Here is a 230,686-nt window from a genome sequence, read left to right on the forward strand (position 1 = left end):
ACCCTCATCAAGCTCCGCGCCTTCCTCAGCGCGAAGCTCTCGTAAGCCTCCTTCACGCCGCGCGCTCACCGGCGGCGGCGCGACCGGGCTCACTCGAGGGGCTTATAGCCGAGCTTGATGCGCGCACGGGCGAGTCGCTTCAAGCGCTCCGTGGCGGCGTCTTGGAACGCCTCGCGGAAGGCCGTGTTCGCACGCATCTGCTCGCTCGTGCGGCGTGTTCGCTCGCGCGCGAGGCGAAACGTGCTCGACTCGGGGCCACGCCAGCGCAGCGCGGTCTGGCAGGCGATCTCGCCGCGGTTCAGGTCCACGACGAACGCGGCGCCCTCGTAGTCCCCCGGCGCGAGCTCGAGCCCCGTGCCCCGCTCCGTGACCTCGGGCGCCGAGCGGGTCTTGTGGCGGTACACGACGAGCAGCCCCTCGCCCTCGAGCTCGGCGGCGAGGCGCGCCTTGGTCGTGGCCGTTGACCCGCGCGCCACGAAGGTCACCAGGTCGGGATCCGAGAGGAACGCGAACGCGGCCTCGGGCTTCCCATCGAGGACCGCGTAGTCGATCGCGCGGACCGTGGCGCGGGTCGTCGGCGGGAGCGTTTCACCGCAGGCGGTCTCGAGCGTGAGAGACGCTTGGGCGACGGCGTCACGCGCGCTCGCGAGGCGCTCCTCGACGCCGCGTTTGGTCAGCGTCGCGATGCGCGAGGCGAACTCTTGGCGCGCCCGCTTTTCGTCGGCCGGGGTGTCGGCCTTCGGGGCGTCACGCCCGCACTCGCCCGACCCGGCCAGATCGAGGACGTACCAGCGCGCGCCCCGCGCGAAACACGCGCGGTAGGTGGTGGTCTTGCTCGATTCCATCACCGTGACGCCCGCGAGGCGCGCCACGTCGCTGGTCGCCACGAGCGGCCCCTTGCACGACAGCTCGGCGCTCGTGGTCATCGTCGGGGTCTCGTGGCTCAGAAGGTGAGCCTCGGCGAGATCACACGCGGTCTTCGCGTCGAGCACTGGGCGTGTTCGACCCGCCAGCGCGCGCGCCTCGGCGGCCGCGCGCCGGTCCTCTTTCGCGCTCTGATCGAGCTGAAACGCCACGCAGGTCGTGACGCTCAGTCCGGTCCCGAGCACCGAGAGCACGAGCGCGAAGATCGCGGAGGTCGCCCGTGGGATGCCGTGCTTCTTCGCGACCGACAAGCTGCGCCACGCGAAGAAGGCACCCACCCAGGTCGAAGGCGCGCAGCACAGCGCCATGCCGAAGCCGCTCCACAGCAGCGCGTTCCTCGCGCTCCGACGCACGTCGTCCGCCGCGATCGCTTGCGCCATCGAGGCCTGCGCGAGCGACGCTGCGCGCGCGTGGGCCTCGCGTGCGCGGGCCTCGTGCTCGACGCGCGCCGCCTCTGCGCGGCCCACCTCGGTGACCGCGCCGCAGTACGCACAGCGCGTCGCGACAGGCTCGAGGGGGGCGCTGCAGGTAGGGCAGTTCGTGGGGTTCATCGCGAGACCTTCGGGGCCGCGGCCCGTGGTGAAGCACACCGCCGCGAGAGCGCCGAACCGCTTAATTCGGTCGGCTTTTCGAGGAGTTGCGAGCCGTGCTTCGGTGCTCCTCCTCGGCTCTAGCTCGAGGGCTTCGGCGCGGTTCCCTGCGCGCTCGCCGAGGGGCCGTGCATGTTGGCGAGCAGGTCCTGCAGCAGGTCGCGCGCCTCCGCCTTGCCCTTCAGGTGCGTGAGCAAGGTCTGTGACGCCTCGCTGAACGAGCGCTCGTAGGCGAGGCCCTCGCGCGTGCGCGCCGCGACCTTCTCACGGCCCGACGCCAGGTCCTCCTCGAGCGCCTCCGCGTAGCGCGCGAGCTGGGACCGGAGCTCTTCGATTTGGCGGCGCAAGTCGCGCACCTGCGCGTCTTTCGCGCCGACGAGGTGCTCCCGCTCACCGAGCGCCTCGCGTCGCGCGTCGACGAGCGCCTGGGTCGCCCCTGCGCGCTCGAACACGGCCCGCCAGCTCGCGGCGGGCTGCTGGGCGACCTGGTCGGCCTGCTGGCGAGCGGCCCCTGCGGCGCGCTCTGCGGCGGCGACCGCCTCGCGAAGGCGATTGGCTTCGCCCTGCTCCGTCGCGAGCTCGCGGAGCGCGCGCGACTCTTCGTGCGCGAGCTCCTCCACCTTGCGGCCGATCTCGGCGCGCAGAGCTCGCCCGCGTCGCTCGAGCGACTCGAGCTTTCGCGTGTGGCTCGCCACCTCGCCCTCGAGCCGCGTGGCGCGCGACGCGAGGTCCCAGGCCTGGTTGACGGCCTGCGCGATGTCGGGCGGCGGGTTCGCCGCGGGGTACGCACGGCTCACCATGCGCGAGAACAAACCGGCCCGCGTCGCCCACTCGATCACCCCAGGCGACTGCGGCGGCGGCGGGGGCGGCGGCGCCGCGTTCTCTCCCGTGAGGCCCACCTCCCACGACACGCTGGGGAGCGAGCGCTGGAGGGTCTTCAGCTCTTCGTGGAGGTGGTGAGCGTCCTGGAAGCGCTTGCGGCGCTCCTTCTCCAGGAGCTTCAGCACGATGGTCTCCGCGCCCGGCAGAATGTCGGGCCGCAGGGTGGAGGGCTTTGGCGGCGGGCTGCTGCGCTGCATCTCGAGCAGCGTCTCGCGGTCGCCCGATCGGAACGGCAGCTGGCCGGTCAGCATCTCGAAGAACAGCACGCCGAGCGCGTAGAGGTCGCTCGGGGGCCCCGCCTCCTCGCCGCGCGCCTGCTCGGGCGACATGTACTCGGGAGTGCCGAACACGGCGCCTTTCGGCGCGAGCCGGGGGTCCATCGCGAGGTGGGCGAGCCCAAAGTCAAGGATCTTGACGAAGTCCTTCCGCCCGCCGCGCGACGTCATCAGGATGTTGTCGCTCTTCAGGTCGCGGTGGATGACCCCGAGGTCGTGCGCGCGCGCCAAGGCCGCGCACATCTGCTCGAGGATGTCGACGCCGCGCGAGAGGTTCATGGGCCCCTTCGCGAGCTCGCTCGAGAGCGAGGTGCCCACGAGGTACTCCATGACCAAGTAGAGCTCCCCCTCCTCGGTCTCGCCGATGTCGTGGATGTCGATGATGTGCGCGTGATCGACGCGGTTGGCCGCGCGCGCCTCACGGAGCATCCATGCCCGCAGGTGCGTCTCTCCGCGCAGGTCGGGACGAATGAGCTTCAGCGCCACGACGCGGTCGATGAGGACGTGGCGCGCGCGGTACACGACGCCCATGCCGCCCTCGCCGGCCCTCGCCTCGAGGCGGTAGCGGCCGGCGACGACTCTGCCCAACATGGGATCCGGCGGCTTGCCCGGTCGCTGCGGTGTGCTCAAGGTCGCTCCTTCGTTGCGGTGCGGCTCCGCGTCGGACCAAGGTTCGGGCTGCCGGCGCACGCTTGCGGTTTCACGCTCGATTTCCTCTCTCCCGCCCCTCGGGAACCCGAGCGCCGCTGCCGCGTCGCTCTCCACGCGCCCTGTCGGACGCCGCGCATAGCTCACCGGAAGTCGTGGAAATGTTCAAGGGTGTCGTCCAGCAAAGGACGACACCCTCGGTTCCGCCGTTCGCCAGGCCGCCCCGCGGCGCGGGCCCTGGTTAGAACGTGACGTTGACGACCGGGAGGCGGAGCTCGGTGACCTGAGCCATGCCGAGCTGACGACGATCCTGCGCGCTGAAGACGTTGTGGGCTTCGGGCACGGGGACCCCCACGCGGACCGCGCTCGCGCTGAGCGAGAGCAGTGACACCGCGGGCGCGGGCGCCGGGGCCTTCGCCGCTGGAGCGGGCGTCGTCGTCGGGGCAGCGCCGCCACCGGCGGGCGCGGGCGCGGCGGGCGCCGGACCGGTGACCGCGGAGCCGCCTGCCGCGCCGGGGTCGGCGGGCGGGAGGTTCGTGGGCGCGCGGTCCTCCTTCGCGTTCGGATCGCCCTGGAAGCTCGTCGCGTTCAACGTGACGACGAGCGCCGGGATGATCATCGCGATGCCGCCGGCGAGCATGATGACCGACGCGCTGCCGCTGTTGGCCTGCTCGACACCAAAGCCCGCAAAGCCGCCCGCGACCGCGCCGAGGCCCGCGCCGACGCCGAACGCGGTCGGGGACCGCACCCCGACGAGCGCCTCCGTGACCGTCACGAGCTCTGCCCCGAGGAGCGCGCCGCCGATGATACCCTTCGCCTTCGGGGAGACCTCTTCCGCGTGCGCAGCTGGCGCATAGGCCATCGTCGCTCCGAAAAAGACCGCCGCCAACGTCAGCGCAGCCACTCCCCTGGTCTTCATATCGTACGCTCGTTTCGTCATGTCCCTCGGTTCCTTGCTAATCCGCGATGGTATCATGCGTTGCGCGGAGCGGTCATTAAGTTCGAGGATCTATCCTGGCACGCCGCCTGCCCGTCGAGAACGCTAAACGTATGTGCATGTCCGGCGCCACCCGCGCTCCCTGCGCTCTCCCCACTCCGGAGCTGCCGGCGCATGCCTCCCGCGCCTGCGCGCTGCGCGCGAGCTCCGCGTGAAAGGGCTCCGGGCGTTCGAGAGGGGAGGCGCGGACCTCCTGCGGCGCGACGCGTTGCGCCTCGTGGCCGCGTCTTGCGCGGTGCTCGCGCTGGCCTCCTGCGCCGGTGCCACGGTGCGCGTGCTGCCGTGGCTGCTCGAGCCGCGCCTGCCGCTCGCGGTGACGCTCCCGTTCGCGCGGAGCCTGCTGCTCTTTGCGTGCGAGGCGTCGGTGGTCGTCGGCTGGCCGCTCGGTTGGTGCTTGGCCGCGGCGCGCCTCGTGGAGCGCGGCGAAGCGCGGGTTCTCGCGCTGCTGGGCGAGTCGCCCTCCACGACGGCGCTCCGGCTCGTGGTGCAGGGGCTCGGCCTCGCCGCGCTCCTCGCGTCGCTCGCTCTCCTTGGCGGTCGCGACGCGAGCGCGCCAGGCCGGGTCGTCCAGGAGCTACTCGACGAAGGAGAGGCCGCGTGCGCCCGCGCGCCCGCCCGCGAGGTTCACCTCGTTCCCCTCGTGGGTGCGACCTGGGTCTGTGTGCCTGGCGAGCGGCCCCGCCTCGTTGGGCGCCCGCCGTTCGCCGGCGCGCTGACCTTCTCGGCCGCCGCGGCCGACGTCAGCCCCGACCTCACGGCCTTCCGCCTTCGGGACGCGCGGCTCGCGGCGCGCGGGGGCGAGTGGACGGTGTCGGTCCGCGTCAGATCGCTCGTCCTCCGCGGGATGGCACCTTTCACCCGCGCGTCGGGCCTGCCGCCGTGGCTCCGCGCGCTCGTGCTCGCCGCGGCGGCCTGGGCCTCGGCGTACCTCGGGGTGCGCGGCTCGCTCGGTGCTCGCGCCCCGCGCTACGCCACGCTCCACGCGGTCGTGCTCGGCGTGGTCGGCCCGCTGCTCGCGCTCTTCATCGTGCGTCAGCTAGAGACCCGCGCGGCCCCGGCGCCCGCGTTTGTGCTCGCGCCGCTCCTCGCGGCGTGCGGCTCGCTCGCCACGCTCCGGCTGCTCGCGCGCTTGCCCCGGGAGGCACCGGCTGGTACACGGTGAGGCGTCCACGGCGGCGCAGCCGAAGGGGTGGCGAGGTCGACGCGAGGTCGCGGCGACACCGCGCACGCCGCCACGCGGAGAGAGCAAGCATCATGGGTAGCATCGGCGCACCGGAGCTTTTGGTCATCGCGTTGCTGGCGCTGTTGCTGTTCGGCGCGGGCCGCATCGCGGACATCGGCAAGGGCCTCGGCCAGGGCATCAAGAACTTCAAGCAGGGCCTGAAGGAAGCGAACGACGACGGCGACGACAAGAAGGCCGACGACGACGACGAGAAGAAAGACGACAAGAAAGCCGATCGGAAGCCCGAGAAGAAGAAGGCCCCGGCCAAGGCCGACGAAGAGGCCGCTGAAGAGGCGTGACGCGTCGTCGACCGTCTCGCGCGGTTTCTGTTAATGTCCGCCCCAGAGGCCGTGTCCGCTGGGCGCAGCCCGGAAGGAGAACGCAGTGCCCCTGGCCTTCGCGGAGCGGTTGAAGTCTGTCTCACCGAGCGTGACGCTCGCGATGAATGCGCGCGCGGCCGAGCTCCGCCAACGCGGCGTGGACGTCTACGCTTTCGGCGTGGGCGAGCCCGATTTCGAGCCGCCGGCCCACGTCATCGCGGCGGCGAAGGCCGCCATCGACAAGGGCGCGTCCAAGTACACGGCGGTCACCGGCATCGCGCCGCTGAAGCAGGCCATCTGTGACGCCTCGGCGCGTGCGCGGGGCTTCTCCCCGACCCCGCAGCAGGTCACCGTCACGGTGGGCGCGAAGCACGCGCTCTTCAACCTGGCGATCGCGCTCTACGAGCCGGGCGACGAGGTGATCCTGCCCTCGCCGTGTTGGGTGAGCTACCCCGAACAGGTGCGCATGATGGGCGCGACGCCCGTGATCGTGGCGACGGAGGAGGCCAGCGGCTGGCGCATGTCGGCGGCGGCGCTCGAAGCGGCGATCACTCCGCGCACCAAGGCGGTCATCCTCTGCACGCCGTCGAACCCCACCGGCGCGGCCTACCCCGAGCGCGAGCTCCGCGCGCTCCTCGAGGTCCTCGCGCGGCACGACGTGTGGCTCATCGTCGACGAGATCTACGCCGAGCTCGTCTACGACGGCTTCCGGCACACGTCGCCCGCTCACCTCGCGCCCGAGCTGCTCGACCGCATGGTCATCGTCGACGGTGTCTCGAAGACCTACGCCATGACGGGCTGGCGCATCGGCTGGGCGATCTCGCCGCCGCCGCTCGCGAAGATGCTCGACGTCGTGCAGGGCCAGAGCACCACCAACGCCACGGCGGTCGCGCAGTACGCGGCGCTCGCCGCGCTCACCGGGCCGCAGGGTGAGATCGACGCCATCCGCGCGCGCTTCGAGGCGCGCCGTGACGCGATGGTGGTGGGCTTGAACGCCATCGACGGGATCTCCTGCCGTCGCCCCGAGGGGGCCTTCTACGCGTTCGCCGACTGCTCCGGCCTGCTCGGCAAGCGCCACGGCGACAAGGTGCTCTCCACCGACGAAGACCTCGCCTTCTGGATGCTCGACGCCGCGAGCGTGGCCGCGGTCCCCGGTGGGGCGTTCGGCGCGCCTGGCTACATTCGATTCAGCTATGCGCTCTCCGAAGAGCGTATCGCCGCCGGCCTCGCGTCGATCGCGCGAGCCGCTGGCGCGCTCCGCTGACGCTAACACTACTGCGAGAGGTTCCCTCTCGCTACGCAGTTCGCTGCGCGAACGGCAGTCGTGCTAGCCCTGTCTCGTAGGGGGCGCGGCGCCCCCTCTCGGCCACAAAGCTGGCCGATTCACCCCTCCGGCTTGTCCGCTCCCGCGGCCAACTACCACCCCTGCGAGAATGAAGTCTCGCAGGTGTGCTAATTGCGCTCCCGAGGGGAGGTTCTGCGCCACGCGGCGTACGCACTCCGTGACCCGATGATCATGCCCTCGCGTCGCGCCGCCTCGGTGTCGCGTCGCGGAGTTGCAGTTGGGTTTGTACGGCCGACAACTTCGTGTAGCCTACGTTCCGCGCGCCTTTCCCGAGACTCGGGCATCGCGAGCCGAACTTCGGACGCCTGGGGGGAGAAATTGCCCCTCGGCGCGCTCGAATTGAGTCGAGTCGCCCATCTTTTCGTCCATCCCGAGCTTGGGGTTAGCGGGAGTGAACCCTCGGCGAGACTCACGAACATTCAAGGAGAGCTTTCAATGATCAAGTCCACTCGCTTTCGCGCCCCCGTTGCCCTCGCCGTCGCGCTCGCCATTCCTGTCTTCGCCCAGGGCTGCTCGGCCGCCGACGACCTCTGCTGCAAGGACCCCGGCGCCACCGCTGAAATCGGTCTGACGGGCCAGGCGCAGGCCAGCTACACCGTCCTCGCGTCCACCGTCGGCGACCTGTCCGCCGTCGCGACCGGCTCGCTCGAGGCCGTCACGAGCTCCTGCCGCAACATCGCGCAGGACCTCGACGCGACCGCCGAGCAGAAGGACGCCGCCAACGCCAAGTCGGGCGGCGACGCCGCCAAGGCCTGGTGCGATCTCGCGGTGCTCCGCATCAACGCCGTCTTCACCGGCGCGGCGAAGCTGACCATCGACTTCGCGGCGCCGAAGTGCGAAGCGTCCGTCAGCGCGAAGGCCAACTGCCAGGCCAAGTGCGACGTCGGCGGCAAGTGCGACATCAAGGCGAACCCCCCCGTCTGTACGGGCGGCAAGCTCGAGGTCTCGTGCAAGGGCGAGTGCACCGCGAAGGCGGGCGCCTCTCTCTCGTGCGAAGGCAGCTGCGACGCGGCCTGCGAGGGCTCCTGCCAGGCGCAGGGCGGCGTGAAGTGCGAAGGCAAGTGCGAGGGCACCTGCGAGGCCGAGGCCGGCGGCGGCACGGGCACTGGCATCCAGGCCGACGGCACCTGCAAGGGCACCTGCAAGGGCACCTGCGCGGTCACCGCGCCGGGCGTCAAGTGCGAGGGCTCGTGCAAGGGTTCGTGCAAGGGCACCTGCAAGGCCACCGGCGAGGTCGCCGTCAAGTGTGACGGCGAGTGCAAGGGCACGGCCGAGCCGCTCAAGTGCGAGGGCGGCAAGCTCGAAGGCGGCTGCAAGGTCGAAGCGAAGTGCGACGCCAACTGCGACGCGAGCGTCAGCGCGAAGGCCGAGTGCTCGCCCCCCGTGCTCAAGATCAGCGGCGGCGCTGGCGTGAACGCGAAGTACATCGACTCCATCCGCGTCAACGTCCCCGACCTCATCGTCGTGGCGAAGGCCCGCGGCACCGCGTTCGCGACCCTGATCACCAACGTGGCCGGCTCGGCTGCGGGCTCGGTCCAGGGCGACCTCAGCGTGAAGGTCGTGGCGTGCCTCGCGGCGCTCTCGTCCGACGTGAGCCGCGCGGGCGCCGACATGGGCGCGGCGGTCAACGGCTCGGTCAGCGTCGTCGCCGCGTTCGGCAAGTGAGCTGAACCCGCGCTTCGGCGCGGAGCTCGTGGCGGGCGGCGTGCTCTCGGGCGCGCCGCCCCTCGTTTTTTGTGCCTCGACACGCCGCGCAAACGCTTCGCGCGCCAGGCGTCACTCGGCTCGCGGGCACCCACGCCACCGCGCGTGACGAGCCATGAGGCACGCGTGCAGAATGCATGCAGGTGATGGCGGCGCGCCGCTCACCTCACGAACCTCGTGCGTGTGGCGGCGGTGGGCACCCGTCGGCCCAGGCCCCGCTACTCGGCGAGGATGTACTTGCCCTTCACGAGGCGCAGCACGCCTTGCACGGTCTCGAGGTCCGTCGCGAGGCTCTTGTTCATGACCGCGTCCAACGTGCCGTAGCTGAGGACGAGCTGGAGCACGTCGAGCTCCGGTGGCTTGAGATCGCGAAGCTTCACGGTCACGAGCGGCGTCACGAGGGTGAGGCGCGAGTGCGCCGGCGGTAGCTGCGACCGCAGCTCCTCGAACTCGTCGAGCTGCCGAAGCCCTTCCATGAGGACCTCCTGCACCGACATGTCCATCTCGTTGGGCCACGTGCGCTCATCGGGCGGGTCCAGCTCGAACGAGCCCTTGTCCCAGGTGAGCATGCGGAAGATCGACTTGAGCGGCGGCACCTCGGTCAGCTCGTTGATGAGCGCGAAGTACAGGGTGCCCTTGCGCATGAAGATGCGGCCCACGTCGTCCTCGGTCTGGACGACGAGCACGCCGGTCTTCTTCGACGTGGAGAACAGCTGGAGCAGGTCGGGGAGGGGCACCTCCTCGATGCTCCCGGACATGGTCTTGCCCTGCGTCGTGCGCCGCGCGGCCGCGACGATCTCGAGCGGCTGCTGGGCCGCGGCGTTCGTCTCGCGCGCCACGTCGCCGGCGATCACCTTGAGGATGCTCGTCCCGATGAGGACGCGATCGCCCTCCTTCAGGCGCGCGCGCTTCACCTTCTCGCCGTTGACGAACGTGCCGTTCGTCGAGCCGAGGTCTTCGATCCAGATCTGGTCCTCGGTGAGGGCGATGCGCGCGTGCTTGCGGCTCACCATGTCTTCGACGAGGACCATGTCGAGATCGCTCGAGCGACCGACCACGATCTGCTTGTCCGCCACCAACGGGAACTCGCCGCCCTGGTACTTCCCGCTGATGAAGCGGAGCACGTAGGAGCTCTTTCCCGTGCGCGGTGAGGACTGTTGGGCGGGATCGGGCATGGTGCGAAGGGTCCGTGGGAGCGACCCACGAAATTCCAGCCCTACTTACTCCGAACGAGGGCTCAAACCAACAAAGAGGTTAACGAGTGCGCGCGGAGCAGGTCAAGTCACGCTAAGGAACGGGCATGGGCGCCTCTCTCCCTCAGAACTCGCCGGCTCCGACCGCCGCCACCCGTCCCGCCACCCGCCCGGTCCACGCCGGGGGAGACCCCTTCGGGACCCACCGCGCCCTCGAACCGACGGGGGGCCTCCCTCAGCCTGCGCGCAGGGTCGACAACGACTTCTCTCGCCTCTTTGCCGGGGAGCTCTTGCTCGCCGTCGAGACACTGAACATCGACGCAGCGAGCTTTCGCCAGATGGAAGAGGCCGCCGCCGCCGCGGGGGACCCCTCCGACGACGCCGTCGTGGCGCTCGTGCGCAAGACCGTCGCCGATCGGGGCAAGCAGCACAACCCGGTGACGGGCTCGGGCGGCATGCTGCTCGGCCGCGTGCTCCAGGTGTGCGAGGGCCACCCCAGCCTGGGAGGCGCGGGCTCGCTCGAGGTGGGGGCGCGCGTCGCCACCCTCGTGTCGCTCTCGCTCACGCCGCTCACGGTCGAGAGGGTGCACGCGGTTCGCCGCCCAAGCGCGCAGCTCGACGTCGACGGTGAGGCCGTGCTGTTCGCGAGCGGTGCGTACGCGCGGCTCCCCACCGACCTCACCGATCGCCTCGCGCTCGCCGTGCTCGACGTGGCCGGCGCCGCGCCGCAGGTGGCGCGCTTGGTCTCGCCCGGTCAGACCGTGCTCGTGCTCGGCGCGGGTGGCAAGAGCGGCATCCTCTGCGCCGCCGAGGCGCGGCGTCGCGGCGCGCGCCGCGTGATCGGCGTCGAGACCTACGCGCGCTACGCCGACGATCTCCGACGCCTCGGCGTCTGCGATGAAGTGCTCGACGGCGACGCGCGCGACCCTGTCGCGATCCGCGAGGCCGTGCTCCGCGCGAACGGCGGCGCCGAGGTCGACGTCAGCTTCTCGTGCGTCAACGTGGAGGACGCGGAGCTCGCCGCGATCTTGTCCACGCGCGATCGTGGGGTCGTCTACTTCTTCGCGATGTCCACGAGCTTCACGAAGGCGGCCCTCGGCGCCGAGGGCGTAGGAAAGGACGTTGACCTCTTCGTGGGCAACGGCTTCGCGCGCGGCCACGCCGACCACACCCTCGCCATGATGCGGGAGCTGCCCGCTGTGCGCGCCCTGTTCGAGGCGCGGTACGGCTGATCGGCGCCCGCCGTCCCTCCGCGCGGCCGCCCGCGCGCTCCGCGACGAGAGGCTCGGGGGACGGTTGACGCCGCGGTTTGGCTCACGTACGCGAGTGAAATGAGCGAGCATAGGAGCAGGCGATGAGCGACGATCCCCGCAAGCGCGTGCACGAGCCCCGCCCGATCCTCGAGGTCGCGCGCGAGCTAGGCCTCTCGGAAGCGCAGGTGGTGCCGTACGGGCGCGGCAAGGCGAAGATCGAGCTCGGCGTGCTCGCGGAGCCGCCGCGGGCGAAGGGGCGCCTCGTGCTCGTGAGCGCCATCAACCCCACGCCCGCGGGCGAGGGCAAGACCACCACGTCGATCGCGCTCGCCATGGGCATGCGTCGGCTCGGCATGAACGCGGTGCTCGCGCTCCGAGAGCCGTCCCTCGGCCCCGTGTTCGGCGTAAAGGGTGGCGGCACCGGCGGCGGGAAGGCCTCGCTCGTCCCCGCAGACGACATCAACCTGCACTTCACGGGCGACATCCACGCCATCACGACCGCGCACAACCTGCTGTCGGCGCTCGTCGACAACGCGATCTACTTCGGCAAGAAGATGCCGAGCGGCGGCACCATCGACCCGCGCCTCGTCACGTGGGGGCGCGCGCTCGACATGAACGACCGCTTCCTGCGGAACGTCATCATCGGCCTCGGCGGCAAGGCCCACGGCGCGCCGCGCGAGGACCACTTCGACATCACGGCGGCCAGCGAAATCATGGCGATCCTCGCCCTCGCGTCCGACTACGCCGACCTGGAGGCGCGCCTAGGGCGCATCCTCGTGGGGCAAGACACCGAGGGCGCGGCGGTGACGGCCGCCGACGTCGACGCTGCGTCCGCCATGACCGCGTTGCTGCGCGACGCGCTCTCGCCGAACCTCGTGCAGACCGCCGAGGGAGGCCCCGCGATCGTGCACTGCGGTCCCTTCGCGAACATCGCGCACGGGTGCAACAGCGTGCTCGCGACGCGCCTCGCGATGAGCCTCGGCGACTACGCCATCACCGAGGCCGGCTTTGGCTTCGACCTCGGCGGCGAGAAGTTCCTCGACGTCAAATGCCGCCTCGCGGGGATCTTCCCGCGCGCCATCGTGCTCGTCGTCACTCTGCGGGCCCTCAAGATGCATGGCGGAGCCCCGGTGAAGCAGGCCGGGGAGCCCGACGCCGCCCGCCTCCAGGCGGGCCTCGCGCACCTCGAGAAGCACATCGAGAACGCTCGAGCCTTTGGTCTCACGCCCATCGTCGCCGTCAACGCGTTCCCGAACGACACGCAGGAGGAGCTGGCGCAGGTCGAGGCGGCCGCCGCGAAGCTCGGCGCGCGCACGGCGCGCTCGACCGGGTTCGCCGAGGGAGGCGCGGGAGCGATCGAGCTCGCGCGCGTGGTCGCCGAGGTCGTCGACGCGACCGACGCGGCGCCGCCCCAACCCACGTTCATGTACGACGCGAGCGAGCCCGCCGAGGAGAAGATCCGCAAGGTCGCGCGCGCGGTCTACGGCGCCGCCGACGTGGCCTTCGCGCCGGCGGCGGTGACGAGCCTCGAGCGCGCTCGGGCGCTCGGCCATGGGGAGCTGCCGGTGTGCATCGCGAAGACCCAGCTCTCGCTCAGCGACGACCCCAAGCGGCCGGGTCGCCCGGAGGGCTTCGTCGTCACGGTGCGAGACGTGCGTATCGCGGCGGGTGCGGGGTTCTTGGTGCCGCTCACGGGCGACCTCATGACCATGCCGGGCCTCCCGCGCGAGCCCGCCGCGAAGGGCGTGCGCCTCCTGCCGAGCGGGGTCATCCGCGGCTTGATGCAGAACGACTGAGCCTCCGCGCCACACCGGCGACGTGCAGCTCCTCAGGCCGCTGGCGAGCTCGCGGCGGCCGCCGGCACCTCGCGCTTCTTCAGCCACGCGTTCGCCACGACGAGCCCGACGAGCCCCACGGCCCCGGCGTAGAAGCGCGCCCCGAGGCGCTCCTCGGTGGGCCACACGAGGTACGCGAAGAACAGGCTGTACACGGGCAGCGCGACGGAGACACGACACCGTGTAGGGCGACAGCGTCGCGAGCACGCGTAGTGACCAAAGCCACGGCAGCGCGGTGCAGCCGAGCGCGAGCGCGAGCAAGAGTCCCCGAGTCGCGCGGGCGCGCGGGCGCGCGGGCGCGCGGGCGCGCGGGCGCGCGGGCGCGCGGGCTCACCGCGGTGGGGGGCACGAAGCCCCCGGTCAGCGCGAACGAGACACCGACGAAGACAGCCGCCGAAGAGAGCTCGATAAACGTAATCTTTTCGCGCGGTTCAAGCTTGCCTAGGCGCGCATTCCACGTTCCGAACGCCGCGCCGCAGAGCGCTGCAAAGAGGCCCAGCGCGTAGCCGGCGAGGGACGCACCCACCTCGAAGCGCAGGAGGAGCCCGACGCCCAACACCACGCCCGCGCCCAGCACGAGCTCGTGCCAGCGCACCCGGCGCCGCAGGATGAGCGGCTCGAGCAGCGCGGTGAAGAACGTGCCGGTCGAGAGGCACACGACCGCCACCGCGATGCCCGCGAGCTTGATGGTGGCGCAGAAGGTCACCCAGTGGCAGCCCACGAGCGCGCCGACCGCGACGAGCTCGGCGAGCCGCCGCGGGGACGTGCGAAAGGGCACACGGCGTCGCACCATCACCACCGCCATCGTGAGCGCGACCATCACCACCCGGTAGAACACGAGCGCCCGTGCCCCGATCGCGATGCTCTTGCCGAGCAGCGCGGTGAAGCCCCCGCCCATCCAGGTGAAGGCGCACCGTCGCGTGAAGGAGCGCGTGCGCTCGGCCGGCGCTGAGGGGCGCCTCGCGAGGCTCGGTGGTCATTGGAGGCTCAGGCGGGCGGGGGACGGAGCGTGGGGAGGGGGGGGAGCGCGGTCCCCGCGTCGCGTCGGGACGGCGGCGGCGGGAGCGACAGGACGCCCTCCTCGGCGGCGGGCAGGAGCACAGTGAAGCGGCTGCCTGTGCCGACCTGGGTGGCGACCTCGATCGTCCCGCCCGCGGCCTGGACGATGCTCTGGCTTATCGCGAGGCCGAGGCCGGTGCCCTGCTGCTTGGTGGTGAAGAAGGGGACGAAGAGGTTCTTCAAGATCTTCTCGGCGATGCCCGGGCCCGTGTCGCGCACCGTGAGCTCGACGAGGTCGGCGTCGCTCGGGGCGCGAGACACCTGGGGCGACTCGGCGCGCGCGCGCTCGACGGCACGCTCGAGTGAGCGATCGGAGGGCCGGGTGTCGTCCCAGCTGGGGCGCGGCCGGCGCCGCCGCGCGGTGGAGATCGTGAGCTTCCCGCTGGAGTCCATCGCCTGGATGGCGTTCTGCGTGAGGTTGATGAGCACCTGGCGCAGCTGCTCGGCGTCGATCTTCGCGCGAGGGAGGTCGTCGGACAGCTGCAGCGCGATCTCGAGCTTCGGGTTCTCGCGCGGCGCGAGGATCTGCAGCGTGCGGCGTACCGCGGCGTTCACGTCGAGCGGCACCGGGTCGCCGACACCCGGCCGCGCGTAGTCGAGGAAGCTCCCCACGACCCGGTTGAGGCGGTTCGTCTCCTCGAGGATGATGCCGATGAACTCTTGCATCGACTCGGCCTCGGCGCCCTTCGGCGCGAGCTCCTCCAGCAGCTGCGCTGCGCCCTTGATCGCGCCCAGGGGGTTCTTGATCTCGTGCGCGAGCCCCGCGGCCAGCGAGCCCATCGCGGCCAGCCGGTCCCGGTCCTTCAGCTTCGCGTAGCCGCGCGTGTTCGCGAGGGCGACGCCGATCTGGGCGCCTACGGTCTCGAAGAGGGCGATCTCCTCCGGAGTGAACGGGTCCTTCACGCGGTCGTCGTCCACGCAGAGGAGGCCGACCAGATCGGAGCCGTCGCGCACGGCGAGCACCACGCTGGAGCGCATGTCGCCGAAGGCGTCGGCCGCGGCGCGTAGGGGCGCGAGCGCGTCGACGGGCCCCTCGCGGCGCTGGACGTCCTCGAGGGCGATCGAAGCCCCGAGCTCCTCGAGCAGCGGACCGAGGGACACCGCCTCCAGCTGCGGAGGGGGCGGCGCGCCGAACGCGCCGGCGAGTCGGAACGTCGCGCCGTCTTCGTCCTCGAGGTAGAGCGCGGCGCTCGTGATGCGTCGCGAGCGCTCGAGCCCGGTCATCACCGTGTCGACCATGTCGGACACCTCGAGCGCGTGCGCCAGGCGTGTTCGCAAGGCGGTCACGTTCGCGTCGAGATCGTACCGCTCGCGGAACACGAACTGATGAATGCGCTTCTCCACCTCGGCCTCGAGGGGGTCGAAGAGCACGAGCATGCAGATGGCCGCGAGCACCCCGTTTAGGTACATCGAGCCAAATCGGCCCATGTATTTCATGAAGAAATACAAGAGCCCCGCGATCGCGAACGCCAGCGCGGTCGAGACGAGCAGCCGCCCCGAGAGCTCGTAGAGATCGGCCAGGCGCGGCGTGCGCAAGCTCTCCGAGAGCACGAAGAGGAAGATGACGGAGAGCACCGCGCCGAGCGGCGGGACGTTGAGCCCGAGGATCGAGAGCAGATCCGCGAGCGTGAAGCCCATGGCGGAGCCTCCCACGGCGACGAGAAAGCGCACGCGGTCGCGCACGGCCTTCGACGGACTCTTCTGGCCGCGCCGCCACAACGACGTGAGCGCCGCGGTGAGGAAGCCGAACACGTACAGGTACACCGCGCCCCGCGCGAGCGAGTGGTGCGCGTACGGCGACACCTCGAGGGCGAGCATGGGCACGCCCACCGCGAGGGCCGCGCGCGGCAGGCGGCTCCGCTCGTCGTCGGCCGGGGGCACGATGGCCTGGAAGAGGTGCACCGCGAACTGGGGGAGCAGCACGGTGAGCACCGCGGTGACGCGCGCCCAGTTGCGGTCCTTCGAGAGGTCCGCGATCGACTGGCTCACGTACCAGAAGCCGACCTCGGTCGTGAACCCCGCGAACAGCCAGTGCACCGCGCGCCGACCTCGAAGGAGCATCGATAGGGCGATCGCCGCAGCGATGACGCCGCAGAACAAGGTTGTGCGCGCGCGTAGATCGTCCACGCGCGAAGCGTAGCACCCGTGGGGGATCGCGCGGCCCCGTGCGGCGCGGCGCTCGCGGGTGGGCTACTTGGGCTCGGGCTTCGGCCCGTCGCCGCCCGGCGTCGGCGGGCCGGGGGGCGCCCACGGCTGGGGCGGCGGGCGGGTGTCGATCGGCTGCTGCTCGAGCGTGAGCGACTGCGCCGTGTTCCCCACGAAGAGGCGACGGTCGCCGGGCGTGGACAAGCCGCTGCCCGACGAGCTCTCGCCCGAGTCGTCGGTCTGCTCGGAACCTGCCACGTCGGGCGTCTCCTGCGTCTCGGCCACGCAGCCGCCGAGCCAAATCCCGAGTCCGATGAGCAGGAGCTTACGCATTTACACACCCTCCGATGACACAGCCGCGAGGCCGTACTGCTTGACGAGCTGCGAGAGGCGCGGGCGCTTCATGCCCAGGAGCGCCGCTGCCCTCGTGATGTTCCCCTTGGTGTCGACGAGCGCGCGCGCGATGCAGTCGCGTTCGATCTGGCGCTTCATGTCGGCCAGCGACACCGCGCTGTGGCGGACCTGGGCGTACGCGATCGCCGTCGCGCTCGCCTCGCCCTGCGGAAGCGGGCCGCCCGCGTCGTCGTCGTCGCCGCCGCACGTGGAAGCCTCGACGAGCTCGGCCTTCGCCTCGGTCGGGGCGGGCCGCGTAGTAGCCGCGCGCAGGTCCTCGACGTTCTCGAGCAGGTCGGCGGCGCCGATGACCTCGCCCTCGGCGAAGAGCGAGCCGGCGCGCAGCGCGTTCTCGAGCTCTCGGATGTTGCCTGGCCAACGGTGCCCCTGGAGGACCTCGAGCGCCGCGGCGTCGAGGCGCTTCGGAGCTTCGCCGCGCTCCTGCGCGATGCGGGCGAGCAGGCTCTCCGCGATGCGTGGCACGTCGCTGAGCCGCGCACGCAGCGCGGGCACCTCGAGCTGAATGCCCTGGAGCCGGTAGTACAGGTCTTCGCGGAACTCGCCCCGGTCGACCATCGCGCGTAGATCGCGGTGGGTGGCGCAGATGACCCGCACGTTCGCCCGGACAGGCGTGGTGCCGCCCACGCGCTCGAACGTACGCTCCTGCAGCACGCGGAGGAGCGCGACCTGGGTGCGCGGGGAGATGTCGCCGATCTCGTCGAGGAAGAGGGTGCCCCCCTCGGCCAGCTCGAACCTCCCGCGCCGTCGCGCGGTGGCCCCCGTGAAGGCGCCCTTCTCGTGACCGAACAGCTCGGAGAGCAGCAAGCTCTCCACGAGCGCCGCGCAATTGAGGCTCACCAGCGGGCCGTTCGCGCGGTCGCTCGCCCGGTGGAGGGCCTCCGCCACGAGCTCCTTGCCCGTGCCGCTCTCGCCGCGAATGAGCACGGTGGCGCTCGAGCGGCCCACCTTGCGAATCGACGCGACGAGCGCGCGGATCTGCGGGCTGTCGCCCACGATCTCGCGGCGCGGCTCGTCGGGGCGGGCCGGCATGTTCGGCGTGCGAGAGCGCTCCGTGCGCGGCGACTCGTCCGGCGGCTCGGGCTCGGTACCGTTCGTCGCGAGGGTCGCGCTCGGGGCGTCGGCGCTTCCGCCCAGCGACTCCGCGAGCCGCCCCATGGCGAGCCACTCCGGCTTCTGAAGGAACGCGGCGCGCACGTCGTCGCGGAGGCCGAGGCTCACGCGGTCGCGGATCTGGAGGGCCTGCCCGCAGAAGCCCCGCGCCGCCGTGAGGTCGCCCGCGTCGCGGTGTGCGAGCGCGAGCAACTTCATGATTTCACAAAGAAGTTCTTCGTCGCCCGAGGCTCGCCCGTGCCTCAACGCGAGGTCCGCGAGGGCGAGGTCGGTGGCACCCGAGGCCCGCGTGGCGAGCGCTGCCAACAGCGCGTGCTCGGCGAGGGCGCGGTCGGTCTTTCCGAGCGCGGCGGCTCGCTCGAGCTGCGCCGTGCACCCCGCGATGTCCCCGTCCTCGAGGGCGACGCGCGCCGCGACGCGGCGAGCCTCGCCGAGCCACTCCTGGTCGCAGGTGGCCGAGGCGTCGGCGATCGCGGCTTCGATTTCGCGCCGCGCTGTGAGCGTGTCGCCGCGCGCGAGCGCGAGGTGCGCCGCGACGAGCGCGAACTGCGATGCGGTGGCCGCGTTCATGCCCGCGCGCCGTCCGAACGTGAGCGTGTGGCGTGCGTGCTCGTACAGGCCAAGCCGGAGGCGGAGCTCGGCGAGGCTCGCGACCGTGTGCGAGATGGTCGCCGGCGAACCCAGGGCGCGTCGGATGGCGAAGGTCCGCTCGAGGCAGTCGAGGGCCGTGCCGTAGTCGTGGCGTGTCCACGCGACCACCGCGAGGTTCGTGAGGGCGTAGGCCATCGCGCGCTCGTCGGAGGCCGCCTCCGCGTCGCGGAGCAGCTCGCGCAACATCGCGTCGGCTTCGTCGAGCAGGCCCTTCGACTGCACGGCGATCGCGCGGTTCAGCCGCGCTCGCAGGCCCTCGGACGTGAGCCCCGCGCCTGCAGCCGCCATCGCGTCGTCGGCGAAATGGGCGTCCGCCTCGTCCCACTTGCCCTCGGCGAGGAGGATCTTGCCGAGCACGTTGCTCGCCCGCAGCGTCGCGCCGAGCTCGCCCCGGCTCGCGATGCGTGCGAGGTTGGCCTCTACGCGCGCGCGGTCGAAGGCCCCCTGGGCGTACGCTACGTCCGCGAGCTCGACCGCGATCGGGGCCTCGAGCGCGCCATCGGCGCTCGCGTCACGCGCGCGCGCCCGGTCGAACGCGACCCGGCCACCCACGAGGTCGCCCATGCCCACACGGGCGCGTCCGACGACGAGGCAGTGCTCGGCGGTCGCGCCGAGCGAGGGCGCGCAGGCCTCGGCGCAGCGCAAGGCCTCTTCCGGCTCACCCGCGTCGAGGGCCCGGAGAGCGGCCCGCAACACGAGCTGCCCAAGGCCGTCGCGACTACGTGTAATCTGCATCCAACGACGCCGCAGCTCGCGCCGCGCGAGAGGATCGGCGAGCCCCTCGAGGGCGCGCGTGTGCGTGGTGTCGGCGCGCTCTAGGTCGTGGTCGAGCAAGAGCTCGGCCGCGCGTCCCAGCGCCCAGCCGTCGTGGCCGAGGGTCTGGAGGAGCGCCTCCGCCGCGCGCGCGGACGACGTATCGCCCGTGATCGGCCGCTCGGCCGACGTGCGCACGGGCCACAGGCGCCGGTCGTGGACCGCGAGCTCCCCGGCTGCCAGCGCCTCGGCCGCGTGCTCGGGCTCGAAGCCAAGTACGTCGAGCGCCTCGGTCGGCCAGGGCACGCCAAGGACGCGGAGGGTCGCGACGAGCTCGCGGGCTTCCGTGCCCGGCGCGCGCGCCGGGGTATCGACCGCCGAGTCCACGCGCGCCGCGAGCGCCGCCAGGGACGCGAGCGAAGCCGCGGGGGCGCCTCGGAGGAGCGTCGGGGCGTCGACGCCGCCGACGAGGGCCCCGGGCGGTCGCAAGGTCGCGTGATCGAGGACCGCGCTCAGGTAGCGTCGCTGCTCCGCGGGGGTGAGCGTGTCCTCGAGCTCGTACGTGTCGCCGCTCGTGGGGAGCGCCCCCAAGGAGCGAACGCCCGGGCCGGGGGGCGGCACGGAGCGCGGGAGCGACCGCTCGCTCACGACGACGAGCAAGAGCGCCCGAGGGGCGGCGAGGAGCTCGGCGAGGACGGCGTGGTCCCACGAGCCCTCGGCGGGGAGCGGCACGATCACCACGACCCGCCGGGGCTCCCGTGCGGCGGCGCCGAGCAGCCCTTCGGCGAGCGCGTGGGGATCGGCGGGAGGCGCGGCGGTGGTGGCGCCGAGCGCGAGAGCGGCCTGGTGGAACGCGGGGAAGCCCGGGCTCGCGAGGCACCCGGCGACCCCGTGGCCGGCGAGCGCGGCGCGCCGCGTGAGGTGCTCGATGAGGCTGTTCGTGGCGTCTCGACCCGCGACCACCGCGACGTGGCCCGGCGAGCCGGACTCGACGCGCGTGTCTAGCTCGAGGAATCCTCCGCCTCGCGAGACGGAGACCTCGACCGCAGAGAACGGTGTGGCGAGAGACGTGACCAACGCCTCCACGTTAACCCATCGCGCCCGGCGGGCAAGCCGCGCTGCTCGAAACCCTGCGCAGAGAGCGCGCTCATGGCGCCCGTGCGCTTCGCCATGTCGGTGCTGCCTTCGCGTTCAGTGGGGGGGCAAGCCGTGGGGGGGCAAGCCGTGGGGGGTCGAGCGCCGCTGCAGCTCCGCCTCGATGGCGTCGAAGGCGCTTGGCGCCGCCTCGCCGAGGGCGCGCGCGAGGGGCAGCTGCGCCGCCACGCTCTCCAGGTAGAACCTGAGCAGCGACGGGAGCTTCTCTTCGAGCAACGCCGCCTGCTTCGCGACCGTCGCCGCGTCTCCACGCCTGACCGGGCCGGTGAGCGCCGCGGGGAACCCGAGCCCCTCCACGTTCTCCGCGACGCTGCGCAACAAGGGGCCTAGCATCCGCGGGGCCACCTCCGGCGGAACGCCCGCCACCCCCAGCAGCTGCGCGCCGAGCGCCGCCAGCGCCGCCGCGCCGTTGGCGACCAGCCCCGCGGACGCATGGTAAAGCATCTTGTCCATGTGCGGGAGCGTGCGCGGGGTCATCCCGAGCAGCTTGCCGAGCTTGCGCGCGGCGCGAACCGCCGCCTCGTCTCCGTCGACGTGCAGCTGGCCCCGCGCGAGCGTGGGCGACGCGTGCGGCGCGGCGAAGGCGATCATCGGGTGCATCTGGGCGACGCCCGCGCACACCGGGCGAAGGGCGGCGAGCACCTCCGGCCCCAGCGCGCCCGCGACGTGCACGCAGACCGCTCGGCGGGGGACGAGCCCCGAGGCGGCGAGCTCCGTCGCCAGCGGCGCGAGGTCGCGGTCGCGCACCGCGAGGACGACAACGTCGGCGTCGAGGGGGGTCGAGGGCAGCCCGTCGCGTGCGGCGCGGAGGGTCACCTTCGCTCCCTCGGCGCGGAGGAGCCGCGCGAGGCCCCTCCCGACCTTTCCCGCCCCCTGGATGTGGATCCGCGTTCGCTTCATGGCCCCTCCACGTAGACGGAGTGCGCGCGGGCGTACGCGAGCACGTCGCGCGGGACGAGCGCGCCGAGCTCGCGCTCTCTCGTGTCGCCGTCGGCCTCCCGGGCGGTGAGGAGCTGCCGAACCCTCGTGCTCGACACGTCGGGCAGCACCGCCACGGGGGCGTCGGGGTGGAGCGCCCCGACGCGCCCCAGCACCATCGGGGGCGCGACCGCGCAGATGGCCTCCCACCCGTGCCACTTCGCCGACTCGAGCAGGATGTCGGCGCCGACGAGCAGCCGCAGGTCGACGTCGGGGGAGGTCGCCCGCACGTGCTCGACGAGGCGCAGCGTGCGGCTCTCGCCGCCGAGCTCTTGCTCGACGCGCGACACCTCGATTTGCGGGTGGCCGGCCATGCACAGCTCGCACATCCGCACGCGGTGCTCGAACGAGGCGAGCGGCTTCGCGAACGGGTGCCGGAACGTGGGCACCACGAGCACCTTCGACGCTCCCCCGGTCGCGATGGCGAGCACGGCGGCGAGCAGGTGCGCGACGTGCGGCGGGTTGAAGCTGCCCCCGAACACGGCCACGACGGGCCGCCTTGACGGGCCTGGCTCTTGGGGCGGTCGGGGCGCGCCCGCGTGGGCGTCGCTCACCCTTCCTGCACCCGCATCTTGGTGCTCCGGTCGACCGCGAGGATGTGCCGCGCCGTGAGCTTCCCGGAGCCGTCGTAGAGCGCGAGCTCGATGTCGTCCTTCTCGTCGTCGATCACGGCGAGTCCGCCACCGAGCCCGACCGAGCCAGGCGACACGAACCACCGCGAGCCGATCGCTTTCACGAACGGGCCGTCGCTCTTGCCGTAGATGAGCACGGACGCGCCGGCGATCTCCTCTTCGTCGAGCCCGGCCTTGTCGTGGACCAAGAGGGCCACCCGGTCGCCGATCATCTCCATGGTCCGCGCGCGCTCGGGGAGGGTCTCGAGCGCCTTCAGGCGCAGGCGGGCCCGCTCGATCGCGACGAAGCGATCGAGCTCCGCCGGCTTGCCCGAGATCGCGACCGCCGCCGAGCGCGTCCACGCGGCACGATCGCTGGGATCGTCGCCCACGAGCTTACGCGCCCAGGCCGCCACGGCGCGGTCGAGGGCGCCGTCGATCCCGAGGTACACGGCGCGGTGGACCTTCGCGCCGTTGAGCAGGAACTCGGCCCCTCGCCCGAGGGCCGCCACGTCCCCATCGGCCGGTCCAAGGAACCCCATTCGCATCGCGTCCGAAGTGTTTCTCGCATCGAGTTGGAAGTAAAGGGGCGAGTGCCTGCGCGCCGCGGGTCCTCGAAAAAGACAGTGGAATTCGCCTCGCTGCTCGTATTCGGCCGCGAGCCGAGGGCAGCCGTCGGTCGGCGCGCCCTCGGCGAGCGTGCTCGGGTAGCATGCGGGAGTGCCTCCACGCCGACTGAGAGCTCCCCGCGATCCCGTCACGGTCTCCCTCGACGGGGAAGCGGTCGTTGCGGAGCGTGGCGAGCCCGTCGCCGTCGCCCTGGTCGCGGGCGGCGCGCTCGCGCTCGCCCGCAGCGCCAAGTTTCATCGGCCGCGGGGGCCCTCGTGTTTGCGGGCGGCGTGCGAGGGGTGCCTCGCGCGCGTGGACAGCGAGCCGAACATCATGACGTGCCGCGCCCGGGCAAGGGAAGGCACCGAGGTGACCACCCAGAACTCGCTGGGATCGCGGAACGTCGACCTGCTCCGCATGACCGACTGGTTCTTCCCCGAGGGCATGAACCACCATGAGCTCCTCGCCGGCGTTCCGGGCCTCCAGTCGGTGATGCAGTCGTTCGCCCGCCGGGTGGCGGGGCTCGGCAGGCTCCCGGCGGTCTCGCGCGCGCCCATGCCCGCCCGTCGCCGCCGCCTCGACGTCGTGGTCGTCGGCTCGGGCCCGTCGGGAATGGCGACCGCGCTCGAGCTCTCAGCTCGCGGCCGCCGGGTGACGGTGCTCGACGACGCGCTCGCGCCGGGTGGCGCGGCCCGCACGCTCGGGGCCGATCGGGGCGTGTTCGGCCCGCTCCTGGCCGCGTTCTCGCAGGCGACCGCGAGCGGACGTATCGCCCTCGAGCTCGAGGTGACCGTAGGCGCGCTCTACGAGGGCGACGTACTCGCGGTGGGGCCCGGTGGCGCGGAGGTGCTCACCGCGGAGACGCTGGTGCTCGCCACGGGGGCGCACGACGGCCAGGCCGTCTTCGAGGGCAACGATCTCCCCGGCGTGCTCTCCGCGCGGGCCGCCGCCGAGCTCGTCGCGCATGGCGTGCTCATCGGCGAGCGGGTCGCCTGGTGCCACCCCGAGGGGCCCACCGCCTTCGGGCAGGCGTTCGCGAGCGCCGCGCGGGCCGCGTCCGCCACGGTGCACGCCTTCCACGGGCTGCCGCGGTCGGTCCACGGAGGCACCGTCGTGGAAGGGGCGAGCTTTCTTCAAAGCGACGAGGAGGTCATCTACGATCTCGACGCGGTCGTCCTCGATCTCCCGAGCTCACCGGCGTACGAGCTCGCCGTTCAGGCGGGCGCGCGGGTGCGCCACGAGGCTCGCGGCTACGTGGTCGTCGCCGACCCCGATGGCGTCATCGCGCCCGGCGGGGTGCGCGGGGTCGGTGAGCTCGTTGGCACGCCGCTCGACCCCGACGCCGTGCTGGCGGAGGCGGCCCGCGTCGCGGGCTAGCCGTGCGATAATGTCTTGAATTTGTTCCGTATTGTGGCGCAGGGCTCAGTCGTCGACCAGCGATCCGAAGACCGCGACGCCGCCGGCGACCGCGACGGCGTCGAAGACCGCGAGCAGCACGAGATAGTCCCTGAGCTCGTCGAACGAGCCGCCGCCGAAGACGAGCGCGGTGCCCGCGACGGCCGAGAGGAGGACCGGCGACAGCAGCGGGAACAGCACGGACGCGAGCACGAGATCTCGCGCCGAGGTGCGCACGGTCATCGCGCCGAAGAGCGTGCCGGTGGCCGCGATGCCGAGCGTGCCGAGCAGCAAGAGCGGCAGCAGCTTCGGCAGGTAGGGCACGACGTCGATGTGGAACAGGAGCGCGACGGTCGGCACGACGAGCGCCTCCACCGCGAGCATCAGGGCGAGCACGCCGAGTGCCTTCCCCGCGAAGATGCTCGCGCGGGGCACCGGCGCCACGAGCAGCCCCGTGAGGGCGCTCTCCTCGCGCTCACGCTGCCACGTGCGCCCGAGCGCGAGGACGCTCGCGAACGCGATCGGCAGCCAGATCGCCCCAGGCGCGATCCGCACCTGGGTCTTGGGGCCCGCGCTGAACGCGATGCTCGCCATCACGGTGACGAGCACGGCGAAGAACCCGCCCGTCGTCACGATCTCGCGCGTCCGAAGCTCGATCTGCAGGTCCTTCCGCGCGATCGCCAGCGCGCAGGCCAGGAAGCCCGGCGAGCGTGTCGCCGCGGAGGGCGCGCGCAGGCCGGGCGTGGCGGGCGTGGCGGGCGGAGAAGGCAAGGGCACGGGAGGGCGGGCGGGCGTCGCGCGTGGCAGGCGAGGGTGCGCGCGGCCGTTTGCGTCAGGCTCGCCCACCATGCCGGCAGCCCGGCCTTCCGCGCAAGCTCTTCTCAGAAGCCCGACGCGGGATCCTCCATGTTCGCGCGGGCGCGGATCTTCCCGGCGAGCGTCTTGCGCTGCTCCGCGGTGAGCACCGGGAGCACCTTCTCGGCGACCGCGAAGGCGGCCTCCTGCTTGCCCTTCGCGCGCTCGGCGAGCGTGCCCTGCGGCCCGAGGGTCGAGGGGTCGAACTTTGGCTGCTTGAACGCCTCGAGCATGGCCCGCCCGCGGGCGTGATGACCGCCCCAGCCGTGACCCCGCCGGCCATCGTGCTCGCCTTCCCCCTCGGCCGCGCCCGCGCGCTCGCTGTCCGCGCCGCGATGGGCGTGCTCCCCGTCCCCCGCGTGCATGGCGCGCATGCCGTCGCGCATCGCCTCGCGGATGGTGGCGCCTTGCTCGGGGGTGAGCGCGAGCTCCCGGCCGAGCGCAAAGAGCCCGCCACCACGTTGGTGTGCGCCCTGCATGCGCTGCTTGCCGCGCTCCCTGAGGGCGTCCACGAACGCCGCGCGCTGTCCGTCGTCGAGCACGTCGTGCAGCTTGACGAGCGACGCCTCATCTTGGGGACGCGCCTGGTCCATCTTGGCGATCACCTGGTCGACGCGGGGCTTGAGCGCCGCGCGATCGATCGTGCCCCTTTCGACCTGCGCCGCCACGTCGAGCATCAGCGCCTTCACGTCCGCGCGCACGGTGGTGTGCCGGGCCTCGGCGGCCTGGGCGAGCTTCTCAATCTCCGCGCGCTGCTCGGGCCGGAGATCGACCTCGCCGAGCGCCTCGCCCGCGACCTTCACGAAGCCGTGCGCGCTCTGGGCCAGTGGGGCGCGCGTGGTGCTGGCGGCGGTCTGCGCGGTCGATGTCGTCGCCGCCCCGCTGCATGCGGTGACCCCGAGGGCGAGGAACGTGGCGAGCGCAGGGACGAGGAAAAATCGACGAGTGGATTTCATGCACAACCTCCAGCCGACAGCGTGCGGCGCGACGAGACGGAGCGCTCGTGCTCTCGCGGTAAAGAAGGGTAAACTGGCCTCGGCGCGTCGAGAACGAGCGTTCACACAGCCTGACAGACCTGTCGTGGAGATCGGTCGACGACTCTCTCGGTGCGGCCTCGCGCGCGTCGGCACGGGCAGTGCAGTGGGGCCAGCGGCGAGCGCTCGCTCGCAGCGAGGTGGTCCATTATGCTCCGGCGCGTCGAACCGGAGTGAGGCCCCGCGGGGCGAACGAAGGTCGATGGCGAGCCATAGCCGAAGGTGAGGAGTCGCCATGAACGCGGAGGGTGGTCAATGAAGTCGATTCGATCAGGTGGTGCGCGGCCTCAACATCTCGCCGGCATCGCGTCCGTCGCGCTCTTCGCCCTCCTCGCGGGGCCGGCGCGCGCCGCGGACCCGAAGCCCGCGGCCGGGCCCGACACCGTCACCCTCCAGGACGGCACGGTCGTCACCGGCACGTTCACCGAGCTCGTCCCCCAGAACCGCATCACGGTCCTCGTGGGCAACGAGTCCAAGACGTTCCAGTGGAACTTGGTCCGCAAGGCCACACACGACGGCAGGGTGGTGGCGGAGAACGCGCCCGCGGCGCCAGCGGTGCTCGTCGTGCAGCCCCAGCCCCAGCAGCAGGTCGTGATCGTGCAGTCGGCGCCGCCGGGCGCCGCGGCCCCCTCCGCCGCCGCGGCGTTCGTGCATCTCGAAGGCGACGACGACGCGGTCCTCGAGATGCGAGGGCCCCAGGGCGGCGATTTCGTGGCGATGTGTCAGTCGCCGTGCGACCGCGCGCTCCCGCTCGACGCCATGTACCGCATCGGCGGCTCCGGTGTTCGCAAGTCCACCAACTTCAAGCTCGCCAGCACCGACGGCAAGCCCGTCGTCGTCGACGTCGACTCGGCCCACACCGGCGGCTTCGTCGGCGGCATCGTCATGACCGCGCTCGGTCCCGTGGTCGCCGTCGCCGGGCTCTTCGTCTACGCGGTGAGCTCCATCACCTTCTACACGTCGTCCGGAAGCGGCGCGGGCGGCAGCTCGGCCGGCAAGACCACGGGTGGCATCATGATGCTCTCGGGCGTCGCGCTCACCGCCGTGGGTATCCCGCTCATCGTCATGAACTCGCGCACCAAGGTGAAGCAGGAGGTCGGCGCGCCGACACCGCCGCGCAGCGCGGGCCTGCTGAACGTCCGCCTCCCCGAATACCGTGACGTCGCCCACGAGGTGCCCATGCCGGGCGCGAGCTACGCCCCGGTCTTCGGCCTCGCGTTCTAGCCCGGACAGTCATCCGGCGAGAGCGCCGAACCGCTTGATGACCGAGGAGTTTCGCAGAGTTGCGAACCGCGCGAGGCGCGACGACGAGTCCCACTGCTGCTGGGCGAGGAGGAGCAACGAAACACGGCGACGTGAATCGGCGAAGAACTCTACGATTTCTGCCGACCCTCATTCACACGACTGAGACATCGATTTCCACGACAAAACGACGAAGCCCGGACCTCGCGGTCCAGGCTTCCTCGGGTGGCGCGCGCCGGGTGACGCTCAGAAGATGAAGACGCCCAGCGACACCACCGTGGACCAGAGGCCCTTGGCGTGGCCCTCGGCGCTCTGCGCGATGTGGCGGGTCTTCAGGATGGTCTTGTTCATCTTGAAGACCTGCTCTCGCTCGTTCCACGCCTTCTCGGGATCGAAGTCGATGCCGAGCGTGGTCGCGAGCATGGTGGCGGCGAGGTCCTCGGCGTACTCGCCCGCGACCTTCGACGTCTCGCCGTAGCTGTGGTGCTCGGAGAGATAGCCGTACATGTTCGGGTCGGCCGGCCGCGCGAGGCCGATCGACGTGGCGATGAGCCGGTTCGGCTCGTTCGTGTCCTGGCGCGCCATCACGCAATGGACGATCTGCCCGGGGCGGATGAGCTTCTCGCCCTCTTTGCGGCTGATCTCGCGGCAGTGGGGCGGAAAGATCGAGCTCACGGTGACGAGGTTCGCCTTCTCGACGCCGGCATCGCGGAGCGCGAGCTCGAACGACGAGAGGCGGTCCTTGTGGACGCCCACGCCGTTGCAGAAGAAGATCGCCTTCGGCGTGAACATCTCGGCCATGAGCGGGAACCCGCTCTCGCCCATCTGGATGACGGGGACGCTGGGCGCCTTCGGCGCCTTCGACGAGCCGGTCTTCGCCTGTTGCTTCTTCTTCATCGCCGCTCCTCCGAGGACGTCGTCAATGAGCGAGGGGCTCGACGACGTCGACGCACCTCGTGCCTTCGGTGTGCTCACTTCGCGGCGCCCTTGGCGCGCTTGGTGACCGCCTTGTAGTGGTCGTACAGGCGCGGCACCGGCCACGCGGCGAGGCGGGCCTTGTACCCGGCGTCGGCCGCGCGCTTCTCGGCCTCGAGGATCGCGCCCACGAGCTTCTCGTGCGTGCCGAACTTCGCCTTCACCTCGGTGAAGACGGCGTGCAGACGCAGGAGCTTCGCGTTGGAGACGTGCGCGAGGCCCTTCTTTGCGTTGGTGCGGCCGAGCCAGAGGTTGTCCCCGGCGAAGCCTTCCACGGCGGCGACCAGCTTGGCCTTGTCCCCGAACTTCTCTTTCACGGTCGCGAGCGGGCTCTTCATGATTTTCTCTCCTCAGTGGGTGCGCAAGGTCACTTGCGCGGCATGGATGGCGCCCGTCCTTACCGGAACGGACCCGCCCCCGCAAGTCTCGGAGAGCGCTCGCCCCTCGAGGCTGCTGTAAGGTCGGCGCGGCGGCTGCGTTTGAGCCTACGCTGACCGCGCATCGAACCCTCGGAGGACTGAACATGCGGACAAGTCGGAGGAGACAAGGCCTGATGGTGCTCGGGGCGCTCGCGTGCCTGCAGGGGTGCGGGATGGCCTCCGCGGAGAGCGCGCCCGCCATGGCGCCGAACCTGAGGACGAAGTCCAGCGCGGGTGCCGTCGTGGCGATGGCGGACCGCGAGGAGTCCCCCGGCCGCGGCCCGGCGGAGGCGCCGCCCCCGCCGCCCCCGCCCCCGCCGTCGCCGTCCGCCGCTCCTGCGGATCAGCGCTCGGCGCCCGAGAAGAAGGCCTCGTCCGACGGCCAGGCCGAGGTAGCCCGCGAGACCCACCTTATTGTGTATACTGCAACCATCACGATGGCTGTCTACCAGGTGCAGCCGAACCTGGCCCTGGTCGAGCGCATCGCGAAGGAGAGCGGCGGCTACCTGTCGCTCCGCAACGATAACCAGATCACCGTGCGGGTCCCCCGGGCGAAGTTCGACGCGGCGCTCGGCGCGATCGAGAAGATCGGCGATGTGCTCCACCGCGACGTGTCGGCCGAGGACGTGACCGACCAGTACGTCGACCTCGAGATACGCATCAAGAACGGGCGCGCGATGCAGACCCGCCTGAAGCAGCTCCTCGAGAAGGCCGCGGTGAAGGAGGCCATCGACATCGAGAAGGAGCTCGCCCGCGTGACGCAGGAGCTCGAGCTGCTCGAGGGGAAGCTCAAGCTGCTCAGCGACAAGATCGCGTACTCCACGATCACCGTCGTGTTCGCGGCGCGAGGCAACGCCCTGCAGAGCGCGAGCCGTGTGCGGCTGCCGTTCCCTTGGCTCCAGCAGCTCGGCCTCGTGAACCTCCTTCAGCTTCAAGAGGAGCGCACCCGATGAGCCCGTCTCGCCCGTCTCGCCCGTCTCGCCCGTCTCGCCCGTCTCGCCCGTCTCGCCCGTCTCGCCCGTCTCGCCCGTCTCGCCCCGCCTGGTACCTGCTCTGCGCCGCCATATTGGCCCTCGCCCTCGCGAGCGTCGGCTGCGGTCGCCCCTTCCGCATCGCCACCGCGCCCGGCTTCGTCGAGCTCGAGGGTCAATCGGCGACCGGCTACGACTACCGCGCCACCAGCCCCGAGGGCGTGGTCATGTCGGTCAAGGTCCTCGAGGACGAGGACCGAGCCGAGCTCGGCTTCTGGACCAAGTCGATCGTCCTGCAGATGCGCGACGTCTCGGGCTACGCGCACCTCGCCACGGTCGACGTCACCTCGCTCGACGGCACGCCCGGCAAGCGCATGGAGTTCGCCCACGACGAGGACGGCAAGCCCTATCTCTACTGGGTCACCGTCTACGCAGCCCAGGGGAAGCTCTTCCTCGCGGAGGCGGGCGCGCCGAAGCCGTTGTTCGAGCGCAACCGCGCGAGCGTGGAGTGGACGATGAAGAGCCTCAAGGTGAAGTGCGACACGCTGGTGTCGCCGGTGCTCGCGTCGCGCACCTGCCACCGGTGGTAGCGCGGTTGCGCCACGGACCCTGATAAAAGTCTTGCGGACCTTTAGTGGGGTGCTAAGACAAATTCATGATCACCCTCTCGCTCTCCTCCAGGCTCTCCGGTGGCGTGCTCGGCCTTCTCGTGGGGGACGCCCTCGGCGTCCCGTACGAGTTTCACCGCCCCGAGCGCCTCCCACCCCGCGCCGAGCTCGAGATGGTCCCGCCCGCGGGCTTCCTGCGGGCGCACCGGGGCGTGCCGACGGGCACCTGGTCGGACGACGGCGCCCAGGCGCTCGCCCTGCTCGACTCGCTGCTCGCGCGCGACGGGCTCGCGCTCGACGACTTCGCCGCGAGGTTGCTCGCGTGGTTCGAGGAGGGGCGCTACACGCCCGACGGCCGCGTCTTCGACGTGGGCGTGCAGACCTCGCGAGCCCTCCGGGCGCTCCGCGACGGCGTCTCTCCGGAGGAGGCCGGGCCCGCCGGGGAGCGCGACAACGGCAACGGCTCGCTCATGCGCGTGCTCCCCCTCGCGCTCTTCCACCGCGGGTCCGACGCGGAGCTTTGCGCGCTCGCCGAGCGCTCCTGCCTGCCCACGCACGGGCACCTCCGCGCGCGGGTCTGCTGCGCGCTCTACTGCCTCTGGGCGCGCCACGAGCTCGCCGGTCGCCCCCACGCGTACGCCCGCGCGGCGGCCGAGTTGCGCGCGCTCTACCGCGACGATCCCGCGCGCACCGAGGTGCTCGAGGGGCACGTTCGACCCGACGACGCGAGCCCCGGCGGCGGCTCCGGCTACGTGGTCGACACCCTCCGCTCGGCCCGCGCCTGCCTCGAGGAGCCCTCGTACGAGGCCGCGGTCAAGGCCGCGATCGCCCTCGGGCACGACACGGACACCACCGCCTGTGTCGTCGGCGGCATCGCCGGCGTGCGCTGGGGTGGCGGGGGTGGCGAGGGTGGCGGGGGTGGCGGGGGTGGCGGGGGTGGCGGGGGTGAGGGGGGCGAGGCGGGAATCCCGGCGCGAATGCTCGAAGCGCTCCGCGGGCGCGAGGTCGTCTCGCCCCTGGTCCGGGGCCTGCTCGCGGTGCACGGGGCTCCGGCGCCCCACTGACCGACGCGGCCGGTCCGCGCCTGCCCCGCGCCCGGCCCTGCGCCCGGACCCGCGCCGCGGACCCCGCGCCGCGTAGACCCGTCGGCTCCGCTCTGTTAGGGATGCGCCGAATGGGAACGCCGCGCGTACGTTTTGCTCCGTCGCCCACGGGCTACCTCCACATCGGTGGCGTGCGCACGGCCCTCTTCAACTGGCTCTGGGCCCGCAAGACCGGCGGCGCCTTCGTGCTCCGCATCGAAGACACCGATCGCGAGCGGTCGACCGAGGCGAGCCGCCAGGTCATCTTCGACTCGCTGCGTTGGCTCGGCATCGACTGGGACGAGGGCCCCGAGGTGGGCGGTCCTCACGGACCGTACTGCCAGATGGAGCGGCTCGCGCTCTACAAGGAGTACGCCGAGCGCCTCATCGCCGAGGGCAAGGCCTTCCGCTGCTACAAGACCCGCGACGAGCTCGACGCCGCCCGGGCCGCGCTGAAGGAGAAGGACCCCAAGGCCGAGTTTCGCTACCCGCGGGAGTGGCGCGAGCAGATCGCGCGCCCCGGCGAGCCCCACGTCGTGCGCTTCAAGGTGCCGTCCGAGGGACAGGTCACCTACGTCGACAAGGTGTTCGGCGAGGTGAAGACCCCGAACGCCGCCCAGCAAGACTTCGTGCTGCTCCGGTCCGACGGCGTGCCGCTCTACAACTTCGGAGCCGTCGTCGACGACGTGACGATGGGCATCACGCTCGTCGCGCGAGGCCGCGATCACATGGTGAACACGCCGCCGCAGATCCTCCTCTACGAGGCCCTCGGCGCGCCGGTGCCCGAGTTCGCGCACCTGCCCATGATGCTGAACCAGAAGGGCGCGAAGCTCTCCAAGCGCGACGGCGCGGTCGGCGTGTTCGAGTACCGCGACAAGGGCTACACCCCCGACGCGGTCCTGAACTACCTCGCGCGGTTCGGCTGGTCGTTCGGCGATCAAGAGGTGTTCTCGAAGGCCGAGCTGGTCGAGGCTTTCGACTGGGCGAGCTGCGGCCGCGGCGACGGCAAGTTCGACGAGAAGAAGTTCCTCGCGGTCCAGCACGAGCACCTGAAGGGCCCCGCGCGCGTGCCCGACGAAACGTATGTAGAATACATGCGCCCGTTCGTGGAGGCGCGGGGCCTCACGTTCGACCCGGCGGTCGTGCGAGGCTCCCTGGTCATGGTCCGTGAGCGCGCGCGCACGCTGGTCGAGGCCGCCGAGGCCGTCGACTACTTCCTCCGGCCCACGCCGGTCTTCGACGAGAAGGCGAAGGAGAAGGCCCTGGTCCCCGAGAGCGCGCCGCTGCTCCTCGACCTCGCCGATCGCCTGGAGGCGACCGAGCCCTTCGACGCGGGCGCGACCGAGGCCACGCTGCACGCGCTGCTCGCGGAGCGCGGCCTCGAGATGAAGCGGGTCGCGGCGCCGGTGCGCGTCGCGCTCACGGGGCGGGCGAGCAGCCCTGGCCTCTACGAGGTGATGGCCCTGCTCGGCAAGGCGACCACGCTCGCGCGGCTCCGCGCCGGGGCCGCGCTCTCGGTCGCGGGCGCCAGCGCCGCAGGCACCTGACGATGGCGACCCTCGCCGCAGGTGTCGTCCCCACAGCGCGCTTCGCCGAGCTCCTGGAGACGGCCAAGCCGTTCCTGCCCATCCCCATCCTCGCCGGCCTCGCGCCGATCATGTGGCTCTTCTTCCGCGACACGTGGCGGGAGCTCGACGAAGACGCGCACAGGCACCGCGCGGAGCTGCTGGCCGAGGGCAAGACCGACTACCGCCCGTTCGTGGCGATGCTCATGTGCGCGCTCATCCTGACCATGCAGGAGTACTACGGCGGCCGGGCGGCCTACGTCGTGTACGCCAAGCCGGTCCTCGAGAAGTACGAGGCCGCTCACCACGGCGTGCTGCACCTCGCGAAATTCGATGAGCTCTACAGCTATGCTTGGTGGGCCGGCACGCGCATCTTCGGGTACGTGGTCGTGCCGTTCTCGGTGTGGAAGGTGGTCTATCCGAAGGACTCCCTGCTCGACCTCGGCCTCCGCACCCGCGGCTTCTTCAACCACGCGTGGATCTACCTGCTCTTCCTCGGCGTCGTGCTCCCGGCCATGCTCGTGGTCGCGAACCAGCCCGATTTCGGCGCGTACTACCCGTTCTACAAGACGTCGTCGCGGAGCTGGTTCGACTTCCTCCTCTGGGAGGTCATGTATTTCGCGCAGTTCTTCGCCCTCGAGATGTTCTTCCGGGGGTTCTGGCTCGGCGTCCTGCGCCGGAGCATGGGCTCGGGCGCGATCTTCGCCATGGCCGTCCCGTACTGCATGATCCACTACGGCAAGCCCTACCTCGAGGCCGTGGGCGCCGTGGTCGCGGGCATCGCGCTCGGCTCTCTCTCGATGCGAACGAAGAGCATCTACCAGGGGTTCTTCGTGCACATCACCGTGGCGGCGCTGATGGACTGGCTGTCGCTCGCGCATCGGCACGCCCTGCCCACCCACATCTGGCCCTGAGAAGCGCGCGCCCGCTCGAAGCTCGTGAGGTAAGGAGAAGCTCGTGATCGACTACCGGGTGCTCGTCGCCGCCATCGCGTTCTTGCTCGTGCTGCTGTGGCGTTTTCGGCCTGAGCTCTCGAGCGACGACGCGCGCCCGCCGGTGCGCGGGCTGGAGGCCGCCAAGACCGACGCGGAGCGCGTGGACATCCTCGTGACGGCGGGTGAGCGCTACGCGCACCGCATCGGCGGGGCGCGCAAGGCCTCGGCGTGCTTTACGCGGGCCACCCGCATCGCGCCCGAATCGGTCGATCTCGTCGTCCGCGGCGCGCGGGCCCTCAAGCGGCACCCGCGCATCCTCGAGACCTTCCTGTGGCGGCGGCTCGGGGCCGCCCCTTGGGCAGGGCCGGAGCGCGAGGTCGCGAGAGCGGCGCTCGCCGAGCTCGTGACCGTCTACGACGCGGCCTCGCGGACGCGACCGCGCGCGCGAGCGCTCGAGCAGGTGCTCGCCTCGCTCGACTCGGTCGCCGCCGCGCCGCCCGCCGCGCCGCCCGACGCCAAAGACGCGTCCTGAGCCGACCCACGCGCTTGTTGCGCTGCGCTGCGCTCTCGGGCACCATCACACCATGCTCACGGTGGGCAGAATGTCGCTGCGCGGCTGCGTGATGGCGCTCGGCTTGGTGGCGCTGCCGCTGACGGCCGCCGCCGACATTTACAAGTGGACCGACGCCGACGGCGTCGTGCACTTCACGTCGAAGGCCGACCCCAAGGGGAAGCTCTACCTGAAGGCGGCGCCGCCGCCCGCGAACGCCGTGCGTCCCGGGGTCACGCCGTTCGCCCCGCAAGACCGCGATCTGTCCCGCTACACGCGCTACGACGAGTGGATCCGGCAAGCGTCCGCGCTCTACCAAATCCCGGAGGCGCTGGTCCGCGCGGTCATCAAGGTGGAGAGCGACTACGACGCGCGCGCGGTCAGCTACGCGGGGGCGCGCGGGCTCATGCAGCTCATGCCCCAGACGGCGGAGCGGCTCCAGGTGCGCGACATCAACGATCCGCGCGAGAACATCTTCGGCGGCGTGAGGTTCTTGCGCATCCTCGCCAATGCGTTCAACGGCGATCTCTCCCTCACCGTGGCGGGCTACAACGCGGGAGAAGAGGCCGTGATGCGCTACCAGGGCATCCCGCCTTACCAGCAGACCCGCGACTACGTCGTGAAGGTCTCGAAGTACTACCAGCGTTACCGCACGACCCCCGACGTCGTCGACGCGAGCATCGGCCGCCTCGAGTGAGGCGCGGCCCGCGGCGCGGGCAGGCTGTGAACTTGGCCCGCCCGAGACGGGCCTCGTAGTGTGGGCGTGTGCGTACCCAAACCTACATCGGCGCCTCGCTCGCTCTCCTCGCCACCTCGCTCTTCGCGCCGGCCGCGGCCGCGAAGCCGCCCGCCGTCGAGCTCCTCCGCCGCGCGGAGACCGGGTCGATGCCGAAGGGAGCCTCGCTCTCGCCGGACGGCAACACGGTGTACGTCACGAATTTCGGTCAGCGAAACCGAAACAACATCACGGTGTTGGACGCTCACACGCTCGCGCCGAAGGGGCGCATCGATCTCGCCGGGAACGTGGTCGAGAGCGTGCTGTCCCCCGACGGAAAGACGCTCTACGTCTCGAACTTCGGGCGAAACTCGGTGGAGTTCCTGGACATCGCCACGAAGGCCGTGACCCGCGAGGTCAAGACCGACACGCACCCGAAGATCCTCGTGCTCTCGCCCGACGGTCGCTCTCTCTTCGCGGCCAACTGGGCGAGCGCGTCGGTGACCCAGATCGACGTCGGGTCCGGGACCGTGGTGCGCACGCTCGCCACCGGGCCGCAGCCGCGCGGCATGGCGATGAGCCGCTCGGGCACGCTCTTCGTCGCCAACTTCAACGGCGCGAGCATCGACGTCTTCAAGGGGAGCGATCTGTCGCAGCGCACGCGCGTGGCGGCGTGCGCGATCCCGAGGCACCTCGCCCTGTCGCCCGACGAGAAGACCCTCTTCGTGTCGTGCTACACGGCGAGCCAGGTGCACGCGTACGACGTGGCCACGATGACGGTCACGAAGCGCGTGCCGGTCGGCAGCTCGCCCAAGTCTCTCGAGGTCTCTCGCGACGGGCGCTACGTGTACACCGCCGACTACGGCATCGAGACGAACAGCGTGTCGGTCATCGACACGCGCGACTACACCGCGCGGGTGTTCCCGATCCGCGGCATGCAGCGCGGCAGCGGCGTCGCGGTGGCTCCGGACGGCCGCCACGCTTACGTGACCGGCTGGCTCGACAGCCACGTGTACATGGTGGGCCTGAAGCCCGAGGCGACCGGCGCGAGGGACCAGGAGACCGAGGCGCCCGCGCCCGCCGCCAAGGCCGAGAAGGCCGAGAGGGCCGCGTCGTCGACCCCGTCGCGCGCCCGAACCGCCCACGCCGCCGCGCGCCCCGCGCGCGCCCCGCGGAGCCCCGAGAAGCGTTGAGCGCTCAAGCGCGTCAGGCGCCGGCGCGTGGCCTGCCCGTGAGGGCGTCGGCCTCCGCCAGCGCTTGCTCGCGGATCGCGAGCTCGTCCTCGACCTCGGCGAGCGCGTCCCGCACCGCGTCGTCCACGCGTACGCCGCGCTCCTCGCGAGACGCGAGGGCGACCACGCCGAGCGCGCTCACGACGCGCTCGAGGCCGAACACGGCCTTCTCGTGGTCGCGCTGGAGCCTCCTGCCCTCCTCGAGCTCCTTCTCCGCCCAGCTCCGCACGTCGTCGGCGGCGCCGGCGGCCGCCAGCGCGCGGGCCTTCGCTTCGAGCCCTCCGAGGTCGAGCTTCGCCAGCCGCCCCTCGGTGGTCTTGCGGGCCTGCTCGAGGCGCTCGGCGTGCTGGAGGAGCGCGTCGATCTTCGCGCGCAGGGTCGCGAACGCGCGGTCGCCTTTGATTTCGGAGAGCGCCCGCGCCGCGGCCCGCTTCACCGCGGACATGGGCTCGTCGCGGCGCGCGAGCACGAGGCCCACGAGCGCGAGGATCGCGAGCAGGAGCCCCAACGCGCCCGAGGCGGCCCCGGCCGCGCGCGTGGGGGGCACCGCCGCGGGCGGCGCCTCCGGGAGGTCTGCGGAGAGCTCGCCCACGAGGGTCGCGCGAAACTCGGTCGCGGTGAGCAGGCGCTCATGGGCCGCCTCGGTCACCCGCGGGAGCAAGCAGGGAGAGGGCACGCCCGCCGCGGCGCAAGCCTCGCCGGAGGTGCCCGTGGCCACCAGGTGCACCTCGTGCTTCGCGGCGTCGTGGCTCGCCACCCGGAAGCCGGTGGTCTCGGGGTCGAAGAGGCCCCCGCGGCGCGTGAGCGGCCCGTCGGGTCGGAGGTCGGTGCGTGTAATTGCATCATACACGGTTCCGTCGAACGACGTGCGGACGGTCCCCCTCAGCACGACCTCCTCCCCAGGGGTCACGTCGGGGAGGGCGAGGGGCGTGAGCTCTCGCAGCGCGACGTGCGTGGACGGGGGAGGTGGCGGCGCCTGCGTTGCCAGGAAGCCGCCGAGGCCCGCGAGGGCCGCGCCGACCGCGAGCGCGGCGAGGGGCAGGCGCCTCGAGCGGGGGCGTGCCACGGGGAGGGGAGCGCTCACCGAAGGTAACCGTAGGCCGAGCCTCGCAGGAGCATCGCGAGGGGGAGCGGGTCCTTGACCTGCCCCTCGCCGCCCACCGCGCGCGAGAGCCGCGCGAGGCGGATGGCGTCTTCCCCGAGGCGCGGCTCGCTCAACGTGACCGCCGCGCGCTTCAGCAGCTCGGCGCGCTCCTGGAGCAGCCGCGTCGCCGCGAGGCGCTGGCCGGTGTCGACCATGCGCTCCGCTTCGACGATCGCGTCACCGGCCGCGAACGCCTGCACGGTGGCGACCACGCTCGCGTTCGCCGTCGCCGCGCTCTCGGCGTCGCTCCCCGCGAAGGCGATCTTGACTGGGAGCTCGTCGGTGACGTTCTTCTTCCGGAGGCGGTCCTTGTAGCGCACCTCCACGCTCGCGAGAGCGCGCTCGCCCGTGCCCGGCGGCACGGTGACGCCGAGCAGGATGGCGTGGTGATCGTCGCGTGAGAACGCGGGCATGAAGAAGCGCATGCCGCCGACGGCGTCTTCCTGGCGGTCGCGCGCGATGCCGCCCTTGGCCGCCGCGATCTTGTCGACGGCGACCTCCTGCGCGCGCACTTGCTGCGCCTCCCGCTCCTGGAGCTCACGCGAGCCGAACACTCGCGTCGGGGTGACGTCGGGGCGGAGGCGCACGCGCACCTCGACGCCGAGCGCGGAGGGCACGAGGCGCGAGTCCATCTCCTTCGCGAGCGCCCCGGCGATCTGCGCAGAGTCGGCCAGGTAGTAGTAGCCGCCGGCGCCGCGATCGGCGATCGAGCTCATGAGCGGCGCGTCGAAGTCGGCGCCGAGGCCGAAGGAGCTGGTCTGGATGCCGTCCTGGAAGGCGCGGGCGCTGCGTTCGGCGAGCCGAGCCGGGTTGGTGTCACCGCCGTTGGCGTGCCCGTCGGACAGGAGCATGACGATGCGCACCGCCTCCGGCGAGATCCCCGCGCTGTGCGCCTGTGCGTAGCCGAGGTCGAGGCCGGAGGAGATGTTGGTGCCGCCGTTGGCGCGCACTTCGCCGATCGCGCCGAGGATCTTCGCCTTTCGGGGGCCGACCGGGCCGTCGGGCACGAGCACCTCGGCCGAGTTCGAGAACGTGACCATCGAGAAGTCGTCGCGCGCGTCCAGTCGCTCGACGAGGCTCGCGGCGGCCTTCCGCGCGTTGTCGATCGCGAGGCCGCTCATCGAACCCGAGACGTCGAGCACGAGGTGCACCGAGAGCGGTGCGCGCGCCGCCGTCGTGGCGCTCGAGCGGAGGGAGATACGCAGGTTCAGCGGGCCGCCGGCTGGCGCCAGCTTCTCCCGCTCGGTCTCGACCTTGAACGAGAGCGCTGCGTCTTTCGGGGCGTCCATTTGCGGCGCGTACCGCGAGCCGAAGTCGCCGACGAGATCCTTGTATTCTCCAGGGATGTCGCCCTTGGCGACCGCCGCGTCGAACGCGGAGAGGGCCGCGCCACCCGGGCGGTAGGTCGTCGCGTAGCGCGCGTTCGGGTCGAGCTTCGGCACCACGGGCGCCGCCACGGCCGGCTCCTCGCGTGGCGCAGCGTACGCGTTGGCCTGGGGCGCCGCGGGGATCACGACCGGGGCGCCGCGCGGCGCCGCCGTCACGGGCTTCGCGAGGCTCTTGGGGAGCGGGCGGGGCGCGCTCGGCTTGCCCGCCATCGGATCGCCGGTCCAGCCCGCCTGGCCGGCGCCGCCGCCGATCCCTGCGCCCGGGGCCGGGGCCCCACCCGCGGCGCCGAGGCCGTCGAAGGCGCCCTTCTTGGCCTTCTCTTCCTTCACGGCGCCGGCGAGCTCCGCCGCAGGCCTCGCACCCGCGGTGGCCGCCGTCACCGGGGCCGGCTGGTCGGCGGCCTTCTTGTCCGCGAGGGTGCCCTCGATCGAGGTGGGCTCCGGGGCGGTGGCCTTGGCGGCGGGCTCTTGCTTGTCGCACGCCACGGCGAGCATGCCGAAGGTCACGGCCAGGAACGCAGTATGCCTCGAGATCATTTCGCTGACTCCCTACGAGTAGGTCATGGCTGGTTGGGTGGCTCCGTCGCGTCACGCGATGCGGGCGGTGTCGGCTCACGACGCACCACACCGCCGAAAGTTTTCTCCCCTGCCGCGATCGCCGCGCGACGCTGCCTGCTAGCGACTATACCCCCGAACGAAGGACGATGGCGGCCCCGAGCCGAAGGCGAGGTGTCGCCATGAACCTCGCCGCGACGGGCGGCAGTGAGGGGAGCCCCACGTGAAGCTCGTGTTCACCGAGAACATCCACTCGCTCATGCTCCCTAAGGGGCACAAGTTCCCGCTTGGAAAATACGATCGCATCCACGCCGCGCTCTCGCGCGAGCTGCCCGGCTCGATGCTGCTCGGCGCCCCCGCGTCGGTGACCGATCTCGAGCTCGTCCACTCGCCGGACTACATCCGCCGGGTACGCGAGGGGGCGCTGACAGAGCCGGAGGTGCGTCGCCTCGGGTTCCCCTGGTCCGAGTCGCTCGCCCTCCGCGCGACACGGAGCGTCGGCGGGACCCTCGCGGCGCTCGCCTGGGCCGCCTCGGCCGGCGCCGCGGGGCACATCGCCGGCGGCACGCACCACGCGTTCCGCGATCGCGGCGAGGGGTTTTGCGTCTGGAACGACCTCGCCGTCGCCGCGCGCGTCGCGCAGCGCGATCACGGGCTCGCCCGGGTCGTGGTCGTCGACCTCGACGTGCACCAGGGAAACGGCACCGCGAGCCTCTTCGAGGGGGATCCGAGCGTGTTCACGCTGTCCCTCCACGGTGCGCGCAATTACCCGTTCCACAAGGAAAAAAGCACGTACGACGAGGGGCTGCCCGACGGCTGCGAGGACGCCGAGTATCTCGGCGCCCTCGACCGCGGGCTCGAGCGCGTGCGCGCATTTCGACCCTCGGTGGTGCTCTACCAGGCGGGCGTGGACGGCCTGGTTGGCGACCGGCTCGGCCGCATGCGCCTCACCGAGGCGGGCCTCGAGGCGCGGGACGCTCGGGTGTTCGCGCTCGCGCGTAGGCTCGGGGTCCCGCTCGTCGCGACCCTCGGCGGCGGCTACGGGCGGGATCTCGACGCGACGGTCCGGGCGCACGTCGCCGTGTTTCGAGGGCTCGCCCGCGCCCTCGGCTGACCGGCGCGGCCGCGCGATTCGCCCGCGGCCGGACTTCCCCGGCGCCGGATCGCGCCTACGTACCGGAGGGCACCCCTGCTACTCTCGCGCCGTCGGTGGCGCGTGCAGGGCGCGGCGCGAGGGTCGGCGTGAGGACGGAACGCGGAGGAGAGACATGAGGCTCGTACGAGTAGCGATCGCGAACGTGAACACGACGGTGGGCGCGGTGACCTCCAACGCCGATCGCGCGATCGCGCTGACACGCCGCGCGGCGGAGGACGGAGTGACCGTGCTGGTCTTCCCCGAGCAGCTGCTCGCCGGCTACGCCCCCGAGGACCTCGTGCAGTGGCGCGAGTTCGTGTCCGCCCAGTGGACCGAGCTCGAGCGCTTCGCCCACGAGACGCGCGACCTCGGCGTCGTGTGCGCCGTGGGCCTCACCGTGGCGCGCGGCGCGCATGTCTACAACTGCGCCGCGCTCGTGCACGCGGGGCGCGTGTGGGGCGTGGTCCCAAAGGAGAAGCTGCCCACGTACAGCGTCTTCTACGAACAGCGGACGCTCGCGAGCGGCGTGCCGGGGTCGAGCGATCGCCTGCCCAACGGCGTGCCCTTCGGCGACCTCATCTTCGCGCTCGACTTCGGGACCCTCGCCCTCGAGGTGTGCGAGGACGTCTGGTCGCCCGATGGGCCCATGCGCCGCCGCTCGTACGCGGGCGCGGAGATCGTGCTGAACCTCTCGGCCTCGCCGTTCCGGCTGGGCGTCGTCGACACCCGGCGCGAGATGATCGCGACGCGCGCAGGTGACAATCAAGTGGCTGTAGTTTACACAAACCTCGTGGGCGCGAACGACGGGCTCATCTTCGACGGAGGTGGCTACGTCGCACAGAACGGTCGGCTCCTCGTCGACGCGCCCCGCTTCCGCGAGGGGCTCGCGAGCGTCACGCTCGACCTCGACCGCACGGCCCGGTTGCGCACCGAGAACACGACCTGGCGCCACGATCAGATGGCGTTCGTCGCGAGCTCGGTGCGGGTCACCACGGTGGCCGTCGACGCGCCCTCCACGCGCCGGGACACCCTGCGGTACCCCGCGCCGTCGAACCAGAGCTTCTTCTTGCCGTCGTTCCGCGAGCGGCCGTCGCCGCGCGAGGTGTTCTTCGAGGATCTGATGGACGCGCTGGCGCTCGGCGTCGGCGACTACTTCGAGAAGACGGGCGCCTTCAAGACGATCGGCGTGGCGCTCTCGGGCGGTCGCGACAGCCTCCTGTGCCTCTGGATCGCGCGCCGCTACATCGACACGCGGTACGCGGCCGAGTCGACCGAGGAGCGCGCCGCCCGCGTCAAGGCGACGCTGCGAGCCTTCTTCATGCCCTCGCGGCACTCGTCGTCGCAGACCCAGCTCGCGGCGGAGCGCGCCGCGGCAGAGCTCGGCGTGCCGTTCGTGGTGGTGCCCATCGAGGCGGCCTGCGCCCCGGAGCTCGCGGCGGTGGAGTCCATGCTCCAGCCGGGCGAGTCGATCACGCCGATCACCAAGCAGAACGTGCAGGCGCGCCTCCGCGCCGAGCGCATGTGGAACTGGTCGAACAGCGCCCAGGGCCTGTTCCTGCAGACGAGCAACATGAGCGAGAAGGCTGTGGGCTACACGACCATCGGCGGCGACATGGAAGGCGCGCTCAGCGTCATCGCCAACGTCCCCAAGACGGTGGTGAACGCGCTGCTCGACTACCTGCTCGAGAAGACCGCGTCGGAGGGCATTCGCCTCACCTTGGAGAAGCCCGCCTCCGCGGAGCTCGCCGACAACCAAGAAGACGAGCGCGATCTCATGCCGTTCCCAGTGCTCGACGCCTGCTTCGCGCTCTACGCGGGCGAGAAGATGGGCCCCGCCGAGGTGTCGGAGGCCCTGCGCGCGATCTTCCCCGAGCACACGCCGGCCCAGATCACGGCGTGGAGCGCCAAGTTCGCCCGGCTCTTCACGCAGAGCATCTACAAGTGGGTGCAGACCCCGCTCTGCCTCCACGTCGGCAACCTCGATCTCGATCGCGAGCGCGCGCTCCAGCTGCCGGTCGTGCAACGGACCGAGTGGCAGTCGCGCCCCTGAGGTGACGCGCGCTTGGCTGGAGGCGGGCTCAGGGCGGCGCGGGGCTTGCCATGCGCACCATGTCGTAGAACCTGCCGCCCACGCAGTACTCAGTCGAGGGTGTCGTCGCGCACGGCGAGCGCCGAGTCGGGCGGGGGTGCGAGCACGGTCGACGGGCGCGCGCTCTCGGGCGCCACGAGGGTGCGGACGAGCTCCGCGCGGCTGACGACGCCGAGCTTGGCGTAGAGGCGGCGCACATAGGTGCGCACGGTGTTCTCGCTCAGGCCCGCGATGGCGGCCACGTTGACGCCGCTGTAGCCGGCGACGAGCAGGCGCGCGATCTCGCGCTCGCGGCGCGAGAGCCCCTCGAGCGGCTTCGCTGCGTCTTTCGCCTTCGTCAGTGACTGCACGCGGACCACCGCGCAGCGGGCGCCGGCGAAGACCGGATCGCCCTCGAGCCTGGCGACGCCCGCGATCGTGCCGAATGGGAGCGCGGGCGGGGTGGGGAGCGCGTCGCCGCGGCGCTTGGCGGCGAGGGCCTGCTCGGTCGCGTCCGCGATGGCGCGCACGTGCGGCGCGATGTCGGCGTCCCAGTCGACGCCCCGCTCCCGGTTGGCCGCCCACAGCACCGAGGGGCCGTCGCGGTCGAGCACGAGCAGCGTGCTGCTGCCTGGTAGGAGCGCACGGAGCGCCGTGGCTTCGCGCGAGACGTCGTCGAACGCGAGCTGCGCGCGGGCCGCGGAGACCACGAACGGGCTGAGAGCCTCGAGCCGCGCGACCTCGTCGAGCTCGAACGGTGGATCGGCGGCTCGGCGCTCGAGGCCGACCACGCCGAAGAGGAGCCCGCCCTCGTGGAGGAACACGAACACGGCGTCCACGAGGCCGGCCGCCCGGGTCGTCGCGAAGTAGGGGAGGGTGGCGCGCACGGCCTCCGGGTAGAGCTCGTCCGCGAGGTACGCGCGCCGGCCGCTCGAGACGAGGCTGCGGGCGTCGAGGCCGAACGCCTCCGTGAGCGTGCCGCACGGGGGCATGGGGGCGCTGGCGCCGTCGACCACGCGCGCACCCTCGGCGTACGCGCGGGCCTCGTTCGTACCGAGGCAGAAAAACGTGGCGGGGGCCGGCACGAGCGCGCGCATGGCGTCGACCACCCGCCGCATGAAGTTGGCGCGCGTGCCCGGCTGCACTACGGAGAGCCGCGCCGCGTCCATGGCTGAGTCGCTCATGGTGCCATCGTAGACCAGTCGCGCATCCTCGCGCGCGTCGCGTCGCGCCGCGTCGTCGGCCGGGCTTGGTGGTTGAGGGGGCGCAAAATGGTGGCGCTGCCGGCTCCTGGTTGTCGTTCCGGGGGGGCGCTCCGTGGCATACTGTGACCAATGACCGACCCCGCCATGGAGGACCGCGCGTCCGAGCTCATTTTCGACTGGAACGAGGTCAATCGGAAGGGGCGCATCATCCCGCCGAACGCCACGTTCTTCGATGAGACCCTGCGCGACGGTCTCCAGAATCCGTCGGTCAAGGACCCAGGAATCGAGCGCAAGCTCGAGATCCTGCACCTCATCGAGGACCTCGGCATCCACATGGCCGATATCGGGCTGCCAGGCAGCTCGAAGCGCGCGTACGACGACTGCCTGCGCATGTGCCAGGAGGTCGTGAGCTGCAAGATGAACCTGCGCATCGCGTTTGCCGGCCGCACCGTCGTGTCCGACATCACGCCGATGATCGACATTTCGCAGAAGGTGGGCATCCCCATCGAGGCGTACGCCTTCATCGGCTCGAGCCCGATTCGCCAGTACGCCGAGCAGTGGGACCTCGACCTCCTCGTCAAGCGGAGCTGCGAGGCGGTCGATGTCGCCGTGAAGAACGGCCTCACAGTCGCCTACGTCACCGAAGACACCACCCGCTCGCGCCCCGAGGTGCTGAGCACGCTGTTTCGCGCGGCGATCGACCACGGCGCGACGCGGCTGTGCCTGTCCGACACGGTAGGACACGCCACCCCCGACGGAGTGCGCAACCTCGTCCAGTTCACGAAGAGCGTCGTGGCCAGCGCGGGCGCCCACGTAGGCATCGACTGGCACGGCCACAACGATCGCGGCTTCGCTCTGGAAAACGCGATCTGGGCGCTCGAGTTCGGCGCCGACCGCGTGCACGCCACCGGGCTCGGCATCGGCGAACGGGTGGGCAACGCGCAGATGGAGCTGCTGTTGCTCAACATGAAGCTGCTCGGCCAGATCCAAGACCAGGACCTCACGAAGCTCCTCTCGTACTGCGAGACCGTGGCGCGCGCGGTGGGCTGGCAGGTGCCGATCAACTACCCGCTCGTGGGTCGCGACGCGTTCCGCACGGCGACCGGCGTCCACGCTGCCGCGATCATCAAGGCCATGGCCAAGGGCGACACCTGGCTCGCCGATCGCATCTACTCGGGCGTGCCGGCGGGTATGTTCGGCCGCAAGCAGGAGATCTGCGTGGGCTTCATGAGCGGCGCCTCCAACGTGAGCTACTACCTTCGCGAGCGCGGGATCGAGGCCACGGAGGGGCTGGTCGCCGAGATTTTGAAGACGGCCAAAGAGCACGACCACATCCTCGGCGAGGACGAGGTGCTCGCCGTGGTCGCGCGCCACAAGGCGACCGCCTCCGTCTCGGCGTAGGCCACGAAAGAAGGGCGCTCAGCGCACCGGGAGCTCGTCGGGCGCGACCGCACGCCAGGTGACGACGAGCTCGCGGGCGCCCCACGCCTTCGCGAGGGCCTCGAGCTGCCGCGCGGCCTGAACCCGCGCGAGCTCCCGAGCGCGAGGCTCCTCCGCGGCGGCGGTGAAGGCCGCGAGCGCCCGCTGGCGGGCGAGCTGCTCGAGCTCGGGGGCGCGCCGCGCGAGCAGCTCGGTGTGTCGCGCGTGCACGTGCGAGCTGACCTCGTCGAGCCGCGAGGAGAGCACCTCGGGTTCGGGCAGGCGCACCCGCGCGACACCGGTGGCGCGATCGTATCCCGCGTCGTCGGGCCCGAGACGCGCGAGATCGATCCCCAACACCACCTCGCCGGACGCGACGTAGAGGAGCGAGTCCTGCGCCTCCAGCAGGCCGAAGAGCCGTGTCTGGTGGTCGGCCACGTCCACCACCTTTTCGAGGTGGAGCGCGGCGGTCTGCAAGCGCCCGAGGGCGCGGAGCTGATGCACCACGTTCGGTGTGGGACGTTCGACGACCACGTGGGTGGCGGCGGGCGCCGCGGGTGCGGGCCGCACGAGGCCGAACCCCATCGCCGCCACGGCCACGAACGCCGCGGGCCACGCGAAGCGCGCGATGGCCGCGGGCAAGGTCGACGCCTGGGTCGATGGCGCGGAGGTCGACGCCGCGGGCGAGGGCGACGTCGGCGGCGCGGAGGCCGGAGTCCGGGCGGGTGGCGGCGGATCGTCGGGGGCGCTCATGGCGCGAAAACCCGCAGCGTCGGGGCGGTATTCCCGCGGTCGCGGCTCGCGCCTCGCGCCTCGGGCCCGCGACGCCGAGCAGGTAGCGAGCTAGCACTACTGCGAGAGGTTCCCTCTCGCTACGCAGTTCGCTGCGCGAACGGCAGTCGTGCTAGCCCTGTCCCGTAGGGGGCGCGGCGCCCCCTCTCGGCCACAAAGCTGGCCGATTCACCCCTCCGGCTTGTCCGCTCCCGCGGCCAACTACCACACCTGCGAGAATGAAGTCTCGCAGGTGTGCTAGTAAGAAAACGCCCGGAATCGCGGGTGTTTTCATGGACCCGGGGCGGCGCTCTAGCCGACCACGCGGTTGCGGCCGCCTTGCTTGGCCGCGTAAAGCAGCTCGTCGGCGCGTCGGTAGAGGTCCTCGCTCGTGCCATCTTGGGCGAGCGTCGCGCAGCCCACGCTGATGGTCGCGCCGAAGGTCGCGCTCTCGACCACGAACACTGCCGACTCGACGACCGCGCGGAGCTTTTCGGCGACCACGCGGGTGCCGATTAGGTCTACCTCGGGCACGAGGATGGCGAACTCCTCGCCGCCGACCCGCGCATAGATGTCGCCGGCGCGCAGCTTGGGCTTCACGAGCTTCGCCAGCTGCCGGAGCACCGAGTCGCCGACGATATGCCCATACTGATCGTTGACCCTCTTGAAGTGGTCGATGTCGAACATCAAGAGAGATAGGGGCCGCTTGTAACGCTTCGCCCGCAGCACCTCCGCCTCGCACGCCTCGTTGAAGAAGCGCCGGTTGTACGTACCGGTGAGGGCGTCGGTCATCATCAAGCGGTAGATTTCCTCGTGGTACTTCGCCTCGACGTCGTCGCCGGTGAGGTACTTCAAGATGGAACGACCGATCGCGATGCGGTCCCCGTTCTCCAGGCCGCGCCGCGAGATGGGCTCGTCGTTGACGAGCGTGCCGTTCGTCGAGCCCAGGTCTTCGACCTCGTGGCCTGCCGCGGTCGCGCTGATCTTGGTGTGACGACGGCTGATGGTCTCCTGGTCGAGCGTCAAATCGCACTCCGACGAGCGCCCGATGAAGAACGGCTCCTCGCCCAGCGGCACGCGTTTGCCCAGGTCCGCTCCATAGAGCACCACGAGGTACGCGCGCCCAGGAGGACCCCCAGGCTCGGCGCCGGTCAGACCCTCCTGCTTCGGGATTGGGATCCTCTTCGTCGAATGGTAGCGAGGCTTCACCAATGCCTTGGAAGCGTAACCGCTCTGCCGGGGCGCGCGCCTCGAAAGAGTCGGTGGCCGACGGAGCAGCACCTTGCATTTCGTTCATGCGACAAACGCGAGGCGCCTCAGCCGTGCGCCGCTATCCTCGCAGAAGCTCGTGCCAAGTGGTGGGCAGCGCGGCGCGTGGCTCCTGGCGGCTCTTCGTCGCGTCGCTCACCCCGCGGAGCTCCTCGACTCGGAGGGGAGACTCGACGAGGTCGACGCCTACCGCCTGCGCGAGCCCGAGCTCGAGCTCGGCGATGTCGGGCCAACGCGCGTCGGGCGAGCGCAAGAGCGCCGCGTGCACCGCGCGAGCGACGAGGCCGCTCACCCAGGGGGCGTGGTCTTGGATGTGTGGAACGTCGCGCGCGGAGTCGACCACGTAGTGAAAGAAGGAGCCGGCGCGCACGAACGCGGGTCGCCCAGCGAGCGCGTGATAGAGCACCATGGCGATAGCCCACACGTCGGCGCGCGCGTCGGCGTGCTTCGCGCTCGTGGATTGCTCTGGCGCCATGTAGGCGGGCGAGCCCATCGCCATGCCGGACGCGGTGAGCGTGCCGGCTACGCCCCCGAGCTTGGCCAAGCCGAAGTCGGAGACACGCACCACGACCTCGCCGCCGCGCCGCTCGAGGAACAGGTTCGAGGGCTTGACGTCGCGATGAACGATGCCTCCTTGGTGGAGCAGCTGGAGGCCCCGACACGCCTGCAGGGCGATGCGCACCGCGACGCCTGGCTCGAGCGAGCCGACCCGCGTGAGCACCGCCTCGAGATCCTCGCCCTCGAGGAGCGGCATCACGAGGTACGGGGTGCCCGTGGACTCGTCGACGCCGTGGTCGAGGATCGGCATCAGGTTCTCGTGGGACAGCGAGCGGCACACCGTGATCTCGCGCTCGAACCGCGCGCGCCGCTCGCCCTCTTCGGCGGCCTTGCCGTGCGCGATGGCCTTCAACGCCACCCGCTGTCCATCGGGCGCCTCCGCGACGAACACGATCCCCATGCCGCCCTCGCCCAGCTTCGAGCGCAGCGTGTAGGTCGCGTTCACGACCGAGGACTCTTCGAGGAAGGGACGGGCCACGCGGAATCTCACCCCCGCGCCGCCGCGGAGAGCCGGAGAATACCACGAGCCGACGGGAAGATCGTGGCATGCTTGGGGAATGTCGGAGCTCCGATGCCCCACATGTGGTGCGACGCTCACGCCCATGGACATGGCCAAGCCTAGCTGCACCTACTGCGGCACGGTACTGCCGCACCACGCCCGCGCCGCGCAGCAGGTCGCCGTGGTGAACCAGATGATGGCCGACCGCGGCGCGAGCGGCATGCCCCGCGCCTTCGAAGGGCTCCTCGCGAACGCGCCGCACGGGCAGCCTCACCTCATCGGCGTGCACGCGCCGCCCGGCGCGCAAGTGACCCCGTTCGGTGCGCAGGTGACCCCGTTCGGCGCGCCACCCGGGATCCCCGCGGCCTACGCGCAGCTCCACCAGCAGGGCATGCAGGTGGCGAACACGGCCCGGCTCGTGGCCATCGTCGTGAGCGTCGCCGTCTTCATGATGGTGCTCGCCGGCGTCGTCGTGGGGATCTTCCTCACCACCGCCGGGTAGCGCCGCTGACGCCCTCAGCGAATGAGGTCGTCGGCGCGCAGCCCGAGCGGAGCCGCCGTCGCGCCCGCTCGAGCGAGCAGGAGATCGCGTGCGTCTTGCACGGAGATGCCGGAGACCTCGAGCGCGCCGATGCGGTCCTCCGGCGAGAACGCGCTCAGCGTCTTCTCCATGGAGAGCTTGTCGGCCTGGTAGGCGGCGTTCGGCACCTGCGTGTCGAGCAGCGTGTAGTCGTCGCCGCGGCGCAGCTCGATCGTGACCTCGCCGGTGATGCTGGGGGCGATCCACGCGGTGAGCGCGGACTTGAGCAGCTCCGCCTCCGGGTCGAGCCAGCGGCCCTCGTAGAGCAGGCGACCCAGTCGACGGCCGAGCGTCGCGTAGAGGTCGGTCGTGTTCTCGGAGTGCACCGCCGAGAGGATGCGCTCGTAGGCGACGTGGAGCAGCGCCATGCCCGGCGCCTCGTAGATTCCGCGGCTCTTGGCCTCGATCACGCGGTTCTCGATCTGATCACTCATCCCGAGGCCGTGCCGCCCGCCGGCGCGGTTGGCCGCGAGGAAGAGCTCCGTGAGGCTCGAGAACCGCTCGCCGGAGAGCGCCACGGGTACGCCGCGCTCGAAGCGGACCGAGATCTCCTCCGGCGTGATCTGCACCTCCGGCCGCCAGTGTGCGACGCCCATGATCGGCTCCACGATGCGCATCCCGCGGTCGAGCCGCTCGAGGTCCTTGGCCTCGTGGGTCGCGCCGAGCACGTTCGCGTCGGTGCTGTACGCCTTCTCGGTTCCCATCTTGTACGGGAGGCCGAGGCCGACGAGGTACTCGCTCATCTCGGTGCGCCCTCCGAAGGCTTGTACGAACGCCGTGTCGAGCCACGGCTTGTAGATCGTGAGCTCGGGGTTCAGCAGCGCGCCGTACCGGAAGAAGCGCTGGATGTCGTTGCCCTTGTGGGTGCTGCCGTCGCCGAACACGTGGACCCCGTCGGCCTTCATGGCGCCCACGATGGCCGTGGTCGTCACCACGCGGCCGAGCGGCGTCGTGTTGAAGTACTTCCGCCCTGCGGTCGCGAGGTGGAACGCCCCGCACTGGAGCGCCACGATGCCCTCGGCCACCATCGCGTCGCGGCAGTCGACGAGCTTCGCGGCCTTCGCGCCGTGGACGAGCGCCGTGGGAGGGATGTCGGCCGGGCTCGCCTCGTCGGGCTGGGCCAGGTCCGCCGTGTACGCGTGCACCTCCAGTCCTTGGCGCGAGAGCCAGGCGACCGCGGTGCGCGTGTCGAGGCCGCCAGAGTAGGCGATGCCGATGGGGGTACCTTTGGGCGGGAGAGACTTGTGGATGCGGCTCACGCGTCCGGCTGCTAGCAGAGCGCCGCCGCGAACGAACGACAAAACGAGCGCCGGCCGCTCGACGCGTCGACGCCGGGTCCACGCGGCCCGCGAGCCTCGCGACTCGGCGGAATGCCGGGTACCCTTCGTGGGATGGACTCGTTCACGACGCGCACCCGAAAGGCCGTGGGCTCCCTTCTCGCGCAGGGCTTCTTCGCCGGGGCCTCGCGGATCGGCCGCATGCACCCCCGCGCGGCGCCCGCGCGCCACGGGGTGCGGGTCATCAAAGATCAGAGATATCATGAGGGCCGACGCAAAGAGCACCTGCTGGACGTCTACCTCCCTGCGGCCGCGACCAGCGACCCGCTGCCCATCGTCTTCTACGTGCACGGCGGCGGGTTCCGCATTCTGTCGAAGGACACGCACTGGATCATGGGCCTCGCCTTCGCGCGCCGAGGCTATGCCGTGTTCAACGTGGAGTACCGCCTCGCGCCGGCGGAGCGCTACCCGGCCGCGATCGCCGACGTGTGCCACGCCTACACATGGGTCATCGAGCACGCCGCGCGCTTCGGCGCCGACCCGTCACGCGTGGTCCTCGCGGGCGAGTCGGCCGGGGCGAACCTGGTCACGAGCCTCGCGGCCGCGCTCGCGTACGAGCGCCCCGAGCCATGGGCGAGGGCCGCGTACGGGACGAACGCCGTGCCCCGCGCGGTGGTGCCGGCGTGCGGCCTGTTTCAGGTCAGCGACTCGGCGCGCTTCGCGCGGAGGAAGCCCTCGATGTCGTCGTTCGTGGCGGAGCGTCTCGAGGAGATCGAGGCCTCGTACCTCGGCGCGGCGCCGCACGCGGTGTCGCTCGACCTCGCCGACCCCCTCGTGCTCTTCGAGCGCGGCGAGGCTCCGAGCCGGCCGCTCCCCCCGTTCTTCCTGCCGGTCGGTACGAAGGACCCTCTCCTCGACGACACCCGCCGGCTGGCGCGCGCCCTCACGCGCCTCGGCGCCGTCGCGGAGGACGCGTACTACCCGGGCGAGGTCCACGCGTTCCACGCGTTCGTCATGCGCTCGGCCGCGCGCGCCTGCTGGGCCGACACGTTCGCCTTCCTGGAGCGCCAGGGCATCGGGCCGCGCATGAGCCCAGGACTCGCGAACGGTTGACGCCTGCAGCTCAGATCGCGTCGAAGAGCACTTCGCGGTCCTTCGAGCCGTTCGCGCCTCCGACCAGGCCCCGCTTCTCCATCATCTCGACGATGCGCGCGGCGCGGTTGTAGCCGAGCCCGAGCTTGCGCTGGAGCCAGGAGGTCGAGCAGCGCTTCGTGTCGGCCACGAGCCGCACCGCCTGATCGTACATGGGGTCTTGCTCCGCGTCCTCGGCGTCCTCGGCGGCGGCCTCGTCGTCGCGCGGCTTGAGGATGTTCTCGTCGTAGACCGGCTCGCCCTGGAGTCGCAGGAAGTCCATCACACGGAGGACCTCCTCTTCGCTGAGGAACGGGCACTGCACGCGCTTCGTGTCGTTCGTGCCGTTGAGCTTCACGAGCATGTCGCCCTTGCCGAGCAGGTGCTCGGCGCCCTGCTCGTCGAGGATGGTGCGGCTGTCGATCTTCTGGGCCACGCGGAAGGCGATTCGCGTCGGGAAGTTCGCCTTGATCATGCCGGTGATGACGTCGACGCTCGGGCGCTGCGTCGCGAGAATGACGTGCATCCCCGCCGCGCGGGCCTTCTGCGCGAGCCGCGCCACCGAGGTCTCTACGTCTTTCCCCTGCTGCATCATGAGGTCGGCGAACTCGTCGACGACGATGACGAGGTGGGGGAGCTTCTCGGGCAGCGGCTGCGTGCCCTCTTCGCCCTCTCCCGGGGAGACCGCGTCCTCGAACCCGTTGAAGTCCTTGCCGAGGACCTGCTTCGGTAGCGGGTTGCGCGCCTCGCCCCGCTCCACGCGCTTCACCCAGCCGTTGTACGTGGAGATGTTCTTCGTGCCCGCGTCGGCGAAGAGCTGGTAGCGGCGCTCCATCTCGTCGACGGCCCACTTCAAGGCGGTCGCGGCCTGCTTCATGTCGGTGACGACGGGGAGCAGCATGTGAGGGATGCGGTCGAATGGCGCGAGCTCGACGACCTTCGGATCGATGAGCAGCAGGCGCATCTCCTCCGGTGAGCGTCGGTAGAGCAGCGACGTGAGCATCACGTTGATGCCGACGCTCTTTCCGGCGCCCGTCGCGCCCGCCACGATCACGTGCGGCATGCTGGCGAGATCCGCGTAGACAGGGTTGCCCACGATGTCTCGGCCGAGCACGACCGGGAGCGGGACGTCGAGCGACTGAAAGCGCCGGTCTTCGACGAGCTCCCGGAGGTTGACCGAGAGCCGCTTCTCGTTCGGGAGCTCGAAGCCGATGCGGTTCTTGCCAGGGATGGGCGCCACGATGCGCACCTTCTTGGCGAGGGCGAGCGCGAGATCGTCGGCGAGCGCCGCCACGCGCGACACCTTGGTGCCAGCGACCGGCGAGACCTCGAACGTCGTGACGACGGGACCTGGGAGGATCTCCTCGACCTTCCCGGAAATCTTGTAGTCTGCAAGTGTCTTGACGAGCAGCTCGGCGTTCTTGTGGAGCGCCCCCTCGTCCAAGATGAGGCTCGGGTCGACCACCGCCGCCTCGAGCATGTCGTGCGGGGGAAGCCGAAACCCGGCGCCGAGCGCGGGAACCAGCCTGTCGCCGCGCTCGAGCTTCGCGGTCGCGAGGGCACCGGAGGTGTCCACGATGGTGAACTTGGGCTTGGGCTCGGCCACCGCCACCGCCGCCGCCGGGATGGCTTGCGGGGCGTCGCCCTCGCTTGCGCGGGGGCGTGGACCTTGGACGCCGGCCTCTGCCGCGTCGCTGCTCGGCTCGTCGGCCGCTTCGGCCGCGCCCACGTTGACGCGGTCGGCGCGGCGCGCCGGGGACTTCGAGGCCCGCGGCTTGCTCGTGGCGCCGGCCGCGTCGAGAGGCTCCTCGCGGCTCGGCCCTTCGCTCACGGGGGCCTCTCCGTCGAGGTCCTTCGCGGTCGGCGGCGCGAGCGGCGCGCTCGGCGACGTCTCGTCCTTCTCCGCGAGCGCTCGGCGGGCAGGGCCGCTTGGCTTGGAGCGCTTCGGCTTGACCGACGGCGGCGCCGCGGACTCCTCCGTCGGGACGAAGACGTCGTCCTCGGGATCGCTCTCGGGCAGGGCCGCGACGATCACCTCGTCCGGGCTCGCGCGGAGGATCTTCGGTGCGTCCTCGCTCTGCCGCTTCTCGCTCGCGTCTCGCTCGAGGTCCCGCGCCGCGCGCCACGCCTCGGAGATCGCCCGCGCGCCGCCCACGATGCGGAGCGTGGCCGCCCGGAAGAACGCCGCGATCGAGCGCATGAGGGCGATGAACGAGAAGGTGGCTCGCGCGATCAAAATGAGGCCGAGCAGCGAGAAGCCCACGAGGAAGGAGCCGATCGAGGAGAAGAGCGAGCGCCCCACCTCACCGAAGAGCTCCCCCACGAGGCCGGCCGCGGGCTGCTTGCCGAAGGCGACCGCGGTCGGCCAGCCCACCTGCACGAGCGCGGCGGCGATGACCAGCATCAGCATGTCGCCGCCCAGTCGGGCCGGCGTGATGTTGTTCTGCTTGCCGCGCACGAACGGGATGCCGAGCAAGAACATCTCGAGGGGCACGACCCAGGCCGCCACCCCCACGAGCTGAACGAAGGCGCGGGCGAAGGCCTCTCCGACCGGGCCCACCCAGTTCTCGCCGACGATGGGCTCACGGGGGGTGGCGTTCTCCGCCACCGCGGCGAGCGTGGGCTCTCCCGCGTAGGAGGCGAGCGCCAGCGTCACGAACACCGCGCCCGTCCACATGGCCAGCGCCGCGACCTCGCGGTGGCGCGCCAGTGCCCCGGCGCCCTTCCCGACCACGGTCGGCACGCGGTTGTTCGGTGGAAGCACGGGTTCGGCCCGGCGCTGTGCGAGGAGTGGGAAGGCCATAACTACTAAGTCCTACATTGGAGCCTATGTCGGCAGTTGACCCTCGGTCAACTTCGGGCGAGCGCGGCGAGCGCTGCGCGCGGGCGGAGGGGGCGGGGCGCATGGAAATCCGGGCGGGGCAAAGCGCCGCGAAGCCGTGGCGAAGTTTGTTGGGTTCGAGGGGGTGGGTCGCGTAACATGGGGACCCTGCGGCTTTCCGGGTCACTTCCGGGCCGCGCCCTCCCGACTCAGCCGCGCGCCGCGCCGCTGCGCGGGGCCAGGATCGGACGAGGAGAGATGGCGGTCGATACCATGCGAAAGACCTCGAGCTTGACAGTCACCCGCGCGCGCTGGGCTACTCGAACCCTGGCGGGCGGCGCGCTCGTCGCGTTGTTCGCGGGCGCGTCCCTCACCGGGTGCGCGGTGAGCGAGACCGACGTCAAGCGGTGGGAGGGCACCGAGCGGGGCCCACACAAGCTCGTCGCCGTCATGTCGCACCAGAAGTACCGGTCGGATCTCCGCGTGGAGGCCGCGCTCACGCTCGTGCGCATGCGCCCGCGCGGAGGCAAGAAGGTCGGCTACACGATGCTCCTCGACAAGTACAAGGACGAGGAGGGTGTGCAGCGCGAGGGCGCGCTCAAGGCCCTCAGCGAGGAACAGCGTCGGCTCATCGTGAACGGCATGGCTCCCATCCTCATCAAAGAGATGGCCGCGCCGCCTCCTCCGCGCACGCCCGAGGGGCGCCTCCCGGAGGACTTCTCGATCCCGTACAAGGACGCCGCCTTCGCGATGCTTTCGAACGAGCCAACGTCGCTGGTCAGCGACGAGGCCACTCGGAAGGAGCTCACCGAGGCCCTCATCAAGTGGGTCCAGCTCGGCTTCGAAGACCGCCTCGAGAACAGCTCGCAGCAGTTCAGCGTCGAGCAAATGATGCGCTACCTCGGCCCGTCGAGCGTGCGCGTGCTGCCGTCGCTCATCACCGAAAAGGCGAACCGCCTCGACCGCATCGCCGGCCTCGTGAACGAGCTCGGCGAGCCCGAGACCAAGCTGAAGGCCTCCCAGGCCCTGGTGGACCTCGCCAAGACCCTCGTCTCGCCGACCTGGACGACGACCCAGACCCAGGTGGTCCAGGACTTCAACAAGAAGAACAACGTCAACGCGAACGCCTCGCAGCTCCAGCAGCAGGTCGAGAAGATGCTCGATCGTCGCCTCACCGAGGAGGTGTTCGTCGCGATGAAGAAGGTCGGCGGGCGCCCGGCGATCGACTTCCTCCTCGATTTCGCGAACGACGGAAAGCAGAAAGAAGACCGTCGCAAGCTCGCGCTCGCGGCCCTCGAGGGCCGCATGGACAAGACGAACGCGAAGGACCTCGAGCGGGTCTTCGCGGTCGCGAAGGGGGACGACACCCCCGACGCCGTGCGTGACCAGGGCTTCCGGCGGCTCGGAGAGTTCCCGAAGGAGCAGATCGTCCCGCTCCTCAACACCCTCTTCGGCGCCAAGGTGGAGCCGAAGAAGTGGAAGGTGCGCTGGGTCGCGGCCAGCATGGTCCTGAAGACCCTGAACGCGAAGCAGGTCGGCGCCGACTTCATGGCGAAGATGCCCACGTCCGAGAAGTCCAAGATGGGCATGACCGAGCCGCTCGACTACGGCCAGACCATCCTCAAACTGGACGGCGACGGCAAGGCCGTCATCCGCGAGTTCCTCGGCTCGAAGGTGATCGGCCCGAAGCTCGTCGCGCTCGGCTCCTTCTACGAGGGCAAGAAGGCCGACGTCCCCACCATCAAGTCTTTCGAGAACGACACCACGAAGCTGCCGCAGTGCGAGCCCTCGGACGAGTGCGACTGGAAGTGCGACGTCCCGAAGGCGAGCAACCCGAAGGAGAACGAGCCCAAGGAGCTCAAGACGGTCGGCGAGCTCGTGAAGTTCTGCATCATCCCCTCGATGGAAAAGTGATTCCCTTGCCTCACGACATCCGCTTCACACCTGCCCGCCGCTCTGCGCGACGGGGTTCACCACGAAGGCACGCCAAGGGGTCTGTATGAGCTCGGATCCGAACAAGAAAAGCCCGCGGACCTTTCAGTGCCGCGACGTCCTTTGGGACACGTTCGAGCAGATGGCCCGAGAGCTCGAGTGCAGCGTCGACTACCTCATCAACGAGTCGATGAAGCAGTACTCGCGGCAGCGAAACTACGGGGAGCGCGCGCCCGCGCGCGAGGCGCCCCAGCGTGACCCGGCCTTCGTCACGGGTCCGCCGCCCCCGCCGCCCATGCCGGCGCGTGGCACTGTGCCGCCCCAAGGGCGCTTGCCGCCGCCGCCGCTCCCTCGTGGTGGAGGAGGAGGCATGCCGCCGCCCCCGCCGCCCCGACAGCCCACCATGTCGACGCGCCAGCCGCCGTCCGGCGGTGGAGGCGGGCTCCCCATGCCGCCGCCGCCGCGAGGAGGTGGGGGCGCCCCGCCGCCGCCCGCGTATCCGCGCAACCCGCCGCCGCCGATCGAGCGCGAGCGTCCGCCGCCCGCGCGCGAGGCGCGTGACCCCGGTCCGCCCCCGCGCGGCAACGGGGGGTTCGGTCCCCAGGGCGCCTCGCTGAGCGTCATGTACCAAGGTGAGAAGTGGGCCGTGAACAAGGACCGCTTCGTCATCGGCCGTGGTCGGCAGTCGAGCGATCTCACCCTCAAGGACCCCAACGTCTCTCGCCAGCACGCCATGGTCGAGTACCAGAACGGCGTGTACTTCATCGTCGACATGGGCTCGACGAACGGTGTAGAATACAATGGTCAGCGCATCGCGCGAAAGCAGATCGCCGAAGGGGACGTCTTCCGCATTTGCGACCACGACCTCCGCTTCACGTTCCGCTGAGCCGTGGCTCGGCCCGACGACCGCGCGTTCGTAAGGCTCCCCACGCTCGCGAGCGCGCAGGCGGAGCTGGAGACGTGCACGTTCTGTCCGAAGCTCTGCCGCACGGTCTGCCCCGTCTCCAACGCGGAGCCTCGCGAGTCCCTCACCCCGTGGGGGAAGATGTCCTCCGTCTACCACCTGGCGAGGGGCGACGTGAGCCAGGGGGAGCGGGAGGGCGAGAGCGGCTTCGCCGAGGTGGCATTCGCGTGCACCAACTGCGGGGCGTGCGCGAACGCGTGCGATCACCAGAACCCGGTTGGCCCCACGCTGAACCTGGCGCGCGACGCCGCGCGCAAGGCGGGGCTCGCGCCGGAGGGTGCGACCCGAGTGCTGGCCGGCTTCGCGGCGCACGCGGCCGACTCGGAGCTCCGCGCGAGGTCTCTCGATCCGCGTGAGCCGGGCACGAACCGGTCGCGCACGGCCCTCGTCGTCGGGTGCGCCTACTTGCGTGGCGCCGAGCCCGAGGCGCTCGCGGCCCTCCAGGTCGCGCGGGCGCTCGTGGGGGAGGACGTGGTGCTCGTCGGCGGCTGCTGTGGGCTGCCGCTCCTCCACGCGGGAGACGACGAGGGCTTCACGAGCAACCTCCGCGCCTTCGCGGAGCGCCTCGCCCCCTACTCGGATGTGCTCGTCGTGGACGCGGGCTGCGCGCGCGCCCTCCGGGCCATCGCCCCCTTGCGTGGAGTGCCGACGCCGCCCATCGAGCTGCTCGTGGAGCGCGCCGCGACGTCGCTGCACGCGCTCGCCCCGCTCCCCGACGTAGGGCCGGCGCGGTTTCACGATCCCTGCCAGCTCGGGCGAGGGCTCGGGGTCTACGAGGCGCCGCGCGCCGTGCTCACGCGGCTCACCGGCAGCGCTCCCCAAGAGTTCGATCGCCGTCGCGACGGGGCGGCCTGCTCCGGCGCCGGAGGGCTCCTCCCGATCACCTTCCCAGAGGTCGCGCGGGCCGCCACGCGAGACCGCTTGGCCGAGCACACCCGCGGCGGCGGCGGCACGCTCGTGACGGCCTGTGCCTCGTCGCTGCGCGCGTTTCGCGCCGCGGGCGAGCCCGCGGTCGATCTCGTGTCGCTGCTCGCGCGCGCCGTCGCGTCCGGCACGACCCTCGCTACCGCCGCGCCGGGCGACGAGGCTGACGGGCCCGACGAGCCCAAGCCCCGTCAGGCGTGAGCGGCGTGAGCGGCGTGAGCTCGACGCCGACGCCCACCGCGCCTCGCGGCGTCGCGGCGCAGGTGCTCGTCGCGTTCCTGCTGACGACCCTCGCGTTCGCCGTGACCGTCGCGTTCAGCGTGTACGCGCTCCGCCGGGCCGCGCAGGACAACGAGGAGCTCGCGAAGGGGTTCGTCCCGGTGGCGCTCCGCCTCGGGCAGCTCCGCGCCACGCAGGCGACCCTCGCCACGCTCGTCGACGGCATCCCGGGGGAGCGCGATCCGCAGTCCACGAAGCTGCTGCTCCAGACGCTCACGAGCGTGCGCACCGCGACGCTGCTCGAGACGCGCGCGGCGATGGAGCGGCTCGCCGCCTCGGGCAACCATGACTCGGACGTGCTCGCGCGGGCGCTCGCCCAAGACATGGACAGCGTCGAGGCGACCATCGTGGGCGATCGGCGGGCGCTCGAGGAGCTCTTCGCGGCGATCGAGCGCGGCGACACGAACAGCGCCAACCGCGCGATCGTGGTGATCGGCGCCCAGGAGCACGACGCCGACAAGAAGCTCGGCGCGCTCGCGAGCCGTGTGGCCGCGTCGATGGAGGTCGTCGGAGCCCTCGCGCGGACCCGGGAGCGGCGCTCGATCGCGATGATGATCGGCCTCGCGGCGCTGGCGGTCGCGGTCGGGGCGGGGATGTCGGTGCGCGTGAGCCGGCTGCTCAGGCCGCTCGGCGCGGTCACGGCGCGCGCCCGCGCCGTCGCCCAGGGCGACCGCACGCCGAAGCCCGTCGCGCCCGCGAGCGACGAGATAGGCGAGCTCGCCGTCGCCTTCGAGAAGATGGTCGAGGCCGTCGCCGCCGCCCAGAGCCGCAGCGTGGCGGCCGAGCGGCTGGCCGCCATCGGGAAGATGGCCGCGCACGTGACCCACGAGATCCGCAACCCGCTGAGCTCCATCTCGCTCAACATCGAGCTGCTCGACGAGGAGCTCGCCGGCGCCACTCTGCCTGGCGAAGCGCGTGATCTCCTCGCCTCGATCACGCGCGAGGTGGAGCGACTCGGGAACCTCTCCGAAGAATACCTGCGTCTTGCACGCATCCCCACGTCACGCATGGACGCCGAAGACCTCGGCGCGCTCGTGGTCGACGTGGCGAAGTTCTCGCGGCCCGAGCTCGCGCGCGCCGGACTCGAGCTCAAGGTCGACGTCGCGGACGCTCTCCCGCCGACCCTGTTCGACGAGGCGCAGCTCCGTCAGGCCGTGCTGAACCTGCTGCGCAACGCGCGCGAGGCCACGCCGAGCGGGGGCGAGGGTGGCGTGATCGAGCTGTCGGTGCTGGCCGAGGGAATGAGCGTCGTCCTGCTCGTCGCCGACCGGGGCGGCGGGATCCCCGAGGGGCTCCGCGAGCGCGTGTTCGACCCGTTCTTCTCCACCAAGGGCGAGGGCACGGGCCTCGGCCTCGCGACCACGCGACGCATCGTCGAGGCCCACGGCGGGACGCTCGGCTGGTCGGCGCGCGACGGCGGCGGCACGGTGTTTCGCCTCGCGCTGCCGCTCGTCTCGTCGGATGGCCCACGCGCGCTCGCGCAGGGCCTCGGCTGAGCACGCGGCGCCGCGCAGCTGCGGCGGCCGCGCCGGCCGCGCCGCGCGGTCCGTCGGGCGCGCATCGCGCTGGTCCTCTCGCGACGGCCCGTGGTTAACTCGCGCCATGCCACGCCCCGACTCACGCACCAACACGGACCTCCGGCCCGTGACCATGCAGCTCGGCTTCCACTCGTACGCCGAGGGCTCTGCGCTCTACCGGGCCGGCGCGACCGTCGTCCTCTGCACGGCCTCGCTCGAAGATCGCGTGCCCGCGTTCCTCGAGGGCAACGGGAAGGGCTGGGTCACGGCCGAGTACCAAATGCACCCGCGCGCGAACCCGCAGCGCCGCGAGCCACGCGACGGGCGCGGCAAGGCGCCCTCGGGCCGCACGCAGGAAATCCAGCGCCTCGTGGGGCGATCGTTGCGCGCCGCGGTCGATCTCGACGCGCTCGGCGAGCGGACGATCGCGCTCGACTGCGACGTGCTCGAGGCCGACGGCGGCACCCGCACCGCGGCGATCACGGGCTCGTTCGTGGCGCTGGCCGTCGCGCTCGACAAGCTGCGCCGAGCGGGGCGGCTCGAGCGACCCGTGCTGCGGGCGCCGGTCGCGGCGACCAGCGTGGGCTGGCTCGACGGCGAGCTGCGGCTCGACCTCATGTACCTCGAGGACTCGAAGGCTGGCGTCGACCTGAACCTGGTCGCCACCGCCGACGGCGGCATCGTCGAGGTGCAGGGCACCGCGGAGGGAGCGCCCATCCCGCGTGGCGATCTCGATCGCATGGTGGACCTCGGCCTCGACGGCGTGCAGCGGCTCGTCGCCATGCAGCGGGCCGCGCTCGAGGCGCACGGCGTGGACCTCGGCGCCCTCACCCAGGCCGCGCCGTGAGGCACGCGCTCGTCCTAGCCACGGGAAACGCCCATAAACTCAAGGAGATACGCGCGATCTTGAGCTCGCTCCCGGTCGACGTGCTCGCGCCCACCGATGTGCTCACGCGCCCGCCCACCGTGGTCGAAGACGGCGCGACCTTCGCGGACAACGCCGCCAAGAAGGCCGTCGCCCTCGCGCGCGCCACCATGATGCTCACGGTCGGAGACGACTCGGGTCTCGAGGTCGACGCGCTCGACGGCGCGCCCGGCGTGCGCTCGGCGCGCTACGCCCACTCGCGGGCGACCGACGGCGAGAACAACGCGGCGCTGCTGGCGGCGCTCGCGCCGTTCGCGGACGAGCCGGGCGAGCTCCGCGCGCGCTTCCGCTGCGTCCTCGCGCTCGTCGACCCGCTGGTCTCGCTCGAGCCGCACCTCGTGTCGGGCGTGTGCGAGGGCATGATCCTCACGTCTCCACGAGGCGCCGCCGGCTTTGGCTACGACCCGATCTTCCTCGTGGACGGGCACGACAAGACGATGGCGGAGCTCACGGACGACGAGAAGAACGCAGTGTCCCACCGCGGACGCGCCGCCGCCGCCCTCCGCGACACGCTCGAGCGGGCGCTCGCCGCACGCGAGGCGAGCGCGCGCGGCATCGGGTGAGCGGCGCGCCGGCGCGCCCACGCGAGCCGCGTGGGCACCGGCCGGGCGCCGAGGCGCCACTCGGTCACGTTCGCTAGGCCTTCGCGAGGTTCGCGGCCGCGAAGTCCCAGTTCGCGAGGTGACTCAGGAAGGTCTCGACGTACTTCGGCCGCAGGTTGCGGTAGTCAATGTAGTATGCATGCTCCCAGACGTCGCAGGTGAGCAGCGCGGTCTGCCCGTGCTTCATCGGCAGATCGGCGTTCGAGGTCTTCGTGACCGAGAGCTTGCCGTCCTTCACCACGAGCCAGGCCCAGCCCGATCCGAACTGTGTGGCGGCCGCGGCGCTGAACTCCTCCTTGAATTTCGCGAACGAGCCGAAGTCGCGGTCGATCGCCGCCTTGAGGTCGCCGGTGGGCTCGCCGCCGCCGCCGGGCTTCATCGAGCTCCAGTAGAACGTGTGGTTCCAGATCTGCGCCGCGTTGTTGAAGACGCCGCCGTCGGACGCGAGGATGACCTCCTCGAGGGTCTTCTCCGCCTCCGGCTTGCCCTCGAGGAGCTTGTTCAGGTTCACCACGTACGCGTTGTGGTGCTTGCCGTGGTGAAACTCGAGGGTCTCGGCGGTGAGGTGGGGCGCGAGGGCGTCCTTCGCGTAGGGGAGCTCGGGGAGCGAGAAGGGCATGGGAAATCCTGTGCTTGGGCCTCGAGAGGCGCGGTGATTGGGGTCGGTGCGGAGGGGTACCTTACGCACGCCGTGGGGCGAAGAAAAGGGCCGCTCCGCGCGCCGCGCATCGACACTGCTTGAGCTTGGTCGAGGCGCGCGCTCTCGCCGTCGCGATTGCGCCCGGGCGCTCGCCGCCGTCACGTGGCGCGCGAGGCGAGGCCGCGCGGGCGGAAGCCGGGCGCCCGGATCCCTCAGAGCTCGACCGTGACGATCTCGGTCGCCGAGAGGCGATAGGGCACGCAGTCCTCGGGCGTGCCGTTCTCCCACACGAAGCAGGAGAAGTCGGTCTCGACATCGAACACGATCATGGGCTGGTGCCACACCCCGGGCCCGTAGCAGACGGCCTGCCGGCCGGACGCCAAGAACACCTCGAGGGTGTCGAGGTCGGGGGCGCTCTCGCCGTGCGCGACGGCGACGAGGTAGCGCGACGCGTTCAGCGGTACGAAGAGCTGCCCCGAGCGCGGGTGCTTCTCGAGCTCCACCACCGGGAATCGGCCGGGCACGCTCGGCTGGCACCGGAACGCCGCGATGTTCAGCCTCGCGTCCGCGCGAAGGTTCTCGATGGAGAGCACGTCGTCGTGTCTCCGGGCCGTGCCCATGTTCACAGGGCGTCCCTCGCCCGTCGCCTGGTCGATGTCGAGCACCTGGCCGAAGGGGGCGAACGACTCGCGCGTGAGCGGGCGGGCGACGAAGGTACGCACCTCCCGAGCATACCCGCGCGGCCCCGCGGCAGGGGCCGAAAACGCTGCACCACGGCGCACCGTTTGCGGATGCATGACCCCCGAAACGCCCAGGAGCCGCGGCATTTTGCCGCGGCGCCGGTGGCACACGAAGTGCACGATCGGCGCTGTCCGGCGGCGCTGTCGCCCAGGAGATCCACCCATGAAGAAGCTCACGATTGGACCCGCCGCGTTCGCCGCGTTTGCCGCGCTCACCCTGGTCGCTTGCGACAAGGGGGCGGCGCCCACCGCGGGCGCCGAGCCCGCAAAGACCGCCGCCGCGGCCGCGACGCCCGCACCCGCCAAGAAGCCCGAGCCCCGCCGCACCGGGATGAACACCGTCGTGGACGTCGCGCTGGGCTCGAAGGATCACACCACCCTGGTGGCGGCGCTCACCGCCGCCGACTACGTCGACTCGCTCGACAACGCGGGGCCGTTCACCGTGTTCGCCCCCACGAACGCCGCGTTCGGGAAGCTGCCGCCCGGCACGGTCGAGGGGCTCGTGAAGCCGGAGAAGCACGACGACCTCCGCGGGATCCTCAAATACCACGTGACCGTCTCCATGTACGGCGTCGCCGCCCTGAAGGACGGAATGGTGCTCAGCATGGCCGACGGAAGCAAGGCGACCGTGCACGTGAAGGACGGAAAAGTGAGCATCAACGACGCGGCCATCGTCGGCACCGTGCAGGCGTCGAATGGCATCGTCCACGTGATCGACACCGTCCTCCTCTCTCTCTCTCTCTCTCTCTCTCTCTCTCTCTCTCTCTCTCTCTCTCTCTCTCTCTCTCTCTCTCTCTCTCTCTCTCTCTCTCTCTCTCTCTCTCTCTCTCTCTCTCTCTCTCTCTCTCTCTCTCTCTCTCTCTCGAGACCATGCCCATGCGCGCTCACACACTTGTCGCCTCCTCCCTCGTCCTCGCCGGGATCGCCAGCGCGGCGTTCTTCGGCTGCGAGAACAAACACGAGGCCAAAGAGAAGGAGCAGGCCGCGACCGGTGGGCTCGGCGCCTCCGGGAGCGTCGCCGACCTGATGAAGGCGCGAAACCTGAGCGAGGCCGACGTGGAGGCCGCGCTCAAGACCTACGTGCCCACCGGGAAGATGGATGAATACTACATCTTCGCCTCGGGTGGGCAGTCGGGCAACGTCGACGTCATCGGCGTGCCCTCGATGCGAATGCTGAAGGTCATCGGCGTCTTCACGCCGGAGTCGTGGCAGGGCTGGGGCTTCGGCGGCGACAGCGACAAGATCCTCGACCAGGGCAACCAGGGCGCTCACAAGATTCGGTGGGCGGACATGCACCACCCGAACCTGTCGGAGACCAAGGGCGACTACGACGGCCAATATCTCTTCGTGAACGACAAGGCGAACGCTCGCGTGGCGGTGGTCGACCTCTCCGACTTCACCACGAAGCAGCTGGTCGCCAACCCGCTCGCCGCGAGCGATCACGGCGGCGCGTTCGTGACGCCCGACACCGACTACGTGATCGAGACGAGCCAGTACCCCGCCCCCCTCGGTCGCGAGTACGCGCCGCTCAGCCAGTACAAAGACAAGTACCGCGGCGTCGCCATCTTCTGGAAGTTCGACCGCGCGAAGGGCAAGATCGACCCCGAGAAGAGCTGGGCGCTCGAGCTCCCCCCCTACACGCAAGACCTCGCCGACGCGGGCAAGCTCGGCTCGGACGGGTGGGCGTTCATCAACTCGTTCAACACCGAGATGGCGGTCGGCGGCACGCTGGAGGGCAAGCCGCCCATCGAGTCGGGCGCCTCGCAGGGGGACATGGACTACCTCCATGTCATCAACTGGAAGAAGGCCGAGGCGCTGGTCGCCGCCGGCAAGACCAAGACCATCGCCGGCATGCGCGTCCTCATGATGGACGTGTCGGGCCCCGAGGGCGTGCTCTCGCTCGTGGGCGAGCCGAAGAGCCCGCACGGCTGCGACGTTACGCCGGACGGCAAGGCGATCGTGGTGGGAGGCAAGCTCGACACCCACACCACCATTTACGACTTCGAGAAGATGAAGGCGCTCATCGACGCCAAGAAGTTCGAGGGCAAGGATCCGTACGGGATCCCTATTCTGGCCCACAAAGACACCCTCCAAGGGCAGGTGGAGATCGGCCTTGGGCCGCTCCACACCGTCTTCGACGACAAGGGCAACGCCTTCACCTCGGTGTTCATCGAGAGCGTGGTCGCGAAGTGGTCGTACAAGGACCTGAAGAAGCCCGTCGAGAAGCTGAAGGTGCAGTACAACATTGGCCACATCCTCTCAGCCGAGGGCGACACGGTGAGCCCCGACGGCAAGTACCTCGTGGCCATGAACAAGATGTCGATGGACCGGTTCCTCCCGGTGGGGCCGCTGTATCCGCAGAACTTCCAGCTCGTCGATCTCACGGGCGAGAAGATGCGGCTCCTCGCGGATATGCCGCTGCCGAACGCCGAGCCGCACTACTCGCAGATGATCAAGGCCGACAAGATCAAGCCGATCAAGGTCTACAAGCCCGGCACGAACCCGTTTCTGGGCACGGTCGATCCCGCGCGCGCCGAGGGCGGCAAGGAGAAGATCGTCCGCAATGGCAACAAGGTCGACGTGTACATGACGGCGATCCGCAGCCACTTCACCCCCGACCAGATCGAGGTCGAGGAGGGCGACGAGGTGACCATTCACCTCACGAGCCTCGAGTCCGCGGAGGACCAGACCCACGGCTTCACGATCGACATGTACAACATCAACGTCAGCCTCGAGCCCGGCAAGCACGAGAACATGACGTTCAAGGCCGACATGGCCGGCACGTTCCCGATGTACTGCACCGAGTTCTGCTCGGCGCTCCACCTGGAGATGGCCGGGTACTTCCTCGTGAAACCCAAGAAGAAGTAGGCGAACCATGGCGCAAGGCGAGGCCGGGGGGCACACACACGAGCACGACGCCGACGCGGCGCGTACCAAGGACGGTCACGTCCGGCTCCCCATGCTCTCGCCAGCCCCTCCCGCGACGGGCCAGAAAGCACCGTGGGACTGGGCACGATGGCTCGTCGTGCTGCTCGGGGCGAGCGCCGTTGGCCTCTTCGCGGCGTCGTTCTTCCGCCCCTGGTGGAGCTTCAAGCTCTACGCGCCGCAGTACCCGAAGGGGCTCGGGCTCGAGATCTCGCTGACGGGCATGGGCGGCGACGTCCACGAGATCGATCTGCTGAACCACTACATCGGAATGAAGCACCTCTCGGACGCGGCTGCCGTGGAGCGGCACCTCGCCGGCTACGGCGTGGCCACGGTGGGGGTGCTCACCCTCGCCGCGCTGGCGCTCTCGGGGAAGAAGCTGAACAAGCTCGTCGCCTTGCCGGCGCTGGCGTTCCCCATTGGGTTCTTGGCTGACAGCTTCTATTGGCTCTATTCGTACGGCCACCAGCTCGATCCGAAGGCGCCGCTCCACATCGCGCCCTTCACTCCACAAATGTTCGGCAACGGGGTCATCGGACAGTTCGAGACCTTCGCCGCGCCCTCCGTGGGGTTCTGGCTCGCGATTGGGGGCGTGGTGTGCGCCGTCGCCGGGAACCTGCTCCGCGCCCGGGTGTGTGACAACTGCGGACACTCCACGGAGTGCAGCGCGGTCTGCCCCCGCGCGATGGTGCTGCCCGAGCGCGCGCCGAGGACGCCCACATGAAGCCGCGCGTGGCGCGCGGCGGGCGTACGGCGTACGCGGTCGTCGTCGCCGCGGCCCTCGGCTTCGCGCTCGAGGGAGACCCCGCGCGCGCGGCCGCGCCGTCTTCGCCGAGTCCCCCGCGCGTGGCCGAGGCCGACGTGGGGCCCCGCGACGTGGCCGCCCCCGTTGGGGCGGTGGTGGCGCGCACGTTCGAGGAGCTCCGCGCGCTGGTGGAGGACGCCGGCGGGCCTCCGGTGATCGCGCTCACGGCGCAGGTCTACCGTGGCGATCTCGTCATCCGGCGTCCCGTCCGCGTAGCCGGGCGTCACGGCGCCGTGCTCGAGGGTACGGGCGGCGGCACGGTCGTCACCGTGAAGGCGAACGACGTGCAGGTGTCCGACGTGCTCATCCGGCGGTCTGGGCACCGCAACACCACGGAGGACGCGGGCTTCAAGGCGACCGGCGAGCGCGTCCGCCTCGACCACGCGCGCGTCGAGGACACGCTCTTCGGCGTGTCGTTCGAGGAGTGCAAGCACTGCGCGATCGACGCTGTCTCGGTGCGAGGCTTCGACGAGCCGACCGAGCTGCGCGGCGACGGGATCAAGCTCTGGGAGTCGCACCACTCGACCGTCCGACGGGCCGTGGTGGAGCGGGCGCGCGACGTCGTGGTGTGGTACACGCGACACGCCACCCTCGAGGACCTGGTCGTGCGCGGGAGCCGCTACGGTACACACCTCATGTACGCGCACGACGCCGTCGTTCGGGGGAGTCGTTTCGAGGGCAACGTCGTCGGGATCTTCGTCATGTACAGCGCGCGCATGACCCTCGAGCAGAACTTCCTCGCGGGGGCGCGGGGCGCCGCGGGCATGGGGCTCGGCTTCAAAGACAGCGACGCGGTCGTCGCCCGGGGCAACTGGCTCGTCGCGAACACCTCGGGCGTGTACCTCGACAACACCCCGCGCACCTCGGACGCCCCGGTGGTCTTCGAGGGCAACGTGCTCGCGCTGAACGATGTGGGGTTGCGGCTCCACAGCGCGGCGAAGGGCCTCAGCTTTCGCGGCAACGACCTCCGCCAGAACGCGCTCGTCGTGGAGGCGGACGGCGGTGGCGACGCGCTCGCGGTCGAGTTCCGCGGCAACCACTTCACGGAGTACGAGGGCTACGACCTGAACGGCGACGGCGTGGGCGACGTCCCCTTCGAGGTGAAGGCGCTCTCGAGCGACCTCACCGAGTCGCGCCCAACGCTCAAGTTCTTCCAAGGCACCGCCGCGATCGGGCTGCTCGACGCGGTCGCGCACGCCGTGCCGCTGCTCTCGTCGCGCAAGCTGCTCGTCGACCCCGCGCCGCTCGTGCGCCCACCCGATATCCAGGCGCCATGATCACGATTTCGCACGTAAAAAAGCGATTCGACGCCGTGCTCGCCCTCGACGACGTCTCTCTCTCGATTCGAGCGGGAGAGCGCGTCGCGTTCGTGGGCGCCAACGGATCGGGCAAGACCACGCTGCTCCGCGCGCTCCTCGGCCTCGTGCGGGTCGAAGGGAAGATCACCATCGCCGGCAGCGACGTCGCCAGGGAGCCCGAGGCCGCGCTCCGCGGCGTGGCCTACATCCCGCAGATCGCCCCGCCCATCGAGGCGTCGGTCGCCGAGGTCGTGCGCGCGCACGCGGCACTGCGTGGGAAGAAGGAGGAGGCGACCTACGAGCGCGCCGCGCGGCTCGGGCTCGACCTCGGCGCGAGCCGCCCGAAGCGCTTCCGCGATCTCTCCGGGGGCATGAAGCAGAAGCTGCTCGCGGCGATGGCGCTCGCGGCCGAGGCGGAGGTGCTCGTGTGCGACGAGCCGACGGCGAACCTCGACGGAGAGGCGCGCGTCGCGTTCTTCTCGGAGCTCGCCGCGCGCCCGCCTAGCAGCGTCGTGGTGTTGTGCTCGCACCGCATCGAGGAGGTGCAGAAGCTCGTCGCGCGGGTCGTGGAGCTCGGTGACGGGCGCGTGGTCCGCGACGCGTCGCTCGACGAGGTGCTCGTCGGCCTGAAGGCGTTCCGTGTAGAGGTCACCCTTCGCGCCGGGGCGACGGCCGCGCGGGCCGAGGCGATGCTCGTCGGGCGCGGCTTCACGCGGTGCGGTGAGGCCCGCTTCGGGGCGAGCGTGGCGCAGCACGAGAAGGTCGAGCTCGTCACTCGCCTCCTCGCCGAGCACAGCGCCGACCTCGCCGATCTCAGCATCGTGCCGGTCGACGATCTGGCGCGCGCCTCCCGAGAGCCTGGGCCGCGGCGCCTCGAGGTGGTCGCGTGACGCGCGCCGGCTGGCTGATGGTCGCCGCCGCGTCGCTCGCGTGGGCGTGCACGAAGCCCGACCAGCCGGTAGACCCCGTCTGGGGCAAGGAGCCGTGCGCCGACTGCTCGATGCTGGTGAGCGAACGCAGGTTCGCCGCGCAGCTCGTGCACGACGGCGAGCGGAGATACTTCGACGACGTTGGCTGCCTGGTGCTCTGGGCCGACAAGCACGGCGGCACGCCGGCGCACGCGTGGGTGCACGAGGGCGCGAGCGGGCCCTGGGCGCCCGCGCGCACCGCCCGCTTCGCGGAGGGTGCGCGCACCCCCATGGACTACGGCCTCGAGGCGCGCACCGACGGCGCGCTCGGCTGGGAAGAGGCGCGCGACCGCGTCGTGGCAAAGCGAGGAGTGAAGCGATGAGCTCCGCGACCCAGGTCTTCTTCCGCCTCGAGATCGCCGAGGCGATGCGCTCCCGCTGGCTCGTGTTCACGGCGGTCGTCTATGGCCTCGTGTTCGCCGGCTTCGTGTGGCTTGGCCTCCGCGAGAGCCGCGTCATGGGCTTCACGGGGCTGTCGCGGGTCGTGCTCAACGTGTCGAACGCGATCGTCTTGGTGGTGCCGCTGGTCGCGCTCATCGCCACGAGTCAGGTCATCGTCAAGGCCCGGCACAGCGGCTACTTCGAGCTCATGCTCTCGCAGCCGGTCCGCCGCAGCGAGTGGTTCGTCTCGGCGGTCGCCTCCCGCCTCGCCGTCATCGTCGGGCCGCTCCTCGTGCTGTTCGCCGCGGCGCTCGTCGGCTCGGCGCTCGGCGCGCAGCCCGACGCCGCGACCGGCCCCATCGTCGCCCGCTGCCTGGCCGTAACGGTCTCGCTCGCGTGGGCCTTCATTGGCATCGGCTTCTGGATCTCGGCCTCGGCGCGCACCCCCGAGCGGGCGACGGTGCTCGCCCTCCTCGCGTGGGTCGTGGCGAGCGCGCTGCACGACTTCGCGCTCATCGGCGCGCTGCTCCGCGTGAGGCTGCCGCCCGAGGTCGTCTTCGTGCTCGCCGCGGCGAACCCGGTCGAGTCGGCGCGCATCGCCGTGCTCAGCGGGGTCGACCCCGAGCTGTCGGTGCTCGGGCCGGTGGGGTTCTGGCTCGCCAACACGCTCGGGCCGCGCCTCATGCTCGCCGTCGGCGTGGCGTGGCCCGCGCTGCTCGGCACCCTTGGCCTGTTGGCGGCCGAGCGCCGCCTCGTGTCGTCGGATCTTGTGAACTAATGGAAAGTATGAGGAAAAAAATGAAGACTCTGCGCAACATCTCGTCCGCGTGCGCCACGCTCGCGCTGGTCCTCGGCGTCGCGGGCTGCAGCAAAGACGAGCCCAAGCCCAGCACCGGAGCGACCACCGGCGCCGCGGCCGCGGCCGCGGTGGACGTCAAGCCCATCTTCGCCGAAAAGTGTGTGCCCTGCCACGGCGACAAGGGCAAGGGCGACGGCCCGGCCGCCGCGGCGCTGAACCCGAAGCCGCGCGACTACACCGACAAGGCCTGGCAAGCCTCAGTCACCGACGAGCAGATCAAGAAGACCATCGTGTACGGGGGCGCGGCCGTGGGCAAGAGCCCCAACATGCCCTCGGCGCCCGACCTCGACGGCAAGCCCGAGGTCGTCGACGGCCTGGTCAAGTACATCCGGGCGTTCGCGAAGTAGGCACTGACGGTTGGCCGCTCACGCGGGCGCGAGCGCGCCGTCGAGCGGCCACATCGGCTCGACGGGTTCGCCGCCGAACGCCTCCTCATCGGTCGGGGACACGCGCACGAGCGCGACGAGGTCTCCGACCGTGCGGGTCGCGGCGAGTCCATCGAAGGTGAGCACCCGTCCGAGGGCGTCGGCCACCTCGAGCGCGACGAGCATGAGGTCGGCGGGCCCGAGTCGCCAGTCTTCCGCGAGCCGCTGGCCGCCGCCGAGCCTCGCCCGAGGCACCTGGAGGCGGTTCGCCAAGGCGCTCAGCGTGACTGATTCGCAGGGGTCTTCCATGGTCGGTCCTTCCGGCGGTGGTCGCCGCTCGGTGCACTGAAGCACGCGAGCGAGGGCCACGCTTCCCGGTAAACGGTTCTTTACGATCGCTGCGGTCGAGCTTTCCTTGGGGCCCGCCCGCGCACGCGCGGCGTCGCCGGGGCGCGGGCCGAGTCGGGCGGATTTTCCGCTTCGCGGCTCGGCTCCCCCACGAACACGTCATGGCCTCGCGAGAGCAGGCGCGAGACCAGCGGGTGCTCGATGCGTCGCTCCGCAGTGAGCAGAAAGAAGCGCTCTCGGAGGGCGGGCGCCCGCCCGATGCAGTCCACGTTGTAGTGCGCGGAGATCTCGCGGCTGATGGCCTCGGGGCCCGCAAAGACTCCGCGGCCGTCCTCCCCGTAGGCCTTTAGCAGCGCGCTGTCGTCGATCTCCGCGGCGACCCGCGGCACCACGCCGTGCTTTTCGAAGTACGCGAGGAGCGCGTGTTGTTGCACGTTCGCAGGCCCGGGGAGCAGGAACGGCGCCCGATCGAGACACCTCGGGAAGTCGCCCTTGAGCTCGCTCGCCAGTGAGCGGGCCGCGAAGAAGGCCGTGCCGCACTCGCCGAGGGCGTGAGCGAAGACGCGGGGCGTGGTGTTCGGCGGCGCGGGCGTATCGGTGATCAGCACGTCGAGCGCGTGGCGCGCGAGGTCGTCGAGGAGGCGCACGGTCGCGTCCTGCCGAATGGTGAGGCGGATCGGCCCCTCGATCGTCTCGAGCGACGCGAGCACGCGGCGCGCGATGACCTTGGGCACGACGTCGGACACGCCGACGGCCAGGCGCACCGGTCGCCCCGCGACACGCGGGGCGCCGCTGGGCGCCCGCAGCGTCTCGGTGAGCTCCTGGCCCAGGGAGAAGATGTCCTCCGCGTACGTGAACACGTGGCGCCCCACGTCGGTGAGGGCGAGGCGTCTGCCCTCGCGGAAGAAGAGCGTCTCCCCCAGCGCAGCCTCGAGCGCGCGGATCTGCTCGCTGACCGTGGGGTGAGAGAGCCGCAGCTTGCGCGAGGCCGGCGCGACCCCCCCCTCGGTGACGACGACGAAGAAATAGAACAGATGATTGTAGTTGAGCCAGGGGGTCGCGGGGGCCACTCCCCATGATGTAGGTATTTCCTACATGTCGCCTCGGAATTTCCTGAATTCCGCTCGCGCAGCGGCGAACTAGGTTGAGGTCTCGCTCCGCAACGACGAGGTGCTCTCGATGAACGCGCAGATCCCGCTCCTTGCCTCGACCACTGTCCATGACCGGCGCAACCTGCCGCTGTGGGTCGTGCTGGCCTTCTCGGCGGGAGCGGTGAACGCGGCGGCGCTGGCGGCGTGCCAGCGCTTCGTGTCCCACGTGACCGGCACGGTCACGCGCGTGGGGGCCGACTACGGGAGCGCCTACCTGCTCCTCGACTACGCCGCGGTGCTGGGGGCCTTCGTGGTGGGCGCGATGAGCTCGTTCTGGATGTTGGACGGCCGGCGGCTGCGTGGGAAAGCTCCGTTCGTCGGGCTCCCGCTCGCGATGGTCGCGATGATCCTCGCGCTCGTGGCCGCGCTCGGGCGGTTCGGCGCGTTCGGTCCGTTCGGCAAGACGGTGGAGACCCCGGGCGATTTCCTCATGCTCGGGCTGCTCGCCTTCGCCATGGGGCTCCAGAACGCGTCGGTGGCGTCGACGTCTGGCATGATCGTCCGCACCACACACATGACCGGCCCGCTCACGGATCTGTCGATCGCCCTCGGCGCCTACCTCTCGACCGCCGCGCCGGCGGACCTGCGGGAGCGCGCCAGAGCCGGGATCGTGCTTCGCGGGGCGAAGATCCTCGCGTTCATCGCGGGCGCGCTGGTCGCGTCGATCGCGGCCACGCGGCTGGAGTACCTGACCTTCTTGATCCCGGCGGGCTTCGTCGCCGTCGCTGCGTACGTCTTGAGCAGCGTCGTCGAGTACGAGACGCAGGGCGTCGTCGCCACCTGACCCGTCGCCACCAAACCCTGTCCCGGTCCGCACACGGACAGACAGCAGTCACCCGAGGAGAGTAGGCGGAAATGCGAACGCACACGCGCGAGACCCAAGCCAGCATCACGCCGGAGAAGTCCCTGCAATTTCTGAAGGAGGGCAACGCGCGCTTCGTCGCGAACCTGCGCGCGCACCGCGACCTCCTCGAGCAGATCAACGACACCCGCGACGGTCAGTTCCCGTTCGCCACCATCTTGAGCTGCATCGACAGCCGCACCTCGGCAGAGCTCGTCTTCGACCAGGGCCTCGGCGACATCTTCAGCGTCCGGATCGCGGGCAACGTCGTCAACGACGACATCCTCGGGTCCATGGAGTTCGCGTGCAAGATCGCCGGAGCGCGGTCGGTCGTGGTGCTGGGGCACACGAAGTGTGGCGCCATCAAGGGCGCGTGCGACGGCGTCCAGATGGGGAACCTGTCGACCCTGCTGAACAAGATTCAGCCCTCGATTTACGCCGAGCGGACTATCCACGAGGACCGCACCTCCGCGAACGGGGCGTTCGTCGAGCGGGTCGCCGAGCTGCAGGTTCGTCGCTCCGTGCGGGCGATCGTCGAGCAGAGCGTGACGCTCCGAGCGATGATCGACGCGGGCGAGCTCGCCGTGATTGGCGCGCTCTACGACGTCGAGTCCGGGCTCGTCACGTGGCTCGAGGACACGAGGCTTTTGGGGCGGACTACGCTCTAAATCACCGAGCATGATCTTCGATCAAGCCCGGTGATTCATTCCTCCTGTCATCGGAGGACTCCGTCCTCCGCCCCACGGGCGGAGCCCTTTGGGGGCCCCACCTCCTGGTTTTGGGTCCCGGCCCAAGACGAGGCACCGAGATCGCGGCGAAGAGCTCGCGCTCCGCACCCCAGGACGGAGGCGTACTGTTCGTAGCGGTGCAGCACGGGGATCGGATGGCAACGGCCCGGAGCCGCTCGAGTCCTCGGCGCGCGCGCCCTCCGCGCAGGCTGCACACGCCGCGGGCTCCGCCGCGGGGAGCGCACGGCGGCCCGAGCTTTCTCATGGTCGAACAGCGACCGAGGGCGCTCGTTTCCCTGGCAGGATCTACAAGGCGAGGGCGGCGTCGAGCAGATCGCCCACGGTCTTTGGGGTGAGGGGCGCCGCCGCCACGGACTGCACGGCGACGAGCTCCGCGGGAGCGCGAGCCGCCACTACTTGCGCCGGCGAGGTGAGGTTGGGGGGGGCGGCCGCCGCGCGTGGCTGGGGCGTGTCGCCGCCGCCTACGCCGATGAGCGTGCCCACGGACTCGGGCTCGTCGCCCCCGAGGTCGGGGAGGGCGGCCTCGGGCCGGGGGGCGGCCCCCTTGGTGGGCTCCGGGGTGAGCGCCTTCTGGCGGCCGGACTCCGGCGGCGGCGTGACACGATCGCCGTCGTCGTCCTCGTCGGTGGCGAGCGTCAGCGAAGGCGTGACGGCGCGCGGCGCGGAGAGCGGCGGCGCGGGGGTGGCCGCGCGAGGGGCGGACGGCGGCGGAGGCGCGCGACCGGAGGCGGGGGGCGGGCGGAGGCGGAGGGGCGACGACCGGAGGCGGAGGGGCGGCGACCGGAGGCGGAGGGGCGGCGACCGGAGGCGGAGGGGCGGCGACCGGAGGCGGAGGGGCGGCGACCGGAGGCGGCGGAGGCGCGCTAATGGGCGACGGGCGCGCCACCACGGGGGCCGCCTGCATGAGCGTCGCTTCGTCCGGATCGTAGCCGTCGTCCGCCTGCTCCGCGGCGGCTGCCGAGGCACCGGGCACGGGCGTCGAGGGCTCCGAGTCGGGCGGCTCGGGGATCGCCATCGCCGCAGGCCGCGACGGGCGCGGCGGGGGCTCGGCGCGGGGGAGGGCCGGTCGACTCGATGGCTCGGGCTGCGGCGCGAGCGCGAGCGCGAGCGCCGCGGCGGCCGGCGCCATGGGCGGCTCGGCGTCGGGCGTCCCGGGCCGCGCGGGCGCCGCCGCGACCGTGCGGGGCTCGGCTGTGCGCGCCACGACCCGCGCGAGGAGGGCCTCCAGCTTCTCGACCCGGGCTTGCGCTTCGCTCACGACACACCTCCATGAAGCTTCTCGAGGACGGCGCCGAAGCTGTCGCCCGCGGCGAGCCACGCGCGCGCGCGCTCTGCGGTCCCGCGGCTCGCGATGAGGAGCTTGGCCTGACCGTCGCTGCTGCTCAACTGGACGGCGTGCGTGTCTTTCCCGGTGGAGGTCGCCAGCGCGGCGCCGACGAGGCCCGCGAGGAACGCGTCGTCGTCGACGGCGGGATTCCCCACGACCACGACGAGGGCCCGGCCCCAGCGCTCGAGCGCCAGAGTGCCGAGGCCCGAGGCGGCGAGCTCTCCGCCAAGCTCGGACACGAAGGTCTCGAGGGACACACCCACCGTGGCCTCGCTCCCGCCCAAGCGCGCGGCGACGCGGGCGCCGAGCGATGCGCCGAGGGCCTTCCCGAGGGTCACGCGGAGCTCCGCCTCGGCCTCGAGCGCCAGCTCGATGAGGGCGGCGGCGGGCAGGAGCACGAGCCGTTCGTCATTCGAAGCGAGCGCGGCGCCTCGGGGCAGGTCGAGGCGCACCGCGCGGGCGGGATCGAAGCGCGCGGCATCGGAGGATGAGGTCATGGTGCCTTTGCTGAGCGTGGGCGAAGTGACATACGAGGGACCCGACCGGGCACGATACCCTTCACGCGCGGGTCCGCGGAAGGGCGCACGAGACCTTTCTTTATAGTTGGGGGCAAAACACGGTGTCAAATGCGCGTAAGGTCTCTCTGTGAGGTCTTCCGAGGGGGTCATCGCGCGTCGCCGTCGCTCCGCGCTCGCTCGTCGGGCTCGCGGCCTCGTAGCGTGCCTCGCGTTCGCGTGGTCACCCGTAGCGCGCGCGCAGACCGAGGCGCCCGAGCCTGGGAGCGACGCGGGCCCGCCTGTTCCGCCCGACGCGCCCTCGGGCCGCGTCGTCACCTACGGACCGGCGCGGGCCGAGGCCGTCCGCGGCGCGCCCATGCGGGCGTGCTCTTTCCACGAGGCGGTCTGCGTCTGGGGGAGGGCAGGTGACGAGCCGACCTCGCGCGCGGTCCTCGCGCACGCCGAGGCCGCGTTCGCGGGCCTCCACGGACCGCTGCGCATGGCGCGCCCGGAGCCCGGGCAGCTGACGGGCGCGTTCGACCTCATCCTCGTGGACGGCGAGGTCGAGGGCGAGATCGTGCTGGACGAACGCGATCCTCGCTCCCCGCTCGATCGCGGCGGCGGCTACGGGCGCCTCTCCCGCCGCCTCGATCGGGGCTGCGCGCTCCAGGTGGCGGTCACGCGTCTCGTGGTCCGTGGCCTGCTCCTTCGCACCGCGCCTGGCGCGGACGAGGGATCCGCGCAGGCCGAGGCGCAGGCCGTCACCGAGCTGCTCGTGCCCTGCGCTCCCGTCCGGGCGACCGCCGCCTACCTCACGTTCCAAGAGCACCCCGAGCGCGCGTTGGTGTCGCGCGTCGCGGGCGAGTCGGGCGGTCGGTTCGAGGCGCTGCACGAGCCTGCGCTTTGGGGCCTCCGCACCGTGGACGACCGCGTGGACGATCGCGCGGGCGCCCCGCAGGCCGTGGGCACGGCGCTCTTCTACCGCTGGCTCGATCGCGGCTACGGCACGGAGCCTGGGGCCGTGCTCCGCGGGCTCATCGCCCTCCGCGCGCACAAGACGCCCCCCGGCAGCGTGCGCTGGGTGAACGAGCCCGACGCGTTCGACGTGCTCGGGAAGAGCTTCGCGGGCAGCCTGTTCGAGGGGTCCAAGCTCGAGGACCTGCTCCTCGAGTTCGCCCTGTCTCGGGCGCACTTCGGGCCGGAGGCGCCCGGCGGTGTCCAGGCGTCGGGCGCGAGCGCGGCGCTGGGCGACGCGCCGCCCGTGCGGGTCGATTGGGACGTGCCCTGGCCCGCGACGCCGCGTCGACTCGCGCCGGCCTACCCGCTCGAGCCCACGGGCGCGTCGTATGTGGTCGTCCATACCGCCGGCGCCGCGCCGGGCGCGAGGCTCCGCGTCGAGGCGGCGTGGGAAGACCACGCGAAGCTCCGACTCGGCTTCATGCGCATCGACAAGGCGGGTCGCGAGCTGTCGCGGGGGCGAATCGCGAACCCGCCTAGCGCGCGCGAGGCGCAAATGTCGATCGCCGATCTCGACCAGACGGAGCGGGTCGTGATCGTCGTCACGAACGCGGGGGATCCTTCGTTTCATTTCGACCCTGACGACGTCGTCTTCGAGCCTCACTCCTACGGCCTCATCATCGCCCCCGAGTAGTCGCGAGGTCTCGCTTCGTGGCCTGTCCCGCGCGCCGCGTGCTACGCTCTCGCCGATGCTCCAGCGTACGCGAGTGAAGGTCCTGGGCGGCGGCGTCGTGCTCGGCGCGCTGGCGTGGGTGGGGGTCTCCGGGGTCGTCGGCGCGTGCGCCGAGAAGAAGAGCGCGATCATGCTCGCGATCACCACCGACATGAAGGCCCCGAAGGACGTGAACTCGGTCTCCGTCAGCATCAGCACGAACGGCACGGTGAAGCACAGCTTCATCGGCCGCGTGCGGAACGGGGAGGTCGAGCTCCCGGCGACCCTCGCGATCGTCGAGCCCGAGGAGCCCGGCGCGACCATTCGCGTGCGCGTCATGGCGTTCCAAGACAACAAGCCTCGCGTCCTGCGCGACGTGCGCACGAGCATCCCGAAGGGTGGTCGAACAGGGCTGCTGCGCATCCCCCTCAACTTCGCGAACGACGGCTCCACCAAGAGCGAGCCCGTCGCGCTGCCCCTGGGCGACGGGGTGACGACGAAGAGCGGGAACGCGGAGGGGTTCGACTTCTTCGCGTCGTTCCGGCCCGACTGCCCCGACCCGCTGAACGAGACGTGGATCGACGGCGCCTGTCAGGACAACGAGGTGAAGTTCGAGTCGCTGCCCGATTTCGACCCCGCCGCGATCATCCCGGCATCGGGCGCGGGCTGCTTCGACGTGGCGAAGTGCTTCGCGGGCGCGACCCCCGTGGGCGACCGTCTCGAGCACAACACCAAGGAGGGCAAGTGCACGCTCTCGCCCCCGGAGGGCGGGGTCGCCGGGCTGAACCTCGCGCTGGTCACGCGTGAGACCGGCGAGTGCAACGCGAGCGGCGATTGCTACGTCCCCCTCGACCGCGGCGCCCCCGGCTGGCGCGAAGAGGGAGGCAAGATCGTGCTGCCCTTGTACGTGTGCCAACTGGCCACGGCGCGGAAGGCGCGCCTCTTCGAGCGTCGCGGCGGCGCGTGCGCTTCCAAGGAAGAGAAGCAGACCGTGTGCTCGGGGGCTCCTGGCGAGGCGCCGACGGACGGCGGCGACGCGCGTGTCGACACCCCCCCCCCGACGCTCGTCGCCAAGCTCGGCTTCGCGACGGCCGTCGCGATCTCCGGCAGGACGCTCTACGCCGCGGGGACAAGGGTGGGGAAGCGCGAGATCGCGGTGAGCGGCACGGAGCTCACCGACATCGCCGTCCCAGCGTCGCCCAACCCGGACGCCGGGCCGTTCGACGCGGGCGCGGCAGACGCCTCCACACCGAGCGCGCCGCGCCCGTGGCGGATCGCCCCCGTAGGCTCGGTCTTGGCCGCCACGGACGGCTCGAGGAGCTATTTCGAGGACCCAGCGCAGAGGGCGCTCCTCGCGGTCCCGCCCGGCTTCGCGGTCGACGTCGCGGGGGCAGGTGGCTTCGCCTATTGGGCTACGGCGTTCGGCGCGTTCTTCTCCGACACCAGGGAGAACAGCGGTGCGTTCCCTGGCGGCGGCGAGGTGAGCGCCGTCGCGGCGGTGGACGGCTTCGCGCTGGTTGCGGGGGCGGGGAAGCTCGAGCTGTGCGAACGAGCGAGCGGGAAGCTGCCAGCCCCCCATCGTCGTCCAGGGTGCGCTGTTTCACGCGCTCGCGTTCGATCCAGCCACGGCGCCGCCAGCGAACTTCAAGGCCTACGCGCTCGCTCCGTCCGGTGTCTACGAGATCCCCGCGCGGGGTCAGGCGGCGCTCACCGCGGGGCCGCTGCCGTTCACGCCCGCGGGGACTACGGGCCCCGCCCAGCAGGGGGCCGCAAAGTACGCGCGAGGCCTCGTCGCTGGCGCCAAGTGCGTGTATTTTACAAGCTCGGCCGGGGTGGAGTACGCGACCACCGGGGCGACCGGCGCGAGCGGGGTGCTCGCGCCAGCGCCGGCGCCCTCGTCCCCGGCGCTTGGCGTGGCGCTCGGCGCCGATCCGGCCGGGAAGCAGGCCGTGTACTTCACGGTGTTCGCGGCCGAGGACGCTGGCGGCGGCGTGTACCGCGTCGCCCCACCCGCCGCGTGCGCGAGCGAGCCGTGAGCGCGCCCCCCGCAGGGCCCGAGGCGGGGACCGTGCTCGCCGGCAAGTATCGCGTCGAGCGCGTGCTCGGGGTGGGCGGGATGGGCGTGGTGGTCGCCGCGACCCACGTGCAGCTCGAGCAGCGCGTCGCCATCAAGTACCTGCTCCCCGTCGCGCTCGCGAACCCCGAGGTGGTCGAGCGCTTCGCGCGCGAGGCGCGCATCGCGGCCAAGCTGCGAGGGCCGCACGTGGCGCGCGTGATCGACGTCTCGCAGTTCGACGACGGCGTGCCGTTCATGGTGCTCGAGTACCTCCAGGGACACGATCTCGCGAGCGAGCTCGAGAACAAGGGGCCCCTCGAGGTCGAAGACGCGGTCCGCTACGTCCTCGAGGCCTGCGAGGCCCTCGCCGAGGCCCACGCTGCGCACGTCGTCCATCGCGACCTGAAACCCGCGAACCTGTTCCTGGCGGTTCAGCCCGACAAACGGGCAATAGTCAAGATTCTTGACTTCGGTATTTCACGATCCGTCGAGGCCTCCGCGATCGCCCTCACGGGCACGGGCACCGTAATGGGCACGGTCTATTACATGTCGCCCGAGCAGCTCGCGGATCCGAAGGGGATCGACCATCGGGCCGACATCTGGTCGCTCGGGGTCATCCTCTACGAGCTGCTCACGGGCACGCAGCCGTTCACGGGCGACAGCGCGCCTGCGGTGATCATCGCGGTCCTCGCCAACCGGCCGCGTCCCATCTTGGAGCTTCGCGCGCTGCCGGAGGGCCTCGAGGAGGTCGTCGCACGGTGTCTCCGCGAGGATCGCGGCGCGCGTTTCCAGAACGTGGCGGAGCTCGCGGCGGCGCTCGCGCCGTTCGCGGCGGAGAAGGATCGTGGGAGCGCCGAGATCGCGGCGCGCGTGCTCGGTGTGGCCGCGGAGCCGGCGCCGAGCGTGGGTGCCATCGAGGTGGCGGCCCAGCGCGTCGACCCCAAGGCGATCGCCACGGCGGCCACCGTGCTGTTCGACACGGGGGTGCCTGTCGCGGCCCCGTCCGCGTCGCCCGCCCAGGACGCCACCCGCCGCCCTCGCCGGGCGCTCTTGGCGCTTGGCGGCGTAGGTGCGCTCGCGGTCGCGGGCGTCGGGCTCTTCCTCGCGCGCGGGGGCTCCGGCGCAGGGGCGGCGCCCATCGCCATCGAGCCGGCTCATTCGGCGTCTTCGTCGGTGGGCGCCTCGGTGGCTTCCGCGGCCACGCCCACCACGGCGCGGTCGGCCGCGGCGCTCGTCGTCCCCGAGCCCTCCGCGTCGGCGAAGCCGACCGCAGCCCCTGGGCCCAAGCCGAAGCCAAACGCGTCGGGGTTGTCCGCCTCCCTTTCTACGCCCACACCCCCGCCCGTGCCGTCAGTCGCGACCCCGCCTGCCGTGACCGCCAGCGCGACTCCAAAGAAGAACCCCCTCGAAATGGGCCTCAAGTGAACCTCCCCATCGCTCTCGTGATCGGCGGCGTCGTGCTCGCTCTCCCGCTCGCGGTGAACGCGCAGGCGCCTGCCAAGCCCGCGGCTCCCGCGGCGACCGCCACTCCTGCCAAGCCCGCCGCGGCCGCCTCCGCCGCCTCCGCGCAGCCTGCCCTCGAGGCGCCGCCGCCGCCCACCGCGCCTGCGCTCGGTGACTCCCTCACGGGACCGGCCAAGCAAGACTACGAGTCGGGAAGGCTTCTGTTCCGGGACGGCGACCACGCCGGCGCGCTCGCGAAGTTCTCGAGCGCTTACGACATCTCGAAGGACCCGCGGCTGCTCTGGAACATGGCCGCGTGCGAGAAGAACCGGCGCCACTACGCGAGGGCCGTGGGCCTCGTGCGGCGCTACCTGAAGGAGGGCGACGCGACGCTGCCTGCGGAGGACAAGGCCGACGCGGCGGAGCTCGTGAAGGTCATGGAACCCTTCACGGCGAAGCTGCGCATCACGGTGAGTGAGCCCGGCGCGGAGCTCACGCTGGACGGCGAGCCGCTCGGCGCGTCGCCCGTCGTGCCCGTCGTGGTGGACATGGGCGTGCGCAAGCTCGTCGTGCGGAAGGCGGGCTTCGAGGAGCTCACGCGCGAAATCCCGGTGGGCGGCGCGGCGGAGCTCGCCGCGGAGCTGACGCTCGTCAAGATCGTTCACCAAGGGCGGCTCACGATCCGCGCTCCGAAGGACGCGACCGTCTCGCTCGACGGCAAGGTCGTCGGCAGCGGCGCGTGGTCAGGCACGGTCGCGAGCGGCGGCCACACGCTTCAGGTCACGGCCCCGAAGATGAGGCTCTACCAGTCCGAGGTCATCGTCCTCGACAAACAGACGCGGGACGTCAGCGTCAGCCTGGAGCCCGAGCCGAGCAAGGGCCTTCCAGGCTGGGTGTGGATCGCCGGCGGCGCGGTCGTCGCGGGGGGACTCGCTACCGCTGGCTACTTCATCTTCAAGCCGTCGCCCGAGTACCAGGGGCCGCCCGGGACGCTCGACCCCGGGGTCGTGCAGGCGGGCGCTCCGTTCACCTTCCGCTGACGGCGCGGCATCTACTGAGGCGCCAGCGGCGCCCGCGGGGCGCCGGGACCGAACAAGGAGGTCGTGAGCACGGGGCTCGCGCCCGCGTCGACCAGGCCCCGCGCGAGCGGCCCAAAACCGCACGAACGCGGCGTCACCTCGAACGGTCTCGGCCCCTCGTCGTCGGCGCAGCGACTCGGCGCGCGGCCCCCGTCGGCGGCCGTCATGGTCACGCACGAGCCCGAAGCGCACTGCGAGGCCTGGTCACAGGCGGCGCCGTCCTCGCGTACCTCGCCGCACACGCGGGTCGCGCCGTCGCAGAACGCGCCGCGCACGCACGCGCCCGGCTGGGCGCACGACTGGCCAGGCCTGGGCAGCTCGGCGCAGCGCCGCGTCGAGCCGTCGCAGTAGAGCGACCGCTGGGGATCGCAGCGCACGGCCGAGGCGCCGGCGACGATGCAGGCCTCGCCGCTCGCCACGTACGCCCGGCAGACCGTGCCGGAGAGCGTGAGCTCGCAGAAGCCGCGCTCGTCGCAGACGGGCAGCTCGAGCGTGAGGTCGCGCAATGATGGAAGTAGTTTGCACTCTTCCCCGGGCGCGCGTCGAAGCTGTTTCGTACAGATCTTGCGGCGCCGGTCGAAGCCTGGGCGCGTGTCGAACACGCAGGTGGCGGTCTCTCTGGGGGCGTTCGCTTGGCACTCGGCCGCCTCGGTGCACGGATCACCCGGCGCCACGGTGCCGCGGAAGATCTTGGCGCACGCCTCCGAGTAGGGCTCGGCGGCGTCGGGGAGCGCGCTCGGGTTGCCGGCGTCGCTCGAGCAGCGCGCGGCGCGCGCGCGGTAGGAGTCCACGCAGCCCTGCACGGCCTTCGCGTCGTAGAGCACCTTGCCTCGCTTCGCGATGTCGGCGAAGCGCTGCGCCTCGGCCGTCATTTGCGCCTGACAGGAGCGCTCGTCGTAGGCGTAGGCGGCCTCTGCGCAGCAGGTGGCTAGCGCGGTGCAGTAGGTCGTGGCGAGGCGCGTCGCGAGCTCGTCGAGCGCGGGATCGCCCGAGCACCCGCTCGCCAGGATCGCCCCACCTGCGAGCGCGCCGACCACGATCGCGCTCGCGCCGAGGACGCGTCGCGCCGCCGTCGCCGCCGCTCGCGCCACTACCCCGCCTCCGGCCGCGCGCCTCATTCGGGGTCGCAGCGCCCGTCGCACGTGTGCCGTGCCTCGCCGGTTCGGAAGAACACGTAGCTCTGCTCCTGCATCGCGCGGCTCTTCCGCGGGAACGCGTGGGTGTCGGTCTCCGGCGCGGACGGCCGGTTCGTCTTCGGGCGCTTGGGCACGCCGTAGTCTTGCTCGACGTAGACGTTCTCGCCGCGCAGCGGGCCCTGCACGACGGGCAGCCCCCAGATGTCGCTCGTGGCGGGCGCGAGCACCTTCGCGCCGACCATGCGGCCGAGCACGCGTGAGACGTCGTTGTTCACCTGGGCGTCCTCCACTCCCACGTGCAGCAGCACGTTCTTGGGCGTGCCGTCCTTCGGCGGCGTCGCCGAGATGTACTTGGCGAAGTTCGAACCGTCGCCGCGGTCCCACCCCACCGCGACGAGCGACATGATAGCTGAAAGATCGTAGGGATTCGGGTAGTTACGGCCGATGCTCCCCGCGAGCTCGCGCCACTGGTTGGCGCGCGCCAGGATCCACGCGACCGACACGCCGGGCACGCCGAGGGTGCCGCGCTCGAGGTCGCGCGACATCGCCATCACGAGCGCGCCCTGCGTGCCGCCTTGCGAGTTGCCGTGGTAGTAGATCGCCTTCGGGTCGTAGAGCGCCCCGCCTCCGTCGCCGCGCTGCACGTTCACGTCGCGCGAGAAGCGGCCCTTCAAGAGGCGCACGAGCGCGAGGTGGTTGATGATGCCCTGGAGCGGCTCGTCGCCGATGTAGGCGAGGTTCGTGATGTCCTTCGGCAGGTGCAGGAACCACAGCAGGCCGGACGGCGTGTTCATGCCCTGCATGTCCGACGAAAGGATGAGGAAGTTGCGCTCGCTCGCGAAGGTGCGCAGCCACCCGTTGTTCGCCTCCGAGTCGCTCCCCAAGAAGCCATGGCCATACTGGACGACGCTCGCGCGGTCCGGGCTCGTCCGCGACACGCGCGGGATCTGCACGCGGAACGTCACGTCCTCGAAGCCTTCGGCCACCGGCAGACCGTTCGCCCCGAGCCGGAGCTTTCGCGCGACGTCGTTCGGGCGGAGCGGCAGGACGAAGCTCGGCACCTTGGCGACGCCGGTCACGATCGTCTCGATGACGCCGGTGGGGCCGTCGGGGTCCCTCTTCACCTCGGTGACCGAGTACTCGGGCCCCTCCTCCCCCACGCGCTCGTACAGCGTGTCGCGCATCGTGCGGAGCGTGAGCGTGCTGTTGTCGTCGCTCGACGTCGTGAAGTCCCACGCGAGCTGCAGCTCGCTGCGGGGCACGCCGAGCTTGTCGGTGACGGCGAACACCTCGCGGTCGAAGCGCTCCTTGCGCTCGTCGACGCCCGCGACCGGGCTCGGCTTGCCGTCGCGGAGGGCCTGGAAGCCGCGGCTCGCCGCGCCGCCCGGCAGCCCGCGGACGGCCACGACGTACCGCTTGCCGTGCGCGAGCCCCCGCGCGAGGCGCAGCTCGATGACTTGTTTGCCGGCGTCCTCGGCGAGGTAGTCGAGCTCGGCCCAGTGGGGCTGGAGCTCGAGCGTCTCGGCGTCGATCACCAGGGTCTTGCTCGATCGCTCGAGCGACGCTTGAATGCCGTCGATGGACGGGGCGCCCGTGAGCGAGGCGCCCTCGATGTGGAAGGCGATCTGCGGGTACACCGGGAAGCCGTCGTGCACTCGGAACGGCTCGCGATCGAGCATCGCGTCGGTCTGCTCGCTCACGGGCAGGCGATCGCCGAAGTCGAGCTGGTGTGTGTGCCCGTACGGGCCGCCTGGCTTCCGGAAGTGGTCGGAAGGAAAGGGGAAAATGCACGACGACTCGTCCAGGTTGTCGCAGACCGCGAACCCCTCGACGGCCGGCGGCGTGGCGGTGGGGGCGCTCGAGCAGGCGCCCACGGTGACGACAAGGGCAGCAGCGGAGGCGAGCGCGGAGGCGAGGACTCTCATGGGGCTGTGGCGCTAGCACAGTCTGGCGTTTGCGCGAGGGCCCTGGCTCGGCGAGGCGCCCCGACGCCGGCCATTCGTTCGCGCGACGGCCCTTGCTCTCACGAGGCTGAGCTGCGCGATCTGTGGCTTCGCGCGAGGGCCGAGCGACGCCCTCCAGGGTCCCCGACGGCGCGGCGCTGCGCTACGCTAAGCGCATGGTGCGCAGGGTGAGTCCCTCGAGTGGAGCGGTTGGCGCACGGCCGGCGCGCGGTGTGCGCGCAGCGCGCGCGACGTGGCGCGTGTTCGCGGGCGCGGCGTCATGACCGAGCGAGGGCCCACGCTGCGCATCGTTGCCGTCAACGATGTCTACTCGCTCGAGCACCTTCCGCGCCTCGCCTCGCTCCTCCGCGAAGCGCGGGAGGTCGCGCCCGCCGATCGCCTCCTCGTCACCATGGCGGGCGACTTCGTCGCGCCGAGCGTGCTGTCCAGCCTCGACGCGGGCCGGGGCATGGTCGACTGCATGAACGCGCTCGGCTTCACGCACGCCGTGCTCGGCAACCACGAGGACGACGTGCCGCCCGAAGAGCTCCGCGCGCGAGTCCGGGAGCTCGAGGCCACCTGCCTCGGGACGAACGTGCGCGGGTTCGAGCCCGCCCTACCCGTGTCGGAGGTGGTCTCCGTGTGCGCGCCCGGCCCCGCGGGGCGAGCGGTCCGAGTGGGGCTCGTGGGGGTGGTCATGGACGACCCCACGGCCTACCGCCGTCCGCCGTTTGGGGGCGTGACGCTCCTCCCTCCCAACGACGCCGCGATCGCCGAGGCCGAGCGCCTCCGCGCGGCCGGGTGCGCGACCGTGCTCGCGCTAACCCATCAGCCGCTGGCCCTCGACCGCGCCCTCGCGCGTGGATGGCCGGCCTTCCCCGTGCTGCTCGCCGGGCATGAGCACCAGCCCTCGCTCGAGCGTGAGGGCGAGACGTGGATCGTGAAGGGCGGGGCCGACGCCGCGCTCGCCGCGGTGATCGATCTGGCCTGGCCGGCCGAGGCCCACGGCGCCGACGCACCGAGCGTGCGCGTGGCGCTGCACGACGTGTCGCGGTTCCCGGAGGACCCCGCGGTACGCGCCCGCGTGGCCACGCACATGGCGAAGGTGGAGGCCCTCACGTCGGCCACCCTGCTCGTGCTCGACCCTGGAGAGGAGCTCACGTCGGTCGGCGTCCGCGCGCGCCAGACCTCGCTCGGGACGCTGCTCGCCTCGCGGGTGCGCGACGCGCTCGGGGCCGAGGTGGGGCTCTTCAACGGCGGCGGGATCCGCGGCGCGGCGACGTACCGCGGTGGCTTCTCCTACGGCCACCTGCAGACCGAGGTGCCGTTCGAGAACGAGATGGTGGTGGTGGCCGTGCCCGGCGCGTCGCTCTCCGCGGCGGTGCAGGCCTCGCGCGCGCGGGCGCCGGTCGAGTCGGGGGGCTTCCTCCAGGTGTGCAGCGCGGTCGACGTGGGCCCGGACGGGCAGGTGATCCGCGTGGGCGGGGCGCCGCTCGACCCCGCGCGCGTCTACCGGGTGGCGCTCGTGCGGAACCTGTTCGCGGGCATGGACCGCAACGAGCCGCTGCTCGCGCTGGCCCGCGAGCGGCCCGAGCTCATCCCGCCGCCGGACTCGGGGCGGGACGTGAAGCTCGTCCTCCTCGAGAGCTTCGCCGCGGGGCTGTGGCGTGCGCTCGGCGGTTTTGACGCGGTCGACGCGGACCACGACGGGCGGGTCGACGGGAGCGAGCTCGAGCGCGCCATCGCCGACCACACGGGGGCCCCCGAGCCGCGGCGCGCCGCGATCGCCGCCGGCATCGTCATGCGCGCGCTCGACACCGACGACGACGAGCGCATTTCACGCGAAGAGGCGGCCGTCGCCGACCGCCTCCGGGAGCCGCCCGACGAGCCCGGGAGCTAGCCCGGGAGCGCCCGTGACGACGCTACTTGTTCGGGACGATGTTCCGTTTCTGTAGCAAATCCGCGAGGGTACCGAACTTCGCCTCGCGCTTCACCTGCGCGCGGTACTGCTGGTACGCGTTGCGCTCGGTGTCCTCGTTCATCGCCTTGATCGAGAGCTTGAGCTCGCCGCGCTTGGGATCGATCTCGATGATCTTCGCGTCGAGCTCTTTGCCGATCGGGAAGGCCTTGCGGAAGTCGGTGCCGCGGGCCGTGCCCGTGCCGCCGGCGGTGATGAAGCCGCGCGCGTGACGCCCCGTCGCGCCGAGCACGCGGACGGTGAGGCCCGCGGGGTCGGTGGAGACGATCTGCACGCGCACCGTGCGCTGCGGCGCGATCTTCTGCGGGGTCTCGCCCGCCGCCTCGCCGGTGGGCGCGGGGTGCAGCGCGATGCGGTGCGAGCCGGGCTCGACGTAGGCGACGACGACGTCGATGTCGTCGCCCTCCTTGAGGACCTCGTTCGGGTGCGCGATGCGCTTGACCGACAGATCGCCCACCTGGATGAGGCCGTCGACGCCGGACTCGAGCTCGATGAACGCTCCGAAGGGCTTGAGCCGCGCGACCTTGCCGGTGTGCCGCGTACCTGGGGCGTACTTCTCGGCGACGGCGGACCAGGGATCGCTCACGGTGGCGCGGCGCGAGAGCCACACCTTCTGCTTCTCGTCGACGCGGAGCACTCGCACGCGCACGGTCTCGCCGACCGTGAAGACGTCCTTCGGCTGGTCGGCGCGGTTGTGGCTCATCTCGCTCAGCGGGACGAGGCCCTCGACGCCGCCGATGTCGACGAACGCGCCGAAGCTGACGACGGTGCGGACCACGCCGTCCACGTCGACGCCGATCTTGATGTTCTTCAGCGCCTCGTCGCGGCGCTCCTTCGACTCGGCCTCGAGCATCGAGCGGCGCGACACGACCACGTCGCGGCCGCGCTTGCCGTACTGGGTGACCGCGAACGCGAGGCGCTTTCCGACGAGCGGATGCAGATCGTTGCCGAGCCGCAGGTCCATGTGAGACCCGGGCGCGAAGCCGCGGAGGCCGTCGATGTCGACCTCGACGCCGCCCTTGATGACGCCGGTGACGATGCCGAACACCAGGGACTTGTCGCGGAACGCGGCGGCCACGACGGGCTTCGCGCGGCGGACGCGCTTCGGGTGGTGGGTGAGCACCACCAGGCCGCCTCGGCCGCCGTCGTTGTGCACGACGCCGACGAAGGGCGCGCCGGGCTCGAGGATGACGCGCGGCAGCTGCGGGGCCGGCTCGGCGGCCACCGCGGGGGCAGCCGCCGCCTCGACCGCCGCCTCGGTAGGCTCAGTCGCGTCGGCGGGGGGCTCGGCGGAGTTGGCGGTCACGTCGGCGGGGGCCTCGGCTGCGCTGGCGGTCGCGTCGGCGGGAGTCTCGGCGGCGAGCGCCGCGTCGTCGCCCGCTGGCTCCGGATCGCTCGTGGCCTGGTCGGCCGTGGGCGCGCCGGGCGAGGCCTCGGTGGTGGGCGCCGCGTCGCGGGGCTCGTGCTCGTCGTCGGCGGCCGCCATGTCGGCCTTGGCGTCTTCCTCCGTGATCAGCAGCTCGCGCAGGTCGAAGAGCGCGGTGCCCTTGCCGGACAGATCGATGAACAAGACGTCTTCGGTGACGTCAAGCACCTTGCCGAACACCACGTCTCCGACGTTGAACGCGGGGCGCTCCTTCTCGACCTTGGGCTTCTTCGGCCGCGGGCCGCGGCCGGGCTTGTCGCCCTCCGCTCGGGTCTCGCCTTCGGCGTGCTCTTGCGCGTCGCCGGTCGCGCCGCCGTCGGCAGCGGCGCCCTCGGCGCCTGCCTCGCCGGGCTCGCGCGGAGCCCCTTCGCCACCCTCCTGCGCCTGCGCGCCGGGCTTCTTCTTGCGACGGCGTCGCCGGCGCTTCTTCTTCTCGCCGCCCTCCCCGGGTGTCTGGCCGGCTTCGCCCGCCTGGACTTCACCCTCGGCGGCCTCGCCTCCCTCGCCCTCCGCGTCGGACTCTTCCGCGTCGGACGCGTCAGACGCGTGCGCGTCGGGCTCGACCGAGGCTGCCGGCGTGGCAGCGACGAAGGGGACGGTGGGGGCCTCGGACGAGGCGGTGGCGCTCGCAGGGCTGGGCGCCGCGGAGGCGTCGCTCGGGTCGCCCGCGGGGGCGGACGGCGGGGTGGGGTTTTCCGTTGTGCTCATGGCTTTGCCGATCGGGGGGAGGGACCATAGCCGATATTTCTCCGTGCGCGAGCGCCGATTCTGGCGAGCCCGCAGAAAAGAGAGAGCGGTGGTCCTGAGGTCACTTCAGCGCGTCGAAGCCGAGGCCGTGGAGCGCGAGGCGGTTCTGGTAATAGAAAAGAAGTCGTGTGTGCGACAGGGCGAGGTCGTCGCCGCGAGGGGATAGCACGTCCTCGACGTGGTAGCCCGCGAGCGCTCTCAGGGCGTCTTCGAGCACACCGGGGGCTTCGCGGTTCCGCAGGCCCGGCGCCACGACGATGAGCCCGCGCCGCTCGAGCGCGTGCACCTCGGTGAGGAGGCGGTCGACCTCCTTCACGAGCTCCGCGCGCGGGACCCGGAAGTCGTCCTTGTGGCCCAAAATGGCGAACAAATCTCCCCTCTTGTCGCCCACGTGGCGGCGCAGCGCGCCGAACGCGGCGGTCGCCACGAGGTGGGTGGACATCACCACCGTGTCGCGTTTGAACGCGCCGCAGATCGCGTCTCCGAGCTCGCGCGTGTACTCCGCGTCGCGCTTCGTGTCGCGCCCGCGGGTGCCGTCGCGTCGCTCGAGGAAGGTCTCCGCCGGCACCTCGCGGCCACGCGCGTCGTGCGAGCGACCCTCGTCGTCGACGAGGTTCCCGAAGCAGTCGAGCGGCTGCCCGAAGCGCACGACGCACGCGCCGTCGAGGCCGAAGAGCTTCTGCACGAACGCGGCGACCCGGCCCACGCGGGTCGACTCGTCGTCGTCGATGATGAACCTCGCCTTGCCCTCTTCTTGGAGAAAGTCGTCGATGAGGGTCTCGGCCTCGAGCGTGAGGAGGTAGTTTATCGTGGCGGGCACGAAGAACACCTTCCGCGGGCGCCCCGCCTCCACCGTGCGGGCGAACGCCTCGATGCCCGTGCCCGCGAGCCCGAGCTTGAGCCTGCGCTCCACGCCGCCCGAGCGCGAGCGCGTGCCGCCCGGGAAAAAGAGGCTGTGGTAGCCGCGCTCGAGCAGCACGCACGAGTACGCCTTCAGTACGTCCTTGTAGAGCGCGTGCCGGAGGCGGCGGTCCACCCGGTAGGCGCCGAGGTTGTGCATGAAGTAGCTCAGCACCGGGTTGGTGAAGAGGTTCTTGCCCGCGCCGTAGGTGGCGGGCGGGAGACCCGCGCGCTCCAGCGCGAACCCGAACACGACCGAGTCGAGGTTCGACAGGTGCGTGGGCGTGTAGACCACCGTCCCGAGCTCCGTGAGCTTCCGCACGTGCTCTCGAGGCCCCTGCACGACGATGCGGCTGTCGAGCGCGGTGAGGTCGAGCGATTGGGGAATGTTCTTTACCATCGCCCGCGGCGACATGAGCGCGCCGAGGAGCGGCGCCATGGCGCGGGACGCGAACTGATACACGCGGGGGTCGAAGTTCCCGGCGACGTCCCACGCGTACATCTTCGTGTACTTCGTGATCGCGGTCCTGAGCTCGCCCTCGGACATTCGGCCGAGCTTGCCGGCGAGCGACTTCCACTCCGCGAGCTCGGGGCCGCCGCGCGGGCCCAGGCGGCGCATTTCCAGGTAGGCGGCGTCGGAGAGGGCGTAGAGGGGGTCCTTGACGCCCCCCACGACGCGGGCGACCACGTCGTCGACGATGGCGCCGCGCGCCTCGTTGAAGCGAAAAATGGGGGCGGAGCGCTCGCTCACCTCGAGGCCCCGGGCGAAAATGCGTTCGAGTGGCACAGGGGGATGACACCAAAGGTGGGGCCACACCACAAGGGTCGCGCACGGCGACGGGCCAGACACGACCAGACTCGGCCACGCGTGCTCTGCAGCGTTCGAGTCTCGTCGATCCACTCGCCGCTCCGGCGCGTAGTAGTGTGAGGCGTTGCGGGGGGACGACGCCGAACCTGCCCCGGAGCCCGGCCAACCATGAGCGACGACCCCACGGAGAACGACGAGGCTACAGCGGAGCTCCTCGCGGTCTATTTCGCGGCGCGGCACCCGCGGCTCGAGGGCGCGCTGCTCGAGCTGTCGCCGCCCGAGGTCGTCGCCGGGTACGTGGCGGTGCGCGAGACCCTCTCCGCGCTCGGGCGCACCTTTCCGCCGGAGACGTTGGGGCCTCACCTCCGATCGCGGCTCGTCGGCACGTTGTCCACGCGGGTCCCGTCGCGTCCGGCCCTCCTCGTCCTCGACATGCTCGTGGACCACCTCACTCCCGGCGCGCCGCTCGAAGTGCCTCGCGCTCGGCTCGTGGTGCCCGCGCTCAGGGCGCGGCTCGAGGCCGCGCGCGCGGCCGGGACACCCGTGGTCTACGTGGTCGACGAGCACGGCCCGGACGACGCCGACCTGGCCGGCTGGGGAGCGCACAACATCGCGGGCACCGGCGGAAACGACGTCTGGCCCGAGCTCGCGCCGTTGCGCACCGACCATGTGGTGAAGAAGCCGACCTACAGCGGCTTCGTCGGTTCGCGCCTGGAGGACGTGCTCGAGGAGCTGAAGGTCGACTCACTCCTGCTCACGGGGTGCCTCACCGAGATCGGCATCATCGCCACCGCCACCGACGCGCTCCAGCGCGGCTACACCATCGAGGTGCCGCCGGACTGCCAGGCGGGGCTGGCCGAGCCGCTGGAGCAGAGCGCCATGGCCGCGCTCCGCCTCATGGCGCCGTTCGGCCCGGCGCGCAAAGCGCGCCTGGCGCGCTTCCATGACGCTCGCGCGGAAGGCTGACGTCCGCCCGGAAGGCTCCCCGCGCAGGCGCGCGCGGGCGGTGACTTCGGAGCGGCGCTCAGGTCGCCGGCACGGCGATCGCGACGAACGCGTCGGCCAGGGCCTTCATCGACGCTTCGGCGCGCGCGCGCGCGACCGAGAGCGGCTCGCCCTCGGCCATCGGCTCGCACACGTCGACGTAGAACTTCACCTTCGGCTCGGTGCCGCTCGGGCGCGCGATCACGCGGCTCCCGCCCTCGAGCTCGAAGACGAGCACGTTGCTCGCTGGCAACGCGAGCGGCTTCACCGCGCCCCCTTCCGCGCGGGTGCCCGCCTCGAGGTCGGAGACGGCGAGCACCGCGAGCGCACCGATCGTGGAGGGCGGCCGCTGGCGGAGCCCGTCGATCATCGCGCGGATCTCCTGGGCGCCTGCTTGACCTTTGCGCGTGAGGTTCACCTGGGTGCTCACGAAGAGGCCGTACCGCCGGTAGAGCTCCTCGAGGCGATCGAGCACGCTGCGCCCCTCGGCCGCGAGCTCGCTCGCGAGCTCCGTGAACACGAGCGCGGCGCTCACGCCGTCCTTGTCGCGCACGAGCCCGCCCACCGTGTAGCCGAGGGCCTCCTCGTAGCCGAAGAGGAACCGGTGCTCGCCGGTGGCCTCGAGCGCCATCGCGCGGTTCGCGATCCACTTGAAGCCCGTGAGGGTCTCTTCGTAGGTGGCGCCGGCCGCGCGCGCGATCACGCCGAGCATGGGCGACGACACGAGGGACGCGAGGAGCACCGCGGTGGCCGGGTCGGCGTCTTGGGAGAGCACGTGGTGGCCGAGCAGCACGCCGACTTGGTTGCCTGTAAGCTGCACGTAGTCGACGCCGCCGTCTTCCCGGGCCTTCGGCACCGCCACCGCGAGCCGATCGGCGTCGGGGTCGTTGGCCAGCACGAGGTCCGCCGACACCGAGCGCGCGAGGGCGAACGACAGGTCCATCGCGCCCTTCTCCTCGGGGTTCGGGAAGGCCACGGTGGGGAAGCGCCCGTCCGGCGCGGCCTGCTCGGCGACGACGTGCAGCGCGGAGAACTGCGCCTCGGCGAGCAGCTTCGCCACGAGGCGGCCGCCGACGCCGTGCATCGGCGTGTAGACGATGCGGAGGTCGCGCCGCGCGCGCTTCGAGCGCACGAGCGAGCCCGCGGCCGCGAGGTATTGCTCTTCGATCGCGAACGGGACGTCGAGCACGAGCCCCTGGCGGCGCGCCTCCGCGAGCGGGAGGATCGGCACGTCTTTGGCGGCGGGAGCCGCCGCGATGGCCTGGGCGACCAGCGTGTCGATGGGCGGGATGATCTGGGCGCCGTTCTCCCAGTACGCCTTGTAGCCGTTGTACTCGGGCGGGTTGTGGCTCGCCGTCACGACCACGCCCGCCGCGCACCCGAGCGCGGTGAGCGCGTACGCCACGAGCGGCGTGGGGCACACGTCGGTGAACAGGTAGACGCGGATGCCGTGGGCGGCGAGCACGCAGGCCGTGTCCTCGGCGAGCTCGCGGCTCATGAGGCGCGCGTCGCAACCGACGACCACGCCGCGTGTCTTCGGGGCGTCGACCTCGGCGAGGACGGTCCCCGCGAGGCCGTGCGTGGCGAGGCGCACGACGGCGCGGTTCATTCGGTTGGGGCCCCCGCCGAGCACGCCGCGCAGGCCCGCGGTGCCGAACTCGAGGTTCTGCGCGAAGCGGTCCGCGAGGTCGTTCGAGCCTGGCGCGGTCTCGTGCTCCTCGAGCAGCCTGCGCACCTCTTGGCGCGTCTCGGCGTCGGGATCACCGTTCATCCAGTCGCGGGCCTTCGCCTTGAGCGCTTCGAGGTCGTCCATGCTTGCCCAAGGAGGGTAGTCGAGGGCTCTCGGAACCTGCAAGTGAACCCCGAAGGGGCGAACGGCGCCCGCGCGTCCGCGCCCGCGCGAAGCGCGTCGTGTCGCGGGTCGATCGTGCGATGATGCCGGCACGCGATGCTCCGCTACACCCTCCGCCGCGCGCTCTGGGCGGTCCCGACGCTGTTCGGGGTGAGCTTCGTCGTCTTCTTGTTGACGACGCTCTTCCCCGATCCCGCGACGCGGCTCGACCCGCACGAGCGCGAGGCGCTGCTCCGCGCGCCTCAAGCCCATTTCGCGCTCGAAGAGCGGCGACGCGGCCTGTTCCTCGATCTGCCGAGGGTCGTGAACGTCGTCCCGCGCGACGTGCGGGTGGTCACCGAGGAGTGCCTCCTCCACCTGCAGCTCGACGACAACGAGGGGCCTATCGCCGCCAACACCCTCGTGAGGCTGGGCGGCGCAGCGCTGCCCCACCTCATGCCCCGGCTCGACGCGCTCGATCCCGAGGGGCGCCGGCGGGTGTCACGCGCGCTCCTCCCCCTCGCGGCGCGCATGGGCCTCCAGCTGCCCGACACACGCACCGACCCCGACGCGGCGCTCCTCTTCTGGCGGCGCTTCTGGGACGATCGCTCGACGGATTTCACGGCGCCCGCCGTGCGACGTAGCGTCGCTCGCTTCGCACAAAAAGCGACCGCCGCCCGGCAGCGCGAGCTCGAGATCCTGGACACCTACGCGCTCCCGGAGCTCTTGGCGGCCGCCCTCGAGACCCCCGACCCCGAGGTGCGCGCGCGCTTCACGGGCCTGCTCGCGCACGCCACGCAGCGCTCGGCGGCGCTCCCGGTCGACGCGTCCGCGGCCGAAGTGCGCCGGGGTCTCTCCGACTGGCGCTCGTGGTGGTTCATCCACGAGCCCGACTTCGTGGAGCGCGAGGGCACCGCGCGCGTCGCCGCGACGCTAGGCGACACCCGCTACGCGAAGTGGACCGTAGGCGCCGTGACGGGCCAGCTCGGCCTCTCCACGCGCGACAACGAGCCCGTTTATGCGAAGCTGAAGGAGCGCGCGCCCATCACGTTCGTGATGACGTTCCTCGCGATGCTCCTCGCCTTCACGCTCGCCGTGCCCATCGGCGCGTTCTCCGCGTGGCGTCGCGGTCGCGTCTGGAACCGCGTCCTCACCGCCTCGCTCTTCGTGGGGTATTCGCTCCCGACCTTCTGGGTCGCCCAGGTCCTCTTCTCGCTGGCGAAGGTGCGCAGCTACGCGGGCGTGGCCGTGCCGCTCGTCGCGCTCGCCATCACGGCGCTCGCCACCCTCTCGCGCCACCAGCGCTCGTCGCTGCTCGAGGTGATTCACGCCGACTATGTGCGCACCGCCCGCGCGAAGGGCGCGAGCTCCGTGAGGCTCGCGCTCGTCCACGCGCTACGAAACGCAGTGTTACCCACGGTCACCCTGGCCGGATTCCAGTTCCCCGCGCTGCTCGGCGGCGCGTTCGTGATCGAGGAGGTGTTCTCCATCCGAGGCATGGGGTGGGAGACCCTGCGAGCGATTGAGGCGCACGACACCGCGTGGATCGTCGCCACCGTGCTCCTCTCCGCGGCGGTCACGACGATCATGCTCATCGCGAGCGACGTGGCCCTCGGCCTGCTCGACCCGCGCGTGCGCGAGCGACAGCTCGGCGGGCGGATCGCGTGAGCCCGCCCCGCCGCACCCGTGTGGGGACGGTGAGCCACGCGCTCTACCGGCTCACGGAGCGGCGCCTCGCGCGCTGGGGCGCCCTCCTGCTCGCGTTCCTGTCGCTGGTCGCCGTCCTCGCGGAGCTCTTCGCCAGCGACTACCCCCTGCTCTGCTCGGTGGACGGTGTGGTGTACGTGCTGCCCGCCGTCACGCACCCGCGCTCGCTCACGGGCCGCGACAACGCGCGCCTCGCCGAGCAGAGCGTCGAGCGCCCGGGCAGCGTGTTCGCGCTCTACCCGTTCGTGCGCTTCGGGCCCACCTCCGAGTCCGCGGCCCGCCTCGTGCCGCCCTCGGCCGAGCACCCGTTCGGCACCGACTCGCGCGGGCGCGACGTGTTCGCGCAGACCATCCACGGGGTGCGCACCCAGCTCGGGTTCGCGTTCCTCACCGTGTGCGCGTACGTCGCGCTCGGGGCCTTCATCGGGGCGACCGCGGGCTATTTTGGCGGAACTGCTGATTTTTTTACGGAACGAATCACCGACACGATGAGCGCGATCCCGAGCTTCGTGCTCATCCTCTGTGTCCAGGCGGCGCTGCCCCATCCGAACCTGCAGACGCTCTTCATCACCGTCGTCGCCGCGCGCTTCGCCGAGGTCGCGCGCCTCGTCCGCGTGGAGGTGGTCGACGTCAGCACGCGCGACTACGTGCTCGCCGCGCGCGCGCTCGGCGCCTCGCCGCTGCGCGTGCTGCTGCGGCACGTGCTGCCCAACGCGCGCGGCCAAGCGATCGTCTCGGCGACGTTCGGCCTCGGCGCCGTCGTGCTCCTCGAGGCGCAGCTCGACTTCCTGCGTGTGGGCGATCGCGGGCGGTTCGCCTCGTGGGGCCAGGTCATGAGCGACGTGCGCGATCGGCCCGACGCGTACTGGCTCTTGCTCTTCCCCGGCCTGTTCTTGCTCGCCACCGTGGTCGCGACGAACCTCGTCGGTGAGGCGCTCCGGGACGCGCTCGATCCGCGCGCCCGCGGGCAGCAGGCGTAGACCCCTCGACGCGCAGCCGACGTGGGGGCGAGGTACTACGAGCGCTCGATCTTGAGGCCCTCGGCCTCCCACGCGAGGAAGCCGCCCTCGAGGAAGCTCACCTCAGTGCCCCCGCCGATGAGCTTCGCCGCCAGCTCCTTCGCCTTGTCACCGGAGCGGCAGTAGAGGACCGGCTGCCCACCGAGCATGAACAACTCGGCGAGGCGGGTCTCGATCTCCTCAGCGGGGAGGTTCGTGGAGCCGGGGATGTGCGCTCGGGCGAAGGCGCCGGCGTCGCGCGTGTCCACCACCGAGACTGCGCCGCGCTTCTGCAGCTCGACGACCTCATCGACCTTCAGCGCGCCCTCGGCGCGCGGCAGGTGCCGCTCGACCATCGCGCGGAGCGCGCGCTTGCCGAGCGCGCCAGCCTGCCCGTCGACGATGCGCCCGCCGGCGAACACCATGAACATGGGCACCTGCTGGATGCGGAGCTGCCGCGCCAGGGTGGGCGCGTTCTCGATCAGCACCTTCACGATCTTCAGCTTGCCCTCGAGGTCGGCCCCGAGCGACTCGACCTCCGCGTCCGTGGCGCGGGCCGATGCGGCGGCACGCTGCGACGAGAAGTAGATCAAGACCGGCAGCTCGCTCTGGAAGACCTCGACCTCGAACTCGCGCTCGCTGATCGACTTGAGCTTCGAGGCGCCCGCCGGCCCCGCGCTTCCGCTCATGTTTCCGCCCCTGTTTCCGCCCGCGCCACCGAGGATCATGGGCGGATCACTAGCCGAACCCGAAACCTGGGCGAAGCGTATTCTTCGGCGCCGGGCCAGGGCGCGTGCACCCACGAGCGCGTGGCCCAGCGTGCGCCGCGGGCGAGGGTGGTCATCGAGTGAGCCTCCGCCGCGAGCCGGTCGATCCTCTCACTCGGCGCACCGCCGCACGTTGCGCGCGCGCCGAGACCCGCGCGAGGGATGCGGGCGTCGCTCACGACGCCGGGTGCGCTTCGGCGCCTGTACCGGTACAGACCGATGCAGGCACGGCGTACGCCCTTGTGGGCAAACGATTGCGTGTAATTTCAACGTCTTGCGTGTGGCATGGTCGTCGCATCAGGGAGCACAACCCGAAAGGATGCTCCCATGAAGTACACGGGCTGCTCCTGGTTCCAGCTGACCGCAAAGTGAGCCGCGAAGACCGCCACCTCGCGACCCGAGACCCGCCCTCACCGGCGGGGCTCGCCGTTTTGTCTTTACGAGTGGCCCGCCCGCCCGTGGGGCGCGGCATGTCGCGTGCATTCCCTGACGCATGGCCTTTCGGTGGCGCCGCTCACTCGCCGTAGGTTCCATCGTGGCCCTTGCGCTCACGCGCCCCGCCCACGCCGACACCGGCCTGGCGGTGGGCCTCGGCCTCGCGTTCGCCGCGGCGGTGCCCGACGGCCCGGGAGAGACACAGCTCGGCGCGCCCTGGTTTCTGCGCCTCCAAGCGGCGGGTCTCTCCCGCATCGACGACACACCTGTCGTGGGCGATCGTCCGAGCCGCGCGCACTTCTCGGTGCACGACGCGTTTTTTCTCGAGGGGGATCTCGGCGCCGTGTGTGCGAGGAGCCGCTGCGCCTCGCTCGGCGACGTCGCGCTCCGGGGTGTGGGAGGCTACGAGCTGCTCCTGGGCCTGCGGGCGCCCGGGGCCTCCGTGTACGTGGGTCCACGCATCACGTGGGAAGGGTGGTTGACGAACAAGTACGCGCTTGGCGCGGTGTCGTGGCCTGCAGTGCTCCGCGTGGAGCAGGCGGTCGCGCACACGCGTCGGCGCATTCTGTCGGCGTGGGCCTCACCTCACGGGCTCTTTCGCTCCTACGGCGGGGCGTGGGAAGAGCCCCTCGCCGACTCGCTCTGGATGACGCTCTCCGGCGGCGCGACCCGCGGCATCCTCTCGAGCGACGTAGGCGACGCCAACGGTGCGCTCGGAGTGACGGTGACCGTAGGCGTTCGCGTGGGCTCGGCGCTCTAGCCGCGCATGAGCTCGGTTCGCCCCTTGCGCGCTTACCGGCCACCGTGTCGAACGTCTGCGCGGGGCCGCAGCTCTGGCCACGCGCCGCTCACCACGCAGAGCTGCCTCCCCGAGGCCCCCTACAAGGCGGCCGATCCCTTCATCGAGCGGTCGCTCATCGTGGACGTTTCGTCCGACAGAGGTGCGCTGGGTGCACGTTACGACTTCGTCCTGCGACCCACCTGAGGTGTGCGGACTCGGACCGAGTCCTGGCGTCTCGCTCGCGATGGCGCTCGGCGAGTGGCCCCTTCGCGGAGTGGCAAAGAGCGATGTCGCGCTCCGTCGGTGCCCGTCGCGGCGGAGCCTCGCTCAGAAGAGGCGAAGTCCGAACCCGATGGGAGCGTACACCACCCGGTTGTCGTTCGTGATGTTGGCGAAGTAGTAGCCGACACTGCTCGTCACCATCCACTGACCGTAGGGCTGTGTGACCACCGCAAAGGCCAAGTCGAACGTCGGGCTGAAGACGACATTCGTCGACAGCTTGACCGCGTCGGGTGTGCAGCTCCGCGCCTGGCCCCCTAGGAGCCCCACACCGACCCACGCCCACTCGACCAGACGCACCGAGAGGGCGGGGCCGATCGAGAAGAAGTTCGAGCCGGTGGCGCTCCCGCACTCGGAGCCAACGGCCCCGAGGGCGCGCGCGAGAATCTCCGCGCGTCGCGAGAACGCGTAGCCACCCTCGAGCGAGAAGCCGACCGATACGCCGGACGTCCCGTGGTCGCGTGCCCCCGTCCCGGCCGCAAGGAACGCGTACGGGACGGCGACGAAGTGCGCGCCGAAGACGAAGCCCGTCGGGCCGGCGGTGGTGGGCGGTGACGTTGGGGGTAGGGTCGCCGTCGACGCGGTCGAGGGCGTCGACGCTGCCGGCGCCGCCGACCCTGGCGGCGAGCGAGACGTCAGGCGGGGGAAGCGCGCGAGCACCTCGGCGTTCTTCTTCCCCAGGCGCACGAGCGTCCTCACGTCGACGGGCGGCCCGCCGTCGCGCTCGAAGGTGAAGGTGTGCTGCCCGGGGTCCACCGGGACGGGGCTGCCGTCCAGCTGGCCGTGAGGCTTGCCGTCGATGAGCACGCGCGCCGAGAGCACGGGCTGCCCGGCGTCGTCCTCCGCGACGAACACGACGGTGGGGAGGTTCGCTTCGACCTCCTCGAGCCAGCGGCGACAGTCGTCGCGAATGTCAGCATCGCAGCCTTCCGCGACGCAAACCAGGAGGAGATCTCGCGTGCGCGTGAGCTTCTGGACGTCTCTCCGCAACACGCTCGCGTCGTCGGCCGCCGCGGCGCACGCCGCCCTGTTCGCGAGCGCCTCTGGCGGCGCGACCACCGTGAGGACCCCGACGAACCCAAGCGTGCGTCGCAGGCGGTTCATCGACGCCCCGGCGCCGACGTAGGCGACCGCAGCGGAGCGGCTGCCAAGGCGGGGCCCGCTCGCCGTCGCTCGCGCGAGGTCGCGCGCCGGGGCTGCGGCGACGAATGGACGGCGCGTCATGCGGGCACCCAAGCAGCGAACGTGCCAGCGAGGCTTGATGGCATTCTTGCCCACGCCAGCGCTCTAATGGTTGAGTGGTTCAACCAGTTGTGAACCGACGATCACACCGGCCGGCGAACGACGGGACGCCTCGCGCGTGTCGAAAAAGCGCGGCCACCGCGGGCGCTCGCGGGGCGGCTGCGTCTCCGCCCGAGGGCCCGCCGGGGGCCTCGGTGCGCCGGAGAACGGAGCGAGGGGAGCGAAGGGCCGCCGCACGCGAAGCGTCCGCGAGGTTGTTCGCGCACGTGTGCCCGCACAAGAAGCCGGGCGACCCGCACATCGCGCGCCGCTCGATCTAGTGCAAATCACGGGGCGCGGCCCGATTGCGCGATCTGGCACGCTGGCTGCTCCTGCGCGCTCATGCCCCACCGTGCCGCACGGAACGCCTCGCTCCTCGACCCACTCGCCCCTCACCCGTATCGTCGCGTGCCTCTTTCGCCGCCCGAGGCGGAGCGCGTTTGGGAGCGCCAGGCGCGGCCTCGATGATCCGCACCGCGCTCACGGCAGTCGGGCTGCTGGCCGTCGTCCTCGTGTATGCGCTCATGCGATGGAGCGCGAGGCGCGCTCGCGGCGGCATTCCACACGAGGACCCGGTGCGCCCGAACGGGCCGATTGCCTCGTTCGCCGCTCAAGACTGGCTCGTCGCGGCGTACATGCTCGTGTTCTGGGTACTCGTGGCCCTCGGGACCGGCCCACGCAGGCCCGCGCTGGTGTGGATATCTCTCGACGTCGTCGCCTTCTTTGGCGCGCTCGTGATCGCGCGCGCGCCGACCACCCCTCGGCTGATCGCGGACGTCGTCTACCGGATCGCGCTCCCCGGAGCCATCGCGTCGACGTTCAGCCAGCTCCACGTGCTGCTCCCGAGCGTCCGAGCGGCGACCTACGACGGCGCGCTCTACCGCTTCGACAAGGCGGTGTTCGGCTTCGAGCCCGCGGAGGCCTGGGATCCCTACGTTTCACCAGGAACCACGGAGTGGTTCTCGTTTTATTACTACCTCTACTTCGCCATCTTGCTCGTTCACGTCCTCCCCATGGCCATCGTCGAGCGACGCATGCACGTGCTCCGCGAGTTCTCCTGGGGGATCTTCTTCGTGTTCTGCGCAGGTCATCTCATCTACCTCGGGGTGCCGGGGTATGGGCCCTATCGCCACCTCGGCGCGACCTTCACGCACGCGCTCGACGGGCCCACGTTCTGGCCGCTCGTCTCGCGCACCGTCGCGTCGTTCGATGGCGCGCACCGAACCGACATTTTTCCAAGCCTGCACACGGCAGCGCCAACCTTCTTGACGCTGTTCTCGTACCGGCATAGGCGCGAGCTGCCGTTTCGCTACACGTGGCCCGTGTTGGCCTTCGTGACCGCGAACATCATCGTGGCGACGATGTTCCTTCGTTGGCACTACCTGATCGACGTGTGCGCTGGGTTGGCCCTCGCGACGACCGCCTTCGCGGGTGCGTGCCGCATACCCGCTGCCGACGACGCCGCGCGCGCTCGCGGCGGTCTGCCTCCGATCTGGCGCCCGCTCGTCGACAGGCGTTCTCCGCGGGATACACCCGAACCTGCCGCCGGTCGCAGGCGCTAGTCCCCTGGAGTCGTGGTTCGTATCAGAAGTCCGGTCTTCGGTGTCATGCCGAGGAGCGAGGGGGTGCCCCGTTTTCGGCGGCGGCGGGCCCGTCCTCAACTCGGACGTCGTTCCGCGCGGTGGAGGCGGCGCTTTGCGCTCAGGGGACAGTGGTTTCGGGTGTGACCGCGCGAGAACGCCGACCCTCGAACATGAGTATCCTCCCACCGCCGCCGAAAACGGGACACCCCCTCGCTCCCTTGTGGCGAAAGGCCGAGCCGCGCGACTTCTGGAAGGGATCACGCTTCCAGGGGACTAGCTCAGGGGCGCTCGTCGATGTCGATGCCATGCTTCTTCACGAGCCGGTAGAGGGCATATCGGCTCGACAGGCCCAGCTCACGCGCCGCGTCGGCGACGCGGCCCTCGTGTCGTGCGAGCGCCGAGCGGATCGCTTCGGGGGTCGCCTCCGCGCGCGCGGGCGTCGGGAGAGTGGCGTCGGGCGGCGCCGAAGGCGGCGCATCGGGTGGCCGAGACTCGCGCACTTCGAGGCAATCGGGGGGCAGCTCGAGGTGGTCTCCCGCGCTCACCGCCATGGACCTCCAGAGGAGCGCGTCGAGCTCCCGCACGTTCGCCGTGTAGCTGCGCTGGAGGAGATGCACCACCAGGCGGGCGTCGAGGCGAGGATACGCGTATCCCGAGTCTGTTCGGCCGATGAAGTGCCCAGCGAGGTCGGGGGACCTCTCGGCGGCTCGAAGTAGGAGGTGTCGCGCGAGGAGCGGTGCGTCCTCGCGGCGGTCGACGAGCCTCGGGAGTTCCACCCGCCCGACGAACCGAGCGAGCACGTCGTGCTTGAGCAGCTTGGGGTCGCGGTTCGTCGCGGCCACGAGGCAGAACGTGGAGCGGCGCGCGAGGACGTCACCGAGGCGCTGGTACTCCCCGGCGTCGAGGACGCGCAGCAAGTGCGCCTGGAGCTCGAGTGAGAGCTCTCCGATTTCGTCGAGGAAGAGGGTCCCCCCGCTGGCTTCGCCCACGAGGCCAGGCCGCTCCGCCATTCCCGGGTTCGGGTAGTTCTTTGCGTTCCCGAAGAGCTCCGCGTCGATGAGGCCCGGTGGCAGGGTGGCTGCGTTTCGCGAGACGAACTTGCCAGTTCTCGAAGAGAGCTGGTGGATTGCTCGGGCGGCGAGCTCTTTCCCTGTTCCGCTCTGGCCGAGCAGGAGGGTGTGGCCCTCCGCCATCGCCGCGAACTGAAGCATCTCCCGCAGTCGCCAGAGGGCTGGAGACTCGCCAATGATGCCGAGCGAGTCGGGCTCGCCAAACGCCCCCCACTGCTTCGATGTGAAGAGGCGCGACGGGGGAATGAGCGCGGGGCGCCGCGCGCAATACAGCACGAGCTCACCCGAGAGCGCGAGGACGTCCCCCGGTCGCAGCGTGGCCGCGTCGCACCGAGCCCCGTTCACCTCGAGATCGCACTGGCCGATTCGCTCCACTCGGGGCCCGTCGTGCTCCGGGTAGAACCGGAGCTGACGACGTGAGATGGCAGAGGCCTCGAGGGGCGGGCGCTCCGTGAGCGTCCCCGGTCGCTGCCGAAAGAACGCCACTCGCCGCTCGCGCGTCGCGCCGGGGCCACGACCCAGGATGAGGGGGGCGCCGCTGGCTGGCAGCACGGCCACCTCACCGACTCGCGCCGGCTCGTCCGAAGACCACGCGATGACGAGGACCGTCGCCTCGACGGGCTTCTCTTCACTCGATCCGCGCTCGTGCCGCCGCACCACCGTGGTCGCCACACCGCTCGTGCCGTCGCGCGCAATTCCGCCCATGCGTCGAGCCAGAATGCCAGGTTCCCCCTACGACCGGGGACCGTTTCGGTTCGCGCGCCACCGCGCGGTCGGCTTCCGAGGAGCGAGCGCGGCGCCATGGGCTGTCGGGGATCCATGTAGGCGTCGGACGTGGAAGCCGCTAGATTACTCTGGAAGTCGTGGACGCAACGGAAGACAACGCGAAGAGGGAGCGTGAGTCGCGGATCGGCAGGACGCTCTGCGGCCGCTACACGCTCGAGTCGGTGATTGGCGTCGGGGGAATGGCGACGGTATACCGGGGGAGGCACCGGAACGGCCACAAGGTCGCGGTGAAGGTGCTGAACCGAGAGCTCTCCGCTTCCCCGGATCTCCGCGCGCGATTCCTCCGCGAAGGGTACCTCGCGAACCGGGTCGAGCATCTCGGCGCGGTGGACGTGATCGACGAGGACGTCGACGAGGACGGCTCGGTGTTCCTCGTGATGGACCTGCTCGAGGGCGGGACCCTGGCGGAGCGGATCGCGCGCGGCCGGCTCCCTAGGGCAGAGATCGTGCCGCTCATCGTGCAGCTCCTCGACGTGCTCGAGGCGGCGCACGCGAAGCAGATCGTGCATCGGGACATCAAGCCCGAGAACCTGTTCGTCGAGCGCCGTGATGGGCGGCTCCGTGTCCTCGACTTCGGGGTCGCCCGCCTCGCCGGCGACGCACGAAAGACCGAGACGGGTCGGGTGATGGGCACACCGGCCTACATGGCGCCCGAGCAGGCCCGCGGGGAGGGGGAGCGCGTCGATCACCGCACGGATCTGTGGGCCGTTGGCGCGGTGCTCTACCGAGCCCTCAGCGGACGCTTCGTCCACGAGGCAGACTCGAGCCAGATGACGATGGTGCTCGCGGCTACACAGGCCGCATCGCCCCTCCGAGAGGTCCTGCCCGAGGCCGACGGGGAGCTCTGCGAGGTGGTGGATCGCGCCCTCGTGGCCAAGATGGACGAGCGCTGGCAGAGCGCCGCCGAGATGCGTCTCGCGCTCGATCCCGAGGGCGAGGAGGCTCGGCGTGGGGCGCTCGCGAGCGTGGACGTGTCCGTCGCGCGTGCGCCCACGCTCCCCGAAGCCGAGAACCTCCGATTCGAGCTGGACACGCGCCCCCGTGCTCCGAAGCCGACGCCCCCGGACGTCACTCCTGCGCCGCACCAGTTCGCCGCGCGGCCGCTCCCGCGGACCTCCAGGCCCGCGCTGAAGGCGCTGGTCGGGCTCGCGGCGGTGGCCGCGCTGGCGCTCGCCTGGCGCGGGGCTCGACCGACGCCGTCCGCGGACGCCAACCAGGTGAGCCGTAATCCCCAGCCCGAGGACGCCCCGCCCGTCGCGCAGCCGCCGCCAACGAGCCTGCCCAGCGCCGCGCCGCGCGAGATCGAGGTTCGCGCGGCAGCGCCGGTGGCGTCGGTTGCTCCTCCCGCCCGCCCCGCCGCCGCGCGGGTCGCCGCCCACGCGCCGGCCTCCTCGCCGAAGCCCAGCGCGAGCGGCGAGGCCACCGCCACGGTCGCCTCGCGCTGCGATCCGCCCTACTACTTCGATGACGACGGCAACAAGCGGCGAAAGCTCGACTGCTACAAGTGACGCGCGGCGCGTGTCGGCCTGTCGGCTCGCTGGGCGCGGGAGTCGCCGCGACGCGACCACATTCGCCCACCTGGCCGGCCCGACGCCGCGAGTTTTCGGTGGCGGCCCCGACGGCGTCGGCGCAAAACCTGACGAAAACCTGACGAGAGGAGGAAGCGCCGCCTACCGGCCCGTTTCGCCTCCCTATCTTGCTTGACGAGGCCCATGCGATCCCATTTCCGCTTTGCGCTGGTTCCCTTTCTCCTCCTTGCGTGCGCGCCGAGCCATGACGACCAGGGCTGCCAGAGCGCGCCGGTCGAGTGCACCGCCGCCGAGGCCGACGCGGGAGGCGCTGCGGCCGACTCCTCAGCGCCGATTGCGGTCGACGCGGTCGCTCGGGTGGGCAGCCGCCCGCCGAGCGGCGTCCAGCACGGCGACTCCGAGCTCTCCGTCACGGTCGAGCCGCCCGACGTGCTGCGGGCGGTCGACGCCCGTGTCACCGTGTCGCGCTGCTCGCCGAACGCGCGAGTCAAGGCGCTGAAGGAGGGAACCGCGCAGGTGACGTTCACCTATCCGGATGGGAAGGTGGCGACCGCCTCCGTGACCGTCGCCCTCGCGAAGAAGGCCGAGGTGGTTCCCTTCCTCGACCGCGCCGTTCAGGGCGTTCCGGCGCGGGCGGGGGAGTCGCTCGAGGTTGAAGAGACGAACGAGATTGTCCAGCTCGCGGGCGGAAAGATGATCTGGCAAGTTCGCTACGCTACGGCGACCGGCACGGCGCTGCGAGGTCGTGGCGGCACGACGTACACCGCGCCCCAGGGGAGCACGTCGACCCTCGTCGAGAACGACAAGGACCGCGAGCTGTTCGAGCTCACGACCTCCGGGGCCGGAGGGAAGCTGGAGCTGCGCACCGCGGGCGCCTCGCTCGAGGTGCCGGTTCGCGTGGTGCCCAAGGAGGCGATCGCCTCGGTGCGCCTCTTCGTGGAGGACGACGCGGCGAGGGTCGCGCGAGCCGCGAGCGACGAGGCCTACCGCAAGGGGCGGCTCCACGTGCTCGCGCGCGCGTTCGACGCGAAGGGCGCCACGATCTTCGGCGTCCCCTACACGTTCACGCTCGGGTCCGAGGCTCCCGTCTCTGGCGGAGAGCTCCTCGCCTACGACTACAGCTGGAGCGCGCAGAAGCAGCCGCTCGTCGCCACCGTCCCGGGCAGCCCCGCGCGCGCGGAGACGACCGTGCTCGCCGCGACTCCCCCAAGCCTCACTCCGTCGGACGGGCGCGAGCTCGCGGGCTGCAGCCTCGGCTACGGCGCGAACACGTCAGGCGTCGCGTCGGGGGTGCTCCTCGGCGGCCTCGTCGCGCTCGGCGTCCGCCGGCGCCGCGCCGCTCGGAGCTCGTAGTCCCCTTCCGCGAGACCTCCGGCATTCACGCAGGAGGCCTTTGTCGTAGTCGGTCGCGCACCGTTCGCCGTAGGATCCTGCGCGTGCAGGGTTGTGGACCACGCCGTGTGTGCCTCGCTTTGGGTGTCGCGGCGCTCCTCTCCGGGGGGCTCGCGCACGCCGACGTGCGCGAGCCGGCAGAACCCGGGAAGCCCACGGTCGCGCCGAGCCCCCCCGAGGACGAGCCGCCGCCACCGCGCGACTCCTTCCTGAACGCCCCCAAGCGCGGCAAGCGTGGGACGTGGGCCACGGTCGACGCCTACACCGTGGGCGCGCAAGCGAACCTCGAGCACCGGCACGTGCTCGAGCGCGAAGACTACGCGGCCATCATTCCGCGCCTCGGCGCCCTCGCGAGCTTGGGCTTCGGTGAGGTCGGCGCGCACCTCGACACACGCTTTCTCTTCTTCAGCTTCGGCGCGAGCTTCGGCGGCCGCCGCGTGTGGCGCACCTACGCCTTCCCGGACGGGGTCGAGGGGACGCGCCAAGCGCGCCTCGACATCGACAAGGGCAAGGCGTTCACGACCGAGAGCTGGCTGTTCGGCGAATGGCGCGTGCGCATGGTGCTCCCCGTGCACGACAACGTGTTCGTCGCGACGGCCGCGACGGCGCGCTACGAAGGCTGCCCCGACAACTCGTTCGACTGGTTTCACACCACCATGCACGACGGCGGGCTCCTCGTGCGCTACGACGCGAGCGTGCTCTTCCGCCACCCGAAGCTGGGTGCGATAGGCCCCTCCTTCCGCGCCCTGCAGCTCCCTCGTCGCGGTGGACGCGACAGCGAGCTCGCCGTGGGGCTCACCGGGGGCCGCCGGCTCGGCCTCGTGAACAACGACCTCTTGCTGCTCAACGTGCTCACGCGCCCGGGCGATCCGAACTTCGGATTCCACATCCTCCGATTGCCCATCTTCGTGCTGCTCGCCTATCGCGTCTCGTTCGAGCTGTGACGCGTCAGTCCTTGCTCGACCACTCCCAGAACACGGCCGGACCCCCGCCCGCTCGGGTGCCGCCGAGCAATCCCACGCCCGAGACGACCTGCGGCGTATTGGAAAAGAGGTAGTCGAGCTCGACCTCGCCGTCGCTCTGTCCGATGACGGGCGAGCGCGACGTGGCCCGGAGGCGCCTCGTGCCGTCGAGCGAGTAGCGCTCGGCCTCGAGCGACTGAAAGCGTCCGTAGGTCTTGCCTTGGTTCGGCTCGGCCTGCGTGCTCATGCGGTTCAAGAACGCGAGGTGCGGCAGGTTCGCGGCCATGTAGGCCGTGAGGCGAATCTCGCGGGTCTGCGGGAGCTGCGCGGTCTGGCTCGCCGGCGCCTCGGGCGACGAGAGCACGCGCACGCGGCCGCCGTTGTTCAACGCGAGGGCCTCGAAGAGCCCGTCGGCTGCGCCGGAGAAGCTGATCTTCTGCCTGCCGAACGGCCCCGTCATGTGCGCGTAGAGCAGCCCGTTGTCGAGGGTCGCGAAGTCGCGCATGGCGGCGGGGTGGGGCTCGCGCTTGAAGTGGAGGTTCAAGAACGGCCCGTCGTTCGTCATGAGCACCTCGCCGTGGTCGAGGCCGTGCGCGACGCCGCCCACGACGAGCGAGCCCTTCTCGCACACGAGCTTCCCGGACAGCGTGCGGCCCGCCGTCGTCCGCACGAACACCACCTCGCCCTTGGCGAAGAGGTCGAGCGGTTTCTGCTTCACGTGGATGGTGTTCGGGATCGCGACGTGCACCTCGAGGGTCTTCTCGGGGGGGCCGGCGTCGGCCTTGGGATTCGCCTCGTCCGCACTCTGGCGCACGAGCTTGCCTATCGCCGTCCCGGCGCCGAGCTCGATCACGTCGCCGAGCGAGAGCGCCTCCTGGGCGTGGGCGCGCGGGAACCTGTCTGGACTCGAGAGCTCGAGCGTGTCGACCGTGACGTCGACGCGCTTCACCGTGGAGGCGAGGTCGGCGTGCACCGCGAGCTTGCCTGTCAGCGCCGCGCGCGGGGCGTCGGGCCTGCCGAAGTTTCCGCCGAAGACGAGGACGTCGCGCGCGTCGACGTAGAGCTCCGCGGTGCGCGTGGGGATGGCGAAGCGCCCATGCGCCGAGAGCACGCGATCGGCCTTCTCGCGGTCGTGTTCGTGGAGCTCGAGCTTCTCGATCGCGAGCCCGTCGCCCTGGCCGCGCAACACGAGCTTCACGCCCTCGAAGGTGCGGCTCGACCCGGGCACGTGGAAGTGCGTGTGGTCGACCACGAGGGCGCCCTCGACGGTGAGCTTCTCGAGCTTGCGCGCCTCGCCTTTCACGTGAAGCAAGAGGTTGGCGGTGAGGTCGGAGGTGAGCTGTCCGTCGACCTCCCAGGGCACGACCGCGGCCACGTGAGGCAGCACGTCGACGAGCTTCTGCGGGGCCGACCTGATCGCGAACGACAACGGCACGAGCCCCTCGCCCCTCTTGGCCTCGAGGTAGGCGCGCGGTGAGGCCTTCGCGGCCACGGTCACCGTGTGGCCGATGCCGACGCTGGCGCCTAGCTCGTCGAGGGTGCCTTTGGCGTCGAGCTCGATCGGCGCGGGCTTCCCCGAGAGGGTGCGCAGGCCCTCGCCCTCGAGGTGCGCGGTGAACGTCGGGTTCTTCACGTGGCCCTGCACGGCGACCATACCGAACACGGTCCCGTCGGGCGCGAAGGGGCTCAGCGTCGTGAGCCTGGTCTTCGCGATCTCGAGCTTCACGTCGACGGCGGGATCGCCGAGCTCTTTGCGCCCGGCCAGGGTGAGGAGATCTTTGCCCGGGAGGGCCACCTCGGCTCGCCCCGTCACGAGCGGCTCGCCGTGCAGCGTCGTGGCGAGGGTCGCGGTGGTGTGGCTCGGGTCGACGTGCGCCTCGAGCTTCGCGTCGAGGGCGCGGAGGGGCCCCCTCGAGAACCCGACGAGCCCCGCGGTCACGTCGGCCGTGACGTCGCGGCGGTTGCCCTTGGCGTGCACGACGACGCCCGCCTTCCCGGAGAGCCCTTCTCTCTTTTCCGGCGGGAGCGGGAGCGACGCGAGGTCGGTCTCCGGCACGGTCACGTCGACCGTCCAGTCGACTCCCGCGGTCCTCGCGGCGGTGAGCGGGCCGGCGAGCTCGGCGCTGGCTTGCACGACGATCGGCGCGAAGCCCTCGGCCACGGTGAGGTCTGCTCGGGCGGTGACCGTGGCGCCCTTCTTCGAGGGCTCCGTGTGAAGCACCACGACGGCCCTCTGTGTCGTGGGCGCGGTCTTGGACGCGAACGAGGGCACGAGCGCCCCGTCGGCCTCGACGCGGACGTCGGCCACGGGGCGCGAGAGCGTCCCCGAGATCTTGGCGTGCACCTCGGCGGAGGCGGAGGGCAGCTTCTTCGCCACCTCGGCAGAGAGCAGCGGCGCGAAGTCGGAGAGGGGTCGCTTCGGGATGTCGACGCGCACGTCGAGCGGCGCGTCGGGCGAGAGGGTCTTGTTCGCGAGGTACCCGCCGGCCTTCGTCTCGAGGAGCTTCTCCCCGCCGCGGCCCACGAGGGTCACGTTCGCGTCGAGCGCGCCGGCGCGGCTCGTGCCCGCGATGGAGAGCGAGCCCGCGCCGCCCGCGTGCCCGTGGAGCGCCGCCGCGACCTGGAAATCCGCGTCGGGCGCCTGCGCGCTGCCGGTCACGTGGACCTTGCCGGACACGGTGCCCGAGACCGGGAGCGGCTTGCCACGGAGCTTGCCCAAGGTGTCGAGCGAGACGCCGGCGAGCGTGAGCGTGGTGTCGACGGTCTCGGCGCGGAAGCGCTTCTCCCCCTTCGCGGGATCGCCCGCGACGAGGTCGACGCGGCCTTCGGCGTGCACCGTCCCGCCCACCGCGGCGAGGGTCGCGTCGTCGATGTGCACGACGAGCCCCCTGTTGAGCGCGCCGTCGACGCGGAGCTTCAGCGGGCGCACGATGGAGACCGAGCTCATGAGCGGAGAGGGCGGGCCCGCGATGCCAACATCATGCAAGATGCGGAGCGTCTGCCCGACCGACCCGCGGGTCGAGAGGTTGGCGGCGAGGGTCTTCGTCTCGGGGGTGAAGCGCAGGTCGCCGCGCAGCTCCTGACCCGCCGCGTGGAGCTCCAGGGAATCGACGGTGACGACGCCGGCCTGATAGCGCCCCTTCGCGTCGAGGCGCTCGATCGGCACCTGCTTCACGACGCTCTTGTCGAGGTGCACGGTGAACGTGGCGTCGGGCTGGCCGCTCGCGTCTCTCCGCGCGGTGCCGGTCACCTGCAGGCCGCCTACGGTCACCTCGGGCACCGCGTCGAGCGCGACGATGCGCTTGAGGTCGAGGCTCTTCGAGGTGAGCGTGAGGCCGAGCGATCTGTTCGTGGCGTCGAGCGTGCCCTTCGCCTCGAGCGCCCCTCCCGCCGTCGTGACCGTGAGGCCGAGCGCGAGCTTCTCGGGTGGGCCCTCCAGGTGGGCGTCGATCGCCACGTCGCTCGCGAGGATCTTCTTGCCCGCGAGCACGTTCGCCTGGTCGGCGACGATCGTGAGCTTCGCGATGTCGCCGAGCTGTCTCCCGGAGAGCTCGCCCTCGGGCGTCCGGCGGACCTCGAGCTTCGCCACCGCCATCGAGATGGCGGCGAGCTGCAGCGCTTCGGTGGCCAGCGTGAGCTCACCCGGCTTCAAGCCGAGCTTCACGGGGGGCAACGCGAGCGCGAGGGGGAACGGGGGCTGGCCTTCGCGGCCGACGAGGAGGTTCGCCTTCGTGGGCCCGAGCGTCACGGGGCCGTCGCCCCCTACGAGCCGGACCTGGGCCTTCGTAGAGAGCCTCTCGACGGCGACCTTCGTGCCCGGCTTCTCGTAGCGTATCGCCTCTGCGTCGAGCGCGAGCTCGACGTCGAAGGTCTTCTCGTCGGGCTTCACGTCGGCGTGCCCCGCGAGGCCCACGCCCGTGACCTCGAGCTTCGTGCCGTCGGGCTTCGTGAGCGCCACGCGCACTCCCGAGACGTCGACCTTCTCGATGACGAGGTGCTTGACGGGCTTCTTCTGGACGAACACGCCCGTGAGGTTCGTCGTGCCGTCTGCGTTGCCTCGGAGGTCGACGCTCACGCCCTTGACGCCGAGCGTCTCGAGGGTAGGCGCGCCGCCGAACGTCTTCTTCAAAGAGAGATCGACGAAGATTGAGTCGATCGTGATGGCGTCCTTCTGGTCGTTGCCGACGATGATCACCTTCTCGATGCGGACGCCCTTCGCGAGCGAGAACGTGAGGTTGCCCACGGTCGCCTTGGTCGACACGCGCTCGCCGAGCACCTTCTCGACGCGCGCGCGGAGCACCGCCTCGCCTGGCGGGGTGTGCAAGAACCCCACGAGGAGCACGGGAGTCGCCACGAGCGCGCCGACGGCCCGAAGCGCGAGCCTGCGTCGGCGACGTGCGGGCTTCATGGTGTCGGGCGCGTCGCGCGCGCCTCCCCCGTTCGAGCTCATTCTAAAAGGCCTCCCCGATGCGCGCGAACACGAGCAATCCACGCTCGGCGAGCTTGCCTGCCTCCACGAAACGGTAGCTCACGTCGACCGAGAGCGGTACGTACCAGAGCCTGAGGCGCGGCCCGAGGCCCGCGGCCATGGCGAGGCCGTCCGCGAACGGGTTGGCCCGCGCGCCGGCGCCGCCCGCGTCGACGAAGATCGTGAGGCCCGCTTGTTTGAGCGTCGGGAGATAGCGGAGCTCGAGGGAGGCCTCGGCGAGCGAGAGACCGCCGGCGACCTCGTCGCGGCACACGGGCGGATCGGTCGGCGTGGCGCTCGGAACACACGTCCGCGCGAGCGGTGAGAGGCGGTCGCGGCCGAAGCCGCGCATGCCAAACGCGCCGCCGCCGAAGAGCCGCGGGCCGAGCGGGACACCCTCGCTCCCATAGCCCGTGACCCACCCCGCCGACGCGCGCCCAGCGAGCGAGAACGAGCTCGAGAGGGGCACGAAGGCGCGCGCTTCGGGTGCAATCTGCAGGTAAGTTCCCGCGTTCGGGCCCGGCACCGGGCTCCCCGCGGCGCGCAGCGCGAGGAGGTGGCCGCTCGTGGGCTCGACGGGATCGTTCCGCTCGTCCCACACGAGGGCGCCAGAGATCTCGGCGCCGATGTACGTGTTCTTCGTCGCCAGCGCGAGGCGCGCCCGCTCGTCGGCGGCGAACGGGCCGAAGTCGATCTGGCCGGCCGCGCGGAACACGGCGTCGACGTCGACGAAGAGTCCCTTCGCGATGGTGGTGCGGAGGCCCGGCCCGGCGGTGAATTCGCGCAGGTGGAAGCCCGGGTAGAGGTTGTCTTTGTAGGCCACCGACAAGCGCCCGTCGCCCGTGCGCCCGACGAGGCCGGGCCGCGTGTAGCGCAAGAGCGCGTCGCCGTAGAGGCCCGTGGGCTGGTCGGTCTCGTCGCGGTACAGGTACCCGACGCCTATGCGGCCTCGCACCGTGAGGTGGTGCCGAGAGCCGAGCGCGTTGCGCAGCTCCACGCCCGCGCCCGCCGTGAGGTCGATGCGCGTCGGATCGAGCTCGGCCGTGCCGCGGAGCCTCACCCGTGCTTTCGGGGCCTCGTCGAGGTGCACCACCAGGTCGATCGTGTCGGGCACGTCGCGCTTCGTGAGGTGGCCCTCCGCGTCGATGCGGTCGTCGGGGATGATGCCGCCCGAGTCGGGGACGTCGCCGAGGAACTGTTCGACGTCGGCGCTCGTCGACACGACGACCTGCGTGAACGCCCCGGTGTCGAGGAGATCGCGCTCGGCGCGCTCCCTCGCCGTGAGCGAGAAGGGATCGCCCTCGCGCAGGCCGAGTCGCGCTCGCACGTCGGCCTCGTCGACCTTCTTGTGACCCTCGATTGTGACCTTGCCCACCTTCGTTCGCGGGCCCGGATCGCAGAGGTACACGACGTGGATCTTCTTCTCGGCGCGATCGAGGTACGTGCGCACGTACACCTTCGCGTGCCCGAACCCCTCGCGCTGGAGCGACTGGGCCATGTCGTAGCGCGCGAGGCGGAGCACCTCGAGGTCGTACGGGCCGCCGGGGGTCGCCTTCACGTGCCCTTCGAGTGAGACCCCGCTCGGCAGGTCGCGGAACGCCACGTCGGCGAGGGTGTAGCGCTTGCCTGCATTATACACGAACGCGAGGGTCGCCTGCCTCCGGGCCTCGTCGAGGCGCGCGGTGGGCTCGTCGACGACCGCGTCGAAGTACCCCAGCGTGGCGAGGTACGTCTGGACGCGTCGCCGGTCCTCCGCGACGCGGAACGGGTTGTATTTGCGCGGCGTGAAGAGCGCCGACTGCACGCGCGAGCCGAGCTTGCCCATCAGGGGCCCGGTGTCGACCTCGGCGGTGCCGGGCTTCGCGTCGATGGTGACGCGGGTGAAGGCGAGGTCGGTGTCGCCCGGCACCTTCTCGGCGAGGGTCTGCGCGCAGCCGAGCGTGAGCGGGCCGCAGGACGCCACGGCGAGCGCCGCCACGAGCGCCTGCGCGAGGCCGGCGGCCCAGGTGGGCCCACGACGGGCGCGCCGATCTTCGTGCCGTGAAGCCACCAGGCACCCATGATCCCCCGAAACCGCCCGCCTCCGAAGACGATTCGTGCGCGTTCGCCATCGAGGCGTCGTCGGATCCACCGCACCGAGGCGTTCTCGCGACCCGGGGCGGGAGTCGCGCTCACGGCACCAGCGACAGGACCTTCAGCTCAGCGATGTTCACCCGGGAGAACGCGCCGCCCGCGCCCCCGGTGCCGCCCGTGTAGTCGTTGAAATGCGAGAACGCGCTCATGTTCACGCTCTTCTGATCGTGCTCGAGGCGCACGCGGTACGACTTGCCCGCCTGGAGCGTGACCCGCACGAACGACGAGTCGCCCCACGAGGCCCAGTCTGCGCGCTGGGGCATGAACATGTATCCTGCACCTGTCGCCGTGCCACCCACCTCTTGCACGGTCACGCGCTTGACCGCGCACGTGATGCCCGTGTTCAGCGCGCCGGCGCCGTTGCCGTACACGGCCTGAATGAGGTGCGCTCCGGTCCGCGTCGCGGTGAACGTCGCCTCGAGGGTGTGGCCTGCGTCTCCCCAGGCCTCGTAGTGGAAGCGACCGTGGTTGTTCGAGGCCGTGCCGCCGTTCGCGGTGAAGCTCGTCGCGGGGAGGCTCGCGATGCGCTGGAACCCGCTACCCCAGAAGCACGACGGCGCCGAGCGCTGCGAGCGGTTCCCGCCCGACGCGTAGCGCAGCTCGATCGTGTAGCAGTGGCTCGGCGAGGCATCGCCCGAGGTCGCGGTGTCCGTCCACGACGCCGTCGCGCCTGGGAGACTCTGCGCGACGCGCGCGCCGTCTCGGTACACGTCCACGCTGACGTCGGCGTCTTCGCCCGCGCGATCGAGGGTGAGCCTCACCTTTCCGGCGTCGAGCGCGAGGCCCGTGATGGCCGGCGTTCTGGGCCCGAAGATCGTCTTGTAGTCGGACGTGTCGGTGATGGTGCGAACCTGCGCGCCCGCGCCGCTCGGCGCGGCGAGCTCGACCTCCACCAGGTTTCGCGCGAGCAGCGCGGTCTCGGCGATCTCTCCCGCGGCGACTTCGGCGCCGTTCAGGCGGACGCTCGCCACGCGGTACGCGCCGCCACCCGCCGGGGCTGGGTCGTTCGGTAGAGAGACGACGACGTTGAGCGTCTTTCCGCGATACGGGAGATCGTCGATCGTCAGCGTCTTCGACGTCGAGAAGAGCGAGCGCCGGAGCCCTCGCGTGACGTACGGCGCGACGCGGAGGCCCCTCTCGGTCGCGTCGACTCCGAAGATCGCGTGCACCATCGCCAGGTATCCCGCCACCGACCACAGCTGGCGCTGCGAGTTCACGACAGGACCCGAGTTTGCGCCGTCCTCGTGGAACGGCTTTCCCGTCACGGCCTCGAGGTTCTCCATGTTCGAGAGGTTGAGCGCCGCGCCGCGCACGAGCGAACGCACGCCGCTGTCGAACGCCGCGTCGTTGTCGGCCTTGCGCGCCGCGCGCACCCAGTAGGCGGTCACGAACGGCCAGATGGCGCGGTTGTGGTAGATGGGCGTGTCTTTCTGCTGGGGAAAGATCACGGGGGGCCCGTGCGCGAGCGTCGGGTAGCTCGCGATGGCGTCGCGCGCTTGCTCGGGCGTCGTCACGTCGAGCAACACGGCGAGCGAGGTGCCGAGGAGATCGAAGCGTCGCGCGGGCGCCCCGTCGAGCTCGGTCGTCACGTAGGTCGAGAGCTGCTTGTCCTCGGCGAGCCAAAAGCGCGTCCGCATCGCCGCGCGCAGGTCGCTCGCCATTTTTCCGAGTCGTTGGGACTCTGCCGCGTCGCCCTTCTCCCCGGCGAGCTCCGCACCCGTGATCATCAGCGCGAGGTGAGCCGCGTTGGTCGAGAGCGACTTGCTCATGCCGATGTGCACGAGGTCTGGCACGGTCCACCTCGGATACGTCTGCTCGCGCCAGTCGAGGAACGACTGCTCACCTCGGTAGAGCCCATCGGTCGGGTCGAACGCGACCGCGCGGTCGTGGTCGAGCGTGTTCTTGATCGCTTCGAGCGCCCTCCCGGCGAACGCGACGCGGTCTGCCCCGGACAGGTGCCGCAGGGCCTCGCGCGCGCCGAGCGCCCAAATGGCGCGATCGGTCGACACGGGATAGCTGCCGCCGGTGCCTGTATCTTGCACGATTTGCAGATCGCCGCCGGAGCGGCGCGCCGAGAGCTTGAAGTCGAGCGAGTTCTTCGCGCGGACAGGGTCGAGCCACGCGAGGCCGAGGTCCACCGCGTACGAGGTGTCGCGCGTCCACACGTACGTCCACTTGCGGCCCGTCTCGAAGCAGCCGCCCGTGGGACACGTGAGGCCCCCGCCGTTGCGGAACGCGCCGTCCTTGATCTCGGAGACCGAGCACTCCTTCGCCTCCGCGATGGCGAGCTGGTAGAGCGCGTCGAAGAGATCGTTCTTCGTGTGCACCGTCGGGCGCCCGCTGCTCTCGGTCACGACGCGCGGGCTGGCGGGGAGATTATCGACGCGGTTGGCCGTGCTGCGGAGCGTGAACGTGCGCGCGCAGGCGGCGCCGTTGACCTCGACCGACGCGCTGCCCGTCGCGTCGTCGAGCTTCCGCGCCGCCGCGTTTTCGGTGCCGGTCGCTTCGACGCACTCGGGGATGCCCGCCGCGTCGAGCGTGGGGCCGCCTTCGACCGGCGCTCCGGCTTCCACCGGCGTTCCGCCTTCGGCGGGCACGGGCGTCCCTGCGTCGACCTTCGGGTCGTCCGCCGGGTCGCGCGAAGACCCGCACGCGGCGAACCCTGCGATCGCCATGACGAAAGTCAGCCCGCCGATCACGCGGGCGTTCGAGCCTCGATGCTGCACGGTGGACCTCCCGCCCGCGTCCTCCGCGGGCAGTGAGGCGTACCTCACACGAGAGTGACGAGCAAGGCGATGCGGGACGTTTTTTCCCCTGTCCCACGCCGACCGCGGGCTCGCGATGCGCGCAGGCGGCGCCGCGGGTAGCCTCGCGCTCGACCGGCAGAGCGCCGCTCCACGGAGGAACGAACCGAATGACACGCCCGCCCTCGCCCCCGTTCGACGCCGAGACCGCCGCGCAGAAGGCCCGCATGGCCGAAGACGCATGGAACAGCCGGGACCCTGCACGGGTGGCGCTGGCCTACACCGAGGACAGCCGCTGGCGAAATCGGTCCGAGATCTTCGAGGGGCGCGAGGCCATTCGAGCCTTCCTCGAGCGCAAGTGGCGCGCGGAGCTCGAGTATCGCCTCATCAAGGAGGTCTGGGCCTTCACGGGCAACCGCATCGCCGTGCGCTTCGTCTACGAGTGCCAGGACGCGGCGCGGGCGTGGAAGCGGAGCCACGGCAACGAGCAGTGGGAGTTCGACGAGCTCGGCCTCATGCGGCGCCGTGAGGCCAGCATCAACGACGTGTCGATCTCGGAGGGCGAGCGCCTCTTCCGGTGGCCGCTTGGCCGGCGTCCCGACGACCACCCTGGCCTCACGGGCATGGGGCTCTGAGCCCCTTGGCGTCGCGGCGGTGACCCCGCGGTGAGCAGACCTTCGACGACGTGCTCAGCCGCGGAGCGCCCTTCGTGTCCGCCTTTCAAGAAGCACGGGCTCGTGGCAAGGTCGCGGGATGCCGGCGATGTCTCCAGCCGTACCGAGCGTGTCGCCGCGAGATCTCGTCGCGCCACCGATCGCCGTTCCCACCCTCGCGCTCGCCGCGGGGGCCCTCGGGGCCTTCGTGTCGCTCGCGTGGCTGGGCGCCACGGGGCGCCTCCCCGTACCGCTGGTGGTGGCGCTCCAAGGCGTCGCGGCGTTTGCGGCGTTCACCCCCATGCACGACGCCTCGCACAGGTCGGTCGCGCGCTCGGCTCCGCTGAACGAGCTCGTCGGGTGGGCGATGGCGCTCGTCCTCACCGCGCCGTTCTCCGCGTTCCGGTACCTGCACCTCGAGCATCACCGCAACACGAACGATCCCGTCCGTGACCCCGACATGTGGAGCGGCGCGGGGAGCGCCTGGTCGCGCCTCTTTCGTTTCGCCACACAAGACATGGCCTATTACGTCTTCTACGCGAGACAGGGCAAATCACGTCCTCGCGGCGAGGTCGCCGGCGCGGTGCTCGGGCTCGTCCTCACCTACGGGCCCATGGTGGCGCTGGGCGTCGCAGGGTACGGGCGCGAGGCGCTCCTCTTCTGGGCCGTCCCGGCGCGGCTCGGGATCATGCTGCTCGCGTTCTCGTTCGACTGGCTCCCCCATCATCCGCACGTGGTGCTGGGCCGCACCGACCCCTTCCGCGCCACGTCCGTGATCGAGCACCGCTTCCTCACGCCGCTCCTGCTCTCTCAAAACTACCACCTCGTCCACCACCTCTTCCCGGGAGTGCCCTTCTACGACTACGGGCGCGTCTGGTGGAGTCGCCGAGACGAGCTCGTGTCTCGCGGCGCGCTCGTGCGCCGCATCGGCCGGAGCACGGAGGACGCGACACCGAAGGGCTCGCACGACGCCCACGCCCTCACCGTGTCACGGGTCGTCGACGAAGCTCGAGGCACGAAGTCGTTCGAGCTCGCCGTACCCGAGGCGCTCTGGCCCGTGTTCCGACATGACGCAGGGCAGTTCACGACGGTCGAGGTGGAGGTCGCAGGTGAGGTTCTCCGCCGTTCGTATTCCTTCTCTCGACCCTCGGCGGGCGGGGGTTCCGTGCGCATCACGGTCAAGCGCATCCCCGGCGGGCGAGTCTCGGCTTTCCTCCACGAGAACGTGCGCGAGGGCGACGTCGTCCACGTGTCGACACCCCGCGGGCGGTTCGTTCTTCGGGAATCGAGCGAGGCTCGTCACGGGAGACCGATCGTGTGCTTCGCGGCCGGGAGCGGGATCACCCCCGTTCGCGCGATTGCCGAGGAGGCCCTCGCGGCGACTGAGCGCCCCGTGCGGCTCTTCGCTTCGAGCCGCGATCGCGCGTCGGTCGTGTTCGAGGCGGAGCTTCGGGAGCTCGAGGCCCGCTTCGGGGCTCGCTTCACGCTCACGATCCACGTCGACGACGAGCACGGGCTCCCCACCGCCGAGGCGCTCGAGAGCACCCTGGGCGGCGGCGAGCCCGACGTGTACGTGTGCGGGCCAGCCCCGTTTCAAGCCGTCGTCGACGCGATGCTCGACGCGCGCTCCGTGCCCTCGGCGCGTCGATTCTCGGAGCGCTTCGCGGCGAGCCCCCGCGCGGGCGAGCGGCCGCGCGGGTGCGCCGGGACGCTCCACGTGAAGGCCGGGAAACGTGTTCACCTCGTCACGGTCCACGAGGGCGACACGCTCCTCGAGGCCAGCCGACGCGCAGGTCTGCGGCTCGCCGCGTCGTGCGAAGAGGGCTATTGTGGGTCGTGCGCGGTCCGGCTCTCGGGGGGCTCCGTCACGATGCGCGCGAACGACGCGCTCGACGACGCCACCCTCGCCGAAGGCATGATCCTGCCCTGCCAGTCCGTGCTCGACACGACGGGGCAAGAGGTCGAAATCGACCTCTCCGAGCGCGAGCGCGACCCCGCCTAGCGAGCGGTAACTTTAGGCGGGGAAGGCAGACGTTGATTCTCCTGCTGGCCGAGCGCGGCTGCTCTAGACTCGCCGCGCGCGTGCCCCAGCTCCTCCGAAAGCTCTCGAGTGGCCTCCTGCTCCGCGATCTGGAGCAGAGCGCCTCCGCGCGCGGCGAGACCGAGCCCCTGGGCGAGCGGAGGCGAGCGGCCGTCGCTTCGGCGAGGCTCGACGCCGCCATGCTCCTCGCCTCGAAGGGCTCCGTGGCCGAGGCCGCCATCCTGCTCCGCGCGGCCGATGCTGCGCTCGAAGGCGAGGCGGAGGAGTCCACGCCCCTCAGCGCCGAGCTGTCCGCCGAGGCGCGGACCGCCTTCGACGAGCACCTCGACTCTCTCACGCAGAAGCTCGCCGAGCGAACGCGCGCCGCGCTCTCCCCGGCGGCCATCCGAAAACTCCGACGGCGACGGATCGGCGGCCTCGCCTTCTTTGCGAGCCTCGTCGTTCTGGGCGCCCTGCTATTGCGCCGCGGTTCCCATGTGCTCACGCCCGAGGCCTCCGCTTCGTGGGGGGATGCCTTCACGCCGAAGGCCGCGGTCGATGGGCTCGTTCGCACCGAGTGGCTGCTCCCAGACGCCACCGCGGGCTGGGTAGAGGTTCGCCTCGCGCGACCCCGCAGCGTGTCGCGCATTCGCCTCTTGAACGCCCGCAACCTGCCCCACGCCGACCGCTCGACCGACGAGTTTCACATGGAGGCCTTCCTCGGTGAGAAGGTCGTCAAGAGCATTGACGGCCGATTCCCGGGCTATCGACCCAAGCCCACATGGATCGCGTACGACGTGGACGAGACCGTGGACCGCGTTCGCATCGAGGTGCGCTCATGGCACCTGAGCGGCGGTGGCTTCGCCGAGATCGAGGTCGAGTGATGGATGCAAAGAGCGGCTATCGAGCGGTCGTGTACCTGGAGGGCCTCGGGGGGAGCGGCAAGGCGCGCCGACTCGCGATATGGTTCCACGGGCTCGCGTTCTGCTTCGGGATCGGCGTCGCGGGCCGCTGTCTCAGGCCCCTCGCCTTCGCGAAGCGGCCCGTCCCCATCCCGGGCGACACGGCCGACGGCCACCGCTTCGGGTTGAGCCTCGCGGATCGTAAGGCCATCTTCGCGGAGATTGCGGCCGCCGAGCCCGAGCAGCGGTCTCAGGCGAAGGCGGCGTTCCCCGGACAAGAGTGGTCCCAGGAGGACCATCGCTGCGCGTTCGAGCGCGACTCCGTCCGCTCGATAGCCGCCCGGCGTTCGCTGAGCTTGACTCAGGTCTACCTCGTCCTCGACGAGGGGATTCGAGACCACTGGCCGGATCCCCAAGGCAAGCCCCTGACCCCGACGACCGTCCCGGTCGTGCCGAGGCGAATGTGATCTTCGGCCCGACCACCAAGCGCGCGAGCGACGTCCTCCTCGCCCTGTTCGGATTGCGGCTCGTGTTGTTTGCGCTCGCCGCGCTCTTCGTGCTGCCCGAGGTGCTCCAGAAGCCTTGGCGCATCAGCACCGGGCATGACGAGCATTTCTATTACGCCCACGAGCAAGCGGCCCTTCACACCGTCTCGCGCTTCGGCGAGCTCCCCGCGTGGAACCCCTTCTACTGCGGCGGCATCGTCGGCATCGCCAACCCTCAGGACTCGACCTTCGCTCCCGAGTTCATCCTCAAGCTCGTCTTCGGTGTCGGCCCCGGGCGGCGAATGGCCTACTTCCTACTCGCTCTCATCGGCATGGAAGGCATGTATCGGCTGGCCCGCCAGCTCGATGCGTCGGTCATTGCCGCCGCGCTCGCGGCCATGACCTTCGCCACGAACGGCTTCTTCACGGTCGTCCTCAGGTGGGGCTGGCTCAATTTTTGGAGCTTCCAGCTCATGCCGTGGGTCCTCCTGTGCCTCCTTCGCGGGCTCCGCTCCCGGAGTTGGTCGGTGCTCGGAGGGGTCTTCATCGCCTGGATGGTCTTCCAGGGTGGGCTCTACACGGTCCCCTACACGCTCCTCGTCCTGGGAGCCGCGTGCGTGCCGCTCACGGTCTGGGCCACGCTCGACCCGTCTGCCACACGGAGGGGCGTGCGGAGGCTCGCCCCCCTCGAGTCCATCGCCATCATGGGGGTCGTCTCGGTGGCGCTCTCGATGGCGAAGCTCCTGCCCATGATCGGGGTGGTCGTCGGGAGTCCGCGCATTTGGGAGCTGGAGGAGTCGCTCGGCTTGCCGGACATCCTGTCGCGCCTCGTGAACATGGGCGGCTTCGACGGCGTCTCTGCGTTCGTTGGGGTGGGCATGCTCGCGCTCGCCTGCGCGGCAGGGGTCCTCGAGCGGCGCGGCTTCGTCCTCGCGCTCTTCGCGATCCTCTTCGTGGCGACGGCCGTCGGGGACTTCGCGCCGTGGGCGCCGAACTCCCTGCTCCGCAAGCTCCCCATCTTCGAACAGCTGAGGGCTCCGCACCGGATGGTGGTCGTGGTCTCGATGTTCGTCTGCCTCGGCGGCGCGCGCGGGCTCACGTGGGTCGAGGAGAAGGCCATGTGGACCTTCCAGCGCGTGGTGGCCATCTTCGCGACCTCGAAGTACGTCGCCGAGTTTCGGAGGACCAAGCTCATCGGTGCGATCCTCTCGGCCGTCGTCGCCGTGGTGACCGGCGTCATCGTCTTCGTCACCTACCAGGCGCCCGCGGTGCTGAAGGGCGCCTACGAAATGGAGCCTCCCCGTCCGCGCGTCGCCGCGTTCGCGCAGTCGAGGGGCAACCGCTGGGACGCCCAGGTCTTCGCGGACGTGTCGCTCGGATCGCTCCAGTGCTTCGAGGAGACCGCCTTCCCGCAGTCGAAGGCCCTCCGCGGAGATCTACCGGCCGAAGAGCTCGCGCAGGACCCAACGAGCGCGAGCGTGACGCGCGAGAGTTGGAGTCCGAATCAGATCGTCCTCAAGGTCTCAGCCTCTCGCGAAGCGACCGTGGTCGTGAACCAGAACTGGCATCGCGCGTTCCAGTCCAACGTCGGGAGCGTGTTCTCGTCGGACGGGCTGCTCGCGGTGAAGGTGCCCGCGGGAGAGCATCGCCTGGTGATCCGATTTCGCGACGACCGGGTCCTCATCGGGATCGCGATCTCGTGCCTGACGGCGCTCGCGCTCCTCTCGTTGGGTGTGCGTGAGCTTCGACGATTCATCGCCGAGGTGCGCCGCTCGATCGTCGACGAGCCTCGCGCGCCCGCCGTGGGCAAAGAGGGACGCGGACCCGTCGAGACCGCCGCAGGCGCGACGGAGCCAGCCCAAGCCGAGGCGAAGAGCGACGAGAAGGAGTGACGAGGCGTCGCCCTCGCCCTCGTCAGCGGAACGGGCGTACGTCTTCCTCGTTCGACGGGTCGGCGGGACGGGGGCAGACCCGGTGGTGAAGGTCGTCGACTTCGGCATCGCGAAGCTCGGCCCCTCGCTCTCCGAGTCCGTCTCGACGACCCACACCGGCGATCTCGTGGGCACGCCCGTGTACATGGCCCCCGAGCAGGTCTTCGGCGAAGCCGACGTGGACGGTCGCGCGGACGTCTGGGCGCTGGGGATCTTGCTCTACGAGGCGCTCGCGGGCGCTCTGCCGACCGCCGCCGCGACCCTCGGCCAGGTACTGAAGGCCATCACCCGCGACCCCATCGCCCCGCTGGCGCTCGCCGCACCCGCGCGGGAGTCGGCGTGGCGCCGTTCGTCTTGCGCCTCCGCTCCTTGGGGCGCGAAGCGCGGCGGAGCTCCGGCGATTGGTCTGTGCCCCGGGTCGCGTCGCCCGTATGCTCGAGGCCTGCATGCCGTCGAGAGGCCACAGCGAGAGCCTGTTCTCGCCTGAGTCACCGCGGTCGCCCCACTCGACGCGGGGACTCGTCGGCGCCGCGCGCGGGCTGCTGGGGGCGGTGGTGCTGCTCGCGTCGACGCCGTGCTTCGCCGACGAGCCGTCCCCGGCCCACCTCGCGCAGGCGGAGGACCTCTTCCAGCGGGCGAAGACCGCGATGGTGCGGCGCGACTTCGCGGCGGCGTGCCCGATGTTCGACGAGAGCTACCGCTTGGCGCCCGCGGGCGGCACCCTCCAGAACCTCGCCGTCTGCTACGAGGAGCAGGGGAAGGTGGCCTTCGCCTTCGCGCGTTTCAACGAGCTGCGCTCGCTGTCGCAGAAGGCGAATCGCGAGGATCGCGTCCGCCTCGCCGACGAGCACATCGCCGCGCTCGCGCCCCGGATTTCGAGGCTTCGTGTGGTGCTACCGCCGTCCCCGTCGCCGTCCACGACCGTCTTGGTCGACGGTGATCCCTACGGCGCCGCGAGCCGCTCCTCGGGGATCGCGCTGAACGTGGGTGAGCACGTCGTGCGGGTTTCCGCCCCGGGCAAGCGAGAGGCCACCCTGCGCGTCACCATCGCCGCAGAGGGCGCGATCACGACCCTCGAGGTGCCCGCGCTCGCCGACGTGCCGGGCGCGCGGCCCGGCGCCGCGCGCCCCATCGCGGGGACGCGCGACGACGCGACCCTCGAGGACCTCGATCGCGTCGCCGGTGCGCGGGCGCGCCGCACGACCGGTCTGGTCATCGGCGGCGTGGGGCTCGCGACCCTCGCGGCTGGCGGCGTGTTCGGCGTCCTCACGATCACGACGAACGACGCGGCGAAGAACGCTTGCCGCGACAACACCGGCGGCGCCTTGAGCACCAAGACCGATGCCTCCGGCGTAGCCTACGACACGGGCCTCGACTTCGACCCTCGTGGCGTATGCTACGGACAGACCACCCCGTGGCGGACTGCCAACGATCTCCACGACCGCGCCAGCTTCTTCGGGACTCTCTCCACCGTGCTCATTCCCCTAGGACTCGTCGGCCTCGCCGTGGGTGGCACGCTGGTCTACAGCTCCGCGAAGACCGGAGCGCGCGGTCGCGCCATCACCGCTGTCCTCACGCCTGCTGCCGACGGGCTCCGGCTCCAGGGGGAGTTCCAATGAGCCGGCGAGTCGGGCGGCTCGGGCTCGTCGTCATGGCGCTCGCCGCCGCGGTGGGCGCCTGCCAGCTCCTCGTGGGCGTCGAGCTCGAGCCCGACACCCCGCGGCCACCGGCGCCGCCCGAGGCGAGCGTGCCCGACGCGGGGGGCCCGGACGTCGATCCCTGCCCTCACGCGCGCCCGCCCCCACCGCCCAGCGCTCCCGGCGGCACGCGCCAGACCACCCACGTCTTCGCGGTGCGGCAGGTGACCTTCGGCGGCTTCGGGGACCTCCCGCGCCGCTACGATTTCGACAGTCTCTGCACGTGTGAGAACCGCGACGAGCGCGTGCCCGGGCGCCCCCAGGTGTCGTGCGTGCAGCCGAGCGAGCCGTGCACGGCGGCGGTGCGCAGCGACGACGAGAACGGCGCAGATCTCGGCGGCGAGAGCCTGCTCGCCCTCGGGGGGGTCGGCCTGAAGGACATCGAAAAGACCGAGGTCTCCGGCAAGTTCGAGGACGGCCGCCGCGGGCTCCTCGTACGGATCGAGGACTACAACGAAGGTTCCGACGACGACGCGGTCGTGCTCTCGCTCATCGCGACCGGCGGGGTCCAGCGGCGCGGCGGCGGGGCCGTGATCGCGGACGCCGGTCGTGACGCGGACGCAGGGCGGGACGCGGACGCGGGTCGCGACGCCGCCGCAGCGCAGGACCGCACGCAGCTGCAGGTGTGCACCGAGACCAACGACCAGGCTCACAAGCCGAGCTGGGACGGCACCGGGAGAGACGTGTGGTTCGGGCCGCGCGCGAATCAGGAGGTGCTCTCGGCCCAGGGCTACGTCACGAACGGGCGGCTCGTGTTGAACGGCACCACGGCCTCCGTGCGCGTTCCCATGTTCGGCCAGGTCCTCGAGCAGTCGCGCTCCGTGTTCGTGGCCACGCTCGCGCGATCGCCGAGCGGAGCGCTGAGCTTTCGCGGCAACCTCGTGGGCATCGTGTCGGCGTCCAAGCTCCTCGGCCTGGTCGGATCGTTTCAGAACCCCAGCGTCGGTGATGCCGCTCCCACCAGTCTGTGCGACAGCCCGCTCTTCTCGGTGGCTAGCAACCTCATTTGTGGTGGTCGCGACCTGCTCGAGAAAGGGGACGATCCGAACCGCCCATGCGACGCCATCGCGCTCGCGCTCGGCCTCGCCGGCGAGGAGATCACCCTCGGGAGCCCCTCGCCCGAGTGCGCTCCGCTCGTGCCGTTCGTGTGCGACGCTGCGTGTCCGCCGATCCGCGTCGACGCCGCGGGCGGCGACTGAGTCGTTCCTCTACGTCCGCGCCGATCGCGCCGAGGGAGGTCGGGATGCAAGTCAGCGGGCCGCTGAAGAGTGGGTACGGCGAACATCCACTCAGCGCGACGCTGGGGAAGGGACCGAGGGCGGCGATGCGGGCGGTGGCGCGGGGGCGCGATCGAGCGCGATGACGAGGCCACCCCCCACGACGAGCCCCATGCCACAGAGCGTGAGCGGAGCCGGCCACTCGTGGAGCGCGAGGGCGCCTGCGGCCGCGCTCGCCGCGACCGCGAGGTAGCTCACCGCCGACACCCGCGCGGCCCGCTCCAGCGCATACGCCCGGGTCATCGCGAGCTGCGCGAGCCCGGCCGAAACGCCAGCCGCGAACATGTAGAGTGCATCTTGTGCGCTGGGGAGGCGCAGGGTCGGGAGGGCCAGCAGCGAGAACGTGGCGGCCGCCACCAGCGAGAAGTGCAGCGCGATGGGCTCGGGGGCCTCGGACTGGCCGAGCCTGCGGAGCGCCATCATCGCGAAGGCGCCGAACACGGACGCGAGGGTCGCGACCGAGCCCGCCACGAGGGCGCCGGTGCCCGTCGCCACGGCGGCGCCGAACAGGGCCGCAGGCCGGAGCACGAGCGCCACGCCCGACAAGGAGATCGCGACGGCGACGAAGACGCGTGGGCCCGTGCGCTCGCCGAGGAACGTAGGGGTGAGCACGGCGAGGAGCACCGGGGTGAGGTTCAGCAGGGTCGTGGTGTCGCCGAGCGGCATCTCGCGTCGCGAGAGCGCGTAGAAAGTGCACACCATCGCGGCGGTGCCGAGCGCGCTGCGGGCCCACATGCGGCGTGGCGCGCGCGGGCGCAGCGGCACCCCGCGCGCGGTGGCGACGAGCGCGGCGATGAGCGCGCCGGTGAGCGCGCGAGCGGCTCCGACGAGCGGCCACGGGGCGCTCGCGCTCGCGAGCCGCGCGAAGAAGTTCATGGCCGCGAACAGCACCGCGGAGAGCGCCATCCACGCATAGGCGCGCGGGATCGGGGGCGGCGGCGCGGGCGGGGCGAGGTGACCCAAGGCGGCAGGAGGCTAGCATCCCGCGCTGCCGTGCCCGCGGGCTTTGCCGCCCTGCCCGCGGCTTTCATTCGCCGAAACCGCCTTTCTGCTGTGGTACGATCTCGAGACCGGGCGCGCGAGTCTGCGGCGACCGGCACGAGGAGCCATGCTCAAAGTCGAGTGCGAGTCCTGCCAAGCGCCCTACCAAGTCGACGAGCGCCGCATCCCCAAGGCCGGACTGAAGATGCGGTGCCCACAGTGTGGGCATTCGTTCCTCGTCCCGCACCCGAGCGCCGAGCCGATCCAGTCGGTCCCGCCGAACGTGCCGCCGCCCGACTTCGACGACATCCTCGGAGTGAAGGGGATGGCGGCGCCTCCGCCGGGCGGCGCGGGCATCGGCTCGTTCGCGACGGCGCTCGACGACCTCGAGCTCGACCTGCCTGCGATCTCCAACGGGCCGCCGCCGCGCAAGGCGCCTCCGAAGCCCGCCGCCGCGGCCCCCGCATCTGCGGCCCCGGCCCCGTCGTTTGCGCCTGCGGAGGCGCGCCCGCCGTCGCCGTCCTTCGTCGGCTTCGGCATGGTCGAGGACGACCTCCCCGCGCCCGCGGGCTTCGGCGACATCGGCATGCCCGCCGTGAAGAAGAAGGCGCCGCCGAAGGCGCCCGCCGCGCCGCCTCCGGCCGCCGCGCCGCCTCCAGCCGCCGCGCCGGCGGCGCCCGCGTTCGGTGACCTCGATCTCGACATCGAGCTGCCGTCCCCGTTCCAGCCCCAGGCGCCCGCGCTGCCGAGCGCCCGCGCCGCGAAGCCCGCTCCTGTCGCGCCCGACCTCCCCGCGAGGGTCGGGGCTCCCGCCGCCGACCTGCCGATGGTGGGCGGGCGACCCGACCTCCCCGCGTCGTTCGGCGGCACCGCCGAGCTACCCGCGTTCGCAGGCGGTGGTGCCGGCCTGCCCGCGTTCGGTGGAGAGGCCGGCTTGCCCGCGGTGGGCGGTGGTGCGGGCCTGCCCGCGTTCGGTGGCGGAGCGGGCTTGCCCGCGTATGGCGGCGGGGTCGACCTGCCCGCGTACGGCGGCGCCGGGCTGCCCGCGCCCGCGGGCGATTTCGGTGATCTGAACCTGCCGGGCCTGATGAACGATCTCCCGGGCCTGTCGGGTGGCGTCGGGCTGCCGGCCGGTCAGGGCACCGATCTCCCCGCAAACCAGGGGAGCTACCCGGCGGTCATGGGGCAGCACAACTTGCTCCCCGCTCACGGCAACCTGCCGTCCGCCGCGCAGGGCAACTACCTGCCCGCCACCGGGATGCAGGGCTCGCTCCTGCCCGGCCAGACCGACCTGCCCCTTTACGACGGGTCCGGCGCGCTCCCCAGCACCAGCTCGCGCCCCGGCGGCTTCGGCGGCGGCGCGCCGGACGCTTTCGGAGGCGGAGGCGCTTTTGGCGCCGCGCCTTCCTCGAGCGGGCAGGCCGGGGGCGTCACGTTTGGCGAGGTCGACCTCGGCGGCCAGTCCGATCTCACGAACGTGTCGCTCGTGGGTGGCCCGACCTCCACGCGTCAAGGCGCGCCCGGGCTCGGGCCCGAGCCGAGCGCCGAGTCTCGCCGTGGCGGGCGCACGTCGCGCGCACCGGCGCGGCCCACGTCGAGGGCTCCGCGCATCATCGGCGGTGCGATCTTGGCCTTCGTGCTTGGCGGCGTCGCTCTCCAGGCCACGCCGTACGGGGCGTTCGGCTACCACTCCATCAGTGACGCCGCGCACTCCAGCGAGTGGAAGAAGACCGCGGCCACGGCCTCCGAGACGACGCGCGCGAGCCTGGCGAAGGACGTGTACGGCGACGCGCGGCAGGCGGTGGCCCAGCTCGTCGACCTCCAGTCGAAGAACCCGCGCGCTCGCCAGCTCGCCACCTACGCGGCCTTCACCGAATACGCGGTGGAGCTCCGGTTTGGAGTCGTGCCCGAGCACGCGGCCAAGGCCTCGTACCTCCTCGGGCTCGTGCCCGCCAAGGGCGACGCGCAGTACCTGACGGCGGCCCAAGGCGCCTCGCAGGCCGTCGCTGGCAACTTCGCGGAGGCGCGCGCGCTCCTCGACGCCGCGAGTCGGAAGGATCCGCAAGACCCGATCCAAGACGACCTGAAGTACGTGCGCGGGGAGCTCGAGCTCGCCGCGAAAGATGCCGACGCGGCCATCGCCGCGTTCGCGGCGGCCGGTCAAGGCACGACTCCGCGCGCGCAGTACGGCCTCGCGCGGGCGTACCTCATGAAGAACGACCGCGCGAAGGCGCAGGCCGCGCTGGACGCGACGGTCGCCGCCTCCCCCGAGCACGTCGGCGCGCTGCTCGCTCGCGTGCGCCTCGTCTGGAACACGAAGCAAGACGAGGCGAGCTCGCTCCGCGACCTCAAGGTGGTGATCGACGGGGCGGCGCGCGCGAACGCCTCGCCCACCGAGCTGTCGCGCGCGTTCGCGCTCCGCGGATGGGTGTATTTTGCAGCGAACCGCGCGACCGACGCGCGCGCCGCGTTCGATGAGGCGAGCAAGCTCGACCCGCGCAACGCCTCGGCGTTGATCGGTCAGGGCGAGCTGCTCTACGCCGACGGTCGGTACACGGACGCCCTCGCGCGCTTCGACGACGCGCTCCAGCGTTCCCCCGAGGACATCGACGCCATCTGCGGATCTGCCAAGACCAAGGTCAAGCTCGAGCGGCTTCAGGAGGCCAAGACCCAGCTCACCGCGGCGCGCAGCACGTACAAGTCCGACATGTCGGTCTCGCTCTGGCTCGGCAAGGCCGAGGAGGCGCTCGGCAACAAGTCGGTCGCCGAGACCGAGTACAACGTCGCCATCGAGCTCGTCGATCCTCAGCTCCAGAACGGGGTGGAGCCCTACGCAGCGCTCGCCACGCTCCTCGCATCGCAGGGGCGCGGCGCGGAGGCGTTCAAGAAGCTCGACGCGGCGAAGGCCAAGCTCGCCGACACCCCGGCGCTCCACCGAGCTTTCGGCGATGTGCTGGCGTCGCAGGGCAAGTTCGACGAGGCCGTCGCGCACTACGAGAAGGCGCTCTCGACCAAGGAAGACAGCGCAGTTCGCTTCCGGCTCGGGCAGACCTACCGCAAGATGCGCAAGCTCGACCTCGCGACGGCCGAGTTCTCGAAGGTGGCCGCGGCCGACAAGGACTACCCCGGTCTCGCGCTCGAACGCGGCATGCTGTTCGAGGAGGCCGGAGAGGAGCAGAAGGCCCTCGAGCAGTTCCAGGGGGCGCTGGCGAAGGCTCCGAAGGACCTCGACCTCATGCTGCGCGTCGGCGCGGCCTACGTCGCCATCGGGCAGGGCGACGAGGCGCAGAAGATGCTTGCGAAGGTGTACGAGCAGCGGCCCAACAGCGCCGAAGCCAACCATTTCCTCGGCCGCGCGTACCTCCGCCAGGGTGGCCTGCAAGTCACCGCGGCCATGCCGCGGCTACGCCGCGCGGCCGAGCTCGATCCGAACCGCGCCGAGTACCACCTCTACGTGGCGTGGGCGGCCAACGAGGCTGCCCAGCCCGACATCGGCCTCGCCGAGAAAGAGGTCGACCGCGCGCTGGCGCTCGACAGCACGCTCGCCGACGCCTACTGGCAGCGCGGGGTCGTGAAGTTCAAGCTAGGCGCCGTGAAGGACGCCGAGCGCGATCTTCGCAAGGCGCTCGAGCTCAAGCCGAACCGCATCGAGGCGCACGCGGCTCTCGCCGAGGTCTTCGAGACCAACAACAACGACGCCGGCGCGCTCGCCGCGTGGGCCGTCGCGACGAACGCGATGCCGAAGCAGGCCTTCTGGCGCTACCGCTACGGCAAGCTCCTGAAGGCGAAGGGGAGGGGCGCGGACGCCGCCGTGAACCTCGCCTTCGCCGTGCACGAGGCGCTCGCCCTCCAGCCGCGGCCGGGCTGGCTCTACGCCGCGGCGTTCGCGGCCGCCGAGACCCAGAGGGCCACCGGCAAGAAGGCCGACGCCGTCGAGAACTACAAGCTCTACCTCCAGAACGCGCCGACCGGCGATCCCGACCGCGCCGACGCCGCCGCGGCGCTGAAGCAGCTTGGCGCGGCAGCGCCCGAGTGAATCGGCAGAAGCCCGCAGCCCCAAAATAGGTCCTATCTATTCGGCGGCGAGCGCCTCGGCCATGCGGGCGAACTCCTCGACGGTGAGGGTCTCTCCTCGCGCGGCGAGCGAGATGCCTGCGCGCTCGCTCGCGCGAATCACGCGAGGCTCCCCGAGGGGAGCCCACGCGTTCCGGAGGGTCTTGCGGCGCATCGCGAACGCGAGCTTCACGACGCTGCGGAAGCCGTCGTCCTCGACGGCGCGCGGCGCGGCGTGCGGCGTGAGCGACACCACGGCGCTCGTGACCTGCGGCGGAGGGAAGAACGAGCCCGGCGACACGCGCGCCACGCGTCGCACGGCGAACCGCGCCTGCGTGAACACCGAGAGCGCGCCGTAGGTCTTGGTGCCCGGCCCGGCGGCGAGGCGATCCGCGACCTCCTCCTGCACCATGAACACCGCGCGGACGAGGAGCGAGGCGAGGCCCACGGACTGCTCGATGAGCTGCCCGGTGAGCTGGTAGGGCAGGTTGCCGCAGAGCACGCGCGGCGCGGCCAGGGCGCTCAGCAGCGCCTCGAGGTCGGAGTGCGTCGCGGACGCCTCGACGAGCCGCAGGCGCCCTTCTGCGAGCTGGGGGGCGAGCTCGGCCTCCAGGAGAGGCACGAGCTCTCGGTCGCGCTCGATCGCTGTCACGTGGGCGGCGCGCTCGAGCAGCGCGGCGGTTAGCGCGCCGGTTCCGGCGCCGATCTCGACGACCTCGGCCCGCCCGCGCTCGCCCTCGGGGACGCACGCCTCCGCGATTTGTCGGAGCACCCCCCCGTTCACGAGGAAGTTCTGCCCAAAGCTCTTCTTGGGCGCCAGGCCGTGACGGCGGAGCAGCGCGCGCGGATCGGACGTCATCGGGTCTCTCCTTAGGTGTCGCGCCGTCCACCGAGCGGCGCGGGCAACGCGGGCTCGCCCGCCGTGTCGGTCGTTGCCCGCACCTTCGCGGGGCGGAGCTTCACGCCGAGCCGGCGGAGCTGCCGCTCGGCGCGGCGCTTCGAGGCCCGGACGCGCGCGCGCACGGCGTCGCCGATGAGGCCGCCATACACGCGGTCGACCTGGCGTGAGGTGTCGTTCGACGCGAGGGCGGTCTGCACGCTCGCGTCGAACTCGGGGAGGGTGAAGAGCACCGCGACGCGGCGCCGCTTGAGGGCGAGGAGCGCGCGCTCGGTCGCGCCGCCGGGCACCGGCGCCTGCGCGAGTACGTGCACGACGGTGGGCGCGGGCCGCTCGGTCAAGAGGTCCTCGAGGGCACGGCCGAACGCGACGTCGGTCTGCTCGCGCTCGCCGTCGACGCGAGGCGGCAGCTCGATACCGAACGCGGCGCAGTAGTGCCGCAAGCGCTGTTCGCGCGCGGTCTTCGCGAACGGGGCGCGAGGGACGAACGGGGCGCGGCTGCGGAGCGAATCGGCCCGCGCCGCGAGCGCGTCGAGGTCGCCGCGGCGGAGGTCGGCGAGGCCCCCGCCGTCGAGGGGCCGCGCGTGCTCCATCACGCGGGCTGCGACCTCCTGCTCGTCGGCCTCGCTCCGGTCGCTGTCGACCATGCTCGCGGCGCTGGCGAGCGAGGACGCCACCTTGGCGAGCTGGCTCGGGCCCTCGTCGGCGGTCACCCAGGACCGCGTCCGCGACGCGACCACGCCGAGGCCGACCAGGTCACCGCGGGCCAGGTGGCGCGCCGCGAGCGCGCCCACCGCGTCGACGGCGTGATCGAGCGGCGCCGTGCCGGGCTCACCCGCCCAGAGCTCCACCGAGGCGTCGAGCACGAGCCACACGACGTCGCGCTCTTCGCGCTCCATTTCGCGCACGACGAGCTTCCGTCGGCGCGCGCTGGCCTTCCACGCGATGCGCTTGAACGCGTCGCCCGGCACGTGGTCGCGCAGCTCGCGCAGCTCGTCGCTCTCGCCGCGGCCGTCGCCCGCGAGGCCGCGCGAGGCCAAGGCGCGCGATCGTCCGCCCCGGGGCGATTCGATGGCGGTGAGCAGGCGCGGTGGAAGCACCTCGAGCCCGTGCGGGTTCGCGAACAGCAGCGGCACTTCGTAGAGCCCCTCACCGCCCAGCGGCGTCCCGCGCACCTCGAGGGCCACGCCGTGCACGCCCCAGCGCCCGACGCGGTTCGCCTTCACGTGGACGTCCACGCGCACCTTCGAGCCCGCCGGCAGCTCGATTTCCGCGGGCTCGACCCTCGCCTCGAGCAGACTCGAGCAGAGCGCCCGCAGGTTCACCGCCCTCGCGTCGTCGGCGCCGCGGTTGCGCAGCTCCGCCTCGAGGATGAGCTCTCCGCCACGACCGAGCCGGGTCACGCGTCGCGTGGTGGTCCAGACCATCTCGAAGCCGGACGAGCGGATGCGGGCGACCGTGGCCTGCGCGAGCACACGGCCGAGGGCTACCGCGAGCACCATCGCGCCGCCGAACGCCGCGAGCGCGGGCTCACGCGCCGCGACGCCGACGGTGACGAGGGCCGCGCCCGCGAGCGCGACGTGGAACGCGGAGCGTGTGGGGTAGAGCTGCATAGCGTTGCGTACGTCGCGCGGCCCACGCCATGGGCGGCGGTCAGGCGGGGCGCACCCCGCGCCGGTAGCCGACCTTGGAGAGCGCTTCCTCGACGATCTGATCGCGCGCGCGCCCGTCGCCCTCGAGCTCGGCGGTGAGCACGAGCCGGTGCGCGAGCACCGCGGAGGCGACCGCGCGCACGTCCTCAGGCACCACGTACGCGCGGCTGTCCATGAGCGCCTTCGCCTTCGAGGCCTGGGCGAGCGCCAGCGTGGCGCGGGGGCTCGCGCCCAGGGCCACTTTGGGGTGCGAGCGGGTGAAGTGACCAAGCGCGACGCAGTAGTCGAGGAGGTCGTCCTCCACGTGGACGCGCGCCGCGATGTGCTGGAGGCGGAGCACGTCTTCGGCCTTCATGATGGGCCGAACCACGGGCGGGTCGATGCCGTGGATCTTCAGCATGTGGGCCTCCTCGCGGGCGGTGGGGTAGCCCACCGGCACACGCACGAGGAAGCGGTCGACCTGGGCCTCGGGGAGCGGGTAGGTGCCCTCGAGATCGATGGGGTTCTGGGTCGCGAGCACGAGGAACGGCGCGGGCAGCTCGAAGCGATCGCCCTCGATGGTGACCTGCCGCTCTTGCATGGCCTCGAGCAGCGCCGACTGGGTCTTGGCCGGAGCGCGGTTGATCTCGTCGGCGAGCACGACGTTGGCGAAGATGGGCCCCGCCCGGAGCGAGAAGGTGCCGTCGCGAGGCGAGAGCACGTAGGTGCCCGTGATGTCGGCGGGGAGCAGGTCCGGCGTGAACTGGATGCGCCGCGACGAGCACCCGAGCGCGGCGGCGAACGCCTTCACGAGCGTGGTCTTCGCGACGCCGGGCACGCCCTCGAGCAGCACGTGGCCCCGCGCGAGGATCGCGACGAGCATCATGTCGGGCCCGCGGCTGGAGCCCACGTACACCCGCATGACCTCCCTGCGGAGCTCCTCGACGCGCTCGCGCGCGCCGGCGGCCTCGGGGGCCGTGAGCTGGGTCATGCGGGCCCCGCGCGGCGCGCCGCCCGGTTTCTCTCCACGTCTTCCACGATGCGCTTCACGTCGGTCGCCGCCTCCACGAGCTCGCGGTCCTTGTAGGGCGGCGGGGTGGGCCCGCGCCGCGCGAGGATCAGCGTCTCCACGGTCGCCATTTTTAGCAGAACTCGCCGGAGCACGGCGAGCCCTTGCGCGTCGAGCAGCCCGTCGCGCTCCACGGCCCGTACGAGCTCGGTCTGGGGCGGCAGCGCGTCGAGGTCGAGCGCCTGGCACAGCTCCTCTTCCAGCGCGTGCTTCAGCTCCAGCATTCCGAGGACGCGGGAGGCGTGCTTCGAGGAGACGACGGCCGCGTGTCCGGCGACGCCGCCGTGCGCGACGGTGGGCACACGCCGCGTGAAGCGAGGCACCTGGACGCGGTGGAGCTTGGCGGCGCGTCGGGCCACCCACACGAGCAGCGCGAGGCCCGCGCCGATCGCGAGGGAGAAGGCCATCGCTGGCGGCATCCCTTGGGTTCGCAGCTCCCGAGTCAGCTCGCGGAGGGCGTCGAGCGCGCTCGCGACGCGTGAGTCGTCGCCGCCGAAGTGCCCCTCCGAGGTGAAGGCGCCAGACACGATGATGAGCCGGCCGCCCCGCGGACCCCAGGTGTCGTCCTCGAGCGCGTACCGCGCGAGGCCCCGCGCGAGCGCCTTGTTCCCCGCGTACCGCAGCATCGAGTTCATCACGATGGACGGATCGGCGATGACGAGGAGGCGCCCCTTGCCCACCGCGCCCGCCACCGCCACCGGCACGTCAGGGGCGTCGGGATCGGCTGGCCGCACCTTGAGCACCGGGGAGAGATCAGGGTGCCGTATGCCCGTCGCGTGGTTCGTCACCACGCGGTGGACGTCAGCCACGATCGGGTGCGGGCTCGCGGGCTCGGCGAGGGCGAGGTGCGGGTTCTGTCGGAGCGACTCGGCGGGGGCCGCCGGCAGGGGGATGCGCGCCATCCCGAAGTGCTGCAAGAGCCCGTCTCCCTTGCCGAAGTCGTCGAGCAAGAGCACGCGGCCGCCCGCCTTCATGAACTTCGCGAGCTCGCCCGAGTCCACGCCTCGCTCGGGGTGGAGCATGAGCACGGCGTCGCGCGGGTCGAGGCTGCCGAGGTCGACGCGGTTGGAGACCACGACGTGGTCGGTCCCCAGCTCCGCGCGCGCCAACCGCACGAGCTCGGCGCAGCCCTCCCAGTCTGCGCCCGTGAGCGCGAACGGTTCGGCGTGCGCGAACCGGGGCCCAGAGAGGCCTAGCGCGACCATGGCCGCGAGGGCCGCCGCGCGCGCAAGGCGGCGAAATCGATAGGCTCCTGCGCCCGCTGCGAGGCGCGCGCGGTCCCCGCGCGGCCGCGCCGGGGTTGGACTCGTGGGGGCGCAGCGACGCGGTTCGCACGGCTCTGAGGGCGCCTCCAGCGCGCCGACGATTGGTGCAGGGTTGGCCATTGCTACCGGGGGAGTGTAGCCTTAGGTTTCAAGAACCTCGCACTCACCGCCGGCTCCTCCCTTTTTTTCCGCTCCGGTTGGAGGCCCCCATGCTCCCTCCCTTCATCATCGAGCAAATCCGAAAGCGCGAAGCCGACGAACGGGCCTCCTACGAGCAGCCCGTCGTCGAAATCCCCTTGCCCCGGCCGCGCCCCCGCACGGTCGAGCGTCCCTCGGACGACGAGCCCCGCCGCGGGGTCATCATCCTGGACCTGTGACCCCGCCCTGACCTCCCCCGTGCGCCGCGTAGGCGGGCCCGGGGGGATCACTTCTGCGTGAGCACCAGCGCCGTGGTCCCCAAGGCCGGCAGCGCCACGTCCAGCCCTCGGGCGAGGAGCTCGGAGCCGGTGCGCGTCACGGCAGGGCCGCCGCGGAGCGCATCGGTGACCTCGTACGTCGTGATCGCCGCGAGCCCGAGCCTCGAGCCGTCGACCAGCTCGAGGTGCACGGTCCCCGCGCCGTGCCCGCTCACCACGAACAAGAAGAGCTTCGGGTTCGCCCCTCCCGACCGCCTCGCCCACACCTCCTCGCGGAGGCCCGTCGCGCGCACCGCGGGCCCCACGCCCGCGAGGCCCATCAGGCCCCGCGCGAGGGCGCGCTTGCGGTCGAGATCGGCGTCGTCGGCGCGGTAGTAGGCGTCCTGGTTGAAGATCGTCGCGAAGTGGGCGCCGAGCAGCGCCCGTGGCGCGCCAGACCCTCCGCGGGAGAACGCGATGACCTTGCCGTCCGCGCCGAACGGCTGCGTGCGCTCGACGACGAGCGGCGTGGCGCCGGGCGCGGGCGTGAAGAACTTCTCGTACCAGTACGTGCGGGTGGTGCCCGTCGCGCCCGGGAGCTTCTGGTTCGCCTCGCCGGAGCGAAGCCCCAGCCCCGGCCACGTGTAGCTCCCGCTCGGCTGCGCGTCGAACAGCGCGGCCAGCCGCTGCACCGACGGCGAGCGGACCCCGGCGAGGTTGCGCGAGCCTGGGTCGAGCAGCGTGATGAGCGCGCCGCCGCCGGCGTGGAACGCGACCAGTTTGTCGGCCGAGGCGTCGTCGACGAGCTCGGGCAGCAGGAACAGCGCGGCTTTCTGCCCCGATAGATTGGCTCGGGCGACGTCCGCGACCTTCGCGTTGAACCCCGCGGTCATGAGCCAGCCGAACACACCAGGGTTCTCGTTGGCGTGCAGCGACGGGTGGTCGTCCATGGTGCCCGCCTGCGGCACGGCGTAGGCGCTGTCTTGGAGGAGCGTGACCGCGTCCTCGACCTCGTCGCTGGCGGAGAGCGCGGCCTCGTGGTCGGAGAGCAGGCGCCCCCAGCGCTTCATGACCTCGTAGCGGGGGCGGAGCTCGCCGTCCGGGCCGATCGCGCCCTGGAAGTCGTACGACGAGTCGTCGAGGTTGAAGCCGCCCCGGAGCACGTAGAAGCTGCCGCCCTTCATGCCGTGGCCGAACGCCTTCGCGAGGAGCTGGTCTGTCGCCTCGGGCGTGACGTTCGGCTTGATGCCGAGCGGGAAAGAGTAGAACCCTCCCTGCAGCTCGGCGCCGAAGGCGTAGCGCGGGGCCGCCGCCGCATCTTTCGTGTAGAGCTTGCCGTTCTCGCCGAAGAGCTTGGTGAAGTAGTCGACCTGGAACGGCTGATCGGCGATCTCGCCGTTGGTTGGGAACTGCTTCGGGTAAAGATCTGCGCCCGCGAGGCCGACCTGGTTCTTCACGGCGCCGTCGTGCAAGAGCACCGTGCGCAGGGGGATCCCGAACGGCGAGTCGTTCGTGAAGAACATGACCTCGGGCTCGCGGAGGCCGCGCGCCTCGAGCATGCGGCGGAGCGTCGACAGGTACTCGAGCGAGTACGCCTGACCCGCGTCGTACCAGTCGCGGGCCGCGAGGTTGTCGTTCGGGTCGGAGGGCGCGGCGGATGGGGGCGTGACCGCCGCGAAGCTCGCGTAGCGCGCGCCGTAGGCGGCGTTAAGGGCGGCGATGGTCACGTAGCGCTTCGCGAGGAGCGCCTGGTAGTGCTTGATCGAGACCGCGCTGTAGTCGACGTCGCCGAAGCGGTTCGCCCAGTACTGGTTCGTCTCGTTGTCGACCTGCACCGCGACCACGCAGCGCGACGCGACGAAGGGCTTGATGAGCGGGACGATGTGGTCGTACCAGTCGGCCACCGCGGCGAGGTAGTCGGGATCGAGATACGTGGGCTGGGTCTGCGAGGCGTCGCCCGTGGGGCTGAAATTGTAGGTCTCGCCGCTCGCCTTCTGGATGAGGCTGCGCGGGTGCGCGGCCTTCCACCACGCAGGGACAGCGCCGAACGTGCCGAAGCCCTTCGGCCACTCCGCCGTGATGAGGGGCCCCGGCTTCGCGACGACCTTCATGCCCGCCGCGCACGCCGCGTCGAGGAAGCGGCCGACGTCGCGCGCGCCCGTGAAGCTCCACTCGCCGGCCCGCGGGGCGTGGTAGTCCCACGGGAAATAGGTCGTCACGAGGTTCATGTGGGCGGCCTTCATCTTTGCGAAGGTGTCCGCCCAGAGGGCTTGGGTCTTGGCCGCGTCGAACGCCTTGTCGCGCACGCGGAAGTACGGGACCTCCCCGCCGTAGAGCACCGTGGGCCGACCGTCGATGACGAGCTCGCCTCCGCGCACCTCGACCCGCGGCCCAGGGGCGGCGTCGCTCGCGTCCGGGGCCGCGGCCTCGGGCGGGGTGGGCGTGCTCGACCCGTCGGTCGGGGCGCTCGCGTCGGGCGTCGCCTCGGGCGCGGGCGGAGGATCGGAGCCGCACGCGGCGAACAGCGCGGGGCCGAGCGCGAGGGCGAGGAGCGGGGGGACGAGGGCGCGCGGAGAGCGCCGGGGGAGCAGGGAGAGCAGGCGTCGCACAAGGAGAGCGTAGCAGGGGCGCGACCGGGCTCCCTGCCAACGCCGCTCGACTCGATTGAAGTCGAGGGGGCGACGAACTAGATTCCCGGCGGAGATGACGCGACCCCCCCCCAGCGCTCGGCACAGTGCGGGCCTAAAGCCTCGGAAACAGTCAAGTTTCCCGCGCTGGTTCGCCGCGGCTGTGCTCGCCCTGTGCCCAGGCCTCACCGACTGCTACTCGACGGGGAACGGCACGCCCCCCCCCCTCGACAGCCTCTATTTTCCGGTTGGCCTCGCCGTGTCGCACGGCGGCAACGTGCTCTACGCGCTGAACTCGGACTTCGACCTGCAGTACAGCGGCGGCACGCTCCAGTCGTACGATCTACGGCTCATCCGCAAGCACACGCTCCTCACGATCGAGAACCCGTTCGACCCGGCGCTGCCCCTGATACGCCCGGCGCCCATCCTGCCGGACGGGCGCACCCCGACGTGCAAAGACGGCGAGCTCGTCGACCTCCGCCCGGACGGCACGAGGCTGCCTCTAGGCCAGACCTGCGCTCCGCCGATGCGCACGAGCCACTACGTCCGCGACGCCGTGGTCATCGGCGCGTTCGGCACCGACCTCCAGGTCAGCCTCGACACGAGGGCGCTCGTGCCACCGGTGGGCCTCACCGGGCCGGCGCCGGCGCGCGCGAAAGATCGCCTGTTCGCGCCCCTGCGCGGGTCCGCGTCCATCTTGTGGGCCGACGTAGCGCACGACGTCGCGGAGCGCCCACCGAGCGAGACCTTCGATCCGAACCAGCGTGACGCCGCGCTGGCGGCGTTCGCGCCCTTCCGTATCGACTGCGGCACGCGTGTAGAGGGCCGCTGCGACGGGGCTCACGCGACCGGCACGACCCCCGAGGCGGAGCCAAAGAACTCTCGCGGGCTCAGGCTCCCCGGCGAGCCGTTCGGCCTCGCCCAGAGCGACGACGGCAGCGCGCTCGTCGTGACCCACCAGAACGACACGAAGGCCACGCTCCTCTCGACCGGCCTCTCCTACGACAGCGGCAGCGACGCGACGCGCATCTCGGCGCCGAGCGTGCAGTTCATCGTCGACAACCTGCGCACGGGCGGCGTCGGCGTGGCCAGCGTGCCCTACGATCCCGAGGGCTTCACCCCCGCCACCCGGCCGCGCCCGGCTTACATCGGGACGAGCCGCGCGGTCGCGGAGCTCTCCCTCCTGCGGCATTACACCGACGAGGCGGGCGGCACGTCGTCGTCGCTGAACCGCCCGTTCCTCGCGCGAGAGCGCGCGTATCCGCTCGCGGCGTCTGCCGGCGGCACCGACTCGCGCGGCATCGCGCTCGACCCCACCCCGCGGTTGGCGTGCAAGGCCCGCGTGAGGCCGGCCGATCCGGCGGCGGTGCCCCCGCGGACCGCCCAAGACGTCGCGCGGGACCTCACCGCCTGCGCGCGGAAGCCGCTCCGTGTATTCCTCACGAATCGTACCCCGGCGGCGCTCCTGGTGGGCGAGCTAGGGTCCGACGTGGGCGCGGCGTCGACCGAGGCCTACGACCCCGAGAAGCTCACGTTCTTCGACTCGGTGCCGCTGACGGCGGGCCCGTCGAAGGTGTTCCTCGCGCCCATCGTCGACGGCGACGGGCGCTACGCGCTGCGCGTATTCGTCGTCTGCTTCGACGCCTCCACGGTCTTCGTCATCGACCCCGATACGCGCCGGCTCGACAACGTGATCCGCGTCGGCGCGGGGCCGTTCGCGCTCGCGTTCGACCCGTTCGACATGAACGACGTGGCGCGCCGGGTGGAGGTCCCCTTCGACCCGCGCGAGCCGGGAAGAGGGCTGCGCCAGTACCGGTTCGCTTACGTGGCGAGCTTCACGAACTCGTTCGTTCAGGTGCTCGACCTCGACAACTCGCTCGCCCGCAAAGACACCTTCGGGCACGTGGTCTTCTCGCTCGGCGAGCCCACCCTGCCGAAGGGGGTCAAGTGAGCGCGCGGCGCGGCCCGGCGGGGCGTCTCTTCGCGCTGCTGGCGCTCGGGGTCCCTGCGGGCCTCGGTCTCACCGGCGCGCTCGCGAGCTGCGCGCAGACACCGCCGAACAACCCGGTGCGCTCGTTCGAGCGGCCCGAGAAGGTCGACTTCGTCTGCATGCAGGTGCGCGACGGCACCGCGAACGCGGGCTTCGTCGCGCCTGCGCCGGTGGCGCTCTCGAAGTGCACGCCGGCCTCGGCCGAGGCCGCGAGCACGGGCGGCGCCGACTTCCTGCCGTTCCACCTCTACGCGCTCGTCACTCAGACGACGCGCGGCGAGTTGGCCGTCGCGGACCTCACGGCCGGTTCCGTCGTCGACCACGACTACACGGCGCCCGGCGTGAACTTCCTCACGGTAGGGGCCCTGCCGCGCGACATCGCCACCACCCCCGACGGGCTGCTCTCGTTCGTGACGTCGGGCGAGGCGAACAAGCCGGCGCTCTACGCCATCGCGTCCCACCGCATCCTCGGCGACACCGCCGGCGTGGTTCGTCAGGGCCTCGACAAGCAGATCGAGCCGCCGCACACGACGCTCTCGACCTGGCCGGCCTGCAGCCTCCCTGACGCGCCGACGTCGGTCGCCGTCATCAAGAAGGAGGGGCTCGGCGCGGAAGGCGAGCGGGACCCGTACGCCTACCAGGTCGCCGTGCTGCTGCCCGGCGGCGCCGGCGCGAAGGGGTCCGCCAAGATCGTCACGCTCGACGTGAAGCCGTTCCTGCGCGGCGCGGGGCTGCTCAACGTTGGCCTCGCGCCTGGCCTAGACGACGGCCCGCGCGTCGAGCCCGGCTCGCTCGCGCCGTGTCCGGTGGTCGGTGTGGTCGAGCTCGGCGGCGCGTCGCTCGTGCCGCCGACCGTGCCCAAGGGGCCCGCCTGGGACGACGGCGTGAAGTACCGCGCGGCCGCTCCGCCGCTCCCCGACCCCGGCGCGTTCCCGCCTGGACAGTCCGCCGTCGAGCCGTTGCCGTTCTCGGCCTCGTGCCTCGCCTCGCCGGCGCCCCCCGCGCCCGTCGTCCAGTACGCCGAGCCGCTGGGCAAGGCGACCCCCACGGGCTTCGTGCGCGACGGCACGCGCCTCTACGTGGGCGACGCCGCGCTCCCGCTCATCCACGTCATCGATCTGTCGAACCCGAGCGCCCCGCGCGAGCTGCCCCCGCTGCTCACGTCCAGCCTGTCGGAGCCCTCGCGCCTCGTGACGGTGAAGGACCTCGCGATCAGCCCAGAGACGCGAGACTACAAGCGATTTCTCTACGCGATCGACGACAAGCAGGGCTCGGTGCTCGTCTACGACGTGACCGACGACGCCTCGCCGCGCGTGCCGCTCACCCGGCCGCATCCGCAGTCGAACCCGTTCGCGCCGACCGACCGGGTGCAGTTCGGCGCCCCGGCCGTGGCGGTGCAGTTCGCTCGTTACGAGCTGCCCCAGCAGCGGGGCAACGCCCCCTCGACGGGCGCGCTCTGCAACCCGAACCCCGCCATCGGGGTAGGCCAGGGCCCGTTCAGCGATCCGGGCGGGTTCCTGCGCCCGAGCTTCGCCGCGGGCATCGGGCCCGGGCGGCTCCGCGGCGTCTTCGCGTTCGTTACGCTCACCAACGGCCAGATCGTCACGGTCGACGTGGACGACTGGGACGCGCCGTGCCGCCGCCCCGACCCCATGGCGAGCTTCCCCGTGAGCGCGACCACGCCGCAGGAGCCCGCGGTGGCCGGCAGCCGCGACCCGTACCACGCGCCTACGGCCTTCGCGGCCGACGTCGACACGACCTCGCCCGTCACGCTCGAGGCGTTCTTCCCGGTGAGCGCGCCGAACCGCGTGCGCTCGCTGTTCAGGTTGAACCGGGGCGGCACGGGCGGAAATCACGCGCCGCTGCTCGCCGGCCAGCCGCAGCTCTTCAGCGCGCTGAACGCGCAGCTCTCCACGGTGGGCTCCGGCAGCGAGGCCAATCCAAAGCTTCTGCCGACCAGCACCGAGGTCGCTGACCCCGGCTCGCTCTCCGACCCGCTCGCCCCGAACGCCGGCGCCCTGAAGGACAACCGCAACACCGGCGTGCTCCCTGCGCTGCCTACGGGCGACACGGCGACCGACGTTCGCTCCAACGTGCGGTTCTCGTACGAGGACCCCACCGTGCACGTCGATCAAGAGTGGGCCACGGTGTACGAGGGCGTCATCCCCACGCTCGACGGCGTCGTCGCCACGGTGGCGAGCGGCGATGGCTTCCGTAGCCTCACCCTCGCGGCACCCGCCGCCCAGCTCTGCGCCCGCGGCGTCGAGGACCTCACCCTCGGGACCGAGCGCGCGCGGGCTGTCTCGGCCGCCCTCGCGGCCGCCAAGCTGCCCGCGATCCCGCTGCTCGACCGGCGCATGACCGACTACGTCGAGATCACCGACGATCTGCTCCCGCCGACCGATCCCTACTGGCTCGAGAACCAGGCCTGCTGGCCCGAAGAGCTGGCGAACGGCACCGCGACGGCGCGCTTCGCGACCTGCAACGCCTTCTTCGATGGCGATTTCGAGCCCGATCCGAAGGTCACGACCACGCCGAAGGCGAACGCCAACCGGCACCTCCCCATCCTCGAAGCCTTCGACGGTAGGCTGGTCGTCTCGCGCTTCTTCACCCCGCTCGACGGCCCCGAAGTGGGCATTCGCCGCGTGGTCCCTCCCGAGGTGAGCAACCAGCGCCCGCTCGCGCTCGCTCAGTGCTGCTTCCACAGCCAGTGGAAGCTCCGCGTGCGCGCGAGCAACCAGTGGATCACGAAGGGCGCGAACGCGCGCTCCTCGGTGCAGTTCCTTCACCACGTGAAGCGTGGCGCCGGGGACCGATGTGTCCAGTCGTGCGACGCGCGCGATCAGCTCCTGTCGAGCCGCTCGCCTGCCGTGCCGTTCGCTGGCGTGACGCCCGGCGCCGCCCCCGGCCGAAACAGCCCCCTGGCCATGCGCAACCCGATGTTCTCGTTCGTGGCGTGGAACGGCGTCGAGACCCAGGCGAAGGGCGTGTTCCGCGACCTCGAGCCGGCTCGCGACACGTTCTTCCGCTACTCGACGCGTGGGCAGTTCACCGCGCTGACCGCGAACCTCTCGAGCACGAGCGTCGCGGTGAACCCGCGGGCGATGCGCTACGTCGAGCCGCTCGGCCAGATCGCGATCATCGACGGCGCGTCACAGGGGCTCGTGCTCTTCGACCTGCGCACAGTCACGCTGTCGCGGACGAGCTTCTTCTGAACGGGCTAGCTAGGGTCGTGGCCAAGGCGAAGGATGCGTCGCAGACGCCGCTCATGCGGCAGTACCTCGGGGCGAAGGCGGCTCACCCCGACGCCCTCCTGTTCTTCCGCCTCGGCGACTTCTACGAGTTGTTCTTCGAAGACGCCGTCGTCGCCGCGCGCGCGCTCGATCTCACGCTGACGAGCCGCAACAAGAACGCCGAGGACGAGGTGCCGATGGCGGGCGTGCCCCACCACGCGGCGAGCTCGTACATCCAGCGCCTCACCGAGCTTGGGTATCGCGTCGCGCTCTGCGAGCAGATGGCGGATCCCCAGACCGTCAAGGGCATCGTGCCGCGCGAGGTCGTGCGGGTCGTCACCCCAGCGCTGGTCTTCGACGACGCGGCGCTCGAGGGCGGGAGCAACGCGTACGTCGTCGCGGTCGAGCGCGAAGGCGAGGGCGAGCGCGAGCGCTACGGCGTCGCCGCGTACGACGGCTCCACGGGCGAGCTGTCGGCGAGCGACGTGGCCCACGTCGGGGGCGCACTCTCGGAGCTCACGCGGCTCGAGCCCCGCGAGGTGCTCCTCGGCCCGGGGTGCGAGGCGCTCGACGGTCGCCTCGCACAGCAGCGGCCGAAGCTGCCGCGTCGCCCGAGCCTCGCAGAGCTCGAGATCGCCGAAGTGGACGCGGCCCTCCGCCACCTCGTCGGCGCTGGCGACGCGGGGGCGTCGGAGCTCGCGAGGCGCGCCGCCGCGCGCGTCGTGCGTTACGCCGAGGCGTGCGAGCCCGGCAGGCGGCTCCCCGTGGAGCGCCTCGCGTCGCGCGTCTCCGACGACACGCTCGTGCTCGACGCCTCGACCCAGGAGCACCTCGAGCTCGTCCGTGCGACCGACGGCGAGGCGCGCGGCTCGCTCCTCGCGGAGATCGACGCGACCAAGACCGCGATGGGCGCGCGGCTCCTGCGCGCCCGCGTGCTCGCGCCCAGCGCGCACCTGCCGACCATCCGCGCGCGCCACGAGGGCGTCGAGCTCTTCGTGACGAACCCGGGTCTTCGCGCCGAGGTGCGCGCCCGACTCGCGCGGGTCGCGGACCTCGAGCGGCTCGCGGTGCGGGTGCTCACCGGCCGCGCGCTGCCGCGAGATCTCGTCCTTCTCGGACGGTCCCTCGCGGAGATGCCATGTATTATACATGAAATGGAGCGAAGCGTCGCCACGGTGCGGGCGCTAGGCGGCGCGACCGGTGTGGCGCGAGCGCCAGGGGCCTGCGAGGGCGCGAGGCAGCTGCTCGCTCGGGCGCTCGCCGACGAGCCGGGCGCGAAGGCGGGCGATGGCGACGTGCTGCGCGAGGGCTACGACGCCGAGCTCGACGAGGCGCGCGCCCTGGCGCAGGGCGGGCAGGGGCTCTTGGTCGAGCTCGAGGGGCGCCTCCGCGTCGAGACCCAGATAAGCAGCCTCAAGCTCCGCTACACGCGCGTGTTCGGCTGGTACATCGAGCTAACGAAGACCCACGTCGCGAAGGCGCCGCGGTCCTGGCGTCGGAAGCAGACCGTCGCCACGGGCGAGCGCTACACGTGCGACGAGCTCGACGAGCTCTCCGACAAGGTCGCGCACGCCACCTCGCGCGTCACCTCGAGAGAGACCGAGCTCTTCGCCGCGCTGCTCGCGGCCCTCGCCGCCCACGACGCCGAGCTGCGCGACGCCGCGCGGTCGCTCGCGGAGTGGGACGTCGCTTCCGCCCTCGCCGAGGTCGCCCACTCTCGCGACTACGTGCGCCCGCTGGTCGACCACGGGCTCGCGCTCTCGCTCGTCGACGGGAGGCACCCCGTGGTCGAGCGGCTCGCCGCCGCGGGCGCCTTCGTCCCGAACGACGTGTCGCTCGACGCCGCGGACGACGCGCGCGACGCGCGCCTCTGGCTGGTCAGCGGGCCGAACATGGCCGGGAAGTCGACCTTCATGCGCCAGGTCGCGCTGGCGGTCATCCTCGCGCAGATGGGCGGGTTCGTGCCGGCGGCGGCGGCGCGCGTCGGCCTCGTGGACCGGATCCTCACGCGGGTCGGCGCGAGCGACAATCTGTCGAAGGGCGAGAGCACGTTCATGGTCGAGATGAAGGAGACCGCGAACGTGCTCCTCCGCGCGACGCGCCGCTCTCTCGTCATCCTCGACGAGATCGGGCGCGGGACGAGCACCTACGACGGGCTCTCCATCGCGTGGGCCGTGGCCGAGCACCTCGCCGAGGCGGTGCGCTGTCGCGCCCTCTTCGCCACGCACTACCATGAGCTCACCGCGCTGGGCGACGGCCAGCCGGGGTGCGCCAACCGCTCGGTGTCGGCGCGTGAGCACGACGGAGACATCGTCTTCTTTCACAAGGTCGGCGAGGGCGCCGCGTCGCGCAGCTACGGCGTGGCCTGCGCGCGGTTGGCCGGCCTGCCCGAGAGCGTGCTCCGGCGCGCGCGGGCGATCCTGGACGGCCTCGAGACACGAGGTGAGGCGCCGAGGGCCGCTGGCGCGCGAGCGGGCGTGGGCGCATCGTCCCGCGTCGAGGCCTCCCCCGCGGCGGTGGATCCGCCCGCGGAGCCGGACGCTGCGCGCGAGCAGCTCGGCCTCTTCTCGCCCCGCGCGGTCGCCGAGGTGACTCCCTCACGTTCACCTGGAGCGGCGGCGCCTCTCGCGCCTCTCGCGCCTCTCGCGCCTCTCGCGTCCGGCGCGCCACGGCCTGTCGTCGCGCCCCCGAGCGCGGTGGCCGCGCGCCTCGCCGCCGTCGATCCGGACGCGCTCACGCCCATCGAGGCGCTGCTCCTGGTCGCGGAGCTCAAGCAGCTCGCGGCCGGCTCCGGAAAGATGTAACCTGCAATAAACAGCGCGCCGCCCGCGCCCCTTGCGCGCCCGCGCGAGGCGCCCTATCCAGGGCCGCATGCACCGTCTCCGCTCCGCCGTGCGCTCGCAACAGATCTCTCGCTCACCCTGGCCTCGCCGTCCCGTCTCGCTGGCCGCCGCGCTTGCGCTCGGGCTCTCTCCTCTGGCGTGTGGCGCCGAGCCGGTCGTCGCGCCGCCGCCGGTCGCGCCCGCCCCGCCGCCGATGAAGGCCGCGCCGGTGGACGCGGGGGTCGCGGAGCAGGAGAAGGCCCCCGAGCCCAGCGCCGAGGAGAAGAAGAAGGCCGAGGCGCTCGTGCGGCTGAAGGCCGACTGGGCGCAGGCCGACGCCGACGCGAAGACCGAGCTCGAGCGGTGGACCCCCGAGCTCCGCGCGGCGGCGAAGGCCGTCGCCGAGCGACGCCACGCGAACCTCAAGGCGGCGCTCACTGCCGTGCTCGCGAGCAAGCACCGCGGGCCGCGCAACGTCGCGCGCGACGCCCAGCGGCACCCCGCCGAGACGCTCGCGTTCTTCGGGCTGACACCGCGCCAGACGGTGCTCGAGTACGGCCCCGGTGAGGGATGGTACACGGAGATCCTCGCGCCCATCGTGGCGGCGCAGGGCAAGCTCATCGTCACGAGCACCGATCCGAACGGTCCGGCCGATCAACGCAGCACGTTCTACGGGCACAGGTTCAAGCTCTTTCTCGACAAGTCGCCCGAGGTCTTCGGCAAGGCCGAGATCGCGCTGCTCGACGGCGCGTCACCGCGGCTCGACCTCGACGGCAAGGTCGACCTCGCGCTCGTCATGCGCGGGCTGCACGGCATGCAGAACAACGGCAAGCTCGACGCGTGGCTCGCCCAGATCCACAAGGCCCTCAAGATGGGCGGCACGCTCGGCATCGAGCAACACCGTGCGAAGGCCGGCGCCAAGGTCGAAGAGACCTCGAAGCATGGGTATCTGCCCGAGGCGTGGGTCATCGAGCGCGTCGAGGCCGCCGGGTTCAAGTTCGCCGGCAAGTCGGAGGTGAACGCCAACCCCAGGGACACGAAAGACTACGCGGAGGGGGTGTGGACACTCCCCCCCACGCTCACGCTCAAAGAGGTCGATCGGGCGAAGTACGAAGCCATCGGCGAGAGCGACCGCATGACCCTGAAGTTCTCCAAGGTCGCCAAGGTACCGAGCAAGCCCAAGAAGTAGGCGACGAGACGACCACGGGCGTCGCGCGCGGGCGGGCTTCAGTCCGCCCGGCATCCGTCGTACACTCCTCGCGCTGGCGCATGCAGGACGCGCTAGCCACCACGAGGAGCTCGACCTTGAACTCATTTTCCCGCCTCGCTTCCTTCGCCGCGCTCGTCGGCTTCTCGCTCGTCGGCGCGGGGTGTCCGCCGTCGCAGCCCCAGCAGCAAGCCGTGCAGCCCCAGCAGCCGGGGTACGCGCCGCAGCAGCCGGGGTACGCGCCGCAGCAGCCGGGGTACGCGCCGCAGCAGCCGGGGTACGCGCCGCAGCAGCCGGGGTACGCGCCGCAGCAGCCGGGGTATCCGCCGCAGCAGCCGGGGTATCCGCCGCAGCAGCCGGGGTATCCGCCGCAGCCGGGCGTGCCGCCGCAGCCGGGCGTGCCGCCGCAGCCAGGGCAGCCCGCGCCTGAGCAGCCCGCGCAGCCCGGAGTCCCGGGCCTTCCGTTCCCGATCCCCGGCTTCCCCGCGCCAGCCCCAGCGGGTGGGGGCGGAGGCGCTCCAGGGGGCTCGGCGACGGTGATCGACCCCAACCTGGCGGCACCTGCCACGGTCCCGCTCATGGCCTTCGCGAACACCGAGGCTCCCGGCATGCAACGCGAGGGGAACATGATCGCGGGCCAGTTCCAGCAAGGGCAGAGCCTCGAGCAGCCCATGACCATCCAGCCGGGCAAGTGCTACACGGTGGTCGCCGTCGGCGCGGGCATCCAGGAGGTCGACATCACCATGGTCGCGACGACCCCCATCCCCGGCCAGAGCCCGCAGCTCGGTCGTGACACCACCCAAGGCGCGCAGGCGTCGCTCGGCGGCAAGGGAAACTGCGTGAAGCTCGCGATCATCCCGTTCCCGGTGCAGGCGAAATTCGTCATCACCGCCACGCGCGGCGCCGGAATCGCCGCCGCGCAGCTCTACGTGAAGTAGGGCAGCGGGGAGGGGGGAGAGGGAACCCAACGAACCCTTCTCCCCCCGTCCTGGCTCGAAGAGAACTATGGATGCTCAGACCGTCGTCACCGTGGGTATTGGCGCGCTCCTCGCGTGGCAGCTGAGTCGCGCGTTCCTTGGGAAGGTCGCCCCGGACAAGGCGCGAGCCCTCGTCGACGCGGGCGCTCGGCTCGTCGACGTGCGCAGCCCTGGCGAGTACTCCGGCGGTCACATCAAGGGTTCCGTCAACATCCCCGTGGGGGAGGTTCGCAGCCGACTCCGCGGAGCTCGGCGAGAAGGACAAGGCCATCGTGGTCTACTGCGCGAGCGGCGTTCGCTCGGCGAGCGCCGCCAAGGTGCTTCGGAGCGCGGGCTTCAGCGACGTCCACGATCTGGGCTCGATCGCGCGCTGGCCGGGCTAGCGGTCCCACGTGCCAAAGCAGCCGTCCCGCGAGGATCGAGAGACCCCAACGCAACCTCCGTCCGCGGGCGTCGAGCTCGCTGTTCGGTCAGGGCTCGCGGAAGGCGCGCGCGCCGCGTGCGTCGGCGCCGCGCTGCGGCGGGGTGAGATCCCGCCCGACGCCGACTTTGATCGTTTCCTGCCTTCGGTCCACCAGGGCGTCTCCCCTTACTTCTGGACTCCGCTGGCCGTCGTTGCGCGAATTTCCTCATGGTTCCGAGATCTTAGGGTGTCCAGTGTGGTCGACATTGGCTCGGGGACCGGGAAGTTCTGCGTCGCTGGCGCGCTCGCGACGCGCTGCCGTTTCGCAGGTCTCGAGCACCGGCCGGCCCTCGTGGGCGCGGCCCGCGCGCTCGCCGACACGTTCGGCGTCGGCGATCGCGTGACGTTCTCCCACGGCGCCTTCGGGGAGCGCCCCGTGCCGGAGGCGGACGCGTATTATCTCTACAACCCCTTCGGCGAGAACCTCTTCGGCCGCCCCGATCAGCTCGACGCGGTGGTGGAGCTCAGCGACGCCCGCTACCGCCGCGACGTGTCCGCGGTCGAGGCGTTCCTCGAGGACACTCGGCCCGGAAGCTACCTCGTGACCTACAACGGCTTCGGGGGTGATCCTCCGCCCTCCTACGAGGGGCTCTTCGCCGACTGGAGCACGCCCAGCCTGCTGCGCCTCTTCAGGAAGCGAGACCCGACAGCCTGAGCATCCTTGCGGCTGCTGGGACGTGGCCACCCTTCTCGGTCATCAAGCGCTTTGGCAGTCTCAGCACGACGCCGTTCGCGCAGCGAACTGCGTGGCGAGAGGGAACCGCCCGCAGTAATGCTAGGTTGTCGGCGATGACTGAGCTGGAGTCGCTACGGAGCCGCGCCCTATTGGCCCTCGAGGGCGTCATCGATCCCGAGCTTGGCATCGACGTCGTGGCCCTCGGGCTCGTCTACGACGTCACCGTCGAGGGCTCTGCCGTGCGCGTCTCGCTCACCATGACCACCGCGGCGTGCCCGCTCGGAGAGCAGATCGTGCGCGACGCCGAAGAGCGACTCGGCGCACTCGACGGCGTGGGCGAGGTCACGGTGTCGCTCGTGTGGGAGCCTCCGTGGGGCCCCGAGCGCATGTCGCCGAGGGCGCGCGAGCAGCTCGGGTGGCCCGCGTGAGCCGCGTGCCGCGGTGAGCCCGGTCGTCCCTATGCGCGCCGCGCCGCCGCGCCCGTCGAGCCCACGCGCGCGTCGCGCCCTGCTCGTCGCGACCGCCGCGATGGCGCTGCTCGGGCTGCTGGCCGGCCTCGCGAGGCTCGGCTTCGCCGTGCCCTTCGGAGCCTCGAGGGTCATGGCGCACGGTCCGCTGCTCGTGATGGGGGTCTTCGGGACAGTGATCGCGCTCGAGCGCGCGGTCGCGTATGGCGCGCGCTGGGGCTACGCGGCGCCGGCGCTCGGCGTCGCGGGCGCGTGGCTCACCGGGCTCGGGCTCCCCCGCGGCGGCGCCCTCGCCTCGCTCGCGGCGGCCACCGCGCTCGTCGCGCTGAACGCCGCTATCGTGCGCCGCCAGTCCGCGCCCTTTACGTGGCTCATGTTGCTCGGATCCGGCGTGCTCGAGGCCGGCGCGCTCGGGGCGGTGGCGGGGCGCACGGTGCCTGCGCTCGTGCCCTCGTGGATTGTCTTCTTCGCCCTCACGATCGTCTCCGAGCGCCTCGAGCTCTCACGCCTCGCGCCGACCCCGCGGTGGGCCACCCACGCCCTCGTGGGCCTCTCGTGGGTGCTCGCGCTGCTCGCCGTCGGCGCGCTCGTCTCGCCTTGGCTCGGGGCCCGGCCGCTCGGGCCGCCGCTGGCCCTGGCGGCCGCGTGGGAGCTGCGCTTCGATCTCGCGCGGCGCACGATCCGGCAGCCCGGGCTCGCTCGGTACGCCGCCATCGGTGTGCTGCTGGGCGCCTTCTGGCTCTTGATCGCGGGGCTCGCGCTCACCGCGATCGGGCTGCCCGGCGCAGGCCCTCACTACGACGCGGTCCTCCACGCCGTGTTCGTCGGCTTCGTGCTCTCGATGGTCTTCGCACACGCTCCGATCATCTTGCCCGCGGTCGCGCGCGTGGAAGTGCCGTTCCACCCGATCCTCTACGCGCCGCTCGCGCTGCTGCACGGCGGGCTCGTCGCGAGGCTCCTCGGGGACGCGACCGGGGAGCTCGCGCTGCGGCAGGCGGGCGGCCTTTCGAACGCGCTCGCGCTCGCCGCGCTCGTGGGCGCGGTGCTCTGGTCGCGGGCGCGTCGTTCGGTCTGCGGTTAGGCTCCCGCGACAACCTGGAGGTGGGCGACGAAGGCGCGGAAGGCGAGGTCGCGCCTTGAAGATCCTTGGCGCCCTCCGGGTGCTCGCGCTCGTGAAGGGAAATCTCGCAGAAGTGCCAGGCCGGTGGTCACCGTTGTGTCCGGGGGAAGGTGGGGTGACCAGTCGACAGAGCCCGCGCTTGTGACCAGTCTAGCTGAATGACTCCTCCTCTCGCACGCGCCCTCGCGCTCGCCTCCACCGTCGCCGCGCTCGTCGCCTGCAGCAGCACCACCACGGATCCGACGCTGGCCGACGCGGCCGCCGACGCCGCGCGCCCCCCGGAGCAGACCGGGCAGGCGTGTCGCTCGCCTGCCGACTGCTACCCCGGCCTCGCCAGCGGGGACGGCGGCGCGCTCAAGGGTGACGTTCAGTGTCTCGATCGGGTCACCAATGGATACTGCACGCATCTCTGCGACTCCGACGCCGACTGCTGCGCCGCGCCGGGCGAGTGCAAGACCGGCCTCAGGCAGGTGTGCGCTCCCTTCGAGTCGACCGGAAAGAAGATGTGCTTTCTCAGCTGCGAGCCGGGCGACGTCGCGGCGGGGATCGCCGCCGTCGGCCCCGTCTTCTTCGACACCGGCGCCAAAGAGGACGCCTACTGCAAGAGCTTCGCGTCGCAGGCGCTCGGCTGCCGCTCGACCGGCGGCGGCAAGGAGAACCGCAAGGTGTGCCTGCCGTGAGCCTCGCCCGCTGGGCTACGGGCGCGCCCAGCTCACGGCGAACCCCGCGACCGCGCCGCCCAGCACGAGCCACGTCGCGTTGAGCTTCTTGAATCGCAGGAGCGTCCCGGCCGCGACGAGGGCGAGTGCGAGGGCGGGGAGATCGACGATGGCCGCGCGCGCGAGCTGGGCGGTCACCACCACCATCAGGGCGAGGGACGCCACGTTGACGCCGTCGAGAAAGGCGCCGGCGCGCGCCGAGGCGCGCAGCCGGGGCACGAGCGGCCCGCTGAGCGCGACGAACACGAAGGCCGGTAGGAAGATGCCGACGGTGGCGACCAGCGCTCCCCGAGGGCCCCGCGAGCACATAGCCCACGAACGTCGCCGTCGTGAACACCGGCCCGGGCGTGATCTGGCCCACGGCGACGGCGTCGATGAGCTGGGCCTCCGTGAGCCAGTGGAGCCGCTGGACGAGGTCCGAGCGGAGGAAGGCCACGAGGACGTAGCCGCTCCCGAACAGCACCGAGCCGGTCTTGAGGAACACCCAGAACATCGACGGCAGCGTCACGAGCTGCGCGGCGCCCGTCGCGGCGACGGCGCCGGAGAGGGGCGCGAGCGGGCCGAGCGAATGCGCCTCGTCCGCAGGTGACGCGCGTCGCCGCGGGGCGGTCGCGACCGAAGCGAGCCCCGCACCGAGGAGCACCGCGAGCTCGTGCACCCCGACGGCCGCGAGCACCCCTGCGAGCACGCCTATCGCCCGCAGGCGCGTCGTCGTCGCCGCCTTGGGCGCGAGCCCCGCGATGGCCTGCACGACCACCCCCAGGATCACCGGTTTGACGCCGTAGAGGATCCATCCCGCGGCGGGCAGCGCGCCGTAGCGCACGTAGGCGTAGCCGCACGCCGCCGTGAGCCACATGGCGGGGGCGATGAACGCCACGCCGGCCACCACGAGCCCCGCGCCCCTTCGCCGCTCCCAGCCGACGTGGATCGCCAGCTCGGTCGAGTTCGGCCCCGGGATGAGGTTCGTCGCGGACACGAGGTCGAGGAAGCGCTCGTCGCTCAGCCATCCGCGGCGGCGGACGACCTCGTCATGCATCATCGCCACGTGGGCCGCGGGGCCACCGAACGACGTCGCTCCGAGGCGGAAAAAGAGCCACGCGAGCTCGCCGAACGACGTGCGCTCTTCCTGCGCGGTCGACGGCGACGGCGACACGTCGTGGGCGGGCGGCGTGGTCACGAGGAACCACCACGGTAGCACTTGCCTCCGTGGCGCCGGGCGGGAATCGCCAAACCCCGCACGTGGGATCGAGGCTTCTCGAAAACGGTATGTCGATCGTGCCCTATCGTCGCGAGCGGCGACCTCTCTGCGAGGGAGGAGCTGCCGATCGCGACTGCCACTAACAGCCTGTTGATTTACGGACCGAGGCCCGGCGTCGTCCGCGCCCGGCCCGCCAAGGCGCGATCCGTGGAGCGCGCGGAGCGCGTTCCAGGTGGGCGTTTCTAGGTGAGCACGCACCGCAGGATCGCAACGACGGCGGTCGGGATGCGGCGGCGACGGGCCGACGGGAGTAAATCAACGGGCTGCTAAGTGGCCGTTCAGCGCGTCGCCGACCACAGGCGGCCGCTCGAACCCTACGCGGTGTGCTGCATACGCACGAGCCGGTAGCCCGAGGGGCCGCGCATGACCGTATCGAGATACCCGACACCCTGGTGCTCGTACCGGAGCTGCACTCCCAGCGCGAGGCCCGCGAGCAGCGCGCCGAGCGCGTCGCCGACCGGGGTGGTCCCCTCGCTCACGTAGCGCTCCGCCCCGTGCTTGAGCGTGACGGACACGTGCTGCCCGAGGAGCTCCACGTCGGTGAAGAGCGCGCGCACGGTCGCCTCGTCGAGGTCGGCCATCTGCACCGGCGGCAACTCCAGCTCCTCGGAGCCGGCCCCCGCCCCGAGCTCAGGCGCCACCCCGCACCTCCGCCCGAGGGAGCACGATGTCGAAGCCGTTGATGGGCGCGGGGCACACGCCCACGCACACTCCGCACCCGGTGCAGACCTGCTCGTCGACTCGCGGGCGACCGGCCTCCACGAGGATGGCTCCCGGCACCGGGCACCGCTCCGAGCAGGTGGAGCAGAACGAGCCCGTGAGCGCGAGGCAGGCGTGGGCCCGCAGCCGCACCTTTCCGCCCTCGGGGATCGCCAAGGCGTGGAGTCCGCCGCCCCCCGGCGCGCGCCTCGGGCCGAGGCCCACGCGCGTAGTCGCGACCTCGGGCAGACCGGGCCGGAGCGGCGAGGGCGGCGGCGCCTCCGCGGCCCCTCGCCGCGCGTAGAACGCGTCGAGCGAGAAGCCAGGCGCGCGCTCGACCGGGGCCGGCCTCGCCTCGGGCGGGCGGAACGCGTCGAACAACGAGCGTCGACTCAGCTTCGCGGTCATGGGGCCGCTCCGCGCGCAGCGGGCGCGGCGCCGCCCACGGGCGGGAGCGTGGAGGCGCGCCCGTCGAGGGCCGCCGAGGGTGTGTGGCACTGCGTGCAGCTCTCGCGCCACGGGTGCGTCGACCGCATGCCGAGCGCCCCCGCGACCCCGTGGCAGCTCCCGCATTGGCCCCGCATTCGGGTCGCGTGGGGGATGGTCGGAGGCGCGCCCTTCCACGCGCGTTCGCCGCTCGCGACGGGCGAGGCGCCGACGAAGGTGCTCTGGGTGAGCGGGGGCGGTGGGGGCGACGGCGGGCCGCTCGCGGCCGCGTGGCACTGAGTGCAGCTCTCGAAGCGCTCGTGGCTCATCGCCGGAGCGCGCCGCCCCGCGACGACGGCCCCCTTCTCGTGGCAGGTGAGGCACTCGGTCGTGCTGGACCCCGCGACGGCGTGAGGGATGATCGGCGGCGCGCCGTCGTAGGCGCGCAGCGCCCCGCGGGCCTCGAGCACGCGCGCCCGCTCCTCGGCGGTCTGCGGAGGCACCACGTCCGTCGTCTTCGGGAGCTTGTCCTCGAATCGGTCGAAGGCCTTCGCGTAGAGCCTCGCGTTTGGCCCGCGGCGTGTGGTGCGGAGGTCAGAATAGCCGGGCGTGGGCGCGATGGCCGCGGGGTCGTCCGCAGGCCGCCCGGGCACAGTGCGCGCCTCCTTCGCGATGCCCGTGAAGAAGCCCGCCGCCGAGGCCCCGAGCGCCAAGAGCCCGATCACGTGCCACGAGCGGCGCGCGGGCGCGGGCTCGGGCTCGCGACGGTCGCCCTCGTCCTCCGCGGTCCGCCTCGGCTTCTCGCTCATGGCCGCGCCCGCCTGCGCACGCGCGCCGAGCACTTCTTGTAGTCAGGCTGCTTCGAGAACGGGTCGTGCGCGTCGAGCGTCACCTCGTTGATCATGATCCGCTCGTCGAAGAAGGGAACGAACAGCGTGCCGTTCGGGGGCGCGCCTCGCCCGTCGATCCAGACGGGCAGCTCGACCTTTCCGCGGCGACTCTCCACGACCACGATCTCGCCGTCCTGAATGCCCATCTTGGCGGCGTCCTCACGGCTCATCTCCACGTACGACTGCGGCATGGCCCGCTGGAGCTGCGGGATGCGCATGGTCATCGTGCCCGTGTGCCAGTGCTCGAGCACGCGCCCGGTGCACAGCCAGAAGGGGTATTCCGCGTCAGGCGACTCCGGCGGCGCCTCGTACGGGTGGAACCAGATCTGGGCCCGGTCGTCCTTCGTGGTGGAGTGGTAGAACTGAATGCCCTTCCCCTTCTGCACGTACGGATCGTCGTGCTCCGCGAAGCGGAAGCGCGTCTCGCGCCAGGTGCCGTCGGGCTGCTTCACCACCGGCCACCGCAGGCCTCGACTGGCCACGTACTCCGAGTAGGGCGCGAGGTCCTTGTGGTGCCCCGTCGAGAAGCGGCGGTACTCCTCGAACATGGCCTCGTCGACGTTCACGTCGTAGAAGTGCTTGTGATCCCAGATGGGGATCTCCTTGCCGCCCTTCTCGACGTGGAACAGGAACTTCCCGTCCTTGTCGTTCATTCCGGCGTGGCCGAGGTCGCGGAGCTTCTTCGCCACGGCGATGAGCTGCCACAGATCGCACCGCGCGTCGCCGGGGGCGTCCACCATGCGGAACCACTGCTGCGTGCGGCGCTCCGAGTTGCCGAACATTCCGTGCTTCTCTATCCAGAGCGCCGCCGGCAGCACCAGGTCGGCCGCTCGGGTGGTGGCCGTGGGGTACACGTCGGACGCGATGAGGAACTTGTCGTCGAGCTTGCGGCTCGGCTCGAACAGCGCGTGCACGTTGGGCAGCGACTGTCCGGGGTTCGTGGTCTGCACCCACAGCGTGTCGATGTCTCCGCCCTTGTCCTTCGGCGTGGAGAAGCGCTTGAACATCTCCACCGTGTGATAGCCAGGCTTCGCCGAGATGCGCCCCTCGGGGACGTTCCAGTGGTGCTCGGCCTCTTTGCGGTCTTCGGGCTTCGTCACGTTCATGCCGCCGGGCAGCAGGTGGCAGAGGGTGCCCACCTCGCGCACGGTACCGCACGCCGAGGGCTGGCCGGTCAGGCTCGTGGGCGCGTCGCCCGGCTTGCCGAAGTGGCCACTCAGGAGGTGGACACCGTGCACCAGCGTGTTGATCGCCGTGCCGCGCGTGTGCTGGTTCATTCCCATGCACCAGATGCTCGTGATGCGCACGTCGCGCCGCCCGAAGAGGTCGGCCAGATACCGCACGTCGGCCGCGCTCACGCCCGTGATCGCCTCGACCTTCTCCGGGGTGTACTCGGCCATCTGACGCTTGTACTCGTCGAGCGTGATGGCCTTCCCGAGCAGGGTCTTCGCTTCGTCGGGCGCGCGGAACGCGCAGTGCTTCTCGACGAACTCCTTGTCGTACGTGCCCTTCTCCAGCAGGAGGTGCGCGATGCCGTTCGCCAGGGCGAGATCGGTCTGCGGTCGAAAGCGGATCGATTTGTCCGCGAACTGACTGCTCCGCGTGCGTCGCGTCGCCATGTCGATGAACGTGACGCGCTCGCCGCGGTTTCGCCGATCGATGAACCGCGAGAACAGCACCGGGTGCATCTCCGCGGGGTTGTTGCCCCACGTGATGAGCACGTCGCACTTGTCGAGATCCTCGTAGCACCCCGCGGGCTCGTCCACCCCGTAAGCGGCGAGGAACCCGGTGACGGCCGACGACATGCACAAGCGCGCGTTGGCCTCGAGCTGGTTGTGGCCGAGCCCCGCCTTGATGAGCTTCGCCGCGGCGTACCCCTCGGGGATGGTCCACTGTCCGCTGCCGTAAATCGCGAACCCTGCGGGGTTCTTCTGCGCGCGCTTGGCGATGATCTCGATCGCCTGGTCCCAGGTGATGGGCTCCTGTTTGCCATTCTTGCGGAGGAGCGGCGTCCGCAGGCGATCTTGGCCGTAGAGGGCGAGCCCCACGTGATAGCCCTTCACGCAGAGGAGGCCCTTGTTGACGTCGGCGCGAGGATCGCCCTGGATCTGCACGACCTTGCCGCCCTTGACCCCGACCTGCACGTGACAGCCGGTCCCGCAGAAGCGGCACGGGGCCTTGTCCCACTTCACGCCGTCCACCACCTGCGGGAGGCTGGGGCCAGGGCCGGGGCCAGCGCCAGGCGCGGGCGGCGGCCCCTCGGCGTGAGCCGTGCCCCCGCGGAGGAGCCGGGCGGCGGCTGCCACGGCGCTGGCGAGCGCGGCTTGCTTCAGGAATGTTCGGCGCTCCATTACACACCTCCCGCGGCCGCGGCCGAGCCCGGCGCCGTGTCCTCGAAATGAATGCTGACGACGTCGACGCGGAGGATCCCCGCGGTCTTCAGCAGGTCGGAGACGAGCTCTTCGCCCTCCTCGGCCGTGCCGGTGTCGAGCACGGCGGGCAGGTAGTCGCCCTGCGCCTCGCCGAGCTCGACGCGGGGCTCCGTGAGCAGCGCGGCCAACGCGCGGCACCGCAGCTCGCGGTCAGGGACGGTGGAAATGATCACAGAAGCGATCGGCATGCCCGCCCTTCAGCAAGTTCCGCGCCGACGTCGCGGCGCGCGCCCGCCGCACAGACTCAGCCTCCGATTCCGCAGGCCGCCGCGCGCGCGGCGCAGTCCCCGCAGCCCTCGCGAATAGTTTGCGCGAAGGCCAGGCGGCGCCCGCGCAAACGCCCCGGAACGCGCTGGCACGGGTCGTGCGTCGTCGGCGGCGTGCTCTCTGTTGCCTCCCATCGTCTCGTGGCCGCCGTGACGCTCGCCGCGTCCACTGTCTGGGTCGCCGCGTGCGGCCGCGATGAGCCTCTCACGTTCGCGCCCGCTCCGGCGGCGTCCGCGACCGGCCCGATCGTCGTCCACGAGCCGCCCAAGCTCACCTCCATCGAGACCGGCAAGCTCGACGCCCACGGGCGCGAGCTCCGCGTCGCCTGCGTGACCTGCCACGGGGTGCGCGACGCCGGCGCGCCCTTCCCGGAGCAGGCCTCCGACCTGCGCGAGTTCCACAACGGCCTCGTGGTCGACCACGGCAAGCTCGCGTGCCCGAGCTGCCACTTGCCGTCCGGCGGCGGTGAGCCTCGCCTCCGCTTGGCCGACGGCACGGTCCTCCCCACCCGCGACACCATGACGCTCTGCGCGCAGTGTCACGGGAAGAAGCACAGCGACTACCAGCGCGGAGTCCACGGCGGAATGAACGGCTATTGGGACCTGTCGCGCGGCGGGAGGCTCCGCAACCACTGCGTCGACTGCCACGACCCTCACGTGCCGAAGTACCAACCCTCGCGTCCGGTGCTCCCGCCGAGAGACCGCACGATCGGCGAGGCGAGCCATGGATAAAGCCAAGCGCCGCTCCCTCAAGGTGCTCGGGGCCACGCTCGGGGCGTCGGCCTTCGCCTACGCGATGGCGCCGCTCCGCGAGTTCACGCGAGACCTCACGCTCGATCAGTTCCTGCAGAAGCACTACAAGGAGCTCTCCAAGGCCGACCTCGCGGCGCTCATCACGCGACTCGAAGGTGAGACCAAGAAGGCCTATGGCAAGGAGGTCCACATTCAGGACTTCAAGCCGATGGAGAACGTCGAGTTCGGCTACGCGCTGAACCTCAGCGTGTGCATCGGCTGTCGGAAGTGCGCCGAGGCCTGCCACCACGAGAACAACCACGACCGCGCCACGAACAACTCCTACATTCGCGTCCTCGAGATGGAGCAAGGCAGCTTCGATCTCGAGAAGGGGAACGCGCACTACGACCACGCCGTGCCCGCCCCCGGCAAGTACTACATGCCGGTGCAGTGCCAGCAGTGCGACAACGCACCCTGTGTGAAGGTGTGCCCCGTGCAGGCCACGTGGAAGGAGAAGGACGGCATCGTCGTCGTCGACTACAACTGGTGTATCGGCTGCCGCTACTGCGAGGCGGCGTGCCCTTACCACGCCCGGCGCTTCAACTGGACCAAGCCCGAGGTGCCCGCCGACGAGATCAACCCCAACCAGGGCTTGCTCTCGAACCGCATTCGCCCTCAGGGAGTGGTCGAGAAGTGCACGTTCTGCCTGCACCGCACCCGCCAAGGCCAGCTCCCCGCGTGCCTCGAGGCCTGCCCCACGGGTGCCCGCGTTTTCGGCAACATGCTCGACCCGAAGAGCGAGATCCGTTGGGTGCTCGAGCACAAGCGCGTCTTCATCCTGAAGGAGGAGCTCGGCACTCGCCCGCGCTTCTTCTACTTCTTCGACAGCTGAGAAGGGTACGACCGTGAAAGCCCCCGACATCGCCCCCGTGCTCAGCTATCCGCGGTTCCTCTGGCGGGTGGTCCGCCTCGCCTTCGAGGGGAGCTTCGCCTACTACGCGGCCATGACCGTCCTCACCGCGGTGATGCTGGTCGGGGCCAACGCGTGGTCGCACCAGCTCGCCGACGGCATGATCCGGACCAACATGTCCGACCACGTGTCATGGGGGCTTTACATCGCCAATTTCACGTTCGCGGTCGGCCTCGCCGCGGGCGCGGTGATGATGGTCATTCCCGCGTATCTCTACGACGACGACGAGATGCACGACGTCGTGCTGCTGGGCGAGGTCCTGGCCATCGCCGCCATTCTGGTGTGTACAGGGTTCATCGTGGCCGACATGGGGCGCCCCGATCGTTTCTGGCACATCATCCCGGGGGTGGGGCGGTTCAACTGGCCCATCTCGATGCTCACCTGGGACGTCATCGCACTCAACGGATATCTCGCGCTGAACCTGCACATTTGCGGGTATCTCGTCTACATGAAGTACCTCGGGCGGCGCCCGCAGAAGCGCTGGTATCTGCCCTTCGTCTTCCTCTCCATCGGGTGGGCGATCTCCATTCACTCGGTGACCGCGTTCCTGTACGCCGGGCTCGGCGGGCGCCCCTTCTGGAACTCGGCGCTCCTCGCGCCGCGCTTCATCGCCTCGGCCTTCATCACGGGCCCGGCGTTCGTCATCGCCCTGCTCCACGGGGTGCGGGCCACGGTCCCCTCGTTCCGATTCGGCGATGGCCCGGTGAAGCTGCTCTCCAGTGTGCTCCGCGTCACCATCCTGCTGAACCTCTTCATGTTCGGCTCCGAGCAGTTCACCGAGTTCTACACGGGCGGCGCGCACACGACGGCGTCGCGCTACCTCTTCTTTGGGCTCCACGGTCACCACGCGCTCGTCCCGTGGATCTGGACCGCCGTGTTCCTCAACATCACCTCCGCGGTGCTCGTCCACCTCCCCGCGAGCCGCAAGGACCCTCGGGTGCTCCTCGCCGGCTGCGGCGCGGCGTTCGGCGGCGTGTGGATCGAGAAGGGGATGGGGCTCATCGTCCCCGGCTTCGTGCCGAGCACCCTCCACGAGCTGGTCGAATACACGCCGAGCGTGGCCGAGTGGAAGATCTCCGCGGGGCTCTGGGCGTTCGGCGGGCTCGTGCTGCTCGTGCTCCTCAAGATCGTGCTGCCGGTGCTGACCGGAGAGCTGTCCGACAAGGCCGACGCGCCGAGCGCGCAGCCTTCGTCGCGGCGCCTGTGAGCGCGCACTTTCGCGCGCCCGCGCGCCGACCTACGTTCCCCATGGCATGACGAGTCGCACTCCCCCCTCCCCTGAGCCCCGAATGAGCCCCCACATCCACCCGCCGCGCCACCGACGAAGCCTCGCCCCGCTGGCCGCGTGCGGGCTCGTGGGCTTCGGGGCGCTCTTCGTGGCGGCGCCTGCGCGCGCCGTGCCTCCGGCGGCTCGCCCGCCCTCCGGGATGGTGGCCGTGGGGCCGGGCGAGCTCAAGCTCATCGACCCGCCGAAGTCAGAGCAGGCGCCGGAGAAGGTGAAGCGGTTCTTCCTCGACCGCGGGCCGGTCACCAACGCGCAGTACCTCACGTTCGTGCGCGCGGAGCGGCGGTGGCAGCGTGGCGTGCCGCCCAGGCTGTTCGTCGACGCGGGCTACCTCAGCCACTGGGAGAACGCCGTCACGCTCGGCCCCGACGCCGCGCCCACCGCCCCCGTCGTCCGCGTGAGCTGGTTTACCGCGAAGGCCTACTGCGAGGCCCGCGGGGCGAGGCTCCCCACCGAGTCGGAGTGGGAGCTCGCGGCGCGCGCGAGCGAGACCGAGCCGGCCCCTACCGCCGACCCGAACCGCGAGCGAGTCATCCTCGCGTGGTACGGGCAGCCTACCCCCACGCGCCTCGGCCCGGTCATGGCGGGCAAGGCGAACTTCTGGGGAGTCCACGACCTCCACGGCCTCATTTGGGAGTGGGTCGGCGACTTCAACAACCGCGTCGTGTCCGACGGGCGACGCACCGACGAGGCCTTCGTCTGTGGTGGCGGCACCCTCACGGGCGCCGACAAGACCAAGTACTCCACGTTCATGCGAATGGCCTTCCGTGCCGCGCTGCGCGGCGCCTACACGAGCCCCAATCTAGGCTTTCGGTGCGCGGCCGACGAAGCCCCGAGGTCCCCATGAAGCACCAAGAACTCTCCTTTTGGCGTGGCGGCCTCGCGCGCCTCCCCTGGGCGCTCCTCCTCGGGGGCCTGCTCGCGTGCAGCAAGTCCGAGCCACCGAAGCCCGCTGCCGAGCCGTCCCCCGCCGCGAGCGCACCCGCGGATCCGCCTTCGCAGACCGCCATCTCGGGCGAGTCCATCTACGTGCTGAAGCCCGCCATGGTCGACCACACCGGCGCCACGATCCCCCTCGAGCTGTTCCGCGGACACCCGGTGCTCATCGCCATGTTCTACGGCACGTGCCCGGCGGCGTGCCCCACCCTCACCCGCGACATCAAGAACGTCCTCGAGGCCGTGGAGCCAGCGCGCCGCGCCGACACGCGCGTGCTCATGGTGAGCTTCGACGCCGAGCGCGACACCCCCGCGGCGCTCGCGGCCCTGAACCAGAAGCACAAGATCGAGCCGCAGGTCTGGCGCTTCGTCGCCGCGAACGAGTCCTCGGCGCGCGAGCTGTCGGCCGTGCTCGGTGTACAATACAGGAAGATCGAGAAGGGCGAGTTCAGCCACTCCACGAAGATCGTGCTGCTCGATCGCGGCGGAGTCGCCGTGGCAGAGCTCGAGGGGCTCGGGCAGCCGGCGGACGCGCTCGTCGCGAAGCTGAAGTCCCTCGGCGCACCCTGACCGTCGCCCACGTCGCGCTCACTCGCTCGCGCGTTCCGTCGCGACACGCGCGGAAGTTGGCCGCGGAGCCGCCCCCTTGGGAGGATGGCGGCTTCGCTCAACTTCTTGCGTGTGGAGGTGACCCGTGATTCTTCCCGAGACGATCGATGGCGCGACGAAGGCAGGCAGCGATCTCGTGGCGATGGCCAAGGCCAGCGCGTTCGAGATTGGCCTGAAGCTCATCGCCGCCCTTCTCATGTGGATCGTAGGCGTCTGGCTCATAGCCTTCGTCGACAAGATCGTGGGCAAGTCGCTGAAGGCGCGCAAGGTAGAGGAGACACTCACCACCTACATCTCTGCGGCGCTCACGGCGATGCTCAAGATCGCGCTCGCGCTCGGCGTGCTTGGCTATCTGGGCGTGCAGACGACCACCTTCGCGGCGCTGCTCGGCGCGGCGGGCGTCGCCATCGGGATGGCCTGGTCGGGCCTCCTCGCGCACTTCGCCGCGGGCGCGTTCCTGGTCGTCCTGCGGCCGTTCAAGGTCGGCGATTTCGTCGAGGCCGGCGGTGTCACCGGCACCGTGGAAGAGGTGGGCCTCTTCGTCACCAAGATCAACACCATGGACAACGTCGCCACGCTCATCGGCAACTCGAAGGTGTTCGGTGACACCATCAAGAACTACACCGCCAACAAGGTGCGCCGCGTGGAGCTCACGGCCCAGCTCGACCACACGGGCGACACCACGAAGGCGATCGAGATCCTGAAGGAGGCCCTCTCCAAGATCCCCAACGTGGCCTCGTCGCCGGCGCCCGAGGTGAACATCGTGACCTTCACGCTGGCAGGGCCGGTGCTCTCGGTTCGCCCCTACTGCCACAACGACCACTACTGGCAGGTGTACTTCGAGACGAACGCGGCCATTCGCAACGAGCTCGGCAAGGCCGGCTACGCCGTGCCCCAGCAGCACTTGCAGGTCATGCAACCCGCCAAAGCCGCCTGAGCTTTCCCCGGCCTGAAGACGCCGGGGCAGGGAGGAAGGAGAGCCCGGCTCAGCGCCGGGCTCTCGATTCCGGCCGGGAGGCTCAGAGCACGCGCCGCGCTCGCTTCTTCTCCTCCTCGAAGCGGAGGGCGAAGCGCTTGCGGCCGGGCTCGTCCTCGACGAGCAGCACGGAGAGATCGGCGGCGTGCTCCTCGGTCACCCGGAAGAGGAGGCTGGCGGCCTGCTCGGGATCGCAGAGGCCGCGCGCGCGGCCCGGGAGCTCGAGGACCGTGCGCTTCGCGCCTAGGCCTACGAGGGCTATCACGATGCGCCGAATGGCCCGCTCGCACGCCGCCTCGTCGAGGTCGGTCGCAGGGCCCCAGCCAAACACCACGAGCTTCTCGGCGGCGACGCGCGGCCGAGGCGGGAAGAGGAAGGCCTCGCCCATGACCCCGGTGAGCTCGCCCCGCCGCAGGAACGCGCTGAGCCGCCCGGCGAGGCGGAAGTCGGCCACCGCGGCGAGGCCTCGCATGGGGCGCTCGTCCTCGAAGAGGCCGCAGGCGATCACGTCCGCGCCGCTCGCGTCCAGGGTCGCGAGCTCGTTCGCGACGAAGCCGACCTCCACGGATCAGCGGTCCCGGTCGGCGCGACCCAGATCGTCCGCGATGCGGTTCAGCACGCCGTTCACGAACGCCGACGACTCTTCGGTGCCATAGGTCTTGGCGAGCTCGACGGCCTCGTCGAGGACGACCGCGCGCGGCACCTCGCGCGACGTCGAGAGCTCCCACGCGCCGAGGCGCAGCAGGTTCCGGTCGACGCGCGACATGCGCTCGACGCGCCAGTGGGCCGAGGCCTTGCGGATGATCTCGTCGAGCTTCGGCCCCGCCTCGGAGACGCCACGCACGATCGCGTCCGCGTAGTCGCGCCCCTCCGGATCGATGTCGAACTGACGCCAGAAGAGGCGGATGGCCTCGTCGGCGGTGGCGCCCTGCGCCTCCACCTGGAAGAGCATCTGGAGGGCGGCCTCGCGACCTGTGCGCCTCGCGCCCACCTCAGAGCCCCGCCGCGTCGAGCGCTCGCGCGAGCGCGATCATCTCGATGGCGCTGACGGCGGCCTCCCAGCCCTTGTTGCCTGCCTTCGTACCCGCGCGCTCGACCGCCTGCTCGATGCTGTCGGTCGTGAGCACGCCGAAGGCGATGGGCACGCCGGTGTCCATCGACACGTGGGCGACCCCCTTGGAGACCTCCGCCGCGACGTAGTCGAAATGGGGAGTCGAGCCGCGAATGACCGCGCCTAGCGCCACGATGGCGTCCGCCTTGCGCCCGAGGGCCAGCCTGCGCACGGCGACGGGGATCTCCCACGCGCCTGGCACCTTCACGATCGTGAGGCGGGCGGGATCGCCGCCGTGGCGAACGAACGCGTCGACGGCGCCGTCGACGAGGCGGTCCACGATGAAGTGATTGAAGCGGCTCGCGACGATCGCGAGCGTAGCCCCCTCGCCGACGACCAGCCCACCCTCGACGATTCTCGGCTCTGCCATGGTTCTGTCCTCTCGCTCGGTGGTTCTTGGGCGACGCGCCGTCTTGGGCCTGGACCCAAGACCAGAGATCGCGCGGTCAGTGGAGCTCGGCGGTGAGCGGCACGCTCTCTACGACCTCGAGGCCGTAGCCCGCAAGGCCCGCGATCTTTCGGGGGTTGTTGGTGAGCAGCCGCAGCTTGCGCACCCCGAGGTCGCTCAGCACCTGCGCGCCGAGGCCGAACTCGCGGAGCGGGTTGTCGGCGGGGCCGTCCTTCGGGGCGGCGTGCGGATCGCCAACGCTCGACGTGGAGGCCAAGTGGGTGAGGTTCGCCAGCTCGAAGGCGAGGTCGCCCTGCGCGGGGAGGTACACGATGACGCCCGTCCCTGCGGCCTCGATGCGCGCGATCGCCTGGCGGAGGTGACGCCCTCCCTCCCGGGGGGTGGAGGCGAACACGTCGGCCACGGTGGAGCCAGCGTGCATTCTGCACAGGACCGGCTCGTCGGGGGAGGGCGTACCCTTCCGTAGCGCGAAGAACTGGCGCCCATCGATGCGTGTAACATACACGCTCGCGTGCCAGGTCGTCCCGGTCGCGTCGAGCACGATGGGGCGCTCCGACACGCGCTCGACCAAGCGCTCGGTCTGCAGGCGGTACTGGATGAGGTCGGCCACCGTCACGATGCGGATGCCGTGCTTCTTGCCGAAGAGCTCGAGGTCGGGCATTCGCGCCATTTCGCCGTCGTCGCGCATGATCTCGCAGATCACGCCCGCGGGGTTCAGGCCCGCGAGGCGCGCGAGATCGACCGAGCCCTCGGTCTGGCCGGTGCGGACGAGGACGCCCCCGTTGCGTGCGCGCAGCGGGAACACGTGGCCCGGCGTGACGAGATCTTCGGGCCGGCAGTCGGCGCTCGCCGCGAGCCGCGTCGTGTGCGCCCTGTCGGCCGCGGAGATGCCCGTCGTGACGCCGCGTCGCGCCTCGATGCTGACGGTGAAGGCGGTGCCCAGCGTGGGGCCGCTGCGGTTCGGCGCCTTCATGAGCGGGAGCTGGAGGCGCTCGACCTGCTCCTCCGCGAGCGACACGCAGATGAGCCCACGCCCATGCGTGGCCATGAAGTTGATGGCCTCGGGCGTGCAAAACTGCGCGGCCATCGTGAGGTCGCCTTCGTTCTCGCGGTCCTCGTCGTCGACGAGGATGACCATCTTGCCGGCGCGGATGTCCTCGATCGCCCCCTGGATACGCGCGAGGAGGTCGGGGCTCATGGTGACGAGAGGGCTCATGGTTGGGGTACCTTGCGTGCGGGATCTGCGCCGACAGGGGCTGTTCGTGCGAGGGGCGTCGCGGGCGTCGCGCGCTTCATAGGTAGCCCGCCCGGCCGAGCGTGGTGAGCCACGCCTCGTCGGAGGCGATGCGCTCCGGCGGCTCCGCGCTGGCGACCGAGAGCGCCCGCGCGACGTACCGGGCGAGCACGTCGACCTCGAGGTTCACCAGGGTCCCGACCTCGAGCGTCCAGGCCGTGCTCGCCGCCGTGTGGGGCACGAGGACGACGTGGAACGAGGTGTCCTCGACGCCGTTCACGGTCAGGCTCACGCCGTTCACCGCGATGGAGCCCTTCTCCGCGATGAAGCGCGCGAGCGGACGCGGATAGGTGAAGGATACACGCGTTCCGCCCCCCTCGGCGCGCGACGCCGCGACGCGGCCGACTCCGTCGACGTGGCCGCCCACCAGGTGTCCGCCCAGACGCGCGCCCACCGCGAGGGCGCGCTCGAGGTTCACCGGCGCGCCGAGCGCTTTCCCCCCGAGCGTGGTGCGCTCGAGTGTCTCGGCCGAGGCGGTGGCGTAGAAGCCGCCGGGCCCGAGCGCCTCGACCGTGAGGCACACGCCGTCGGTCGCGATCGACTCGCCCAGGACCAGCGGCGACAGGGGCGCCTCGACGAAGAGGCGCGCTCCGCCAGACGCTGGCGAGCGCCGCGCGAGCGTTCCCCGCGCTTCGACCAGGCCTGTGAACATGCCGCGGGATGTAGTCCCCAACCCTCGGTCCGTAAAGGTCCAAACCGGCGAGCTCGCTCACCGGGAGCCAATCGCGGGCGCGCGGCACTCGACCCACGCGCCCCGCCGTGCTGGCTCAGCCGGCGGGGCCTCGCGTCGCTGGCCTACTTCTGCGGGGTCTCGCACTCCTTCGGGAACACCAGGCGGGGCTTCTCACCGGCCGGAGTGCTGCACTGCGCGGTCGCCGAGGCGGCCTTGCAGGCGGCGACGTTGGCGGGCGGGCTCGACGTGCAGCCGAGGCTGTAGACCGTCTTGCAGCTCGAGGCGCTGCCGATCGTGATGGTGCCGCCACCGCCCGCCCCCCCGTCACGCGCCCCCCCGTCACCGGTGGCCGCGCTCCCGAAAACGACCTCGCCGGAGGGAGAGCAGGCCGCCCCCTTGTCGCAGAGGGCGTTGAACGCGGCCTCGCAGTCGTTCGCGGTGCCGGCGTCTTCGCTGCTGCTGCTGCTGCTGCACCCCGCGGCCGCCACGAGGACCAACCCCAAGACGACCGTCACACGAACGAGATGAGCTCGGATCAAGTAAACCTTCTTTCCTTTGGCGAGGCATTTGCGAGGCGCAAACGCGGGAACGTAGACGAGGAGGGTCGTCACTCATTCACTACGCTCGCGGATCCCCCGGCCCGAGGTGAGGAAAGCGGGGGCTACTTCGTGACGCTCTTCACCGTCGTGCCCGACCGATAGAAGACGTGCGTCGGCGTGATGTAGAGCGGCTTGGCGATCGGCTCGGCCGCGAGCGGGGTGAGCGTGCACGTGCCGGCGGCGGCGATCTCGGCGAGCGCGCAGCGGCCTAGGCCCGTCGCGTCGCCCACGTAGAGGTGGGTCGCGTCGAGGTTGAAGACCGCGCCGAGGGCGCCGAGGTTGATCCACGCCGCGCACGGGGCGGCCGTCGGGCAGGCCTCGAGGTTGCCGTCGCGCAAGACGACGACGGTCGGGTGGGTGACCGTCGGCCCGACGGGGCTCGAGCCAATGCTCGTGCCTGCGGTGGGCAGGGCGGGGAACGGCTCGCCCGTGCCCGTCGGCGCCATGAGGTTCGTGCCGAGCGTCACGGCGCTCCCGAAATTCTGGTGCCGCGTCCCGATCGCGGGCGTGCGCTCGGTGACGTAGTTGTGCCGGAGGGTTCGGTACGTGGGGGCCCCCGTCACGAAGGGGTTCAGGCGGTAGTAGGTCTCGAGGTACGTCGTCCCTGCGAAGAGCGACTGCGGCAGCACCGCGCCCGACCAGCTGATCGTGTCCTCCACGACCACGGGGCCGCCGGCCGGGGTGCGCGAGCGGAGGGTGAACTGATTGGCGGCGGCCGGTAGGAAGAAATAGAACTTGTCGTTCGACGCCGCCATGTACGGGTAGCCCGTGACGAACGTCGACACGGTCGACACGTTCGTGCAGGCAGGCAGCTCGCACGAGAAGTAGCCGCCGGCCGTGCGGTAGAACACGTGCGTCGCGTTGACGTCGTAGTCCACCACGTTGTCGACGAGGGAGGTCACCAGCGGGGGAGGCACGGCGGCGTCGGCCGCGTCGGCGACCGAGCCGTCCGCCGCGTCCGGGAGCGAGGAGTCCGGGGAGGTCAGGGAGCGGGGTCCGGGGAGAGGTCCGGGGGCGAGTCCGGGGGAGAGGAGTCCGGGGTGGACGCGTCTCCGCCCGCGTCGGGGCGCGCGCCGTCCGGCGCGAGCGCGTCGGCGGGCGGCGGGCTCGCGGAGTCTTCCGCGGGGGCCGCGTCCGATGCCCCCGCGTCCGCGCCGCCCGTCACTCCCGGGGAGCACGCGTAGGCGCTCGCGGCCACGAGGAGGAGAGTCAGACCGAGGGTAGACGTCTTCATGAAGCTCATCCGAGCATGGGCTCCGGGAGGGGGCAACCGGTATCCGTCAAGTCGGGGGCGCGATGAAGGGGCCGGCGACGTACGGCGCGGCGGGCTTGCCCGCGGGCGCCGGCATGCGGCACAACGAGGGCGTGCCCACCCCGTCCCGCCCGCTCCGTGACCTCACCCGCCGCCTCGTCCCCGCTGCTGCGGCCTCCCTGCTCGCCAGCGTGTTGCTCGCGGGGTGCGTGAAGAAGGACCCGCCGGCCCCCGAGCCTGCGCCGTCGACCCCTCCCGCCCCGCCGTCGCCGCCCACGGCCGCGCCCGCTCCCAGCGCTTCGGCCCACGTGGCCAAGCGGGTCGACGCGAGCGCTCCTCGGCTCGCCGCCGCCGACAAGGCCAAGCTCTTGGCCGAGCTCCAGGCGGGCCGCTCCCTCGCCAAGGCCGAGAAGTGGCCCGAGGCGCGCGCGGCGCTCGGGCGCGCGCTCGCGCTCGACCCGGGGAACGCGGCGGTGCTCTCCGAGCTGTCCTGGGTCGACATCGGCGCGTCGGACTGGACCGCCGCGATCGACCACGCGACCCTCGCGGTGAAGAACGCCGGCGACGCGCGCCTGCGCGCGCAAGCGCTCTACAACCTGGGCCGGGGCTACGAAGGGAAAGGCGAGCTCATGGAGGCCGTGGTGCGCTACCGGGCCTCGCTCGCCAAGCGGCCGAACGCGGCGGTGCAGAAGCGCCTGGACGCGCTGCTCGCGCAGGTGAAGCGCGACATGGTGCCGAAGCCGGCGCCCCGCCCGCAGCCCGTGTTCTGCGCGCGCCGCTTCGCAGAAGACCTCGCGCTGTTCCAGTGTCTCGAGCGCGTGACCGACGAGGCGTTCAACGTGGGTCCGCTGGTGGCGTCGAGCGAGCCGGTCGCGGGGCTCGTGCCGCCGTTCCGCGTCGTGCGCTTCGGCAACGAGGGCCCGGGGCTCGGCGTGTTCATGCTCGTGCGAAAGACCTCGGGCGAGGCGCTCGAGCCCGTCGCCGAGCTCGCCCGCACGTGGAACCCCGGCGCGTTCGGGATCAATGAAGAATACACGTACCTGAGCTCCAAGGAGGCTGTGTTCGGGAAGCGGCGGGTCGTGGAGGTCCACGGCCGCCGGGAGCATGGCGACGCCGACTACGCCGGGCTCATGCTGACCACCGAGACGACCGAGTCGGTCACCGTGTGCGCCTACGAGGGGGACGAGCCCATGAGCTGCGTTGGCCCGCTCGCGCTCTCCACGACGGAGGCCCTCGCGTATCCGCACGATCCGAAGGACCTCGGGCCCGAGGACGTCGCCCTCCTCGCGGGGCTGCGAAAGGAGCGCCCCCCCTCGACCGTGACCGCGCGGGCCGACCTGGCGGTCACCGCCGAGGGGGTCACGGTCACCCTCGCCAGCGGTCCGAAGGAGCTGCTCACTTCGCTGGGCTCCCACCCGTTTCGCTGAGCCCAAGTTGGCCGGCGGGCGGCAGGATGACTAGGATGCTCACAGCATGGCTAGCCCGCAGAACCTCGACGAGGCGTCCTCGCCCGGGACCCGATTCGACGGGAAGTGGCTGCTCGAACGGTTGCTCGGCTCGGGGTCCACCGCGCACGTTTACGCGGCCAAGCACATCTACGGGTTCGACGCGGCCCTGAAGATCATGCACCCGTCGCTGGTCACCTCGCGAGAGCGCGCCAAGCGTTTCCTCGAGCAAGGGTACCTCTCGAACCAGGTGGCCCACCCGGCCATGGTGCGCATCTACGACGATGGCGAGTCCGAGAGCGGCCCCTACCTCGTGATGGACCGGGTCGACGGCGAGACCCTGGAGGCGAAGCTCCATGCGCTGCCGAAGGGCACGCCGCTCCCTGTGGCCGAGGCCCTCCGCATCGGGCGCGATCTCCTGCAGTTCGTGGTGGCCATCCACGCCGGAAACCTCACCCATCGCAGCCTGAACCCCACCGAGATCCTCATCGCTCGCAACGGCCAGCTGCGCGTGATCGACTTCGACTCGGGCCAGGGGCGAGACGCGCACACGGAGAAGAACCTGAGCCTCGCCCCGCCGGCGTCGCGTTCGCCTACGTACTTTCCGCCGGAGCTCGCCGCGGCGTCGGCGGTCGATGGGCAAGCCGACATGTGGGCGTGCGGGGCCCTGCTGTACCGCATGCTCGCGGGCAGCCCCCCGTTCGTGGCGACACGCCACTCGGAGCGGTCCGCCTACTTCAACACCGACCGCGTGGGCCCGCCCCTCACCGAGGTGTGCCCCGACTTGCCCGCGGCGCTCACAGCGTCGATCGAGCGCGCGCTGCTCCCCGATCCCGCGATGCGTTTCTCGAGCGCCGCCGCGCTGCTCGCGGCGATCGAGCGCTCCAGCCCGCGCTGACGGCACATCGGTTGCATCGCCCGGTGGCGTGTCGTTCATCGAAGCACCCGCGAGGCGCAGCGCCCCCGTGCGCCCGCACCGATTGCGCGCGCTCTGCACCGTCTGCGCGCTCTGCGCGAGCGCGGGCGCCGCGGGGATGACCTTCGCCTCGTGCTCCTCCCCCACGACCGAGCCCACCCCCGACGCGGGCGTGCCCGCGGACGTGGCCGCGTCCGACGCAGCCGCACCCTCGCTCCAGCCGCCCGGGTGGGACCAGGGGCTGCGCATGCCCGCACTCGAGGACCTGAACGCGGCGCCGGGGGTGGTCGAGGTGCGCCTCGAGGCGAAGGTGGTGCCCATCGCGATCGGTGGGCAGACCCTGCCCATGTGGACCTACCAAGGGATCCTGCCGGGGCCCGTGATCCGCGCGAAGCGAGGCGATCGGGTCCTCGTCCACTTCACGAACTCGCTGCCCGCGCCCACCACCATCCACTGGCACGGACTGCGCGTCCCCAACGTCATGGACGGCGTGCCCGACGTCACCCAGGCGCCGATCCCGCCGGGCGGCACGTTCGACTACGAGTTTCGCGTGCCCGACGCGGGCACGTTCTGGTACCACCCGCACGTCGCGTCGAGCACCCAGGTGGGCTACGGCCTGTATGGCGCGCTGGTGGTCGACGATCCCGAGGGCGTGGCCGTGGTGCCCCCGACCGACGAGCTGACCCTCGTGCTCAGCGACGTGAGCATCACGGACGCGGGCGTCCTCGAGACGCCCGACGCCACGGGGGGCCTCGGCGACTATTTCGGTCGCGAGGGGCGTCCGCTCGTGAACGGGAGGGTGCGCGGCGCCGTGAAGGCGCGGCCGGGGTTGCCGCAGCGGTGGCGCGTGGTCAACGCGTCACGCGCCCGCTACGCCGCGCTCGAGCTGCCGGGGTTCGACGTCTATCGGCTGGGCGGCGACGTGGGCTTCGCCGAGGTGGCGCGGCGCCTGCCATTCGGCATCGCGACGGTGGTGCCCGGTGAGCGCGTAGAGCTCTTCGTGGTGCCGCGCGGCGCTCCTGGGCAGTCGATCGTCGGCACCTGGAACACCGTCGATCGACTGCACACCACCGCCCCCCCCGAGAAGACGCCGGTCCTCGACGTGGCGCTCGAGGGAGAGCCCGTGATTGGCAAAGATCTCCCTCCCGCGAAGCTCGCCGCGTTCGAGCCCGTCAGCGGCGTCGACGCGTCGGCGCCACCCGCGCACGCGCTCGCGTTCGTGGACGATCGGGGCGCGCTCTCGATGTCTCACACGCAAGGCGACGGCGGCATGTTCACCGTGCGCGCCCGCACCTCCGAGGTGTGGACCGTCGCCAACATGACGGGGCAAGATCACCCGTTTCACCTGCACGGCTTCGCGTTCCAGGTGCTCGACACGGGCAACGGACCGCCCGCGCAGCGGGAGCTCCGTGACACGGTGAACGTGGTGGCGCGGCAGCGCATCACCATCGCCATCCCGTTCGACGATCGCGTGGGTACGTGGATGTACCACTGCCACATCCTCGATCACGCCGACGTCGGCATGATGGGGATGTTCATGTTGCACTGAGCCGCTCACCTCGGGCGTGGGCTCGCGGCCACACCCGCGGAGCGTCGGCCGACGGCGTTCCCACGGCCCTGGCGCTTTTTGCGAGCGGTGGTCGACTCCCCGCTGAAGGGTGCTAGGTTGCCCCGCTCGCCGGGAGGTCCCGGGAACGGAGTAGCGCATGAAGCTCGGTTGGCACGGTGGGTTCTTGGGTCTCTTCCTCATGGGGGTCGCGGGCGCGTGCTCCTCCTCGACGACCCGTCAGGTGTTCGACGACCCCGTCGACGCGAGCGCCTTCATCGACACGGCGGCGCCGCCCGCGGAGGAGACCGGCTCGCTGTTCCAGGATGCCCGGCCCCAAGAGGACCTGTCCCCGAAGGGCAACTGGTCGGGCCGCGTCTACACCCCAGCCGGGGACATCCCCATCGCCGGGGCCCTCGTGTACCTCGCGCAGAAGCGGCCCGATCCCATCCCCGATGGCAACTTCTGCGACAAGTGCGTGGAGCTCGACACGACCGTCCCGAAGACGCTGTCGAAGGCCGATGGCAGCTTCGTCGTCACGGCGAACCGGAGCGGTCCGCAGTTCCTGGTCGTCCAGAAGGGGCAGTTCCGCCGCGTCGTCGCGATCGACGTGAAGGGCGCCGACGTCGCCGTCGCCAAGGCCGACACCACCTTCCCGCGCCGCAAAGACGCGGCCTCGGGCGACATGGTGCCCACCACGGCCGTCGTCGACACGAACTACGACGACATCGAGCAGGCGCTCACGCGCCTCGGCATCCCCATCACCGACACCATCCCGCAGGCGCAGCGCGTGGCGTTCCTTCGCGACGCGACCAAGCTCGCGAAATACAACATCATTTTCTTGCCGTGTGGCACGTGCGCCACCGCGGGCCCCGGGGGCTTCAGCGGTCCGGACGACGCGCTCGACCCAGCCATCCAGCGCAACCTGAAGGAGTGGGTCCAGAAGGGCGGCAAGCTCTACGTGACCGATTTCGAGTACTCGTTCATCAACGAGACCTGGAAGAACTACGTCACGTTCACCCCCAACAAGGGCTGCGACTCGAACTCCTACAACACCCCGGCGACCATCGCCGATCCGGGCCTGAAGGACTGGCTCGACGGCCAGAACCACCGCAGCGTCACCTTCGAGGAGGCGTGGATCAAGGTCGATCGCGTGAACGAGGTCGACGTGCCCGACGGCGCGGGCGGCACGAAGAAGCTCACCCCGAAGGTGTGGGCGTTCGGCAACGACGGCACCAAGAACCGCCCCATGACCCTGAGCTTCGAGGACTCCTGCGGCCGAGTGCTCTACAGCGCGTACCACACCGAGGGCGAGGGCGGCGCCACCGCGCTCCTGCCGCAGGAGAAGGCGCTCGTGTACGTGCTCTTCGAAGTGTCGACCTGCCTCATCGATCCGATCATCCCGAAGTAGCCCTCGCCGGGGAGCCTCCCCTCGCGACGGCAGACGCACCGACGCCCGCGGCCACTCGCCGCGGGCGTTCGTCTTCGTTTCGTTCGCACCGTCGGCGCGCACATCGGCGTCGTGTTGGTCCAGAGCCCGTCGCGCGCCCGGTCACGGGTCGGCGGGGCGCCCACGGGTGTCAGCGCTTGGCCTTGCACTGCGCGCTGCACTCCTGCTCACGCGCCGCGCAGTCGGACTGCGACGCGCCAGGGGAGGAGCGCGCGACGCACTCGGAGTACTGCCGCGAGCACACCGAGGTGCAGACGCCGATGCCCGCCGCGCCGCAGCCGAGGCTCGCCGTCGCCAGCGCGAGCGCGAAGAGCCCGGCCCGCGCGGCGTGGGCCACGCGGCTCTGTGGGAGCCTCAACGTGCGCGCTCTTTGGCGCGGCCGAGCGCGGCGGCGACCATGACCGCTTGCTCCGCGGGATCGGCCCAGCGCCGCTGCGCGCTCGTGGAGAGCTGGTGGAGGGGGTCGAAGTACATGAAGAACTGCCCGGGCTTCACGCTGGGCGCCTGGTAGACGCTGATGCCCGTCTCTCGGTCGTAGTGCTCGTACGAGTGCGCGTCGCGCTTGCCGCCGCCGCCGGGGGCGTCGACCACGAACACCGGGGTGTTGAAGCCGGCGGTGGAGCCGCGCACGTGCTTCTCGATGTGGATGGCCGTGTCGACCGAGGTCCGCAGGTCCTCCACGCCCTTCACGAGATCGTGCACGTACACATAGTACGGGTGCACGTTCACGTGGCCGAGGCGCTTCACGAGCAGCGTCATGGTCTCGGGCGAGTCGTTCACGCCGCGCTGGAGCACGCTCTGGTTTCGCACGAACACGCCGCGCTCGAAGAGCTTGTTCATCGCCGCCTGGGTGATGCTCGTGATCTCGTTCGGGTGGTTGAAATGCGTGTGGAGCACCACCTCCTTGTGGAGCTTTCGGCCGCGCTCGACCACGCGCGTGAGGGCGTCGGTCCACGCCTCGTCGGTGAGGATCTTCTGCGGCATCACGGCCGGGCCTTTGGTCGCGAAGCGCATGCGGCGCACGTTGGGCATGTCGAGGAGGGTCATGCCGATCTCCTCGAGCTGCGAGGCGCGCAGCTGGTAGGCGTCGCCGCCCGAGATGACGATGTCCTCGAGCTCGGCGCGGGAGCGGATGTACTCGTACGCGAGCTTCCAGCGCTCCTCGTTGGCCTTCAGGCTGACCTTCTCGACCTCCTCGGTGTCGACGCCGACCGCGTAGCTGCGCGTGCAGAATCGGCAGTAGACGGGGCACGTGTCGAGCGGGAGGAAGAGCGCCTTGTCCGGGTAGCGGTGCGTGAGGCCCGGCACCGGGGCGTCGGCCTGCTCGTGAAGCGAGTCGAGGTCGAGCTTCGGGTGGTCGGCGAAGAGGCGCGAGCCGAGCGGCAAGAACTGGGTGCGGATGGGGTCCTTGTGGGGATCGCGCCAGTCGATGAGCGCCAGCATGTAGGGGCTGATGCGCACGCTCATCGGCGCGCGGCGGAAGCCCTCCTCCGCGTCCTTGATGAAGCCGTCGTCCACGAGGCCGGCGATCGCGGCGAGCAGCTTGTCGACCCGCGTGACCGAGTTCTTGGCTTGCCAGTTGTGGTCCAGGAACTGGGCTTCGCTCACGTCCTTGTAGGCGGGGATGTGGCGCCAGAACTCACCGGAGACGAGCTCGGCGTGGCGGAGGGTGCCCGGCTCCACCGGGGGCCTCGCGGCCGGCGTGGCGTGCGCGCTGGCGGTCGTGTTGCCCGCCGGGTCGATGACCTTGAGAGAGGTTCGCTGCATGTCCATCCGGGGTCTTCTCCCACGTCGCACCACGCGCGTCGAGCGCAGCCATCGCACGGCCGGTGGCACACGAAGTGCACCTTGCACACATTCACTCCGGATCGTCCCCCTGGGGCGAGCGCGCGCCATGTAGGCGCGGGTCGCAGAGCGCGAGCCGATCCACCAGCCCGCCGCTCTTGGGGGCCACGTAGCTCGACCTTTCGGCGCGTCATCCGCTCGATTCGTATGTGTTTTTCATCGACCCCTGGTTGGCATAATCCATGCTGTTCTGGTCGTCATGAGCACCACGGCCCGCCTCTCCCGCCTCCTGGTCGCCGCCGCCTTCTCCTTCGTCAGCGTGAACGGCCTCATCGGCTGCTCGAGCGGCGTCGACGATCCGGGACCCCTCGGGGGCGGCGGCGTGGGCCCGAACGGCGAGACCATCCTGGACCTCGACCCGGCGCTCCTCGCGAACGAGGGCACCGAGCCGGAGACCGGCGAGTACCTGCACCTCGTCACCCCCGACCTGGCGGTGTGCCCGTCCGGCTCGGCCTTCGACGAGATCGGCGGCTTCTGCGTCGCGGGCGGCCTGGCGCTCGGCCCGTTCGCGCCGGGCATGATCGCCGAGTGCCAGAAGCTCGGCGGCGGGGCCCAGTGCACGACGGCGAAGTGGGACCTCGCGCTCGCCCGGCGGGCCCGCGGCGAGGGGCTCTGCCCCGCCGGCACCGACGTCGACCTCGAGACCGGCCTGTGCACCGACGACCGCTACGCGTACGGTCCGTTCGACCTCACCATCATCAAGGAGTGCCGGCTCACCGGCGGCGGCGCGCAGTGCGACGAGCTCCGCTTCGACAAGTGGTTCGCCCCGCTCCTCACGTTCGAGGACGTCACCTCGACCACCGGCGGCGCGACCTTCCTCGCCGTGCCGAGCAAGCTGAACGAGGCGTGCGGCTCCAACGCGAAGCTCTTCAACTTCTACAAGTCGCAGGATGGCTTCATGCGGGTGCGTCGCGCCGCGCGCGCGAAGCTCCGTGACATCGGCGCGTCGACCGCGAGCCGCCCCGACCGCAACGGCTGCGCGACCTACCTCTCGTATGCGCTGAAGCAGTCTGGCGCGGTCCCCGACATGGGGATCCATCCCGGCACCGAGGAGTTCCGCGACGCCCTCCTCAAGAAGGGCTGGAAGGTCATCAAGGACCCAAACCAGTTCCAGCCCGGCGACGTCATCATCTCGCGCGACCGCAAGGGCGTGCCCGGTCACCCCGACCACGTGTACATGTACGCGGGCTCGAAGGACGGCTCGCCGGGCAACGGGTACGTCATCGACAACCAGGGCGCCATGGTGCACGAGCGCAACATCAGCGCCTCGGGCTCGAAGACCCGCGCGGCGTACGCGCTCCGCGCGCCGAACGCGAAGACGAGCTCCGACTGCGGCGAGAAGATCACCAACGACTCGGCGTTCGAGAGCGAGGACAGCTGCGGCGAGAAGGCCGACGGCTGGTACTGCAGCGACCTTCGTGAGTACAGCGCCTACAAGTGCGTCAACAAGCAGATCCAGATCGGCTTCCAGTGCGCGCAGGGGCAGACCTGCACCCGCGTGTCTGCCCAGCCTGAAGACAAGGCTCAGATGAGCGGCCAGAACCCCGCCTGCGGCTCGACGCCTGCGGCTCCTGGCCAGACGTGCAAGAGCGACGGGCAGTGCAACCCCGGCAGCAACGGCGCGGGCAAGGTCTGCACGGGCGGCCAATGTGTCGCGGGCTGCAAGGCCGACTACCAGTGCCCCGGCTCCTCCACCTGCCAGGCCGGCCAGTGCGCGGGCGGCTCGAGCGGTGGCGGCAGCACTCCTCCCGGCGGTACCCCTCCGGCGCCCCCCAGCGGCGGCGGCGCCACGGTAGGCAACGGCAACGGCAACATGTCGGCCTCGAGCTTCAGCTGCAAAGGCACGGGGTACTTCCCCTCGAACACCGGCGTCGAGGGTGGCTTCAAGGATCGCCTCGGCGCGAAGCTGAACACCCTCCAGGACTTCCTCGCGGGGAAGGTGCCCTACGTGTCCGTCGCGATGGACTCGAAGGCCTTCGGCTACGGCACGAAGCTCCGCATCGAAGAGCTCGAGCGCAAGTACGGCAAGGCCATCGAGTTCCGAGTGGTCGACACCGGCGGCGCCTTCAAGGGCAAGGGCACGACCCGCATGGACGTCTGCGTGAGCACCAAGGACGCGACCCTCGACGCCACCATCAACGGCACGCTCTCGGTGCGCGTCGCCCCCTGAGGGCAACGCCGACGGCGCCCGCCCGGGTGACGCCGAGGACTCCGCAGAGGCTCGCGCTCCGGCGCGGGCCTCGCGCGTTTCCATCGTGGGGGCGTGCCCGGAGGGCGCAGGTTACGTGTACTTTGCAGCGGCCGCGAGCAGCGTCTCGCGGAGGTCGGCTGCGAGCTCCGCGGGTTCGACGACCTTCGCCGCGTCGCCGAAGCCGAGGACCCAGGCGCGGGCGCGCTCGCGGTCGCCGAGCGGAGCCGAGACCCGCACCCGACCGTCCGGCGCCACGGCGACGCGCTGCGCGGGGTGGACCTTCCTGGCGCGCACGACGTCGGCCACGCGGGCGTCGAACTCGACGAGCAGGCGGGCCTTCGCCGGGGCGGCCACGCCGAGGTCGCCGTGCAGGTACTGGGAGAGCTCGAACGACTCGGGCACTCGGAACTTCTTCTCCCCGAGCTCGAGCTTCGAGGTCGCCTCGAGCGGGAGCACCACGACGCTCCGGCTCTCTTCGAGCCACCCCACGAGCACGAGGTTGCCGCGGTCGAACACGACGCCGTAGGGGAAGAACACCGAGCGCGCCGCCTGGCTTCGGCGCTGGAGCGTGAGCGATCGCGCCGAGGTGAGCGCCTGGATGGCGACGTCGATCTCCTCCGCGCGCGAGGGCGGGATGCGCCCGGGTGTCCCGAGGAACACCACGCGCTCGTGCAAGGTGGCGTCCGGATCGGCCGCCTTTCCCGCGCCGCGCGGGGCCGGTCGCTGGGTGAGCTTGCGCAGCTCGCCTAGGGCGAGCGCCACCTCGTCGAAGAAGGCCGAGCCCCTGGTGGGCTCGAACAGCGCGCGCGTCGCGAGGAGCGCCTGCGCCTGGGCCCGCCGCAGCACGATCGCGCGGGCGCGTTCGCCTGGCTTCATGCGCCACACGCGCGCGCCACCTGGCACCGGCTCCACGAACTCGAGCTGGAGCGGCTCGGTCATCTCGCGGAGGTAGCGGCGAACCGAGCGCTCCGAGATGCGGAGCGTGGCGGCCAGGTCGGCGAGGGTGAAGCCGAGCGGCTGGCTCTCGAACAGGTCGCGAAGGGCGTCGAGGCGCCGAAACTGCGTGAATTTTCCGCGCGTGCGGCCCACGCGGCTGCCGTTGCCTCGGGGGAGGCGCGTGCCCATCACGGCCACGCGCGCCTCAAATCTTCCGGTCGCGGAAGGCGAGCCGGTACTTCGCCTTGTACTGGTCGTGGCACGAGCGGCACGCGGCCTTGGCGCCGTCGAGCTTGCCGAGCTTGGCGGCCTTCGCGCCGTCGCGCGAGATCGACGCCCAGTTCGTGTAGCCGGGGGGACCGAGGTTGACCATCTGGTCGAACACGTCGCCGAGCCCGGGCGTGTCGCCCGCGGCCATCGGCGGGTTGGCGTGCGCCTTCATCCAGGCCTGGAGTGGGCAGTCGGGGAGCGGCTTCGTGCCGCACGTGTAGGTCTTGGGGCCCGAAGCGGTGGGCGCGGGCGTCGGCGTCTTGCCTGTCGCTGCCGTGGAGGGCGCGGCCGCGGCGGTCGCGGCGTCGCTCGCGGACTGACTCGCGGCGTCGCCCGCGGGCGTCGCGTCGGGCGTGGCCGAGGGCGCGCTCGACGCCGAGGGCGCGGTCGAAGGAGCGCTCGACGCCGACGCCGAGGCGGCAGGAGGCGCCTCGGGCGGGGTATCGGGCTTCTTGTCGCACGCGGCCGCCGCGCACGCGGCCGCGACGACGAAGGCGAACGCCAACACAGACTGCGGAGGGGTCGCGGGCGAGGGGAGCCCGGTCCGGTGCGGGTGCATCCGCCGCAGCCTACGGCGAAACGCGCCGAAATCGTAGGGGAATACCTCCCCTTTTCTGCGTTCCCGGCTAGGCTCTCGCGCCCATGAAGCGCAGCATCGTCGAGCTCATCGCCGCCAAACGCGACGGCCACCCCCTCAGCCGCGACGAGATCGCGCGCATCATCGCCGACTTCCAGCGCGGCGAGATCGCCGACTACCAGCTCAGCGCCTTCCTCATGGCGTCGTTCCTGCGCGGCCTGTCGGACGACGAGACCGTGGCGCTCACCGAGGCCATGCTCCACTCGGGCACCGTGCTCGACCTCTCCCACGTGCCGGGCGTGAAGGTCGACAAGCACTCGACCGGCGGCGTCGGCGACAAGGTCTCGATTTGCCTCGCGCCCCTGGTCGCGGCGTGTGGCGTGCCGGTGCCCATGGTGAGCGGCCGCGGGCTCGGCCACACCGGCGGCACGCTCGACAAGCTCGAGGCGATCCCGGGCTTTCGCACCGATCTGCCCACCGCCGATTTCGTGAAGATCGTGTCCGAGGTGGGCACCTGCATGATCGGCCAGACGAAGGACATCGCTCCGGCGGACAAGCGCATTTACGCGCTGCGCGACGTGACCGCGACGGTCGAGTGCATCCCGCTCATCGTGGCGAGCATCCTGTCGAAGAAGCTCGCCGAGGGCATCGACGGGCTCGTGCTCGACGTGAAGGTCGGCAGCGGCGCGTTCATGAAAGACGAGGCCCGCGCGCGCGCGCTGGCCGAGGCGCTCGTTCGCGTGGGCACGGGGGCGAACAAGCACGTCGTCGCGCTGCTCACCCGCATGGACGCGCCGCTCGGGCGCGAGATCGGCAACGCGTCGGAGACGCGCGAGGCGCTCGAGGTGCTCCACGGAGAGGGGCCGAGCGACCTCGTCGAGTGCACCCGCGTGCTGGCTCGCGAGATGCTCCAGCTCGGCCGGGTCGCCGCCACGGCCGAGGAGGCCGACGCGCGGATCGACGAGGCCATCGCGAGCGGCGCCGCGCTCCGCACGATGGAGCGCATGGTGGCCGCGCAGGGCGGTGACGCGCGCGTGGTCGCCGAGCCCTCCCGCCTCGAGCTCGCGCCCGAGAAGGTGCAGGTGCTCGCGACGCGCGGCGGCTTCGTGACGGGGATCGACGCGCTCGCGGTGGGCCTCGCTGGCGTCGCGATGGGCGCGGGCCGCACGCGCGCGGATCAGGCGGTCGACTTCGGCGTGGGTGTCACGCTGGCGAAGAAGCCCGGGGAGCCCGTGGCCGCCGGCGAGCCGCTCGCGACGCTCCACTTGCGCCCTGGCCAGGACGCCGAGGGCCTCCGCGCGCGCGTGGCGGCGGCGTTCGAGCTTGGCGTCGAGGCGCCCACGCGGCTCCCGCTCGTGGCCGGTCGCGTCACGGCGTAGCGCCCCCGCGTCGCGCTTCGGTTGCTTCTCACCCCACGACCGGGCCCACGTGCGACGATGGGGAAATGCGCTCGCCGTTCTTCGTCGCCGTCGGCCCTTCGCTGCTCGTGTCGCCCTTTGCGGCCCTGCTCGTAACGCTCACCCTCTCCACGTCGGCGCGCGCCGACATTCCCCCGCCCGACGACCAGGTGAAGGCCTGCGTCGAGGCGGCGGTGGCGCGGCGCATCGTCGCGAAGGCGCCGGCGCTGGGCCCGTCGCCGTGCCGGGTGGTCGGCCCGTTCAGCGGAGTGAGCTCTTCCCCGGGAGAGGCCTCGAGCAAACGCGACGCCGAGCAGAAGAGTGCAGGATACACGTGGATCTGTCCGCTCACGCGAAACTACCGAGGAGACACGCTCTACTGCAAGCTGCCGGCGGGGATGGGCGCGGACGACGCGCTGCACGGTGCGGATCCCGCGCCGGCCGCTCCCGCGACCCCCGCCGCCCCGTCGGGCGCCGTTGGGGCTCCCAGCGACGCCACGAAGGTTCGGGGGTGCGGCGGCTGTGACTCGGCCCCAGGATCGGCGTCTTCTTCGACGCTCGCCACGCTCGCCATCCTCGGTCTCGTGGGGATCTCGGCCGGGCGCCGGCGCCGACGCTGAGCGCCTCGGTCGGGCGCGAGTGCCCGGCCTTCGGCTTCCGCCCGCGTCGCCTTCCTGCGCGTCTGTGGGGGCGCGCCCCTGCTACCTTCGTCCGCGATGTCGCGTCACGAGCTCCACGATCCGGGCCGTGGGCTCGCCCTCACTCTGGGCGCGCTCGACGTGACCGCGTTCAGCATCTCGGGGCTCGCCACGTGGATCGCGGTGCCGTCGCTCGACGCGTGCTTCGACCTCGGGCACTGCACGGTCGAGGTGAGCCGCCTCCGAAACGTGCTGCTCTCGCACGCCCACCAAGACCACTCCCTCGGCGTCGTGCGCCACCTCTCCCTCCGCGCGATGACGGGCGCGCGCCCCTCTCGCGTCTATCTGCCCGAGGAGAGCCGCGAGCCCATGATCGCGATGCTCCGCGCCTACGAGCGCCTCGAGGGCAAGCGCGACGCCGACCTCGAGGCCTGCGTGCGCGGCGTGTCGCCGGGGGACACCTTCGCGCTCTCCCCCCGGCACCGCGTGCATGCGTTCGACGTGACGCATCGGCTGCCCTCGCGCGGCTACACGGTGCTCGAGACGCGCCGGAAGCTCCTCGACAAGTTCGTTGGGCTCCCCGGCGAGGCCCTCCGTGACGCGCGCGCCGCCGGCGAGGAGCTCCACTCGTTCCACGAGCGCGCCGTTCTCACCTACGTCGGCGACAGCACGATCGACACGCTCGAGCGGCACCCCGAGGTGGGCCAGAGCGACGTGCTCTTCCTCGAGGCCACCCACCTCACCGGGACCTCCCCCGAGGTGAGCGCGAAGTACGGTCACACCCACCTCGAGGAGCTCGCGGCGCTCTATCTCCGCGCCCCCGAGGCGCTCGCGAGCCCGCACGTCGTGCTCAAGCACTTCAGCATGAAATACGCGCGCGCCGACATCCTCGCCGCCCGAAACCAGCTGCCGGTCGGCCTGAGGGAGCGCGTGATCATGTTGGCCTGAGGGAGCCGGCGCGCCGACCCTGGCCCGAAGCGCGCGTCGCCGGGCGGGGCTCGAAACATGCAGTATGCACTCATTCTCCGTGCGGGGGAGGCCGCGTGGTCATCCCCAGAGCTTCCACCACGGGCGGTTTGCCTTCTCGCGCGCCGCCTCGATTTTGGCGAGCGCCTTCTTGCCGTCCTTGCTGGTGGGGTCCACGTCGAGCAGGCGCTCGAGATCGGCGGCCGCCTCGTCGAGCCGGCCCACGAGACCGAGGGCCCACGCGCGGTGAAACAGCCCGCGCGGGTGGTCCTCTTGGATCGCGAGCAGCTCGTCGGCTGCCGCGAGCCCGGCCGCGGCGTCCTCGAGCTCGTTGTGCGCGCGCGCGGTCTCGACGAGGAGGGGGATCCGCTCCGCGTCTTTCGCGACCTTGAGGCCCCGGCGCAGAACTTCGAGGGCTTTGTCCCAGTGCTTTCGCCGCGAGTGGAGGCGGGCGTAGTTCTGATAGTGAGTGACGCGACCTGGCTCGTGGCCGAGCGCTGCCTCGTAGTCGGCCATGGCGGAGACGACCGAGCCGTCGGCCTCGTGGAGGTTGCCTCGGTTGGCGTGCGCGACCGCGAGGATCTCCGGATCCGTGGACGTGCGTACGAGCCCGTCGTAGAGCGAGAGCGCGCCCGCGTGATCACCCTCGGCGCTCCGCGCGCAGGCGAGCGCGATCTCGAGCAGCGGGCTATTTTCAAGGGCGAGCGAGCGCTCGTAGCACACGGCGGCGGCGTGGTTGAGCTTCAGGATTTGGTAGTGTGTGCCCTTCGCGCGCCAGAGCTCGGCGTCGTCTGGCGTGGCCCAGAGGAGCAGGTCGAGCAGGGCGAAGCCGCGCCGGTAGAGGCCCGCGTCGAACGACGCCTCGGCCGCCTCGACCGTGCGCCCCGCGGGATCGTCGACGTGGAGGAACGCGAGCGCTTCGGCCGCGGACATCCCGCACGCGGGGCACGCGAGCGCGTCGTCGGCGGGGCGTGCGCCCCCGCAGTTGAGGCACGAGGCCGCGGTGGGCTCGACGGCGGCGACCGGGCATAGATCGAGGCTGACCTCGTCGCAGCCAGGGCAACGCCAGGCGACGCCGTAGTGGACCTCGGCGCCCTTGTCCTCGGGGTACTTGCCGGCGCGGAGGAACGTGCCCTCGACGGCGCAGTGCTCGCACGTAGTCGGCTGGGCGGACATGGGCGGACCATAGCGGAAGCGGGGTCTTCCGCGTGAGGTCTCAGCGCGTGACGAGGCGGCAGGTGCCCGTCGGGGTGAAGACACGCGCCGGAGAGCCCACACGGACGATGAGCTCGGCCGAGGTCTGCGCGGCGACCTTCAGCGCCGCGGGCGTGGGGTCCACCGACGTGGCCACCAGGCAATCGGCGCCCTGGGTGCAGCCGTTCTGCACGCGCACCACGTGGTTGTAGCCGTACGCGCCCATCTGAGCCTCGCCCGTGAGCTTCACGCAGGCGGGCATCCCTCCGGGCATGGCGCCAGGCTCGGGCTGCGCGGGCTCGGCGCCCGCGCCGGGCGCAAGCGCCCCGAGGACGAGCAGCGCAGCCACCAGGGCCGTGAACGAGCGCTTCATGCCCACAATGTGCTACAAATCGGGCGCCGCGTCGAGCCGCCCTCTTCCGCTCGCGCCCGCGCGGCCGCGGCGCGCTACCCTCCGCCGGTGCCTTCGCTCGCGCGCGCTGCGCCGTCGCCGGGCCCCGCCGCGCGTCCGCGTGCGCGATGGCGTGCGCCGGGTCGTGCCTGCCGGGATGTGTCGGCGTGCCCTTCGCGCTGCCATGCCCACCCTCGGTGGCTTCGCGTGGGTGTGGGCGACCGACCTCTTGAAGAAGTGAGCCTCGCGCCTACTTGAGCCTCGCGCCCGGCGCCGCCGTCTCCGGCGCGGTCGCGAGGACGAGCGCGTCCGACGGGCCCGTGGCGAGCACCATGCCGTGCGACACGAGGCCCTTGCCGAAGTCGCGCGGCGCGAGGTTCGCGACGACCACGACGCGCTGCCCGGTGAGGGCCTCCGGGGTGAAGGTCTGCGCGAGACCGGCGACGATGGTGCGCGCGGTGGGCTCGCCGAGGTCGACCGTGAGGCGGAGGAGCTTGTCCTTCTTCGGCACGCGCTCGCAGGCCGTGACGAGGCCAACCCGCAGCTCGACCCGCGCGAAGTCGTCGTACGTAATGGGCGCCGAGGGCTCGGCTGGCGCGTCGTCGGGCTTGCCTTGCGCCTTCGCCGGCGCGGTGGCGGAGGTCTTCTCGGGGGCCGCGCTCGCCTCGGGCTCTGACTTCGGGGGCGCGAGCTTCGCGAGCAGGGCGGCGACCTGATCTTTGTCGAACATGGGGAAGAGGGGCGTCCCGGTGGCGAGGGGCTCGCCGCCGGGGAGCGGCGCGAAGGTCGTGGGGAACAGGTCTGCGCCGGTCACGAGCGGGAGCGGCGCGAGCGGCGCCAGGCCGAGCTGCGCGAGCAGCGCGTCGCTCTTTTGGGGCATGGCGGGCCAGATGGCGACGCCGAGGAGCCGCAGGACCTCGAGCAGGGTCGCGAGGATGGTCTCGGTGCGCGCCGTGTCGCCGGCCTTCGCCGTCGCCCACGGGGCCGCGCGGTCGACGTACTGGTTGGCCCGCGACGAGACCTCCCACGTGTGCTCGAGCGCCCGGTGGATCTCGAGCGTCGACCACGCCGCGCGCGCCGCGCGGAGCGACTCCTCCACGTCGCGCACGAGGTCGGTCTCGAGCGGCGTGGGGTCTCTCCACGCGGGGCGCTTGCCGCCGGTGAGCTTCGTGCAGAGCCCGAGCGTTCGCTGGAGGAGGTTGCCCAGGTTCTTGCCGAGGTCGGCGTTGTAGCGCTCGAGCATGGCCGCGTGATCGAAGTCGCCGTCTTGGCCGAACGCGACGCCGCGCAGGAGCTGATAGCGAAGCACGTCGGGCCCGAGCTCCCGCGCGAGGCGCAGCGGATCGACCGCGTTTCGCAGGCTCTTCGACATCTTCTGGCCATCCACCGTGAGGAAGCCGTGCGCGAACACCGTGGTGGGGAGCTCGTCCTCCGAGTAGCCCGCCGCGAACAAGAACGCTGGCCAGTACACGGCATGGAACCGCAGGATGTCTTTGCCGACGAGGTGCACGAGCGTCGCGTCGTGGCCCTTCTTGGGCCAGAACGCGGTGTTCGCGGTGGCCTCGAGCGAAGAGAGGTAGTTCGTGAGCGCGTCGAACCACACGTACATCACGTGGCGCGGGTTGCCGGGCACGCCGACGCCCCACGAGAAGCTCGTGCGTGACACGGACAGATCGCGGAGCCCCTCCTTCACGAAGCTGATGACCTCGTTGCGTCGCTCGCGAGGGCGAATGAAGTCGGGGCGAGCCTCGTAGAGGGCGAGGAGGCGCTCTTGGAAGCGCGACAGGCGAAAGAAGTACGTGTCCTCCTTCAGGCGCTCGACCGGCTTCTTGTGTAGAGTGCACATATTGCCCGGCTGCTCGAGCTCCTTCTCGGTCTTGAACGACTCGCAGCCGACGCAGTACCAGTCCTCGTAGGAGCCCTCGTAGAGGTCGTCGCCGCGGGCGGCGATCTTCTCCCATAGCGCGCCGACGAAGGCCTTGTGCGCCTCGTCGGTGGTGCGCACGAAGTGGTCGGGGCGCACGAGCAGCTCCGGCCACGCGGCGCGGAACGGGGCGCTTGCGGCGTCGACGAAGTCCTTCGGGGCCATGCCCCGCTCGGTCGCCTGCCGCTCGATCTTGAGGCCGTGCTCGTCGGTGCCGGTGAGCAGGAACGTGGCGTCACCGAAGAGCTCGTGCGCCCTTCGGAGCGCGTCGGCGCACACGGTCGTGTAGGCCGTGCCGAGGTGGGGCACGTCGTTGACGTAGTAGATGGGCGTGGTGACGGCGAAGCGGCTCATGCGCTCCGCGCATTATCACGAACGCGCGAGGGCGCGGGGCTCGCGCGTCGGCGAGTCGCCAAGCCGCGTAGGCTGGGCGAGAGGTGTCAGTCGCCCGCGGAGCTGCGGGCGGCCTTGCGGTGCGTCGCGGGCGGGATGCTCGGCGCCCGCTTCGCGGGGGGAGCGGCGTCGAGGGCCCGGCGCAGCGGCAGCATGAACATTCGGTCGATCGCGACGCGGAGCTCGCGGGGCGGGGGCGCCTCGCTCGTCTGCGCGAGGATGCGGAGCTCGGAGGCGGGGGTGCCGCCCAGCGCCGAGCCGGAGCGGGGGATGACGTCGAGCGGCATGGGCGCGACCAGGACGAGCTCGTCGCCGCGCTGCCGCAGCCACGTGGCCTGGTAGAGCGTGGTGATCGCGCCGGACGACTCGTGGAACACGAACGGGCGCCACTCGAGCGGCGCGCGCAGATCGAAGCTGTGCGCGCCGAGGTGGATGTCGTGCCCCGCGAGGACGAGCGGATCGCCCTTCGAGGTGGAGAGGTAGAGCGAGCGAAGCGAGAGCGGGTGGGTGCGCTCGAGGGCGCGGACGAGGGCGAGGGCGTCGGCGGGGTGGAGGCCTATGTCGGCGCCGTCCACGTCGAGGGCGTCGCCCTCGGGAATGGTCGCGGCGAGCGCCACGAGCGCGGCGCGCGTGTCGTCGCTGCCCTCGTCGAGGTGGACCGAGACGAAGCGCGTGGCGGACAGCCGGGTGAAGGCGAGGAGCACGCGCGTGCGGCGCCGGTTGCCGAGCACCGTGAGCCCGAAGGGCTCGTCGAGGTCGAGGAGCTCGGACGTGACGCCGTCGAGCTCGCGCACGAGCCGGCCTCCCCGCCAGATGAGCGCGCCTGTCGCCGCGGGTCTCCGCAGACGCCGTGCCACGAGCGCGACCGCGGACACGACCAGGACCGCGGCGAGCGCCTGCAGGACGCGCGAGCCTGACCCGGCGAGCGCCGCGCACGCCAAGCCGCCGAGGCCGAGCGCGACCAGCGAGACGTTCCTCGCGCGGCCCACGCGGTACGGGGCGAGCGGGTAGCGGATGTCCTGCGTGGCCTTCTGCATGCCGCTCCGACGTTCCTCGCGCGCGGTAAACGCGCTCCTTAAAGACGTAGCACTTCGCTCTGCCTTTGGCCTCGCGTGCCGTCTGGAAGATCGGCGCCGGTATGACGCGACGCGTTGGGGACACGCCCGGCCCTGGTCGCTCCGCGGCAAAGGTGACATGGTGGTGGTCGCGGGCCGGGTTCCGTGCGGAGGAGTCAGTATGACGCGGGCAAGAGTAGGGTTGGTGCTGGTGGCGATGGGGCTCTTCGGGGCCATGGTGACCGCGCAGGGGTGCGGCGGTACGGAAGCACCGGTCGACGCGGGCGTGGCCCCCGCCGACGTGTCCGTGGCCGACGTCGCGGCCGACGTCGCGCCGGTCGACGCGGCCAAGGACGTCGTGGTCAAGGACACGGCGCCTGCCTGCGACCCCACGATCGATCCCTTCAAGGACGTGCCCGACGCGTCCGTCGGCGACGCGGGGCTCTCCACGGGCGTCTGCGTCGGCTGCGCGAAGTCGAAGTGCAAGGCCGAGCTCGACTCGTGTGTGAAGGACTGCGCGTGCCAGGGGCCCGTCATCGGCGTGCTCGAGTGCGTGCTCAAGCAGCCGGGGGGCGTCACGCAGGCGTCGCTCTTCGCTTGCGCGGGCCCGCTCCAGGGCGCGCCCACGAGCGTGCAAACCCAGGGCCTCGCCATCGCCGCGTGCCTCCAGAGAGATTGCTCGGCCCAATGCATTCCGGCCGGGCTCGATCTCGACGGTGGCGGCGGCTGAGCCGAGCCGTCCGCCTCGGGCGTCAGGCACGCCGGCCTGGCGTCAGCCTTCCGCGGGCGCGCTCTCGCGGAGCGCGCGCCTCCCGCTGACCAGCACCTCGTCGCGCCCGCTCTCGTCGGTGCGTCGCACGAGGCGGTACGTGGTCGCGCCCTCCGCCCGCGACACCTCGGGTGCGGCGACGAGCAGTTGAAGCTCGAGCGTCTGGCACAGGTCGAAGAGCACCGAGAGGTTGTCCTGCGACAGCCGATTGGCCTCGTCGAGGAACAGAAACCGCATCGAGCCCATCGGCCGGCGGGTGCGCAGGAGGTTCGAGTCGCGCTCCCACTCCGTGAGCACGACCATGAGGATGGCCGCGCCTACGCCGATGCCCTCGCCGGTCGACAGGCGGGCCGGCGACGCAGCCTCCCACTCGCTCTTGCCCGCGCGCTGCACGTCGACCGAGAGCTCGAGGTACTCGCGGTAGTCGAGGATGCGCTGGCTGCCGGCCTTGCCGCCTGCGTGGCGCCGGAAGATCTCGGCGAGCGCCTCCTCCACCGGCATGCGCGGGTCGAACAGCAGGTCTTGGCTCTGCCCCTCGCGGAGCGCGGAGAGCACCTGATCCATGCGCTCTACACGCGTCATCTGGATGCGAATCCCGCCGATGCTGCCGAAGCGGACGCCCGCGAGGCTCTGGTTCAGGCGGCGCACCTGCGATCGCGCGCGTCGGAGCTGCACGTCGATGCCGCGGGCGACGTCTTCCGAGGCGCCGCGGAGCTCGGTCTCCTGGTGACCTAGGCGCGACTCGAGCGACGAGAGATCGTCGCGCAGCCGGAGGAGCGCGCGCGTGGGGTCGGCGAGGGCGGAGATGGCGAGCGGCAGCCGCCGCTGGAGCCAGGCCACCACGTCGCGCCACGCGGCCAGCGCCGACCGGGCGAGCGCGTCGTTGTCGGGGGTGAGCAGTCGCTCTCGGAGCGCCTCGGCGAGCTCGGTCCCTGCGCGCGCGCGACCGAGGCGCTCGGCGAGCACCTGGCCTTGGCCGCGTGCCTCGGCGAAGAGCGTCGCGGGATCGCCCCCCACGGGCTCGGGCCAGCTCACGCCCCCCGCCTGCACCTCATCGGCCAGCGTGTCGAGGAGGGCCTTCGCCGGGACGAGCCGCTCGCGCACGCGCGCCGCGTCGCGTACGCGCGCCTCGTGGAGCCGAGCTCCGGCCACCGCGCGCTCCGCTCGGACCGCCTGTTCGCGCCCGAGCTCGCGCGCCGTGGCCTCGGCGGCGCTCGTCGCGCGACGGGCCTCCTCGGCGGTCGCGACCGCTCGCTCGAGGGCGTCCTGGCCGACGCTGCCGACGTCCTCGCGCGCTAGATCGGCGCGGGCGCGATCGAGCTCCGCCTGCGCTCGGCCGCGCTCCAGCTCGGCGAGCTGGTGTGCGGTGGCGCCTGCCTCCCACGCGCGCTCGGCCTCGGTCACGCGGGACTCCGCCGCGGTCGCTTCGTCGCGCGCGGCCGAGTGGCTCGCCTCGAGCGCCGGGACGATCTCGGCGCGCGCCGAGAGCACGCGCTCGGCGTCCACGTGGACCACGCGCGCCCCGGCCTCCACGGCCGACGTCAGCGCTCGCTGGAGGCGAAACACGCGGTCGCGCTCGCCGCGCAGGGTCTCCTGCTCGCTCCGGAGCGCGCCGTCCTCCGGCGGGAGCCCCTCGGCGAGCGAGTGAATGAGTGAGCTAAGTAATTGTTTGTGTGTGTCTTTTTGGTGACCGGTCGGGACCTCTTCCCGCGCGAGGCCAAGCTCCGTGGCGAGCGCGTCCGCGAGCGCTCCGTGGTCTGGCGGCTCGAGGAAGAGGGCCTCGCTCGCGAGCGAACGGAGCGCTTCGACGCGAGGTCGGAGCTCGCTCACGAGCTGTCGAGTGGCCGCGAGCGACGCCGCGCAGGTGACGAGCTCGGCCTCGGCGTGCGCCGCGCGGGCACTGGCTCGCGCGAGCTCCTCGGTCGGCGCGCCGGCTTCGAGCACGGCCAAGTCGACGAACAGAGTGTCGAGCGAAGAGCGCGCCCCCTCTAGCCGCTCGGCGCGCCGCTCGGCGTCGGCGATGGCGGCGTCGAGCCGCGCGAGCTCCTCGCGCAGGGCGTTCGCGCGCTGGGCTCGTGCGCGCGCGCCGAGGCGGGGCTCACGCTCGATGCGCGTGACGCGGAAGCCGTACGGCTCGGCGACCACGACGTCGCCCTGCGACTCTCCGACGATGGTCTGCGCCCCCACCTCCGCGTCGGGGCGCACGAGGAACACCGTCGCCGCCTCGCGGGGCTTGCCGACGATCGCGCGCAGCGCGTGCTCGGGCGAGTCGACCACGAGCGCGCCGACGAGCGGACCGAGGGCGGCTTCCTTCCGCGCGGCCTCGCCGAGCTCGAGGTCCTCGTAGCGCAGCGAGAGCAGCTCGCCGTCGAGCTCGTCGCGCAGGCGCAGCAGATCGGGCTCCTGCCCTCCGCCCGCGTGCCGCTCGATGGCCTCGATCTCGTGCCGCACCCGCTCGCGCTCGGCACGTCGTGCACGCACGGCGTCGCGGCTCCCGCCCAGCGCTTCGTCGAGCGCCGCCCGCGCGGCCGCGCCCTCGCTCTGTGTGGTGATCGCTCGAGTGGGTCGCCCCGCGGCCGTGAGCGCGTCCGCGAGCCCCTCGGCGAGGGCGTGCGCGCGGGCGTAGCGCTCGGCCGAGACGCGGATCGCCCCGGCCCTCGCGGTGGCGTCGGCGCGCTCGTGCTCGAGGGCCAGGGCTCGCACGGTCTGCTCGGCCGCCGCCGCCTCGGCGGCCTGGAAGCGCTCTTCGAGCGGGAGCCTCAGGGCCTCGAGCCGCGCCCCCGCGTCGGGCGCCAGCTCCGCGAGCTCGGGAAAGAGCCGGGCCGCACGCGCGCGCGCCGCCGACTGCCGCTCGGCGAGCGCGCGCGCCTCGACGGCGCGCCGCTCGAGGTCGGGCAGCCGGGCCACGCGGCCCTCGGCCTCTGCCAGGCGCGCGAGCACGGCGCGAGCCTCCGCGTAGGGGTCATCGCCGGAGGACTCCGGGGCGAGCGCACGAAGTGCTGTAAGTGCACGTGAGTGTTCGTCTTTTCTTCGGCTGGCCGTCGCGAGCTCTCGCTCCACGCGCACGCGCGCCTCGTCCAGCGCGCCGAGGCGACGCGACGCCTCTTCGAGCAGGCGCGGGGCGTCGGAGGGCTCCGCGGTCGTCGTCGCCAAGAGCTCCCAGGCTTCCGCGAGCGCTTCGCGCTGCTGCCGCGCTGCCTGCGCGCTCACGTGAAGATCCCCGAGACCGGCCTGGAGATCGGCGAGCCCGCGCGCGGTCCGGTCGTAGGCGTCTCGGGCGCGATCGCGCGCGTCGCGGGCGACCTCGCGGCCCCGGACGCGGCCCTCGAGGTCGGCGCGGGTCGTCTCGCTCCGGGCGTCCGCCAGGCCGAGCGTCTCGGCCGCGGCGCGGCTCCGCTCGGAGGCCTCGAGCGCTCGCGCGGTGCGCTCGGCGAGTGAAGTGGAGTGCTCCGCGAGCGCACGCGCCGCGTGCAGCGCTTCGTTCGCGCGGGTCACCTCGAGGCCGAGCGCGTCCGCCTCTTCGCGGAGCGCGCGGGCCGCGAGCTCGCTCTCCGCCGCGGCGCCCTCCGCGGCGCGGGTCTCCGCCTCCGCCTCGCGCGCGGCGGTCGCGACGGCGGTGAGGGTGGCGTCGAGCGTCGCGCGGGCCGCCTCGTACACGGCCGAGAGCTCGCGCTCGAGGACGCGCGCCTCCGCGACCTCCGCGCGGGTGCGGTGGCACGCGTCGAGGTTGGCGCGCATGTGGGTGAGGGTCTCGCCGAGGCCCGGCTCCTCGCGCAGGAGGAACGATCGCAGCTCCCCCGTGAGCGCGCGCGAGATGCCGCCCGTCATGCTCGTGCGGAGCATCTCGTTGAGCTTCGCCCGGTCCTCGTCGGACGCGAGGCGCAGCGGCGTGATGCCGTGGTCGAAGAGCGCCGCGAAGTAGTCCTTGGCCGACGCGAAGATCTCGACGTGGCCGCCGAGGCGTTCCCCCGCCGCCTTGACCTCGGCGAGCGTGGGCAGCACGTCGTGCTCCCCGTCGGAGCCGAGCAAGAGGCCCTTCAGGCTGCCCTGGAGGTCCGTGCCCGTGACGAGGAAGGGCGTGAGCTCGACCGTGGGCTCGGCCTTGCGAGTCAGGCACACGCCCAGCACCACGCGCCGCCCGTGATCGACCTCGACCTCCAGCGCGGCGAACGAGGGGCTCCCCGGCTCGCCGAGCCTGCCGTAGAGGCCCTTGTCCGCGCCGGCGCCGCTGCTCTCGCCGACGCTCGAGAAGCGCAGGCGGGTCATGTCGGGCATCAGCACCACGTAGGCCGCGACCATGACGGTGGTCTTCCCGGAGCCGTTGGCGCCCTCGAGCGCGGTGACCCGCGGGTCGAGCTCGTAGCGCTCGTAGAAGACGCCCTTCCAGTTGACGAGCGCGAGCGCTGTAGCGCGTGCGCGTCTCATGGGGCGGGCTCCCCGTCCTCCGGCTCGAAGCCCCCGTCTTCCGCTTCGCGAGCTTCGAGGGTGTCGCCGTCCTCCGGCGCCTCGGTGTCGTCGCCGAGCGCGACGTCGTCGTCCGGTGGGACGTCGTCGCCGTCGGTGAGCACGACCTCGCCTTCGGAGGCTAGCCTCGCGAGGACCACCTCCGGTGGCTCGGCGAGGCGCGCCGGCTCGGCGAACCGCAGCAGCGCGGGGCGGAGCTTGGTGCGTCCATCGTCGGCGACGGCGACGAACCCGAGCGCGGCGAGGCGACGAACGGCCTCGGTGACCTTCGTGCGCACGCCCTCCTCCGCGACGCGCTCGTCGAGGCGTTTCTTCTGCGGGTTGAAGGCGCGCACGAGATCGTCGGTGCCGAGCACCGTGGCGAGCTGCCCGAGCACCTCGTCGCGCCCGACGACGCCGCCCTGCTCGACGGTGCGCGGATCGAGGTAGAGCAGCGCGAGCGCTTGCCCGACCAGCATCTCGGTGGGGCGGAGGTGCCGCCGCCCGAGCTTCTCCGAGGTGGGGAGCAGGTAGAAGTACCCGTCGGCCTTGTAGACGAGCTCGCAGCCGTAGCGGCGGTAGAGCGGCTCGAGGTGCTCGCGCGCGTCCACGAGAAATGTGTAGAACGCAAGCTCGTCGGCGCCGATGTGTCTGCCGCGGCGGAGCGCGAGATCGACGTCGGGGAAGACCGGCTCGAGGATGACGTCCTCGAGCCTCTCGAAGCGGGTCGTGCTCATCTCTCTCCGGCCGCGCTCGCGCGCTCGCGCATCAGGGGCCACTCCTCGAGCTCGAAGCCGTCGTCCGTCGGCACCCAGGGGCGCTCGGCGCGGGCGAGCGGCCGCGCGAGGCGCCCCACGGCCTCCGCGATACGCCCCGCCTCGACGAAGCGTGCGTCCGTCTCCACGTCGCGTGTGGTCACGCGGACGACCTCCGCGAGGGAGCGCGCGCCGTCGGCGAGCGCCGCGCTCACCTTGCCCTGCAGCACCTCGCGTGGATCGGGCGGGGGCTCGCGCTCCTCGAGCGCGGCCTCGCGCGGCTTCTTGGGGCGCCGCGGCGGTGGGCCAGGGTCGGGCACGTGGGTCCCCTCGCGCAGCAGCGTGGGCGGGGCCTCCAGCGCGACGAGCAGCGAGAAGCTGCGACCGAGCCGACCGGCGAGCTGGTCGCGCAGGCGCTGGGTCACCGCGCGCGTGGGGTCGAGGCGCACGACGTCGCGCAGGAAGCGGTGGACGTACTGGTAGTACTCCGAGAAGCCGCGCTGGCGTGCCGAGCCCCAGGCCGCGACGCGGTCGATCTGGTCCATGACGGCGCGTGCCGCGGTCTCGGCGAGGCCCGCGCCGGCGCTGGCCGCGATGTCCTGGATGTCTTGGAGGCGCGCCTGGGCCGCGTGGGTGTCGCGCATGAGCACGTCGCCGAGCTCGCGCAGCGTCTTGCCCGTGGACTCGAGCAGGCCCTCGCAGCGCTCGACGGCGCCGAACCAGTCTGCCTTGAGCAGCTCGCCGACCTCGTGGCGCAGCTCCTCCTGCTGCAGGTCGAAGCCGCGCTGTCTGCGCTGGATGCCCGCCACGAGATCGGCGACCGTCACTCGGAGTGGGGCCGTGACGGTCGCCTCCCACTCGCTCTCGGTGGTGGCCCGGTGCGCGGCTCGCTCGACCGCCTCGAGGCTCGCGAGCAGCGTCGACGTGAGGAGCGGCAGGTTCTCCCGGGTGAGGGCGTCGTCTTCGAGGAAGAACTCGGCCACGGCCGCGCCGAGCCGCGTCAGGGAGTACTCGCCGCGCCGTAGGACGCCCGCGTGGTCGACCCGGGCGAGGGTGTGCTGCTCGCGGAGGCGTCGGATCGCGTGGGTCGCGCGCGCCCGGCTCCGACCCTCGGGCGCGGCCTCGGCGAGGGCCGAGACCTCGTCGAACACGTCATAGAGCTGCGGTTCGTCGAAGCTGGAGAGCGCCGAGCGGACGCCGCGTAGGTGGAGCGCCGCCAGGAACAGGAGATCGACCGCGCCGAGGTCGAGGGTCGGCTGACGCCGCGCGAGGGCGACGAGCGCGGCCCGTGCGTCGCGCTCGGCGACCGGCGAGGCGGCCGTGGGGTCGCTCGTGCGGTCGTGGTCGTGGTCGTCAGCGGCGTCGGTCACCCCGTCGGACTATCCGAGATCGCCACGGCAGGACAAGCGGGCTCACCGGATCCACGCGAAGAGGGCCCGTTGCGCGTCCTGCGACGCGGCTCTGGAGCGGCAGCGCGCGTCGATTCGGGAGCTCGGCCTCTCGAGCGACCGCGCGCGGTCAGCGCTGCCACCGGTGACGAAGCGGCGCCGCACGAGGCGCTCGTGCTCGCGGCGCGCTCCGAGGCCTCACCGCGTGACCGCGAACGCGATCGACGCGACGACCAGGACGATGCCCACACCGAGCGCTACGTAGGGCCAGAGCGCGGTGCGACGCTCGACGATGACCGTGGGCACTTGCGCGCGCGGCGGCGGGAGAGGCTCGGCGAACACTGGCGCGCTTCGGGGCGCGCCGCCCCCGACGCCCGGCATGAGGGGCACCGTGTGGCCCCGCGAGCTCCGCGCCCCGGCCGGCGGGCGTCCCAGCGGGATCGTCTGGTGCCCGGGCCGGGCCGGAGGCGGCCCGCCCTGCGCGAACCCGGCTTGCCCCTGCGGGGGTGGGGTCTGGGCGGGGATCGGGCGCCCCCCCGGGGCGGCGTTCGGGTCCTGGCCCTGCGCCGAGAAGCCTTGCGGCGGCTGGGGAGTCCCACCGGGAGCGGCGTGCAGCTGGGCCTGCGGCGCGGGCGGCGGGCCCTGCGGCGGCGGGCCGTGCGGTGGCGCCGGCTGTGGCATTGGCGGCGCTTGGCCCTGCGGCGACGGCGGGCTCTGAGGCTGCGGGGGCGCGCTTGGGGTGGCGGCCTGCGCGGGCGCGGGGGGTGGAGCGTGTGGGGTGGGGGCCAAAGCCCGGGGGGGCGCCGGCGGCGCTGGCGGCGCTGGCTTGGACGGCTGCGCCGGCGCAGGCGGTGGGGTGGGCGACTGCGCGGGACGCGGCCGGTTCACGCTGGGTTGCCCCGGGGAGGGGAGGGTCGACGACACGTCGATCGTGGGCTCGTCGTTCGGCGTGGGGGGGCGCGCGTCAGGCGCCGCGTCGTGGACCGGGGCCGCCTCGCTCGGTGGCCTCGCGGGCGCGGTCGCGGGCGGAGGTCGCAGCAACGTGTTCTCCGTGCTCGAGACCGGCTGCAAGTCGTCGCCGGGCGCGCTGACGGGCTCTTCACGGGGATCGCGTGGCTTTGGGCGCGGCGCCACGGCGGCCGGCGGGCTCGGCTTTCTCGGAGGCGCCGCCAGCTCCTTGTGCTCGGGCGGCGGGCTCGCGGTCGGCGTATCGGCTCGCGGCGCTGGCCGCGGGCCGATCGTCGGCATGTCCTCGTCGTGATCGATTGGCTCCTGGTCGGCGAGGGACGCCAGGGCCTCCTTGAGCTCGTTCGCGGTGGGGTAGCGGTCGTCCGGGTCCTTCGCCAGGCACCGCTCCACGATGAGCTCGAACATCGGATCCGAGTCGGGGGGGAACGGCGGCAGGGGCTCGTTCTGGATCTTGTTCAGCAAGAGCGCGAGCGAAGCGTCCTCGAACGGGTGACGCTGGAGCACGAGCTGGTAGAGCATGATGCCCATCGCCCAGATGTCGGCGCGCTTGTCCACGGTGCGCGACGAAGCGATCTGCTCCGGCGGCACGTAGAGCGGGGAGCCGACGATCGTGTAGGTGCCGGTCACCTCTTTCTGGTCCGAAGCGTCCTTCGCGATGCCGAAGTCGATGAGCTTCGCGCACATCTGACCGGACGCGTCCGGCACGATGAACACGTTCTCGGGCTTCAGATCCCGGTGCACGATCCCTTTGTCGTGGGCCGCGATGAGACCGTCGCACACCTGCATGAGCAGCCTGGCGGCGAGACCGAGCGCGAGGGGCCCTCGTTCGGAGATGGCCTCGAGGTTCTCGCCCTGGAGCAACTCCATGACGAGGTAGAGCCGCCCGTCCTTCAGCGCCCCGGCGTCGTACACCCGCGACACCTGCGGTGCCTGCAGGCTCGCCAGAATGCGCGCCTCGCGCACGAACCTGTCGCGGAGGGAGCGGTTGCCTACCGCCTGCGCGTGCATGACCTTGATCGCGACGGGCTGGTCGAGCAGCGTCTGGCGCCCGCGCAGCAGCAGCGACATGCCTCCTTGTGCGAGCGGCCCCGTCACGAGGTAGCGATCGCCCAGGGCCTCTTGCACGAGATCGAGAGTCTGGTTGAACGACGTGCGGTCCACAGGTGTCTTCTGAGCGGCCGCTCCGCCGCGCCCTCATCGTATCGAGGGTTTGCCGAGAGCGGGAACTTTTGCTCGACGACCCCGAAGGCTCAGCTCGGCACCGCGGCGCGGGCGCGGGCCCCCACCGCCTGCTATCATCGGCCAAATGCTCATCGCGCTCGCCCTCGCGGCCTTGCTCGGGCTCTTTTTCTTTCTTCGCCACCGAAAGCACACGAAGGTCGCAGCTCCGGCCGAAGGCACGCTGCCCCCGGCCCTCGAGGAGTGGGTCGCGGAGGCGCTATCGACGGAGCTTCGGGGCGTGGGGCTCGGCGTCGAGAGCGGCAACCGCGACAACCGCGACAAGCTCCGGGCGACTCTGAAAGGTGAACCCGAGCCCGAGATCGTGGGCGCCATCGCCGACGCCGTGCGCCGGGTCGAGCTCGAGTACACGCGCCTGCCCCACGAGGCCGACGCGGAGCTCGCGCTCGTGGTGCGCTTCGAGGACGGCCGCGAGGGCCGCCGCGCGAGGCGCGTGCCGCTCGCGGAGCTCCCGGCGGACGTCCACGCGGAGCTCACGTCGAAGGCTGTGACGCGGGTCTTCCGAGCGTGGAGCTTCAGCTGGGATCGCTGAGCCGAGCTCAGCCGTTGCCAGCGAGCGTCAGCCCGGGCGGGAGCTCGTCGTCGAAGAGCGAGGCCTCGCCCTCGGGGTAGGCCTCGGGCACCACCACCTCGGCGACGAGGTGGCGCCACACTTCCGGGGCGCCTGCCGAGTCGAGCCGCGCGATCGTGAGCTCGCGGAGACGCGGGCTGACGTCACGCGCGCGATCGTCGGTGCGCCGCGCGAGCAGCGCCGCGGCTCGGGCGAACCGCGCGTCGCGGCCCCACTCCGCGCGGAGCAGGCGCTCGAGCCACACCTCGACGAGACCTGCGGGGAGCACCTCGTGCGCGGGGCCATAGCTGGGGACGCGCGCGCCCAGCCTGCCGAGCCCTTCCCACACGCGCGCGTCGTCTTTCGCTCGCACGCGGTCGAAGAGCCACTCGCCCAAGGCCGCCCGCGCGCGCGGCGGCACGCGCTCGAGGCTCGCGGCGAGCGACAGCAGCTCGTCCTGGGCCTCGGGCAGGCGCTTCGGTCGCTTCAGGCCGACCTCTCTGGGCGCCAGGACCTGCGCCGCGAGCTCGGCGATCGACTCTTGAACGGGCGCGGGGAGCCCCGACGCCGTGCGACGAAACGCGACAAAAAAGGCCGCCCAGCCCCGGGCCTCGTCGGGGAAGGCGAGCCGCCCCTCCCAGGTGCGCGCGAGGGCCTCCACCCGCTCGGGATCGCCGTGGGCGCCTCGCCCCGGGCGGAGGCAGTGGCCGACGAGCTGGAACCACACCCGCTCGTGATCGGCGCTCCGCCTGCGCGAGCCCGGCGCTTCGAGGAGGCGGTCGGCGAGCGCGCGGGCCGTCTCGGCGCGCCACGTCCCCTTCTCGCCGAGCAGCCGCTCGAGCTCGCGCGGTAGGTCCTTCACCTCGCGTGGGGTGGCCTCCGAGCGCTTGCCGAACACCGCGGCGACGCGGGCGTCGACCTGCGCGATGACGAGTGCAGAATGCACCTTCTCGGTTGGCGGGGCGATCGTGGGGCTCGGCGCCGGCGGGGCCACCGAGGCGCTGTCCTGCGGCTCCAGCCTGAACGCGAGGCGGAACCTGCGGCCGGTCTCGGTGACGCACCCGAGCTCGAGCGTCCCGATCTGGCTCACCTCGCCCTCGAGCGACACCTCCGCGGCGCCCCGCTCCAGCGGCTCCCCGAGGCGCGCCACGAGCGGAGGGAGGGGGAAGAAGCGCTCGTCGTCGAGCGCCACGACGTCGCCGGGCGCGCTCCGGTCGACGTCCGACGCGTAGAGAGCGAAGCGCGCGCGCTGCCCGAGGGCGAGCGAGAAGCGACGCTCGGGCGCCGCGTGCCGCGCGCCCTCCTCCGCGCCTCGGGGCACCACGCACACCGCCTTCGGCGCGCCCGGATCGCCCAGGCCGATGAAGTAGCTTCGCGCGGATCCGCCGCGGACGCGCGCGCCCTCACCCCGCGCGAGCAGACGCGCATAGGTCGCCGCGCCGCGCGCGACCGCCAGCTCCGGCTCCGGGTTCGGGAGCAGGCGCGGCCCGCGCGACGCACCGTGGTCGAAGCTCTCGGCGAGCGACGCGAGGAACGCCTGGGCGAGGTGCGGGGCGCGGAAGACCCCTCCGTTCAGCAGAACGGCGCGTGGGCGCGCGGCGCCGGTCCCCTCCGCCGCGGCGACCCGCGCGAGGAAGGTCGCGACGTGCCGGGTGATCGCCGGATCGCGCTCGTAGGGGAGGCCGAGCCCGCGGAGGGCCGCCGGGCGGGCCGCGGCCCTGGCGCCGGGCGGTGCGGTGGGGAAGAACCCGCCGACGACCACCTCACGCGCGAGCTCACGCGACAGCGGGGTCGTGCGCGAGCCGCCGACGAGCTTGCTCCCGTGGCCCAGGAGCGTGACGTTGACGCTGTCCAGATCACTCGAGAAGAGCTGCTCTTTGGCCTCGCGGCAGGCCGCGGTGAGCTCCGCGAACCGGGCGGGGGGCAGGCGCTCGCCGCGCTGCACGAAGCGCTCTTCGAGGGCGTACGCGAGGGCGAGGTCCATGTTGTCGCCGCCGAGCAGAATGTGCCGACCGCTCGCCACGCGCGTCAGCGTGGGGGCGGCGCGCTCGGTGTCGGTGATGCGCACGAGCGACAGATCCGTGGTGCCCCCTCCGACGTCGCAGACGAGCACGAGCGCGCCCTCGCCTAGCTCCCGGAGCGTGGCCTCGGCGTCGTCGCGGCCGAGGAAGTCGTAGACGGCCGCCACGGGCTCCTCGAGCAGCCTCACCGAGAGGCCCGCCTGCTCGGCCGCCATCCGCGTGAGCTCCCGGGCGTCGTCGTCGAAGGACGCCGGCACGGTGAGGGCGAGCGTGACCTCGGCGAGGGGCGCGTCCGCGTGGCTCGCGTTCCATGCAGACTGCACATGTTCGAGCACCCGACGGCTCGCCTCCACCGGCGAGAGCTTGGGCGTCTCCGCGCCCTCCACGTCGAGGCCGAACGGAAGGATGGCCGCGCGCCGGTCCACGGCGGCGTGGCATAGCCAGCTCTTCGCGCTCGTGACGGCCCGCTGCGGCACCTCGGCGCCGCGGCCTTTGGCGAAGCGCCCGACGACGAACGACGGGTCGCCCGGGAGCTCTCCCGGAAGCGGCGCGTAGAGGCAGGATGGCAGCAGCGCGAGCGCCTCGATCGTGTCCCTCGTCACTCGCTGAGGCACGGGGAATACGCGCGCGAGCGCCTCGGCGGGCCGCGTGAAGGCGAGCACCGTGTTCGTCGTGCCGAGGTCGAGGCCGACCGCGGTGTCGCGCGGGGAGGCGCGCTTCTCGTGGCTCATCTGTCGGACCCTCGCGGCCGGTGCGCGCTCACGACCATCCCGCGTCGATGACCTCGGCGTCGTCGTCGCGCACGCCGAGCTCGACCTTCCAGCGCTCCCCGGGCTTGCGCGGCGCGAGCGGCACCGCCTCGACGAGGAGCGTCCCCACCTCCGTGACGCTCGCGGCGAGCCGCACCGGCACCACGTCGCCAGAGGCGCGCCCCTCGCTCGGCAGCTCGATCTCCACCGGCGACAGCTCGGTAAGCCCGGCGGACGGCCCCACGTCGAGCTCCGTGCCCGCTCGGTCGTCGCGCCGGGTCGACGATCCAAAGAACCGGAAGGAGACCTTCTCTCCGACGACCGCGCCGAGCTCGACGGGGAGCTCGACCGGGGGGCCGCCCTCTTCGACCCCGAACGGCGCGACGCACAGCGCGGTGAGCGGAGGCTCGACGCCAGGCACCGCCGGGGCCGAGCCCTCGATGCCGACGTAGTAGGCGCGCGCGGTGCCGCCGCGGATACGCAGCCCCGCGCCGTGCCGGGTCAGGCCGTACGCCGCCGCGCCCTTCGCGACGGCCAGGTCGAGGTCCGTGCCGCCGAGCTCTCGCGCCGGCTTCGCGCCGCACTCGGCGAGCCACGTGGCGAGGCAGCCTCGCACCCGCGCGCGGAGGGGCTCCGCCTTCATCACGCCGCCGTTGAACAGCACGACCGTCGGGCAGAGCAGCGCACGCCCCTCTCCGCTCGTCGCGCCGGCGCCGGTCACCCGGTCGGCGGCGCCCGCCTGGCGGCCCAAGAACGCCGCGAGGTGCCGCGTGACGGCGGCGTCCTGCGCGTACGGAAGGCCGAGCTGGCGCAAGCCCGCGCGCGCGCGCCGCCGGGCGTGCCGACGCCTGCACCAGCGGGAAGAAGCCCTCGACGAGCGTCCGCTCGAGCTCTGCTCGATCGAGCTCCGTGCGCAGCGTGCCCCCCACAAGGCGCGCGCCGCGGCCGGCGATCGCGATGGGTGCAGATTGCATGCAAGGGTCGCTCAGCAGGGCCTCTTTCGCCGCGCGCGCGGCGTGGGCGAGCTGGGTCGCCTGCCAGCGATCGATCTCCCGGCCGCCGGCGGTGAGCTTCTGCGCCGCGACGTGGGCCAGCGCGAGATCCATGTTGTCGCCGCCGAGCAGGATGTGGTCGCCCACGGCGACGCGGACGAGCTCGAGCGCGCCGTCGCGCTCGGTGGCGCTGATCGCCGAGAAGTCGGTCGTGCCACCCCCCACGTCGCACACCAGCACCACGTCGCCGACGACGATGTCGCTCCGCCACGTCTCTCCCTTCGCGGCGAGCCAGGCGTAGAGCGCGGCCTGCGGCTCCTCGAGCAGCGTGACGTTCTCGAGCCCCGCGGCGTACGCCGCCTCCACCGTGAGCTCGCGCGCCGCCGCGTCGAACGAGGCCGGCACGGTGAGCACCACGTCCTGGGCGCCGAGGGCGAGGCTCGGATCGCCCTTGGCGATCGCGTAGTTCCACGCGTCCGAGAGGTGCTCCAGGATGCGGAACGAGGCCTCGACCGGGCTCACCTTCTCCACGTCGTCGGGGGCCCCGTGCGGCAGGATCGCCGCGCGCCGATCGACCCCCGCGTGGCAGAGCCAGCTCTTCGCGCTCGAGACCACGCGCTGCGGGGCCTCGGCGCCGCGAGCCCGGGCCAGCTCACCCACGGCGTGCGCCCGCGTGGGGTCCCACGGGAGCGCCATGGGCCCCTCGGACGCGTGCGGCGAGTAGTGGAACGAGGGCAACAGCGGCCGCGCGTCGACCGTGGACGGGGCGACGAGCTGGGCGATGTCGAGGACCTCGATGAGGTGCGCGGTGTCCGCGCGGCTCGGCTCGCCGCCACCCCCCGCCGCAGGGTGCTCGGCGTAGGCTAGGGCCGAGTGAGTGGTCCCGAGATCGATGCCGACGACGTACCTCACAGCTCGACCTCCGCCTGGGCGACGACGCGCGCGTCGTGCCCTTCGAGCGCGGCGGGCAAGGTGATCTCCACGGCGCGGTAGCCGCGGTGCTGCAGCGTTCCGCTGAAGGGCCCCTCGCCGCTGACGTTGCCCGTGAGCTTGGTCTCGCGCGCGTCGAACCCCGCGGGCAGCGTGAGCCGCGCGCCTTCGGCCTCAGAGCGCACCGGCTCGAGCTTGACGTGCTCGCGCAGCGCCTTGCGGCAGCCGGCGTGGACGACCCTCGCCGCGGCCCCGAGGTCGGCGTCGGGGAAGCTCTGCACGTCTTCCTCCAGGAAGTCGATGAGCCGGCCCTCGCGCTGGAGGAGCGCGAGGAACGCCAGCGCCGACTCATGGGCCGGCGGGCGAGGCGGAGCGGGCTCCGTTTGCTTGGGCGCGGGCGCCGCCGGGGCGGGCGGCGTGGCCGGCGGTGTGGGGGTGGGCGCGGGCGCGCCAGAGGCGAGCGCGCGGGCCGCGCCTGCGAAGGCGCCGTCCGACAGGACGCGGAAGAAGCACGCGAACGCGAAGAAGAAGCGAGTCAAGAAGGAGGGGTCGTCGGCGGCCACGGCCGAGACCGTAGTCGAGCGCAACGCCCCGGGGAAGACGCGAGAGGCATGTGAAGGTTGCATACTCCACGGGATTCCGAGTACGATGCCGCCGCAGAATGGCACAGAAGCGCGTGGTCCTCGTGGTGCGTGGGCGGGTTCAGGGGGTCTTCTTTCGCGCGGCGACGCAGCGTGAGGCTCGCCGACTCGGCGTCACGGGGTGGGTGAAGAACCGCAACGACGGCACCGTCGAGGTGCTCGCCGAGGGCGAAGAAGACTCCATCAAGGAGTTTACGAGCTGGGCGAACCACGGCCCTTCGGCGGCGCGGGTCGACGCCGTGGACGTGCGCTGGCGCGGCTACACGGGCGAGTTTCCCGAGTTCAGCATCCTCGAGTGACGCCTTTTCTGTGCCCCGCCCCCGAGGCGCGGTACACCGGCGGGGAGAGGCGAGGAATCGTGCGCGCGACGCGCGCGTTCCCGGGTCACCATGAAGCACGCAGCCCACGACCACGCGCACTCCGGCAGCCCACACGGGCCGCGCGTCGCCACCGCCCGCGCCGTCGGCGCCGCCCACGCCTTCGCCATGGTGCTCTCAGTCGCCGCGCTCGCCCTCGCGCCGGCCGAGGCCGGCGCCGAGCCCGCGAAGGTCGGCGTGGCGGCGCCGGGCGAGGTCGCGTCCACGGACCCTGGGAGCGCCCTCTCGCTCGAGGAGGTCGCGAAGGTCATCGCCGCCGCGACCGACACCACTGGCGAGCCGCAGAAGCGCGCACTGAGGCGGTCGGCAAGCTCGGCCAAGACGCGGTGCCCGGCCTCGGCAAGCGCCTCGGGGAGCTCCGCAAAGAGCGGCAGGGCGGCGTGTTCGCCGCGATCAAGCTCGTGAAAGAGGCGAACGGTGGCCGCACCTCCGCGGAGGGCGGCGATCTCGTCGACGCCCTGCTGCGCGTGCAGAGGAACGACGGCGCCGGGTACAAGGCGACGCTCGCCACGGCCCTCTGCCTGCGCGCGCTCGCGAAGATCGGGTCGACGCCCGCGCTCAGGCTCGTCGTGCGGGTCGCGGCTGACCACGACGGTGCGCTCCGCCCCGAGGTCACGCGGATCGTGAAGGTCGCGGGCGACAACGCGGTGCCCGCGCTCATCGAGCTGCGCCGCACGCCGGACACCTCGCTCCGGCGCTGGGCCAGCACCACGCTCGAGAGCATGGGCAAGCGCGTCCCCGGCGACGCCGTGCAGACCCCGAACGGCGAGCTGCTCGCCGACGTCCTGCGGGCCTACGCGCACGTGCGCGAGAACGACTCCATCCCCGTCATCATCTCCTTCGTGAACACCGACCGCGCCCTCGTTCGGCAGGCGGCCCGGGAGTCGGTGCTCGCCTTCGGGGCCGACGCGCTCTGGAAATTGCGTGAGGCCTACACGAACCTCACCGGCAAGCCCTCGCCCGACGGGTGGGGCCCCGAGCAGACCGCGAAGGAGCTCTTCGCCGCCTACGACCGCGCGCGCCTAGAGGAGGTCTATTCGCTCCTCGACGCGGGCCTCGCCAAGGAGAAGGAGGGCAAGCGCGACGACGCCATCGCCGCCTTCGACAAGGTCCTCGCGCGGCAACCCATGATCGACCGTCGCGCCGAGATGGTGCCCGCGTACGCGGCGCGCGCGGGGGAGCTGGTCGACAAGAACGACCTCGGCGGCGCCCTCGCGCTGTTTCGCAAGGCCGCGCGCCTCGAGGGTAAGGGCCCGCGCGCGGCGAAGCTCGAGGCCGAGGTCGCGTTCCTCGAGGGCAAGGAGCTCCAGGGCCGCGGCGTCGCCGACACCGAGCCCTTCCGCCGCGCGCTCGCGCTCGACCCCGGGCACCCCAAGGCGCGCGCCGAGCTCGACCGGCTCGAGGAGGCCCGCGAGCAGAAGGCGGATCACACGCGACGGTATGCCGCGGCGGGCGCGCTGCTCGCCCTCGGCGTCGCGGCGATCTTTCTCTTCAGCGGGAAGCCGCCCCGCCGGCGCGCCGCCGTCGGGGGCTGAAGGGCGGCGTCGAGGAGTTGGACAACCCGCTCGAGGCCCGCGGGGCGGGCTCGCCGTCAAGGTCGCGACGCTAGCAGCTCTAGCTCAGCGAAACTGCGGCGCGGCGCGGACGGCCTCGAGCGCCGCCTCGTGGGCTTCGGGCGCCACGTCGGTGGGGAACGGCGCCCCGGAGCGCGAGAGCCGCAGGAGCCACCGCGCGTCGAGCGGGCTCGCGAGGTCGCTCGCGTGGACCGCGGCGCTCGTGCTCTCGCCGCGGGCACCGTCGGCTCCCACCGCGAACCCCGCGAGCACGAGGCCCGAACGCGTCGCGGTCGCCGCGCTGTACGTGTGCAGAGTGCACCCATCGCGACACACCCGTCGCGCCGCGCGGAGGCACGCTACGGTCCACAGCTCCGGGGTCACCTCGCGCGAGAACGGGTCCCAGAACACGACGTCGGCCGAGCCCGCGGGCTCCGCCTCCAGGGCCTCGCGCAGATCGCCCAGACAGAGCCGCCAGCGCGTGCGGTAGGCCTCGTGGTGGCCGTCGCGCGCGAGCGCGCTCGCCGCGCCGTGCGCCCGGGCGTCGGTGAGCCCGAAGGCCGCCCGGTGGCGCTCGTCGAGCGCGAGCGCGAGCGCCGAAAGGTCGTGCTCGAAGCTCACGATGTCGAGGGGCCGCCCGGCACCCGGGCCGCGAGGCCGTGACTCCGACAGGCGCCACGCGGCGAGGGCGTTCGAGCCCGCGCCGAGCCCCACGTCGAAGAGCACGAGCGGCCCCTCGCCGCCCGTGGCCAGTCGCTCCGCGAGGCGCGACGGCCCCAGGTAGACTTCAGCGGTCTCCACGTCGGGGCCTCGCGGGTGCATGATCTCGCCCGTCACGCGGTCGCGTATCGCGGTCGCGCCGCTCCGCGCGAGCACGACCTCGCAGTCGAGGTGAGGCGACGTCACGACCTCGCCCCGCCCGGGCCGGCGGCGTGCTCGTGGCGGTCGATCGCCGCGAGCGTGCCGCGCGCGAACTCCGCGAACGTGCCGCGCTCGATCTGGCGCCGCGACTCGGCCATGAGCGCGTTGTAGTAGCTCAGGTTGTGGGCCGCGATGAGGCGCGGCCCGAGCGGCTCTTTGGCCTTCATCAGGTGGTGCAGGTACGCGCGGCTGAACGTCGCGCACGTCGCGCACGGGCACGCCGCGTCGAGCGGTCGGTCCGCCAGCTTGTTCTCGGAGCGCGTGAGGCGCACGCGCCCGGTCGACGTGAACGCCGTGCCCTGGGTCGCGAGCTGCGTGGGGATGATGCAGTCGAACATGTCCACGCCAGCGAGCATCGCCACGAGCAGGTCGGGCGGCGTGCCGACTCCCATGAGGTAGCGCGGCTTGTCGCGCGGCAGGAGCTCGGCGGCGAGCGCCGTGATGTCTTCGCGCTGCGCGCGCGTGTCGCCGACGGCGAGCCCGCCTATCGCGAAGCCGTCGAACGGGTGCGCGGTGAGGAACGCGGCCGACTCGCGGCGGAGCTCCGGCACCACGCCGCCTTGCACGATCGCGAAGAGGGCCTGGTCGTCGCGTGTGCGGGCCGCGAGGCTCCGCAGCGCCCACCTGTGCGTGCGCTCCATGGCCGCGCGGGTGGTCGCCTCGTCGGAGGTCGAGTCCACGCACACGTCGAGCACCATCATGATGTCGGAGCCGATCGCCGTCTGCACCTCGATCGCGCGCTCGGGCGAGAGCATGTGCATCTGCTCGTCGGTGTAGCCCTTGAAGCGCGCCCCACGCTCGGTGACGGTGCGCGAGCCCGGGAGCGAGAAGATCTGGAAGCCGCCCGAGTCGGTGAGCACGGGGCCGGGCCAGCGCATGAACGCGTGGATGCCGCCGAGCACGCGGAAGGCCTCGGGGCCGGGCCGCAGCATGAGGTGGTAGGTGTTCCCGAGCACCACCTGCGTGCCGACGCGCGCGAGCTCGTCGGGGGTGCACCCGGTGACGGTGGCGCGGGTGCCCACGGCCATGAACACGGGCGTCTCCACGGGGCCGTGCGCGGTCATGAGCGTGCCCCGCCGCGCGCGCGAGCCCGGATCGCTGGTGTGCAGCCGGAACGATCCGGGGCGCGGCTCGGCGGGCTGGGAAGGCTCGGTGGGCTCGGCGATCCCGGCCGCGGACGTCATGCCGTCTTCTACCGCGCCGGCCGCTCCGCGCGTGCGGCTTCGACGCGAGGGGCGCCGAGGGTGGATCTTTGGTTCCCCCCTCCTGGGTCCGGACGGGGCGCGCGCCTCCCGCGAGGACGCGATCCGCCCGGAGAATTTGCAGTGTGTATGTGTGGCATTATGTGTGCATGCGAGCCCGCACATGGTCTCTCCCGCGCGCGCGCTCCGCTTGCTCCCCACCCTCGCCCTCGCCGCCGCCTCGTGCCTCGCGGCGTGCTCCGCCGAGGTCCCGCCCGACGAGGCCGACCTCGGGACCGACGGCGACGGGAACATCTCCGAAGACGAGCTCGTCAGCGAGCGCCAGATCATGGGCGCGGACATGGCGCAGAAGCACCTGGCGCTCACCTTCGACGACGGCCCCGGCGGGCGCACGGCGGAGCTGGCGAACTACCTCGGCGACCAGGGCATCCCGGCCGCGTTCTTCATCAACGGGAAGAACGTCCCCGGTCGCCAGAACGTCCTCGACACCATCATCCGGCGAGGGCACACGCTCGCCAACCACACCCAGAACCACGCGCAGATGACCCGCATCTCGGGCGACACGCTGTTCAAGGCCGTGGCGGACACCGACGCGCACATCCTCAGCGTGCAGCCGGCCGGGCCGTCCCTCCTCCGCGCGCCCTACGGCGCGTGGAACGGCCGCGTCGCGACCGAGCTGAACGGCACGTCGATGAAGAAGTACGTCGGCAGCATCTTCTGGGACGTGGGCGGCACGCTCACGAGCACCGCGGCGGCCGACTGGGACTGCTGGGGACGGGGCGTGACCGTGCAGCGCTGCGCAGACCTGTACCTGCAGGAGATCCGCTCGAAGAAGCGCGGAATCGTGCTCCTGCACGACGTGCACTCGAAGACCGTGGACATGGTCAAGCTCATGGTGCCCACGCTGAAGGCCGAGGGCTACGTGTTCGACAAGCTCCAGGACGCGCCGGCGGTGAAGCGCGCGATCGCGAACGTGAGCGCCACGCCTGCCACGCCTTCCGGCGGCGCGGCCACCACGTGCTTCAGCTCCACCCTCGGCACGAACCAGCCAGAGAACGCCTGTGTGCAGTCGGCGCGTGACAGCAGGTGGTACCGCTGCTCCGGCGGAGAGTGGGTCGCCTCGAGCGAGACCGACACGAAGTGCACGAGCCGCCCGCGCTGAGCGGGCGGGGCGACCTGAGCTGAGCCACTCATGTCCGCCGCGCGAACGCCAACTGCGTTCGGCCGTGTCGACATGAATGGGCCCGCCCGGAATCCAGAGTCCCCGCGTGGTGTGAAGGTGCGGTACCCTTCCACAGACAAGGACGAGCGCGCGTGTGACCGCGGCAGTGCGGCAAGTGGCGCGTCTCGGCGAGGGGGCACCATGTCAAGAGGTTCGGCGCGGTCGAGGGGACCCCTTGGGGCGCTGCTGGTTGCGCTGGCGCTGGGGAACGCCCCGGCGTGCAGCACGACGACGGACCCCGCCGGGGCAGATGCTGCGGTCACCGACTCCGGCTCGGGTCCCGACGTGCTGACGTGTAGCGACGGCGCGAAGAATGGCAGTGAGACCGCCGTCGACTGCGGGGGGGCGTGCCCGAAGTGCCCAAACGGGAAGGCGTGTGGGGGCCCGATCGACTGCGCAAGCGGAGCGTGCAATGCGGGAGTGTGTGTCGTGCCCACGCCAGGGTGCAGCGATGGCGCGAAGAATGGCAGCGAGACGGACGTGGACTGCGGGGGAACCTGCCCGAAGTGTGCAAACGGGAAGGCCTGCGGGGGCCCAGCCGACTGTGCAAGCGGCGCGTGCAGCGCGGGGCTGTGTGGCGCGCCCGCGCCGACATGCAGCGACGGCGCGAAGAATGGCAACGAGACGGACGTGGACTGCGGGGGCGCGTGTCCGAAGTGCGCGAACGGGAGAGCGTGCGCGGGCCCGGTCGACTGCGCCAGCGCGACCTGCGCGGGCGGCGTCTGCGTGGTGGCCTCCACGTGCAGCGACGGCGCGAAGAATGGCAACGAGACGGACGTAGACTGCGGCGGGTCGTGTCCGAGCTGTGTCGATGGGAAGACGTGCGCCGGCTCCGCCGACTGTGGGAGCAGGATCTGCACGGGTAGCCTTTGCGCGGCGCCTGCGTGCGACGATGGTGCCAAGAACGGCAGCGAGACGGACGTGGACTGCGGTGGACCCTGTCCGGCGTGCGCGAACGGGAGGATGTGCGGTGCCCCGTCGGACTGCCAGAGCACGACCTGCACGGGGGGCGCATGCGGGCCGCCGTCGTGCGCGGGCGGGCTCACGTGCCAGGGGATCGACTGTTGCGAGAGCCTCGTGGTGCCGGGGGGCACGTTCCCGATGGGGCGCGGGGCCGGCAGCGACGCGTGCCCGCCGACGACGCTCTGCCTGTCGGCCGAGCAACCCGAGCACGGCGTGACGGTGTCCAGCTTTGCGTTGGACACCTTCGAGGTCACGGTGGGGCGGTTTCGGAAGTTCGTGGATGCGTACGCGGGACCACCCGCACCGGGGACCGGGGCACACCCGCTCATCGCCGGCACGGGGTGGAACGCGCTGTGGACCGGGAGCACACCGCCGACCGCGGCAGCGCTCCGCTCGAACCTGAAGTGCGGCGTGACGTGGCAGACGTGGAGCGACACGCCGGGCGCCACAGAGGCCAGTCCGATCAACTGCGTGGGCTGGTACGAGGCGTTCGCGTTCTGCGCGTGGGACGGCGGCCGGCTCCCCACCGAGGCGGAGTGGGAGTACGCCTCGGCAGGGGGAGACGAAAACCGGCTCTACCCGTGGGGGAATGCGGCGCCCACGGTAGCGCTGGCCTCGTACGAGTGCCGCTTCAGCGGCGGGCCGAGCTGCGACGTGGCGGACCTGCCCCTAGCGGGGAGCACACCGGCGGGGAACGGGCGCTGGGGCCACCGAGACCTCGGGGGGAGCCTATGGGAGTGGGTCTACGACGGATTCGACGCGGGGTGGTACGGAGGGGGCGGGGCGACGTGCACGAACTGCACGAACATCCCCTCTCTCCCCCCTCTCTCCTCCCTCCACGCGCTCCGTGGCGGCGACTTCCTCGGCGACCACTCCTACCTCCGCGCGACGATCCGCGACAACGCGCCGCCCTACGGCCGCGGCCACGCCCGTGGATTCCGGTGCGCCCGTAGACCGTAGCGGAGAGAGCGATGGCCTGACCGCCGCCTCTGTGCGCAAGTCTGTGGGCGGCGCGTGAACGCTAGCTCGACCGCAGAGCGCTCACGAGCGCCGCGCCGTCCGCTCTCTGATCGGGCGATGTCTTTTTGCATGTGGCCACCTTCGCGTGGCAGAAAGCTGAATCGTCCAATGGCCTGGCTCGTCCCGCTGCTCACGCTGACGCTGATGGAGATCGTCCTCGGCATCGACAACATCGTCTTCCTCTCGATCCTCGTGGGGACGCTGCCTGAGGATCAGCGGAAGCGCGCGCGGGCCATCGGGCTGGGGCTCGCGCTCGTGGCGCGCCTCGTGCTGCTGCTCGGCATCAAGTGGGTCATGGGCCTCGAGGCCGCGATCTTCCACTGGCGGACGCTCGGCTTCGTGCCCGAGGGCTGGGTCGAGAACCACCACGTCGACGCCGTGACGGGGCGCGATCTGGTGCTCCTCGCTGGCGGGCTCTTCCTCATCGGCAAGAGCGTGACCGAGATCCACAAGAAGACGATGGGCGGCGACGAGGACGAGCTGGCGCGCAAGGGGCGGAACGCCTCGTTCGCCGGAGTCATCGCGCAGATCATCGTGCTCGATCTCGTCTTCTCGCTCGACTCGGTCATCTCCGCGATCGGCATGGCCAAAGATCTCTGGGTCATGGTGACCGCGATGCTCGTCGCCGTCGGGTTCATGGGCCTCTTCGCCGGGAAGGTCTCGCGGTTCGTCGACGAGAACCCGACCTTCAAGATGCTCGCGCTGAGCTTCCTCGTGATGATCGGCGTGTTGCTCCTCGCCGAGGGCGCCGGGACGCCGATCAGCAAGGGCTACGTGTACGCCGCCATGGTGTTCGCCCTTGGCGTGGAGCTGCTCAACATGCGCGCGCGGCGGTCGAAGGACGCCGCGAAGCGCGCGGTGCTCAAGGAGGAGGCCGAGGCGGCCTCGGTCCGACACAGCATCGTCTGACCACCCTGGTGGCTCCTCCTCCCGCGTGGGACGATGGTCCCGTGCAGTGATCCGGGCTGACTCGGGCGAGTCGGGCGAGGTCGTGCTCTTCGCGCAAGACGGGCTCCAGCTCTGGCGCGCGCGGCGCCCGGGCTTCACCATCTTCGGCTCTTACGTCGGGCGTCGGTTCAGGAGCCGCGGGCCACGACGCAGCAGTGGGCGAGCCGGGTCCGCTCTGCGAGGTAGCGCGCGTGGAGGGTGTGGCACTCGCGGCGGGCGAGGGCCGAGAGCCTGCGGAGGCCCGGGCGGAGGTCGCGGGAGGTCTCGGGGAGGGCCCCGGCCACGAGCGCGCGCAGCACCACGAGGTCGTGCAGGTCGCCCAGGATCTCTTGGGCGCGTCGGAGCCCCAGGATGAGCGACGACCGGCGTGGGCCCCGCGCGACCTCGACGGCGTAGCGGAGCTTCTTCGCTGCCACGCGGACGCGGTGGAGGCGCCCGGGGGCGAAGCGGTCGCCCACGCGCGTCATCGCCTCTTCGAACTGGTCCGCGCGTGCCCGCATCCGGCGTGAGGTCTCCTCGGCCCAGGCCGCGTCGTCGCGCTCGTCGTGGAGGGCGAGGCGGGAGGTGACCGCCCCGAGGCGACTCGCGAGGCGAGCGAGCCCGGGCAGCGCGCGGAGCGCCCGCGCCGCGCGCCGCTCCCGCAGCGCGGTGAGGTGCTTCCCGAGCCCCGCGACGGCGCCCGCGTCGGCGGCGTCGAGGGCCGGCGCGAGGGCCGCGAGGAGGTCCCGCGCGACGTCGAGCTCGCGCACGGGCCCGAGCCCCCGCGTGATCCTGCGCACCCGCCGCGCCGCGCGCGCGCTGCGGCGGCCGTCGACCGCGGCGAGCGCCGCTCGCAGGCGACGAGAGGCCACGCGCGCGCGGTGCACCCCTTCGGTGTCGAGCGTCTGCGCGAGCGCGAGCGCAGCGAGGAGCGTCCCGGAGCGCTCGGCGACGATCGCGGCGGGCGTCCTCGCGCCCCGGCCCATGCCTCCGCCTGCGCCCTCTCTCCCTGCGCCCTCCAGCATGCCCGCTTGGTAGCACGCGCGCGCCGCGACGGGTGGCCGCCGCGAAAGGTATTGAAACTATTGTCGTTTCTGTCGCGCTCTTGTCGCCCGATCGGGGCCGCCGCCGGTGGCCTGCCGCCGACGGCCCGCGCCCGGCGCTTGACCTCGCCGTGGGGTCGGGCCTAAGTCCCGCGCATGCTCTCCGAGTCCCGGGAAAAGCTCTCTGACCTCCAAAGGCGCCTCATGACGCTAAGGGGGCATCTTTGACCTCGCCAAGCTGAAGCGAGAGCTCGCGGCGCTCAACCAAGAGACGATGGCCCCCGGGTTCTGGAACGACCCGAAGAAGGCGCAGTCGTCGACCAAGAAGCGCGGGAACATCGAGGTGAAGGTCGAGACCTTCGAGAGGCTCGATCGCGACATCACCGACGCCGTCGAGCTGCTCGAGCTCGGCGCAGCCGAGGGCGACGACGGGGTCGTGGCGGAGGTCGAGGCCGGCCTCGGCGCCCTCGAGGCGCGGCTGCGCGTGTCGGAGCTCCAGCGCATGCTCTCCGGCCCGGTCGATCACGCCAACGCGATCGTGAGCATTCACCCAGGTACCGGCGGGACCGACGCCAAAGACTGGGCGCAGATGCTCCTGCGCATGTACCTGCGCTGGTGCGAGCGGCGGGGCTTCAAGACCGAGGTGGTCGACTACCAAGAGGGCGACGAGGCGGGCATCGACGGCGCGTCCTTCACGGTCGCCGGGCCGAACGCGTACGGCTACCTCCGCTCCGAGCACGGCGTCCACCGGCTCGTGCGCATCTCGCCCTTCGACGCGAACGCGCGAAGGCAGACGGCCTTCGCGGCCGTCGAGATCACGCCCGACATCGAGGACGAGATCGACATCGTCGTGAAAGACGGCGACCTCGAGACCACGACGATGCGCGCCGGCGGCAAGGGGGGGCAGAACGTCAACAAGGTCGAGACCGCGGTGCGCATGAAGCACCTCCCGAGCGGCATCGTGATCGTGTGTCGCGCCGAGCGCTCGCAGCTCCAGAATCGCGTGACGGCGCTGAAGATGCTGAAGGCGAAGCTCTACGAGCTCGAGCTGCGCAAGCGCGAGGAGGCCCACGACGCCTACCAGGCGACCAAGACGCAAATCGCGTGGGGCAACCAGATCCGCAGCTACGTTCTCGCGCCGTACCGCCTCGTGAAAGACCTGCGCACCTCGCACGAGGCCGGCAACGTCGACGGCGTGCTCGACGGTGATCTCGACGACTTCCTCGAGGCCTACCTCCTCGCGGCCGCGGGCGGCACCCTCAAGAAGGGCGGAGCGGTCGACGAGCTCGACTGATCGCGCAAGCTCGCCTTCCACGCCGTGATCATGGCGTGACCGCCCGCGAGTAATAGCCCCCCGTGAGGGCGTCGAGGGCGGCCGCGAGCTCGGCCACCTCCGCGGCGCGCTCCTCGCGCTCCCCGGCCGCGACGGCGCGGGCCGCCGCGAGGCGCGCCCTGTGGTGCCGAAAGAGGAGATCCAGCGCCCGGCTCGTGAGCCGCGCGCGGAAGGTCTCGAGGTCGAGGCGCGCCCGCTCGAGGTGGGTCTCCTCGTCGGCGAAGACCAGGCGATCGAGCCGAAACGTGAGGCGCGCCTCGAGGCCTATCGTGTGCGAGCTCGAGTCGACGAGGCGGCTCTGCTCCGGCAGCGCGTCAACGCTCGCGCGGTCGTCGACGTAGCGGGTGGCGCGGAGGCGCGTCTCGGGGAGCAGCGCGCTCCGCCGCGCGCGCGACGCGAGGTCGTCGAGGCGCGCGTGGCCTTGATCGACCCCGGCGGCGCGCAGCGCGGCGCGCGCCACCGCGCGGGCGAGGAGCGGCGAGGGCGGCGGCAGCTCGCCCGTGACGGGCAGCGCGTTCGCGGTCGCCGTCCCCACATCGGTGTAGAGCGCATGCTGTGGAGAGGGGGCGCGCGGGCGCCCATCCAGGAGCGCGTCGAGCGGGAGACCGAGCACCACGTAGGCCGCCCGCTCTTCAGACGACGGTCCGCGCCGCAGCGATCCGGAGAGGGCGACGTAGAGCCCGGCGCCCCCCCCGCCTGGCGCGCCTGGCCGCCCCGACACGGGATCGAACGCGTCACGGTCCCCGTCCACGAACACGTCCTCGGGGGCGCGCGGCCAAGGCTCGGCGCGCGCGTCGCTCCCGGCCGCGACGGCCGCCACCCAGGACGCGAGGACCGCGAGCAGGTGCACGACGCGGTTTGTGCGGGTGACCCGCGGTAGGCCCATTTGGATTGAGGTGTGTGACGCGCGGCGCTGGAGCATGAGCTCCCCCTTTCACCTCTCGTGCCGTCGCGATCTCCTGAAAATTCCACGCTCTCGGCGGCGCGCGTGGTGTCCCGGTCGGGACGCCCGGGCGTCCGGGCCGGTGCGCAATGTCGCCCGGGCTGGGGTCATCGTGGTAGAACCAGACCTCTGGAGCGCGCGTGGCACTGAGACCCGGGGACATCGTCGGCGGCAAATTCCGCGTGGACCGTGTCCTCGGCGAGGGCGGCATGGGCATCGTCGTGGCCGCCACGCACCTGCAGCTGGGGCAGACCGTGGCGCTCAAGTGCATGCGCCCCGAGGTCATCAGCCCGTCGTACACGAAGCGCTTCATGCGCGAGGCCCGGGCGTCGGTGAAGCTGAAGAGCCAGCACGCGGCCCGGGTGATCGACGTGGGCGCGTTCGACGACGGCGCGCCGTACATCGTCATGGAGTACCTGGATGGCACCGACCTCGCCGACCTGCTGAAGCAGCGCGGCCGGCTGCCCGTAGCCGAGGCGGTCGAGTACATCCTCCAGGCGTGCGAGGCCATCGGCGAGGCGCACTCCCACGGCATCGTCCACCGCGACATCAAGCCCGCGAACCTCTTCCTCGCGCAGGGGCCGGGCGGCGCGCCCACCATCAAGGTCCTCGATTTCGGCGTCTCCAAGCTGCTCGACGTGGCCGCCCAGTCCGACGCGACCAACCCGGGCGGGCGCATGCGCGACGATCGGCCCAGGCCGCCGTCGCACGTCCAAGACAGCCTCGTCACGCGTGCCAGCGATCTGCTCGGCTCGCCGAGCTACATGGCGCCGGAGCAGGTGCTGAACGCGAGCGCGGCCGACACCCGCAGCGACATCTGGTCGCTCGGTGTCATCCTGTTCAAGCTCGTGTGCGGCCGCGGGCCGTTCACCGCGGAGTCCCTCGGGGAGCTCGTCCAGCAGGTGATGAAGGAGCGCATTCCCACGGTGGGCGAGCTCCTCCCCGACTGTCCGCCGGGCTTCAGCGAGGTGGTCGCCAAGTGCCTGGCGCGCGACAGGCTGAAGCGCTTCAACGACGTCCCCGAGCTCGCCCGCGCGCTCGCGCCCTACGCCCCGCAGGCCACGGTCCCCTCGCTCGAGCGAGCGGCCATCCTCGGCGCGGGGTTCAGCTACGCGCCCAACGCGCCCCGCGCCATGCCCCAGCCGATGCATAGCGCGACGCCGCTCGGTGTGGCCGGCGCCCAGCTCCCCGCGATCCCTCCGCCGCGCGGCCCGATGCCGTCTCACCCGAGCCACGCGAGCCACGCGAGCCACGCGAGCCACGCGAGCCACGCGAGCCACGCGAGCCACGCGAGCGGCGTGGCGCCCGCGCACCCGCCCTCGGCGCGCGCCCCCGAGCCGCCGAGGTACGGGCTCGTCATCGCGACCGGAGTCCTCGCGGTGCTCGCGTTCTTCGCGGCCGCGTGGCTCGCCATGCGCCCCGTGGGGCCGAGCCCCGCGCCCGTCCCGTCCACCGCGCCCGCCCCGCAAGGCGCGATCTCCGCCTCGCGGCCCTCTCCCGCGGCCCCGCCTGCGGTGGTTGGCGCGCCGGCCGTGCCCGCGCGCTGAGCCGCGCGCGCGACCCCCAGTCGACCCCTCCCGCCGAGCAGGAAGACCTCAGAGGTGCAGGACTTGCGGCGGCGAATGACGAACGTGTGAACGACAGGCAAACTCTGGCTTGGCCGCTTGACCTCGCGCGTCAGAGTCGCCACGGTGGCGCTCACATGGGCATCCAAGACGTGATCCGCTGGCTCGTCCCGAAGGACGAACACTTCTTCGACATCCTCGAGAAGCAGGCCACGACGGCGCGCGAGGGCGTCGCCGCCTTCAAGGACGAGCGCGACGTCGCCGCCGCGGGCGTCAACATGCAGGCCTGGGAGCACAAGGGCGACAAGCTCGTGCACGAGCTGGAGGAGTCGCTCGCGAAGACCTTCGTGACGCCCATCGACCGCGAGGACATCCACCTGCTCTCGTCCGCGCTCGACGACATCCTCGACCTCGCGAACGGGGCCGCGCGCGCCTGCCAGCTCTTCGGGGTCACCGAGCGAACCCCCGCCATGCAGGAGCTGCTCGCCATCCTCCACCAGTGCACCGAGGTGGTCGACCGGGCGATCCCGAACCTCCGCAAGCACGCGTACGCGGCGCTCGTCGACTCGTCTCGCGAGCTCCGCAAGCTCGAGAAGGAGGGCGACCGCGTCTACAAGGCCGAGGTCTCGCGCCTCTTCCACGATCAGACCGTCGACGCGAAGGTGCTGCTCCGCGAGAAGGCCGTGCTCGACGACCTCGAGAACGCGCTCGATCACTGCGACGGGGTCGCCAGTATCCTCGCGAACCTCGCGGTCAAGCATGCTTAGCCTGCTCATCGCGGTGATCGTCGCCGCCATCGTGTTCGACTACATCAACGGCTTCCACGACGCGGCGAACGCGATCGCCACCGTGGTGTCCACGGGCGTGCTCCCGGTGCGCACGGCGGTCATCCTCGCGGCCATGCTGAACTTCGGCGGCGCCATGGCGGGCACCGCGGTCGCCAAGACCATCGCGTCGGGCTTCACCGATCCGGCGGTCGTCACCCAACAGGTGGTGCTCGCCGCGCTCGTCGGCGCCTGCGCGTGGAACCTCATCACCTGGTGGTACGGCATCCCCTCGTCGTCGTCGCACGCGCTCATCGGCGCGCTCGCGGGCGCGGTCGTGGCGCACGCGGGCTTCGGCGCCTTCAGGTGGTCGGCCCTCGGCCAAAAGGTGCTCGTGCCTCTGGTCGTGTCGCCCACGCTGGGCTTCGTCGTCGCCTTCTTCTTGATGATCGGCGTGCTCTGGGTGGTGTGGTTCGCGAAGGCGCGTCCCTCGGCCGTCACGCGCTCCTCGCGCCGACTTCAGCTCGCCTCGGCCGGCCTGATGGCCTTCGCCCACGGCTCGAACGACGCCCAAAAGTCCATGGGAATCATCACTTTGGCGCTGCTCTCGTACGCGAGGTCCGGGCACACCCTCCCGGAGTGGGCCGCGCCGAAGGGCGACGCCGTGCCCACCTGGGTCATCGTCGCGTGCGCGTCGGCGATCGCGCTCGGCACGATGGGCGGCGGCAAGAAGATCATCAAGACCATGGGCTCGAAGATCATCCACATCTCGCCCATCCAGGGCTTCGCGGCGGAGGCCACGGGCGCGCTCGTCATCCTCGGCGCGAGCCACCTCGGCGTGCCCGTCTCCACCACGCACGTCATCAACGCCAGCATCATGGGCGTCGGCGCGTCGAAGCGCTTCTCGGCGGTCCGCTGGGGCGTCGCCGGCAACATCGTCATCGCTTGGGTGCTCACGCTCCCGTTGAGCGGGCTCATGGCGTTCGTGGCCATGAAGGTGTTCGCCGTCGCCTTCTGAGCGCGTGGCACCAAGACGGAGCCGCGCCGACTCTAGTCTCCTGTCACAGAAAATCGATGAATAACTTGGTCGACCCGCGACACGCAAACAAGCGTGACTCCGTCGCGTCCGCAGCGACCGCGCCCCTGATACAATTAGTTCGCGAATCTCTGTGACAGGAGACTAGTCGCCTGGAAGCGTGATCCCTTCCAGAAGTCGCGCGGCTCGGCCTTTCGCCACAAGGGAGCGAGGGGGTGTCCCGTTTTCGGCGGCGGTGGGAGGATACTCATGTTCGAGGGTCGGCGTTCTCGCGCGGACACCCCCGAAACCACTGTCCCCTGAGCGCAAAGCGCCGCCTCCACCGCGCGGAACGACGACCGAGTTGAGGACGGGCCCGCCGCCGCCGAAAACGGGGCACCCCCTCGCTCCTCGGAATGACACCGAAGACCCGACTTCTGATACGAACCACGACTCCAGGGGACTACTAAAGGCCTGGGGGCCCGTGATCCACGACGAACACCGTGAGCCGGCCCACCGTCACCCGCGTGGTCTGCGTCGCGGGGGCGAGCAGCGCGCCTCGCGCGAGCTCCTCGGCGACCCCGTCCGGTGACTCCCCGGTCCGCAGCGGATCGACGAGGTAGGCCACGCGCCGCTGCTCCGCGAAGGCGCGCCGGTGGGGGGCGTAGCGGTCCTGCGCGGCGTGGCGCGGCACGACGATGAGGCGCTCGGCAGTGACGAACGACACGCGGTACGCGGTCCAGTAGTCGGCCATCGCGTAGGTGACGCCGCGCTCCTTCAGGTAGACCTGCGCGCGCTCCTCGTCGGTGGCGCCCGGGGCCCTGGGCGCGATGAAGGGGCCACGCACGTCCGGACCGAAGGAGACCCAACCCGACACACCGCTGGCCACCAGCACGGGGGCGAGCACCGCCGCCAGCCGACGAGGGCCCAGCGTGCCGAGCAGCGGGGTGAGCGCGAGCGGGAGCAGCAGGGGAACGCTCGCGAGGTAGCGCATCGAGAAGTGGTCCATGACCATCACGCTGGTCAGGAATCCGGCCAGCCCGAGCGGCAGCGCGAGCGCTCCGACCACGCCCGCTCGGCGCGTCGCGTACGGGAGGTTGCGCGCAGTGAGCGCGAGCAGGAGCGCGGCCGGGAAGAGCGCCAGGAAGAGGCAGGCGGCGCCCGTCGCGAAGAGCGTGTAGGCGCGCGGAGGCTCCCAGGGCGCGTAGTCCATCATGTGGCGCGCGTAGTAGCTCTTCGAGCCGAACGCCCACGGCCCGCATTCGGTCGTGAAGAGCTTGAGGTTGCGCTCGAAGCGGCTGGTGTCGAGGCTCGTCACGCCGAGCTTCGCGCGGTCCGAGCGCCACAGAGCGACGAGCGCGAGCGCCCCCGCGAGAGCGCCTGCTCCCCCTGCGCCGAGCCGCCGCGCGACGCCCGCGAGCGCCCGCTTCTCGAACGTCACGCGAGACCCGCCGCCTGGCCCATCGAGGGCCGCGAGCACGACCAAGAGCCCCGCGAGAGGCGCGAACGACAGCGCGTACGGATCGGCGGCGCACGCGAGCGCCGAGAGGCCCCCGCCGAGCGCGAGGTGAAGGTGGGGCCGCGCGCGCGCCCCGGCCCCGTCGACGAGCGCGAGGCCGACGAGCGCGAGCGTGATCGCGAGCTGCCGCGGCGGAAAGAGCGCGTACGTGTGGACGGCGGCGGTGGTGAAGACCAGCGGCAGCGAGAGCAGCGCTCCCGCGAACGCGGGGTTCTCGATCCTCGCGAGCCGCGCGTGACGCTCGCCGAGCGAGAGCAGCGCGAGCGTCGCGATGACGTGCAGAGACAGCGCCGAGAGCACGAGCGCGAAGGGCGTGGGCCCAAGCACACCGAAGAAGGGCACGGCCCAGTAGGCGTCGGCGGCGCTCTGGTAGCCGCTGCCCCAGAGGAACGCCGAGAGCTCGCCCTGCGCCAGGTGCATCGCCTGCAGGCCGACGATCGCGGAGTCGGAGTTCACCTCGCGCGCGTGCACGAGCTCCGGGGCCCGAAACGCGAAACTGAGTCCGACGACCGCGGCGCGCGCCGCGAGCCCCGGGCGGAGCTCGGGCTTCATCCCGGCTCGAAGCAATCGCGGCAGAAGCGGCCGTTGGCGTTGAGGAACACCTTGCGCCCGGCCACGATGGTCCCGCACCGCGCGCACGCCACCGTGCCTGGCGGAGGCGGCTCGGCGGGCTTTCCAGAGGCTCGGTATGGGTGCCCGCTCTCGTTCGGCAGCGCACCGTCGCGCGAACGCAGGAGGGGGGGCGACAGTGGCCGCCGCGCGTTGGCGAGCCTCGCCCGGAGATCGTCGGCGTCCAGCAGGCCCTTCTCGGCCAAGAGCTCGACCAGCACGTCGGTGAGGTTCCGGAGGTCCGCGAGCTCCGCGCGCAGCACGACCGCCTCCGCGCGCAGCGACGAGGCTTCCGCCCGCAGCGCGACGAGCTCGAGAGGAACGTGGGCGGCCTCCGGCGCGGTGGCCTCGGTGCTCGGCGGCGCTGGCTCGTCGCTCGTGGGCGCGACGAGCAGCGCCCCCGATGGGCTGCGAGAGTCCCAGCTCATGGCGCGTAGACCCCTGGCTCGCCGTACGCGCAGGTCGCCGGGGTGACCGAGAGGCGACCGGTCGGCGCGATCGGGTCTGGGTTTGACGAGCAGAGTGCCATGTCACCCTCTAGGATAGCCCCTACGCCGCGCCTCGTGGGGTCGCGCGCGCTGGAAACGCCGCGAGAAGCGCGGGGCGCGCGCCGAGATGCGCTCGGGCGTTGACCTTTGCCCGTCGGGTCGGGTAAAGCCACGGGGGTCAGGTTCGCCGCGAGGCGTGACAGGGCGTGGTAGCCAAGTGGTTAGGCAATGGTTTGCAAAACCATCATACGTGGGTTCGAATCCCATCCACGCCTCTGGTAAGTCGCTGAAAGTGCTCAGGTTCCCTGAGCTCGTGGCCAACGGGGCCGATGCTCAGCAGCGCAGGCCGGCTGCGGTTGTAGCAGCTCCGGCCGGCTGCGGCTTAGCGCGACCTGCGCGCCAACGTCTCGCCCCGTCAGCTCGCGGGTTCTCTTTCGTACCGTGCCCCAGGTCCGCTTCCCGTACTCTCTCATGGAGAGCATGAAGAACACGGGAACCTGTCCGAAGTGCCGAAACACGAACCTGCTTCACATTCCGCAGGTCGCGGCGAACACCGACACGGGCACGTCGCAAATGCAGCCGCCCTTCAGGCTCGCGGTGACGGGCAGAGGATACGCCGGGTGCTCGGGCGAGCTTCAGGCGTTCGCTTGCCCTCGCTGCGGCCTCGTCGAGCTCTATCTCGCGGAGCGTCTCGCGGCGGATGGTGTCTATGTCCGCGAGGTCTCGGTTCCCGCCCAAGGACCGCACCGCACCTGACGCCCTGAACCGCGCGTGTGGGCAGCCACCGAACCGAGCTCTCTCAGAGGTGATCGAAGCTCCAGCGGTCGGCCCGCTCTCGAGCTCCGGCCGCGTGAGCCGCGTGAGGAGGGGAACGGACCGTCGGTGGCCGAGGGGCGGCCGCGCGGACGTCAGGGGTGCCCCACCTGCTTGGGTGGCGGCTTGACGCCCCGCGCGGCGACGACCGGATAGCCGCGCCGATGCCACTCCAGGATTCCCTCGTCCAATATCGCGCTGTTCTTCACGCCGCGCGCGCGCAAAGCGTCGACGATGTCACCCGAGAGGTGGTGAGGGCACGCGCAATAGGCGATGACCCAGGTGCCGTCGTTCTTGATCTCGGGCAGTCGCCGCGGCTCGTGGTGGGGTATCGAGACTGCCCCTGTCACGTGGACGCGCATCCACTCCGAGCTTGGCCGCGCGTCGACGATGATCAGCCGCCGCTTGTCGGCCAGCGCCTGCGCGACCTGCGCCGCGGACACGTAGCGTCGGTTGGGCTCGCAGCGCGGCCCAGCGTCGGGCTTCCGCTGCTCCGGGTGCTCGATCGGGGGGCAGGGGTCCGAGCGTGGTGAGAACGCCGGGGGCTTTCCGCCGGGATTGATCACGAGGGGCTCGTCGCCCCGTGGGGCGGGCAGCTGTCCTTCGGGGCTGTTCGCATCGGGCGCCGCGAGCCCCTCGAACACGTAGGCCACCAGCGCGTCGATGTAAGGGGCGGTGAGCTTCGACTCCCATGCCTCCATCTTCGTTCCGGGGCGTCCGTGGGCGATCGCGTGACGCACGAACGCGCGCGACGCGAGGGCGAGAAACTTCGCGTTTCCGAGCGACACGCCCTCGCCGCGGGCCTTCGCGTCCCCGTGGCACGACTTGCAGTGCTTCGCGTAGAGCGCGCCGCCGCGCGCGCTCGGGGCGCGCCCCGGCTCGACGAGCACCTTCGAGGGAGCGCCGCCTTCACGGAGCCAGAGCACGAGCCCGGTGACCTGCTCGTCGGAGAGCGGCCCGTGGGCCACCGCGCCGTAGGCCGCCATGGCCGTGCCGGGCCTGCCCTCGGCGATCGAGCGGAAGAGAAACTCGTTCGTCACGCTCTCTTGGAATGTGGGGCTCACGAGGGAGGGCGCGTGATCGGCCGCGTAGCCGCGCGCCTCGGGCCCGTGGCAGCCGGCGCAAAGCGTCGCGTACGCGCCCTTCGCGGCGGCGACATGCGCGGCGGCGTCGTACGCTTCGGCCGAGCCCGCGTCGACCGCGGTGCTCGTCGCCGAGGTGGCGGTCACGGGCGACGCCTCCGCTGCGGCGTCGGGCGCATTTCTCGACCCGTGCAGATTGCACGCGACGAGCGCGGCGAGGAGCGTCGTGAGCGGGGCCCGCATGCCGCGCAGATACCACGAAGCCGCAGCCGAGGCGCGCGGAGGACGCCGAGCCCGCGGGCCGCTCGCGGCGGCCTCGGGTCACCGGTACGGGGGCGCGCCCTCGACGTGGGGAGGGCGAGGTGGCTCGGCGAGCTTCACGAGGCCGTGGGCGAGGATCGCCGCGAGGGTCACGTGGAAGACGAGGCCGACGCCTGCGGTGAGCGTCTGCACCGCGACGATGGCCTGCGTGCCGCCCCGACCTGCGACGAACATGAGCACCGGAGTCAGCACCATGCCGACCAGGTGAAACGCCACGCTGAGGCCCGACCACACGAGCAGCGGACCGTACGCGTCAGGTCGGTGCCGTCGCACCACGGTGGCCACGAGGACGACGAGGCCGACTTGCACGAGGAGGCTGACGAGCGCGGACACCCCCGCGACGATCGAGAGCAGCGTCATCGAAGAGTCCATGACGTGTGGTGTAACACGCCGGCGCGGTGGCCCGCTCGGCTCGGCCAAGCCCCGATTCGGGCTCGCGAAGGCAAAGGTGGCCCGCGGGCCCGTCCCCCGGGTAGACTTGCTCCATGGACGGGAAGGGCAAGGGGCCGCGCGTCGAGTATCTCGACGACGATATCGCCCTCACGCAGAAGCTCACCCGGCCGAAGCTGCCCCCCCAGCCCATGGGGCCGGAGAGCGCGCCATCGCTGCAACCGAAGCAGGGTGGCGCGGTGGACGCGGAGGCGCTGCGGCGCATTCGGCGTGTCTCGGCGCCGAACTTGTTGGCCATTCGCATGCCCGGCGATCCGCCTCCGGCCGACACCGCCGACCGCACGGTGGCGAGGGCGCGCCCGCTGCCGGGCGAGGCCTTCCTCCCCCCGAGCGAAGCGGCGCCGTCGACCATTCCCGAGGCAGAGGAGTCGACACGGCGCCAACGCAAGGGCGACCTCGGCCTCGCGCCGCTCGTCGGCTCGGACGACGAGGCCGACTCCGAGACCTCGCCGGACGGCTTCTCCGACGCGATGACGAAGCAGGTGCCCGCCGACGTGGCGAGGCGGCTGCTCAGCGAAGTGGCCGCGATGGACCCGATGCGCGCGTCGATGTCGGCTGCGGCGCCCGACCCGCTCGGCGCGACGCTCCCCGTGAGCGGCGTCGACGTCGGGCTCGACGCTCCGACCGCACCTCACGCGCGGCCCGAGATCCAACCGATCCGTCAGGCCGCGCCGCTCGCCGCGCGCGCGGCGCCTGCTCCGCCTGCTCCGCCTGGTCCTCCGCTTGCTCCACCGACCCCGCCGCCCGAAGCGGACCGGCGCGATCCCGCGCAGACCCTCGCGTCGCTTCCAAAGCCGACGCGTGAGGCGCCCGGCTTCCACACCCTCCCGTTGGGCTCGAGCAGCGTCGAGGTCGGGATGGCGCTGCGGAGCGCCGAAGCGGCGCCGCCGGCCAGCGCGCCCTCCTCGCGGACGCCGGCCTTCGGCAGCACGCACCTCATGCCACAGTCGATGCCGCTCCCGCTCGTCACGCCCGCCTCGCCGCAGCCGCAGCAACGCCCGGTGCCCCCTGCGGCGGGTTCGACCTTCCCCATGGCGGTGGCGTCGAGCTCGGTGCCGTCGCTGGGCGCGTCGGGCTCGGTGCCATCGCTGGGCGCGCTGGGCGCGTCGGGCTCGGTCGCCTCGCTAGGCACCGTGCCGCCAGGGTCGGGCGGCTCGCTGAGCGGGTTTTCGCCTCATCCCGGTGGGGTCACCCTGCCGCCCACGTCGGCGGCGATCGACAGCTCCCAGCCGGCCGGGGTGCCCCGCAAGGGGCGCGGGTGGGTCTGGGCGTTGCTCGCCGTCGTGCTCGCCCTCGTGGGCCTCGCGCTCGTCGGGGGCTTTCTCGCAAAGCGTCGAAATCCATCGGTATTTTCGGTGCCTTACAAGGTCGGCTAGTCTCCTGGAAGCGTGATCCCTTCCAGAAGTCGCGCGGCTCGGCCTTTCGCCACAAGGGAGCGAGGGGGTGTCCCGTTTTCGGCGGCGGTGGGAGGATACTCATGTTCGAGGGTCGGCGTTCTCGCGCGGTCACACCCGAAACCACTGTCCCCTGAGCGCAAAGCGCCGCCTCCACCGCGCGGAACGGCGTCCGAGTTGAGGACGGGCCCGCCGCCGCCGAAAACGGGGCACCCCCTCGCTCCTCGGAATGACTCCGAAGACCGGACTTCTGATACGAACCACGACTCCAGGGGACTAGACCGGCCGCCTCGTGGCAGCCGGAGCCACGCGCGCTACGCCTTGGGCCGCAGCACCTCGATCCCGTTCATGTAGGGCACGAGGGCCTTCGGAAGAGTGACCGAGCCGTCCTCGTTCTGGTGGTTCTCGAGCAGCGGGATCAAGATCCGCGGGCTCGCGATGGCGGTGTTGTTCAGCGTGTACGGGAAGGCGAGCTGGCCGTCGGCGAGGCGCACGCGCACGTTCGAGCGGCGCGCTTGGAAGTCGCCCAGCGTGGAGCACGAGTGGGTCTCGGCGTACGCGTTTCGGCCGGGCATCCATGACTCGACCTCGTGCTTGCGGGTCTGGCCGAGGCCAATCTCCCCGGTGCACGCGATCGCGACGCGGTAGGGGATCTCCAGCTTCTCGAGGATGGCCTCCGCGTTCGCGAGTAGGGCGTAGTGCTCGCGCTCCGCTTCCTCCTCGTCGGGGCGGCAGAACACGACCTGCTCCACCTTCGTGAACTGGTGCACCCGGTAGAGGCCTCGCGTGTCCTTGCCGCTCGCGCCCGCCTCGCGGCGAAAGCACGGCGAGATGCCGCAGTAGCGGAGCGGGAGGCCCTCGAGATCGAGCGTGTCGTCGGCGTGCAGGGAGACCAGCGCGACCTCGCTCGTGCCCACGAGGAAGAGGTCGTCGGCGGGGAGCGTGTAGGTCTCCTCGCGCCCCAGCGGGAAGAAGCCCGTGCCCACGAGCGCCCGCTCGCGCACGATCACGGGCGGGATGACCGCTGTCAGGCCTCGCGCCACGAGCACGTCGATCGCGAGCCGCGTGGCCGCAAGCTCCAGCAGCGCGCCCATGCCCGTGAGCGCGTACGAGCGCCCGCCGGCGAACTTGCGCGGGCCTTCCCAGTTGACCATGCCGAGGCCGGTCATGAGCTCGACGTGGTCGCGCGGCGTGAAGCCGAACGTGCGCGGCGTGCCGACGCGGCGGATCTCGACGTTGTCTTCTTCGCCCTTGCCCACGGGCACCTCGGGCCGCGGGATGCTCGGGACGCGCAGCATGAGATCGTCGAAGCGCCGCTGCACCTCCGCGAGCGCCGGCTCGAGCGTCTCGAGCTCGGTGCGCACCGCGCGCGCCTCCTCGATGAGGCCGGGCCGCTCTTCTTTGGAGGCCTTCGGGATGAGGCCGGCGATTTGGTTCTTTCGCGCGCGCCGCGCGTCGACGGCGACGATGCCCTCGCGGCGCTCCTTGTCGGCCGCGAGGAGCGCCGAGACGTCGAGGTCGAGGCGCTTGTGGGTGGCGGCCGCCTGAACGACGTCGGGGTTCTGGCGAATGAAGGCGATGTCGAGCATGGGCGTGCGACTAGCACGAGTCGCGGACAAAAAGAGCCGCGCCGCGGCAGGAGTGCTGCGCGGCGCGCGGAGAGCCGAGGCGCGCGGCGGAAGCCGGCGACCCCGTTCGGTGACCTACTTGGAGTAGAGCTGCACGGCCACGAGGCCCGCGCCACCCTTGGCCGTCGCGACCCACTTCGCGTTCACCGGCACGGGAGAGAGCGCGAGCTTCACGCAGTTGGCCTTGCCGCCGATCGAGGTCTGCGCGCCCTTCGACGCGTTCTTCGCGAACGACCCCGGCGGGAGGCCCGGGATGGGGGTGACGATGAACATCTCGAGGTCGATGGAGGTGACGCCGACGCCCGCCGCGACCAGCGTGTAGCACTTGCCCGGCGCGATGGTGAAGGCGCCCTCGAGGGTCTGGCCAGTCGAGAAGTTGGCCGCGGCGAGGTTGCCCTCCTTCTGCATGCCGGGCGCCTCCGTGTTCGCGTACATCATCATCGGGCCTACGGCCATCTGCGCCAGGTTCGGGTCGATCGCCTGCGCTGAGCCGCCGCCGCCGCCTGCGGGCGCGGCGCCCGGCATGGGGAAGCCGGGGAAGCCGCCCGGAGCCGGCTGGCCCGGGGCAGGAGCCGTCCCCGCGCCGGGAGCGCCGGGAGCGCCCGGCTGGGGGTACGCGCCGGGAGCGCCGGGGGCGCCGGGCTGGGGGTACGCGCCGGGAGCGCCGGGGGCGCCGGGCTGGGGGTACGCGCCGGGGGCGCCGGGCGCGCCGGGGCCGCCGGGGTAGGCGCTGCCCGCGCCGAAGGCCGTGTTCGGGGGCGGCTCGTCCTTTCCGCAGGCCGTCAGGGCGAGCGCGGTGATGACGACGGTCGCAGAGAGTTTCGTAATTGCGTTCACGGCAAGCTCCTCGGTTGGGTCCGCCCGACGACCCCAGAGGGGGATCTCGGTGCGGCGTACTTTATCGTCCGTTGGACGACGGTGAGAGAAAAACGTCGCATGCACACGCCAAACGCCGCCGGGCGCGCGACCTTACGCCCGTCCGCCGTCCCCGGCGGCCTGGGCTCGATCGAAGCTCATGCTTCAGCGAGCCGGGCCGCCCGCGTGGTTCACGGAGGCCACCGCGTCGAGGTCGAAGCCCCCGGTCGTGAGCTTGTCCGGGTTGCCCGGGTTGGGCGCGCACACCCCGAGGCCGCGGTCGACGATGCGGACGAAGCGCGCCCGGGCGAGGCCGACGTCGGCGAGGTCGAAGGGATCGCCGCCGGCGCTCGCCACGTCGAAAGGTGAGATGGCGTTATTAGATGCAGAATACACGGGACGCCACCCGGCGCACGCGCCGTAGGGCGCCGAGGTCGCGGTGCACGGATACGACCTCCACGTGACGCCGTCGTCGCTCACGCTCACCGTCGCCGGCTCGGCGAACGGCGCCTCCGGGTTCCCGGCCGCGTAAAAAGCGTTCTCGAAGACGATGAAGTCGACGCCGGGGCCGTCGACGATCGGATCGGCCTCGAACGACAGCACTACCTCGCCGCCCACGCCGAGCGAGAGCACGTCGAGGCCGCCTTGCGTCGCGCCCGCGCCCTCGGGGGGACCGAGCACCACGTCGGGCAAGCTCGGCAGGCCGAAGCCGGCGCAGTCGCCTGGCGTGAACGAGACGACCCGCGACGCGAAGCGGCTCGCGGGGAGCACCCCGGCGTCGCCCGCCGACGGAAAGCCGCCGTCCACGCGGGGCTTGGAGGCCGGGGGCGTTCCCGGGCTCGCCTCTGGCGTGGCCCCGAGGTCGATCACTCCGCCGTCGGTCGCTGGCGCGGGGCCGTCGCTGCAGCCCCCGAGTGCGCGCGCGCCGAGCGCGAGGCCAAGGACGAGGATCGACACACGGCAGAGCGCGGGGGGAAGCGGCATTCTCGACTCCGGCCGCGAGGCTCGCGCGGCGAAACCAGAGAACCTCGCGCGCCGTTCGGGACCACCCCGGCGGGGAGCGCGTGGCTCACGAGCGAGGCGCGTTCTGACTCCCGGCTCGCCGCCACCTCGCCGCGTGGAGCGGGGCGCGGAGCTCCGGATACAGTGGCGGCTCCGTGCCGGCGTCTCACCGGACTTCCCGCCTCTCTCGATGGTGCACTCGTAGCCGACGCGGCTGTCCACCGCAAGCCGCGACCCTGCGCGGACGACCCCCGGCTACTTCTTCTTGGGCATCTCGTGGCGGATGCGATCGTGGCGACCGTAGCGCTCGAGCACCTCGAGGTGCTTCAGGGTCTCTGCGCGGAAGGCGGCGAGCTCGCGCTGGATCTTCTCGATGCCGACCTCGTTCTTGAGGTTCACTCGGAAGTCGGTCTCGGCCTGGGCGCGATCTTTCGACGACTGCCGGTTCTGGCTCATGACGATGAGCGGCCCCTGAAGCGCCACGAGGATGGCGAGAGCCAGGTTGAAGAACTGGTACGGGTACTCGTCGAAGCGCACCGCCATCACGCTGTTCATGAACACCCACGCCACGGTGAGCCCGAGCAAAAACAGGATGAACGCCCAGCTCCCGTTGAGGTCGGCCACCTTGTCGGCGAGCTTCTGGCCCCACGTGAGGTTGTCCTCGAACTCCTTGACGACGTTGTGCGCCGCGCGCTGGGAGAGCAGAACGTTCGTCTCGCGGAGGCGCTCGGCCATCTCGGCGAGGATGGCCATCGTGGCCGTCTTCGAGTGGCTCAGGTGGTCGCTGAAGTCCTCGCGCGTGAGCTCGAGCAGCACGGTGTCCGTCGTCGCCGACACGCTCGCGGAGCGGGGCTTGTCGTCGAACAGCGACAGCTCGCCGAAGTACTCTCCCGTGCGTACGTCCTTCAAGACGACCGGCTCGTCGGCCGTGTCGGCGCCGGGCGACCCGGGCAGGAAGATCTGCACCGAGCCCGAGCTGACGATGTACATCGACGAGCCCTTGTCGCCCATGTTGAAGACGACCGTCCCCGCCGCGTAGGTCTTCGCGGTGAGCCGCGCCGCGAGCGCCACCGTGTCCTCGTGCGACATCGTGTCAAACAGCGGGATCTGGGAGAGGAGCTCGGAGTGCAGCATGTACGGGCGCTCGCGCTCTGCGCGCGGCCCGGGTGGCGGTGCACTCCCGGGGCGCCGAGCAGGCTACCACGCCATCGTCGCCACGGCGCAACGGCGCGCGCCGGGAGGCAGGCCGGAGGTCCCGGTGAGGCGGCTCCGCGGCGGCCCCCACAGGACATTGGGATGGTCCGTGGGCCGGCCCCGTGCCATTCTCCGCGCCCATGCCGCGCTGGCTCGTTGACCTTCTCCCGATCGTCGTCCTGCTCGCGGTCATCGTCGTCGTCGTTGCGCGGCTGCCCAAGGTTGAGCTGGGCCACACCTCCGCCTTCCGTCGTAGGCGCTTTTTCAACTGGTTCCCGGTGGGGCTCACGTACGCGTTCCTGTACATGGGGCGGTACAACCTGAACGCGTGCATCGATCGCCGCGACGTGCTCGTGCTCTTCGACAAGGCCCAGTACTTCGAGATCGACTCGTGGGGCGCCCTCACCTACGGCCTCTCGTTCCTCGTCAACGGTCCCATCACCGACCGCATTGGGGGCCGGAAGACCACCCTCATCGCCGCCGTCGGCGCGGCGTTCGCGAACGCGCTGATGGGCGCCGTGGCGCTCTGGGCCATGCGAGACGGCGCCATTCCGCGCGACGCCCGCCCCGCGCTCGTGCCCGTATTCTCGGCGCTCTACGCCCTCAACATGTACTTCCAGAGCTTCGGCGCGGTCTCGATCGTGAAGGTGAACTCGGCCTGGTTCCACCTGCGCGAGCGAGGCACTTTCGGGGGGATCTTCGGCATCCTCATCTCGCTGGGCCTCTACTTCGCCTTCGACTGGTCGAGCGCCCTCGTGAAGGGCGTCGGCGCGCACGCTGCGTTCTTCGTGCCCGCGGGCATCCTCCTGGTCTTGGCCGTGGTCGACCTCGCGCTCGTGCGTGACACACCAGGCGAGGCCGGGCACACCGACTTCGACCTCGGCGACGCCACGGGCACGGGCGAGCGCATGCCGCTCCGTCGGGTGGTGCGCCTCATGCTCGGCAGCAGCGCGATCCTGACCATCGCGGCGATCGAGTTCTGCAGCGGCTACCTGCGCAACACCATCATGAAGAGCTACCGGTCGTTCTCCGAGGACACCGGGCGCGCGGCCGTCGACTACGTGCAGATGCACTGGGGCATGATGAACTGCGTCGCGGGCATCCTCGGCGGGGTGCTCGCCGGGCTCATCTCCGACCGCCTCTTCCAGTCGAGGCGCGGACCCGTGGCGGCGCTGCTCTACGCCGCCATGATCGTGGGCTCCTTGGCGATGTACGCCACGCTCCGCACCCCCTACGTCGGCTGGGTGCTCGTGCTGATGACGCTCGCCATCATCGGGGTGCACGGCATGCTCTCGGGCACGGCCAGCATGGACTTCGGTGGAAAGCGCAACGTTGGCGTCGTGGTCGGGGTCATCGACGGGTGCGTGTATCTCGGCTCCACGCTCGGCTCGCGCGTCCTCAAGGTGGTGCTCCCCGCGAGGCCCTTGTCCTCGACCGCGGCGGCGTGGTGGACCTGGCCTGCGGCGATTCTCCCGTTCGCCGTGCTGGGCTTCGTGCTCACGCTG

General features: G+C 71.7%; 180 protein-coding genes, 1 tRNA gene, 4 pseudogenes and 1 riboswitch (2 of these 186 running past the window's edge). Of the genes and pseudogenes, 99 read left to right on the forward strand and 86 right to left on the reverse strand.

What is annotated here, in order from left to right; all coding sequences use genetic code 11:
- Positions 1-45, forward strand: partial view of a DUF1232 domain-containing protein gene (locus tag IPQ09_12475; protein MBL0195022.1) — the 3' portion only. 498 nt of this gene lie to the left of the window's left edge; 45 of the gene's 543 nt are visible here — the last part of the coding sequence; the start codon falls outside the window, past its left edge; its stop codon occupies positions 43-45.
- A gap of 44 nt (positions 46-89) precedes the next feature.
- Here the strand turns inward: IPQ09_12475 and IPQ09_12480 are convergent, their stop codons facing one another.
- From IPQ09_12480 to IPQ09_12490, 3 genes are all read right to left on the reverse strand, one after another.
- Positions 90-1,475 carry a hypothetical protein gene (locus IPQ09_12480; GenBank protein MBL0195023.1) on the reverse strand — a complete coding sequence of 462 codons (1,386 nt, stop codon included), beginning with the start codon at positions 1,473-1,475 and terminating at the stop codon, positions 90-92.
- Positions 1,476-1,594: 119 nt separating this feature from the next.
- A complete protein-coding gene (locus IPQ09_12485) occupies positions 1,595-3,301 on the reverse strand; it encodes a protein kinase (protein ID MBL0195024.1) in 1,707 nt (568 codons plus the stop codon).
- Between the two features lie 259 nt (positions 3,302-3,560).
- Entirely contained in the window at positions 3,561-4,259 is a 699-nt protein-coding gene (locus tag IPQ09_12490) for a hypothetical protein (GenBank protein ID MBL0195025.1), read from the reverse strand.
- Between the two features lie 208 nt (positions 4,260-4,467).
- Between IPQ09_12490 and IPQ09_12495 the strand changes: the two genes are divergently transcribed.
- The 4 genes from IPQ09_12495 (at position 4,468) to IPQ09_12510 (ending at position 8,868) form a co-directional block, all read left to right on the forward strand.
- A complete protein-coding gene (locus IPQ09_12495) occupies positions 4,468-5,478 on the forward strand; it encodes a hypothetical protein (protein ID MBL0195026.1) in 1,011 nt (336 codons plus the stop codon).
- A 92-nt stretch (positions 5,479-5,570) separates the two neighbouring features.
- Positions 5,571-5,837, forward strand: a complete 267-nt coding sequence (tatA, locus tag IPQ09_12500) for a twin-arginine translocase TatA/TatE family subunit (GenBank protein ID MBL0195027.1) — start codon at positions 5,571-5,573, stop codon at positions 5,835-5,837.
- Positions 5,838-5,979: 142 nt separating this feature from the next.
- The gene (locus IPQ09_12505) at positions 5,980-7,122 is read left to right on the forward strand and encodes a pyridoxal phosphate-dependent aminotransferase (GenBank protein ID MBL0195028.1); all 1,143 of its coding nucleotides are present in this window, start codon (positions 5,980-5,982) and stop codon (positions 7,120-7,122) included.
- Between the two features lie 516 nt (positions 7,123-7,638).
- Positions 7,639-8,868 carry a hypothetical protein gene (locus tag IPQ09_12510; GenBank protein ID MBL0195029.1) on the forward strand — a complete coding sequence of 410 codons (1,230 nt, stop codon included), beginning with the start codon at positions 7,639-7,641 and terminating at the stop codon, positions 8,866-8,868.
- 257 nt (positions 8,869-9,125) lie between these two features.
- Here IPQ09_12510 and IPQ09_12515 read toward each other — a convergent pair whose 3' ends face one another.
- Positions 9,126-10,082 carry a DUF4388 domain-containing protein gene (locus IPQ09_12515; GenBank protein ID MBL0195030.1) on the reverse strand — a complete coding sequence of 319 codons (957 nt, stop codon included), beginning with the start codon at positions 10,080-10,082 and terminating at the stop codon, positions 9,126-9,128.
- A gap of 125 nt (positions 10,083-10,207) precedes the next feature.
- Here IPQ09_12515 and IPQ09_12520 point away from each other — a divergent pair, with 125 nt between their 5' ends.
- Entirely contained in the window at positions 10,208-11,332 is a 1,125-nt protein-coding gene (locus IPQ09_12520) for a zinc-binding dehydrogenase (protein MBL0195031.1), read from the forward strand.
- 122 nt (positions 11,333-11,454) lie between these two features.
- Complete coding sequence (locus IPQ09_12525) at positions 11,455-13,149, forward strand: formate--tetrahydrofolate ligase (GenBank protein ID MBL0195032.1); 1,695 nt, start codon at positions 11,455-11,457, stop codon at positions 13,147-13,149.
- A gap of 79 nt (positions 13,150-13,228) precedes the next feature.
- Here the strand turns inward: IPQ09_12525 and IPQ09_12530 are convergent, their stop codons facing one another.
- The 7 genes from IPQ09_12530 to IPQ09_12560 form a co-directional block, all read right to left on the reverse strand.
- Positions 13,229-14,086 (reverse strand): hypothetical protein, encoded by an 858-nt coding sequence (locus tag IPQ09_12530; protein MBL0195033.1) that lies wholly within the window; start codon positions 14,084-14,086, stop codon positions 13,229-13,231.
- Between the two features lie 89 nt (positions 14,087-14,175).
- Positions 14,176-16,308, reverse strand: coding sequence for a GAF domain-containing protein (locus tag IPQ09_12535; GenBank protein MBL0195034.1), 2,133 nt, complete (start codon positions 16,306-16,308; stop codon positions 14,176-14,178).
- Positions 16,309-16,437: 129 nt separating this feature from the next.
- Positions 16,438-16,725: a hypothetical protein gene (locus IPQ09_12540; GenBank protein ID MBL0195035.1), complete on the reverse strand. Its 288-nt coding sequence runs from the start codon at positions 16,723-16,725 to the stop codon at positions 16,438-16,440.
- Positions 16,726-20,397 carry a sigma 54-interacting transcriptional regulator gene (locus IPQ09_12545; GenBank protein MBL0195036.1) on the reverse strand — a complete coding sequence of 1,224 codons (3,672 nt, stop codon included), beginning with the start codon at positions 20,395-20,397 and terminating at the stop codon, positions 16,726-16,728.
- A gap of 114 nt (positions 20,398-20,511) precedes the next feature.
- Positions 20,512-21,375: a DUF2520 domain-containing protein gene (locus IPQ09_12550; GenBank protein MBL0195037.1), complete on the reverse strand. Its 864-nt coding sequence runs from the start codon at positions 21,373-21,375 to the stop codon at positions 20,512-20,514.
- Positions 21,372-22,007 carry a nicotinate-nicotinamide nucleotide adenylyltransferase gene (locus IPQ09_12555; GenBank protein MBL0195038.1) on the reverse strand — a complete coding sequence of 212 codons (636 nt, stop codon included), beginning with the start codon at positions 22,005-22,007 and terminating at the stop codon, positions 21,372-21,374. The genes IPQ09_12550 and IPQ09_12555 overlap by 4 nt, the downstream gene beginning before the upstream one ends.
- Positions 22,004-22,612, reverse strand: coding sequence for a hypothetical protein (locus tag IPQ09_12560; GenBank protein MBL0195039.1), 609 nt, complete (start codon positions 22,610-22,612; stop codon positions 22,004-22,006). Before IPQ09_12560 ends, IPQ09_12555 begins: the two co-directional genes overlap by 4 nt.
- A 172-nt stretch (positions 22,613-22,784) precedes the next feature.
- On the opposite strand from IPQ09_12560, the gene IPQ09_12565 reads away from it, so the two are divergent.
- Positions 22,785-24,050, forward strand: coding sequence for a (2Fe-2S)-binding protein (locus IPQ09_12565; GenBank protein ID MBL0195040.1), 1,266 nt, complete (start codon positions 22,785-22,787; stop codon positions 24,048-24,050).
- Between the two features lie 45 nt (positions 24,051-24,095).
- Here IPQ09_12565 and IPQ09_12570 read toward each other — a convergent pair whose 3' ends face one another.
- Together IPQ09_12570 and IPQ09_12575 are read right to left on the reverse strand one after the other, a co-directional pair.
- Entirely contained in the window at positions 24,096-24,752 is a 657-nt protein-coding gene (locus IPQ09_12570; protein ID MBL0195041.1) for a heme exporter protein CcmB, read from the reverse strand.
- Positions 24,753-24,949: 197 nt separating this feature from the next.
- On the reverse strand, positions 24,950-25,879 hold the full coding sequence (locus IPQ09_12575; GenBank protein MBL0195042.1) for a hypothetical protein: 930 nt from the start codon (positions 25,877-25,879) through the stop codon (positions 24,950-24,952).
- A 333-nt stretch (positions 25,880-26,212) separates the two neighbouring features.
- On the opposite strand from IPQ09_12575, the gene IPQ09_12580 reads away from it, so the two are divergent.
- Positions 26,213-27,181 (forward strand): hypothetical protein, encoded by a 969-nt coding sequence (locus IPQ09_12580; protein ID MBL0195043.1) that lies wholly within the window; start codon positions 26,213-26,215, stop codon positions 27,179-27,181.
- A 264-nt stretch (positions 27,182-27,445) separates the two neighbouring features.
- Here the strand turns inward: IPQ09_12580 and IPQ09_12585 are convergent, their stop codons facing one another.
- The gene (locus IPQ09_12585) at positions 27,446-27,991 is read right to left on the reverse strand and encodes an arginine decarboxylase, pyruvoyl-dependent (protein ID MBL0195044.1); all 546 of its coding nucleotides are present in this window, start codon (positions 27,989-27,991) and stop codon (positions 27,446-27,448) included.
- 179 nt (positions 27,992-28,170) lie between these two features.
- A complete protein-coding gene (locus IPQ09_12590; protein MBL0195045.1) occupies positions 28,171-28,512 on the reverse strand; it encodes a hypothetical protein in 342 nt (113 codons plus the stop codon).
- A 185-nt stretch (positions 28,513-28,697) separates the two neighbouring features.
- Between IPQ09_12590 and IPQ09_12595 the strand changes: the two genes are divergently transcribed.
- From IPQ09_12595 to IPQ09_12630, 8 genes are all read left to right on the forward strand, one after another.
- Complete coding sequence (locus IPQ09_12595) at positions 28,698-29,546, forward strand: DUF4349 domain-containing protein (protein MBL0195046.1); 849 nt, start codon at positions 28,698-28,700, stop codon at positions 29,544-29,546.
- A 113-nt stretch (positions 29,547-29,659) separates the two neighbouring features.
- A complete protein-coding gene (locus tag IPQ09_12600) occupies positions 29,660-30,154 on the forward strand; it encodes a serine/threonine protein kinase (GenBank protein ID MBL0195047.1) in 495 nt (164 codons plus the stop codon).
- A gap of 65 nt (positions 30,155-30,219) precedes the next feature.
- Complete coding sequence (locus tag IPQ09_12605; GenBank protein MBL0195048.1) at positions 30,220-31,236, forward strand: ADP-ribosylglycohydrolase family protein; 1,017 nt, start codon at positions 30,220-30,222, stop codon at positions 31,234-31,236.
- Between the two features lie 110 nt (positions 31,237-31,346).
- A complete protein-coding gene (locus IPQ09_12610) occupies positions 31,347-32,801 on the forward strand; it encodes a glutamate--tRNA ligase (protein MBL0195049.1) in 1,455 nt (484 codons plus the stop codon).
- A gap of 2 nt (positions 32,802-32,803) precedes the next feature.
- Positions 32,804-33,733, forward strand: coding sequence for a CPBP family intramembrane metalloprotease (locus tag IPQ09_12615; GenBank protein ID MBL0195050.1), 930 nt, complete (start codon positions 32,804-32,806; stop codon positions 33,731-33,733).
- Positions 33,734-33,776: 43 nt separating this feature from the next.
- A complete protein-coding gene (locus tag IPQ09_12620) occupies positions 33,777-34,286 on the forward strand; it encodes a hypothetical protein (GenBank protein MBL0195051.1) in 510 nt (169 codons plus the stop codon).
- A gap of 52 nt (positions 34,287-34,338) precedes the next feature.
- Positions 34,339-35,001 carry a lytic transglycosylase domain-containing protein gene (locus IPQ09_12625; protein ID MBL0195052.1) on the forward strand — a complete coding sequence of 221 codons (663 nt, stop codon included), beginning with the start codon at positions 34,339-34,341 and terminating at the stop codon, positions 34,999-35,001.
- A 68-nt stretch (positions 35,002-35,069) separates the two neighbouring features.
- Positions 35,070-36,212 carry a beta-propeller fold lactonase family protein gene (locus IPQ09_12630; GenBank protein ID MBL0195053.1) on the forward strand — a complete coding sequence of 381 codons (1,143 nt, stop codon included), beginning with the start codon at positions 35,070-35,072 and terminating at the stop codon, positions 36,210-36,212.
- Between the two features lie 13 nt (positions 36,213-36,225).
- Here the strand turns inward: IPQ09_12630 and IPQ09_12635 are convergent, their stop codons facing one another.
- Positions 36,226-37,335, reverse strand: a complete 1,110-nt coding sequence (locus tag IPQ09_12635) for a hypothetical protein (protein MBL0195054.1) — start codon at positions 37,333-37,335, stop codon at positions 36,226-36,228.
- On the reverse strand, positions 37,332-39,320 hold the full coding sequence (locus IPQ09_12640) for a VWA domain-containing protein (protein ID MBL0195055.1): 1,989 nt from the start codon (positions 39,318-39,320) through the stop codon (positions 37,332-37,334). Before IPQ09_12640 ends, IPQ09_12635 begins: the two co-directional genes overlap by 4 nt.
- Positions 39,321-39,597: 277 nt before the next feature.
- Here IPQ09_12640 and IPQ09_12645 point away from each other — a divergent pair, with 277 nt between their 5' ends.
- Together IPQ09_12645 and nadE are read left to right on the forward strand one after the other, a co-directional pair.
- Positions 39,598-40,452 carry a histone deacetylase gene (locus IPQ09_12645; protein ID MBL0195056.1) on the forward strand — a complete coding sequence of 285 codons (855 nt, stop codon included), beginning with the start codon at positions 39,598-39,600 and terminating at the stop codon, positions 40,450-40,452.
- Positions 40,453-40,606: 154 nt separating this feature from the next.
- Positions 40,607-42,523, forward strand: coding sequence for an NAD(+) synthase (gene nadE, locus IPQ09_12650; GenBank protein ID MBL0195057.1), 1,917 nt, complete (start codon positions 40,607-40,609; stop codon positions 42,521-42,523).
- Between the two features lie 89 nt (positions 42,524-42,612).
- Here the strand turns inward: nadE and IPQ09_12655 are convergent, their stop codons facing one another.
- The gene (locus IPQ09_12655) at positions 42,613-43,725 is read right to left on the reverse strand and encodes a helix-turn-helix transcriptional regulator (GenBank protein ID MBL0195058.1); all 1,113 of its coding nucleotides are present in this window, start codon (positions 43,723-43,725) and stop codon (positions 42,613-42,615) included.
- Between the two features lie 150 nt (positions 43,726-43,875).
- On the opposite strand from IPQ09_12655, the gene IPQ09_12660 reads away from it, so the two are divergent.
- Complete coding sequence (locus tag IPQ09_12660; protein MBL0195059.1) at positions 43,876-45,147, forward strand: 2-isopropylmalate synthase; 1,272 nt, start codon at positions 43,876-43,878, stop codon at positions 45,145-45,147.
- An 18-nt stretch (positions 45,148-45,165) separates the two neighbouring features.
- Here the strand turns inward: IPQ09_12660 and IPQ09_12665 are convergent, their stop codons facing one another.
- From IPQ09_12665 to IPQ09_12675, 3 genes are all read right to left on the reverse strand, one after another.
- The gene (locus IPQ09_12665; protein MBL0195060.1) at positions 45,166-45,918 is read right to left on the reverse strand and encodes a DUF4230 domain-containing protein; all 753 of its coding nucleotides are present in this window, start codon (positions 45,916-45,918) and stop codon (positions 45,166-45,168) included.
- 330 nt (positions 45,919-46,248) lie between these two features.
- Positions 46,249-47,145 carry a diguanylate cyclase gene (locus IPQ09_12670; GenBank protein ID MBL0195061.1) on the reverse strand — a complete coding sequence of 299 codons (897 nt, stop codon included), beginning with the start codon at positions 47,143-47,145 and terminating at the stop codon, positions 46,249-46,251.
- Positions 47,146-47,266: 121 nt separating this feature from the next.
- Positions 47,267-48,241 carry a serine/threonine protein kinase gene (locus IPQ09_12675; protein ID MBL0195062.1) on the reverse strand — a complete coding sequence of 325 codons (975 nt, stop codon included), beginning with the start codon at positions 48,239-48,241 and terminating at the stop codon, positions 47,267-47,269.
- Between the two features lie 79 nt (positions 48,242-48,320).
- Here IPQ09_12675 and IPQ09_12680 point away from each other — a divergent pair, with 79 nt between their 5' ends.
- On the forward strand, positions 48,321-48,764 hold the full coding sequence (locus IPQ09_12680) for a hypothetical protein (GenBank protein MBL0195063.1): 444 nt from the start codon (positions 48,321-48,323) through the stop codon (positions 48,762-48,764).
- A gap of 14 nt (positions 48,765-48,778) precedes the next feature.
- On the opposite strand, the gene argG is transcribed toward IPQ09_12680, so the two are convergent.
- Complete coding sequence (gene argG, locus IPQ09_12685) at positions 48,779-50,101, reverse strand: argininosuccinate synthase (GenBank protein MBL0195064.1); 1,323 nt, start codon at positions 50,099-50,101, stop codon at positions 48,779-48,781.
- A 132-nt stretch (positions 50,102-50,233) separates the two neighbouring features.
- Between argG and IPQ09_12690 the strand changes: the two genes are divergently transcribed.
- A complete protein-coding gene (locus IPQ09_12690; protein MBL0195065.1) occupies positions 50,234-51,232 on the forward strand; it encodes an alpha/beta hydrolase in 999 nt (332 codons plus the stop codon).
- Positions 51,233-51,242: 10 nt separating this feature from the next.
- Here IPQ09_12690 and IPQ09_12695 read toward each other — a convergent pair whose 3' ends face one another.
- Entirely contained in the window at positions 51,243-54,053 is a 2,811-nt protein-coding gene (locus tag IPQ09_12695; GenBank protein MBL0195066.1) for a DNA translocase FtsK, read from the reverse strand.
- 291 nt (positions 54,054-54,344) lie between these two features.
- Between IPQ09_12695 and IPQ09_12700 the strand changes: the two genes are divergently transcribed.
- The 6 genes from IPQ09_12700 to rdgB all read left to right on the forward strand — a co-directional run bounded on the left by IPQ09_12700 (position 54,345) and on the right by rdgB (position 61,175).
- Positions 54,345-55,985, forward strand: coding sequence for a hypothetical protein (locus tag IPQ09_12700; protein ID MBL0195067.1), 1,641 nt, complete (start codon positions 54,345-54,347; stop codon positions 55,983-55,985).
- 85 nt (positions 55,986-56,070) lie between these two features.
- Positions 56,071-56,889 (forward strand): FHA domain-containing protein, encoded by an 819-nt coding sequence (locus tag IPQ09_12705; protein MBL0195068.1) that lies wholly within the window; start codon positions 56,071-56,073, stop codon positions 56,887-56,889.
- 3 nt (positions 56,890-56,892) lie between these two features.
- Complete coding sequence (locus IPQ09_12710) at positions 56,893-58,092, forward strand: (Fe-S)-binding protein (GenBank protein ID MBL0195069.1); 1,200 nt, start codon at positions 56,893-56,895, stop codon at positions 58,090-58,092.
- A 14-nt stretch (positions 58,093-58,106) separates the two neighbouring features.
- Positions 58,107-59,666, forward strand: a complete 1,560-nt coding sequence (locus IPQ09_12715; protein ID MBL0195070.1) for a HAMP domain-containing protein — start codon at positions 58,107-58,109, stop codon at positions 59,664-59,666.
- Between the two features lie 106 nt (positions 59,667-59,772).
- Positions 59,773-60,534 carry a ribonuclease PH gene (gene rph, locus IPQ09_12720; GenBank protein ID MBL0195071.1) on the forward strand — a complete coding sequence of 254 codons (762 nt, stop codon included), beginning with the start codon at positions 59,773-59,775 and terminating at the stop codon, positions 60,532-60,534.
- Positions 60,531-61,175 (forward strand): RdgB/HAM1 family non-canonical purine NTP pyrophosphatase, encoded by a 645-nt coding sequence (rdgB, locus tag IPQ09_12725; protein MBL0195072.1) that lies wholly within the window; start codon positions 60,531-60,533, stop codon positions 61,173-61,175. The genes rph and rdgB overlap by 4 nt, the downstream gene beginning before the upstream one ends.
- Before the next feature lie 73 nt (positions 61,176-61,248).
- On the opposite strand, the gene IPQ09_12730 is transcribed toward rdgB, so the two are convergent.
- Entirely contained in the window at positions 61,249-61,833 is a 585-nt protein-coding gene (locus IPQ09_12730) for a superoxide dismutase (protein ID MBL0195073.1), read from the reverse strand.
- Positions 61,834-62,066: 233 nt separating this feature from the next.
- The gene (locus tag IPQ09_12735) at positions 62,067-62,651 is read right to left on the reverse strand and encodes an ureidoglycolate lyase (protein MBL0195074.1); all 585 of its coding nucleotides are present in this window, start codon (positions 62,649-62,651) and stop codon (positions 62,067-62,069) included.
- 819 nt (positions 62,652-63,470) lie between these two features.
- Between IPQ09_12735 and nosZ the strand changes: the two genes are divergently transcribed.
- From nosZ to IPQ09_12770, 7 genes are read left to right on the forward strand one after another with little or no spacing between them, the layout of a single operon-like run.
- A complete protein-coding gene (gene nosZ / locus IPQ09_12740) occupies positions 63,471-65,462 on the forward strand; it encodes a Sec-dependent nitrous-oxide reductase (protein ID MBL0195075.1) in 1,992 nt (663 codons plus the stop codon).
- Between the two features lie 7 nt (positions 65,463-65,469).
- Positions 65,470-66,243: a cytochrome C gene (locus IPQ09_12745; protein ID MBL0195076.1), complete on the forward strand. Its 774-nt coding sequence runs from the start codon at positions 65,470-65,472 to the stop codon at positions 66,241-66,243.
- On the forward strand, positions 66,240-67,601 hold the full coding sequence (gene nosD, locus IPQ09_12750) for a nitrous oxide reductase family maturation protein NosD (protein MBL0195077.1): 1,362 nt from the start codon (positions 66,240-66,242) through the stop codon (positions 67,599-67,601). Before IPQ09_12745 ends, nosD begins: the two co-directional genes overlap by 4 nt.
- Positions 67,598-68,512 (forward strand): ABC transporter ATP-binding protein, encoded by a 915-nt coding sequence (locus tag IPQ09_12755; protein MBL0195078.1) that lies wholly within the window; start codon positions 67,598-67,600, stop codon positions 68,510-68,512. Before nosD ends, IPQ09_12755 begins: the two co-directional genes overlap by 4 nt.
- The gene (locus IPQ09_12760; protein ID MBL0195079.1) at positions 68,509-68,913 is read left to right on the forward strand and encodes a hypothetical protein; all 405 of its coding nucleotides are present in this window, start codon (positions 68,509-68,511) and stop codon (positions 68,911-68,913) included. Before IPQ09_12755 ends, IPQ09_12760 begins: the two co-directional genes overlap by 4 nt.
- Positions 68,910-69,749: an ABC transporter permease gene (locus tag IPQ09_12765; GenBank protein ID MBL0195080.1), complete on the forward strand. Its 840-nt coding sequence runs from the start codon at positions 68,910-68,912 to the stop codon at positions 69,747-69,749. The genes IPQ09_12760 and IPQ09_12765 overlap by 4 nt, the downstream gene beginning before the upstream one ends.
- 20 nt (positions 69,750-69,769) lie before the next feature.
- Positions 69,770-70,177 carry a c-type cytochrome gene (locus tag IPQ09_12770; GenBank protein MBL0195081.1) on the forward strand — a complete coding sequence of 136 codons (408 nt, stop codon included), beginning with the start codon at positions 69,770-69,772 and terminating at the stop codon, positions 70,175-70,177.
- A gap of 18 nt (positions 70,178-70,195) precedes the next feature.
- Here IPQ09_12770 and IPQ09_12775 read toward each other — a convergent pair whose 3' ends face one another.
- Complete coding sequence (locus IPQ09_12775) at positions 70,196-70,504, reverse strand: hypothetical protein (GenBank protein MBL0195082.1); 309 nt, start codon at positions 70,502-70,504, stop codon at positions 70,196-70,198.
- An 80-nt stretch (positions 70,505-70,584) separates the two neighbouring features.
- Positions 70,585-71,613: a LysR family transcriptional regulator gene (locus IPQ09_12780; GenBank protein MBL0195083.1), complete on the reverse strand. Its 1,029-nt coding sequence runs from the start codon at positions 71,611-71,613 to the stop codon at positions 70,585-70,587.
- Positions 71,614-71,722: 109 nt separating this feature from the next.
- Here IPQ09_12780 and IPQ09_12785 point away from each other — a divergent pair, with 109 nt between their 5' ends.
- Together IPQ09_12785 and IPQ09_12790 are read left to right on the forward strand one after the other, a co-directional pair.
- A complete protein-coding gene (locus IPQ09_12785; protein MBL0195084.1) occupies positions 71,723-72,478 on the forward strand; it encodes a DUF1275 domain-containing protein in 756 nt (251 codons plus the stop codon).
- Between the two features lie 71 nt (positions 72,479-72,549).
- The gene (locus tag IPQ09_12790; GenBank protein MBL0195085.1) at positions 72,550-73,203 is read left to right on the forward strand and encodes a carbonic anhydrase; all 654 of its coding nucleotides are present in this window, start codon (positions 72,550-72,552) and stop codon (positions 73,201-73,203) included.
- 366 nt (positions 73,204-73,569) lie between these two features.
- Here IPQ09_12790 and IPQ09_12795 read toward each other — a convergent pair whose 3' ends face one another.
- Positions 73,570-74,250: a hypothetical protein gene (locus IPQ09_12795; protein ID MBL0195086.1), complete on the reverse strand. Its 681-nt coding sequence runs from the start codon at positions 74,248-74,250 to the stop codon at positions 73,570-73,572.
- A 288-nt stretch (positions 74,251-74,538) separates the two neighbouring features.
- Positions 74,539-75,108, reverse strand: a complete 570-nt coding sequence (locus IPQ09_12800; protein ID MBL0195087.1) for a hypothetical protein — start codon at positions 75,106-75,108, stop codon at positions 74,539-74,541.
- 148 nt (positions 75,109-75,256) lie between these two features.
- On the opposite strand from IPQ09_12800, the gene IPQ09_12805 reads away from it, so the two are divergent.
- Genes IPQ09_12805 through IPQ09_12815 form a run of 3 tightly spaced genes read left to right on the forward strand, consistent with a single transcriptional unit; the run spans position 75,257 to position 81,316 of the window.
- Complete coding sequence (locus IPQ09_12805) at positions 75,257-76,759, forward strand: hypothetical protein (protein ID MBL0195088.1); 1,503 nt, start codon at positions 75,257-75,259, stop codon at positions 76,757-76,759.
- Between the two features lie 55 nt (positions 76,760-76,814).
- Positions 76,815-80,258, forward strand: a complete 3,444-nt coding sequence (locus IPQ09_12810) for a protein kinase (protein MBL0195089.1) — start codon at positions 76,815-76,817, stop codon at positions 80,256-80,258.
- A complete protein-coding gene (locus tag IPQ09_12815) occupies positions 80,255-81,316 on the forward strand; it encodes a PEGA domain-containing protein (protein ID MBL0195090.1) in 1,062 nt (353 codons plus the stop codon). The genes IPQ09_12810 and IPQ09_12815 overlap by 4 nt, the downstream gene beginning before the upstream one ends.
- An 11-nt stretch (positions 81,317-81,327) precedes the next feature.
- Here IPQ09_12815 and IPQ09_12820 read toward each other — a convergent pair whose 3' ends face one another.
- Together IPQ09_12820 and IPQ09_12825 are read right to left on the reverse strand one after the other, a co-directional pair.
- Positions 81,328-82,446, reverse strand: a complete 1,119-nt coding sequence (locus IPQ09_12820) for a hypothetical protein (protein MBL0195091.1) — start codon at positions 82,444-82,446, stop codon at positions 81,328-81,330.
- 23 nt (positions 82,447-82,469) lie between these two features.
- Positions 82,470-84,416, reverse strand: coding sequence for a hypothetical protein (locus IPQ09_12825; protein ID MBL0195092.1), 1,947 nt, complete (start codon positions 84,414-84,416; stop codon positions 82,470-82,472).
- 298 nt (positions 84,417-84,714) lie between these two features.
- On the opposite strand from IPQ09_12825, the gene IPQ09_12830 reads away from it, so the two are divergent.
- A complete protein-coding gene (locus IPQ09_12830; GenBank protein MBL0195093.1) occupies positions 84,715-86,334 on the forward strand; it encodes a 5'-nucleotidase C-terminal domain-containing protein in 1,620 nt (539 codons plus the stop codon).
- 22 nt (positions 86,335-86,356) lie between these two features.
- Here IPQ09_12830 and IPQ09_12835 read toward each other — a convergent pair whose 3' ends face one another.
- Both IPQ09_12835 and IPQ09_12840 read right to left on the reverse strand, forming a co-directional pair.
- Positions 86,357-88,546, reverse strand: coding sequence for a S1 RNA-binding domain-containing protein (locus tag IPQ09_12835; GenBank protein ID MBL0195094.1), 2,190 nt, complete (start codon positions 88,544-88,546; stop codon positions 86,357-86,359).
- Positions 88,547-88,646: 100 nt separating this feature from the next.
- Positions 88,647-90,272: a 1-acyl-sn-glycerol-3-phosphate acyltransferase gene (locus IPQ09_12840; protein MBL0195095.1), complete on the reverse strand. Its 1,626-nt coding sequence runs from the start codon at positions 90,270-90,272 to the stop codon at positions 88,647-88,649.
- 189 nt (positions 90,273-90,461) lie between these two features.
- Here IPQ09_12840 and IPQ09_12845 point away from each other — a divergent pair, with 189 nt between their 5' ends.
- Positions 90,462-91,259 (forward strand): cysteine hydrolase, encoded by a 798-nt coding sequence (locus tag IPQ09_12845; GenBank protein ID MBL0195096.1) that lies wholly within the window; start codon positions 90,462-90,464, stop codon positions 91,257-91,259.
- A gap of 58 nt (positions 91,260-91,317) precedes the next feature.
- Here the strand turns inward: IPQ09_12845 and IPQ09_12850 are convergent, their stop codons facing one another.
- On the reverse strand, positions 91,318-93,090 hold the full coding sequence (locus tag IPQ09_12850) for a phospho-sugar mutase (protein ID MBL0195097.1): 1,773 nt from the start codon (positions 93,088-93,090) through the stop codon (positions 91,318-91,320).
- 135 nt (positions 93,091-93,225) lie between these two features.
- On the opposite strand from IPQ09_12850, the gene IPQ09_12855 reads away from it, so the two are divergent.
- Together IPQ09_12855 and IPQ09_12860 are read left to right on the forward strand one after the other, a co-directional pair.
- The gene (locus IPQ09_12855) at positions 93,226-94,776 is read left to right on the forward strand and encodes an ABC transporter permease (GenBank protein ID MBL0195098.1); all 1,551 of its coding nucleotides are present in this window, start codon (positions 93,226-93,228) and stop codon (positions 94,774-94,776) included.
- Positions 94,773-95,795: an ABC transporter permease gene (locus IPQ09_12860; protein MBL0195099.1), complete on the forward strand. Its 1,023-nt coding sequence runs from the start codon at positions 94,773-94,775 to the stop codon at positions 95,793-95,795. Before IPQ09_12855 ends, IPQ09_12860 begins: the two co-directional genes overlap by 4 nt.
- Positions 95,796-95,830: 35 nt before the next feature.
- On the opposite strand, the gene IPQ09_12865 is transcribed toward IPQ09_12860, so the two are convergent.
- Complete coding sequence (locus tag IPQ09_12865; protein ID MBL0195100.1) at positions 95,831-96,502, reverse strand: thioredoxin; 672 nt, start codon at positions 96,500-96,502, stop codon at positions 95,831-95,833.
- A gap of 613 nt (positions 96,503-97,115) precedes the next feature.
- On the opposite strand from IPQ09_12865, the gene IPQ09_12870 reads away from it, so the two are divergent.
- Positions 97,116-97,775 carry a hypothetical protein gene (locus IPQ09_12870; GenBank protein ID MBL0195101.1) on the forward strand — a complete coding sequence of 220 codons (660 nt, stop codon included), beginning with the start codon at positions 97,116-97,118 and terminating at the stop codon, positions 97,773-97,775.
- A 348-nt stretch (positions 97,776-98,123) separates the two neighbouring features.
- Here IPQ09_12870 and IPQ09_12875 read toward each other — a convergent pair whose 3' ends face one another.
- Positions 98,124-99,299, reverse strand: coding sequence for a hypothetical protein (locus tag IPQ09_12875; protein ID MBL0195102.1), 1,176 nt, complete (start codon positions 99,297-99,299; stop codon positions 98,124-98,126).
- Positions 99,300-99,820: 521 nt separating this feature from the next.
- On the opposite strand from IPQ09_12875, the gene IPQ09_12880 reads away from it, so the two are divergent.
- Complete coding sequence (locus tag IPQ09_12880; protein MBL0195103.1) at positions 99,821-100,918, forward strand: phosphatase PAP2 family protein; 1,098 nt, start codon at positions 99,821-99,823, stop codon at positions 100,916-100,918.
- Positions 100,919-101,217: 299 nt separating this feature from the next.
- On the opposite strand, the gene IPQ09_12885 is transcribed toward IPQ09_12880, so the two are convergent.
- Complete coding sequence (locus IPQ09_12885; protein MBL0195104.1) at positions 101,218-102,714, reverse strand: sigma-54-dependent Fis family transcriptional regulator; 1,497 nt, start codon at positions 102,712-102,714, stop codon at positions 101,218-101,220.
- Between the two features lie 158 nt (positions 102,715-102,872).
- On the opposite strand from IPQ09_12885, the gene IPQ09_12890 reads away from it, so the two are divergent.
- From IPQ09_12890 to IPQ09_12900, 3 genes are all read left to right on the forward strand, one after another.
- Positions 102,873-104,303 carry a protein kinase gene (locus IPQ09_12890; GenBank protein ID MBL0195105.1) on the forward strand — a complete coding sequence of 477 codons (1,431 nt, stop codon included), beginning with the start codon at positions 102,873-102,875 and terminating at the stop codon, positions 104,301-104,303.
- Between the two features lie 204 nt (positions 104,304-104,507).
- Positions 104,508-105,677, forward strand: coding sequence for a hypothetical protein (locus IPQ09_12895; protein ID MBL0195106.1), 1,170 nt, complete (start codon positions 104,508-104,510; stop codon positions 105,675-105,677).
- A gap of 107 nt (positions 105,678-105,784) precedes the next feature.
- Positions 105,785-106,660, forward strand: a complete 876-nt coding sequence (locus tag IPQ09_12900; protein ID MBL0195107.1) for a hypothetical protein — start codon at positions 105,785-105,787, stop codon at positions 106,658-106,660.
- A 4-nt stretch (positions 106,661-106,664) separates the two neighbouring features.
- Here the strand turns inward: IPQ09_12900 and IPQ09_12905 are convergent, their stop codons facing one another.
- The 3 genes from IPQ09_12905 to IPQ09_12915 form a co-directional block, all read right to left on the reverse strand.
- The gene (locus tag IPQ09_12905; GenBank protein MBL0195108.1) at positions 106,665-111,128 is read right to left on the reverse strand and encodes a hypothetical protein; all 4,464 of its coding nucleotides are present in this window, start codon (positions 111,126-111,128) and stop codon (positions 106,665-106,667) included.
- Position 111,129: 1 nt separating this feature from the next.
- Complete coding sequence (locus IPQ09_12910) at positions 111,130-113,196, reverse strand: BamA/TamA family outer membrane protein (protein MBL0195109.1); 2,067 nt, start codon at positions 113,194-113,196, stop codon at positions 111,130-111,132.
- Between the two features lie 121 nt (positions 113,197-113,317).
- Positions 113,318-116,005, reverse strand: a complete 2,688-nt coding sequence (locus tag IPQ09_12915; protein MBL0195110.1) for a hypothetical protein — start codon at positions 116,003-116,005, stop codon at positions 113,318-113,320.
- A gap of 188 nt (positions 116,006-116,193) precedes the next feature.
- Between IPQ09_12915 and IPQ09_12920 the strand changes: the two genes are divergently transcribed.
- The 8 genes from IPQ09_12920 to IPQ09_12955 all read left to right on the forward strand — a co-directional run bounded on the left by IPQ09_12920 (position 116,194) and on the right by IPQ09_12955 (position 124,910).
- The gene (locus IPQ09_12920) at positions 116,194-116,658 is read left to right on the forward strand and encodes a nuclear transport factor 2 family protein (protein ID MBL0195111.1); all 465 of its coding nucleotides are present in this window, start codon (positions 116,194-116,196) and stop codon (positions 116,656-116,658) included.
- A 127-nt stretch (positions 116,659-116,785) separates the two neighbouring features.
- Positions 116,786-118,678 carry a fatty acid desaturase gene (locus IPQ09_12925; protein MBL0195112.1) on the forward strand — a complete coding sequence of 631 codons (1,893 nt, stop codon included), beginning with the start codon at positions 116,786-116,788 and terminating at the stop codon, positions 118,676-118,678.
- Positions 118,679-118,758: 80 nt separating this feature from the next.
- Complete coding sequence (locus tag IPQ09_12930) at positions 118,759-119,580, forward strand: discoidin domain-containing protein (GenBank protein ID MBL0195113.1); 822 nt, start codon at positions 118,759-118,761, stop codon at positions 119,578-119,580.
- The gene (locus IPQ09_12935) at positions 119,580-120,065 is read left to right on the forward strand and encodes a hypothetical protein (protein MBL0195114.1); all 486 of its coding nucleotides are present in this window, start codon (positions 119,580-119,582) and stop codon (positions 120,063-120,065) included. Before IPQ09_12930 ends, IPQ09_12935 begins: the two co-directional genes overlap by 1 nt.
- Positions 120,062-121,975, forward strand: coding sequence for a hypothetical protein (locus IPQ09_12940; GenBank protein MBL0195115.1), 1,914 nt, complete (start codon positions 120,062-120,064; stop codon positions 121,973-121,975). Before IPQ09_12935 ends, IPQ09_12940 begins: the two co-directional genes overlap by 4 nt.
- A gap of 82 nt (positions 121,976-122,057) precedes the next feature.
- The gene (locus tag IPQ09_12945) at positions 122,058-122,501 is read left to right on the forward strand and encodes a protein kinase (GenBank protein MBL0195116.1); all 444 of its coding nucleotides are present in this window, start codon (positions 122,058-122,060) and stop codon (positions 122,499-122,501) included.
- Entirely contained in the window at positions 122,461-123,633 is a 1,173-nt protein-coding gene (locus IPQ09_12950) for a hypothetical protein (protein ID MBL0195117.1), read from the forward strand. Before IPQ09_12945 ends, IPQ09_12950 begins: the two co-directional genes overlap by 41 nt.
- Positions 123,630-124,910, forward strand: a complete 1,281-nt coding sequence (locus IPQ09_12955) for a hypothetical protein (GenBank protein ID MBL0195118.1) — start codon at positions 123,630-123,632, stop codon at positions 124,908-124,910. The genes IPQ09_12950 and IPQ09_12955 overlap by 4 nt, the downstream gene beginning before the upstream one ends.
- A gap of 90 nt (positions 124,911-125,000) precedes the next feature.
- Here IPQ09_12955 and IPQ09_12960 read toward each other — a convergent pair whose 3' ends face one another.
- On the reverse strand, positions 125,001-125,951 hold the full coding sequence (locus tag IPQ09_12960) for a DMT family transporter (protein ID MBL0195119.1): 951 nt from the start codon (positions 125,949-125,951) through the stop codon (positions 125,001-125,003).
- 145 nt (positions 125,952-126,096) lie between these two features.
- Between IPQ09_12960 and IPQ09_12965 the strand changes: the two genes are divergently transcribed.
- Entirely contained in the window at positions 126,097-130,005 is a 3,909-nt protein-coding gene (locus IPQ09_12965; protein ID MBL0195120.1) for a zinc-ribbon domain-containing protein, read from the forward strand.
- A 36-nt stretch (positions 130,006-130,041) separates the two neighbouring features.
- Here IPQ09_12965 and rsmA read toward each other — a convergent pair whose 3' ends face one another.
- The 4 genes from rsmA to IPQ09_12985 are packed head-to-tail and all read right to left on the reverse strand — an operon-like array spanning position 130,042 to position 134,825.
- Positions 130,042-130,881: a ribosomal RNA small subunit methyltransferase A gene (rsmA, locus tag IPQ09_12970; protein MBL0195121.1), complete on the reverse strand. Its 840-nt coding sequence runs from the start codon at positions 130,879-130,881 to the stop codon at positions 130,042-130,044.
- An 11-nt stretch (positions 130,882-130,892) separates the two neighbouring features.
- Positions 130,893-132,533, reverse strand: a complete 1,641-nt coding sequence (locus IPQ09_12975; GenBank protein ID MBL0195122.1) for a DUF58 domain-containing protein — start codon at positions 132,531-132,533, stop codon at positions 130,893-130,895.
- Between the two features lie 40 nt (positions 132,534-132,573).
- Positions 132,574-133,542 carry a MoxR family ATPase gene (locus IPQ09_12980; GenBank protein MBL0195123.1) on the reverse strand — a complete coding sequence of 323 codons (969 nt, stop codon included), beginning with the start codon at positions 133,540-133,542 and terminating at the stop codon, positions 132,574-132,576.
- The gene (locus IPQ09_12985) at positions 133,539-134,825 is read right to left on the reverse strand and encodes a DUF4350 domain-containing protein (protein ID MBL0195124.1); all 1,287 of its coding nucleotides are present in this window, start codon (positions 134,823-134,825) and stop codon (positions 133,539-133,541) included. Before IPQ09_12985 ends, IPQ09_12980 begins: the two co-directional genes overlap by 4 nt.
- A gap of 269 nt (positions 134,826-135,094) precedes the next feature.
- Here IPQ09_12985 and IPQ09_12990 point away from each other — a divergent pair, with 269 nt between their 5' ends.
- The gene (locus IPQ09_12990) at positions 135,095-135,262 is read left to right on the forward strand and encodes a hypothetical protein (protein MBL0195125.1); all 168 of its coding nucleotides are present in this window, start codon (positions 135,095-135,097) and stop codon (positions 135,260-135,262) included.
- Between the two features lie 47 nt (positions 135,263-135,309).
- On the opposite strand, the gene IPQ09_12995 is transcribed toward IPQ09_12990, so the two are convergent.
- Positions 135,310-137,889 (reverse strand): beta-galactosidase, encoded by a 2,580-nt coding sequence (locus tag IPQ09_12995; protein ID MBL0195126.1) that lies wholly within the window; start codon positions 137,887-137,889, stop codon positions 135,310-135,312.
- A gap of 181 nt (positions 137,890-138,070) precedes the next feature.
- Between IPQ09_12995 and IPQ09_13000 the strand changes: the two genes are divergently transcribed.
- The 10 genes and pseudogenes from IPQ09_13000 to IPQ09_13045 all read left to right on the forward strand — a co-directional run bounded on the left by IPQ09_13000 (position 138,071) and on the right by IPQ09_13045 (position 151,542).
- Positions 138,071-139,858 (forward strand): hypothetical protein, encoded by a 1,788-nt coding sequence (locus IPQ09_13000; protein ID MBL0195127.1) that lies wholly within the window; start codon positions 138,071-138,073, stop codon positions 139,856-139,858.
- The gene (locus IPQ09_13005; GenBank protein MBL0195128.1) at positions 139,855-143,112 is read left to right on the forward strand and encodes a hypothetical protein; all 3,258 of its coding nucleotides are present in this window, start codon (positions 139,855-139,857) and stop codon (positions 143,110-143,112) included. Before IPQ09_13000 ends, IPQ09_13005 begins: the two co-directional genes overlap by 4 nt.
- A gap of 17 nt (positions 143,113-143,129) precedes the next feature.
- Positions 143,130-145,934 carry a DNA mismatch repair protein MutS gene (mutS, locus tag IPQ09_13010; protein ID MBL0195129.1) on the forward strand — a complete coding sequence of 935 codons (2,805 nt, stop codon included), beginning with the start codon at positions 143,130-143,132 and terminating at the stop codon, positions 145,932-145,934.
- A 67-nt stretch (positions 145,935-146,001) separates the two neighbouring features.
- Positions 146,002-147,141, forward strand: coding sequence for a class I SAM-dependent methyltransferase (locus IPQ09_13015; protein ID MBL0195130.1), 1,140 nt, complete (start codon positions 146,002-146,004; stop codon positions 147,139-147,141).
- A gap of 116 nt (positions 147,142-147,257) precedes the next feature.
- Positions 147,258-148,097 (forward strand): hypothetical protein, encoded by an 840-nt coding sequence (locus tag IPQ09_13020; protein MBL0195131.1) that lies wholly within the window; start codon positions 147,258-147,260, stop codon positions 148,095-148,097.
- A gap of 67 nt (positions 148,098-148,164) precedes the next feature.
- Positions 148,165-148,519: pseudogene (locus IPQ09_13025) on the forward strand (rhodanese-like domain-containing protein).
- Positions 148,520-148,786: 267 nt separating this feature from the next.
- Complete coding sequence (locus tag IPQ09_13030; protein MBL0195132.1) at positions 148,787-149,254, forward strand: hypothetical protein; 468 nt, start codon at positions 148,787-148,789, stop codon at positions 149,252-149,254.
- Between the two features lie 134 nt (positions 149,255-149,388).
- Entirely contained in the window at positions 149,389-149,703 is a 315-nt protein-coding gene (locus IPQ09_13035) for a metal-sulfur cluster assembly factor (GenBank protein MBL0195133.1), read from the forward strand.
- A gap of 13 nt (positions 149,704-149,716) precedes the next feature.
- Positions 149,717-150,823 (forward strand): hypothetical protein, encoded by a 1,107-nt coding sequence (locus IPQ09_13040; GenBank protein ID MBL0195134.1) that lies wholly within the window; start codon positions 149,717-149,719, stop codon positions 150,821-150,823.
- A 197-nt stretch (positions 150,824-151,020) separates the two neighbouring features.
- On the forward strand, positions 151,021-151,542 hold the full coding sequence (locus IPQ09_13045) for a hypothetical protein (protein ID MBL0195135.1): 522 nt from the start codon (positions 151,021-151,023) through the stop codon (positions 151,540-151,542).
- Positions 151,543-151,557: 15 nt separating this feature from the next.
- Here the strand turns inward: IPQ09_13045 and chrA are convergent.
- The 6 genes and pseudogenes from chrA to IPQ09_13075 all read right to left on the reverse strand — a co-directional run bounded on the left by chrA (position 151,558) and on the right by IPQ09_13075 (position 157,474).
- A pseudogene (gene chrA, locus IPQ09_13050) lies at positions 151,558-152,620 on the reverse strand (chromate efflux transporter).
- A 533-nt stretch (positions 152,621-153,153) separates the two neighbouring features.
- Positions 153,154-153,480 carry a hypothetical protein gene (locus tag IPQ09_13055; GenBank protein ID MBL0195136.1) on the reverse strand — a complete coding sequence of 109 codons (327 nt, stop codon included), beginning with the start codon at positions 153,478-153,480 and terminating at the stop codon, positions 153,154-153,156.
- Complete coding sequence (locus IPQ09_13060; GenBank protein MBL0195137.1) at positions 153,470-153,946, reverse strand: 4Fe-4S binding protein; 477 nt, start codon at positions 153,944-153,946, stop codon at positions 153,470-153,472. The genes IPQ09_13055 and IPQ09_13060 overlap by 11 nt, the downstream gene beginning before the upstream one ends.
- Complete coding sequence (locus IPQ09_13065; protein ID MBL0195138.1) at positions 153,943-154,773, reverse strand: hypothetical protein; 831 nt, start codon at positions 154,771-154,773, stop codon at positions 153,943-153,945. Before IPQ09_13065 ends, IPQ09_13060 begins: the two co-directional genes overlap by 4 nt.
- Positions 154,770-157,205 (reverse strand): molybdopterin-dependent oxidoreductase, encoded by a 2,436-nt coding sequence (locus IPQ09_13070; protein MBL0195139.1) that lies wholly within the window; start codon positions 157,203-157,205, stop codon positions 154,770-154,772. The genes IPQ09_13065 and IPQ09_13070 overlap by 4 nt, the downstream gene beginning before the upstream one ends.
- Positions 157,205-157,474 carry a hypothetical protein gene (locus tag IPQ09_13075; protein MBL0195140.1) on the reverse strand — a complete coding sequence of 90 codons (270 nt, stop codon included), beginning with the start codon at positions 157,472-157,474 and terminating at the stop codon, positions 157,205-157,207. Before IPQ09_13075 ends, IPQ09_13070 begins: the two co-directional genes overlap by 1 nt.
- A 219-nt stretch (positions 157,475-157,693) precedes the next feature.
- On the opposite strand from IPQ09_13075, the gene IPQ09_13080 reads away from it, so the two are divergent.
- From IPQ09_13080 to IPQ09_13105, 6 genes are all read left to right on the forward strand, one after another.
- On the forward strand, positions 157,694-158,284 hold the full coding sequence (locus tag IPQ09_13080) for a hypothetical protein (protein ID MBL0195141.1): 591 nt from the start codon (positions 157,694-157,696) through the stop codon (positions 158,282-158,284).
- Positions 158,277-159,176 carry a 4Fe-4S dicluster domain-containing protein gene (locus tag IPQ09_13085; protein ID MBL0195142.1) on the forward strand — a complete coding sequence of 300 codons (900 nt, stop codon included), beginning with the start codon at positions 158,277-158,279 and terminating at the stop codon, positions 159,174-159,176. Before IPQ09_13080 ends, IPQ09_13085 begins: the two co-directional genes overlap by 8 nt.
- Before the next feature lie 112 nt (positions 159,177-159,288).
- Positions 159,289-160,461 (forward strand): polysulfide reductase NrfD, encoded by a 1,173-nt coding sequence (gene nrfD / locus IPQ09_13090; protein ID MBL0195143.1) that lies wholly within the window; start codon positions 159,289-159,291, stop codon positions 160,459-160,461.
- 82 nt (positions 160,462-160,543) lie between these two features.
- Positions 160,544-161,386 carry a formylglycine-generating enzyme family protein gene (locus tag IPQ09_13095; protein ID MBL0195144.1) on the forward strand — a complete coding sequence of 281 codons (843 nt, stop codon included), beginning with the start codon at positions 160,544-160,546 and terminating at the stop codon, positions 161,384-161,386.
- Positions 161,383-162,045: an SCO family protein gene (locus IPQ09_13100; protein ID MBL0195145.1), complete on the forward strand. Its 663-nt coding sequence runs from the start codon at positions 161,383-161,385 to the stop codon at positions 162,043-162,045. The genes IPQ09_13095 and IPQ09_13100 overlap by 4 nt, the downstream gene beginning before the upstream one ends.
- A 181-nt stretch (positions 162,046-162,226) precedes the next feature.
- Entirely contained in the window at positions 162,227-163,021 is a 795-nt protein-coding gene (locus tag IPQ09_13105) for a mechanosensitive ion channel family protein (protein MBL0195146.1), read from the forward strand.
- Positions 163,022-163,103: 82 nt separating this feature from the next.
- Here IPQ09_13105 and IPQ09_13110 read toward each other — a convergent pair whose 3' ends face one another.
- The 8 genes from IPQ09_13110 to IPQ09_13145 all read right to left on the reverse strand — a co-directional run bounded on the left by IPQ09_13110 (position 163,104) and on the right by IPQ09_13145 (position 168,380).
- Entirely contained in the window at positions 163,104-163,625 is a 522-nt protein-coding gene (locus IPQ09_13110) for a hypothetical protein (GenBank protein ID MBL0195147.1), read from the reverse strand.
- 3 nt (positions 163,626-163,628) lie between these two features.
- A complete protein-coding gene (gene nusB, locus IPQ09_13115; GenBank protein ID MBL0195148.1) occupies positions 163,629-164,051 on the reverse strand; it encodes a transcription antitermination factor NusB in 423 nt (140 codons plus the stop codon).
- Between the two features lies 1 nt (position 164,052).
- Complete coding sequence (locus tag IPQ09_13120; protein MBL0195149.1) at positions 164,053-164,541, reverse strand: 6,7-dimethyl-8-ribityllumazine synthase; 489 nt, start codon at positions 164,539-164,541, stop codon at positions 164,053-164,055.
- A gap of 76 nt (positions 164,542-164,617) precedes the next feature.
- Positions 164,618-165,796: a 3,4-dihydroxy-2-butanone-4-phosphate synthase gene (gene ribB, locus IPQ09_13125; protein ID MBL0195150.1), complete on the reverse strand. Its 1,179-nt coding sequence runs from the start codon at positions 165,794-165,796 to the stop codon at positions 164,618-164,620.
- Positions 165,797-165,872: 76 nt separating this feature from the next.
- Complete coding sequence (locus IPQ09_13130; GenBank protein MBL0195151.1) at positions 165,873-166,526, reverse strand: riboflavin synthase; 654 nt, start codon at positions 166,524-166,526, stop codon at positions 165,873-165,875.
- Between the two features lie 143 nt (positions 166,527-166,669).
- Positions 166,670-167,086, reverse strand: a complete 417-nt coding sequence (locus IPQ09_13135; protein ID MBL0195152.1) for a hypothetical protein — start codon at positions 167,084-167,086, stop codon at positions 166,670-166,672.
- 122 nt (positions 167,087-167,208) lie between these two features.
- Positions 167,209-168,048 carry a hypothetical protein gene (locus IPQ09_13140; GenBank protein ID MBL0195153.1) on the reverse strand — a complete coding sequence of 280 codons (840 nt, stop codon included), beginning with the start codon at positions 168,046-168,048 and terminating at the stop codon, positions 167,209-167,211.
- Positions 168,049-168,128: 80 nt separating this feature from the next.
- Positions 168,129-168,380: a hypothetical protein gene (locus IPQ09_13145; protein MBL0195154.1), complete on the reverse strand. Its 252-nt coding sequence runs from the start codon at positions 168,378-168,380 to the stop codon at positions 168,129-168,131.
- 62 nt (positions 168,381-168,442) lie between these two features.
- Between IPQ09_13145 and IPQ09_13150 the strand changes: the two genes are divergently transcribed.
- From IPQ09_13150 to IPQ09_13165, 4 genes are all read left to right on the forward strand, one after another.
- On the forward strand, positions 168,443-169,825 hold the full coding sequence (locus tag IPQ09_13150) for a hypothetical protein (protein ID MBL0195155.1): 1,383 nt from the start codon (positions 168,443-168,445) through the stop codon (positions 169,823-169,825).
- Between the two features lie 46 nt (positions 169,826-169,871).
- Positions 169,872-170,741, forward strand: coding sequence for a serine/threonine protein kinase (locus IPQ09_13155; protein ID MBL0195156.1), 870 nt, complete (start codon positions 169,872-169,874; stop codon positions 170,739-170,741).
- A 67-nt stretch (positions 170,742-170,808) separates the two neighbouring features.
- Complete coding sequence (locus IPQ09_13160) at positions 170,809-172,308, forward strand: multicopper oxidase family protein (protein ID MBL0195157.1); 1,500 nt, start codon at positions 170,809-170,811, stop codon at positions 172,306-172,308.
- A gap of 157 nt (positions 172,309-172,465) precedes the next feature.
- Entirely contained in the window at positions 172,466-173,716 is a 1,251-nt protein-coding gene (locus tag IPQ09_13165; GenBank protein ID MBL0195158.1) for a hypothetical protein, read from the forward strand.
- A gap of 169 nt (positions 173,717-173,885) precedes the next feature.
- Here the strand turns inward: IPQ09_13165 and IPQ09_13170 are convergent, their stop codons facing one another.
- Positions 173,886-174,113 carry a hypothetical protein gene (locus IPQ09_13170; protein MBL0195159.1) on the reverse strand — a complete coding sequence of 76 codons (228 nt, stop codon included), beginning with the start codon at positions 174,111-174,113 and terminating at the stop codon, positions 173,886-173,888.
- Positions 174,110-175,522, reverse strand: coding sequence for a KamA family radical SAM protein (locus tag IPQ09_13175; GenBank protein ID MBL0195160.1), 1,413 nt, complete (start codon positions 175,520-175,522; stop codon positions 174,110-174,112). Before IPQ09_13175 ends, IPQ09_13170 begins: the two co-directional genes overlap by 4 nt.
- Positions 175,523-175,799: 277 nt before the next feature.
- Here IPQ09_13175 and IPQ09_13180 point away from each other — a divergent pair, with 277 nt between their 5' ends.
- A complete protein-coding gene (locus tag IPQ09_13180) occupies positions 175,800-177,770 on the forward strand; it encodes a hypothetical protein (GenBank protein MBL0195161.1) in 1,971 nt (656 codons plus the stop codon).
- Between the two features lie 111 nt (positions 177,771-177,881).
- Here IPQ09_13180 and IPQ09_13185 read toward each other — a convergent pair whose 3' ends face one another.
- Together IPQ09_13185 and IPQ09_13190 are read right to left on the reverse strand one after the other, a co-directional pair.
- A complete protein-coding gene (locus IPQ09_13185; protein ID MBL0195162.1) occupies positions 177,882-178,925 on the reverse strand; it encodes a WYL domain-containing protein in 1,044 nt (347 codons plus the stop codon).
- A gap of 7 nt (positions 178,926-178,932) precedes the next feature.
- Positions 178,933-179,556 (reverse strand): hypothetical protein, encoded by a 624-nt coding sequence (locus IPQ09_13190; GenBank protein MBL0195163.1) that lies wholly within the window; start codon positions 179,554-179,556, stop codon positions 178,933-178,935.
- 83 nt (positions 179,557-179,639) lie between these two features.
- Here IPQ09_13190 and IPQ09_13195 point away from each other — a divergent pair, with 83 nt between their 5' ends.
- The 3 genes from IPQ09_13195 (at position 179,640) to IPQ09_13205 (ending at position 182,557) form a co-directional block, all read left to right on the forward strand.
- Positions 179,640-180,953 carry a thymidine phosphorylase gene (locus tag IPQ09_13195; GenBank protein ID MBL0195164.1) on the forward strand — a complete coding sequence of 438 codons (1,314 nt, stop codon included), beginning with the start codon at positions 179,640-179,642 and terminating at the stop codon, positions 180,951-180,953.
- 65 nt (positions 180,954-181,018) lie between these two features.
- On the forward strand, positions 181,019-181,591 hold the full coding sequence (locus tag IPQ09_13200) for a hypothetical protein (GenBank protein ID MBL0195165.1): 573 nt from the start codon (positions 181,019-181,021) through the stop codon (positions 181,589-181,591).
- A 96-nt stretch (positions 181,592-181,687) separates the two neighbouring features.
- Entirely contained in the window at positions 181,688-182,557 is an 870-nt protein-coding gene (locus tag IPQ09_13205) for a hypothetical protein (GenBank protein MBL0195166.1), read from the forward strand.
- 99 nt (positions 182,558-182,656) lie between these two features.
- Here the strand turns inward: IPQ09_13205 and IPQ09_13210 are convergent, their stop codons facing one another.
- The 4 genes from IPQ09_13210 to IPQ09_13225 form a co-directional block, all read right to left on the reverse strand.
- Positions 182,657-183,751: a hypothetical protein gene (locus IPQ09_13210; GenBank protein ID MBL0195167.1), complete on the reverse strand. Its 1,095-nt coding sequence runs from the start codon at positions 183,749-183,751 to the stop codon at positions 182,657-182,659.
- A 40-nt stretch (positions 183,752-183,791) separates the two neighbouring features.
- Positions 183,792-184,142, reverse strand: coding sequence for a hypothetical protein (locus tag IPQ09_13215; protein ID MBL0195168.1), 351 nt, complete (start codon positions 184,140-184,142; stop codon positions 183,792-183,794).
- Between the two features lie 268 nt (positions 184,143-184,410).
- Complete coding sequence (metG, locus tag IPQ09_13220; GenBank protein MBL0195169.1) at positions 184,411-186,438, reverse strand: methionine--tRNA ligase; 2,028 nt, start codon at positions 186,436-186,438, stop codon at positions 184,411-184,413.
- Positions 186,439-186,524: 86 nt separating this feature from the next.
- Positions 186,525-187,514, reverse strand: a complete 990-nt coding sequence (locus IPQ09_13225; protein MBL0195170.1) for a hypothetical protein — start codon at positions 187,512-187,514, stop codon at positions 186,525-186,527.
- A 199-nt stretch (positions 187,515-187,713) separates the two neighbouring features.
- On the opposite strand from IPQ09_13225, the gene IPQ09_13230 reads away from it, so the two are divergent.
- The gene (locus IPQ09_13230; GenBank protein MBL0195171.1) at positions 187,714-188,262 is read left to right on the forward strand and encodes a hypothetical protein; all 549 of its coding nucleotides are present in this window, start codon (positions 187,714-187,716) and stop codon (positions 188,260-188,262) included.
- A 42-nt stretch (positions 188,263-188,304) separates the two neighbouring features.
- On the opposite strand, the gene mukB is transcribed toward IPQ09_13230, so the two are convergent.
- The 4 genes from mukB to IPQ09_13250 all read right to left on the reverse strand — a co-directional run bounded on the left by mukB (position 188,305) and on the right by IPQ09_13250 (position 197,017).
- Entirely contained in the window at positions 188,305-192,726 is a 4,422-nt protein-coding gene (mukB, locus tag IPQ09_13235; GenBank protein MBL0195172.1) for a chromosome partition protein MukB, read from the reverse strand.
- The gene (locus tag IPQ09_13240; protein MBL0195173.1) at positions 192,723-193,481 is read right to left on the reverse strand and encodes a chromosome partition protein MukE; all 759 of its coding nucleotides are present in this window, start codon (positions 193,479-193,481) and stop codon (positions 192,723-192,725) included. Before IPQ09_13240 ends, mukB begins: the two co-directional genes overlap by 4 nt.
- Positions 193,478-194,869 (reverse strand): condensin subunit MukF, encoded by a 1,392-nt coding sequence (locus IPQ09_13245; GenBank protein MBL0195174.1) that lies wholly within the window; start codon positions 194,867-194,869, stop codon positions 193,478-193,480. The genes IPQ09_13240 and IPQ09_13245 overlap by 4 nt, the downstream gene beginning before the upstream one ends.
- Positions 194,870-195,085: 216 nt before the next feature.
- On the reverse strand, positions 195,086-197,017 hold the full coding sequence (locus IPQ09_13250) for a protein kinase (protein MBL0195175.1): 1,932 nt from the start codon (positions 197,015-197,017) through the stop codon (positions 195,086-195,088).
- A gap of 145 nt (positions 197,018-197,162) precedes the next feature.
- Between IPQ09_13250 and IPQ09_13255 the strand changes: the two genes are divergently transcribed.
- A complete protein-coding gene (locus IPQ09_13255) occupies positions 197,163-197,627 on the forward strand; it encodes a hypothetical protein (GenBank protein ID MBL0195176.1) in 465 nt (154 codons plus the stop codon).
- A 7-nt stretch (positions 197,628-197,634) separates the two neighbouring features.
- Here the strand turns inward: IPQ09_13255 and IPQ09_13260 are convergent, their stop codons facing one another.
- The 3 genes and pseudogenes from IPQ09_13260 to IPQ09_13270 all read right to left on the reverse strand — a co-directional run bounded on the left by IPQ09_13260 (position 197,635) and on the right by IPQ09_13270 (position 202,963).
- Complete coding sequence (locus IPQ09_13260) at positions 197,635-200,397, reverse strand: Hsp70 family protein (protein ID MBL0195177.1); 2,763 nt, start codon at positions 200,395-200,397, stop codon at positions 197,635-197,637.
- A gap of 28 nt (positions 200,398-200,425) precedes the next feature.
- Positions 200,426-202,319: pseudogene (locus tag IPQ09_13265) on the reverse strand (Hsp70 family protein).
- Positions 202,316-202,963 (reverse strand): DUF2760 domain-containing protein, encoded by a 648-nt coding sequence (locus IPQ09_13270; protein ID MBL0195178.1) that lies wholly within the window; start codon positions 202,961-202,963, stop codon positions 202,316-202,318. The pseudogene IPQ09_13265 and the gene IPQ09_13270 overlap by 4 nt, the downstream one beginning before the upstream one ends.
- 35 nt (positions 202,964-202,998) lie before the next feature.
- Between IPQ09_13270 and yccX the strand changes: the two genes are divergently transcribed.
- The 3 genes from yccX (at position 202,999) to IPQ09_13285 (ending at position 204,890) form a co-directional block, all read left to right on the forward strand.
- Entirely contained in the window at positions 202,999-203,277 is a 279-nt protein-coding gene (gene yccX, locus IPQ09_13275) for an acylphosphatase (protein ID MBL0195179.1), read from the forward strand.
- A 90-nt stretch (positions 203,278-203,367) separates the two neighbouring features.
- Complete coding sequence (locus tag IPQ09_13280) at positions 203,368-203,760, forward strand: hypothetical protein (protein ID MBL0195180.1); 393 nt, start codon at positions 203,368-203,370, stop codon at positions 203,758-203,760.
- Positions 203,682-204,890 carry a tetratricopeptide repeat protein gene (locus tag IPQ09_13285; protein MBL0195181.1) on the forward strand — a complete coding sequence of 403 codons (1,209 nt, stop codon included), beginning with the start codon at positions 203,682-203,684 and terminating at the stop codon, positions 204,888-204,890. Before IPQ09_13280 ends, IPQ09_13285 begins: the two co-directional genes overlap by 79 nt.
- Before the next feature lie 84 nt (positions 204,891-204,974).
- Here the strand turns inward: IPQ09_13285 and tgt are convergent.
- Positions 204,975-207,013, reverse strand: a pseudogene (tgt, locus tag IPQ09_13290) (tRNA guanosine(34) transglycosylase Tgt).
- A gap of 181 nt (positions 207,014-207,194) precedes the next feature.
- Here tgt and IPQ09_13295 point away from each other — a divergent pair.
- From IPQ09_13295 to IPQ09_13305, 3 genes are all read left to right on the forward strand, one after another.
- A complete protein-coding gene (locus tag IPQ09_13295) occupies positions 207,195-208,193 on the forward strand; it encodes a polysaccharide deacetylase family protein (GenBank protein ID MBL0195182.1) in 999 nt (332 codons plus the stop codon).
- Between the two features lie 1,023 nt (positions 208,194-209,216).
- Positions 209,217-210,176 (forward strand): formylglycine-generating enzyme family protein, encoded by a 960-nt coding sequence (locus IPQ09_13300; protein MBL0195183.1) that lies wholly within the window; start codon positions 209,217-209,219, stop codon positions 210,174-210,176.
- 129 nt (positions 210,177-210,305) lie between these two features.
- Complete coding sequence (locus IPQ09_13305; GenBank protein MBL0195184.1) at positions 210,306-211,145, forward strand: TerC family protein; 840 nt, start codon at positions 210,306-210,308, stop codon at positions 211,143-211,145.
- Positions 211,146-211,312: 167 nt separating this feature from the next.
- On the opposite strand, the gene IPQ09_13310 is transcribed toward IPQ09_13305, so the two are convergent.
- Positions 211,313-212,188 (reverse strand): CHAD domain-containing protein, encoded by an 876-nt coding sequence (locus IPQ09_13310; protein MBL0195185.1) that lies wholly within the window; start codon positions 212,186-212,188, stop codon positions 211,313-211,315.
- A 174-nt stretch (positions 212,189-212,362) separates the two neighbouring features.
- On the opposite strand from IPQ09_13310, the gene prfB reads away from it, so the two are divergent.
- Positions 212,363-213,500 (forward strand): peptide chain release factor 2 gene (gene prfB / locus IPQ09_13315; GenBank protein MBL0195186.1). Its coding sequence is split into 2 segments (ribosomal slippage): positions 212,363-212,431 and positions 212,433-213,500, totalling 1,137 coding nucleotides; the frame shifts between segments, so codons are not numbered across the junction.
- Between the two features lie 28 nt (positions 213,501-213,528).
- Here the strand turns inward: prfB and IPQ09_13320 are convergent.
- Entirely contained in the window at positions 213,529-214,461 is a 933-nt protein-coding gene (locus IPQ09_13320; protein MBL0195187.1) for a hypothetical protein, read from the reverse strand.
- Positions 214,462-214,622: 161 nt separating this feature from the next.
- Between IPQ09_13320 and IPQ09_13325 the strand changes: the two genes are divergently transcribed.
- From IPQ09_13325 to IPQ09_13335, 3 genes are all read left to right on the forward strand, one after another.
- Complete coding sequence (locus IPQ09_13325; GenBank protein ID MBL0195188.1) at positions 214,623-216,029, forward strand: protein kinase; 1,407 nt, start codon at positions 214,623-214,625, stop codon at positions 216,027-216,029.
- A 155-nt stretch (positions 216,030-216,184) separates the two neighbouring features.
- Entirely contained in the window at positions 216,185-216,814 is a 630-nt protein-coding gene (locus IPQ09_13330; GenBank protein ID MBL0195189.1) for a DUF47 family protein, read from the forward strand.
- On the forward strand, positions 216,807-217,829 hold the full coding sequence (locus tag IPQ09_13335) for an inorganic phosphate transporter (protein ID MBL0195190.1): 1,023 nt from the start codon (positions 216,807-216,809) through the stop codon (positions 217,827-217,829). Before IPQ09_13330 ends, IPQ09_13335 begins: the two co-directional genes overlap by 8 nt.
- A gap of 463 nt (positions 217,830-218,292) precedes the next feature.
- On the opposite strand, the gene IPQ09_13340 is transcribed toward IPQ09_13335, so the two are convergent.
- Positions 218,293-219,897 carry a hypothetical protein gene (locus tag IPQ09_13340; protein ID MBL0195191.1) on the reverse strand — a complete coding sequence of 535 codons (1,605 nt, stop codon included), beginning with the start codon at positions 219,895-219,897 and terminating at the stop codon, positions 218,293-218,295.
- Positions 219,894-220,382: a hypothetical protein gene (locus IPQ09_13345; protein MBL0195192.1), complete on the reverse strand. Its 489-nt coding sequence runs from the start codon at positions 220,380-220,382 to the stop codon at positions 219,894-219,896. The genes IPQ09_13340 and IPQ09_13345 overlap by 4 nt, the downstream gene beginning before the upstream one ends.
- Positions 220,383-220,645: 263 nt before the next feature.
- On the opposite strand from IPQ09_13345, the gene IPQ09_13350 reads away from it, so the two are divergent.
- Positions 220,646-220,717: transfer RNA gene (locus IPQ09_13350), tRNA-Cys, on the forward strand.
- Between the two features lie 205 nt (positions 220,718-220,922).
- The gene (locus IPQ09_13355; protein MBL0195193.1) at positions 220,923-221,198 is read left to right on the forward strand and encodes a hypothetical protein; all 276 of its coding nucleotides are present in this window, start codon (positions 220,923-220,925) and stop codon (positions 221,196-221,198) included.
- A gap of 152 nt (positions 221,199-221,350) precedes the next feature.
- On the opposite strand, the gene IPQ09_13360 is transcribed toward IPQ09_13355, so the two are convergent.
- Together IPQ09_13360 and IPQ09_13365 are read right to left on the reverse strand one after the other, a co-directional pair.
- Positions 221,351-222,580: a c-type cytochrome gene (locus IPQ09_13360; GenBank protein MBL0195194.1), complete on the reverse strand. Its 1,230-nt coding sequence runs from the start codon at positions 222,578-222,580 to the stop codon at positions 221,351-221,353.
- Between the two features lie 78 nt (positions 222,581-222,658).
- A complete protein-coding gene (locus IPQ09_13365) occupies positions 222,659-223,030 on the reverse strand; it encodes a hypothetical protein (GenBank protein ID MBL0195195.1) in 372 nt (123 codons plus the stop codon).
- A gap of 113 nt (positions 223,031-223,143) precedes the next feature.
- Here IPQ09_13365 and IPQ09_13370 point away from each other — a divergent pair, with 113 nt between their 5' ends.
- Positions 223,144-224,484, forward strand: coding sequence for a hypothetical protein (locus tag IPQ09_13370; GenBank protein MBL0195196.1), 1,341 nt, complete (start codon positions 223,144-223,146; stop codon positions 224,482-224,484).
- A gap of 332 nt (positions 224,485-224,816) precedes the next feature.
- Here the strand turns inward: IPQ09_13370 and serS are convergent, their stop codons facing one another.
- The 4 genes from serS to IPQ09_13390 form a co-directional block, all read right to left on the reverse strand.
- Positions 224,817-226,091, reverse strand: coding sequence for a serine--tRNA ligase (serS, locus tag IPQ09_13375; protein ID MBL0195197.1), 1,275 nt, complete (start codon positions 226,089-226,091; stop codon positions 224,817-224,819).
- Between the two features lie 114 nt (positions 226,092-226,205).
- Complete coding sequence (locus tag IPQ09_13380; protein ID MBL0195198.1) at positions 226,206-226,967, reverse strand: hypothetical protein; 762 nt, start codon at positions 226,965-226,967, stop codon at positions 226,206-226,208.
- Between the two features lie 183 nt (positions 226,968-227,150).
- Complete coding sequence (locus tag IPQ09_13385; protein MBL0195199.1) at positions 227,151-227,969, reverse strand: hypothetical protein; 819 nt, start codon at positions 227,967-227,969, stop codon at positions 227,151-227,153.
- 98 nt (positions 227,970-228,067) lie between these two features.
- A riboswitch (cobalamin riboswitch) is annotated at positions 228,068-228,166 on the reverse strand.
- Positions 228,167-228,242: 76 nt separating this feature from the next.
- Complete coding sequence (locus tag IPQ09_13390; GenBank protein MBL0195200.1) at positions 228,243-229,121, reverse strand: DUF1003 domain-containing protein; 879 nt, start codon at positions 229,119-229,121, stop codon at positions 228,243-228,245.
- Between the two features lie 200 nt (positions 229,122-229,321).
- Here IPQ09_13390 and IPQ09_13395 point away from each other — a divergent pair, with 200 nt between their 5' ends.
- A protein-coding gene (locus IPQ09_13395) for an MFS transporter (protein MBL0195201.1) crosses the window boundary here: on the forward strand, positions 229,322-230,686 show its 5' portion. Its footprint extends 45 nt past the window's final position; 1,365 of the gene's 1,410 nt are visible here — the first part of the coding sequence; the start codon lies at positions 229,322-229,324; the stop codon falls past the right edge of the window.

It is taken from the genome of Myxococcales bacterium (genome assembly GCA_016720545.1).
Lineage (GTDB): Bacteria > Myxococcota_A > Polyangia > Polyangiales > Polyangiaceae > JAAFHV01.

Excerpts from the sequence above, each read along its gene's own strand:
- IPQ09_12480 (MBL0195023.1), bottom strand. The coding sequence starts at position 1,475 with ATGAACCCCACGAACTGCCCTACCTGCAGCGCCCCCCTCGAGCCTGTC.
- IPQ09_12490 (MBL0195025.1), bottom strand. The coding sequence starts at position 4,259 with ATGACGAAACGAGCGTACGATATGAAGACCAGGGGAGTGGCTGCGCTG.
- tatA (MBL0195027.1), top strand. The coding sequence starts at position 5,571 with ATGGGTAGCATCGGCGCACCGGAGCTTTTGGTCATCGCGTTGCTGGCG.
- IPQ09_12505 (MBL0195028.1), top strand. The coding sequence starts at position 5,980 with ATGAATGCGCGCGCGGCCGAGCTCCGCCAACGCGGCGTGGACGTCTAC.
- IPQ09_12510 (MBL0195029.1), top strand. The coding sequence starts at position 7,639 with ATGATCAAGTCCACTCGCTTTCGCGCCCCCGTTGCCCTCGCCGTCGCG.
- IPQ09_12515 (MBL0195030.1), bottom strand. The coding sequence starts at position 10,082 with ATGCCCGATCCCGCCCAACAGTCCTCACCGCGCACGGGAAAGAGCTCC.
- IPQ09_12520 (MBL0195031.1), top strand. The coding sequence starts at position 10,208 with ATGGGCGCCTCTCTCCCTCAGAACTCGCCGGCTCCGACCGCCGCCACC.
- IPQ09_12525 (MBL0195032.1), top strand. The coding sequence starts at position 11,455 with ATGAGCGACGATCCCCGCAAGCGCGTGCACGAGCCCCGCCCGATCCTC.
- IPQ09_12530 (MBL0195033.1), bottom strand. The coding sequence starts at position 14,086 with ATGGGCGGGGGCTTCACCGCGCTGCTCGGCAAGAGCATCGCGATCGGG.
- IPQ09_12535 (MBL0195034.1), bottom strand. The coding sequence starts at position 16,308 with ATGCTCCTTCGAGGTCGGCGCGCGGTGCACTGGCTGTTCGCGGGGTTC.
- IPQ09_12540 (MBL0195035.1), bottom strand. The coding sequence starts at position 16,725 with ATGCGTAAGCTCCTGCTCATCGGACTCGGGATTTGGCTCGGCGGCTGC.
- IPQ09_12550 (MBL0195037.1), bottom strand. The coding sequence starts at position 21,375 with ATGAAGCGAACGCGGATCCACATCCAGGGGGCGGGAAAGGTCGGGAGG.
- IPQ09_12560 (MBL0195039.1), bottom strand. The coding sequence starts at position 22,612 with ATGCGAATGGGGTTCCTTGGACCGGCCGATGGGGACGTGGCGGCCCTC.
- IPQ09_12575 (MBL0195042.1), bottom strand. The coding sequence starts at position 25,879 with ATGAAATCCACTCGTCGATTTTTCCTCGTCCCTGCGCTCGCCACGTTC.
- IPQ09_12580 (MBL0195043.1), top strand. The coding sequence starts at position 26,213 with ATGAAGTCGATTCGATCAGGTGGTGCGCGGCCTCAACATCTCGCCGGC.
- IPQ09_12585 (MBL0195044.1), bottom strand. The coding sequence starts at position 27,991 with ATGTTCACGCCGAAGGCGATCTTCTTCTGCAACGGCGTGGGCGTCCAC.
- IPQ09_12590 (MBL0195045.1), bottom strand. The coding sequence starts at position 28,512 with ATGAAGAGCCCGCTCGCGACCGTGAAAGAGAAGTTCGGGGACAAGGCC.
- IPQ09_12595 (MBL0195046.1), top strand. The coding sequence starts at position 28,698 with ATGCGGACAAGTCGGAGGAGACAAGGCCTGATGGTGCTCGGGGCGCTC.
- IPQ09_12605 (MBL0195048.1), top strand. The coding sequence starts at position 30,220 with ATGATCACCCTCTCGCTCTCCTCCAGGCTCTCCGGTGGCGTGCTCGGC.
- IPQ09_12610 (MBL0195049.1), top strand. The coding sequence starts at position 31,347 with ATGGGAACGCCGCGCGTACGTTTTGCTCCGTCGCCCACGGGCTACCTC.
- IPQ09_12615 (MBL0195050.1), top strand. The coding sequence starts at position 32,804 with ATGGCGACCCTCGCCGCAGGTGTCGTCCCCACAGCGCGCTTCGCCGAG.
- IPQ09_12625 (MBL0195052.1), top strand. The coding sequence starts at position 34,339 with ATGCTCACGGTGGGCAGAATGTCGCTGCGCGGCTGCGTGATGGCGCTC.
- IPQ09_12640 (MBL0195055.1), bottom strand. The coding sequence starts at position 39,320 with ATGATCTCGAGGCATACTGCGTTCCTGGCCGTGACCTTCGGCATGCTC.
- IPQ09_12645 (MBL0195056.1), top strand. The coding sequence starts at position 39,598 with ATGCTCCCTAAGGGGCACAAGTTCCCGCTTGGAAAATACGATCGCATC.
- nadE (MBL0195057.1), top strand. The coding sequence starts at position 40,607 with ATGAGGCTCGTACGAGTAGCGATCGCGAACGTGAACACGACGGTGGGC.
- IPQ09_12655 (MBL0195058.1), bottom strand. The coding sequence starts at position 43,725 with ATGAGCGACTCAGCCATGGACGCGGCGCGGCTCTCCGTAGTGCAGCCG.
- IPQ09_12660 (MBL0195059.1), top strand. The coding sequence starts at position 43,876 with ATGACCGACCCCGCCATGGAGGACCGCGCGTCCGAGCTCATTTTCGAC.
- IPQ09_12665 (MBL0195060.1), bottom strand. The coding sequence starts at position 45,918 with ATGAGCGCCCCCGACGATCCGCCGCCACCCGCCCGGACTCCGGCCTCC.
- IPQ09_12680 (MBL0195063.1), top strand. The coding sequence starts at position 48,321 with ATGTCGGAGCTCCGATGCCCCACATGTGGTGCGACGCTCACGCCCATG.
- IPQ09_12690 (MBL0195065.1), top strand. The coding sequence starts at position 50,234 with ATGGACTCGTTCACGACGCGCACCCGAAAGGCCGTGGGCTCCCTTCTC.
- IPQ09_12695 (MBL0195066.1), bottom strand. The coding sequence starts at position 54,053 with ATGGCCTTCCCACTCCTCGCACAGCGCCGGGCCGAACCCGTGCTTCCA.
- IPQ09_12700 (MBL0195067.1), top strand. The coding sequence starts at position 54,345 with ATGCGAAAGACCTCGAGCTTGACAGTCACCCGCGCGCGCTGGGCTACT.
- IPQ09_12705 (MBL0195068.1), top strand. The coding sequence starts at position 56,071 with ATGAGCTCGGATCCGAACAAGAAAAGCCCGCGGACCTTTCAGTGCCGC.
- rph (MBL0195071.1), top strand. The coding sequence starts at position 59,773 with ATGCCACGCCCCGACTCACGCACCAACACGGACCTCCGGCCCGTGACC.
- IPQ09_12730 (MBL0195073.1), bottom strand. The coding sequence starts at position 61,833 with ATGCCCTTCTCGCTCCCCGAGCTCCCCTACGCGAAGGACGCCCTCGCG.
- IPQ09_12735 (MBL0195074.1), bottom strand. The coding sequence starts at position 62,651 with ATGCATCCGCAAACGGTGCGCCGTGGTGCAGCGTTTTCGGCCCCTGCC.
- nosZ (MBL0195075.1), top strand. The coding sequence starts at position 63,471 with ATGCGCGCTCACACACTTGTCGCCTCCTCCCTCGTCCTCGCCGGGATC.
- IPQ09_12745 (MBL0195076.1), top strand. The coding sequence starts at position 65,470 with ATGGCGCAAGGCGAGGCCGGGGGGCACACACACGAGCACGACGCCGAC.
- nosD (MBL0195077.1), top strand. The coding sequence starts at position 66,240 with ATGAAGCCGCGCGTGGCGCGCGGCGGGCGTACGGCGTACGCGGTCGTC.
- IPQ09_12755 (MBL0195078.1), top strand. The coding sequence starts at position 67,598 with ATGATCACGATTTCGCACGTAAAAAAGCGATTCGACGCCGTGCTCGCC.
- IPQ09_12765 (MBL0195080.1), top strand. The coding sequence starts at position 68,910 with ATGAGCTCCGCGACCCAGGTCTTCTTCCGCCTCGAGATCGCCGAGGCG.
- IPQ09_12770 (MBL0195081.1), top strand. The coding sequence starts at position 69,770 with ATGAAGACTCTGCGCAACATCTCGTCCGCGTGCGCCACGCTCGCGCTG.
- IPQ09_12775 (MBL0195082.1), bottom strand. The coding sequence starts at position 70,504 with ATGGAAGACCCCTGCGAATCAGTCACGCTGAGCGCCTTGGCGAACCGC.
- IPQ09_12785 (MBL0195084.1), top strand. The coding sequence starts at position 71,723 with ATGAACGCGCAGATCCCGCTCCTTGCCTCGACCACTGTCCATGACCGG.
- IPQ09_12790 (MBL0195085.1), top strand. The coding sequence starts at position 72,550 with ATGCGAACGCACACGCGCGAGACCCAAGCCAGCATCACGCCGGAGAAG.
- IPQ09_12800 (MBL0195087.1), bottom strand. The coding sequence starts at position 75,108 with ATGACCTCATCCTCCGATGCCGCGCGCTTCGATCCCGCCCGCGCGGTG.
- IPQ09_12810 (MBL0195089.1), top strand. The coding sequence starts at position 76,815 with ATGCTCCAGCGTACGCGAGTGAAGGTCCTGGGCGGCGGCGTCGTGCTC.
- IPQ09_12825 (MBL0195092.1), bottom strand. The coding sequence starts at position 84,416 with ATGAGAGTCCTCGCCTCCGCGCTCGCCTCCGCTGCTGCCCTTGTCGTC.
- IPQ09_12830 (MBL0195093.1), top strand. The coding sequence starts at position 84,715 with ATGACCGAGCGAGGGCCCACGCTGCGCATCGTTGCCGTCAACGATGTC.
- IPQ09_12835 (MBL0195094.1), bottom strand. The coding sequence starts at position 88,546 with ATGAGCACAACGGAAAACCCCACCCCGCCGTCCGCCCCCGCGGGCGAC.
- IPQ09_12845 (MBL0195096.1), top strand. The coding sequence starts at position 90,462 with ATGAGCGACGACCCCACGGAGAACGACGAGGCTACAGCGGAGCTCCTC.
- IPQ09_12850 (MBL0195097.1), bottom strand. The coding sequence starts at position 93,090 with ATGGACGACCTCGAAGCGCTCAAGGCGAAGGCCCGCGACTGGATGAAC.
- IPQ09_12855 (MBL0195098.1), top strand. The coding sequence starts at position 93,226 with ATGCTCCGCTACACCCTCCGCCGCGCGCTCTGGGCGGTCCCGACGCTG.
- IPQ09_12865 (MBL0195100.1), bottom strand. The coding sequence starts at position 96,502 with ATGAGCGGAAGCGCGGGGCCGGCGGGCGCCTCGAAGCTCAAGTCGATC.
- IPQ09_12875 (MBL0195102.1), bottom strand. The coding sequence starts at position 99,299 with ATGACGCGCCGTCCATTCGTCGCCGCAGCCCCGGCGCGCGACCTCGCG.
- IPQ09_12880 (MBL0195103.1), top strand. The coding sequence starts at position 99,821 with ATGATCCGCACCGCGCTCACGGCAGTCGGGCTGCTGGCCGTCGTCCTC.
- IPQ09_12885 (MBL0195104.1), bottom strand. The coding sequence starts at position 102,714 with ATGGGCGGAATTGCGCGCGACGGCACGAGCGGTGTGGCGACCACGGTG.
- IPQ09_12895 (MBL0195106.1), top strand. The coding sequence starts at position 104,508 with ATGCGATCCCATTTCCGCTTTGCGCTGGTTCCCTTTCTCCTCCTTGCG.
- IPQ09_12905 (MBL0195108.1), bottom strand. The coding sequence starts at position 111,128 with ATGAGCTCGAACGGGGGAGGCGCGCGCGACGCGCCCGACACCATGAAG.
- IPQ09_12920 (MBL0195111.1), top strand. The coding sequence starts at position 116,194 with ATGACACGCCCGCCCTCGCCCCCGTTCGACGCCGAGACCGCCGCGCAG.
- IPQ09_12925 (MBL0195112.1), top strand. The coding sequence starts at position 116,786 with ATGTCTCCAGCCGTACCGAGCGTGTCGCCGCGAGATCTCGTCGCGCCA.
- IPQ09_12935 (MBL0195114.1), top strand. The coding sequence starts at position 119,580 with ATGGATGCAAAGAGCGGCTATCGAGCGGTCGTGTACCTGGAGGGCCTC.
- IPQ09_12950 (MBL0195117.1), top strand. The coding sequence starts at position 122,461 with ATGCCGTCGAGAGGCCACAGCGAGAGCCTGTTCTCGCCTGAGTCACCG.
- IPQ09_12955 (MBL0195118.1), top strand. The coding sequence starts at position 123,630 with ATGAGCCGGCGAGTCGGGCGGCTCGGGCTCGTCGTCATGGCGCTCGCC.
- IPQ09_12965 (MBL0195120.1), top strand. The coding sequence starts at position 126,097 with ATGCTCAAAGTCGAGTGCGAGTCCTGCCAAGCGCCCTACCAAGTCGAC.
- rsmA (MBL0195121.1), bottom strand. The coding sequence starts at position 130,881 with ATGACGTCCGATCCGCGCGCGCTGCTCCGCCGTCACGGCCTGGCGCCC.
- IPQ09_12975 (MBL0195122.1), bottom strand. The coding sequence starts at position 132,533 with ATGCAGCTCTACCCCACACGCTCCGCGTTCCACGTCGCGCTCGCGGGC.
- IPQ09_12980 (MBL0195123.1), bottom strand. The coding sequence starts at position 133,542 with ATGACCCAGCTCACGGCCCCCGAGGCCGCCGGCGCGCGCGAGCGCGTC.
- IPQ09_12985 (MBL0195124.1), bottom strand. The coding sequence starts at position 134,825 with ATGGTCGCGCTAGGCCTCTCTGGGCCCCGGTTCGCGCACGCCGAACCG.
- IPQ09_12990 (MBL0195125.1), top strand. The coding sequence starts at position 135,095 with ATGCTCCCTCCCTTCATCATCGAGCAAATCCGAAAGCGCGAAGCCGAC.
- IPQ09_13015 (MBL0195130.1), top strand. The coding sequence starts at position 146,002 with ATGCACCGTCTCCGCTCCGCCGTGCGCTCGCAACAGATCTCTCGCTCA.
- IPQ09_13035 (MBL0195133.1), top strand. The coding sequence starts at position 149,389 with ATGACTGAGCTGGAGTCGCTACGGAGCCGCGCCCTATTGGCCCTCGAG.
- IPQ09_13045 (MBL0195135.1), top strand. The coding sequence starts at position 151,021 with ATGACTCCTCCTCTCGCACGCGCCCTCGCGCTCGCCTCCACCGTCGCC.
- IPQ09_13060 (MBL0195137.1), bottom strand. The coding sequence starts at position 153,946 with ATGACCGCGAAGCTGAGTCGACGCTCGTTGTTCGACGCGTTCCGCCCG.
- IPQ09_13065 (MBL0195138.1), bottom strand. The coding sequence starts at position 154,773 with ATGAGCGAGAAGCCGAGGCGGACCGCGGAGGACGAGGGCGACCGTCGC.
- IPQ09_13070 (MBL0195139.1), bottom strand. The coding sequence starts at position 157,205 with ATGGAGCGCCGAACATTCCTGAAGCAAGCCGCGCTCGCCAGCGCCGTG.
- IPQ09_13075 (MBL0195140.1), bottom strand. The coding sequence starts at position 157,474 with ATGCCGATCGCTTCTGTGATCATTTCCACCGTCCCTGACCGCGAGCTG.
- IPQ09_13085 (MBL0195142.1), top strand. The coding sequence starts at position 158,277 with ATGGATAAAGCCAAGCGCCGCTCCCTCAAGGTGCTCGGGGCCACGCTC.
- nrfD (MBL0195143.1), top strand. The coding sequence starts at position 159,289 with ATGACCGTCCTCACCGCGGTGATGCTGGTCGGGGCCAACGCGTGGTCG.
- IPQ09_13095 (MBL0195144.1), top strand. The coding sequence starts at position 160,544 with ATGAGCCCCCACATCCACCCGCCGCGCCACCGACGAAGCCTCGCCCCG.
- IPQ09_13100 (MBL0195145.1), top strand. The coding sequence starts at position 161,383 with ATGAAGCACCAAGAACTCTCCTTTTGGCGTGGCGGCCTCGCGCGCCTC.
- IPQ09_13105 (MBL0195146.1), top strand. The coding sequence starts at position 162,227 with ATGGCCAAGGCCAGCGCGTTCGAGATTGGCCTGAAGCTCATCGCCGCC.
- IPQ09_13120 (MBL0195149.1), bottom strand. The coding sequence starts at position 164,541 with ATGGCAGAGCCGAGAATCGTCGAGGGTGGGCTGGTCGTCGGCGAGGGG.
- ribB (MBL0195150.1), bottom strand. The coding sequence starts at position 165,796 with ATGAGCCCTCTCGTCACCATGAGCCCCGACCTCCTCGCGCGTATCCAG.
- IPQ09_13130 (MBL0195151.1), bottom strand. The coding sequence starts at position 166,526 with ATGTTCACAGGCCTGGTCGAAGCGCGGGGAACGCTCGCGCGGCGCTCG.
- IPQ09_13145 (MBL0195154.1), bottom strand. The coding sequence starts at position 168,380 with ATGAAGACGTCTACCCTCGGTCTGACTCTCCTCCTCGTGGCCGCGAGC.
- IPQ09_13150 (MBL0195155.1), top strand. The coding sequence starts at position 168,443 with ATGAAGGGGCCGGCGACGTACGGCGCGGCGGGCTTGCCCGCGGGCGCC.
- IPQ09_13155 (MBL0195156.1), top strand. The coding sequence starts at position 169,872 with ATGGCTAGCCCGCAGAACCTCGACGAGGCGTCCTCGCCCGGGACCCGA.
- IPQ09_13165 (MBL0195158.1), top strand. The coding sequence starts at position 172,466 with ATGAAGCTCGGTTGGCACGGTGGGTTCTTGGGTCTCTTCCTCATGGGG.
- IPQ09_13175 (MBL0195160.1), bottom strand. The coding sequence starts at position 175,522 with ATGCAGCGAACCTCTCTCAAGGTCATCGACCCGGCGGGCAACACGACC.
- IPQ09_13180 (MBL0195161.1), top strand. The coding sequence starts at position 175,800 with ATGAGCACCACGGCCCGCCTCTCCCGCCTCCTGGTCGCCGCCGCCTTC.
- IPQ09_13190 (MBL0195163.1), bottom strand. The coding sequence starts at position 179,556 with ATGCACCCGCACCGGACCGGGCTCCCCTCGCCCGCGACCCCTCCGCAG.
- IPQ09_13195 (MBL0195164.1), top strand. The coding sequence starts at position 179,640 with ATGAAGCGCAGCATCGTCGAGCTCATCGCCGCCAAACGCGACGGCCAC.
- IPQ09_13200 (MBL0195165.1), top strand. The coding sequence starts at position 181,019 with ATGCGCTCGCCGTTCTTCGTCGCCGTCGGCCCTTCGCTGCTCGTGTCG.
- IPQ09_13205 (MBL0195166.1), top strand. The coding sequence starts at position 181,688 with ATGTCGCGTCACGAGCTCCACGATCCGGGCCGTGGGCTCGCCCTCACT.
- IPQ09_13210 (MBL0195167.1), bottom strand. The coding sequence starts at position 183,751 with ATGTCCGCCCAGCCGACTACGTGCGAGCACTGCGCCGTCGAGGGCACG.
- IPQ09_13215 (MBL0195168.1), bottom strand. The coding sequence starts at position 184,142 with ATGAAGCGCTCGTTCACGGCCCTGGTGGCTGCGCTGCTCGTCCTCGGG.
- metG (MBL0195169.1), bottom strand. The coding sequence starts at position 186,438 with ATGAGCCGCTTCGCCGTCACCACGCCCATCTACTACGTCAACGACGTG.
- IPQ09_13225 (MBL0195170.1), bottom strand. The coding sequence starts at position 187,514 with ATGCAGAAGGCCACGCAGGACATCCGCTACCCGCTCGCCCCGTACCGC.
- IPQ09_13230 (MBL0195171.1), top strand. The coding sequence starts at position 187,714 with ATGACGCGGGCAAGAGTAGGGTTGGTGCTGGTGGCGATGGGGCTCTTC.
- mukB (MBL0195172.1), bottom strand. The coding sequence starts at position 192,726 with ATGAGACGCGCACGCGCTACAGCGCTCGCGCTCGTCAACTGGAAGGGC.
- IPQ09_13240 (MBL0195173.1), bottom strand. The coding sequence starts at position 193,481 with ATGAGCACGACCCGCTTCGAGAGGCTCGAGGACGTCATCCTCGAGCCG.
- IPQ09_13255 (MBL0195176.1), top strand. The coding sequence starts at position 197,163 with ATGCTCATCGCGCTCGCCCTCGCGGCCTTGCTCGGGCTCTTTTTCTTT.
- IPQ09_13260 (MBL0195177.1), bottom strand. The coding sequence starts at position 200,397 with ATGAGCCACGAGAAGCGCGCCTCCCCGCGCGACACCGCGGTCGGCCTC.
- IPQ09_13270 (MBL0195178.1), bottom strand. The coding sequence starts at position 202,963 with ATGCAACCTTCACATGCCTCTCGCGTCTTCCCCGGGGCGTTGCGCTCG.
- yccX (MBL0195179.1), top strand. The coding sequence starts at position 202,999 with ATGGCACAGAAGCGCGTGGTCCTCGTGGTGCGTGGGCGGGTTCAGGGG.
- IPQ09_13280 (MBL0195180.1), top strand. The coding sequence starts at position 203,368 with ATGAAGCACGCAGCCCACGACCACGCGCACTCCGGCAGCCCACACGGG.
- IPQ09_13295 (MBL0195182.1), top strand. The coding sequence starts at position 207,195 with ATGGTCTCTCCCGCGCGCGCGCTCCGCTTGCTCCCCACCCTCGCCCTC.
- IPQ09_13300 (MBL0195183.1), top strand. The coding sequence starts at position 209,217 with ATGTGCGGTGCCCCGTCGGACTGCCAGAGCACGACCTGCACGGGGGGC.
- IPQ09_13305 (MBL0195184.1), top strand. The coding sequence starts at position 210,306 with ATGTGGCCACCTTCGCGTGGCAGAAAGCTGAATCGTCCAATGGCCTGG.
- IPQ09_13310 (MBL0195185.1), bottom strand. The coding sequence starts at position 212,188 with ATGCTGGAGGGCGCAGGGAGAGAGGGCGCAGGCGGAGGCATGGGCCGG.
- IPQ09_13320 (MBL0195187.1), bottom strand. The coding sequence starts at position 214,461 with ATGCTCCAGCGCCGCGCGTCACACACCTCAATCCAAATGGGCCTACCG.
- IPQ09_13330 (MBL0195189.1), top strand. The coding sequence starts at position 216,185 with ATGGGCATCCAAGACGTGATCCGCTGGCTCGTCCCGAAGGACGAACAC.
- IPQ09_13335 (MBL0195190.1), top strand. The coding sequence starts at position 216,807 with ATGCTTAGCCTGCTCATCGCGGTGATCGTCGCCGCCATCGTGTTCGAC.
- IPQ09_13340 (MBL0195191.1), bottom strand. The coding sequence starts at position 219,897 with ATGAAGCCCGAGCTCCGCCCGGGGCTCGCGGCGCGCGCCGCGGTCGTC.
- IPQ09_13345 (MBL0195192.1), bottom strand. The coding sequence starts at position 220,382 with ATGAGCTGGGACTCTCGCAGCCCATCGGGGGCGCTGCTCGTCGCGCCC.
- IPQ09_13355 (MBL0195193.1), top strand. The coding sequence starts at position 220,923 with ATGAAGAACACGGGAACCTGTCCGAAGTGCCGAAACACGAACCTGCTT.
- IPQ09_13360 (MBL0195194.1), bottom strand. The coding sequence starts at position 222,580 with ATGCGGGCCCCGCTCACGACGCTCCTCGCCGCGCTCGTCGCGTGCAAT.
- IPQ09_13365 (MBL0195195.1), bottom strand. The coding sequence starts at position 223,030 with ATGGACTCTTCGATGACGCTGCTCTCGATCGTCGCGGGGGTGTCCGCG.
- IPQ09_13370 (MBL0195196.1), top strand. The coding sequence starts at position 223,144 with ATGGACGGGAAGGGCAAGGGGCCGCGCGTCGAGTATCTCGACGACGAT.
- serS (MBL0195197.1), bottom strand. The coding sequence starts at position 226,091 with ATGCTCGACATCGCCTTCATTCGCCAGAACCCCGACGTCGTTCAGGCG.
- IPQ09_13385 (MBL0195199.1), bottom strand. The coding sequence starts at position 227,969 with ATGCCGCTTCCCCCCGCGCTCTGCCGTGTGTCGATCCTCGTCCTTGGC.
- IPQ09_13390 (MBL0195200.1), bottom strand. The coding sequence starts at position 229,121 with ATGCTGCACTCCGAGCTCCTCTCCCAGATCCCGCTGTTTGACACGATG.